The following is a 184,318-nucleotide window of genomic DNA, read 5'->3' as shown; positions in this document are numbered from 1 at the left end:
CACCCTCCACAGGTCAGGCGCAGCAGGTCAAGATGACTTAAGCTGCGTAAAGTTGGCATCATGCCAGCCCTCCGGTAAAGCCGGACATTTCATCCAGCCGAACCATAGCCATGCGCATCTGACCTTTGCAGCCTCGCGCTTTGCATCGGGCGCGGTTCTCTATTTCATCCAGATAGAGCTGTTCACGACCTTTGGCTGTGCAGATCGTGGCCTTGTTGATGTAAACAAGCCTGCTGCATTTCCTGCAGATCATTTCCAGCTTTTGAGTGTCAGATAAATCACTGACCCTGTAATTGGTTTTCCAGTTGCCCATTTAGGCGCACTCCTCCGTGGCGCAAACGAGTGCGCAAAAGCAGGGTAAAAATTTTAATAATTACTAATTTGTTCTACAAATGTTCTCAAAATGCGAAAGAGTCAACAGGGATTATTCATGGCCTGACGGGGCTGTGAATTGCTGTGAATTGTTAATGTGGGGTGGTGACCGTGAGGACAGAAAATGAATAAAAATGTAAACCGGTAGAAAAAAGCTGTAAACCGGCCTTTGCTATACTATCAATAAGTTATTGAAATGAATGGCGATCCCGACTGGATTCGAACCAGTGACCGTCGGCTTAGAAGGCCGGTGCTCTATCCAGCTGAGCTACGGGACCGCATATTCTGAAAGCGGTATATAATTAGTGAGTCCAAGGCTGCTGGCGGTCAAAACGGAAATTATCCGTGTAAGACACTTTGCGGCGTTTGGCTTCTTTAGGCTCTTCAATCCGGTAGGCAATGCCGTATTTCTGCGCATAAGCGATCGCTTCTTCGAGGCTCTCGAAGCTCATACGGATCTGGCTTTTCATATCACGGGAAGAAGTATAACCCATCAGCGGTTCAATTTTACGGGCTACTTCAGGCTCATATTCAAGAAACCAGGCTTCGGTCTTGGCTTTACCGGATTGCATGGCAGTCTTGGCTGGACGATAAATACGGGCAACCATATTCATATACCTCAGGGCACAAAAGCGACCGTCAAATCTTATATTTGCTGGTCTGTTAAACGAGAGACAAATTTCACTATAATATTCAGTATTTGTCATGGTCGGAGCGAGAGGATTCGAACCTCCGACCCCCTGATCCCAAATCAGGTGCGCTACCAGGCTGCGCTACGCTCCGCTATCCTCAAAGGATAAGATGTGTCTAGAATTTTCAAGGCAGGAGCGCAAGAGGCAAAACGGCACTTCCAACCAAAAATGCATGAATGTCACACTATAAAAGCGGAGACAAAAGCACTGTTTTGTCTCCGCTTTTAGAAGCTTCCGTATTTTACGGATTATCAGGCTGCAAATGCCGCCTGAAGTCCCTGTTGCAGATCGTCAATCAGATCCTGTGTATCTTCAAGCCCGATTTGCAGGCGGATCACCGGTCCTTCATAGTTCTTTGCAGCAACTGTCCGGTCGCCGAGTTGAACATGCACGGCCAGACTTTCATAGCCGCCCCATGAATAGCCGAGGCCGAATAGTTTTAGCGTATCGAGCAATTTGTGGGCTTCTTGTTTGCCGCCTGAAGCGAGAACCACAGAGAAAACACCGCTGGCACCTTTGAAATCACGTTTCCACAAGGTGTGATCCGGGTGGCTTTCCAACGCAGGATGCAGCACGCGGGCAATCTGGGGCTGCTGTTCCAGCCATCGGGCAATCGTCAGAGCGCTTTGCTGATGATGGTTGAGGCGTAGTCCCATGCTGCGCAGGCCACGCAGAATTTGATAGGCATCATCGGAGTTTACGCACATACCAAGGGCGGTATAGGCGTTTTCCAGCTGTTTCCAGCATTTTTCATTCGCGGAAATCATGCCGAACAGAATGTCGGAATGTCCCGAAGGATATTTCGTTCCGGCATGAATTGTAATGTCCACACCAAAATCAAGCGCTTTGAAATAAAGAGGCGTTGCCCATGTATTATCCATCATCACGACGATATCGTGCTGATGTGCGGCTTCGACAATTGCCGGAATATCCTGAATTTCAAATGTATTGGAGCCGGGTGATTCTGTGAAAATGACACGCGTATTCGGGCGGATCAGTCCGGCAATATCCGCACCGATATGCGGCGGATAATATTCGATCTCAACACCATATTGCTTCAGCAGTGTATTTGCGAAGCGGCGTGTCGGATTATAAATCGTATCAACGAACAGCACGTGGTCGCCTGCTTTCAGGAAAGCCAGCAGCGGCACGGTAACGGCAGCCAGACCGGAGGGAACGAGCAGAGTGCCTGCGGAACCTTCCAGCTCGTCAATCGCACTGCATAAAGCGTCCGTTGTCGGTGTGCCATGCGTGCCATAGGTATATTTCTGGTTTTCCGTTGCCATGGTCGCAGCATCCGGAAACAGGACAGTCGAAGCGCGCACAACCGGCGGATTGACAAAGCCGTGATATGCATAAGGATCATTCCCGCAATGGGTAAGCATTGTGTTGATCCCTAATTCCCCCGTACCCTTTTCTGATTTGACCATAAAAACGCCTCCTGCTGCCTGTTAGTCTGTATTGTCTCGTGTGAGTCTTCGTTATTCGTGCTGAAACGGAATCGCTTTTTCTGAAAATATTTGTGTTTTCAGCGTGTTAACAGTGCCGTTTTTCATTTTCTGCAATAAGCCGGAAAATGACAGTTGCGACTAGAGCATAATCTTTGTGCTTTGTCCTGAAACCTTATGCTTTCTTTATGAGAAGCGGTAAAACGGATTTACAGCATAGTAAGAGATGAACAATTTTATTGATTGCAGCAGTTGCGGTGTGAGAGTTTTATGAGTTTAAAATATGAATTTTCAGAATTGAGAACCTCTGTTCAGGCGGGGCTGGCACGGCGCAAGGCGCAATCTATGCAACAGGCTGAATATGACAGGGCAGATCAGAGCGTGACCAATCTGTGGTCGTATCAGCTGACGCTGTTTCTGCTGGTTATGATTGCGGGTGCGGGGTTGCTTTTACCTTTTGACGGGGATTTGTCCCGCCTGGCTGTTTCCGTGCAGTGGTTGCCCGTAGAGATTCTGAAATCACTGACGAATCTCGTATTGGCCGCTCCCTATGTTGCATTATTCACCGTCATTATCGCTGTCTGTCTGGTGAGGCGGCACAGGTTGCGCGGGCAGGAGGGCTATGGCCTTAAAATTCCTGAACTTCTGCAAAATTATAATCGTCTGGGCACGATTGCCGGTCAAAGCCTGTTCGGTATTTCTGCGATTCTGGGTGCCGGACTGATCGTGAATATTCTCAAATATTTTGTCGGCAGGCCGCGCCCGTTTCTTATTGATAGTGCAGGGCCTTTTGGTTTCAAGCCGTTTGATTTCAGCCATGCTTATGTCAGTTTTCCGTCCGGTCACGCCTGTACGGCAGCTGTGCTGGCCACGCTGCTGGCGTTGTGGTTTCCGCGTTACCGGTTCTGTGCCTATGCAGGTCTGGCGCTGATTGCTTCAAGCCGTGTTTTCGTTCAGGCGCATTATCCGAGTGATGTGGTGACCGGCTTTGCTATCGGCACGGTTACCACCTTGATTCTGGCGCGGTTTCTGGCGCAATCGGGTCTGCTGTTCCGTCTCGGGGAAGGGCAGCTATTTCCTGAACCGAAAAATATAATCAGCAGAAGAATCAAGCTGCAAGGCGCTTAAGTTAAGGTTTTTGAGGCAGGGCAAGCTGTGTTCGGGGAGCGGACTGAACAATTTTCCGTGTTTGGACCCTTGACCTGTCGAAAATAATAGCTTTCGATAGACACAGTTTTAGACGCATCCCGTTTCCGCCTTGCGGATCACAGGCTGAACTAAACCGGTTAAAGCCGGATATCAGGCTGTCAAAACGAAAAGCAGATCCGGTTCAGATTTTGCCGGATATGACAGAATGCCGAAATTGATTTTTGAATGCTGATAATAAGTTTAACGATAATGAGGGTGAGCATCATATGAAAAAGTCAACTTTACTCAAATTGGCCGGCGTGGCTGCTTTGACCGTTACAACCTCTGCAGCAATTGCCGGCACATTGGATGATGTGAAGAAAAAAGGCTTTGTACAATGCGGCACCAATACGGGTCTGCCGGGTTTTGCCGCCCCGAATGATAAGGGGGAATGGTCTGGTTTCGATGTGGACTATTGCCGTGCTGTGGCATCGGCTATTTTCGGGGACAAAACCAAGGCTAAATTTACACCGCTGAATGCCAAAGAGCGCTTTACTGCGCTGCAATCCGGTGAAATCGACATTCTTATCCGCAACACAACCTGGACAATCAGCCGTGATACATCTCTCGGCTTGGAATTTGCCGGTGTGAATTACTATGATGGCCAGGGCTTTATGGTCAACAGTAAGAAACTTCCGGATATTAAATCAGCATTGCAGCTGTCCGGCGCATCAATTTGCGTTCAGGCAGGTACAACAACTGAAATGAACATGGCCGATTACTTCAAGGCCAATAAGATGGAATATAATCCGGTCGTCTTTGAGAAAATCGAAGAGGCCAATGCTGCTTATGACAGCGGCCGTTGCGATGCTTACACAACGGATCAGTCCAGCCTTTACGGTGTGCGTCTGGCGCTTTCCAACCCTGACGATCACGTCGTTCTTCCGGAAATCATCTCCAAAGAGCCGTTCGGTATTGTTGTCCGTCAGGGCGATGCACAATGGGCCGATGTGGCGCGCTGGGTTCACAACGCACTTCTGAATGCGGAAGAAGCCGGTATTACACAGGCTAATGTTGAAGAGATGATGAAGTCTGATTCACCTGAAATCAAACGTCTTCTCGGAACAGAAGCTGAAACCAAGATCGGCGTCGATCTGGGTCTTGATAATGACTGGGTTGTGAAGATTGTTAAAAATGTCGGCAATTACGGCGAGATTTTTGAACGCAATATCGGCACAACAAGCCCGCTGAAAATTGCCCGCGGTATTAATGCGCTGTGGACCAAAGGTGGTCTGCAATATGGTATACCAATCCGCTAATATCGGCGTATAATCAGAATAAGCACCTGCACCACATCATGTGGTGCAGGATAGCTTTCTGTACCTGAAATATAATTGAAACATTGTAATTTTGTGCCGTCCGGAGCGTATCCGAAAAGCGGGGACCGGTTTTCGGGTCAGATACGCGTATAAGCAAATAGCTTGAGCATGAAACGCTTTTTGACGTGCAATAAAAACAAAAGATAGCTGAAAGATTGTACCGCTATTTAAGGTACCTGCCGATATGGCCGAAATCCCTGTCTGAAATTTATACTTTGATAATCCGGCTATAGGTGAAAAGGCGCAGGGGGCTTTTCAAATATCTGGTTAAATATCTGACAGCAGAGCATGAGGTGCGCATGGCAGATCAAAGCGCCGTAACCGGCAAGCGACAGGAAACACAAGTTTCCCTCCTGAATAATCCGAAAATGCGCGGATTATTTTATCAGGCGGTTGTTTTTATTTCAGTTTTTGCTTTGATTTATTGGATAATAGGAAATACAGCCGCAAATTTGCAGAGGCTGAACATTGCATCCGGTTTTGACTTCCTGAAAAGTCGCGCAGGTTTCGACGTCAGCCAGTCGCTGATTAGTTATGATGCGGATTCCAACTATGCACGGGCCTTTGTGGTTGGTCTTCTGAATACGCTTTACGTTGCTGTACTGGGTATCATTACAGCCTCGGTTATCGGATTTCTGGTTGGTATCGGGCGTCTCTCGGGAAACTGGCTGATCGCCAAAATCTGTACTATTTATGTCGAGACTTTCCGTAATATCCCGCCATTGCTCGTGATTTTCTTCTGGTATTTCGGCGTGTTGTCGGTTTTGCCGGAAGTGCGCGGCAGCTATGCTTTGCCGTTTGATACTTATCTGAACAAGCGCGGTTTTTTCTTTCCGTCCATAATCTGGGGCGAGAATGCATGGCTTATATTCGCGGCTTTCGTTGCCGCTGTTATTGCAGCCTTTGTTATTCATCGCTGGGCACGTTTGCGTCAGGCAAAAACGGGGCAGATTTTTCCGTTCTGGCGTGTTGCTTTGGCACTGATTATCGGTTTGCCGGCACTCGCATTTTTCATCACGGGAATGCCTGTCAGCTTTGATATTCCGAAACTTGGCTCATTCAATCTGACCGGCGGCACACAGGTAAAGCCTGAGTTTCTGGCGCTTTATCTGGCGCTGTCATTCTATACGGCATCCTTCATCGCGGAGACTGTGCGCGGCGGTATCAAGGGGGTTAGCAAAGGCCAGTCAGAGGCTGCGGCAGCTTTGGGCCTGCGCAGACCGCAGGCGATGCGCCTTGTTGTTGTGCCGCAGGCGATGCGGATTATCATTCCGCCTTTATCGAGCCAATATCTCAATCTGACGAAAAACTCGTCTCTGGCGATTGCTATCGGCTATCCGGATTTGATGGCTGTCGGCGGTACGGTGCTTAACCAGACAGGGCAGGCGGTAGAAGTTGTGGCGATCTGGATGGCGGTTTATCTCGGCATCAGCCTCATTACCTCTGCATTTATGAACTGGTTTAACGCGAAAATGGCATTGGTGGAGCGGTAAGATGACAAATTCAGACTTACAATATGTACGCTCGCAAATGGTTGATCCGATGCCGGCACCTGCCAGTCAGAAAGGCATTGCCTCATGGATGAAAGAAAACCTGTTTTCGAGCCTTAAAGATACCGTTCTGACAATCATGGGTATTTCGCTGATTGTCTGGTTTCTGCCGGGATTGATAAACTGGTTGTTTGTCAATGCTGTCTGGGTAGGGACTGACCGCACATTCTGTACCACAACGGTGCAGGGCGGTTTGCAGCCGGATGGCTGGTCGGGTGCCTGCTGGGCTTTTGTCGATGCAAAGCTCCAGCAATTTCTCTACGGGCGCTATCCGGTTGATGAACGCTGGCGTGTGAAACTCGTGGCGCTGGTTTTCGTGATTTTGCTGGTGCCGATGCTGATCGGCAAGCTGCCGCATAAAATGCTGAACGCAGTTCTGTTGTTCATTGTTTTTCCGGTTTTTACCTATTTCCTGCTGGTCGGCGGTTCCTTCGGTCTGCGTTATGTTGAAACCTCGCTCTGGGGCGGTCTGCTTGTTACACTGATCCTGTCCGTAGTGGGGATTACCGTATCGCTGCCGATGGGTATTTTGCTGGCTTTGGGACGGCGTTCCAATATGCCGGTTATCAAGACACTGTGCGTGATCTTCATTGAGGTTATTCGTGGTGTGCCGCTGGTGGCATTGCTGTTCATGGCCAGCGTCATGCTGCCGCTGTTTATGCCGCCGGGCACCAGCTTTGATAAGTTTTTGCGTGCGCTGGTCGGCGTGTCCTTATTCGCTTCCGCCTATATGGCTGAAGTCATTCGCGGCGGCTTGCAGGCGATTCCGTCAGGGCAATATGAAGGCGCGGATTCGCTGGGCTTGAGCTATTGGCAGAAAACTCTGTTCATTATCCTGCCGCAAACGCTGAAACTTGCTTTGCCGGGTATTGTGAACACGTTTATCGGCTTGTTCAAAGACACAAGTCTTGTTTACATTATCGGTATGTTCGACCTGCTTGGAATCGTCAGGCAGAATTTTTCGGATGCCACTTGGGCAACACCGCAGACACCGGCAACGGGTCTTGTTTTTGCCGGATTTGTATTCTGGATTTTCTGTTTCTGTATGTCGCGTTATTCGCTATATATGGAGCGAAGGCTGGATACGAGCCATCGGTAAGCGGCTGCGGAAAACCGGGAGTTGGTTTTTCGCTCACAGCTGCCAAAGAACAAAAATGGTTTCATTCAGACGGATGAAACCATTCAATCGGGAATACCATCAGCATTATTGCTGCGGATGGTTAGTGAGGGAATAAAGAATGAGCATGCAATCGGGCGCTTTGCTGAAGCCGACGATGGAAGAAACGGGAGCAATTATGGAAATATCCAAAACCGATGTCGCAGTCGATATTGTCGGAATGCATAAGTGGTATGGTGAATTCCATGTGCTTCGCGATGTTAATCTGCGGGTAATGCGCGGGGAGCGTATTGTCGTGGCAGGACCTTCCGGTTCCGGTAAATCAACGATGATCCGTTGCATTAACCGCCTTGAAGAGCATCAGAAAGGCCAGATCATTGTGGACGGCAAAGAGCTGACCAATGATCTGAAAAAGATCGATGAAGTGCGTCGCGAAGTCGGTATGGTTTTCCAGCATTTCAACCTGTTTCCGCATCTGACAATTCTTGAGAATTGCACACTTGCTCCGATCTGGGTGCGCAAAATGCCGAAGAAACAGGCAGAAGAAATTGCGATGCATTATCTGGAACGCGTTAAGATTCCGGAGCAGGCCAATAAATATCCGGGTCAGCTTTCCGGTGGTCAGCAGCAGCGCGTGGCGATTGCCCGCTCACTCTGCATGAAGCCGCGTATTATGCTCTTCGATGAGCCGACCTCTGCGCTTGATCCTGAAATGGTGAAGGAAGTGCTGGACACTATGGTCAGCCTCGCTGAAGAAGGCATGACCATGATCTGCGTAACCCACGAAATGGGCTTTGCGCGTCAGGTTGCCAACCGCGTGATCTTTATGGATCAGGGGCAGATTGTGGAGCAGAATTCGCCATCCGAATTCTTTGACAATCCGCAGCATGAGCGTACCAAGCTGTTCCTCAGCCAGATCCTGCACTAATTTTCAGAAACATATTAAAACACCCGCAGTGCAAATTGCGGGTGTTTTTTATTATCTATTCGCCATGCGGGCCTTCGCAAAACTGGATACGATTGCCGAACGGATCAATCACAGCCAGAACCCGACCCCATGGTTCATTTTCTATGCCGGGGCGCAGGAAACGGTATTTACGACTGCTGATTTCCTTATGCAGGCTATCGACACCCTGCATACGCACGAAAATATTGGCGCCGGGGCTGCCGTCGCCATGATGTTCGCTGAGGTGCAACACCAGATTGCCGCGCGAAACCTGCATATAGAGCGGCATATTTTCAGCAAAGCGATGTTCCCAGTCACATTGAAAACCCAGATAGTCGAGATAAAATTCTCTGGCTTTCTCAATGTCGAAAATTCTGAATATCGGGCAAACCTGTTCAAACTGGACATTGCTCATAAGATGTTCTCCGGTGTTATGCCGTGACTATAAAATATGCCTGTAAAATTCATATTAAAACTATACAGGCAGCGATGGGAGAAAAAATGCAATATCAATGGCTGAACCAGCTGGAGCAAAAACATCATCAGAGTTTCTTTGAACTCTACACTAAGGAATGGTGGACGCAGAGCCGCTCCTATGACGATGCGATTAATATGCTTGTTCATTGCGATCTGATTATCGCCTGTTGTGATATGCAGGATCGCGTCATTGGTTTTGCCCGTGTGCTGACGGATTATACTTTTAAAGCATTGATTTTTGATGTGATCATTGATGAAACTGCGCGCGGGCAGGGGCTCGAGCATTTCACAGTCAAGTTGGATCAACTTGACGCCCGTGATAATGCGACCAAATAAAGAATCTAGAGCGAGCGCTATGATCCAATCTGGACGTAAACCGCTCTAGGTCAGGAAATTGTCTCACGCATCATCCGGCACCCTGATCTGCAAAAAGTTCAGAGTTTTGAACTCTATTGCCCTGAGCGTTTAAAGCATTTCCAGCAAAAGTGGGAACCGGTTTTGCGTAGGATAATGCGCAAAATCAACAATGAGAGCGGCTCCAATGATGCTGTCATAATTGAAGCTGCTATCATTCCGTTTTATGAAAAACAGGGTTTTGTAAAAGGCTCCTCCTGCCTGATGTTTCATCAGGCATAGTCTTTATAATCTCTGCATCAGCTCGATACGATTGCCGAACGGATCGTTGATATAGGCACGAAGATAGCCGGACAGCGGTTCATCCTCTGTTGATTCAATCTGATGTTCTGCTAGCATTGCTAGAAATGCGGACAAGTCATCAACCAGAAAAGCCGGATGCGCTTTTTGCGCGGGGGCAAAGCCGCGTTCAACGCCGAGATGAACTTTAAGATCACGCAGCTCAAACCAGCAGCCACCGCGTTTTACCAGATTGTCGGGTTTGGGAACCTCCGTCATGCCTAACAGGCCTGTATAAAAGGCTCGGGCTTTGTCCTCACCACCGGCAGGCATTGCAAGCTGAATATGATCCAGTCCGAGTATCGGCATTGTTTTCTCCCGTTGTTCAGGCAGGCAAAACCGGTTGTATCAGCACGTAATTTTCATGGCGCTCACCGGGAAGTTCAAACCAGATTGAACCCTGCCTTTGGAAACCCTGTTGCCTGTAGAAGTGTAATGCAGGGTGGTTATCATGCAAGACCGAAAGCCAGATATGGCCGATATCTTGTGCTTTTACCGCTTCACGTGCCTGTTGCATGAGAGCAGAGCCGATCCCGCTTCCGGCATGACGGGCTCTGACATAAAGTTTACTGATCTCTGCGGCTGTTGTCAGCGCATGCAGGCTTTCAGGCAACGTAGCTTGATAATCAATGGCAATATAGCCGAGCAGGTGACCATCCTGTTCCGCGACAATGATCTGTTTTGCGCCATCCGCGATCATCTGTTCAAAATATTGCGGGGTAAAACGCCGCAGAACATATTCAGCAAAAACAGTGCTGATACCTGCCTTGGCATAGGTATGCAGCCAGACTTCGATAGATAAAGCTGCCAGTTTTGCAGCATCGAAGGATTTGGCCGTGCGATAAATTATCAAATTTGGCTCCTGTCTCAATCTGTCTGATTTGATGTAGTATGCTGCCACTGGAGCGTATCCCGAAAAGTGCGAAGCAGTTTTCGGGATACGCGTAAAACAAAGAATTAGAGCGGTTCTACTGATTCAATATTAACCGGAACCGCTCTAGAGCATTTCACAGTCAAGTTGGATCAACTTGACGCCCGTGATAATGCGGCAAATTAAAGAATCTAGAGCGAGCACTGTGATCCAATCTGGATTTAAACCGCTCTAGCGCAGAAGTTAAACAGTCCTGCCAAATATTCTGAGGAGGAAATTATAATGAGCAGACTGATATTTGTGAACTTTCCCGTGCGTGATCTCGATAAGTCGATCAGCTTTTATGAGGCAATCGGAGCACGGAAGAATGATATGTTCTGCGATGAAACCGCAGCCTGCATGGTTCTATCGGACGTTATTCACGTCATGCTGATAACCCATGATAAATTCCGCCAATTCACGCCCAAAAACATTGCTGATGCACATACTGTCAGCGAGGTGCTGGTTTGTGTTTCAGCATCGGACAAGCAGGAGGTAGACCAGCTAATCAGCAAAGCTGCTTCTGCCGGTGGCAAGGCAGATCCGTCAGCTGTGCAGGACTATGGCTTTATGTATGGCCGCAGTTTTGAAGATCTGGACGGCCATATCTGGGAAGTGATGTGGATGGACATGGAAGCTGCAAAGCAGGCCATGGCAAAAGACTAAATATTCCCTGTCCCGTTCTGATCGCATTGTTAGTTTTTGAACAACGGGACAGAGCCTGAAAAATATGATGCGGTTCAGGATGTAATGTCAGCCGCATCATATTGGTAAAGCCAGTCCAGATCGCGCAGGAAGTCTTCCGGTTTGCGTATTTTAAACAGCATGTTACGGCCAAGAGCCACAGGGCCGCTGGCGTGATAGGCAAAACGGTTGAGCTTGCCGCGGCGGGCAACTTTGGCAATGCGCGCCAGTCTTTGTTTTTCAAAAGCAGCGAGAGCTTCGCTGTGATCACTTTGCTCCGGTGAGAGATGTGCTGCGAGCGAGGCCGCATCTTCAATAGCCATTGCTGCACCCTGTGCCGCAAATGGTGTCATCGCATGAGAAGCATCGCCAAGCAGCACAAGGCGCTTATCAATCACCAGCTTTGGTTCCGGCATTTCAAACATCGGCCAGAATGTCCATTGCGGTGCGGCTTTGATGACATCGCTGACAGCCTGTGACCAGCCTGAAAAACTGCGGATCAGAGCGGCACTGTCGCCTTTCATATCCCAGCTTATGCCGATATCTTCACCATCGGTAATCGCAACAAAATTAAAGGCTTTACCGTTTTTAATCGGATAGGCAATCAGATGTGCACCCTGACCAAGCCATGCCGAAACACTGAGTGTATCTTTGAGACTATCAAGAAAACTCTGCGGCAGTTTTTCAGCGGGCAGGGTGGTGCGCCATGCAATATGATCTGTGAATCTTGCGCGGCTGTCATTTTGCGTGGCCGCATTATTTGCTACAAGTCCGGCACGCTGCGCTGACCATACACCGTCGCAACCAAGCAGCAACTGCCCGCTATAATCAGTAATCTGATCGTTGAGATCAACGCGGATCGTTACTTTGTCTTCTGAAATGTGATGGGACAGCACATTAGCGCCGAGATGCAGAGTAATCTGCGGATGCGCGCGCACGGCCTTGAGCAGAACTGCCTGCAAATCCGCCCGATGGCAGGTAATATAAGGCGCATTCCAGCGTTGTTCTGCCTGACTCCCAAGTTCCATACGGATAAGCGGTTGTGCTTTCACACCGTCCATCAGATAGAGCGCATCAGGGCTGACGGCATGGGGCAGCAGGTCCTCCATAATGCCCAGACGGGCAAGAAGCCGCGTGGCATTGGGTGCCAGCTGCAAACCGGCTCCGACTTCGGAAAGTGCCGGTGCCTTTTCCATCATCAGCACGGAAAAACCCCGCTCTGCCAAAGCCAGAGCCGTGGTCATACCGGCAAGTCCGGCACCGGAAATAAGAATACGCTGATTATTCTGGTTTTGCATGGTTGCCCTCACAGCCGTTGAGGCAGATGCCGGAAATATCTGAACGGGATTTTATCCCGCTCTTATCCCTGCGCAACGGCATCTACAGAAACTGAAGCGTGGTGTCAGAGCAGTCTGAAAGAAAATAGCAACTGCTCTGATGGTGAAAAACGGGGCGCATTTTCACGGAGGCAGGCAGGATTATTCTGCAGCCGCAACCTGAGGATCGTTGAAGGTGCAACCGGCAGGCACAGTCTGATCTGCGCTCAGAGATGCATCGTGACGATAAAGGGTCGAGCAATAAGGGCAGACAACTTCTTCCTCATCGCCCATATCGAGAAACACATGCGGATGGTCGAATGGCGGATTTGCGCCAACGCACATGAATTCTTTAACGCCGATGCTGATGGCATTGTGGCCGGCATCGTTCTGAAAATGAGGGATGATATGATCTGACATATGACGACTCCAGTGATGGTATCACCTTAAAGCATTTATGCTTTGAGCGGAATCACTCGCCACATCAATGCGGTAACAACAAAGCGTGAGAGAGACAGCAGGCGGAACCTTGATGCCGGCAGCGCTCGGACGCATAATTTGGCTCTGATGTATCGCGAATAATGCAGGAGCGGAAGTGTTTTTTATAGTTTCTGCTGTAATCTCCGCTTTGTTAAGAATTTGTCATACAGAATGCATAAACGAACCTTAACAGGAGCACTGTTCAGAGGATCGAATATCGTCCGGTCTTTCCGGTAATTTCTGAGTGCCGGCGATTTCAGAGGGATTGTTAACGTGTCGCATAAAAAAAATCATGGATCGGTTAAAGAGGCTGAACCTGTGGGTAATATGCCGGCATTAATGGCCAAGACAGATATTATTGCTGTTTCAGATATGTCTGCCGATGATGCTGTGCGGAACCTGTCTGAAAGTCCGGAGCGTTTTGTCAATCGTGAGTTTTCATGGTTGCAGTTCAATAAGCGCGTATTGGCAGAGGCTGTGAACAAACATCAGCCATTGCTGGAACGTCTGCGCTTCCTGTCGATTTCAGCGGCCAATCTTGATGAGTTTTTCATGGTGCGTATTGCCGGTCTTGCAGGGCAGGTGCGGGCAGGTGTGGCCACACGTTCAGCTGATGGCCGTACACCGCAGGAGCAGCTTGATTTTGTGCTGGCAGAAGTTGCCACTTTGCAGGTTGCGCAGCAGGAAACGCTGCAAATGCTGCGTCAGGAGCTGGCTCAGGAAAATATTGAGATTATCCGATCTGACCGCCTGAAAAAACACGATAAGAAATGGCTTGAGCACCATTTTCTGGATACGATCTTTCCGGTTCTCACACCTTTGTCGCTCGATCCGGCGCATCCGTTTCCGTTTATTCCGAATCTCGGCTTCTCGATGGCGCTGCAATTGTCGCGTATAACCGACAAGCATCCGATGGTTGCACTTCTGCGCCTGCCGGTGGCACTCAGCCGTTTTGTACAGATACCGTCTGAGGCGGGTATCTATCGCTTTATCACGCTTGAAGATGTGGTGAGTCTGTTCATTGAGCGCCTGTTTCCGGGCTATGAAGTGCGCGGTGCCGGAACATTCCGCATCATTCGCGACAGCGATATTGAAGTGGAAGAAGATGCTGAAGATCTGGTTCGCCATTTTGAAACCGCACTGAAGCGCCGTCGTCGCGGACGGGTTATCAGTATTGAGTTCGACAGCGATATACCGGAAGCGCTGCGGGTGTTCATGACCATGGAGCTTGGTGTTTCCGAGAGCCGTGTGAGTATTCTTCCGGGTCTGCTGGCGCTGAATATGATTTCAGAAATTGTTGCTATTCCGCGCGATGATCTGAAATTCACCCCCTATAATCCGCGTTTTCCCGAGCGCATCCGTGAGCATGGCGGCGATTGTTTAGCGGCAATTCGCGAGAAGGATATTGTCGTTCATCATCCTTATGAGTCTTTTGATGTTGTGGTGCAGTTTCTGCGTCAGGCGGCACTTGATCCGAATGTGCTGGCCATCAAGCAGACGCTCTACCGCACCTCGAACAATTCACCGATTGTGCGTGCGCTGATTGATGCGGCGGAAGCCGGTAAGTCGGTGACCGCGCTGGTGGAGCTGAAAGCCCGCTTTGACGAAGAAGCAAATATTCGCTGGGCACGCGATCTGGAACGTGCAGGCGTGCAGGTGGTGTTCGGCTTTATCGAGCTGAAAACCCACGCGAAAATGTCGCTCGTCGTGCGCCGTGAGGATGAAAAACTGCGTTCTTATGTACATCTTGGCACGGGTAACTATCACCCGATCACCGCGAAGATTTACACTGACTTGTCTTTCTTCACTTCTGATGCCGATACAGCGCGCGATGTGGCGCATATTTTCAATTTCATTACCGGTTATGCGCAACCGGCAGATGTTATGAAACTGGCTATCTCGCCTTTTACGTTGCGCCGCCGGATTCTGAAACATATTGAAAATGAGATTGAACATGCGAAAGCGGGTCGTCCGGCGGCGATCTGGATGAAAATGAATTCGCTGGTTGATCCGCAGATCATTGATGCGCTTTATAAAGCGAGCAGTGCAGGGGTGCAGATTGATCTGGTGGTACGCGGCATTTGCTGTCTGCGTCCACAGGTTCCGGGTCTGTCAGACAATATTCGCGCCAAGTCCATTGTCGGCCGTTTTCTTGAGCATTCACGTATTTTCTGCTTCGGTAACGGGCAGGATTTGCCGTCTAAAGAGGCAATTGTCTATATAAGCTCGGCAGATATGATGCCGCGAAACCTCGACCGCCGCGTGGAAACGCTGGTGCCTGTTACAAATGTGACCGTGCATCAACAGATTTTATCGCAGATTATGCTTGCAAATCTCTACGATAATCAACAAAGCTTTGAGGTACTTTCAGACGGAACCTCCAAGCGGATTAAACCCGTGGACGGGGAAGAAGCTTTTAACGCTCAGGAATATTTCATGACCAATCCCAGCCTGTCCGGTCGCGGCAAGTCTCTGAAATCGTCAGCACCGCGTTTGATTGCGCGTCACAACCGCGTTCGCGCAGAGCGAAACCGTAACGCATGACTTTGTCTCTGGCACAGGGCCGTTTGAAAGGTCTGGAACCGGTCGCAGTTATTGATATCGGTTCCAACTCCGTGCGTATGGTTATCTATGAAGGTATTGTGCGTTCTCCGACAATTTTCTTTAACGAGAAAATTCTGAGCGGTCTGGGTAAAGGACTGGCACAAACCGGACGTCTGAATGATAAATCGGTCGCCAGTGCGCTTGAGGCACTGCGGCGTTTCCGTGCGCTGGCCAAGCAGGCCGGTGCAACAAAAATCTATACAATTGCCACAGCGGCTGCGCGTGAAGCAGAAAACGGGCCGGATTTCATTGCACGGGCGGAAGAAATTCTGGGTGAAAACATCCAGATTCTCTCTGGCCGCGAAGAGGCCTATTATTCGGCGCTTGGTATTATTTCCGGTTTTCACCATCCGGACGGTATCGCCGGAGACCTTGGCGGCGGCAGTCTCGAATTGGTTGATGTGCATGGCGACAATCCTGACAAGGCGATCGGCAGCGGCATTACATTGCCTCTCGGCGGTTTGCGTCTGCAGGATTTGTCCGGTGGTAAGATAACGGAAGCTGCGAAAATCACCCGCAAATATGTCGGTGATGTCGAGTTTCTGAAAGAGGGCAAAGGCCGCACATTCTATGCGGTGGGCGGTACATGGCGAAATCTTGCCAAGCTGCATATGAGTGCCAAACATTATCCGCTGCATGTCATGCATGGCTATGCGATGGATCCGGAAGATGCCTATCACTTCCTTTATCGTGTGGCGCGCTTTGACATCGACCATATGCGCGGCATTGAGGCCGTATCCAAAAACCGCCGTCAGTTGTTGTCCTATGGTGCGACAGTGCTGATGGAAGTTGTTAAGCGCATGCAGCCGGCACAAATTGTATTCTCGGCAATGGGCGTGCGTGAAGGCTATCTGTTCTCCTTGCTTGCTAAAAAAGAGCAGAAACTCGACCCTCTGCTTTCCGCTGCTGAAGAGCAGGCGGTGCTGCGTTCGCGCTCCCCGCGCCATGCGCATGAGCTGGCGGACTGGACGGGCTATGCATTCGAGCAGCTCGGCTATGACGAGACCGAGGATGAATATCGTTATCGTCGCGCGGCCTGTCTGCTTGCCGATATCAGCTGGCGTGCCCATCCCGATTATCGCGGCCCGCAGGCGCTGAATATTATTGCCCATGGCTCGTTCATCGGGATTGACCATCCGGGGCGTGCTTATATGGCGCTGGCCAATTATTATCGCCATGAAGGCGTGATGGATGATGATGCCGCGCCGGAAATCATTCGCATTGCAACGCCGCGTCTGCGCGAGCGGGCTCGGGTTCTGGGTGCATTGCTGCGTGTGGTTTATTTGTTCTCCGCCTCAATGCCGGGAGTAATCCCGCAGCTTAAATGGCGGCAGGAAGGCGATGTTCTGGCGCTGGTGGTGCCGGAGGCCTATCGTGATCTGGTCTCAGAGAGACTGGATAATCGGCTGAATGTTCTGGCCAAGGTAACCGGCAAGACACTGCGTTTTGCGGTTGAATAATTCAAAAGGCATGGTCGACGTATGGAAGACAACCACTTTATCGTCCGACTGAGCAATGCAAGGCCTGAACTCATGACATCAGAATTGGTGTCAGAACATGTGCATTGGCTTAAAAAGTTGGATGAAGAAGGGATGCTCATTATTTGTGGCCCATGCAGTGATAGTACCGCAATAATCATTCTTGCGTGCAAATCCCTCGCTGAAGCGCAGAAAATAGCTGCTAGCGATCCTTTCGCATCAGTAGGTGCTTATGGTTGTCGTGATGTTGTTGCTTTTAGGCCAGCCACACAAAAGAACAATTTTCTGCTTTCTTAGATGCAGTATGTTTTCTTTTGGGTAGAACTTAAGTCGGAAAAAAAGCCGGTATGTACAGCATACCGGTTTTTTACAATGTCATATGAACAGAGCTTAACGCTTACTGTAACGCCCTTGCAGCAATCCGCTTGGAAAAGCCTGATGGCCGGTGAGTTTCCATTGGTTCATGGACATATCACCTTCAAACAGTCGCACACCTTTGCCGATTGTGGCCGGTACCCAGCTTAAAGTCAGTTCATCAACCAATTGTTGTTGCAGGCCCTGGCGCACAACATGGCCGCCATCGAGATAGACATGCCTGAGACCACGCGCGGACAGCCCCGGCAGCAGATCGCTGAGTGTGCCGTTGAAGCTGGTTTCGCCATAGATCGATGTCAGCGGGCGGCTGGTCAGCACAACAACCTGCTTGCCCTCATAAGGCCAGAAGCCGAATGTCAGTACTGTGTCATAGGTATTACGCCCCATAACCAGCACATCCACATCAGCCATCAAGGCATTATAGCCAGTATCTTCAGGCGGATCGGTTTCGACCACAGACAGCCACGACAGATCATTGTCCGGACCGGCAATATACCCGTCCAGACTGATGCCCAGAAAAACGCTGACTTTGATCTTGTCGCTCATGCTTAATCCAGCGGAACTGCCTTGATCTTGCGATTTTCAAACTTGATACCGATTTTGCCTTCAATCATTTGCAGGGCTTTTTCACCGAAAAGCTCACGACGCCAGCCCTTCAGAGCCGGTACATCCGCTGCATTACCCTTGGCAGCAATCTGATCAATATCATCGGACGAGGCGACAACTTTCGGTGCTACACCGTGATCTTCGGTGATGATCTTGAGCAGCAGCTTGAGCACATCTGAAGCCGCACCGGTACCTTCCGGCGCATTATATTGCTTCGGCAGGCGTGGCATATCCTCTTTCGGAATGCTCAGGGCTTCATTGATCGCTTCAAGCAAACCTTGCGCATGAGAGGAGCGCTCCCAGCCTTTCGGAATAGTACGCAGGCGGGACAGTGCTTCCGCATCGCGCGGCTGCTGCTGGGCGATTTCCTGAATCGTATCGTCTTTGATTACACGACCGCGCGGAACATTGCGTTCACGTGCTGCACGTTCACGCCATGCGGCAACCTTCTGCATGACTGCCAGTTCGGCAGGCTTACGCAGGCGGATTTTCAGACGCTTCCACGCATCGTCAGGATGCATGTCATAGGTCTCGCGAGCGGTGAGAATGCGGATTTCTTCGCTCACCCAATCATTGCGGCCTTCTTTGGTCAGGCGATCCTGCAAATAGAGATAGACATCACGCAGATGGGTCACATCGGCCAGTGCGTAATCCAGCTGTTTGTCGCTCAGCGGACGGCGGCGCCAGTCAGTAAAGCGGGACGACTTGTCCAGATTTACACCGGTGATACGCGCAACCAGCTGGTCATAAGAAATGGCATCGCCAAAACCGCAAACCATCGCTGCAACCTGTGTGTCGAATACCGGCTCAGGGATCAGATTTCCGAGGTGGAAAACGATTTCAATATCCTGCCGCGCTGCGTGAAACACTTTGACGACAGATTTATCCGCCATCAGGGCGAAGAAAGAGCTGAGATCAATGCCCGGTGCCAGTGCATCCACCAACGCCGTTGTGTCCGGCGATGCCATCTGGATCAGGCAAAGCTCCGGCCAGAAAGTGGTTTCACGAATGAATTCGGTATCCACAGTGACAAAATCAGATTTTGAAAGCTGTGAAACGGCCTGTTCAAGACCCTGTGTTGTCGTAATGAGTTCCATGATTTTTCTATAAACAATCGCAATAGCTTTGTCGCGGGGGCGTAAGCTTAAAAATCACATATGTTGTGACTTAGAGTATTTCCAGCAAAAGTGGGAACCGCCTTCGCGGGGAAATCAGTTCGCCGGACTGATTTCTTTTCCCACTTCGATGCGTTCGGAAATACGTGAAAATAAAAAAAGCCAGAGCGTTTCAGACGATTCTATTGTAGCTGGAACTATTCTGGCTGCAATTCGAAGGGGGCTGCTGTCTGTTGCTAACGGACAAGAGCGGTTATAGAACATTCAAAATGAATCAATTTGGCTGTAGAAGGGTCTGACACTTGACTTTTTGCGGCCAAAATGCGCTTGTCCGACAACATAAAAATCAGATTTTATCTGCGATTTTACGTTTCTTACCACTCTTCTGAAGGCAGAAAACATGCATCGTTACCGCAGCCATACCTGCGAAGCCCTCCGCAAGTCGGATGTCGGCCAGACAGTTCGTCTTTCCGGCTGGGTTCATCGTGTCCGCGATCACGGCGGTATTCTCTTTATCGATATTCGCGACCACTATGGTTTGACCCAGATCGTTGCTGATCCGGAAAGCCCGGCATTTAAAGTTGCTGAAACCGTTCGCGGTGAATGGGTGATCCGCGTTGACGGTGAAGTAACCGCCCGTGCTGATGAGGCTGTAAATCCGAATTTGCCTACCGGTGAAATCGAAATCGTTGCCAAAGAGATTGAAGTTCTGGCTGCTGCCAAAGAACTGCCTCTGCCGGTATTCGGTGAGCCGGACTATCCGGAAGATATCCGTCTGAAATACCGCTTCCTCGATCTGCGCCGCGATACGCTGCATAAGAACATTATGAAGCGCACCAAAATCGTTGCGGCGATGCGCCGTCATATGAACGAGATCGGTTTCAACGAATTTTCAACGCCGATCCTGACCGCTTCTTCGCCTGAGGGCGCACGCGACTTCCTCGTGCCGAGCCGTCTGCATGATGGTCAGTTCTATGCGCTGCCGCAGGCACCGCAGCAATATAAGCAGCTGTTGATGGTGGCCGGTTTCGACCGCTATTTCCAGATTGCACCTTGCTTCCGCGATGAAGATCCGCGTGCAGATCGTTTCTATGGTGAGTTCTACCAGCTCGATCTGGAAATGAGCTTTGTCACTCAGGAAGAAGTCTGGGAGACAATGGAACCGGTAATGCGCGGCATTTTCGAAGAATTTGCTGAAGGCAAGCCGATAACCCAGAACTTCCGTCGTATTGCTTATGATGATGCGATCCGTACTTATGGTTCGGATAAGCCTGATCTGCGCAACCCGATTGAAATTCAGGGTGTGACCGAGCATTTCGCCGGTTCCGGTTTCAAGGTTTTCGCAAATATGATTGCGAATGATCCTAAGGTTGAAGTATGGGCTATCCCTGCGAAAACCGGTGGTTCGCGCGCTTTCTGTGACCGCATGAATTCATGGGCGCAGGGTGAAGGTCAGCCGGGTCTCGGTTATATCTTCTGGCGTAAAGAAGGCGACAAGCTTGAAGGCGCCGGCCCGATTGCCAAGAATATCGGTGAAGAACGCGTTGAAGCGATCCGTACCCAGATGGGTCTGGAAGATGGTGATGCCTGCTTCTTTGTGGCTGGTCTGCCGTCGAAATTCTACAAATTTGCCGGTGATGCCCGTAACCGCGTTGGCGATGAACTTAACCTCACCGACCGTGACCGTTTTGAACTGGCCTGGATCATCGACTTCCCGTTCTATGAATGGGACGAAGACAACAAGAAGCTCGACTTCGCGCATAACCCGTTCTCCATGCCGCAGGGTGGTCTGGAAGCACTGGAAACGCAGGATCCGTTGAGCATTAAAGCTTATCAGTATGATCTGGTCTGTAACGGTTATGAACTGGCATCCGGTTCGATCCGTAACCAGCTGCCGGAAGTAATGGTCAAAGCCTTTGAAAAGGTTGGCCTGAGCCAGCAGGATGTGGAAGATCGCTTCGGCGGCCTCTATCGTGCATTCCAGTATGGCGCGCCTCCGCATGGTGGTATGGCTGCCGGTATCGACCGCGTTGTTATGTTGCTGTGCGGTGTACAGAACCTGCGTGAAATTGCGTTGTTCCCGATGAACCAGCAGGCTGTTGATCTGTTGATGGGCGCACCGGCAGAAGCAACACCGGCTCAGCTGCGTGATCTGCATATCCGCGTGAACCCGATCAAAAAAGACTGATCTGTTTTAGGGGTAAATATTAGAAACGCCGCGTCTTAACGGACGCGGCGTTTTTTATTGCGTAATGTTCAGGCAATAAGAAACCCGGCTAAAAGCCGGGTTTCTTGTTCAGTTCAGAAGAACTTACTGGTTGGCAGTCAGTTTAACAGCCAGCAGATCCAGAAGTTTCTTAGGGTCAGCAGTTGCAGTTGCTGCGATCAGAGCGAAGGAAACAGGCGCTTCCGGCTTTGCAGCAATTGTCAGAGACTTAGGATCGTCAAAATAGGTGTTGACGGCAGTCGTTGCCTGCATGGCGAAATCCGCATGGCCGAGATAACCAACCATGATCGGCGCAATGCCTTTGATCTGGTTGACCATGTCTTCCTTGGAGATACCCTGCTGCTTGGCATAATAGTCGAGCAGTTTAGGGGTGAGGGATGAATCATCATAGCGGATAGCCATGTTGCTGATCGAAAGCTGCTGGATCAGACCGAGCATCGCCATACCGGCTGCATCGGAATTTTCCTTATTTGCACTCATTTCAGCGCTGGCCTGCTGTACGGATTTGATGAATTTTGCATCATAGCCGCCGAGCTTCATGGTGGTGTCGAATTTACCGACATCCTTGACGTCAAATTCCATCTTGTCGATGGCCAGATCGCCTTTTTCCGGTTCCCATGAGCCGGTCGAGGTTACAGCCATGCTCAGCTGTTTGTAGCCGAGATCGATCATCGGATTTGGTGTTTCCGAAGCTTCGTCATTGCCGGCGCTTGCATCCGCACCTTTGCGCAATGCATCCATTTTCTCGATGTCGAGATCAATAGATTTGATGCCGAAGCTCATCGCAACCGGAGTGCCCTTTGTGTAAGGGGTAGAGGTTGCGTAAATATCTTTCATGTTGACCATTTCTTCGCCATCTTCGTGGATGGTGAAGCTTTCAGCCTTCATGGTTTGATAATACAGCATTTTGACAACAGGATCCTGTTCGTCATCTGCTGCAAGATAGAGTTTGCCGATTTCGATGCCCTTCAGAGCGAAAGTGCTCTTGTCGTCAGTTTTTTCGAAATCCTGCAGGGTTGCAGTTTCAGCGGTGTAGGCACCTTTGTCGTTTTCAGCAACGTCTGTCAGAACAATGTCACCAACGGTGAAAGTGCCCATTTCAGCGGATTTGAAGTCGATTTTTGTGTCACGCAGGGTAACGGTTGAACCATCGGTGTCGACTTTGCCGAACTCGATTTTTGTGCCCTGTTCTTCAAAGCGAGCCTGCAGACGCTTGGCGACATCATTTCCGTCGAGTGCATAAGCTGAACCAGCAAAGATCACAGTGAGTGCTGTAGCAACGGAAAGAGTGCGGGCTGCGGTATATAGCGGTTTCATAACCGGCATCAGAGGCTCCTTAAGTGTTGACCTAATTTTTACATACGAAATACTGTCATCGCCTAATAACATGGCAATTTTGTCATTTTCGTAACAGCCCGTTTATTTTACTGCAAGTCACACTTGAGGATGATCGAAAATCTGTTGTCATTATCGTTGTATTTTTGATGAAATAACGAGAATAATGCGGAAAACCGGCCTATTCACTGTGTGTAAACGCATCTTGACTTGCCGCAGAATCAGCCGCTTGCTAACCATATTCCATGGGAAATAATTTGATTCCGCCATCAGGCGGCGACGATCACGTTGAAACAGTTGATCTGAAATCGGCGCTCGAAGAGCGCTACCTTGCCTATGCGCTGTCCACGATCATGCATCGTGCGCTGCCGGATGTGCGCGACGGTCTGAAGCCGGTTCACCGCCGCATCATGCATGCCATGCGTCTGCTGCGTCTTAATCCGGGCAGTGCCTATGCCAAATGCGCGCGTATTGTCGGTGACGTGATGGGTAAGTTCCACCCGCACGGCGATGCTTCTATTTATGATGCGCTGGCGCGACTGGCGCAGGATTTTGCCGTACGCTATCCACTGGTGGACGGGCAGGGCAACTTCGGCAATATTGACGGTGATAATCCGGCGGCTATGCGTTACACCGAAGCACGCATGACCGAAGTGGCATCGCTGCTGCTCGAAGGTATTACAGAAAACGCCATCGATTTTCGTCCGACTTATAATGAGGAAGACGAAGAACCGGTCGTTCTGCCCGGTGCTTTTCCTAACCTTCTCGCAAACGGCTCCTCCGGTATTGCTGTGGGTATGGCCACCAATATTCCGCCGCATAATGTGGCGGAGCTGTGTGATGCCGCGCTGCTGCTGATCCGCAATCCGCAGGCAACGGTTGAAGAACTGGTGCAAATTGTTCAGGGACCTGATCTTCCGACCGGCGGTGTGTTGGTTGAGCCAAAAGAGAATATTCTTGAGGCCTATCGTACAGGCCGCGGTGCATTCCGCGTGCGTGCGAAATGGGAGAAGGAAGATCTCGGCCGCGGTACATGGGTGGTGGTGATTACGGAAATTCCGTATCAGGTGCAGAAATCACGTCTGATTGAGAAGATCGCTGAACTGCTGCTGGCGAAGAAATTGCCGCTGCTTGACGATATCCGTGATGAATCGGCTGAAGATATCCGTATCGTTCTGGAGCCAAAGAACCGCTCTGTCGATCCGGAATTGCTGATGGAATCGCTGTTCAAGCTCACCGAGCTTGAAAGCCGCATTTCGCTGAATATGAACGTGCTTTCCCATGGTAAAGTGCCGAATGTTCTCTCGCTGGGTGGTGTGCTGAAAGAATGGCTGGAGCATCGTAAGGAAGTTCTGCAGCGCCGTTCACAATTCCGGCTTAATGAGATTGAAAAGCGGTTGGAAATTCTGGGCGGTTACCTGATTGCCTATCTCAATCTGGATGAGGTTATCCGCATCATCCGTGAAGAGGATGAGCCGAAACAGGAACTGATGCGTACGTTTAGCCTGACAGACATGCAGGCTGAGTCGATCCTCAATATGCGCCTGCGTTCCTTGCGCAAGCTGGAAGAATTTGAAATCCGTAAAGAGTTTGACGGGCTGACACTTGAAAAAGCGCAGCTTGAAGAATTGCTTGGTTCGGAAATCAAGCAGTGGAAGGCGATCAGCGGCGAAATCAAAAAGGTTCGCGAGACCTACGGGCCTGAAACACCGTTGGGTAAGCGCCGCACGCAATTTGCTGAAGCACCGAGCCATGATCTGGAAGATATTCATCAGGCAATGATCGAGCGTGAGCCGGTCACGATTGTGGTATCAGAAAAAGGCTGGATGCGCGCCATGAAGGGGCATCTGGCAGATTTCTCCAGCCTGTCCTTTAAAGAAGGCGACAAGCTGCATCTGGCTTTCCATGCGGAGACGACGGACAAGATTGTTGTGGCAACGACCGGCGGTAAATTCTTCACCATCGGAGCCAACACTTTGCCGGGTGGCCGCGGCCATGGCGAGCCGATCCGTATCATGGTCGATATGGACAATGATCAGGATATTCTGACCGCTTTTGTTCATGATGCATCTGCTAAATTGCTGCTGGCATCCCATGAGGGCTATGGCTTCATGATCAGCGAAAGCGAAGTCATTGCCAATACCCGTAAGGGCAAGCAGATCATGAATGTGAAACTGCCGGATGAGATGAAAATCTGTCAGCGTGTGACCGGTGATACTATGGCTGTTGTCGGCGAAAACCGCAAAATGCTGGTATTCCCGCTGTCCGAGCTGCCGGAACTGGCACGCGGTAAAGGTGTGCGTCTGCAGAAATACAAAGATGGCGGTGTGTCCGACATCCGCAGCTTTGCTATCGAGCAGGGGCTGACATGGCAGGATTCCGCTGACCGCACATTCACACGCAGTAAAGAAGAATTGCTGGAATGGACGGGTGCACGCGCTTCCGCCGGACGGATGGTGCCGAAGGGTTTCCCGCGCACCGGTAAATTCACTTCGTAAAATATAGGCAGAGTGGCTTCTTGTAGGGAAGAAGCCGCTCTGATTGCTGATAAACCAATGGGAAGAAACCTTTAGCCATGCCTGCTGAATCAAAATATCAGGTGCTGCATCAGATTCCGGATGCGCAAACTTACTGCCATCTGCGCACTGCCAGCGGCCTCAGTGCAAAAACAACAGACGCAGCCGAGCGCGGCCTGAAGAATTCATTATTCGCCGTGCAGATTGCCGATGGTGATCAGATCATCGGCATGGGACGCGTCATTGGTGACGGCGGCACAACCTATCAGGTTTGCGATATTGCGGTGCTGCCTGATTATCAGGGGCAGGGACTTGGCAAGCGGATTATGCTTGAGATCAAAGCCTATCTGGATGAACATGCGCCGGAGAGCGCCTATGTCAGTCTGATCGCTGATGGTCCTGCACAGCATCTTTATGCGCAATACGGTTTTTCGCCGGTTACGCCTGCTTCAATCGGCATGGCCTACAAAGTAGGGCGTAAAAGCTGAAGCATGTTGCGCAAAAATATATGAATCTCATTGTGAGATTTATCATCTAGAAAATTGAATTTATTGCTTAATATAAAAACACCCGCATGGTTCTCATGCGGGTGTTTTGATTTAATCTGCAATATCTGTGCGCAGCCAGCCATTGGTTGTGAGATGTTCCTGCGGCTTGAAGCGGGTTTTATAATGCATCTTTTCGGAGCCGTTGACCCAGTAGCCCAAATAAACATGCGGCAGGCCAAGCGCATTGCAGCGCATAATATGGTCGAGAATAATATAGGTGCCGAGTGAGCGGTCAGCCAGCTCCGGATTGAAGAACGAATAGACCATCGACACGCCGTCCCCCATCACATCGGTAAGGGCAGCAGCAATCAGCGGGCCTTCGCCTTTGCCGGTAATCATCGTGTCGGCACCACGCATACGATATTCGATGATCTGCGTGTTCACATGGCTGTCCTCAACCATCATTGCATAATCAAGTACGGACATTTCCGACATACCGCCATTATGGTGGCGGTGATTGAGATAATCATGGAACAGGGAATATTGTTCGGAACTTGGCTCAGCTTTATTGGCAAAACCAATGAGATCCTGATTGCGTTTCCAGATGCGGCGCATGGAGCGCGTCATCTGAAATTCGCCGGCGAGAATGCGCACGGACACGCAGGCATTGCAGCTTTCACAGGCGGGGCGATAGGCGATATTTTGCGAACGTCGGAAGCCGGCCTGTGTCAGCAGATCATTGAGTTCCGGCGCGCGGCTGCCAACCAGATGTGTAAAAACCTTCCGCTCTGCGCGATTGTCCAAATAAGGACATTCAGACGGGGCGGTGAGATAAAATTGCTGCGGTTGCGGTTGATGTTGTGTCATGTTTCGCCTGTCAAAACGCAATAAAGACGAATTGTAAAATTCACGTCTGTAATTGTGCAGTTAAAGGCCTGCAGAGTGGTTAATAATAATTGAAAACGAAGATATGTAAAATCCCGCTTTTGTGATTTAGAGCGCCGAGCGCCTCGTTGTGCGCACAAAACTCGTTCTAGAGCGGTTTACATCCAGATTGGATCACAGCACTCGCTCTAGATTCTTTAGTTTGTCGCATTATCACTGTCGTCAAGTTGATCCAACTTGACTGTGAAATGCCTTAGCCCTTCATAGCGCATAAAGGGCGATAAAAAAGCTGGTAATGCAAACAGCGCGGAAATACCCGCGCTGTTCATATTCAGTTTGTCGTCTTGTTACGGATTGGTACGGATAATCACCGCGCCGAGCAGCATGTCGTGTACGCCGCGTTTATAATCCAGAAACAGGGTTGCCAGCAGGATCAGCGGGGTAAGCACTGTGCAGGAAGCCCAGAACAAAACCGAGTGAACCACCGCAAACAGGCCGTCAACCGGATTGCCGTCCATACGCTCGATGCGAATACCCATCATCCGCATACCTGTGGTGGCTTTATTACGTCCGCCGACTGTAAAATATACATAAGGCAGCGCCACCAGCGGCAGCAGGATACCATAGAGCATCCAGCCCAGACCCAGCGTCAGAATACCCAGAAAAGCGATGATGATCGCGACAGGGATACACAGCAAAAGCACAATGAAATAGTCGATAAGAAAGGCGAATACACGTCTGGTGCGCACACCTTCATAGAGGCGGCGGTCTTCAAAACGCGGCAGAACAATATCATTATTGATTGTTCGGTCATTCATCGGCTTATGGTTTCTCCTTTTAAACTTACAAACAAGGAGATAGGAAGCCGCGGTGCTGATTTCAAGATTACCCGCCGGTAAGCCCTCTAAATGCAATCCCATATAAAAAAAGCGCACTCTGCCGATGGCGGAATGCGCTTTTATAAAAACATAAACGGTATCAGGCGTTTTTGAGTTTCTCAGCCACTTCCAGAGCGAAATAAGTGAGAATACCGTCGCAACCGGCACGTTTGAATGCCAGCAGACTTTCCAGCATGACTTTCTCTTCGTCGATCCAGCCATTCTGACCGGCAGCTTTGATCATCGCATATTCGCCGGAGACCTGATAGGCGAAGGTCGGCAGGGCAAACTGGCTTTTGATACGCTGAATAATGTCGAGATAAGGCAGACCCGGCTTGACCATCAGCATATCCGCGCCTTCCAGCACATCCTGCTCGGCTTCGCGCAGCGCTTCATCCGTATTGGCTGGATCAAGATAATAGGTCTTCTTGTCGCCTTTCAGCACGCCTGCCGTACCGATCGCTTCACGGTAAGGACCGTAGAAAGCGGAAGCGAATTTGGTGGCATAGGACATGATCGGCAAATGCTGGAAACCATTGGCATCCAGTGCATCGCGGATTGCGCCGATACGGCCGTCCATCATATCGGAAGGAGCAATAATATCCGCACCGGCCTCAGCCTGAGCCAGCGCACCGCGCACAACCATCTCTACGGATTCGTCATTGAGAATAATGCCGTCGCGCAAAATGCCGTCATGACCGTCTGTGGTGAAAGGATCGAGCGCGGCATCGGTAATAATGCCGATTTCCGGAATTTCCTTTTTAATCGCACGGGTCACCGAATTGATGAGATTGTCAGGATTGCCAATATAGGAGCCGTCCTGCGTTTTAATCCGCGCCGGTTCATTCGGGAAAGGTGCGATGGCCGGAATGCCGAGTTTTGCAGCTTTTTCTGCCTGACGCACAGCCATATCCACGGAATAACGATGAACACCCGGCATTGCGGCAATCGGCGAGGCGACATTGCTGCCTTCACAGACAAAAAACGGCCAGATCAGATCATTGACGCTTAAACTGTTTTCCTGAACCAGACGGCGTGACCATTCGGTACGGCGCGTACGGCGCAGGCGGCGGCTTTGGGTGATCTCATCAATGTTACGCATCATGTCTTTCCGTATTTCGGCCTATGAAACTGCAATTTCCTGCAGCGCAGACTTCGATGAGGGAGCCTTAACACCCAAATCGTGGTTACAGCTTGATAAAAACAATTTTTGAGGTGTGAAACATTGCCGCGCTTGCTTTACTCACTTATGAATCATGCTTCAATGCGGGAGAGGAAAATCAATGAATAAGGTGCATCAGAGCGGAGGAAGCGGCGTGATGATATCTGATTTCAAGGAGAATTTCGGCGGCGATGATGAAGTTGCTTTTATTATGCAAGGTTCTGCAGGGTTGATCCGGCTGACCCGTCCGAAAGCGCTGAATGCTCTGACACACAAAATGGTGCAGGCAATGGAGCGCGCATTGCTGCATTGGGCAGATGAGCCTCAGGTCAAAGCCGTGATTGTTGAAGGCGAAGGGCGTGCATTTTGTGCCGGTGGTGATGTTGTGGCTGCCTATCATGCAGGTCGAAACGGTACGCCTGCCTATGATTTCTTCCAGGATGAATATCGCCTCAACCGCCTCATTGGTTCCTATAAAAAACCTTATATTGCTTTGCTTGACGGGATTACCATGGGTGGTGGTGCCGGAATATCCGTTCATGGTTCACACCGGATTGTGACGGAAAATACACTTTTTGCTATGCCGGAAAGCGGGATCGGTTTTTTCACCGATGTCGGCGGCAGTGCGTTTTTACCTGCCTTGCCGGACAAGTTCGGCTTTTATCTCGGCTTAACCGGCTCGGCGATCCGCTGGGGTGATTGCCTGCAGAGCGGGATTGCCACGCACGCTCTGAAAGCTGAACAGCTGACGGAATTGCGTGAGCGGCTGATCGGCGGTGAACAGCCGGATGATATACTTCTGTCTATGCAGTCGGATGCACCTGACTGGGAAATGCCGGAACAGGACAGGGCGCTGATTGCCCGATGCTGTACGGCGGAAAGCGTGGAACAGGTTCTGGAGCAATTCTCAGACGCCGGAGAGGCAGGCAATAAGAAAGCCGCAGCCATTGCAGAACTGCTGGGCAAGCGTTCGCCAACCAGTCTGAAAGCGATTTTTACACTATTTCAGGATGCGGAAGCATTTATTCGTGCAAACAAAGAGCTGAGCTATAGCGCACGCTTGGATAGACAGATGCAAATAGAGTACGCTCTGGCAGAGATTCTGCTGCAAGGGCATGATTTCTATGCCGGTGTCGGCGCTGTTCTGATCGACAAGACCGGTAATCCGCTATGGAACCCTGCAACATTGGCGCAGGTGCAATTACCGGATTTTCTAAACAGTTAAAGACATTAAACAAGGGTAATGAGCCGCATGATGGACGATCAGCTGAGACTGCGCACGGGAGATTCAGCCCTGCATAGCTGGTTCATTCTGTTTATCCGCTTTGTCGCGCTGGTTTGTCTTGTCGGCGGTGTTTATTACTGGTTGCGGCTGATCGGCCTTTATCCGGGACTGCTATGGCGTTTCGATTTGATGCCGTGGCAATGGCAGACAATCTGTGTGAGTCTTGCGATTGCTTTGCCGATTGTTGCGACCGGCCTGTGGATCCGTGCCTCATGGGGCGCTGTGCTATGGGTGATTACGGCTGTGGCTCAGGCTTTGATTTACACAGTTTTTGCACGGTTCTTTGAATATTTTCCGGCGCTGGCAGCCGTCAATATTGCGTTTCTGCTGATCTATATCGCTTTTCGTATCGGCCTGTTTTTGCAGGGTAAACGTGCACTGGCAACGCCTGTCCGCTAAAGCTGGAATAATGACCGGATTGAGAGAGCCGGTTGTTAACCACTTGTTAGCCCTGTGGCTTAAGCCGAAGTTCACCGCTGTTTCTTAAAGTCTCCTCAGGCAAATTTCAGTTTTCTGCGCGCTCCGCATTCGGAGGCGGCTGGCTGATCTTGTGCTTTGGAAAAGCGGAGACAAGCTGCATGCAAACGCAAGAGCCGTTTCAGACATCATTATCCGGTATGGGACATGCAGGTTCCCGTTCCGGTGAAGGAACAGGCTTGCAGGTTCTGTGTCTGGAAGTCGAGCGGCAGCTGAACCGGCATTATAAGCGGGTTCTGGCATTTTTTGACGATGCCTTTTCCGGCCGTCAGGATTATCCGCTGAATGCCGAACAGGCATTGATGCTGTTTTGTATCAGTCTTGGTCTGCGTGATACTGTCCAGCTTTATCGTATGGTTGAGCCCGTCACATCACAATCGGTGGTGATGCTGGCAAGTCTGTTTGCGCAAGGCTATGTGACTTCCGGTGCGGATGAGACGGCGGCGGGCGGAGCGGATCTGGCGGTTCTTGCGCTTACTGAAAAAGGGCAGGCAGTGGCAGACGGCCTCTATGAGCTCTATACTTTTGTATTTCTGGAGACATCGGGCAGGGAAGTGCCTGATGCCGCGCGTCTGGCCTCTATGCATAACTCTTTGCGACGCCTGCAAAAATTCAGTCACATGCATGGCAGACCTGCTGAGCTGTAATGCCGACAGGGGGGCAGTTCTGATCGTTGCGAAATGGCCACATTCACTTATTAAGCTTATCTGCAATAATAATTTTCAGTTTGTGATGAATGTAATGACTTGCCGGAATACCCGCAGACATGTTTAAGCCACAAAACTGATTATAGCGGTAAAGTCCGGCAGGATGTTTTGTGTTTAGGCAACTGATGCGTGTTCAGTCAGTTATACTGCTATTAGGGTTTGTTTTAGTTTCAGAGTTAAAGTTGAACGCATCCCGAAAAGTGGGAACCGGTTTTCGGATAAGATGCGCGTATAGAGCTTAATAAAGCGACAGAGCATCTCCAATACTTAGTTTTAGATTGGGAATGTTCTGGAGCGCAGAGCGCTTAGAGCTTTTCTGCTGATATGCCTGTGTCATGCGGCAAGCTTCCGGTGTGCCACGTCCTGTTACGGCGGATTGAGGATCAAAGAATGAAGCATAATGTAAAAGACAGCAAAACAACCAAGGCACTTGACCGCCGTTTGTTTTTGCGGGGCGCTGCCGGTCTGGGACTGGCTGCTTTGTCGGTACCGGCAGTTTCTTCTGCGGCACTTGCTCAGGCTGTCGGCCTGAATGATGTGCTGTCATCCGGCCGTCGCGGTAACTGGAACGATACATTCGATGCACGCGGCACCGGCGGTGCCAAAGCTATCGCCACCAATCAGCCGATTATGAGCCCGCAGACGCTGAATTATATCAGCGAAGCGATCAATCAGTATAATAATATTGTCGCCAATGGCGGCTGGCCGGTTGTGCCGGGCAATGAGCGTCTGCGTCTGGGCATGAAAAGTCAGGTTGTGCCGATCCTGCGTCAGCGCCTGATGATCTCCGGCGATCTGCCTCAGGGCATCGGTGCTTCCAATTCTTTTGATACTTATGTAGATGCGGCCGTAAAGCGCTTTCAGGCACGCCACGGTCTGCCTGCTGACGGCGTGATGGGCGATGTGACCTATAAAGCGCTCAATGTCAGTGCCGATGTCCGTCTTGGTCAGCTGAACACTAATCTGCAGCGCCTTGGCTCGCTGGCCAATGTTGATCAGACACGTTTTGTCATGGTCAATATTCCGGCAGCACAGATCGAGGCGATTGAAAATGGCCGCGTAGTGCAGCGCCATACCGCCGTTGTTGGCAAGATCGATCGTCAGACACCGATCCTGACTTCAAAAATTCATGAAGTGATCCTCAATCCATACTGGACAGCGCCAAAGTCGATTATCCGTAAGGATATCATTCCTTTGATGCGTAAAGATCCGCAATATCTGACCAAGAACAAGATCCGTCTTTACGATGGTCAGGGACAGGAAGTTCCGCCGGAAACAGTTGACTGGAATACGGAAGATGCAGTGAAGCTGATGTTCCGCCAGGATCCGGGCAAGATCAATGCCATGGCTTCAACCAAAATCAACTTCCATAACAGCCATGCTGTTTATATGCATGACACACCACAGAAGGGCACTTTCAACAATCTGATGCGTTTTGACTCGTCAGGCTGTATCCGCGTGCAGAATATCCGCGATCTGGATGTGTGGCTGCTGAAAAATACCGGCGGCTGGGATCGTCAGACTATCGAAGACACGATTAAGAGCGGTCAGAATAATCCGATTCAGGTGGCCGACCCTGTGGCGCTGTATTTTGTCTATATTTCCGCATGGTCTACCGGTGACGGTATTCCGCAGTTCCGCGATGATATTTACAAGATGGACGGTGCTTCGGAACTGGCAATCGGTACCGCGATCTGATCTTGCACAGCCTGAGGTCGCAATAATGCTGGTGCAGTTCCAAAAAATGCACCAGCCGGATGGCTAAGCAGAAGCATGGTCTATTAATTAACGTCTGAATTTAAAGCCGCCTTCGGGCGGCTTTTTTGTATTTAAACGATATAAATGGGACTTTAGCCGTTTTACGTCATGGCATATCGCCTGTTGGCCATGGAGCAGGTGTTACAAGTGTGATATTGCCACCCGACATAGGAATGGGCTAGAGCATTTCCAGCAAAAGTGCGAAGCGGTTTTGCGTAGGATAATGCGTAAAAAAGAGTGAGAGCGGCTCCGATAAATCGTTTACTGCCGGAGCAGCTCTAACCCTTAAACAGCATTGAATTTACGTGCTTTTTGTTTCGCATTTTGATATGCGGGCAGACATTGAGCGTATCCCGAAAAGCGGGAACCGGTTTTCGGATATGATACGCGTCAAAAAATAGCGAAGAATTCCATGACCGTCGCATACAGGCGGCGGGAATGGTGTCTGATTGACTTTTGACTGGGAAATTGACCGGGAACCGGAAGGGAATAGGATATGTCGCAGGCGAACAGTGCTTCTCTCGAAGCATTCTTTAATAAGGGTCTTGAAGAAGCGGATGCTGAAATTTTCGGCGCAATCCGCAAGGAGCTTGGCCGTCAGCGTCACGAAATCGAGCTGATTGCATCGGAAAATATCGTTTCCCGCGCAGTGCTTGAAGCTCAGGGTTCAATCCTCACCAATAAATATGCCGAAGGTTATCCGGGTAAGCGCTATTATGGCGGCTGCCAGTATGTTGATATCGTTGAAGAACTGGCGATTGAACGTGCGAAGAAACTGTTCGGCGCAGAATTCGTCAACGTGCAGCCAAATTCCGGCAGCCAGATGAATCAGGCTGTATTCCTCGCGCTGTTGCAGCCGGGCGATACATTCATGGGTCTGGATCTGAATTCCGGTGGTCACCTGACCCACGGTTCTCCGGTCAATATGTCCGGTAAATGGTTCAATGTCGTATCCTATGGTGTGCGTGAAGACGATCACCTGCTGGATATGGACGAAGTGGCACGTCTTGCCCGCGAACATAAGCCTAAGCTGATTTTGGCTGGTGGTACTGCCTATTCCCGTATCTGGGACTGGAAGCGTTTCCGTGAGATCGCCGATGAAGTCGGTGCATATCTGATGGTTGATATGGCGCATATTGCCGGTCTGGTTGCTGCCGGTGTGCATCCGTCGCCAGTGCCGCATGCCCATGTCTGCACCACCACCACCCACAAATCCCTGCGCGGCCCGCGCGGTGGTATGATCATGACCAATGACGGTGATCTGGCCAAGAAATTCAACTCGGCTGTATTCCCGGGTCTTCAGGGCGGCCCGCTGATGCATGTGATCGCCGGTAAAGCGGTTGCACTGGCAGAGGCGCTGCAGCCTGAATTCAAGCTCTATGCGCAGAATGTTGTGGCAAACGCCAAGGCTCTGGCAGAGAACCTGAAGAAAAATGGTCTCGATATCGTTTCCGGCGGCACCGACAACCATCTGATGCTGGTTGACTTGCGTCCGAAAAATGCAACCGGCAAACGCGCTGAAGCAGCACTGGGCCGTGCCAATATCACCACCAACAAAAACGGTATTCCGTTCGATCCTGAGAAGCCTTTTGTAACCTCCGGTATCCGCCTCGGCACGCCGGCCGGTACAACCCGCGGCTTCGGTATCAAGGAATTCGAACAGATCGGTGATATGATTACCGAAGTGCTCGACGGTCTTAAAGCTGCCAATTCCGATGAAGGCAATGCAGCTGTTGAACAGGCTGTTCAGAAAAAAGTTGTGGAGCTGACCGAAGGCTTCCCGATGTATGGCTATCTGGGCTAAGCCGGTTGTGACTATGTTGTAATTTCAGACGCCGCGTATCACATAAGTGTTACGCGGCGTTTTTGTCTGTGCAGCTTGCCGGACATAGCTGATGACAAAGCAGCCTATCTGCTTTAGATAATTTCAATCTGAGTGAATTATAGTCGTTTACAACCTGTCAGGCTGGAATGGCTGCCGTGCTGCAAGGCGCGGTAACAAGTTGAGAGTTGAGCCATGCGCTGTCCGTTTTGTCAGTCTGAAGATACGCAGGTCAAAGATTCCCGTCCGGCGGAAGACGGTTCGGTCATCCGCAGACGTCGCGTCTGTTCTGTATGTGGCGGCAGGTTCACGACATTTGAGCGCGTACAATTGCGCGAACTGATGGTGGTCAAGAAAAGCGGCCGCCGTGTGCCTTTCGACCGCGATAAGCTGATGCACTCAGTGCAGGTTGCGCTGCGCAAGCGTGAGGTTGACAGTGACCGCGTGGAACGCGCTGTTTCGGGCATTGTGCGCCAGCTGGAAAGTTCCGGCGAGGTTGAAATTCCGTCGGAAGAGATCGGTCGTCTGGCGATGGAAGCGCTGAAGGGCGTGGACGATATTGCCTATATCCGTTTCGCTTCTGTTTATCGCAATTTCAGTGTTGCCAAAGACTTCCACAATGTCATTGATGAGCTTGGCCATCCGGAAAATGCTGCATCATCGAGCAATGAGGATTAAAGTTCAGAGCGCTTAATGTGCTCTGGCTTTGGGCAGGTTTCTGCTTTTGAATAAGAATTTGAGGCATGGATGTTCGTTGAACCTGATGCCTCTTGTGAACTGAATGCATATTGGCAACTGAAAATTGTTTCGGGTCAGATGCGTGTTAAAGTAAATAGGTTTTGAATCTGTTTGGCTTAAAGGCAGGCGGTACAAAACACTCCGTACTGGAATTTGGCATATGAATGAACCTCAGAACGCGACAGCCCGTCAGACCCATTCTGGTGAGGGAAGTGCATCGGAGCTTGATAAGCGCTTTATGGCGGCTGCAATCCGCTATTCACGCCGCCATCTTGGTATTACGGGAACCAATCCTTCTGTGGCGACGCTGATAGTGGCGGATAACGGCCACGGGCCGGTGATTGTTGGTCGCGGTGTGACGGCTGAAGGCGGCCGTCCGCATGCCGAAACACAAGCGCTGGCTGAGGCCGGAGAAATGGCAAAGAGCGCAACCGCCTATGTCACGCTGGAGCCTTGCGCTCATCACGGCCACACACCACCTTGCGCATCCGCACTGGTCACTGCAGGCATCAAGCGTGTGGTTGCTTCCAGCAGCGATCCTGATCCGCGTGTTGCAGGCCGTGGATACCAGATTTTGCGCGATGCAGGGCTGGAAGTTGTCACCGATGTCTGCCGCGAGCAGGGCGATGATGAGCTCGCAGGTTATCTGTCACGCTCTTTCCGCAAACGTCCGGAAGTGATGCTGAAGCTGGCACTGTCGGTTGACGGCTATGTCGGCTGCGTCGGGCGTGGGCAGATTGCCATTACCGGTGCGGTCAGTATTGCGCAGGTGCATATGCGCCGTGCCCAGACCGATGCGATTATGATTGGTGTCGGAACAGTCATTGCGGATGATCCGGTGCTGAATACCCGTTTGCCGGGGCTGCAGGATCGTTCGCCGATCCGCGTTATTCTCGACAGCGAGTTGCGTATTCCGCTCACATCCAAACTGGTGCGTTCCGCGCGTCAGGTGCCTTTGTGGATTGCCGCCAGCAATAATGCTGATCCGGCAAAACGCCAGCAGCTGATTGAAGCCGGCTGCCGTATTCTGGCGACGGAATGCGAGGATGAAAAAATCGCTCTGCCGGAACTGCTGGATGACCTTGCAGCGCAGGGCATTGCTACAGTCATGGTTGAAGGCGGAGCAGTTGTTGCACAGGCTTTTCTGGCACAGGGACTGGTTGATAAGCTGATGATTTTTGACGGGCCGAACCCGATCCTTTCCAACGGAGATGGTCAGGCGCTGGCGGTTGAAGGTTTGCAGGCTTTCATTGATGCGGATTTTGTCAAAACCGGCGAAAGCCATTTTGCGTCAGATGTTTTGAGTGAATACAAGCGCAAAGCAGGTTTTTGATAAGCAGGGAATGAGAAGGATTTCTTATGTTTACAGGCATTGTTACAGATATCGGTGAAGTTGCTGAAATCAGCCCGATGGATGAAGGTGTAAGACTGCGTATTGATACGCATTATGACCCGAAAACCATTGAGATCGGTGCATCTATTGCCTGTTCGGGTGTGTGCCTGACAGTTACCCGCCTGCCGGATATTGAAAGCAATGCCTGCTGGTTTGAAGTGGAAGCATGGGAAGAAGCCCTGCGTCTGACGACGATCAGCGAATGGAAAGCCGGACGCAAAATCAATCTGGAGCGTTCGCTGAAGCTTGGCGATGAAATGGGCGGTCATCTTGTATCCGGCCATGTCGATGCCATGGCGGAAATTATCAATATTCAGCAGGAAGGTGAGGCAGTGCGCTTTACCATCCGTGCACCGGAAAATCTGGCGCCGTTTATCGCTCAGAAGGGCTCCGTGGCACTGGACGGCACATCGCTGACAGTCAATGGCGTTAACGGCAATGAATTTGATGTGCTGCTGATCCGCCATTCGCTGGAAGTGACCACATGGGGCACACGTCAGGTCGGCGACAAGATCAATATCGAGATCGACCAGCTGGCGCGTTATGCAGCCCGCCTTGCGCAGTTTAAGGCATAAATACCTTTTTTATGACAACCGGACGGGATGCCGCTTATGCAGATAAGCGGCATCTTTGTTTTATGCGTGCGACAAAATCACTGAAAAGCTGCAAACAGGGATTACTTTTCAGCCGCAATGCTGTAGAGCAGCAGTCATTACCGTTCAGGCGTTGCTTTAACTCAGTTGTGCAGATTGATCTGTCGCAGCAGGGTCTCGCTGTTGTTGCGGGCAAAAAGCATATTGAAAAATGTATGGCTGCTTACATTGTAAGTGCCGCAGGTTTCTATAGAATATGATTTATATACGTTCCCGTAAGCAGCCTGTGCCTGCGGGAGAGGATACAGTGTTCTTGACCTGTGGCAGTTTCAGATAAACCGCTCTGGTAGTCGTGGATTCAATTGCTTTAAAGGCAGCTGATTATGGAGAATGAGATGACCGGAAATCTGGCCTATCCGCCGCATATTCTGATTGTTGAAGCCCGTTTTTACGATGCGCTTTCTGACGCGCTTCTGGATGGTGCCAAAGCGGCGCTGGATGAAGCCGGTGCGACTTATGATATTGTGACGGTCATGGGCGCTCTTGAAGTTCCTGCGGCTATCTCTTTCGCTCTTGATGCTGAGGCCGGTGGCGGCACAGAATATGATGGTTATGTTGCGCTTGGTACGGTCATTCGCGGCGAGACCTATCATTTTGAAATCGTTGCCAATGAATCCTCCCGCGCATTGACAGACCTGTCTGTGGCGGAAAGCATTGCGATCGGTAATGGCATTCTCACTGTTGAAAATGAAGAGCAGGCCTGGGCCCGCGCCAAACGCAGTGAAAAAGATAAGGGCGGTTTTGCAGCGCGCGCTGCCCTGACGATGATTGATTTACAGAAAAAATTTGGAGTCTGATATGACCGCCCCTCATGCGACGCCGCAGAATGCGCCGCGCACCGCCAATAAGCGAGGCGTCGCACGCCTTGCTGCCGTTCAGGCACTGTATCAGATGGAAGTCACCGGCACCGGCGTGCTGGACATTGCTGCTGAATATGAAAATTTCCGCCTCGGCAAAGATATTGACGGCGATCAGTATCTGGAAGCTGACCCGCAATGGTTCCGCGCCATTATTGCCGGTGTGGTTGCCGACCAGCGCGTGCTGGATCCGATGATCCGTCAGTCGCTGACTGAAGACTGGCCGCTGTCGCGCCTTGATTCGACCCTGCGTGCGATTTTGCGTGCGGGTATCTGGGAATTGCGCACTAAAAAAGAAGTGCCGACAGCCGTTATCGTCTCGGAATATGTAGATATTGCCAAGGCTTTTTACGAAGAAGACGAGCCGAAACTCGTCAATGCTGTGCTGGATCGTCTGGCATTCGAAATTCGTGGCGAGAGCCGCGGAACCAGAAAAACGCCGCGCTGACGGTGTTTGGCAGAGGTGATTGCCTTTGCGATGCATTTTAAAGCCATCAGAGCCGGTACAATATTGTGCCGGCTTTTTTTATATTGCCGGTACTTGCGCTGTTACCGTTTTTAAAACAGGCACTTGACCTTTGTTACAGGCTTTCGCATCCTGCGCACAGAATACCGGAAGACAAGCCTGAAGCATGCTGATCAGACAGATGCTGAACGAAACATAATCCTGAAGACTGAGAGATTTCAGAGCGGGATTATGGGGTAAATCAAACTGCCGGACTCTGAACTGAAATAACTGCCCTCTGTTGCTGTCTGAACAGACTGTGAGCGTTTTCAGAAGCGCACTCCGCGCTTTAAATGACTGCTGTATCTTGCTCCATGCCGTCCTCCGTTATCGGGAGATAATCCGGTTCTCATTCCGGAATTATAAAGGCCGAAGAATAAGGGGAATACGCATGGCAGTTCTCATACTCATTCTTATTTGTGGCATTCTCGCACTTGTCTATGCAGGCTGGGCAATCCGCTCGGTACTGGCATCGGATGCGGGTAATGCGCGGATGCAGGAAATTGCAGGAGCAATCCGCGAGGGTGCACAAGCCTATCTTGCACGCCAATATATGACGATCTTTTTCGTCGGTGCGGTGGTTTTTCTCATTACATGGTGGTTGCTGGGTGCCTATGCGGCTTTCGGCTTTCTGATCGGGGCGGTTCTGTCCGGCGTGGCCGGCTTTATCGGGATGCATGTCTCCGTGCGCGCCAATGTGCGTACAGCACAGGCGGCATCGATGAGTTTGGCAGGTGGGCTGGAGATAGCGTTTCGCGCCGGTGCAGTCACAGGCATGCTGGTGGCAGGTTTGGCGCTGCTTGGCGTTGCCGGTTATTACACATGGCTCACGGTAATAATGGGCTATGCTTCCGGTGACCGTGTGGTGATTGATGCACTGGTGGCGCTTGGCTTCGGTGCTTCGCTGATTTCCATCTTTGCGCGTCTTGGTGGCGGTATTTTTACCAAGGGGGCCGATGTCGGCGGCGATCTGGTCGGCAAGGTTGAAGCCGGTATTCCCGAAGATGATCCGCGCAATCCGGCAACCATTGCCGATAATGTCGGCGATAATGTTGGTGACTGTGCCGGTATGGCTGCGGATTTGTTTGAGACCTATGCGGTAACCGTGGTGGCAACCATGGTGCTGGCGGCGATTTTCTTTGCAGGTACGCCATTGCTGCCAGTAATCATTCTCTATCCGCTGGCTATTTGCGGGCTTTGCATTCTCACATCCGTTGCGGGAACATTCTTTGTGCGGCTTGGCACGGATAACTCCATTATGGGGGCTTTGTATAAGGGGCTGATTGCAACCGGTCTGCTGTCTGTGGTGGGGCTTGCAGTAGCAACCACACTGACTATCGGCTGGGGAGAGGTCGGTACTGTTGCCGGTATTTCCATCACCGGTACAAACCTGTTCATTTGCGGGCTGATTGGTCTGATTGTCACCGGTCTGATCGTGGTGATTACGGAATATTATACCGGAACCAACAAGCGTCCGGTTAATTCGATTGCGCAGGCCTCCGTCAGCGGACATGGCACCAATGTCATTCAGGGACTGGCTGTATCGCTGGAATCAACGGCATTGCCTGCGATTGTCATCGTATTCGGTATCATCACCACCTATCAGCTGGCCGGATTGTTCGGCACAGCGATTGCGGTGACAGCGATGCTCGGCATTGCCGGTATGATCGTAGCACTCGACGCCTTTGGCCCTGTAACCGATAATGCCGGTGGTATTGCGGAAATGGCGGGGCTTGATCCGGAGGTGCGCAAGGCAACGGATGCGCTGGATGCGGTAGGCAATACCACTAAGGCGGTAACTAAGGGCTATGCCATCGGCTCGGCCGGTCTTGGTGCCTTGGTATTGTTTGCAGCCTATTCCAATGATTTGGCATTCTTTGCAGCAAATAGTCAGAACTATCCGTATTTCAGCGATATGGGGCCAGTCTCTTTTGATCTCTCCAACCCCTATGTGGTTGCAGGACTGATCTTCGGCGGTCTGATTCCCTATCTGTTTGGCGGTATCGCTATGACGGCAGTCGGACGTGCAGCGGGATCGGTGGTGCAGGAAGTGCGCCGTCAGTTCCGTGAAAAGCCGGGTATCATGAGCGGTACGGAACGGCCGGATTATGCCCGTGCGGTGGATATTCTCACCAAAGCTGCGATCCGCGAGATGATTATCCCGTCATTGCTGCCGGTGCTGGCACCATTGGTGGTTTATTTCGGCGTATTGCTGATCTCCGGTTCCAAGGCTTCCGCTTTTGCTGCGCTCGGTGCTTCTCTGCTCGGCGTGATCGTCAACGGATTGTTCGTGGCGATTTCTATGACTTCCGGCGGCGGCGCATGGGATAATGCCAAGAAGAGCTTTGAAGATGGCTTCACTGATGCCGATGGTGTGAAGCATATGAAGGGCTCGGAAGCGCATAAGGCTTCGGTCACCGGTGATACTGTCGGCGATCCTTATAAGGATACGGCAGGGCCAGCGGTCAATCCGGCAATCAAGATCACCAATATTGTGGCATTGCTGCTGCTGGCCGTACTGGCGCATCAGTAAAGCGTGCAGGTAAAGAAAAACGCCGGTGAGAATATCTCACCGGCGTTTTTGTTATCATCACTGCAATCATGCAGAAATAGTTTAGATCGTGCCCGGCAGAGAGGTCGGCATTTTGCCAACGCCCTGAATAAGCTGACCGATAAAGCTCTGATCTTTACCGCCGGTTGGTGTTGTGCGGGAGATGAAGTCGAAGACTTTACCATCCTGCAGACCATAATGGGCGATCTGAGAAACTTTGCCATCCTTGTTGAAGTAAACAGCAAGAATGCGGCGGTCGATAATTTTAGGCGCCATGAACTGCGCAACACGATAACGCTTCTGCGAAATATAGTAGAAGACTTCATTATCAAATGTAGCTGTTGTTGACGGGGTGCCGAGCGTCAGCAGAACCTGCTCACGGCTGGAACCGACAGGAACAGAATCAAGTGCCTGTTCATCAAGGACGTAACCTTCAGTCAAAGTTTCTGAAGGATTGAGCGTGCTTGCGGTATTGCAACCGGCAAGCCCGAGCGAAAAAAGCACGGCTGCGCCTGTAATGAGCAAGCTTCTGCTGCGGTTTTGTGCGAAAATACGCTGCAACGACGACATCTCCATAACCATTATCCCAACGGTACTTCCGTATCCAGATGAACTTGGGTAAACCACCTTGCATCCGGATGCAACAAAAGCATGGGCGTTAAATGATGATTCTTAATTTATTAAGACGCAAATCCCGAGTAAATGAAGCAATTACACTGTTGATTTATGAGAAAATCGTGGCGGCAGCACGACAAAAACGCTTTTACGCGGAGTTTCTTGTGCCCGATACGCCGATCGGCCGCTATGAAATGCTGTCTTTACATGTGTTTTTGCTGATGCACCGGCTGAAATCTGAAGATCCGGCACTGAAAGAACTGACGCAGGACATTGCCGAAGAGTTCTTCAAAGATGTCGACCATTCCCTGCGTGAGCTTGGTATCGGCGATCAGGGCGTGCCGAAGCGCATGAAAAAACTGGCGCGCATGTATTATGGCCGTGTGCTGAGCTATGCTGAGGCAATCGACAAGAATGACAGCGCGGCATTGGCTGTCGCTCTCGGCCGTAATGTGCGTCCTGATCTGACCGAGGCCGGTAAAGAATGGGAGCATAGTGAGGCAATGGCCGCTTATGTGATGCAGGTTTATACGCATTTACGTGAGCAGCCGGACAGCAGTTTCCTTGAAGCAAGCTTCAGCTTTGCATAAATAATACAAATACAAATACAAATACAAATGCCGGTATTGCACCGGCGTTGAAACGAAATGGACTTATCATGACTAAACATAACGGGTCGGGTAATGCGGGCTTAAGCCATCCGGTGCCGGTGGCGCATGTGCCGCCTAAGGGCATGACCGTTAAGATCGAAGCCAATGAGAAAGAGCGTGCTCTTCTGGCTGCCAATCATGAATTGCTGTCGGTTGATTCATTCACGGCAGATTTTCTGATTACACGTTGGAAGAAAGACGGCATTAAACTGCGCGGTCATATTGAAGCGCAGATCGTGCAGGCTTGCGTTGCGACGCTTGAGCCGATCAATGCAACGATCAGTGAAGAAGTGGATACGGTTTTCGTACCGGAAAACTCCCGCCTTGCACGCATCCGTCTGGATGAAAGCGGTGAAATGCTGATTGATGCCGAAGGGCCGGATATGCCGGAAACCTTTGAAGGTGACCGTATTGATATCGGCGCTGTGGCTGAGGAATTCTTTGAACTGGCACTTGATCCTTATCCGCGTAAAGCCGAGGCGGATTATATCGAAATCATCGAAGATGATGAAGATGAAGACACAAGTGACATCAAGCCGGATTCGCCTTTTGCCGGTCTGGCCAAGCTGCGTGACAAAAACTGAGATTCTGTTTTCAAACGGCGGATGCCCTGCGTGATTTGAATGGTCAAAGCCTGTAAAGTGCTTTATATTCAAAAACATGCTGTGGGAGCTGCCGTTTCGCGGAATGTTGTCTGCGTGCCAAAATTAAAAATAAGTTGTGCGCGCAGGCAAAAAAGTTATTTTGCAAAATTCAGGGCGGGTTGCAGTGCTGTATAGGGCTGCAACTTCGCAGATGAAGAAGACGAAGATATTCACGTTTGCTTTGCGGACGCGGAATATACATTTAAATCATGCCGGACAGGCAGCCTTTATGGCAAACCCGTGTGGTTTTGTGAGGACCGGTATAGGACGATCAAGTGGTCACAATTTCTATTGACGCTATGGGGGGCGATTTTGGCCCTGAAGTGGTTATCCCCGCTGCGGCGAATGCACTGGAGCGTCATCCTGACATCCGGTTTGTTTTTTATGGCTTAGCAGGCCAGGTCGAACCTTTTCTGGATAAATTTCCTAAACTGAAAGCTGTATCGGTGCTGCATATCAGCGAAACCGCGGTGCAGATGGACGATAAGCCTAGTCAGGCTTTGCGCAATGGTCGCGGCAAATCCACGATGTGGCAGGCGATTGAAGCAGTGAAAAACGGCGAAGCCGATGTTTGCGTATCCGCAGGCAATACCGGTGCGCTGATGGCAATGGCAAAATTCTGCCTGCGTATGATGGCAAATATTGAACGTCCGGCGATTGCGGCGATCTGGCCGACCACGCGTGGCGAAAGCATTGTGCTGGATGTAGGTGCGAGTATTGGTGCGGATGCCCGTCAGCTGATTGATTATTCGGTGATGGGTGCCGGTATGGCGCGCGCGCTGTTTGAAATTAAGCGTCCGACAGTCGGCCTGCTCAATGTAGGTGTTGAGGAAGTCAAAGGTCTGGACGCAATCAAGGAAGCGGGTGCAGCCCTGAAAGCAACACCGCTGCCGGGCTTTGAATATAACGGCTTTGTTGAAGGCGATGATATCGGCAAAGGCACCGTGGATGTTGTTGTGACGGAAGGTTTCTCCGGCAATATCGCGCTGAAAACCGCCGAAGGTACTGCCAAACAGATTGCGGCCTATCTGCGTGGTGCGATGAGCCGCACATGGATGGCGAGGATCGGTTATATTTTTGCCAAAGGCGCATTTAACCGTCTGAAGGAAAAGATGGATCCGAACAAGGTCAATGGCGGGGTGTTTCTTGGTCTCAATGGTGTCGTCATCAAAAGTCATGGCGGCGCTAATGTTGACGGCTTCTGCTCGGCGATTGAAGTCGGCTATGACATGGTGCGCAACGGTCTTATGCAAAAGATCGAGGCGGATCTGACCACATTCTACAGCCATTACAAAGCTGATGATGCTGAAGCGGCTGGCGATACGACAGACGCAACTGCAAAACCGGCCTGATCCTTTATATTCAAGCATTTCACAGTCAATTTGGATCAACTTGACGGCAGTGATAATGCGACAAACTAAAGAATCTAGAGCGAGCGCCGTGACCCAACCTGGACGTAAATCGCTCTAGAGCATGTCGCGGAAAAGCGGATAGCGGTTTTCCGATAGTGACATGCGCAAAAACAAGGAGATAGAGCGAGTACTGTGATGTAATCTGCAGGTAAGTCGCTCTATCGTAAATTCGCCTTATATGATTTCCATATAAGCTTTATTCTGTCAGTCATTGCTTTCCGTTCAGGCATTTGTAATGACTGACACTATATTGCAATTATCCGGCGATAAATTCACGCATGTGTCTCGCCGGACGAGCACGCACAATATCAATATATGTATCCGGTGTCGTCGGATGGCTTGCTTTGCGCCAGATCCCCGACAAGATGCCCGATATGTCAGACAGGAAAATTACTGATGATCAGATCCGTCGTTAAAGGCATTGGTGCAGCCACACCGGAACGCGTTGTAAAAAACGCCGAGCTGGAAGGGGTTGTCGAAACATCTGACGAATGGATCGTTCAGCGCACAGGTATCCGTCAGCGTTATATTGCTGCGGAGAATGAAACGACCGTATCTCTCGGCACCAAAGCCGCACAGGCTGCTCTGGAAAATGCCGGCCTGACAGCGGATGATATTGATCTCATTATTCTGGCGACCTCCACACCCAATCATACATTTCCGGCCAGCGCTGTCGAAATTCAGAATGCGCTGGGCATGAAGCACGGCTTTGCCTTTGATATGCAGGCTGTGTGCAGCGGTTTCGTCTATGCGGTGACAACGGCTGACATGTATATCAAGAGCGGCATGGCCAAGCGCGTGTTGGTGATCGGCGCGGAAACATTCTCGCGTCTTCTCGACTGGAAAGACCGCACGACCTGCGTATTGTTTGGTGACGGAGCTGGTGCGCTGGTTCTCGAAGCCGGTGAGGGCAATGGTCTGACCTCTGATCGCGGTGTGCTGACAGCCAACCTGCGCTCTGACGGTTCCCACAAAGAAAAGCTCTATGTTGATGGCGGCCCTTCAACAACCGGGACAGTCGGTCATCTGCGTATGGAAGGCCGTGAAGTTTTCAAACATGCGGTGGGCATGATTACTGATGTGATCGAAGCCTCTTTTGCAACCACCGGCCTGAGTGCTGAGGACATTGACTGGTTCGTTCCGCATCAGGCCAATAAGCGCATTATTGATGCCTCTGCCAAGAAGCTGAACATTGCAGAGCATAAGGTTGTGATCACCGTCGATCAGCACGGCAACACATCCGCAGCTTCCGTGCCGCTGGCTTTGGCGACTGCGGTGAAAGACGGCCGCATCAAAAAAGGCGACCTTATTTTGCTCGAAGCAATGGGCGGCGGCTTTACCTGGGGTGCGGTTTTGCTGCGCTGGTAGGGCACTCAAACAGCATTTCAATGGCTTATTGACTGAAAAGAAGTTTCATACGGTACAAAAGTCTGCTTGACCATCGGCGTTGCATCTGTGTAACCTGTTGCACATACAAGATATTATCACCTTTAACGCTAGCCGAGTAGGTTCATCATGGGGGGTAAGACTGTCACGCGTGCCGATCTGGCTGAAGCTGTCTATCGCAAGGTAGGGCTTTCACGTACGGAATCTGCGTCGCTTGTTGAAATGATTCTTGACGAAGTCTGTGATGCCATTGTGAATGGTGAAACTGTTAAGCTTTCATCTTTTGCAACATTTCAGGTCCGCGACAAGAATGAGCGCATTGGCCGTAATCCGAAAACCGGTGAGGAAGTTCCAATTCTGCCGCGTCGGGTTATGACCTTCAAAGCATCAAATGTGCTGAAACAGCGTATTCTGGATCAGCATCTTGCCCGTCAGGGTAATAAGGCCAAGGCCTGATTATCTGCCTTACTTAAAGGCTTCCGATTTTGAAGCACCGGCTGCATATGTGGCCGGTGTTTTACTTTCTGCGCATGTTATGGCGGATCAGGGCCTGTCTCAGTGCCGTGAGTGATACGGATTTTTAACCTTGATAGGTTTTCCGCTTAAGGCATTATGCAGCCTGCGATTTTTGCATTATGGTAGGTGATAATAAGAATCATTATAAATGCCGAACAAAGTGTCGCGGTCAGAACCGGATTCTCGACTTTTTTGTCAGAGATAGGCCTGTTTTTTATATGTTTATATGCGGAATGCCTTGTTTTTGCAGGAAATGTGATTCATTCAAGTTGTGTATCGTTTGAGTGATACTCCTTTACGACCGGAAAGGGGCAGTACATGAATAAAAGTCCTGATGCGTTTAAGACGATCAGTGAGGTGGCGGAAGATCTGGATTTGCCGCAACATGTGCTGCGTTTCTGGGAGACGCGCTTTACCCAGATCAAACCGATGAAACGCGGCGGCGGACGCCGCTATTACCGTCCGCTGGATGTGGAACTGCTCAAGGGCATCCGTCATCTGCTCTACGATCAGGGTTATACAATCAAAGGTGTGCAGCGTTTGCTGCGTGAAAATAATGCACAATTCATCATTGCGCTCGGCAATGGTGATGTTGCTGCCGTTGAGGCGATAACACGTCAGAAACAGGCAACAGCTGCGCAGGATGCGGCGATTGATGATTATGATCCGGAAGAACAGCGCCAGTCTTCAGGCGGCCGTAAATTATTCGGCCTGCTGCGCGGTGATGAAGAGGGGCCGATGGGCGCTGATTCCAAGCGCCTGAATAAAGACAACCGCACTTTGTTGCAGGAAGCGCTTTTCGATTTGCTGGAATGTAAACGCCTGCTCGATCAGGTGCGCTAAAGATAGTTTCTGACTTTAGGAAAACGGGGTGGTGTAAACCGCCCCGTTTTTGTTTTTAGGGTCTCAGGCACGCTTCAGACGAAGCACTTCACGATTTTTTGAATCAATCAGGATTAGTTTGTTTTTGCTGAGTTTCCAGCTTGTGACCAGATTGAGTGCAGCGTGAAATTTGGAATCCTGCTGCATCATAGGCGGCGGGCAGGCCATCAGTGTTGCGCCAACCGGCTGCACTTTTACTTTATCGCCTTTAATTTCCATGCCGCCCATATAGCGATTGCAGCCGCCACTGCCGGAAATTTTGCCATCCTGCGCAATATCAAGGGTGGATTGCACTTTTGCATGCACTTTATGTCCCTGAATTCGCTCTGTAATCCAGTTGCCGTAAATTCCGGATTCCGCAGCATTGGCGGTGCCCATACCGCTGAATATAAGACCGGTAGTAATAATGGCTGTTTTAATGAAGCTGACTTGCATCTCTGTCCTCTATTTTGAAACCGGCTACGCAATTTTCGTTTAGCTTAATCATGCGGATTGCATTTGAACAGGAGTTAAATTATATAGCATAATAATTGTTAGCTTCCTATCTATGTGTGTACTCATGAAACCTGCAATCATACAGAAACGTGCTGATTTGCTCACGGATATGTCCGTGGCGGGGCGCAAGCTGCGCACTTTATTTGATGCATTCGCCAAAGAGCACGACATGACATTGTCCCGTGCCCGCACGTTGTTTTTGCTTTCAACCCATAAATGCATGACGCAGACCGAACTGGCTGCGGCATTGGAAATTGAGACGCCGACACTGGTGCGCCTCATTGACGGGCTGGAAAAGCAGGGACTGGTCACACGGCGTGCCGTGGAGGGCGACAGACGCGCCAAGCACATCATTCTGACCGAAGCGGCACATGATCAGGTGGAAGAGCTGCACGTTGTCGCTGAGCAATTGCGCATCCGCATTCTTCAGGATCTGAGCGAAGCCGATCTGGATGAGGGCTTACGCATTATGCGGGTAATTTTGAAGAATATGGAAGCAATCAGCTGATTTTATCATGGCAGATATAAGAGTGACCGGAAAGGATGAGCCGAAAGAGGCCGGAGATGATGCTGATGCAGTGCTGCATCCGGCAAATGCCGGTGTGCAGGAAGCTGAGAAGCCAACAGCTGAAGCTGTGCCTTCCGCCTCACAACAGTCGGTGAAACCGGCACTTGTTGAGGAAGCGGTGGAAGCTCCTGCATCTGATGCCCCGCAGGTTCCTGCGGCTCCGCCTGTACCACCGGCAAAACCGTTTCTGCTTTCTGCTGCTTTTGTGTGTGCATCTCTGTTGATGTGGATCACACAGGGCATTGGCCTGAATATGGTTGCAGTCAATATTCCGCAAATACAGGGCGGACTTGGCGCTACGACTGCGGAAACAACATGGCTGCTTGCTGCCTATATGGCGCCAAATGTCAGCCTGACATTGTTCCTGATGAAAATCCGCACGCAATACGGCTTGCGCCGTTTCACAGAACTGGGGCTGCTGACATTTGTGGTGGTTACATCACTGCACTGGTTTATCCATGACCTGAACTCGGCATTGATTGTGCGGTTCTTTTCCGGGGCTGCAGCATCGCCGATGTCGACGCTCGGCTTTTTCTATATGCTTGAGGCATTTCCCCCGAGCAAGAAAATGAGCTGGGGGCTGTGTCTTGCTTTGACCTGCACGACACTTGGTGCACCGCTTTCGCGGATTATTTCTCCTATATTGCTGGATGCCGGTCTGTGGCAGCAGCTTTATATGCTGGAAATCGGTCTGGCGATGCTGTGTTTTGCAACAGTCTATACACTCAAGTTGACACCGATCCCGCATCAGAAAGTGCTCGAAAAGCTGGATTTCATCAGCTATCCGCTGATAGCAACCGGTTTCGGGCTTTTGGCGATGATGCTGGTTGTCGGCCGTTTATACTGGTGGCTTGAGGCACCGTGGATCGGCATCTGTCTCGCGGTTGCTTTTGCTGCTCTGGCATTGGCCGCAGCGATTGAATTCAACCGTGAAAATCCGCTGATTAACATCCGCTGGCTGACAAGCAGGCAGACGCTCACTTTTACCGGCATGTTGCTGGTGTTTCGTCTGGTGCTATCGGAGCAGACAGCGGGTGCCACGGGTATGTTTCAGGCGCTCGGCATTTATAATGAGCAAAGCACCGGCCTTTACTGGGTTCTGATTATCAGCTCGTTTATGGGCGGTATCAGTTGCGCGATGGTTATCCGTCCGGGACGTGAGGCCTATATTTATGCAGTTGCGCTGATATTGATTATGACCGGTGCCTTCATGGATGGTCATGCCAATAATCTGACCCGTCCTGAAATGATGTATCTCAGTCAGGGGATGATTTCATTCGGCGGAGCCTTGTTCTTGCCGCCTGCTATGGCGGCGGGCTTGATGAGTGCACTGAAAAACGGACCGGCTTATATCACCAGCTTTATTGTGATTTTCATTTTCACGCAGAGTGTGGGCGGGCTGTTTGGCTCCGCAGTCTTCGGCAGCTTTGTAACATGGCGGCAGCAGCATCATATGCGTGCGCTTTATGACCAGATTGTACTGACTGATCCTCTGGTGACCTTGCGTATCTCGCAGCTATCGGCAGCCATATCGAAGGTTATCACTGATCCTGCCTATATTCAGGCTGAAGGTGCGGTGCTGCTTGGCCAGCAGATCATGAAGGAAGCAACTGTGCTCTCCTATAATGATCTGTTTCTGCTTGTATCCGCTATCGCCGCGCTGACTTTGGTCATTCTGATTATCCGTCGCGCTGTTTTCCCCGTAATCGGGAAACTTTGGCGCTTGATTCACGGGCGCGCAATTGCGCAGCCCGCATAAGTTGATTTTGATTTGTGAGTATCTGAAATGCAGAAGATTTTTCGTAATTCGGCAACATTGTTTATTCTGGCTATTGGTCTCTGCGGCGTATTGTTCATCCTTTATGCCTGGCAGCTGCCGCCATTTCGCTCCTCTGTGCAGATGACAGAAAACGCCTATGTCCGCGGGCAGGTCACAATTATCAGTCCGCAGCTGGCAGGTTATATAAAGCAGGTGCCGGATCGTGATTATCTGCGTGTGAAAAAAGGTGATGTGTTATTTGCGCTGGATGACCGCATCTATGTGCAGAAGTTGAAACAGGCTGAGGCCATGCTGGAAACACAAAAAGCTTCTTTGGCAAATTCTGAGCAGGATCGTTTAGCCGCAGAGGCACGGACACGCTCCGGCGAAGCAGTGCTGAACAGTGCGAAAGTGGCGTTGAATGTGGCCGAGGCGAATTATAACCGCGTGACACCTTTGCGTAAAAGCGGGGTGATGACCCAGAGCAATGAAGATCAGTCCTTATCTGCTTTGGAACAGGCGCGCGGTGCTGTCAGTCAGGCTGAGGCTGCGCTGGAAGTGAATAAACAGGATGTACAATCCATCATTGTTCGCAGGCATTCTCTCGAAGCGGCTGTGACAAATGCAGAAGCTGCAGTTGATCTGGCCAGAATTGATCTGAGCAATACAAAAATTATTGCGCCTCAGGATGGTGTACTTGGGGAAATCGGTGCGAAGCCGGGGCAATATGTCAATATTGGTGCACAGCTGACTAATCTGGTGCCTGATAAAAAGTGGATCATTGCCAATTTTAAAGAGACGCAGTTTTACGGTATGAAAGCCGGACTGCCGGTGACATTCACCGTGGATGCATTAAACCATGAGAAAATGACCGGTCATATCGAAGCTTTTTCTCCGGCAACAGGCTCGGAATTCAGTGTTTTGAAAGCGGATAATGCGACAGGGAATTTCATCAAGGTAACGCAGCGGCTGCCGGTTCGCATTGCTATTGATGGCGGGCAGGAGCAGGTCGAACGTCTGATGCCAGGTATGTCGGTTATCGTAAAGGTTGATACCAGAGTTGCAGCGGAATAATGCTCGCAGGACAACAGAGCGAGGTCTGAATGCAAGCTATAGAGATACGTCCGCTTATACGCGATGAGGTGGTATCAGTCTGGCAAATTGAGCGGCGCGAGATTGTTCAGGAAGTCTACCGTTTCACTGACGGCCGCTTGCAGTTACATTCAGAGTTCTATGATACGCGCGACTGGCCGGACGGGGAGCCTGAGCTCTATACGCCAATCTTGCTGGAATGTTACGATCATGGTGGCACATTTACCGGTGCTTTTGCGGGAGGAAAACTGGTTGCGGTGGCTGTTGTTGATGCGCGGCCGGTTACGGATTATCCGCAATATCGGCAGTTGTCTTTTTTGCATGTCAGTCATGATTGGCGCGGGCGCGGATTAGCCTCGCGTCTCTACCGGAAATCTATGCAAATTGTCAAAGAGCAGGGTGCGGAAGGGTTCTATATTTCTTCAACCTCAACGCGGCATACGGTCGAGTTTTATCTGCATCAGGGTGGCCATCCGATAGGACAGCCGGATCAGAAACTATATGCTCTGGAGCCGGATGATATTCATCTGATCCATCAGTTCTGATCTTCCATGCACGGCTTTATTTTTTGCAGCGTTGTTTTCCAAGCTGAACTTTAAATTGTCTTGGCCCTACCAGTCCGGCCTTTGCCGGGAGCGTGATAATGGTTGCTTTGATTGAGCAATTGCCTGCGACCACCAAATACTGGTCTTCACTCTGATAAACGACTTTGGTGACAGCTTGTTGCGGAGACAGTGTTTCAGTAACCGCAGAGATGACAGCATTCATTTCATTTGCGCGTTGATACTGCGGTGCAAGGGCCGCCAATGATGCTGAACTCAGTCCTGTCATCAAAAGTGCTGTTGCAATCATTTTAAGAAATAGAATGCGCATACTGAATCCTTTGCCGGTTATATTACTGCATGAGCTTGCATAGAGGGCGAATGTTCGGTGGATAGTACACAGGAAATCATACTTTAATCATCACTGAAATCAGGCACTTCGCCAAAGCTTGCTAACAGGCGCGGCGCGTTCATATCGCCGCTTTCTTCATCAACCATCACAGCATAGGCCGCAACACCAATAAACCGGCCGGACATAGATGTGGCAATCTTAATGGCACCTGCCTCACTGGAAGCAGGGCGCATTTCCGCCGCAACAAGTTTCTGATTATTCTTACGAAACGGCATAATGATATATTTTTCAGGGTTTTGTGCGGCGAGAGACATTATAGAATCCTCTGTTTGTTCTTATAATGTTCTTATTTTTGGTTGCGGTCAAGCGCGATTATTGAGGTCTGAATTAAGGAAAGAGATGGCAGCTGAAAGTGGAATGGCTTCATTGTCTTGCCCCCGCTGAGAATAAAATTTAGAAGGAGCAGAATTGTAACGTGAGCCATTCTATGAAAAATCTTGTCATTAATCTGGATAGATCTCCCGACAGGCTGAAACATTGTCATGAGCAATTTGGGCGCTTGAATCTTGATTTTGAACGTGTGGCTGCCGTTGATGCGCGTGGTTTGTCTCAGAGTGAACTCGACAATATTGTTTTGCATAAAGATTGGCCAAAGCCGACAAATTCTGAATTTGCATGCTTTATGAGCCATCGGAAATGCTGGGAAATTCTAGTTGCCGGTACGGATGAATATGCCGCAATTTTCGAAGATGATATTATCCTCAGTGATAGTGCAGCTGATTTTCTTGAGAGTTCTGACTGGGTTCCGGGTGACATAAATTTACTGCGCTTTGAAACCTTTAAAACGAAGGTCTATTTTAAACGATGGGGGAATGTATCAGTAAAGAATTGGCAGCTGCTGAGAATGCTGAGTTTTCATGCAGGAACGGGTGGTTATTTAATATCCCGTAAGCTGGCAGCCGAGCTGTTAAAACTATCAAGTAATTATATGCCGGTCCCTATAGATCATTTTTTGTTTGATCCGTTGTGCGATGGATTCTCCCGCACAAATATATATCAAATGTCTCCTGCGATTTGTGTGCAGGAACAGGTGTTGCAACCTGAAGCATTGACATTAGGACAGAATATTGAGGGGCGTTCTGTCGTGGATATGATTGAAACCCGTCGCAGTACTTTGTCAAAAACGCATAAAATTATGCGTGAACTTAAAAAAGGCGCGACAAAAATTAAAAATTTTGTTTGGCAAAAAAGAATGATCGTTGATTATCTTTAGATCAATGAAGAAGAGTCTGCCTGTGTGCGTCAGGCAGACCATATAAAGCGATTAGTTGTTATAGCGATCAGGGAATTCTTCTTTGAGTATATTCTGCATCGTGGTTTGAAATGCAGAAACATTATGGACTGAGCGAATATAGGATATAGCTTCATTGGCGATGGCATCATAATGATCGGGATTATCCAGAATCTTATGAATAGCATCAACAAACAGATCTACTTTATCGAAACCGTCACCTAATACATCTCCGACATGAGTGCCGAATTTCGACGTCAGATCCTCCGGGTTTCTTTTGCTGACGAGCAATGTGCCAAAGGACAGGGCTTCCAGAAATGAAATCGGCAATGCTTCATGAATAGAAGTATTTACAAGAATTTTTGCGCGTTTCAGATATTCATTTTTCACATCGCCATCTACATGACCTGCAAAATGCAGATTAGGTATGTCGTAATAGGACTGCATAATATCTGTGTTTTTGTGCTTCTCGCGAAAAGTCTGCCCAAGAACGCAGAATTGATAATCAGGCATTCTCTTGGCTATTTCACAAAATAACCAGCCGCGCTTTACAGATTCCAGCCGTCCTAAAAAGATAATTAAATTCTCTTTTGGGTTGTCAGAGAGTTTAAAACTTTCATCATATTCAATCGGATTTGGTACATAGTCGATTGAGACATTGTCATCTAAAGCGTATAGATCTTTTGCTTTTTGATTTAAAAAATGCCCCTGAGAAATAAATTTCACTCTGTTTTGTCTGTATAATTTATGAACCGTGTCATAAATATTTTGGTCATAGTAATTGGTTTCAGGAAATAATTTTACTGTATTGATCTCATCCCATTCATACATAGGTCTTGGATCTTGTATCCATAAAATCAATTTCTTATTCGTATCGGGTTCGCATTCCAGAACATAATTGTAAGTCAGTTCAATGCTGAGATACGCATCATAATTCTGCTTTTTTAACCATCTTTGGGCCGCCCATTTGCGTTTAGGTAAGCGGTATAAATTGATAGTCTTGTCATCTTTGACAATGGTTTCCTCGGCACTATACCGTTTTCGTCCTCTGCCAAGCAGAACATCTATTTGAAGATTTGTGTCTGGAAGATATTTGGCAATTAATCTTCGCGCCAAAAAACCGTAACCACCAAAGGCTGTATCAGCTGCACCGAAATATTCATCAATAATCAGACCGATTTTGAGAGGGCGGTTTGTGCTGCTTGCTTTTTTAAAGAAAAATATTTCTATCCTGATGGTTTACTCATACCGGTATAAGACGCATATCCTTTAGCTGTTATTATTTGACAAAATCAAGCTTGCAAAGCTATGCAGCGGTGGTGGTAAATCCCGCATTTTGAGGAAGATATGTCGCTCATCGTAAATAGTTTGTGGATCGGTAAGCGGCTTGGTGAAGTGCATGCTGCATGTCTTAAATCATTTGTAGATAAAGGCTGTAAGATCGTCTTACATGCCTATGGCAAGCCCGAGGACACCCCGAAAGGGGTTGAAATTTTCGACGCAAACAAACTGATGAAAGAGAGCGAGATCGTTCGGACTTCATCGGGCAATCTTGCGCTTGCCTCAGATATTTATCGCTACCGAATTTTGCGGGAAGGTCTGGGCCTTTATGTCGACTGTGATGTTTATTGTATAAAGCCGGTTGAAGATAATGACTATATAATGGGCTGGGAAACGCAGAGTACAATTAACGGTGCGATCCTGAAAGTGCCTCAGGATAGTGCAATGCTGAAGCAATTATTATCTGCGGCTGAAGATCCTTATTTTATCCCGCCATGGTTTAAAGCCAATAAAATCAAAAGATATAGACTGAGAAAGTCTCTGGGTTTTCCAAAGCCTGTTTCAAAACATCCATGGGGGGCTATTGGTCCCAACCTGATAACGCATATTGTTAAAGAGCTGGATCTTAAGAACAAGGTCAGCCCGATCGATATTTATTATCCTATGCACTATACTTGTACGACACTTCTTCATGAAAGAGGTCTGCGCGTTCAAGATCTGATTACTCCGAGGACAACGGCTTTCCATCTTTATAATACGGCGAATAATAATAAGCAGATTCTGCCGGATACACCGCTTTATGAGATCATAAATTCATAGTTGAGGTGGATAATAAAGACGGTGAAGCTTTTGCATTTTTCGTGTCAGTTTAAAGGGCTTGCCATAAAAGCCTTTATATTCTAGGGCTTTTAGGTGTTCGGAGCGTAGCGCAGCCAGGTAGCGCACTTGACTGGGGGTCAAGGGGTCGTGGGTTCGAATCCCGCCGCTCCGACCATGTTTTAATGATTTAAATGTGTTTTTCTGCGTAACCGGCTTATTGTTTCAAGACCGGTTTACAGCTTTGCTTTGCTTCATACTGCAACGAAACAGCTCTTAGTTCTGCTATGCAATATTGCTGAACGGCCTATTCATCACACATTCATTGCGACCGGTTTACCTTTGAAATACTCCGATGGGGAGGAAGTATTAACAACAGAGGGAGGACTACCAATGTTTATCAGAGATTTGCTTAAAGTAGTAATGACATCTGCAATTGTTCTTATTCCTGCAGCCGAAGCTTACGCCTATAAAAACATTTCTCAAAAAGACAGCTCCGGCAGAACAGTTCATTGGGTGCGGTGTGATAATGGTTATCAGTTTATTGTCGGAGATGGCAGCAGTGCGCCATCAGCTGCATTTGCTGAGCGTATCTGTGCAAAGCAGGGAAGTGGCCTGACGACAGGCGCAAAAGACAAAGTGAAAGAATTCAAAGGGCTGGAAGCCGTTTCCAAGTAAAAACAGGCATTTTCCCGTCAAATGAATGAAGCCCTGTTCGGGGCTTCATTCATTTTATAAGCTATAAGCGAAATCAGTTTGCTTTTTTAACTTCGTGATCGGCACCGTAAATTGAAATCGCCGGATCTTTAACACCTGATGCGACAGACCAGTTGATTTTATGGCCAACCCCGCCCACTTCGATTTTGGTGTCACTTTCCAAGGTAACATTCACCACATTTTGTGCACCGCTCACTTCAAGCTCGGCTCTGTCATTATCATTGGAACGTAATGTGGCTGTGACTTCATGATTGGCCACGTCCACTGAGAGGTCTTTTACACGGCCACCGGTCACTTTATTGTCGGAGCCGGACACCGAGACATCATCGGCTTCTTCAAATGTAACCTGATGATTGGTGCCGTGAATGACAATATCATCGCATTTTCCGGTCAGTTTGATGATATTCTTTGCACCATAAATGCCGATATCATTCGATGAACAGGCAATATCACGTGTAATACCGGAGCCTTCAACTGTCAGTTCTTCTGCGGATGCAGCACCTGAAATAAGAACACTCATTAAAGTGATTGCGGAAATTTTGAGTTTCATCATGTCACTCTCTGTTGAGGGAGGGGAGGTATTCTGTATATCTCTAAAATGGCCCTTTAAATACAAAAAAAGCGCCAAGGCAGATAAATGCGAAACCAATCATATGATTGATGGTTATGCTTTCTCCCAGATACAGCACAGAAAATCCGGCAAATACGCTGAGAGTGATAACCTCCTGAATGGTTTTGAGCTCTGCAGCACTATAGATGCCATGCCCCATTCTGTTGGCCGGAACCGCAAGGCAATATTCAGCAAAAGCGATCAGCCAGCTGACGATGATTACCAGCAAAAGCGGCTTGTTTGCAAATTTGAGATGCCCGTACCAGGCAAATGTCATGAAGATATTGGATGCGCAAAGCAGTAAGATCGGCTTGAGATAATCAGCCATATGTGCCTCGGTGTGATCGGCGGCAGCCGCACTCAGCGTGCAATCATTGTGACGGGCTGAGCGTTCTGGCAGGCCGGAACGGGATAAAAAGTTGGTGCGAACAGCAAGATCTTTTATCGGTTTGTTTTACCTTTGAACAGATCGCCCGCGAGGCCGAAAACCCATTTTCACGGACAGAAAAAGACAGACAATTCCCCTGCTTTGTTCTGCCCGTGACGGATTTCTTTAATCAGACAGATGTTTCCGCTTAAGGAACTTCATCATAGGCAACAATGCCGCCTTCGCTTTCCAGAGTAGAGAGGCGCCGTGCTTCGGATCGTGTAAATTTCAATCTGACGCCGATACCGCCGCCATTTTCCGGAATGAACACGGCTCCGGCATCTTCGAGCGCTTTTTGCAGCGCTGCAAGGACAGTCTCGTCCGGTGTTTCAAGTTTACGTTCAAATAACTCAATCACACGGATATCAATGCCTGAGAATGATGACAGTCTTTCACGGCTGAGTTCAATTAATGCGCGGGCAGCTTTAGATTGCGGGCCGGTAATCATTACAAGTCTGTCCTTCTGACTGCGGTGCCGTCGGGAAGATATTGGCGGGCACCGTAAGCGTTTGAGAAATAGAACTTTATTCAATCCATCATAGCTCAGTTGCTGGAAGTTGAAACAAGACTTTTTGAAGCGGCAGGGAAATTCAGTGAGGTGCATTCCGGGGCAGAAAGCTGCTTTGTAATATAGGAATTGCAACGGAATATATTCTTATTCTGATTGCAATGTCACAATTTTGCCCGGAAGCTGGCGCTTCAATCTTCGGGAGAAAATCTCAAGATTGAATTTGATAAGTAATTGTAATTTCTGTCTTTTCGTAAAAAATTATTTCAAAAACGCGCATACTTACTCAGCTGGTTTTGATCTGCTTTGTAGCTTGCTCAAAAACGCGTTGTTTCTTGATGAAGATATTGAATCTGTGCGTTTTTAAACGTCGAACAGGTGAATTATGAAATTCAAAAGAATTTCTGTTGCAAGTAATCTATTATGCTTCATTACAGCCATTTATATTACTGTATTTTTTAACCGCGCAGCTTTTGTTTTCATCGCAGACTATCTCAAAGAAGATTTTCTGAGCACCGGCATTATCGCTGCAACATTGTTTTTATTGACCTATTGTTTGCTGGTTTTATTTTCAGCGCCATATCTCATCAAGCCTGCATTGATTTTCTTTGTCACGGTGTCGGCATCCGCGGCATATTTCATTGACCACTTCGGTGTTTTGATTACGCCGAATATGATTGAAAATGCTGCGACAACCACAAGGGCTGAATCCGGTCACCTGATGAATGCGCATTTTGTAACGAATATGCTGCTTTATGCCGGTTTGCCGTCTTTGCTGATCATTTGGGTTGAGATCAGGCACCGGCCTTTTGTGCAAAAATTATGGGTCAATACGCTGCTGATCAGCGGCTGCCTGATTGCCGGTGTTGCTCTGCTTTTGACAAATTTTGGTACTTTTTCTTCGATGTTTCGTGAAAAGAAGGCGGAAATCACCGGCAGGCTCAACCCGCTGGCACCGCTCAGCAGTACCATCCGTTATTTCGTGAAGGTCAATGACGAGCGCACTTATATTGCTCAGCCGCTCGGCACGGATGCTGTGCAGACCAAGCCACATCAAGAGGGTAGTAACAAAAAGCGCCTGACGGTGATTGTGGTTGGCGAAACAGCCCGCGCACAGAATTTCAGTTTCAACAATTATTACCGCGATACAAATCCGATGCTGCGTGAGCGCGATGTACTGAACTTCACCGATGTCAGCAGTTGCGGAACAGAGACATCTGTTTCTGTGCCATGTATGTTTTCTCCGTTCCCGCGTACGGAATATAGCAGCAAGAAATTCCGCCAGTCTGAAAATCTGCTGGATGTGCTGAAACATGCCGGTATTCAGCCTTTGTGGGTTGAAAATAACACCGGCAGTAAGCGTGTGGCCGATCGTATTGAAACAATTGATATGAGCCAGTTGCAGGAAGGTAATCCGAATTGTGCAGGTGGTGAGTGTTACGATCAGGTGCTGGTAGACACGCTGGCATCTCGTCTTGATAGTTTTAAGACTAACACGGTTGTTGTGCTGCATATGCTCGGCAGTCATGGGCCTGCCTATTACCGGCGCTATCCGCCGGAGCAGGAAGTCTTCAAACCTGCCTGTCGCACATCAAATTTTGCTGACTGCACTCAGCAGGAAATTGTAAATGCCTATGATAATACAATCGCTTACACCGATAAAATATTAGCGGAAATCATTGACCTGCTGAAATCGAGAGAAGGCGAGTTTGCTTCTTCGATGATCTATATGTCCGATCATGGTGAATCCCTTGGCGAGAAAGGGCTGTATCTTCATGCCATGCCTTATTTCATTGCGCCGCGGGAGCAGACGACGATTCCGTTTATCAGCTGGTTTTCACCGGATTTTCTGAAAGAGAATGATTTGAAGCAGGCTTGTCTGAAGACGCTGAGTGATCATCCGGCATCCCATGATAATCTGTTCCATACGGTGCTGGGCTTGATGAATGTGAAGACGACCGTCTATGACAAGGATATGGATATATTCAATAGCTGCCGCGGTGACGGTGCGGCTTCCTGAATATCAAAACAGCGCCGGAATTTCCGGCGCTGTTTTATTGAACTCGCAGGGAGCGTTGCGGCTGTTACCAGCGCGTGTCATTCCGGCAGCTGGCAACCAGAAAGCCGAGCACGAAACCGGCAATACCGGCTGTGCTCAGAATGGTTGTTGCGGTGCCCGGATTTTCACGGATGACAGATACGGTTGCCTGTCCCTGTTCTTTGATGGTTGAGGCTGCACGGTTCAGGCGGGTGCGGGCTTCTTCTGCGGCTTCCTCGCCGCGCTGTTTCAAAGATTTGCTCATCGCATCAATCTGCGCGCGCAGTTCTGCAATCTGTTCTTCCATTGCCTGACGGGCATTGTCAGCATTCTCTGCCATTTTCATTCTCCGTTATCTTGACTGTGGAATAGGCGCTTACAAAGGCGTGGGAGTTATCGCCGGATCATGCGCCCCGCTGCAATCAGAATACATGCCCCGATAAAACCGGCGATCAGGTAGCCGAGCCAGCCTCCGAGAACCACGCCGAACATGCCGAGCAGGGCATTGGCGACAGCAGCGCCGATAATACCCAGAATAATATTCATGAAAACGCCGTGGTCACTTTTCATGAACATTTCGGCCAGCCAGCCGGCCAGACCACCGATGATAATAGCTGCAATCCAGCCTATCTGAGCATCTTCCATGGTATTTCCCTCATTGTTGACGTTCAGCACATAGTAAAAAGATGGTCTTTGTCTGCCGGAATTTAAGGCGCAGACAAATGCAGCGTTAAATATCTGCTGTGAAAGAAAACGTTCAGGGGGCGTTTTGGTTCCCGTAAAGACAGTGATCCATGCATTGAAAGACATGCAGATACTGTTTTGCATAAAATAAATTTTATGTTGCTTGATGAAAGCCGTTAAAATAATTATCAGAAACATAAAGACCGGCATGCGGGAGTGCATTCTGAAATACAGGCGCATGTGGTTGTGAGGATGTGGGATGGGTAAATCCGGTCAGTTTTCCGGCTCAGAGAAAAAGAAAACTGCTTTGCTATGATTTATCTGCCGCCGGTTTTCTTCTTTTTATTTTCGCTGATGTTTTTCGGTGTGTGGTTCCTTGAGCGGACACGGCCGCATCTCGGGCTGTTCGGCTGTGCCTTTCTGCTGGTTTCAATCGGTGTTTTAGCTCAGGTTACATTTACACCGGCAGATATCGGGCAGAATGCAGTATTGTCCGCAACTCTATATGTTGCAGGTGTTCTGTTCTTTTCCCATGGCATTTTAGTCCGGTCAGGCAGACAGCTGCCTTATTGGTTCTATCCTTTGTTTCTGATCTCTATTGTCGGCGGAACGATTTATTATTTTTACATCGAGCGAAACCTGTTTTACCGGATCTACATTATCAATCTGGGGGTAGGGACGATTTTTCTGGCCACAGCCCTGCAGGCGCGCTTTTTACTGCGAGGGAATTCCGGCGATAAATTATTATTCTGGCTGATATTGGGGCTTGGTCTACATTTCTTTCCGCGCACAATTCTGACTGCGGAAAGAATGATGACATCACCTGTCATCGAATTTTCTGCCGGTTCGTTCTGGCTGGTGCTGCAATTCACCATTTCTGTGATCGGTGTCGTGACCGGTATCGGACTGCTGGCCGTGACATTTATGGATATGATTGCGGAGTTGCGCAAAGAACGCGACACGGATTCACTGACCGGTCTGGCAAATCGCCGTCTGTTTTCCCAACATGTTGAGACCATGATGAGCAGGGGGCGTTCACAGGGGAAACCTATGTGTTTTGCAATGATCGATGTGGATCATTTCAAACTGTATAATGATATTTACGGTCATGCTGCGGGGGATGAGGCTCTGAAACATGTTGCCGGTACAATCAGTGCTACGCTGCGTCGTAGCGAGGATATGGCGGCGAGAATTGGCGGTGAGGAATTCGCACTGTTCTTTTATGATTGTACAACGGAACAAGCCAGACAGTTTCTGGAAAAACTGCGCACGCAGATAGCTGCACTGAAAATCGAGCATGAAGGCTCACAGGTCTCAGCTGTTCTCACAATCAGTGTCGGCGTTGCGGAGCTTGAAAGGAATGAAGACTTTGAAAGCCTTTACCGACGGGCTGATATGTCACTTTACAGCAGTAAAGCGACCGGCCGCGATCAGGTGACTTTTGCCTGATCTCTGCTGCGGATCAGAAGAAGAAATACCAGATCAGGACTACGACAAAAAACGGAACACCCATCATCCACAAAATACCGGCTCTTAACATCTTTGTTCTCCCTGATTGTCTTGATTTGCTTACAGGGATGTAACGCCGGTGCCGGTGTTTTGGTTCCGCAGAAATTAAACCGGTCTTGCAATGCGTGCGTTGCTATAGGGGCGTGGTTCTGAAGTAAGATGATGCCGTGCCTGTTGCTGATAGCGTTGTTCAAGCCCTGCACAACCCCAGATAATACCGACGATCAGATAGAAATGCCGCCAGTGATCGATATCGATCACATTACCGATCAGTATATGGCCGATAAATGCAACATAGGCGCAGAGCAGATAAGGTTGCCATGGCCGCTCACGCAGCATCAGCCTGAAGCCGAAACCCAGCGTAAGCATTGTCAGGATGATGAAAGACAGAAAGCCGAGCCAGCCATAATCCAGCAAGGCTTTCAGCCAGATATTATGGGTATCCTCTCCGAACATGGGGCCGAATTCCAGCGGGCCGATACCGAAGGGTTTTTCCATGGACAGAAGAAAACCCAGCCAATGCCGTGCAAAACGTCCTGTACGGGCGCTGTCATAATCCTGTTCAAGGCGCGCACGCTGGGTGAACAATTCGTTGATTTGCGGGATTTGCAGGGCGATCAACAATGTGAGGGCAAGGAGAACAATCGCCGCAATGCTGATCAGGATGATCTTGCCGCGAAAGCGCTGGTTCTTGCTGCCGATAAACAACAGAGCCGGAATGAGCACTAAGGATACGGCATACATGCCCCATGCAGCGCGGGAGAAGGACAGCAATACCGCAAGTGTCAGCACCAGAAATAATGCCCAATAGAGCAGGCTTTTCTGAAAAGGGCGGGTCAGAACCTGATAGATGCACCAGTTGATAGGCAGGATCAGAAAAGGGCCGAAGACATTCGGATCCTGAAATGCACCTTTGGCACGGCCATAAAGCGTAAACAGATCCGCCGCAGGTATCAGGTTGAGATAACCGCCGATACCCAGCATTCCTGTAATGACGGCAGCCGCCAGATAGCCGGTGAAAAGCGGCTGTAATCTGCGCCAGTCGCTTTCGGTGACAGCGGCGAAAAACACACTGGTCAAGGCCAGAAAATATGACACGGCAATGTAAAGCGGTGCCTTTTTCAGATCAGCCATCTGAAAAATCGAAAGCACACCGCCAATATTGAACAAGGTGAGCAGGAGCAGCAATGCCAGTGAGTTAACACTCAGCCTAAGGCCGAATAACAGCCACAGGCTGATGAGCACCAGCATCAGTATTTCATAAGGCCCCGGTTCGAAGAGAACGAAGCCGCTGAAAAAGACACCTGTTGCCAGTGACAGCCGCGCAATCCATTGCATTGCAGCTTGTCGCTGGCCGCGCTCCGCCAATGCATGGAATGCTGCGTCTGATGTGGGTGACGCTTGCACAGATCGGGGCACAGGTTGGGACGGATAGCTCAATAGGCGTTTTCCGTGTTCAGCAGGCGCACAGGGGTCAGGAACAGGATTTTCAGGTCGAACAGCAATGACCAGTTCTCAATATAATTGAGATCATATTCCGTACGCATGACGATTTTCTCAGGCTTGTCGATTTCGCCGCGCCAGCCATTAATCTGCGCCCAGCCGGTTACGCCCGGTTTAACTTTGTGGCGGGCAAAATAACCGTCAACCACATCATTATAGAGCATATTGTTGGAATTGGCGCTGATCGCATGCGGGCGAGGGCCGACAAGTGAAAGACTGCCGCCTAAGGAATTGAAAAACTGCGGCAATTCATCAATCGATGTTTTGCGGATAAAGCGGCCGACACGGGTAACGCGGCTGTCATTCTTTGTGACGGCCAGTTTTGCGGTCGGATCGCACTGGTCGCTATACATCGAGCGGAATTTCCAGACATTGATCACTTCATTATTAAAGCCGTGCCGTTTCTGTTTGAAGATTACAGGGCCTTTGCTGTCGAGCTTGATCGCAATAGCCGTCGCCAGCATGACCGGTGAGAACAGCACAATTCCGAACAGGCTGAAGACAATATCAAACAAGCGCTTGGCAATCGCATCCCAATCGTTGATCGGCTTGTCGAGAATATCCAGCATCGGCACCGAGCCGATATAGGAATAAGCACGCGGGCGCAGACGCATATTGGCAGCATGGGCAGAAAGACGGATATCGACCGGTAATACCCAAAGCTTTTGCATCAGCGTCAAAACCCGCTCCTCTGCGGAGATAGGCAGAGAAACGATCAGCATATCAATGCGGGCAACGCGGGCGAATTCGATGAGCTCGGAAATATTGCCGAGTTTCGGATAACCGGCAACAATCGGCGGAGAACGGCGATCGCCGCGATCATCAAAAATACCGCAGATACGGATGTCATTATCCGGTTGTTTGTTGAGTTCAAGAATAAGATCTTCCGCATTCTGACCGCCGCCGACAATAACCGCGCGTCGTTCCATACGGCCGCTGCGGGCGAGAATACGCATCAGCTTGGCTGCGAGAAAGCGCGATATTGTAAGGGCGATAAAACCGGAAATCACAAATCCGGCAAACCAGATACGGGAATAAACCGCAGAAATTTTCAGCAGGAAGGCCACAATAGCCAGAACCGCAAAAACGCCGGCCCAGCAGATAATCAGCCGGCCGAGATAGCGAAACGGCTTGCGCAGCACAGAAGGGCGATAGCCGGAACTGAACTGGGCGAAAATAACATAGAGCGCGGCGGCAAGAATATTCGCAAACAAATATTCCAGCATATGGATGCTTTCAGCGCCGACATAGCTGAGATAGACAGCGATACCGCACAGGGCGACAACAGCAAATTCCCATATGCGCATAAGCCCTGTGAACAGAGCCGGTGAAATACTTTCATTCTTGTATTGAGCGGCTACTTTCATGGCCAGCGGGCTCAATTCAACTTTTTCAGCAGGTGTGGAGGCTGCGCCGGAGTCATGCTGCTTTTGCAGCGCCTTCCTGTCGAAACTTCCTTTATGTTTTTTCTCACTCATGGGTACACCGGCATATTAAAATTTTGCTCACAAGAAAATATAAGCAATCTATCCGTGATGAGGGTTGCTATTTTCTTATTTTTTTTAAGAGAATGCGCAGTTTAGGCCGCTATACGGGCTTTTTACGTATTGTGGTTGCCGGATAGTAAATATCCGCAATATTGCTTTATTACAGTAAAATTAAACGAATGATATTTGTATTTTAATGAAACAAGGAAGCTTTACATAGTGCTTATATGTAATTTAGTTGATGCGATAGAATTGTTCAACTGCATGAGCCATATTTTCCCGGCTGAAGCGTGAGCGCAGCAGCAGCGGATCAGGCATGGTTTGCTGATAATTGGCCGGGAAGGTCAGGGCTTCGCACATTTTTGCGGCGATGGCACCGGCGTCAGGTTTGCAAAGGGCATTGCTGTCTGTGCCGAATATTTCAGCAAGACCGCCGACATCCGTGGCGATCATGCTGCGCTGTGCTGCCAGAACTTCCAGTGCAATATATGGCAGAGATTCCGCACGTGAAGGCAACACAAAGATTTGCCCGTGTTTGAGTGCTTCACGCACCGGCATTGCCGGATAAAAACATATGTGGTTTTCCAGTCCGAGTTGCGCAGCAAGAGCCTGATAATTCTGTTTTTGCGGCCCGTCTCCGACCATGGCACCTGTGGCAAGAGGCCGGTTGTTGGCTCTTGCTGCCTTGTTCAGCTCGCTCAGCGCGCGGATAAACAAATCCGGCCCTTTCAGGTCGCGCATCATGCCGGTAAACAGAAAGTCGGCGGCATCGGGTTCCGGTGTAACCGGTGCAAATTCATCTTTGCTGATGCCGTTGCGGATCACAATATGCGCGCAGCGCGGATTTCCGACTTTTTCCTGATAGGTGTTTTCCTCATAGGCCGAGACAAAGATCAGGCCGTTGGTGATCCGCTCTTGCAGACGTTCCGCCGTGAACATGATTTTACCGGTAAGGGTTGCCGGATCAAAATGCAGGCTGCCGCCATGAGGAGAGTAAAATTTGTGCGGGCGCTGAGCCTGACTTTTATGGATGCCTATTGTGCCAAGGCGGGCATAAGTCCCGCCTTTTGCACCATGTCCGTGTACAATATCCGGTTGAAGCTGCTTCAATAATTTGCGCGTGCTTAAAATAGCACCGATGTCACTGAGGCCTATTTTACGGCTGATGGGGATGCGGTGCAGACCCAGTGCCAGATCAGGCAGCATGGCAGCAAATTGCTGTTGTTCAAGTGCGCCGTCTTCGCATAATTCGCAAATCACACCGACCTGATGACCGGCTGCACTCTGCATGGCAGCCAGATCACGTATATGGCGGAACACACCGCCTATGGGGGAACGGAAGCAATGAATAATCCGCAAAGATTTTTGCTTCACAATAGCCTCGTCTCAGGAAGGATGGATGCTGGTCTGCCCGTGAAGATCAGAATAACCGTTCGCGGACATAGATTGTATCGCCTGGAAGGATAGGATCTGTAATGCGTACCCGTCCGGTAAAGATTTTGCCGTTGATCTGGCGGGTAATGTCCACGCTTTCCTGATTGGCGCGCGGTGTAAAGCCGCCGGAAGCTGCAATAGCCGTTTGTGCAGTCATGCCCGGTACGTAAGAATATTGTCCGGCGCCGCCGACTTCACCCATGATGAAGACAGGACGGTAGCGGTCGATTTCCACGCTGACGTCAGGATTGCGGATATAACCGCCGCGCAGTTTTGAAGCGATGGTGGCTTCAAGCTGTTTTACTGTTTTGCCGCGTGCAGGCACGCTGCCGATCAATGGGAAGGCAATATAGCCGGACTGGTCAACGGAATATGTATTGCTTAAACCTGTCTGTTCAAAAACGGTGATGCGCAGACGGTCGCCGGAACCGAGAATATAAGGCTGGTTCAGCGCTTCGTGGAATGCCGGAGGAGCAGGGCGATAGCTGGTGCAGCCTGACAATACCAGACAGGTTACGCCCAAAGCTGCCATAAAAACACGTGTTTTCATTCTGCTCTTTTCCTTATCCCGTTCTGATTGCTTTGGTGTCAGAACCCACCAGCTTATATTATATATATTCAGGTTCCGTTGCGCATTTCATAGCTGTGCAACGGACATCTGTCTGATGGTGATTATTGAATTATTAGGGTTAATATGGCGTAAAGACTAAAAGCTAAAATCTGTTGTACTGATAAAATTATCTTTAAATACAAACTGCTAAAGTAAAGTCCTGATACGCCCTTAGTATGAAGGGTGAGAGGAAATTGCAGGATTTAACCCTATAGTTACCTTGATGATTTACCATAAGAGTCCTGTGCAGGATTATGGGGATCGGGTCAGTGATGCGTGATGCAGCAGAAAATGCGGAAATTGATATCGGAGCGCTGTTTGCCGCTCTGAAGCGCAACTGGCTGTTCATTCTACTGGGCGCACTCCTGTTTGCTTTGCTGACATGGGGCGTTGCGCAATTTCTCCCTCCTTATTACCGCTCCGAAGCGCGTATTCTGATTGAAGCACGGGAAACTGTCTTCACACGCCCGAATGTCGGATCGGAAACGGATCGTCCACTGCTGGATCCGGAGGCCGTGAAATCGCAGGTAGAGCTGATCAGCTCTGCTAAAATCCTTGCAAAAGTAGCCGCCGATCTGAAGCTTGAAGATTATGCGGAATTCTATCCGAAAACCATGTCGCCGGTGAAACAGGTTCTGGTCTTGCTGGGATTGCGCCCTGATCCGCGCACGATTCCGGTATCAGAGCAGGTTCTCACCCGTATGCGCGAGAATTTACAGGTCTATGCTGTAACCGGCTCACGGGTGATTGTGGTTGAGTTTGTCTCCAAAAATCCGCAGATCGCTGCCGATGTTGCCGATAAAATTGCAGAGGAATATATTGCAGCACAAGCCGCTGCCAAGCGTCAGCTGACAGGTGATGCAACAGGCTGGCTGGAGCCGGAAATTGAACGGCTGACGAAGAAGGTGCGTGAGGCAGAAACCAAAGTCGCTGATTTCCGCGCGGCAAGTGACCTTCTCAATACCAGCAGCAATACATCTCTTGCCACGCAGCAAATGTCCGATATTTCATCGGAACTGTCGCGTCTGAAAGCTGAGCGTGCTGCCAGTGAGGCTAAAGCCGAAAGCATTCGCACTGCGCTTAAAAACGGCGTGCCGATCAACAGCCTGCCGGAAGTCATGTCTTCCGGCATTATGCAGCAGCTGAATGAGCGCCGCGGAGCGCTGATGGCCGAGATTGCCAATCTCTCGACAACATTGCTCGACGGGCATCCGCGTATTCAGGGCTTGCGTGCGCAGCTCGCCGATCTTGACCGGCAAATCCGGCAGGAAGGCAATACAATTCTGAAAAGCCTCGATAATGAGGTGACGACTGCCCGCAGCCGCGAGCAGGAGCAGACCCGTGAACTCAACCGTCTGAAAGCGCAAGCTGCCGAGGCTGGCAGTCAGGAAGTTGAACTGCGTGCTTTGGAGCGTGATGCTGCTGCCCAGCGCGATTTGCTGCAAGCCTATCTGGCGCGCTATCGCGAGGCTTCCAGCATTGCTGATCGTACAGATCAGCCTGCAGATGCACGGATTTTCTCAACGGCAACTGTTGCAGGGGCGCCGTATTTCCCTAAAGTGCTGCCTATGGTCAGCATGAGTTTCGTTGCGGGCCTGTTGCTGTTGTCGGTTTTTGTTTTATTGCGTGAACTTTTCAGTGGTCGCGCTATGACAACAAATCCTGTCAGAGCTGTCAGGGGACAAAATCTCTGGGGCGATGAATATGGTGCTGTTGCACAGAATTTTAGTCCTGCGCATAATAAAACCGCACAGATTGATAATAAGCTGATTGTGCAACCGGCTCCCGAGCCTGTTTCCGATAAAAATGAGATGGTAGAGCAGCCTATGGCCCGTCCTGAAATTGATGTTGAAACAATTCAGCGTATCTATGACAGCTATACTGTGTCCGAGCCGGATGCTGCGGAAGAACCTGATCCGGCATCGGATGATATTTATGCGCCCAACGGTGTGGCGGCAATTGCCAGCCGTCTGATGTTGCAGGAGCGCCGCCGCATCATTCTGATTTCGCCGGAAGGCGATGCCGGTTCTGCCGGCAGTGTGCATCTGCTGCGTGAACTGGCTGACCGCAGCCTGCGGGTGTTGCTCGTGGATATGACCGGCAATGGTGCTGTCAGTCAGGCAATGCTGGATGGCAACAGGCCTGCAGGCATTACCGACCTTCTGCTTAATGTGAAGCAGTTCACCGATATTATTCACGGCGATTTATATTCGGATGCGGATGTGATTCCGACAGGTCTTTCTGATCCGAAAACCGCTATGGCACAGGCCGAGCGTCTGCCGGTAATTTTTGAAGCGCTGGAAACGGCCTATGATTTTGTGTTGGTGGAAACCGGTGCATCCTCTGCCGAACAGGCGATGAACCTCGACAGCGATACATCCGTCTTTGTGATGAATGTGTTTGACAGCGAAGATCAGGCTGTGGCGCAGACGGCACTGGCATTCCATGAGGCGGGTCAGGATGATGTGACCATTCTGATGGTACCGCACGCATAAAAGCCAGTTTAAGTGCTTCTACGCAGCTTGCTGCGCAGTTTTTTCACCAGCGGCCAGAGATGTTTGTTGGTTTTTATACGATAGACAAGACCTGAGCGCAGCTGATTGAATGTTGCGCTCAACCGGCCTTTGAATGTCAGCGCGATATGGCTGTCATAAAGCGGCTGCTCAATATCACACCAGTCGCGTTTGTATTTCTCCTCGCCGATACCGAAGCTGAAATAATCCAACTTGTCATTAATGGCAGCGGCAATCGCTTCGTAAAACAGAAAATCTCCGGGACTGGCGGTGACCAGATCATCATCGGCAAAGGCACCAAATTCCACAGTCAGACCGCGTTGCAGTGGTGTCTGGCCGTGTGGGCTTTGCCAATAGGCGCAGCCAATAATCGCACGCGGTTTTCCGGCAACTTCAAGCACATGCAGGCGATATTGTCTGTGCGTGTCATTTTCCGGTGCAGCGAAGAGTTTCTGGAAAAAACGGTTCAGATCATCGCCGGTAAAGCTGTTGGCAATGCCCTGTTTGGCAAAGCGCTGGCTTTTCATCGCATAAAAATCATTGAATGCAGCGCTGTTTTCCGCATCACCTTCTGCGGTATAAATCCGCCATGCACCTGTTTCATCATAACGGCGGGCATGCTGGCGGTGCTTTTTGCGTTTGCGTGAGGCATTGCTGCGCTCAAGCACAGTGTCAAAACTGTCTGGCAGAGTGGCAAGCAGCGCCGGATTCGGATTGCGCTGATGGGGGAGGCTGAGCAGCGGATTATTATATCCGAGCCAGCTCTGCATCTGACGGGTGAGGGATAGCAGCGTAATATCCGGCCGCGCTTCTTTCAGGCAGGCAATCAGTGCAGTGATATGGTCTTTGCTGATGTGTTGCGCAAAGGCCGGAAACAGAACCGGAAAATTGCAATTGGCATGGGAGCCGCCGGCAAAGCGCGCAACATGCTTGTGGTTTTGTTTGATAACCTCAAGCGGCAATAACAAAGCAGGGCTGTCCTCGATAAACAGCGCCAGCACAAGACAGTCAGGATTCACATTCTGCTGCCAGAGCCGAGTCCAGAGTGCGGACTGGGCTATACCATGCACCGTCTTGTCATTGCTCCAGAGTGGCAGAGCCTCATGAATGTCGGAATAACAGACTGTGCGGAACATAATCAGCGGGCTTTAGGCGGCTGAACCATCCACCACAACAGATACATGGCCGGAAGTATCCACAAAAAGCCGGTGAAGAAGAAATAAGCAAGCTGTACCCAGACCGAGGACTGGCCAAGATGGGCAACCGCAATCATGGTTGCAAGCAGCGCATAAACTGCAATCAGCAGTACAAGCAGCACGGTTCCGATCAGTTTTTTCAGTCTTACAGGCATATTTCTCTCTCCGTCACCACTCTCATACACCAGACAGCACTGAATCTGAAATGATTTTCGTCTCCGCTTCGTCACTGGATTTATGAAAGGGGTAATAAAAACAGCGTCTGCGTGTCGCGTGTTGTTGTCTTGTATTCGCGGTGCGCATGCGGCATGTATCTGCGGGGGTAAAACTCAGTCGGAGCAGGATTGATGATAACAGATTATGCCGCATTACCGGCAACACAACAGCCGGTCAGTGCCAACCACGATAAGAACCGCAAGATGGTGCGGTGGTGGCTTTATGCGGTATTCGTTGTATTGATCGCAATTGTCATGGTGGGCGGTGCAACCCGTATGACCGGCTCCGGTCTGTCTATCACCGAATGGAAGCCTATCCATGGCGTTATCCCGCCGCTGAACCATGCGGAATGGCTGGAAGAATTCGATAAATACCGCCAGATCCCGCAATATCAGCAGATTAACAAGGGTATGGCGCTGGAAGAGTTCCAGTTCATTTTCTGGTGGGAATGGGCGCATCGTATGCTGGCGCGTTTCGTCGGCTTTCTGGTGGCTATTCCGCTGATTTTCTTCTGGGTAACAGGCCGCTTGCAGGACGGCTTAAAAGCGCGGATGCTCGGCATTCTGGCGCTGGGTGGCCTGCAGGGTGCTATCGGCTGGTGGATGGTGGCATCGGGCTTGAGCGTGCTGACATCGGTGAGCCAGTATCGCTTAGCTGTGCATCTCACTATGGCCTGTGTAATTATTACTGCCGTGTTTTATGTCGCGCGCGGGCTTGCTGAATATACGGAAAAACCAGCGCCGCGTGGTTTGCAACGCTTTGCAGGCTGGCTCGTTCTGGCAATTCTGGTGCAGATTTATCTTGGCGGGCTGGTTGCGGGGCTGCATGCCGGTCTGACCTATAATACATGGCCGCTGATGGATGGCGCGATTATCCCTTCAGATCTGTTCATCAACCAGCCTTACTGGCGCAACCTGTTTGAAAATCCGAAGACCGTGCAATTCATTCACCGGATGTTTGCCTATACGGTGCTGGTGCTGGCTGTGCTACACGCTGTGCAGGCGCATCGCCATGCTGCCGGTACAACTCACGCGCGACGCTCTGTTGTGCTGCTGGGCCTGATCCTGATGCAGGCGGCGATCGGAATTATCGCCTTGCTGACAATGGTGCCGATTGAATGGGGGCTGGCGCATCAGGGCTTTGCATTGGTGGTGCTGAGCTTTGCTGTCGCCCATTGGCGTGCCTGTAAAGGTGCTTATGAAATGCGTGCAGCATAACAAAAAAAAGCCCCGTAAATGCGGGGCTTTTTTTATGGGTAAAGCTGCAGCCTTAATCTGCGCAGCGCGGTGGCAATTTTCAACTCGCGCTCCTCATCTGCAGCATTGCCGTCTTCATGATGCCATGCGGCTGAGAGGCAGCCATAGCAAAAGGCATAATCAAGAATATAGGCCACAGGCTTGTTGATGATCCCTGCGAAATATTGCGCCATTTCTGCAGCACGCTGCATATTGAGGCACAAATCATCACGGTCGAGCGGATTGTAAAACAGATTGGCACAATCAAAGGCAGCATCACCGCATAATCCGTGCGGATCAATTGCCAGCCAGCCCCGTACACTGCGAATGATATTCTCATGATGAAGGTCGCCATGCAGGGCGATGATTTCATGAGGCTGTCTGAGCAGGGATGCCGCGAGATCGGCTGCTTCCGTGTAAATATCCGCTTTCTTTCCCGCCAGATCAAACAGGCTTTTGAAATGCTTGAGCAGCGGCTGTAATTCAGACGGCAGCACCCGACCGGAGGGACTGTGTAAAGCACGGATCACTTCACCGGCAATGCGGATAGCCTCTGTATCATGTCCGGCTTCAAGATGGGCTTTGAGGTCATAGTCCCCGGCATATTCCAGCAACATCATCACCGGATCATGCGTGAGGCCGAGCAGCCTGATCGCACCATGTCCGTCACGCTCGCGCAGATAATAGGCACCGCGCAGTTCCTCATGACCGGCAGGCTTGAGAATTTTCACAATCACCGGAGATTGTTCCTCTCCGGTGATTATTGCTTTCCAGATATGGCTGGAATTGGTGTCAGCGAGCAGTGTTGCAGAGGCAATCTGCCAATGTGCCGGAAATACCGGCTTTATCACTGCTTGCTGTTCCATAGTAATGAATGCTCCGGTTAACGCAGCCCCAGCATCAGGTTCATATTCTGCACGGCTGCACCCGATGCACCTTTGCCGAGATTATCCAGCACGGCGACCAGATTGATCTGCTTGCCGCCTTCGGAGCCGAAGACATAAAGATTCATACCATCTGTATCTGCCAGCATTTCGGCATCCACACGCGCCATGGCGCTGCTTTCTTCAAGCGGGACAACACGCACGATTTTCTGACCGGAATAATGCGCCTTCAGCTCATTATGCACGTCTTCCAATGTCGGTTTGCCTTTGAGCAGATCGAGATGGACCGGAACCTGCACAATCATACCCTGCGCAAAACGGCCGACACTTGGTGCAAAAATCGGAGCATGGTCGAGTTTGCCATACATCTGCATTTCCGGCAGATGCTTGTGCTTGAGTGTCAGACCATAGAGGAAATTGTTTTCCTTCATATGTTCCGGATGGTTCACATCTTCCATCTGGGCAATCATCTGCTTGCCGCCGCCGGTATAGCCGGATACCGCATTGACGGTGACAGGGTAATCGCTGTTCATCAACCCTGCATCACGCAGCGGACGAATGAGCGAGATTGCACCGGTCGGATAGCAACCCGGATTGGCAACCAGACGGGCTTCGCGGATACGCTGCGCCTGCAATGCTTCGAGTTCGGCAAAACCATAGACCCAGTTGGAATGGGTACGGTGCGCGGTTGACGTGTCGATAATACGCGTGGAATGGCCTTCAAGCAGGATCACCGCTTCACGCGAGGCATCATCCGGCAGGCAGAGAATGGCAATATCAGCCGAGCGCAGCAGGTCAGCGCGTAAATCTTTATTGCGTCGTTCTTCTTCCGGAATAGACAGGACTTCCAGATCAGTGCGACCGGCAAGGCGTGTGCGGATCTGCAGACCCGTTGTGCCATGTTCGCCGTCAATAAAGATTTTCGGTTTCATTTGAATTTTGCCTTAATGGTAGAGAATTCAGAGTGTTAGGAGTTATTGCTGAATCATTCTGTCAAACAGTTGATTCATTTTGTGAGACTAAAGCATTTCCGGCATAAGCGGGAACCGGTTTTGCCTGAGGACAATGCGTAAAATCAAACTGTCGGAGCGGTATCAGTGATTCAATATTCACCGGAACCGCTTTAGCGCGCGGCTTTCTTTTCCGCAAGCAGACCCAGATAATGCATGGCAATTGTCGCGCCTGCAATGGCTGTTATATCGGCATGGTCATAGGCCGGTGCAACCTCTACAATATCAGCGCCGACAATATCAATTTTGCCGAGCTGACGCAGCACCGAGAGCATTCTTGCCGAGGACGGGCCGCCCGCAACCGGTGTGCCTGTACCGGGTGCATAGGCCGGATCAAGACAATCAATGTCGAAAGTGACATAGGTTTTGCGCCCCTGTGTACGGGTTTCAATCGCCTGCACAATGTCTTTGGTGCTCATATCTTCAACATCGTGGCCATAGAGAATCTGAATGCCGCAATCTTCCGGTGCATGGGTGCGGATACCGATCTGGATGGATGCAGCCGGATCAATAATACCGTCGCGTACAGCACGGGCAACAAAGGAGCCGTGATCGATACGCTTGCCGTCATCAAACCATGTGTCCTGATGGGCATCAAACTGCACTAAGGCCAGCGGGCCATATTTCGCGGCATGGGCTTTGAGGATCGGCCATGTCACAAAATGATCGCCGCCAAGCGACACCAGAAAAGCATCATTGGCGATCAGTTTAGCGGCTTCCTGCTCAATGGTTGCCGGTGTCAGCTGGTGATTGCCGTAATCGAGCAGGCAGTCGCCGTAATCAATCACCGCCAGATTTTCAAACAGATCGCGCTGAAACGGATATTGCGGGTCATTATCAAAAATCGCTGCAGCACGGCGGATAGCCTGCGGGCCAAAACGGGCGCCCGGCCTGTTGGAAACAGCCGCATCAAACGGAATGCCCCAGACCACCGCATCAGCATTGCTCACATCTTTACTATAGAGACGCCGCATAAAAGAGAGGGCACCGGCATGAGTAGGGTCGGTTGCGGCTCCCTTGATCGTCTGAGCCGTAAAAGCATTGTCGATGGATTTATGCGCCATGAAGTAACACCGTAAGCTGAAACAAAACTGACGATACAAGCTGTAGCGTCTTTTGGCAGGCTGATAAAGCGGGCGTCCGATATTTAAATTGCTGAGAATTATCGGGCGCAGAGTTGCGATTGTGATGTGTCCCGTTCTGCCTGCAGATAGTGCTTTTCTATTCATCCGAGGGGACATTATGCAAAGCAGGGTAATCAATGTTTTTGTGGTTTCAGCACTGGCGGTTTTAGCAGCAGGCTGTGTCACGGATCAGAAAGCGGCACAGGCTCAACTTGAGCAGCAGTCTGTGCTGGGTTTGAACTGGGTGCAGCAATCAGGTGAATATGAGGCACTGGCGTATCAGGCTTTCAATACTGCCCGCAGAGCGTTTGACACGGCAAAGGTGGAAGACGGACGTAAGAAGGCTGTGATTGTTGATCTGGACGAGACAATGATTGACAATTCCGCCTATGCCGCATGGCGGGTGGAGAATGGTGTGCCTTATACCAAGCCGACATGGGCGCGCTGGATGGCGGCGCGACAGGCAACGACCATTGCCGGAGCGGTGTCTTTCGCCCGTTATGTCAATTCCCATGGCGGGCGGATGTTTTATATCTCCAATCGTGATGACACATCTTATGCTGCTACGGTCGAAAACCTGCAAAAACTCGGTTTTCCCGGTGTATCGCGTGAAACGGTTCTTCTGCGCACAACACAGTCAAACAAGCAGCCGCGTTTCGATCGGGTAAAATCCAAAGGCTATGATGTTGTGGTTTACGCCGGTGATAATCTCAATGATTTTGGCACTGAATATTACGGCAAGAATAATAGTGAGCGCCGGTTGCTGGTTGCTGCACAACAGAACAAGTTCGGCTCAAAATTCATCATGCTGCCAAACCCGAATTACGGTGACTGGATCAGTGGCATGGCAACAGAATATTACAAGCAAACACCGGCGAGACAGCTGGAAATCAACCGTGAGAATTTAAAAGTCTGGAAGGGCTGATTTGGATAAGTTCAGGAACCGGCTCTGCGCCATTCATAGAGCATATCCGGTTCTTTTTCTTCATTGCCGCTGCCGTCGGTTTTACCAATCGCGATAAAACCGTGTTTCTCATAGAATTGCTGTGCCTGAATATTTCTCTGAAATGTCCATAATTGCAGATGCGGAAATGTTGTTTGTGCCTGTCTGAGTAAAGCACTGCCAATACCGTGCCCCTGAAAATCCGGCAGAATATAGAGTTGCTCAATCCAGCCTGTTTTAAAGGCAATAATACCAGCCATATCAGGGGAAAATACTGCCCAGACTTCACATTGCGGAAAGACGCAGTTCTCGTAAAACCATTGGTCTTCTTGTGGTGTATGCAGGCCTTTCAGCCATGGCAAAGTGTTATCGAAGGATGCCCGATGGATGCGGGAAGCCTGTGCCATATCCTGCAAGTCCAGACGCCGGAGCGTAAAACGATTGGCTGTCATCAGGCTTGTGCCCCGTCCGCATTGAAGCCATAGGCGCGTTCAACGCGGGCAATCCGTAAAGCATAGGCTTCATACCATGCTGCGCGTCCCTGTTTCTGTGCTGCCAGATGGTCGACATTGCGCTTCCAGTTGCGAATGCTTTCTTCATCGCGCCAGTAGGAGTTGGTAATGCCGAAGCCTCTTGCATCCCGCACGCTTTCAATGCCGAGAAACCCGTCCTGCTTTTCTGCCAGCTCAACCATCTGATCGGCCATCTCACCATAGCCTTCATCATCCGCCGTGCGCTGCGATGAAAAAGCAACGATGTAATAAGGCGGTTGAGGAAGGGTAGCGAACGGAGAGCGATTATGCATGAAACAGAATCCTGAGGCTTGGTGATGTGAAAGCATAAAGACCAAGCGTTGCAGGTGACAGCCGCTACTCTGTCGCATGAAATAAAAAAAGCGGATCCGAAGATCCGCTTTTCTGTCGTTCGTAAGCGATAAAAGATTAGCGCTTGGAGAACTAAGCCCCAGAGCGCGATTAGCGCTTGGAGAACTGGAAGCTACGACGGGCTTTCGCCTTACCGTATTTCTTACGTTCTACAACACGGCTGTCGCGTGTCAGGAAGCCGCCTTTTTTCAGCACTGCGCGCAGAGCTGGTTCGTAGTAGGTCAGGGCTTTTGAAATGCCGTGACGAACCGCACCAGCCTGACCGGACAGACCACCGCCGGCAACAGTCGCAATAATGTCAAACTGACCAGTGCGGTTTGTTGCAACGATTGGCTGCTGCAGAACCATCTGCAGAACCGGACGAGCAAAATATGCGTTGAACTCTTTGCCGTTCACGATGATCTTGCCTGTGCCTGGCTTTACCCAAACGCGTGCAATCGCATCTTTACGCTTACCGGTCGCATAAGAACGTCCGAGAGCGTCGACTTTTTTAACGTGAACAGGAGCTTCAGGAGCAGCAGCTGCTGCAACTGTGCCAAGTTCTTCGAGCGAGTTGAGCTGCTCAGCCATTATGCGTTCCTCTTATTTTTGCTGTTCAAAGCGCCGATGTCGAGGACTTCTGGCTGCTGTGCTTCGTGCTGGTGGTCAGCGCCTGCATAAACGCGCAGGTTTTTCATCTGACGACGGCCGAGCGGACCGCGCGGAACCATACGTTCAATCGCCTTCTCAACAACGCGTTCCGGGAAACGGCCTTCGAGGATCTGACGAGCTGTACGTTCTTTAATACCGCCTGGGTGGCCAGTGTGCCAGTAGTAAACCTTGTCGGTGTACTTCTTGCCGGTCAGAACAACCTTGTCAGCATTGATGATGATGACATTGTCACCGTCGTCAACGTGTGGGGTAAAGGTTGGTTTGTTCTTACCGCGCAGAATGTTGGCGACCTGAGAAGCGAGACGACCGAGAACAACGCCTTCAGCGTCGATCAGGATCCACTTCTTCACCACTTCTGCTGGCTTCTGGGAAAAAGTTGCCATTGAAGTTATCCTTGGAAATAATCCTTGCAACAGAGACTGGAGCAAGGCTTTTTTTGTTGCTTGTGTTGCGGCAGAAATCTGCGCGTAACAAATGAAAACCGCTCATCTTTGACAGATGCACGCTTTCTGGCTGTCCAATACAGTGCCTGTGAGTGGGCGTCAAGTGTGTTTAATTTGCATATACTTGTAATTGTCTTTTAAAATCAATGCGTTAAAATTACGGTATTATGTTACCCTATAAAAATCCGGTGATTTTTACTCTATATTTCCGTTCGGCCTGCCGCATCACTTCAATTGCCCGCATTTTATGCCTAGATTATATCTTCTGCACAATGTGATGCATAGCAGCATGAAAACGGAGAGTGCCATGAATGAAACGGAAGTCAGATCTATCCTGCAAACCAAGCATGTGATCGCGCTGGTCGGCGCTTCTCCGAATGAGGATCGTCCAAGCTTTGGTGTGATGAAATATCTGCTGGAGCATGGTTATAAAGTTATTCCGGTCAATCCGGGGCAGGCGGGTAAGCAGATATTGGGGCAGACAGTTTATGCCTCGCTCTCCGATATTCCGGAGAAGATTGATATTGTCGATGTCTTTCGCGCTTCCAGTGCCGTGCCTGCAATTGTCGATGAAATTCTGGCACTGAAAACACAGCCGGATGTTTTGTGGTTGCAGCTTGAAATCACTCATGAAGAGGCTGAAGCCAAAGCCCGCGCTGCCGGAATAAAGGTGGTGACAAATATGTGCACCAAACAGCAGCATCAGCGTCTGATCGGCGCCTGATTTTAGCTTTCTGTGACATTGCGGTTCAAAATTTCTGTTTTGCCGCAATGTAAATCTGCGGGTAATTTATAGATGTGCCTGCGGAAAAAGATAATAGTTTGCGTGTATTATAGTGATAAGCGGAATCTTTTTCTTTGCTTGTGCGGGAGTAAAATTCTAACCTGACCCAAATTGTTTATTTTGGGGAGTAGAGAATGTCTAAGCGCAGCCCGGGTTTTGATACACTTGCTATTCATGCAGGCGCAAAACCGGATCCGACCACCGGTGCTCGCACCACGCCGATTTATCAGACTGCATCTTATGTTTTTGATGATGTGGATCATGCTGCCGCTTTGTTCGGCCTGCAGGCATTCGGCAATATCTATACCCGTCTGACCAACCCGACCACAGCCGTACTGGAAGAGCGCGTTGCAGCGCTTGAAGGCGGTACAGCTGCCGTTGCGACTGCATCCGGCCATGCTGCTCAGCTGCTGGTTTTCCATAATCTGCTGCGCACCGGCGATAATTTTGTTGCTGCGAACAAGCTTTATGGCGGTTCGATCAATCAGTTCGGTAATGCTTTCAAGTCTTTCGGCTGGGAAGTGCGCTGGGGTGATGTGGACGATGTTTCCAGCTTCGAGAAACAGATCGATGACAAAACCCGTGCGATCTTTGTTGAAAGTCTGGCCAATCCGGGCGGTATCGTTGTTGATATCGCAGCGATTGCGGAAATCGCGCATAAGCACGGTCTGCCGCTGATCGTTGATAATACAATGGCATCGCCATATCTGATCCGTCCGATCGAACATGGTGCAGATATTGTTGTGCACTCGCTGACTAAATTCATCGGCGGTCACGGCAATTCCATGGGCGGTATTCTCGTCGATGGCGGTACATTCGACTGGTCGAAATCCGGCAATTATCCGATGCTGAGCGAGCCGCGCCCTGAATATGCCGGTGCGGAACTGCACAAAACCTTCGGCAATATTGCTTTTGCGATTGCAGCACGCACACTCGGTTTGCGTGATTTTGGTCCGGCGATTTCTCCGTTCAACTCGTTCCAGATTCTGGCCGGTATTGAAACTCTGCCGCTGCGTATGCAGCGTCATTGCGACAATGCGCTGAAAGTAGCGAAATGGCTGGAAAAGCACGAGAAAGTTTCATGGGTGCGTTATGCCGGTCTGCCGACTGACAAATATCATGCTTTGCATCAGAAATATTCGCCAAAAGGCGGCGGCGCTGTTTTCACCTTCGGTCTGAAGGGCGGTTATGAAGCCGGTAAGACATTTGCGAACTCGCTGGAACTGTTCTCACTGCTGGCCAATATCGGTGATACCCGTTCGCTGGTTATTCATCCGGCATCAACCACCCATCGTCAGCTGACGGATGAGCAGAAAGTTGCTGCCGGTGCAGGTCCTGAAGTGGTGCGTCTGTCGATCGGTATTGAAGATGCTGACGATATTATCGCTGATCTTGAACAGGCTTTGGCAAAGATCGTCTGATGAAGTCGCTGTTGCTGCCTGTAAACACAGAGTCTGAACCGGAATTTGGTGCGCCCGCAGAAGGGCGTATCATTTCTGGCAATCCGCAATTCAGAACATGGAATGCGGAAGAGACCTCAGACGGGCTTTATGCCGGTATATGGGAGTCGACTGAAGGCAAGTGGCATGTCGCTTATGATGAATGGGAGTTCTTCCAGCTTATAAGTGGTGTATCTGTGGTGACAGAAGAGGGCAAAGAGCCGGTCACTTTGCGGGCAGGCGATAGTTTCATCATCAGGCCGGGCTTTAAAGGCACGTGGGAAGTGATTGAAACGACTCGTAAAACCTATGTGATAAAGCTTTAAACTTATATTGTCTGAAATAGAAAACGCCGCGTTCCATAGGACGCGGCGTTTTTGTTTTTACCATTCCAGTTTCAGGCTTTGCATGCCGTGGAAATGATAGGTGTCGCCATAGAGCGGCGTTTCTGCAAAGCGGATATTCGGCAGGCGTTTGAATAATGTTGCCAGTGAAACCTGCATTTCCAGACGTGCCAGTGGTGCGCCGATGCAGAAATGGATACCGGCTCCGAAGGAAACATTCTTCTGATCCGGACGCTCCGGCCAGAAACGATCCGGCTGCTCAAAAGCCTGATAATCGCGGTTGCCTGAACCAAGCAACAAGCCAAGCTGCTCACCAGCTTTAAGTGTTACGCCTTCGGCAATTTCAGTCTCATTATAGGCATAGCGGGTGAACATATGCAGCGGTGCATCAAAGCGCAGGCTTTCTTCAACGGTGGCGGCAGTTGATTCCGGTGTTGCAAACAGAGTGCGATGATCCAGACCGCTTTGCAGAATGCTCTTAACCGCATTGCCGGTCTGGTTGACCGTTGCTTCATGTCCGGCATTGAGCAGCAGGATACAAGTGGTAATCAGCTCATCTTCCGAGAGCTTGGCACCATTTTCTTCTGCGGCGAGCAACAGGCTCAGCAGATCGTCGCCCGGATTTTTACGGCGCTGTGCAGCATAATCACGCAAATAATCGGAGAATTCTTTGGCTGCCTGATTGGCGCTGTCTTCCACTTCACGGGTGGCATTGTGCATATACATGTTGACCATGCGATGCGACCAGTCGAGCAGCTGCGGTGCATTATCGGTCGGTACGCCAAGCATTTCGGCAATCACCACTACCGGAATAGGGGTGGCGAAGGCGGGCATCAGATCAACATGACCCTGATGCTCAAAACCGTCAATCAGTTCATTGGCAAGTTTTTCAATGCGTGGGCGCAGGTGCTCGACCTGACGGGACACAAAAGCGCGATTGACGAGGGTGCGCAGGCGGGTATGTACCGGCGGTTCAATCTCCAGCATGGAGTGGCGTTCAACGCCGTCAAAATCTTTGAGATGTTCGCGATTGATTGCATTGGCACGATAACCGCCCGGTTCTTCACGACCAAAACGGCGGTCGCGGAACAGCTTGTTGATATCGTCATAACCGGCAAAGCACCAGAAACCGTAATCTTCCCAGAAAAACACCCGCGCATTGTGATGCAGCCATGCGTAAGCCGCATAGGGATTCTGTACAAATTCCGGTTGATGCGGATCAATACGCACATGGCGGGTAGCAGGATCGAAATGGAGATAATCGGGTTTTACAGGGGCGCTTGGGGAATGACTCATCAGGCTTTCATCGCATTACTATTCAGATTGATGATGCGACTATAGAAGCAGATGAGGAGGAAGTGCAGCGTGACAAAGCGCGGCATGAGGAAACTGAAATAAGACTATTGTTATTTATCCGTATCTGTCAGCGTTTTGCTGACTTCGTTGAACGGCTCTTTAACTGAGTTGCCAATGAGAAATAGAGACGCCACAATTATTAAGCCGATAAAAGCTGCTATGAGTGAGTACTCTATAGCTGTTGCTCCATTTTCAGACTTTAAAAAACTATTTTTTATCATGATGGAACTCGCCATATAGCTTTTTAGAAAAAACCGCCCGATTTATATAGGGCGGTTTTTATAATATTAGATTTTATATTATATTATATTATGGATTTGGTTTTTTACCTGTCAAACCGTCAGAGATACTTGTAAATGTATCTTTGACGTTACCACCAACAGTACCCACCACGCCAATGATTACAACAGCGATAAGGGCTGCGATCAGGCCGTATTCGATTGCAGTTGCACCGGATTCACTTTTTGCGAAACGTTTGAAAATTGCTTTCATTGCCTTAACTCCAGATAGTTCTTTTCGTTATGGTCTTGATGACCTGTTACGACTTATAGCCTGAAGAGTGTTTTTCAAGACTTAAATTACATAGTAAATGAAGTTTAAGCATTGAACTTGCTTAATGAATTACTTTTATTACGCCTGTTGTGAATTGTTTTTTATATTCATAAATTAAAATGTGACAGTGTTTTCAATGTCTTAAATGATGATTTCAAAAAGAAATGCCCCTGAGACGTTGCTTGGTCTCAGGGGCATAAATATTCGGATCATCGGAAAGCAGACGGAATATCAATGAAAAACCGTTTATTTCCCGACAGAAGAATTAAAAATCCCAGTCATCATCTTCTGTAGCAACAGCTTTACCGATCACATAGCTGGAGCCGGAGCCGGAGAAGAAGTCGTGATTCTCATCAGCATTCGGTGAAAGCGATGACAGGATCGCCGGATTAACATTGGTCACAGTGCTCGGGAACAGTGGCTCATAGCCGAGATTCATCAGCGCTTTATTCGCATTATAGTGCAGGAACTTTTTGACATCTTCAGTCAGACCGGTGCCGTCATAAAGCGCTTCTGTATATTTGGTTTCAACTTCATAGAGATCAAGCAGCATCGAGAAGGCGAAATCTTTCAGCTCTTCTTTGCGGGCTTCACTCTCTTTTTCCAAAGCCACCTGATATTTATAGCCGATATAGTAACCGTGCACGGCCTCGTCACGGATAATCAGGCGGATAAGATCGGCAGTATTGGTCAGCTTGGCGCGGCTTGACCAGTACATTGGCAGATAGAAGCCGGAATAGAACAGGAAGCTTTCCAGATATACGCTGGCAATTTTGCGCTTCATCGGATCATCAGATTTATATTCATTGATGATCAGAGCTGCTTTGCGTTGCAGATGCGGGTTTTCCTCGCTCCAGCGATAGGCATCATCCACATCCGGTGTCGAGCACAGAGTGGAGAAGATCGAGGAATAGGAGCGGGCATGAACCGCTTCCATGAAGCTGATATTCGACAATACAGCTTCTTCATGCGGAGTCACAGCATCCGGCATCAGGCTGATTGAGCCGATAGTGTTCTGGATAGTGTCCAGCAGCGTCAGACCGGTGAAAACACGGATGGTCAGTGTTTTTTCTGCCGGTGTCAGCGTGCCCCAGGACGGAATGTCATTGGACAGCGGAACTTTTTCCGGCAGCCAGAAATTACCGGTCAGACGGTTCCATACTTCGAGATCTTTATCATCCTCGATACGGTTCCAGTTAACAGCCTTGGTGGCGCAGACGAGTTTAGGTTGGGCGTTCATAACGTGCTCTGATCTGTTCGGATGAACCGTCTGCACTGCGGCAGACGGTTTTATATAAAAGAATAGGGTTTACAGGGTGCAGGAAACGCAGCCTTCTACCTGTGTGCCTTCCAGAGCCATCTGGCGCAGGCGGATATAGTAGATTGTCTTGATTCCCTTGCGCCATGCATAGATCTGCGCCTTGTTGATATCGCGTGTTGTTGCGGTATCACGGAAGAACAGTGTGAGCGACAGACCCTGATCCACATGCTGCGTCGCTGCTGCATAGGTATCGATGATCTTCTCGGCGCCGATCTCATAGGCATCCTGATAATAATCGAGATTATCATTGCTCATGAACGGGGCAGGGTAATAAACGCGGCCGATCTTACCTTCCTTGCGGATTTCAATTTTGGACGCAATCGGATGGATCGAAGAGGTCGAATTGTTGATGTAGGAAATCGAACCTGTCGGCGGAACAGCCTGAAGGTTGCGGTTATACATACCATGCGCCATCACCGATTTGCGCAGCTCTTCCCAGTCCGCCTGTGTCGGGATCGTAACACCTGCTGTTTCAAACAGTTCACGAACGCGGGCAGTTTCCGGTTCCCAGACCTTGTCAGTATATTTGTCGAAGAATGTGCCGTCGGCATATTTTGAATCTTCAAAGCCGACAAAGCTCGACTTGCGATCCATCGCAATGCGGTTGGACGCTTTAATCGCGTGATAGGTCACGGTGTAGAAATAGATATTGGTGAAATCCACACCTTCTTCAGAACCGTAGAAAATGCGTTCACGCGCCAGATAGCCGTGCAGATTCATCTGACCAAGGCCAATCGCGTGTGATTCATCATTGCCGCGGGCAATCGATGGCACGGAATTGATCTTGCTCATATCCGACACAGCGGTCAGCGCACGGATTGATGTTTCAACGGTCTTGCCGAAATCCGGTGAGTCCATGGTCATCGCAATATTGAGCGAGCCGAGGTTACAGGAAATATCCTTGCCGATATGTTCGTAATTCAGATCATCTTTATAGGTGCTGGCTTCGCTGACCTGAAGAATTTCAGAGCAGAGATTGCTCATGGTGATGCGGCCGGCAATCGGATTGGCTGCATTCACGGTGTCTTCGAACATGATATACGGATAGCCGGATTCAAACTGAATTTCAGCCAGTGTCTGGAAGAAGGCGCGTGCCTTGATCTTTTGCTTGCGGATACGGCCGTCATCAACCATTTCGCGATATTTGTCGCTCACGGAAATTTCCGTGAAAGGTACACCGTAAACGCGTTCCACATCATATGGCGAGAACAGATACATATCCTCGTCGTTCTTCGCCAGTTCAAAGGTGATATCCGGAATCACCACACCGAGCGACAGGGTTTTAATGCGGATTTTTTCATCGGCATTTTCGCGCTTGGTGTCGAGGAAGCGCATAATGTCCGGATGGTGGGCATTCAGATAAACCGCACCGGCACCCTGACGTGCACCGAGCTGGTTTGCATAGGAGAATGCATCTTCGAGCAGCTTCATGATCGGAATAATACCGGAAGACTGATTCTCGATCATTTTGATCGGCGCGCCATGTTCACGGATATTGGTGAGCGAAAAGGCCACACCACCGCCGCGCTTGGAAAGCTGCAGCGCGGAATTGATCGAACGGCCGATCGATTCCATATTGTCTTCCATGCGCAGCAGGAAGCAGGAAACCAGCTCGCCGCGCTGCTTTTTACCGGCATTGAGGAAGGTCGGTGTCGCAGGCTGGAAACGGCCGGACAGCACTTCTTCCATGATCGAGATCGCCAGAGCCTCGTCACCATCAGCAAGCGCCAGCGCAACCATGCAAACGCGGTCTTCATAACGTTCCAGATAGCGCAGACCGTCAAAAGTCTTCAGCGTATAGCTGGTGTAATATTTGAACGCGCCGAGGAAGGTCGGGAAGCGGAACTTCTTTTTATAAGCGAGATTGAAGAGATTCTGGACGAATTCAAAAGAATACAGATCCAGAACTTCTTTTTCGTAATAATTCTGGGTCACCAGATAATCGAGCTTCTCTTCCAGATTGTGGAAGAAAACCGTGTTCTGGTTCACATGCTGGAGAAAATACTGGCGAACGGCCTTGCGATCCATATCAAACTGGATCTCACCATTCGGACCGAACAGGTTCAGCATGGCATTCAGCGCATGATAGTCCATTGCCGGAGTGTCTTTTTTAGAACTCCCGTTGTTTGAACTGTTGGTGTTGTTCTTTTCTGTCCGTTCAAGCTCAAGAGTCGCCACAGTTTTTCCAATTCATTTTTCGGCCAATATGTGTTGGCCAATTTATTTGTCGGTATGTGCAAAACAAAGACCGGCTTCGCTTTCACATCTGTTCACAATACTGATCCGGCTTTTCGTTTGAGAAAGCGGACAGCAATTTAATTTCGTTGTTGAACCCTGTATGGGTTCAGAAGTCAGGCAGCGAGGTCTGCCTGCCAGAATTTGCGCAGACCATTCCGCACATTGATAACGTCATCATCCGTTCCGGCCAGCTCATAGCGATACAGAAACGGCACCTGACATTTCTCGGATATGACATTGCCGGCAAGACAATAGGTTGCACCGAAATTACGGTTGCCACCGGCAATCACACCGCGAATAAAGGAACGGTTGGCACTGTCATTCAGAAAACGGATCACAGGCTTGGGAACAGCACCGCGTCCGTCCCCGCCGGCATAGGTTGCGACAACCAGCACAAAAGGTTGTGTCACCTGTAAAAGATCGGCCTTCATGCTGCACGGAATACGCAGAGCAGGCAGTCCGGTTTTTGTGACAAAGCGATGCGTATTTTGCGTGCCGCTTGAAAAATAGACGAGCATGCTCATAGCCACTTCCTCATGTTAAATCTCCAGTGAGACACTGAAGTCAAACAAAGACCCTCTATATATAGTGGCACCAGTCCGGCTTTGCAGCCAATGCTGTGCATTATACAGGAAGAGGGCATAGCTTTTGTGATTTGCCTGAAATGCCGTTTCTGGTTCCGGCTTCTGCCCGTCTTGCAAAGTGAACGACGGGCAGAGAATTACCGGCCAGATTGAACAGTCAGGCGGATTGTCCGGATATGACAGTCAAACCGGAACGCTCAGGCCATTATAATTAAGCCAGCGCGCTGATCATGTCAGGGCGGAAGCCTGCCCAATGTGTGTCACCGGCAACAACAACCGGAACCTGCATATAACCAAGACGTTTAACTGTGTCGTAGCCTTCTGCATCTGCAGAAATATCAATGATGTTGAAATCGATTCCCTGACGTTCCAGAGCGCGATAGGTGGCGGTGCACTGAACGCAGGCTGGCTTGCTGTAAACAGTAATGGACATCGGATTCCTCGTTTCTTGATCGCCCTGATATTTTTCAGAGACTGATATGCGTTATATGCCTGTTGATTATTCTGGAGAGAATAGTCAGCGGACATTGTAGCGGGGGCTACAGTTTCCCTTGGCAGGGCCTCATTGGTCTGCACCTTGCGGTGCCTTCTTGTATCTGCACCTGACGGTGCTCTTCTCTTTTGCACCTTGCGGTGCGGGATTCTTCGTTCCCCGGAGCGTTGTGCCCTCAAAGAACTTCTTGTTTACGCTTCCCTGTATTCCTCACCGGTATGGTTCATCCAGAGACGCACCGGCGGTGATAAATCCGAGCATTGTGGTTCCGCCGCTTTTGAAACGAGAGGGCGGAGGGCTTTCAGGTGCAAAAGCACCTTTAAATCTGCTGCACAAACTGCGGTTATTCCGCAAAACGCATGCTGAACTTGCTTAAACTGATAAGAACGGAACGGACGGCGGGAGAGGCTGGAAGGAACAGCTCACAGAGGAGCCGGATGCGTCATCAGAGATGGTCGTATAAAGCCATCGGGCGAAGATTCGCTCTGACCGCTGACAAATCTGCTGAAACAGGTTTCTGAACGACAGATGCAGACATCTGTTTGTTTTCCGATCCCTGAAAAGCAGCTCTGACCTTGCGCATAACCTGATTCCTGTTGCCTTGCTGAACTGTGATCTGTGTGCCTGCGATACTGAAAACAACACCGGCGCAACGGATCACATTTCTTCCGTCTTCAACATTCCCGGAGCCTGTTGATAACAACAAGTTCCGATTCTCCGCCGGAAAGGAGTTACCTCCTGAGAACCGGCAAAAATTTCGACGCAACTATCCCGGATCGCATTGCGTATCGCTGGTTTCATTGTGCCTGATAAAGCCGTTTTGAGCGTGGTTGCGAAGCTGCGGTTTGCAGAATCGAAGAACCGCTCAAGACACTATATATGGTATATGTTATGAATTTTTCGTCAATACCTATGGTGTCTCTCTGATAATTTTACCCGCTATACACAGGGCTGAATTAATATGTGGAGATGTGCCAAAAGTACATCAGCAGGGTCGGCAGGCGTGCTGCCACCGCTCAGCTTGATTCTTAACCGCAGCATATAAGATATGAGCGCTTTTGGGGCGGAATCTTTGCTGTTTCCGGGCAGATTCTTTTCTTTACAAAAGCGGCCGGAGCGGGCAGGCGATTCTTAAATGAGGTGGAGAAGAAGTGCAGAAAGGAAGATGTGAGGATAGAGCCTTTCACAGTCAAGTTGGATCAACTTGACGCCCGTGATAATGCGATCAAATAAAGTATCTAGAGCGAGCACTGTGATTCAATCTGGGCGTAAACCGCTCTAGTCAGTCATGAGACTGCGATTCTGCATGAAACAATTTCCGCTGAAAATCAACGTAAGGTACAAAATGTTGATTTACAGAAAAGGGGAGAAATGGTGGGCGATGAGAGACTCGAACTCCCGACATCTTCGGTGTAAACGAAGCGCTCTACCAACTGAGCTAATCGCCCGCTCGCTAAAAGCGGTATGTGCTGACTTAAGTCTTCAATTATAAATATGAGCACAACATATCTATAATTGTCATTCACTGATCTGATTTCTCAGAAATGAATGGTGGGCGATGAGAGACTCGAACTCCCGACATCTTCGGTGTAAACGAAGCGCTCTACCAACTGAGCTAATCGCCCGCTCGCTTTGAAGCGGCTGTGAGGCTCGTTTAAGGAATTCTTTGACTAAGCGCAAGAGCAAAAATCAAAAATAAAACAGAAATTTGAATTAATTTTTGTTTCTTCACATTCCTGATGCCATCCCGTCATGCGTTTCGGATGATTCTTTGAATTCAGATGCTTATAGGGAGTGAGAGGGCGCCTCTTTTTATCGCGTGCTGTGCATAAAATCGGTCATTTGTGGACTGCCTATATATATAAAGTGCTCTGTTCGGGCTTTGCGCATTTTTATCCTCTTTTCGGTGAAAAACTTTCAAAAGCTCGCTTGACAGTTCATAGTGAACACATTAGACAGCGCCCATACCGAACGGAAACGTTACGGTGCCTCAAGCGAATAGCTTAAGGCTTTCAGATAATCTCTGAAAATACTGCGCGGGTGTAGCTCAGTTGGTTAGAGTGCCGGCCTGTCACGCCGGAGGTCGCGGGTTCGAGCCCCGTCACTCGCGCCACTTTCTCTTCTTACAATATACAGTTTATGAGAAAGTGGCGCACCCCGCCTGCTTTATATTTCCCTTTGATGTCCCGATTTAAGCATTTGTTTTTAAATGCAAATTTTCTTCATTTATTTGTAAAATTTGTAAGAAAACCCTTTGATTTTAAAAATGAATCAGGGTACATACCAAATCACTTCAGCACATGAAGTACTGCGCGGGTGTAGCTCAGTTGGTTAGAGTGCCGGCCTGTCACGCCGGAGGTCGCGGGTTCGAGCCCCGTCACTCGCGCCACTTTCTCTTCTTTAAAATACAGTTCAGAGAAAGTGGCGCACCCCGCCAATTATCCTTTTCTATGATCTATCTATTATAATGCATATCCGCAGGGGCGGGGATTGCTGCCTGTTTTCAATTTTGACGGCAGGGCTGCTGAAGTGGTTTCGTCAGTTTCCGTGGGATGGTGGCGAATGCGATCAGGTTGATGAGCAGGGAGCTGACGGCGACGATTTCGATAATTGTCGGTGTTCCGCTGCCGTCCATCAGAATATAGGCAAATATCCCGGTGTTTGCGGACAGGATGCGGCGGTCAGGTTGAATAATTCTGCACTCGCGCCAAGTGGTGTGTGCATTGGCATTTCCCATAAAAATAAATCAAAAAAATATCAGGTCTTAAAATACATTGATTCATCTGCCGGCTGATTGTGCATTTTGCATGATGTGCCGCATGAGGTGAGGGGCGACTCGCCTTGCGGCGTGAAACAGATTCTTTTTAGCCTGCAAATCAGAGCTGAATGATTTTTACGGAAATTTGTGTAATATAGTGATGTGATGACTGCTGGTGTCTGCGCAAAACGCGGGCGGCACGGAGTTGTTAACAGGATGGCTTTTATTAATCATATCCGTGTGAGCGCAGGGCAGTCATGTGCTTTAAAGGCTTGCGCAAACGGGTTGACTGCGGTAACCGTCCCCACACAAAGCACTGTATTCGCACGGCACGCCATTTGAAGCTGTTTGGGCGAGATTGATTGTAAGGTGCAATGTGTCACATGGCTGTAGCCGTCAAATGGCTTATGTAGTGCACAACTTTACATCTTGAAGCCGGAAATAGGGTAATGAACGAGCTTTTAAGTTCCTATCTGCCGATCGTCATTTTTATTGGCGTGGCAATGGTGATCGGAATTGCGTTGCTGGTAGCGCCGTTCCTGGTCGCGTACAGACAGCCGGATCCAGAAAAACTGTCCGCCTATGAGTGCGGATTTAACGCATTTGACGATGCGCGCATGAAATTCGACGTGCGTTTCTATCTGGTATCCATTCTTTTCATCATCTTCGACCTTGAAGTTGCATTCCTGTTCCCGTGGGCTGTGTCCTTCGGTGAAATTGGCATGTTTGGTTTTTGGTCCATGATGGTCTTCCTTGGTGTGCTCACCATCGGCTTCATTTATGAATGGAAGAAGGGAGCCCTCGAATGGGATTGACCTCTGGCCAAAACACTATGTCTTCTAATGCCAATATGGGTGGCGGGACGCTGATAGCTCCCCGCCCTAAGGGTATTATTGATCCGAATACCGGTAAGCTGATCGGTCAGGACGATGCGTTTTTCGGTGAGCTGAATAATGAACTGTCCGATAAGGGCTTCATTGTTACCTCTGCTGATGCATTGATTACATGGGCGCGCACCGGCTCGCTGATGTGGATGACTTTCGGTCTGGCCTGCTGTGCTGTGGAAATGATGCATATTTCCATGCCGCGCTATGATGCCGAGCGTTTCGGTATTGCGCCGCGTGCGTCTCCGCGTCAGTCCGACGTGATGATTGTTGCAGGTACGCTGACCAATAAAATGGCTCCTGCGCTGCGCAAGGTTTACGACCAGATGCCGGAGCCGCGTTATGTGATCTCCATGGGCTCCTGCGCGAATGGTGGTGGTTACTACCATTACTCCTATTCTGTTGTGCGTGGTTGTGACCGTGTTGTTCCGGTTGATATCTATGTGCCGGGCTGCCCTCCGACTGCTGAAGCGCTGCTCTACGGCATTCTGATGCTGCAGAAGAAGATTCGCCGCACCGGTACGATTGAGCGTTGATTGGGGGATATGATGATTCAAGAAGCTCTCAATGAACTCTCGGCCTATCTGTCCGAACGCCTTGAAGGCAAAATCGATGAAACATCACTGCGTTACGGTGAGCTGAGCATCACTGTGCCGGGCAGCCAGATTATTTCTGTGCTGACATTCCTGCGCGATGATGTGCAGTGCCAGTTCGTGAATTTCACCGATCTGAGCGGTGTGGACTATCCGGGCCGCGTCAATCGTTTTGATGTGGTCTATCAGCTGATGTCGCCGCGTCATAACCTGCGTATCCGTATTCGCGTAATCACCGATGAAGATACACCGGTGCCATCAATCACCGGCGTTTATCCGGGTGCATTGTGGTACGAGCGTGAAGCTTACGACATGTACGGCATTCTGTTCTCCGGTCATCCGGATCTGCGCCGTCTGCTGACAGATTACGGTTTTGAAGGTCATCCGCTGCGTAAGGATTTCCCGCTGACCGGTTTTGTCGAAGTTCGTTATGATGATCAGGTCAAACGCGTTGTTTACGAGCCGGTTGAGCTGCGTCAGGAATTCCGTAATTTTGATTTCTTGTCCCCGTGGGAAGCAACAGATTATGTGCTTCCGGGCGATGAGAAAGCGAAGTCAAATTAATCTGTCACGTTAGCTGAAGGATTTAAAAATGTCTGATGGTGCTAAGTTGGAAGGTCGCTGCCTCTGTGGTTCAGTGCAGTTTTCGGCGAAGCCTGTAAATGACGAAATGGGCGCCTGCCACTGTTCAATGTGCCGCCGTTGGTCCGGCGGTGTGTTTCTCTGTGTGGATTGCGGAGACAGTCTTGAAATCACCAAAGGTGATGATCTCGGCTTTTACGGTTCATCCGCATGGGGTGAACGCGGTTTCTGCAAAGTCTGCGGCTCCACTCTGATGTGGCGCATGCAGGATGGTTCCCATAATGTTGTTTCCGTTCAGGCGTTTGAAAATCCTTCGCAATTCAGGTTTACAGCAGAGATTTATATCGACTGTAAGCCTGATAGTTACGCTTTTGCCAATGATACGAGCAAAATGACGGAAGCAGAGTTTCTGGCAGCTTTTGCCTCTACACAGGATGCCGAGAATGGCTGAGACACAAGTAAGAAATTTTAATATCAACTTCGGCCCGCAGCATCCGGCGGCGCACGGCGTTCTGCGTCTGGTGCTCGAGCTCGATGGTGAAGTTGTGGCGCGTGTTGATCCGCATATCGGTCTGCTGCATCGCGGCACCGAAAAGCTGATGGAAGCCAAAACCTATCTGCAGGCTGTGCCTTATCTCGACCGCCTCGATTACGTGGCGCCGATGAATCAGGAACACGCTTATGCGCTGGCGGTTGAGCGCCTGCTCGGTATTGATGTGCCGAAGCGCGGTCAGCTGATCCGTGTACTCTATTCGGAAATCGGCCGTATTCTCAATCACCTGCTGAACGTAACCACACAGGCCATGGACGTTGGTGCACTGACACCGCCGCTCTGGGGCTTCGAAGAGCGTGAAAAGCTGATGGTGTTCTATGAGCGCGCTTGCGGCGCCCGTATGCACGCGGCCTATTTCCGTCCGGGCGGTGTTCATCAGGATCTGCCTGAGCAGCTGGTTCAGGATATTGCTAACTGGATTGATCCGTTCTTCAAGACGCTGAATAATCTGGACAATCTGATTACCGGCAACCGTATTTTCAAACAGCGTAACGTTGATATCGGCGTTGTGTCGCTGGATGATGCATGGGCATGGGGTTTCTCCGGTGTCATGGTGCGCGGTTCGGGTGCAGCATGGGATCTGCGTAAATCGCAGCCTTATGAATGCTATAATGAAATGGAATTCGACATTCCGATCGGTAAGAACGGCGACTGCTATGACCGCTATCTGATCCGTATGGAAGAAATGCGCCAGTCCGCTTCCATCATGCGCCAGTGCTGTGAACTGCTGCTCGGTAAAGAGCGCGTCGGCCCTGTGTCGAACATGGACAATAAGATTGTTCCGCCGAAACGCGGCGAAATGAAACGCTCGATGGAAGCTCTCATCCATCATTTCAAGCTTTACACTGAAGGTTACCATGTGCCGGAAGGCGAGGTATATGCCGCAGTGGAAGCACCGAAGGGTGAATTCGGTGTTTATCTGGTGTCTGACGGCACTAATAAACCGTATCGTTGCAAATTGCGTGCACCGGGTTTTGCTCATCTTCAGGCCATGGATTTCCTGTGTCGCGGTCATATGCTGGCCGACGTCTCCGCGATCCTTGGCTCGCTCGATATTGTGTTTGGTGAGGTAGACCGCTGATGTCCGTCCGTCGTCTCGCAGATGATTCCGTTCAGCCGGCCAGTTTTTCGTTTAATGCGGAAAATCAGGCCTGGGCTGAAAAGACAATTAAGAAATTCCCTGAAGGTCGCCAGCAGTCTGCGGTTATTCCGCTGCTGATGCGTGCGCAGGAACAGGATGGCTGGGTCACCAAAGCGTCGATTGAGCATGTTGCAGCTATGCTGGAAATGCCGCTGATCCGCGTTCTGGAAGTGGCAACATTCTATACCCAGTTCCAGCTCAAGCCGGTTGGCACACGCGCCCATATTCAGGTTTGCGGCACAACACCATGCGCGTTGCGCGGTGCTGAAGAGCTGATGAAAGTGTGCAAGCACAAAATTCATCATGATCCGCTGACACCAAATGCTTCGGGCACGCTGTCTTGGGAAGAAGTTGAATGTCAGGGTGCTTGCGTCAATGCGCCGATGGTCATGATCTTCAAAGACGCTTATGAAGACCTGACACCTGAACGCCTTGAAGAAATCATTGATGCTTTTGAGGCAGGTAAAGGCGACACCATCAAGCCGGGTCCGCAGATCGATCGTGATTTCTCTGCGCCGATTGGTGGTTTGACATCTTTGACTGATGGCAATCCGAAAGCGGAGGGCTGATTGATGCTGGCTGATAAAGATCGCATCTTTACAAATATTTATGGTCTGAAAGACAAGTCGCTGAAAGGCGCTATGTCCCGTGGCCATTGGGACAATACCAAAGGTTTTGTCGAAAAAGGCCGTGACTGGATCATCAATGAGATGAAGGCTTCGGGCCTTCGCGGTCGTGGCGGCGCGGGCTTCCCGACCGGCATGAAATGGTCCTTCATGCCGAAGGAAAGCGACGGTCGTCCGCATTACCTCGTCGTCAATGCCGACGAATCGGAGCCGGGCACCTGTAAAGACCGTGATATCATGCGCCATGATCCGCATACGCTGATCGAAGGCTGCGTGATTGCCGGTTGCGCAATGGGCGCACATACAGCTTACATCTATATCCGCGGTGAATTCATGCGTGAGCGTGAAGCCCTGCAGGCAGCAATTGATGAATGCTACGCAGCCGGTCTGCTTGGCAAAAACAACAAGTGCGGCTGGGATATGGACGTGTTCGTTTCCCATGGTGCGGGCGCTTATATCTGCGGTGAAGAAACTGCGCTGCTGGAAAGCCTTGAGGGCAAAAAAGGCCAGCCACGCCTTAAACCTCCGTTCCCTGCGAATATGGGTCTTTATGGCTGCCCGACCACTGTGAACAACGTGGAATCCATTGCAGTTGCTCCGACAATCTTACGTCGCGGCGGTGCATGGTTCTCTTCCATCGGCCGTCCGAACAATGTGGGCACCAAGCTGTTCCAGATTTCCGGCCATGTGAACACACCATGCACTGTTGAAGAAGCACTTGGTATTCCGTTCCGCGAACTGATTGAAAAACATGCCGGCGGTATCCGCGGCGGTTGGGACAATCTGCTTGCAGTTATTCCGGGTGGTGCATCCTGTCCTGTGGTTACCGCAGAAAACATGATGGATGCCATCATGGACTTCGACGGTATGCGCGATGTTAAGTCGTCTTTCGGTACCGGCGGTCTTATCGTTATGGATAAGTCAACCGACATTATCAAAGCGATTGCCCGTCTGTCGGCCTTCTTCAAGCACGAAAGCTGCGGCCAGTGCACGCCTTGCCGTGAAGGTACAGGCTGGATGTGGCGCGTTATGGAACGCATGGTTACCGGTAACGCGCAGAAGCGCGAAATCGACATGCTGTTCGACGTGACCAAGCAGATTGAAGGTCATACGATTTGTGCGCTTGGTGATGCGGCTGCATGGCCAATTCAGGGGCTGATCCGCAATTTCCGTCCGGAAATTGAAAAGCGTATTGATGATTATACCCGCAATGCTGTTCAGAGCCGTAATATCCGGCTCGAAGCTGCGGAATAAGCTTCAGGGCAGGCCGGTTGCGGTCTGCCCGTTCAGTCATGAAGCGGCATTGCCGCAGAATTAATATGATGCGGCGGATGCCGCGGGTTTAAAAGAATGCGGCAAGTGCCGCAGGTTTGGACAAGCGATGGCAAAGATCAAAGTTGACGGTAACGAGATCGAAGTACCCGATCACTACACGCTTCTTCAGGCAGCCGAAGAGGCTGGCGCTACCGTGCCGCGTTTCTGTTTCCACGAACGCCTCTCCATTGCCGGCAATTGCCGCATGTGCCTGGTTGAAGTTAAAGGCGGACCGCCGAAGCCGGCTGCATCCTGCGCTATGGGCGTACGCGATCTGCGTCCGGGCCCGAACGGCGAAACACCTGAAATCTTCACCAACACACCTATGGTCAAAAAGGCCCGTGAAGGTGTGATGGAATTCCTGCTCATCAATCACCCGCTGGATTGCCCGATTTGCGATCAGGCCGGTGAGTGCGATCTGCAGGATCAGGCGATGGCTTTCGGTACCGATGGTTCGCGTTACCGCGAAAACAAACGTGCTGTTGAAAACAAATATATCGGCCCTCTGGTCAAAACGATTATGACACGCTGCATTCACTGCACGCGCTGCGTTCGTTTCACCACGGAAGTTGCCGGTATTTCCGAACTCGGCCTCACAGGTCGCGGTGAGGATGCTGAAATCACCACCTATCTCGAACGCGCAATGACCTCTGAACTGCAGGGCAATGTGATTGATCTGTGCCCGGTCGGTGCGCTGACATCCAAGCCTTACGAGTTTCAGGCACGTCCTTGGGAGCTGAACAAGACCGAATCTATCGACGTGATGGATGCTCTTGGTTCAAATATCCGCGTTGATACCCGTGGTCGTGAAGTGATGCGTATTATGCCGCGTCTGAACGAACAGGTGAACGAAGAGTGGATTTCCGACAAGACCCGTTTCATCTGGGATGGTCTGCGCACCCAGCGTCTTGACCGCCCTTATGTTCGCGTTAATGGTCGTCTGCAGGCAGCAAGCTGGAGCGAGGCATTTGCTGCGGTTAAAGCTGCTGTTGCCAAGACCTCCGCAGCCAAAATCGGCGCAATTGCCGGTGATCTGGCCAATGTGGAAGAACTCTACGCATTGAAGAGCCTGATGACCAAACTCGGTTCCGTCAATATTGACGCCCGTCAGGATGGTGTTGCGCTCGATCCTAAATTCGGCCGCGCTTCTTACATCTTCAATCCGACGATTGAAGGTATCGAACAGGCTGATGCGATTCTGATCGTGGGTTCCAACCCGCGTTTTGAAGCTTCGGTGCTCAATGCACGTATTCTGAAGCGTCAGCGTCAGGGTGGACTGCAGATTGGTCTGATCGGTGAACAGGCAGACCTGCGTTATGCTTACAACTATCTCGGCGCCGGTTCTGATACGCTGGCTCAGGTAGCAAGCGGCAAAGACAAGTTCTTTGATGTTCTGAAAAATGCACAGCGTCCGCTGATCCTGATCGGTCAGGGTGCACTGACCGGTGAAACCGGTGAGGCTGTACTGGCTCAGGCTGCTGCTTTGGCGAATGCCGTTGGCGCAGTGAGCGAAGAGTGGAACGGTTTTGCAGTTCTGCACACTGCTGCTGCCCGCGTCGGCGCACTTGATCTCGGCTTCGTGCCGGGTGAGGGCGGTGCTAAAGCTGCTGACATGGTCGGCCAGATGGATGTGCTGTTCCTTGCCGGTGCAGATGAACTGGATCTGTCCAACAAAGGTTCGAGCTTCGTTGTCTATATCGGTACCCATGGTGATGCCGGTGCCCATGCAGCTGATGTGATCCTGCCAGGTTCCACCTATACAGAAAAATCCGGTACTTATGTGAATACGGAAGGCCGCGTACAGCTGGCAAACCGTGCCGGTTTTGCTCCGGGTGAAGCCAAGGAAGACTGGGCGATCCTGCGTGCATTGTCTGATGTACTGGGTGCGAAACTGCCGTTTGACAGTCTGGCTCAGCTGCGCGCAGCGCTTTATGCGGATTATCCGCACATGGCGCAGATTGACGCAGTGGCTGCCGGTCAGGTTGCGGATATCGCAGCTCTCGGTGCAAAAGCAGCTCCGGTAAAAGGCGTTGCGTTTGTTTCGCCTGTCACAGATTTCTATCTGACAAACCCGATTGCCCGTGCTTCAGCTGTGATGGCTGAATGTTCCGCGCTGGCAAAGGGCGGCTTCCAGCAGGCAGCCGAATAAGCATTGATGCATACAGCTCCTTAAGCTTTCGGGTTTAAGGAGCTGATATTGCAAAGCAATTTCAGGAAAAGTGGGAACCGGTTTTCCGTCCGAAATTGCGTAAACAAAAAACAGAGCATTTTCACTTTTTCATTAAACTGGAAATGCTCTGAATAAATAAGGTTTACAGCTTGCCCTTGCGTGGATTTAAACACCACGCAGTGCTGTAAGAGAGAGACGGGAAAATGGACGGTATTTTTGCAGCTTACGTCTTACCGGCGCTGATCATAGCGCTGAAGTCAGTCGTTCTGCTCGTCGTATTGCTGATTGTTGTAGCCTATCTGCTTTATGCGGATCGTAAGATCTGGGCTGCGGTACAGTTGCGTCGGGGACCAAACGTTGTCGGCCCTTGGGGACTGTTTCAGGCTTTTGCGGATCTTTTGAAATTCGTATTCAAAGAGCCGATCATCCCATCGGGTGCCAACAAAGCCGTGTTCCTGCTGGCGCCGTTTATTTCGGCACTGCTGGCACTGGCAACATGGGCAGTTATTCCGGTCAGTGAAGGCTGGGCAATTGCCAATATCAATGTCGGTATCCTTTATATTCTCGCTATATCTTCACTTGAAGTTTATGGCGTGATTATGGGTGGCTGGGCTTCAAACTCGAAATATCCGTTTCTCGGCGCACTGCGCTCCGCAGCGCAGATGGTTTCTTATGAAGTTTCGATCGGCTTTGTGATTGTAACAGTGTTGCTGGTTGCCGGTTCCCTGAACCTGACCGACATCGTGCTGTCTCAGTCCACAGGTCTTGGTACTTCGCTGGGTCTGCCGAACTCGTTCCTCGACTGGAACTGGCTCGTGTTGTTCCCGATGTTCGTGATCTTCTTCATCTCGGCACTGGCGGAAACCAACCGTCCTCCGTTCGATCTGGTTGAAGCGGAATCCGAACTTGTTGCCGGTCATATGATCGAATACTCGTCGACACCGTTCCTGCTGTTCTTCCTCGGTGAATATGTTGCCATCACTCTGATGTGCGCATTGATGACCATTCTGTTCCTTGGCGGCTGGCTGCCAATCGTGGATGTATGGTTCCTCGCATGGGTGCCGGGCATTGTCTGGTTCATGCTGAAGCTCTGCATGTGCTTCTTCATGTTTGCGATGGTGAAGGCATTCGTACCGCGTTACCGTTATGACCAGCTGATGCGTCTGGGCTGGAAAGTATTCCTGCCGATCTCGCTGTTCATGGTTGTGGCAACCGCTGCATTCCTCAAATTTACCGGCCTCGTAGGTTAAGGAGACATCACATGGCTTCTATCGCTCAAGCCGCTAAATCACTGCTTCTGAAAGAATTCGTCGGAGCATTCTTTCTCTCCATGCGTCAGTTCTTTGCGCCTAAGGCAACATTGAACTACCCGCATGAAAAAGGTCCTGTTTCACCACGCTTCCGCGGTGAACATGCCCTGCGCCGTTATCCGAATGGTGAAGAACGCTGCATCGCCTGTAAGCTTTGCGAAGCGATCTGCCCGGCACAGGCAATTACAATTGAAGCCGGTCCGCGCCGCAATGACGGAACCCGCCGCACTGTGCGTTATGACATTGATATGGTCAAATGCATCTATTGCGGTTTCTGTCAGGAAGCCTGTCCGGTTGATGCGATTGTTGAAGGGCCGAATTTCGAATTCGCCACGGAAACCCGCGAAGAGCTTTACTATGATAAAGAAAAGCTGCTCGCCAATGGTGACCGTTGGGAACGTGAAATTGCGCGCAATATCGCGATGGACTCACCTTATCGCTAAGATGGGCTAAGCCCATCGGATCGCTAAGATGAGTTCCTCTGTCCGGAAAGGGCGGAGCTGAAGCGCATCCCGAAAAGTGCGAAGCGGTTTTCGGATAAGATGCGCGTCGGAAAACAAAAAGATAGAGCATTTCCTGCGGTTCAATTTAAACCGGAAATGCTCTGAATATTTAAGTTGGTGCAATAGCCGGAGCTTTTGGTGCTCATGGCTGTTGTGCTTGAAGTTTTGCCTCATGTCGCGGCCTTGGCTGTAGGATGTGAGGTGGTAGGACAGGCAAGTTGCCTTGCCAAGTTAAAGGATATTGGGGAACCCCATGCTGACAGGTATAGCGGCGGCGTTTTTCTATTTATTCGCCTTCATCATGATTGCGAGTGCGCTGATGGTTATCACCGCACGCAATCCCGTTCACTCGGTCTTGTTTCTGATTTTGGCTTTCTTCAACGCAGCGGCTTTGTTCCTGCTGACGGGCGCTGAATTCCTGGCAATGATCCTTGTGGTTGTTTATGTCGGTGCTGTGGCGGTTCTCTTCCTCTTCGTCGTCATGATGCTGGATGTGGATTTTGCTGAGCTCAAACAGGGTGCGCTTAAACATGCGCCGGTTGGTGCTCTGGTCGGTGTGGTTCTGCTGGCAGAATTGATTTTGGCTTTCTCCGCCTCGATCTTCTCGCCGAAAATTGCAGCAAATGCCGCTTATCCGATCCCTGATGTGGCTACACGCCAGAATACACAGGCGCTTGGCGACATTCTCTATACGGATTTCGTTTTCTACTTCCAGATTGCCGGCCTGATCCTGCTGGTGGCGATGATCGGCGCGATTGTGCTGACCCTGCGTCATAAAGAAGGCGTCAAACGTCAGTCGATCCCTGCGCAGGTTGCCCGTACACCGGAAACTGCGATCGAGATCAAAAAAGTCGAAACAGGCAAGGGTATTTAACAGGAGCCTCATGATGGTAGTCGGTATCGAACATTATCTGACCGTGTCGGCGATCCTGTTTACGCTTGGCGTTTTCGGGGTTTTCCTCAACCGTAAGAATGTGATCGTCATTTTGATGTCGGTCGAGCTTATTCTTCTCTCGGTCAATCTGAACTTCATTGCGTTTTCCGCAACGCTCGGCGATCTGGTCGGGCAGGTTTTCGCACTCTTCGTCCTGACTGTTGCAGCTGCTGAAGCGGCAATCGGTCTTGCTATTCTTGTCGTGTTCTTCCGTAACCGTGGTTCTATCGCGGTGGAAGATGTCAATGTCATGAAAGGTTGACGGGCAGATGCTCTACTACGCGATCGTCTTCCTTCCGCTGCTGGGCTTTCTTATTGCCGGACTTTTCGGCAATAAGATCGGAGCCAAAGCCAGCGAATATATCACTTCCGGCTTCCTCGTGATTGCGGCTGCGCTGTCATGGGTTGCGTTCTTTACTGTTGCAATGGGCTCCTCCGAGCCTGTCCGTGTGCCGGTTCTGCACTGGCTGACTTCCGGTACCCTGTCTTTTGACTGGGCGATCCGTGTGGATACACTGACCGCGATCATGCTTGTTGTTATCAACAGCGTGTCGGCGCTCGTACACATCTACTCGATCGGCTATATGCATCACGATCCGCATCGTCCGCGTTTCTTTGCTTACCTGTCGCTGTTTACCTTTGCGATGCTGATGCTGGTAACTTCTGACAATCTGGTTCAGATGTTCTTCGGCTGGGAAGGCGTGGGTCTTGCATCCTATCTGCTGATCGGCTTCTGGTATAAGAAACCTTCGGCCAATGCGGCTGCGATGAAAGCTTTCGTAGTCAACCGCGTTGGTGACTTCGGCTTCCTGCTTGGTATTTTCGGTATCTTCGTTCTGTTCGGCGCCGTTGATTATGCCACGATCTTCTCGACAGCTCAGAATTATGCTGCCGGTGAAAATGCATCGCAGGTTGTGCTGAGCTTCCTCGGTTTTGAACTCGACAAACAAGGCGCTCTGACCGTTGTTGCATTGCTGCTCTTCATGGGCGCAATGGGTAAATCGGCGCAGTTCCTGCTGCACACATGGCTGCCGGACGCGATGGAAGGCCCGACACCTGTGTCGGCTCTGATTCACGCGGCGACAATGGTGACCGCAGGTGTGTTCATGGTTGCGCGCATGTCGCCGATTTTTGAACAGTCTGAAACAGCTCTGCTGGTTGTGACCATTATCGGTGCGATCACTGCTTTCTTTGCCGCGACCGTTGGTCTGGTACAGAACGATATCAAGCGCGTGATTGCTTATTCGACCTGTTCGCAGCTCGGTTATATGTTCGTGGCGCTCGGCGTCGGCGCTTACGGCGCTGCCGTATTCCACCTGTTCACACATGCTTTCTTTAAAGCTCTGCTGTTCTTGGGCGCCGGTTCGGTTATCCATGCGGTATCTGATGAGCAGGATATGCGTCGTATGGGTGGTCTGCGTAAGCTGATCCCGACCACTTATTGGATGATGATTATCGGTACTGTGGCGCTGACAGGTCTTGGTATTCCGGGCACTGTTATCGGTACTGCCGGCTTCTTTTCCAAAGATGCGATTATTGAATCTGCATTTGCTTCGCACTCAGCTGCATCGGGCTTTGCCTTCACGCTGCTGGTGATCGCTGCTGCATTCACATCTTTCTACTCATGGCGTCTGATTTTCATGACTTTCCACGGCAAGCCACGCGCTACCGCTGAAGTTATGCATCACGTTCATGATTCACCTCCGGTGATGCTGGTTCCGCTGTTCGTTCTTGCCGTTGGTGCACTTTTCGCAGGCTTCTTCTTCGTCGGTTACTTCTTCGGCGATCATTATGATGCTTTCTGGAAGGGCGCTCTGTTCACCGGTGCGGATAACCATATTCTGCATGACTTCCACGGTGTGCCGACCTGGGTTAAATTCTCGCCGTTCATTGCAATGGTGCTGGGTTTCATCTTTGCATGGGCTTTCTATATCCGCTCGCCGGAAACACCGAAGGCAATTGCAGCCCGTCATCCTGGCCTGTACCAGTTCTTGCTGAACAAATGGTACTTCGACGAACTCTATGATTTCCTGTTCGTTCGCCCGAGCATGGCTCTTGGTCGCTTCCTTTGGAAAACCGGTGATACCAAGATCATTGACGGCATGGGGCCGAATGGTGTGGCGGCTCGTGTAGTCGGCATTACCAACCGCGTTGTTAAGCTGCAGAGCGGTTACCTTTATCACTACGCATTCGCGATGCTTATCGGTGTCGCCGCGCTCGTCACCTGGATGATGATCGGGAGCTCTTTCTGATGACCGACTGGCCAATTCTCTCAACGGTCACGTTTCTGCCGCTCGTAGGTGCGTTCTTGATCCTCTTGATCAAGGACGACAGCGAGGCAGCGCGCCGCAATATCCGTAATGTTGCATTTCTGACCACAATCTTTGTGTTTGCATTGTCTCTGGTGATCTGGGCAGGCTTTGATAATTCAAATGCCGGTTTCCAGATGGTTGAGAAACATGCATGGTTCGGTGAAGGCATCAGCTATCACATGGGCGTGGACGGTATTTCCATGCTGTTTGTGGTGCTGACCGCATTCCTGATGCCGTTCTGTATTCTGGCGAGCTGGAAGTCCGTGGACTTCCGCGTCAAGGAATATATGGTTGCGTTTCTGATCCTTGAAACGCTCGTTATCGGTGTGTTCTGCGCACTGGATATGTTCCTGTTCTACGTGTTCTTTGAAGCCAGCCTTATCCCGATGTTCATCATCATCGGTGTATGGGGTGGTCAGCGCCGCGTTTACGCCAGCCTGAAATTCTTCCTCTATACGCTGCTGGGCTCGGTGCTGATGCTCATTGCTATGATGGCAATGTATTTCACCGCCGGTACAATGGATATTCCGACCCTTCTGGCTTACGACTTCCCGGCATCAATGCAGACATGGTTGTGGCTGGCCTTCTTCGCTTCTTTCGCGGTGAAGATGCCGATGTGGCCGGTTCATACATGGTTGCCTGATGCGCACGTTGAAGCACCGACAGCCGGTTCGGTTATTCTGGCTGGTATTCTCCTGAAGCTCGGTGGCTACGGCTTCCTGCGTTTCTCGCTGCCAATGTTCCCGCTGGCTTCCGCAGACTTTGCACCATTCGTATTCTGGCTCTCGGTTATCGCCATTGTTTACACCTCTCTGGTGGCTCTGGTTCAGACCGATATCAAAAAGCTGATCGCCTATTCGTCCGTTGCCCATATGGGTTATGTGACTATGGGTATCTTTGCTGCCAATGCGCAGGGTGTGCAGGGTGCATTGTTCCAGATGCTGTCGCACGGTATCATTTCCGGCGGTCTGTTCCTTTGCGTTGGCGTGGTTTACGACCGTATGCATACACGTGATATCTCGGCCTATGGTGGTCTGGTCAACAACATGCCGAAATATGCGGTTGTGTTCCTGATCCTTACCATGGCCAATGTTGGTCTGCCAGGGACTTCCGGCTTTATTGGTGAATTCCTGACACTATTCGGTGTGTTCCAGGCCAATACATGGATTGCTGTGATTGCAACAACCGGTGTTATCCTGTCGGCTGCCTATGCGCTCTACCTCTATCGCCGCGTCATTTTCGGTGCGCTTGATAAGGAAAGCCTGAAAGCGCTGCTGGATCTGTCTCCGCGTGAGAAAGCAATCCTGTATCCGCTCGTCATTCTGACGATCTTCTTCGGTGTCTATCCGGTTCCGGTCTTTGATGCGACTGCGAGTGCCGTTGACGCTCTGGTCACCAACTACAATGCGGCTGTGGCAAGTGTTGCCATGCCTGTTGCAAATTAAGACGAAGGCATCGAGCGATGTACACCGATCTGATTGCCCACCTTACTCTCGCTGCACCGGAGGTGCTGCTCGCAGTTGGCGCCTTGGTGCTGCTGATGGTGGGTGTATTTTCCGGCGACCGTGCCAACACCATTGTTACGGGTCTTTCTGTAGCATTGCTGCTTGGTGCGCTCGCACTCGTGCTGGTTTTCCCTGCTGACGGCGCTGCTTTCGGCTCGGCATTCATCAGCGACAGCTTTACCCGTTTCATGAAAGTGCTGACACTGATCGGTTCGGTCGTCACGCTGATCATGTCGGTCGGCTTTGCCAAAGACCAGAAATTCAACAAGTTTGAGTTTCCGGTTCTGGTAGTGCTGTCGACTGTCGGTATGCTGTTGATGGTATCCGCCAACAATATGCTGGCTCTCTATCTCGGCCTCGAAATGTCGTCGCTGGCGCTTTATGTGCTGGCCGCTTTCAACCGCGACAGCGTACGTTCCACAGAAGCCGGTCTGAAATATTTCGTTCTCGGCGCTCTGTCTTCGGGTATGCTGCTTTACGGTATTTCTCTGGTCTATGGTTACACCGGCACAATCAATTTTGCTGATATTGCTACTGCTGTTACCGGCGGCGAGCGTCAGTTGGGTCTGGTCTTCGGTCTGGTCTTCATCATGGCCGGTCTGGCATTCAAAATCTCCGCTGTTCCGTTCCATATGTGGACACCGGATGTTTATGAAGGTGCGCCAACCCCTGTAACCGCTTTCTTTGCTGCGGCTCCGAAAATGGCTGCTATTGCATTGCTGGTACGCGTGACCATGGGTGCCTTTGCCCCGCTGACCGCTGACTGGCAGCAGATTATCGTTTTCGTGGCTCTGGCTTCGATGATCCTCGGTGCTTTCGCGGCGATCGGTCAGAAAAACATCAAACGCCTGATGGCCTATTCGTCCATCAGCCATGTTGGTTATGCTCTGGTTGGTCTTGCTGCCGGTACTGTAGACGGTGTGCGCGGCGTTGCTATTTACATGCTGATCTATCTGGTGATGACACTGGGTACATTCGCATTCATTCTGGCAATGCGTAACAAGAGCGGCACTGTTGAAGAGATCAATGATCTGGCCGGACTGTCCCGCACCAATCCGGTGATGGCGACAATCATGACCATCTTCATGTTCTCGCTTGCAGGTATTCCTCCGCTGGCCGGTTTCTTCGGTAAGTGGTACACATTCCTTGCAGCAGTTCAGGCTGGTCTGGTGCCGCTGGCGGTTATCGGTATCGTGGCTTCCGTTGTTGGTGCCTTCTACTATCTGCGCGTTATCAAAATCATGTGGTTTGATGAGCCTGCAGGCGGTCTTGAAGCACCCGCCGGTGAGCTGAAACTGGTGATGGGCGTATCCGCAGCTTTCGTTCTGCTCTATGCGCTGATCGCTTCGCCGATCATGATCTGGGCGACAAATGCTGCCAAAGCATTTTTCTGATACGATCTGAATAAGCATGTTATAAACGCCCGGTTTATGCCGGGCGTTTCTTTTTGTAAGGTGCATGATGAGTTTTGTTCTGAGTGAAAAAACAATTGCTGCCGGTTACGGGCTAAAGGAATTCGAATATATCGGTTCAACCAATGCCGAAGCTTTGACAGAAGCACAGACAGGGGCGGAAAGTGCTGTCTGGTATGTGACCAAGGATCAGCGCTCCGGCCGTGGTCGTCGTGGTCGTGAATGGTCAACACAGACCGGTAATCTCGCTGCAACCTTGCTGCTTATTCATGATTATCCGCTGGAACTGGCTGCCACACTGAGCTTCGTCGCCGGTCTTTCACTGGTTGAGGCCGTTGAGCAATTGCTGCCGGAGACAGAGACACGGTTTCAGCTGAAATGGCCGAATGATGTGCTGGCAGATGGCGCGAAACTGTCGGGCATTCTTCTTGAATCCAGTTTGCTGAAAGACGGGCGCAAGGCTCTGGTTATCGGTATTGGTGTGAATGTGCTGCATATTCCGGAAGGCGTGCCCTATGCGGTGAGCAGTCTGAAAGCCAATGGCTATAAACAGGGTGCAGAACAGCTATTGCAGGCGCTGGCAGAGCGCTTTGCTGTGAACTTTGCTTTGTGGAATAACGGTCAGGGTCTGGAAACTATCCGTACCCATTGGCTGCGTCATGCGGCAAGGCTGGGTGAAGTCATTCGGGTGCAAAGCGGCGGCGAGACATTGGAAGGTGTGTTCTCTTCTATTGATGCGCAGGGGCATCTGGTTCTGACCTTGCCACAGGGACGAAAACAGACGATCTCCGCCGGTGAGGTTTTCTTTGGTGCTGAAACACGCTAAAGCATCCTGTAATGAAGTGCAGGCTGTGAACTGGTAAAAGGCCGGTATTGCTATAATTGTTAAGTTGAAGTGCAAAACTTCAGTTTTCTTTTTGTAAGTTGAGAATTTTTGAGAACTATTCTTGCTTCAAATCACTTTAGCGGTCATGAAATTAGAGCGCTTCCAGTTATGACTGAATCGTTGGAACCGCTCTAATTCTTTGTTTTACGCATTATCCGGCGCAAAACCGGTACCCACTTTTGCTGGAAATGCTTTAATATGTTGAATTTGCATTGTCATGCCTGTGTGCATCCGGCTCTGTCTTTAAAAGAGCATGGAAAATGCCACATGATAATGTGTCGGAAGTAATATTTATTGAGGAGGGGGAATGCCCCAGTCCCGTTTGGATGATGTGCAAAACGATAGCGCTGTGAATGGCAAAGCGGAACTGGTGTTCCTGCCATTGGGCGGCGTAGGCGAAATCGGTATGAACCTCGCAATGTATGGCTACGGGCCGGAGCATGCGCGTGAATGGATCATTATCGATATGGGCGTGAGTTTTGCAGGTCCTGAATTGCCGGGGGCTGACCTGATCCTGCCGGATATCCGCTATCTGGAAGCCGAGCGTAATAATATCCGCGGCATTATCATTACCCACGCGCACGAAGATCATTATGGCTCGCTGCTGGATCTCTGGCCGCGTCTGCGCCTGCCGGTTTATGCGACCCCGTTTACCGCCGGATTGCTCGAAGCCAAACGTCAGGCTGAATATAATGCGCCGGAAATTCCGGTGACCGTGTTCCGCGCCGGTGAAAGTTTTGAAGTAGGCAGCTTCAAGATTGAAGCACTGGCCGTTACCCACTCCATTCCTGAGCCGGTATCGCTGGCGATTACTACGCCGCTTGGCCGTGTGATCCATACGGGTGACTGGAAGATCGATCCGGAGCCGTCGCTCGGGCCTGTGCTCGACGAAACCCGTTTTGAACAGCTGGGTAATGAAGGCGTACTGGCACTGGTCTGCGACAGCACCAATGCGATGCGCGAGGGTGAATCACCGTCCGAGCGTCAGGTATCGGAAAGCCTGCGTGAGCTGATCGAAAATGCCAAAGGTCGTGTGGCAATCACCACATTCTCTTCCAATGTCGGCCGTATCCGCTCGATTGCCGAAGCTGCACGTGATGCCGGTCGTCAGGTGCTGGTTGTTGGCCGTTCGATGAAGCGTTGTATCTCGGTAGCAACCGAGCTTGGTTATATGGAAGGTCTGCCGGAATTCCTCTCGGAAGAAGATTACGGCTATGTCCCGCGTGAAAATGTGGTGATGGTGCTGACCGGTAGTCAGGGTGAACCACGCGCTGCGCTGGCCAAGCTGGCGCGCGATGAAATGCGCTCACTGGCTTTGACCGCCGGTGATACGGTGATTTTCTCGTCCCGTACTATTCCGGGTAATGAAAAATCGATCATTGAAATCAAAAACATGCTGATCGAGCAGGGCATCAAGATCATTTCGGATGATGATGCGCTTGTGCATGTTTCAGGTCATCCGCGCCGCAATGAGCTGAAGCGCATGTATGCGTGGGTACGCCCGCAAATTCTGGTGCCGGTGCATGGTGAAGCTGCGCATCTGGTTGCGCAAGGCACATTGGGCATACAGGCCGGTATTCCGGATGTGGCACAGGTGCGTAACGGTGATGTGCTGCGTTTGGCTCCGGGGCCAGCGAAGATTATTGATGAGGCGCCTTACGGCCGCATCTATAAAGACGGTCGTCTGATTGGTGATGAAGATGAAATGGGCATCACCGAGCGCCGCAAGCTGGCCTATGTCGGCCATGTGGCGGTGTCCATTCTTCTTGATAATCAGCATAAAATTTATGATGAGCCGGAGGTTGTGGCCTTTGGTTTGCCGGAAGAAGACAGTCAGCGCAATCTGATTGAAGACCTGCTCTATGATGCAGTCGTTAGCGCTGTTGACAGTATTCCGCGCGCGCGTCGCAAGGATATCGAGCTGGTGCGTGAAGCCGCGCGGCGTGCAGTGCGTGCTGCGGCCAATGATGTCTGGGGCAAAAAGCCGGTGACCACAGTTTTTGTCACCCGTATTCCGGAAGCCTGATCGTTTCTGTTCAGGATAAATATTTCGCCGCCGGTGAGCCATTCACCGGCGGTTTTTATTTGGGAAACAGAAATGTCGCTGTAAAACGAGCGCCCCAGTCAGGGCCGTTATCCGGTTTGCTTGCGTAATATTGGCCGGTAACACCAAGGCTGACATGTTGCTTGCCGAAGGTGAAAACTTTGGAAATGCCGAGATCAACCGGTATTGTCCATTGCTCATTCGTCCAGTCATAGGTCATTTCGCTGTTGAGCGATAAGCCGACCGTATTGGGAAAAGTATAGCTGATAAAAGGCTGGATCAGTGTGGCGCTGACATTCTGCCGGTCGTTTTCTCCGGCAAAGGACCAGATATGATTGGCCAGCATGCCCATCGTCCAGCCGTGTATTTGTTTGAGCGCAACGGCTGTCGGGCCTGCACCCCATTTTTGATTGCCAAGCATGGCATTGGTGGCGGTTGGCCACAGAAAGGCCGGTCCCACCCCCCAGATGATGCCATCTGTTTTCTGAACCGGAGACAGGAAAAAGCTCTGTACCGTATCACCCAGTCCGAGTTTCGCTCCGATATCCGGCGCAGGGGAGCTTTGCTGAATGATTGGCACAATGGTGCGCACGATCAAATTCCAGTCGGTATTGATGGAAAAGGGAATAACCGGCTGAATATTGGTGGTAAAACGACCGGCATTATTGGCGCCGGTACAACAGGTATAAGTGTTTTGAATAGGCACGCTTATGAGACTGGAAACCGGATTGGCCAGTTTCTTTGCCAGTTGTTGTGCGTCGGATTCTTGCGCTTTGGCAGCAGGAATGAAACTGACAATGCTGCATAATATGAATGTTATAATGTAGAGAAATATATTGCGCATCATCGGCTAATGACCTGATATTATTCGAAATAATAAGCAGGTTAAGCGCATTACCTGAAATTTGAAGCTGGCATTTTTATGCGTATCATTGTGAGAAACTGCGTGATGCTGTCTCTTGCCCGTGTTCTTTCGCTGCTCTATGCTGCGGTCAATAATGATGCATAATCCTTTAAGAGAATTATGCGGGGAGGAAAAATATGTCTGTTATGTCCGGAATGGCGATCTATTTTATCATCTGGTGGACAAGCCTGTTTGCCATGCTGCCTTTCGGTCTGCGTACACAGGCAGAAGAGAATAATATTGTGCGCGGCACAGTCGCGAGCGCACCGGCGCGCCCGCGGATCTGGCTGGCTTTTCTGCGTACGACCATCCTTGCGACAGTGATTTTCGGCCTGTTCTGGTTTGTGACGCAGAAACTCGGTTTCGGTCTGGATGATATTCCGCACTTCTTCCCTGAACTGTGAATCTCATTCTGAAATATTTGCCATAAGGCACTGTAATTATAGCGCTATTCGATAATTTCTATCTGATTTCAGTGCGGGCATAATCGCCTGAAATCAGAATTTCCGGCTTTGCTCCTTGCGTATTCGGTAGCTTGGCATCGAGCAGGGAGGCTTTGGAATGGATACGATAACTGACCGAAGTGCCTTTCGGAAATATCAGACTCGTATCCAGTGCACGCCCTGCAATATTAATCTGTTGTGGCTCTGTTGTGCCGTCAAATTGCAGTCTGGTGCGGAAAGCATCGCCGCGAATTCTGACTGATGTGGCAGAGCCTTGCAGGCTGATATCTGCGGCGCGGGTCTCTATATTCAGATCGGCAAATTGCCCCTGTAACTCCCCTTTGAAAGCGGGTTGATTAATCGTCACATCCGCATTGCGCGGCAGATTGATTTGCAGATAGGTGTTGCATTCGGACAGATCATACCAGCCGCTGTTTTTCGCTTTAATCAGCAATGTCTGGCCGCTGACAGTCATCTCGCCTTTGGATTTACAGTCATTATAGAACCAGCCTGAGAGCCAGCCTGATGGCTTGGCACTCATGACAGCCAGTTGTTTCGGATCGTCATTCGCTGTCAGGTGTATAAGGCTGGCATCGCCGCTGATCGTTACGCTCTTTATGCCGTCTGTTGCCACGGTTTTTTCCGATGCGTTTGTTTCATTGCTGCAACCGCTGAGCGTGAGAATGGCGGAAAGTAAAATTGAGAGAAGCATATAGTCCATTATTTTGATCCTGCTGCGTTGATAATGCAGGGATCATTTGCCGGACTGTGTATTTCTGCGACCTGAAACAGGATCAAGGTCGACGCATAACGCGTTTTGCTTCATGTTCCTGATCACATGATGAGACATGACCGAGATATTTGCCGATGATTTTTATTCCGCTGCCATTTGTGCTGACAATATTGTTGGCGATTATACTGGTGCAGCTCTTGCGCAATCGCGAGGCGGGAAACCGTGCGGATATGTTTTTCATCGGGCTGATCGGTACCTATATGTTGCAATCGGTTTTGCTTGGGCTGCGCTGGGGCTATGACATCCTTGCTGTTCTGCCCGTGCAGATTTTACTGGCATCTATAATTGCCGGATTGTCTTATTTAAGTTTTCGCAGTCTCACGGTGCAGAATAGTGATGATGCCTTGCGGGCGGATAAAATCTGGCCGCATTCGCTGCCTGTATTGGTGGTGTTTGTGTTGCTGCTTATACGCCGTGATCTGGCGGCGCTGGCAATTATCGTGATATTTTTGGCCTATGGTCTGGCTCTGCTGCGCCTGAGTTTTGCGGGGCCGGATGTGCTGATTGCTGCGCGACTGGACGGAATTATGCGCTCTTATCGGGCGATGCAGATAACCGCCACTATGCTGATCGGCTCTGTAATCGTTGATATATTGATTAATTTTGATTTTCTCTGGAACAGTGGTCGCTATTCCCCCTCGATCATTCTGGTCACCAATATTCTGTCTTTGCTGGTATTGGGCGCGGCGGCCGGTGTGGCACTGAATAATCGCACTAATGCTGATGAAGATGAGCGGGATGAGGGGAAGGCACATGCGCTTGTATCTGAGACTGCGCTGACAACAGATGAGCATCTGGCCATTGTGACTGAGCTGGATGCGCTGATGCGGGATAAACAGCTTTATAAGGATATGGAGCTCAACCTGAAGCGCATTGCTCACCGGCTACGCAGGCCACCACGCCATGTCTCTGAGGCAGTTAACCGGTGTCGCGGGATCAGCGTATCGGTTTATGTGAATAATTTTCGTGTCGAAGAAGCGTGTCGTCTGTTGCAGGAGACGGATGAGCCGGTGACGCAGATCACATTTGCCAGCGGCTTTCTCACCAAATCGAATTTCAATCGCGAATTTTTACGGGTGACGGGGATTGCACCTAAAACATATCGTAATCAAATAATTATGTCCGGCACCAGCATCACTGAATAGCACGGCCTTGCATGACATGAGTTTTGAGGAGAATTGCTTTATTATCGTGATGAAGCAAAACCGGAGTTTATAATCACACTATATTTGTATTATTAAGATGTAAAAAAAAGCAAGGCGTTAGCCTTGCTGATAAAATACGCGTCCAACTCGTTTCCTTGTTACAGGCGGCTGCGAAATACCGCGCCTGAGTTGCATCCTCCCAAGACTTTGACCGCGTGAGAGAGTAGTTAAGCCTGCTCTCTGTTGTCGTTGCTTGGAAAATAGAATGAGAAATATCAGTTGTCACGCGTTTTTTTAAACGCAGACACAAAAATGCCATAAGAATTGAAGCCGAAAAGCAAATTTCAATGTTTTTAATTCGATTTAAAATGAAATTTTCATAAGAATTGCAGTTTTTAGAGTGCTTTTTGGATGAAAATCAAAAATGTAAAAAAATTGTCACAAATAAATAAAACTGAAGCTGAACCTGTCTTTTGCCGTTCAGGCAGCGGGAAATGCTGTAAAGCTCACATTATTTTTATCCCGATCTCCTGAAATATAAGGAATCATCGGGAGCTGCCATAATTTGGCAGGCTTTATCCGTCAGGTCTGCATGCCTTCGTGACTGAAGATTTGCTGGCTCCGCACTGCGTGAGACGGGTTTTCATTGCCATGATAAGTGGTTAATAAACACGAGAGATTTTATGTGTTTTTTCCTGATTCTAACGGGATCGGGAGCAATTTCCGGTGGTTCCTCCATGCGTATGTCGCGATTCTTTTTGCCGATCCTGAAAGAAAATCCAAAAGAGGCAGAAATTGTCTCCCATCGTCTGATGCTGCGCGCGGGGATGATCCGCCAGCAGTCAGCCGGTATTTACACATGGCTGCCGCTGGGTCTGAAGGTTCTGAACAAGGTCAATACGATCATTCGTGAAGAGCAGAACCGCGCAGGCGGCAATGAAATTCTGATGCCGACAATCCAGTCTGCTGATCTGTGGCGCGAAAGCGGCCGCTATGATGCTTACGGCAAGGAAATGCTGCGTATTAAAGATCGCTCCGAGCGTGAAATGCTGTTCGGCCCGACCAATGAAGAAATGGTCACCGATATTTTCCGCTCCTATGTGCGTTCATATAAAGACCTGCCGCTGAACCTTTATCACATTCAGTGGAAATTCCGCGACGAAGTGCGTCCGCGTTTCGGTGTGATGCGTTCGCGCGAATTCCTGATGAAAGATGCTTATTCTTTTGACCTGAATTACGAAGGTGCGAAAGCTGCTTACTACCGCATGTTCGTTTCTTATCTGCGCACATTCTCCCGTATTGGCGTGCAGGTTGTACCAATGCGTGCTGATACCGGCCCGATCGGCGGCGATCTGTCCCATGAATTTATTATTCTGGCGGATACCGGTGAAAGTCAGGTTTTCTGTGACCGCGCTTATCTCGATCTGAAAGTGCCGGGTGCAGATATCGACTTCTTCGATGATGCGGCAATGGCATCTATCGTTGACCAGTGGACAACGCCTTACGCTGCGACTGAAGAAATGCACGATGAAGCCGCATGGGCAAAAGTCGATGTAGGCAATCAGGTTGCTGCACGCGGTATTGAAGTTGGTCACATCTTCCATTTCGGCACCAAATATTCCGAGCCAATGGGCGCGAAAGTGCAGGGACCGGACGGCAAAGAACATCTGGTTTCCATGGGGTCTTACGGCATCGGCCCTTCACGCGTGGTTGCTGCAACGATTGAAGCATCCCATGATGAAAACGGTATCATCTGGCCGAAAGCCATTGCACCGTTTGGTGCAGGTATCGTCAATATGAAGCCGGGCGATGCGGCTTGTGATGCTGTATCGGAAAAGCTCTATGAAGCCCTGACCAATGCCGGTCTTGATCCTCTGCTCGATGACAGCGACGACCGTCCGGGTTCGAAATTCGCAACCATGGATCTGATTGGTGTGCCGGTACAGATCATTGCCGGTCCGCGCAGCGTTGCCAATGGTGAAGTTGAAGTCAAAGATCGTAAAACCGGTGAACGTCAGACTATGACTGTTGAAGCCGCAATCAATCTTCTGACTGCGGGGCAGTAATGTTCAAAAAGCCTGCGACAGGTGGAAATCAAGGCAACGGGGGAGCGCAATTGCTCGATAAATTGCCAAAGAAACAACAGGAAAAGAAACCGGCAGCTCAGGCACAGCGTCAGGGCACCGGACCATTCTCCTCACTGGAACGTATGATTGCATGGCGCTATCTGCGTTCCCGCCGTCGCGAGGCTTTTATTTCTGTGATTGCCGGTTTTTCATTCACCGGCATCATGCTCGGCGTGGCCACACTCATCATCGTTATGGCGGTGATGAACGGCTTCCGCACGGAGCTCCTCAACCGTATTCTCGGTATCAACGGCCACCTGATTGTTGCGCCGATCGACAGCCCGCTGGAAGATTACGATCATCTGGTGAAGCGTATGGATGCGCTGCAAGGCGTGAAATTCGCTATTCCGGTTGTTGAGGGGCAGGCTCTGGTGCAGGGCAGTATCGGTGCCGGCACCGGTGCGCTGGTGCGTGGTCTGCGCGAGCAGGATGTGAATAAGCTTGAGCTGATCGCCAAGAATGTAAAATCCGGTACTTTCGCGAGCTTTGACACGTCTGACGGTGTGGCCATTGGTACCCGTATGGCGCAGAATCTCGGTCTGGGCGTGGGCGATGATCTGAAAATCATTTCGCCGGATGGTGACGTAACGCCGTTTGGTGTGAATGCCCGTACCAAAGCCTATCCGATCAAGGCCATCTTCGAGATCGGCATGTCGGAATATGACGCGTCTATTGTGCTGATGCCTTTGGGCGAGGCGCAATTGTTCTTCAATCAGGAAGACCGTGTGCAGTCGATTGAGGTCTTTGCCGATAATCCGGACAAGGTTGATGATCTGCGTGCCGGTGTGGAAGAGGCGGCAGAACGCCCTGTGATGCTGACTGACTGGCGCCAGCGTAATGCCACATTCTTCTCAGCCTTACAGGTTGAGCGTAACGTGATGTTCATGATCCTCACGCTGATAGTTCTTGTCGCGGCACTCAATATTATTTCCGGTCTGATAATGCTGGTGAAAGATAAGGGGCGTGACATCGCGATCCTGCGCACAATGGGCGCAACCCGCGGTGCAATCATGCGTATTTTCCTGATGACCGGTGCGGCGATCGGTGTCACGGGAACGCTGGCAGGCGTGGTGCTCGGCGTTGTCGTGTGCCTCAATGTGGAGCGTATCCGTGCGTTCTTCTCGTGGTTGTCGGGTACAACTTTGTTTAACCCTGAGCTTTATTTCCTGAGCCAGCTCCCGGCTGAAATGAATCTCAGCGAAACGCTTTCTGTTATTGGTATGGCGCTGTTCTTGTCATTTATTGCAACGATTTTTCCGGCTTGGCGTGCGGCCAAACTCGATCCTGTTGAAGCGCTGAGGTACGAATAATGGCTGCTATGTCCGGAGAGCCGATCCTCCAGCTGAAAAATGTCTGCCGCAGCTATCATGAAGCAGACCGTGAGCTGACAATTCTTAAAGATGCGAATTTTACGCTGATGCGCGGTGAAATGGTGGCGCTGGTTGCACCATCCGGTGCCGGTAAATCCACCCTGCTGCATACGGCAGGACTGCTGGAAAAACCGGATTCCGGTGATGTAATATTAGGCAAAACCTCCTGCGCGCAGCTGGATGATGATGAACGTACAGCCATGCGCCGCAATGATCTGGGCTTTGTCTATCAGTTCCATCATCTGCTGCCGGAATTTACCGCGCTTGAAAATGTGATGGTGCCGCAAATGTTGCGTGGCCTGTCATCCAAAGTTGCATCACAGCGTGCGCAAAATTTGCTGGATTATATGCGTATCGGGCCTCGCTCTTCGCATCGCCCGTCAGAGCTTTCCGGTGGTGAACAGCAGCGTGTGGCCATTGCCCGTGCAGTTGCTAATGCACCGCTGGTGCTGTTTGCGGATGAACCGACAGGCAATCTCGATCCGTCAACATCATCCTATGTGTTTCAGGCACTGGAGGCGCTGGTGCGTCAGTCCGGCCTGTCTGCGCTGATCGCAACGCATAATCATGATCTGGCACGACGCATGGATCGTTGCGTTACACTGAAAGACGGCAAGATTGTTGATCTCGATTTGAGAAAACCTGCCGCCTGATTGCAAGACAAGCTGAATTATTGAATGCCGTATGCTGAAATATGCATGCGGCATTTTTATTTGTTCTGTAGATACGGAAACAAGAGCTGCGGCTTAAATAGCTGAAACTACAATCAAAAACAAAACAGGCGCTGCTTACATAACCAGGCGGCAAATCAGCGGTTCATATTTCACTAACTATAGATGTTTTTACGTGAACAAAGAGGGGTTGACTGCGGAACAATAATGGAACAAATTGCATACATACAAGAACAAATGGAGTTCATATCATGTCTGATCTGGTTCGTGATGTTATGTCATTCATTTCCATCGGTTTGTTTGTAGCAACATTTGCTATGTGGCTGGCAGCGTTCTGACGCTGCTCAAAGCCTGATTTAACCAGAGCATGTCGCGGAAAAGTAGGCACCGGTTTTCCTATACGACATGCGTAAAACAAGAAGATAGAGCGAGCACAGCGGATACAATTAAACGCGGCACGCTCTGTTTAATGATGTAGCTGGCTGAAGATATAGCCAGCTAGAGATATAGCCAGCTAGAGATATAGAATGTGTAATGATTGACGGAATGCACTTATGCATCTGGACATCATGACGGCATTGCGGGAAAAAGGATCTGATGAATGGGCGGAGTCTGACAGGCTTCAGTTCATTATCCGGTTTGATTTTCCCGTCTTACAGAACTGTCATTCTTGGAATGGAGTTTCTATGTAAGGCTTTTTACTGCGATACATCACTGCACAAACGGGCAGGCGATGGTTGCAATGACGGAGTATATGCCTTTGCCTTCTGATGTTTCTGCCGTAGCTGCTTCTGAATTACCTGCCGGAGCGCCGGTATTTATTCATTTGCGTACGCATTCGGCTTACTCATTGCTGGAAGGGGCATTGCAAATCGGCAAAATTATCGGCCATGCCAAGGATGATAATGCGCCTGCAATTGCCGTAACAGACACGAATAATCTGTTCGGCGCATTGGAATTTGCGCAGAAGGCGTCGAAAGACGGTGTGCAGCCGATTATCGGCTGTGTTGTTGATATTGCCTTTGGCGACCATCAGCCGGAAGGCCGTGCGATTAACCGCCGTGATGCGCTGGATTTGTCACCGGTGGTGCTGCTGGCTTCCAGTGAGGAAGGCTATGCCAATATGGTGCGGCTGGTCAGCCGCTCCTATTTGGAAACAGAAGCCGGTGATCCGGTGCATATCCGCGCCGACTGGCTGCCGGATTTGTCAGAGGATGTGATTTTTCTGACCGGCGGGGCAGAGGGGCCGATTGGCAAACCGCTCAGTAATGAACGGGAAGAGCGTGCGCGCAGCCGCCTTGAGTTTTTAAAAAACATCTTTGGCGATCGTCTTTATGTCGAATTGCACCGCCAGCGCGGTTATGACCGCGTGCTTGAATCCAAACTGGTTGATCTGGCTTATGAATATGAGCTGCCATTGGTTGCAACCAATGAGGCATTCTTCAAGCAGAGCGGAGATTATGAAGCGCATGATGCTTTGCTGGCGATTGCAGATGGTCAGGTCATTGCATCGGATGATCGCCGCCGCCTGACACCGGATCATTATCTGAAGTCTCAGAGCGAAATGGCGGCATTGTTTGCCGATTTGCCGGAGGCTCTGGAAAATACTGTCGAGATTGCACGTCGCTGCCATTGGTACACGCAAACCCGTGCGCCGATCTTGCCGCGCTTTACCGGTGAATCCGATGATCCGGAAGCCGCTTTGCAGGCAGAAGCGGATGAAATGGCGCGTCAGGCACGTGAAGGCCTTGAAGAACGTTTGAAGCTGTTCGGCCTTGCGGAAGGCCATACCCACGAGGACTATATCAAGCGGCTGGATTACGAAATCAGCATCATCGTCCGCATGAAATTTCCGGGCTACTTCCTGATCGTTTCGGACTTTATTAAATGGGCAAAGCAACAGGATATTCCGGTGGGACCGGGCCGTGGTTCCGGTGCGGGTTCGCTGGTTGCTTATGCGCTGACCATTACAGATGTTGATCCGTTGCGTTTCTCTCTGCTGTTTGAGCGTTTTCTTAATCCGGATCGTGTGTCGATGCCGGACTTTGATATCGACTTTTGTCAGGATCGCCGTGAAGAGGTGATCCGCTATGTGCAGCAAAAATACGGCCGTGATCAGGTAGCGCAGATTATCACTTTCGGTACGCTGCAGGCGCGTGCGGTGCTGCGCGATGTTGGCCGCGTGCTGCAAATGCCCTACGGGCAGGTGGACAGGCTGTGTAAATTGGTGCCGTCGAACCCTGCCAATCCGGTATCGCTCGGACAGGCTATTAATGAAGAACCGCGCATTAATGAGGAGCGTGAGAAGGAACCGGTTGTCGGTCGTCTTCTCGATATGTCGCTGAAGCTGGAAGGGCTTTATCGCCACGCTTCCACGCACGCTGCAGGTATTGTTATCGGTGACCGGCCATTGTCGGAACTGGTGCCGATGTATCGCGATCCGCGCTCAGATATGCCTGTCACCCAGTTCAATATGAAATGGGTCGAACAGGCCGGTCTGGTAAAGTTCGACTTTCTTGGTCTGAAAACGCTGACGGTTCTGAATACGGCTGTGAAGTTGATTGCCCGTAAAGGCGTCGATATCGATCTGCAAACGCTGCCGTTTGACGACAAGCTGACTTATGAAATGCTGTCACGCGGTGAAACGGTCGGCGTGTTTCAGGTGGAATCGGTGGGTATGCGTAAAGCGCTCATCGGGATGAAGCCTGACCGTATCGAGGACATTATTGCGCTTGTGGCGCTCTATCGTCCGGGCCCGATGGAGAATATTCCGACCTATAATGCGCGCAAGCATGGTGAGGAAGAGATTGCCTCTATTCACCCGAAAATCGACCATCTGGTGAAGGAAACGCAGGGCGTTATCGTTTATCAGGAGCAGGTGATGCAGATCGCGCAGGAGCTTTCCGGCTATTCGCTTGGTGAAGCGGATTTGCTGCGCCGTGCGATGGGTAAGAAGATCCGCGAGGAAATGGACAAGCAGCGCGTCCGTTTCGTCGATGGTGCGATTGAAGGCGGTGTCGGCAAGGCGCAGGCCAATACGATTTTCGATCTGCTTGCCAAATTTGCTGACTATGGTTTCAATAAATCCCACGCGGCTGCCTATGCGATTGTTTCTTATCATACCGCCTATCTGAAGGCGCATTATCCGGCTGAGTTTCTCGCCGCGTCGATGACCTATGATATGAACAATACGGAAAAGCTCAATGATTTCCGTCGTGATGCCTTGCGTCTTGGTATTGAGGTGGTGCTGCCGTCGGTCATGACATCCTACCGCCCGTTTGAGGTAGGCGAAGGTAAGATTTTCTATTCGCTGGCCGCGATCAAAGGCGTTGGTGATGCTGCCGTTGAGCATATTGTTGACAAGCGGAAAGAAAAACCGTTTGAAAGCCTTGAGGATTTCTGTGAGCGCGTTGATCCGCGCATGGTCAACCGCCGTGTGTTTGAAAGCCTGATTAATGCCGGTGCGCTGGATTGTTTCGGTGTTGACCGTTCAGCTTTGAGTTCCGGTATGGACAGTCTGATGGCCTATACTCAGCGCACGCAGGAAAACGCCAATAGCGGGCAGTCGGATATTTTTGGCACCGGTCTGGTGCCGAAAGAAAAGCTGCAATTGCCAGTGGTAACGCCTTGGACATCATCAGAGAAACTGCATCGCGAATTGCAGGCCGCAGGCTTCTATCTCTCCGCGCATCCGCTGGATGATTATAATGAAGCGCTGCAGAAAATGCGTGTTCAGAGCTGGGCTGATTTCTCCAATGCGGTGAAGAAAGGCGCAACCAACGGTCGTCTTGCCGGAACGGTTATCAGCAAGCAGGAGCGCAAGACCAAGACCGGCAATAAAATGGGCATCATCGCCTTTTCTGATGCGACAGGTCAGTTTGAATCGGTATTGTTCTCGGAAGCGCTTCAGCAGTTCCGCGACCTGCTGGAACCCGGTCGCTCGGTAGTAATTACTGTTTCCGCTGAGAATCGGCCGGAAGGTGTGAGCCTGCGCATTGCCACGGTCGTGTCGCTTGAGGATGAGGCCAGCCGACTGCAAAAGGCGCTGCGTCTGTTCCTGCGTAACAGCGATGCACTGGATCAGATCGTGCCTTATTTCAAAACCCGTGGTGACGGCGAGGTCAGCTTTATCGTGATCAAGGATAATGGTCAGCGTGAGGTGGAGGTTGCTTTGCCGGATCGCTACCGCATCAGCCCGCAGATTGCCAGCGCGATGAAGGCCATCAGCGGTGTGGTCGATGTGGAACTCATCAGCTGATCGCTGACTATTATTCACCTTGAGACTCAATATATGTTTCGTATATAGTATGTATATGAAACATATGTGAGGCCTTATGGGTATTGTGAATATTGAAGACGAGTTGCATGAGCAGCTGCGTCTTGCGAGCAGGGTGACTTGCCGCTCTATTAATGCGCAGGCTGCCTTCTGGATTAAGATAGGTATGTTATGCGAAACCAATCCGACGCTCAGTTTTTCAGAGATTATGCGTCGTGAGCTGAATGCTGCCGGTGTTGCTGTTTCATCGCTGGGCATGAGTGAAGCATGATTAAGCACCCTCAGGAACTGGCGCTGATGGCAGAAGTAGGGCGTTTGCTGGCTTCAGTCTTTGATATGCTGGATAAAACGCCGCTTGAAGGGGTTTCAACGCTTGAAATCAACGACAAAGTCGAGCGCTTTATCATTGAGGATTTGCAATCCCGACCGGCCAGTAAAGGCCAGTATGGCTATGGTTTTGTGCTGAACTCTTCAGTCAATCATGTAGTTTGTCACGGTGTGCCGTCACAAACGGATGTGCTGAAAAGCGGTGATATTGTCAATTTTGACATTACACTGGAAAAGAACGGCTATATCGCGGATTCCAGCAAGACCTATTGTGTTGGCGAGGTGAATGCTGCCGCTAAAAGGTTGGTGCGCACAGCTTATGAAGCAATGTGGATGGGTATTGCTGCTGTGCGTCCGGGTGCGCGGATCGGCGATATCGGCTGGGCAATCGAGCATCACGCCAAGCGCAACGGCTATTCGGTCGTACATGATTATTGCGGTCACGGTATCGGCCGTGAAATGCATGAAGAACCGCAAATTCTCAATTTCGGTAAACCCGGAACCGGCCTGTTTCTGCAACAAGGCATGGTTTTCACCATTGAACCGATGCTCAATCAGGGGCAACGCAATGTAAAAACTGAAGCGGATGAATGGACTGTCACCACAAAAGACGGGTTACTCTCGGCTCAGTTCGAACATACGGTTGCGGTGACGGCAACAGGCGTTTCGGTGCTGACCTTGCGTGCGGATGAAAAGAACTCACCGCAGGCGAAACGATTAGGTTTGATAGCAAGTTGATGTGAAAAAGGCCTGCAGTGACTACAGGCCTTTTTATTCTATATTTTAATATGCTGCTGTGAAGCGCTGACGGATATGTTTGCCCTGTTCTGCTTCATCAAGAATGGCGACTGCCAGATCGCCGACGGTGATTTTGCTTTCGCCCTTATCGTCAAAAACCGGAGAATCTGTGCCTAAACGGAATGTGCCGGTGGATTCACCCGGCACCAGCAGAATTGCCGGTGAGACAAAAGACCAGTCCAGTTCATTCTCGGTTTTTAGATCATTGAGTGCCTGACGGGCACCCAGCGCACCTTCTTTATATTCCGCTGGAAATTCAGGGGAATCCACCAGCTGAGCGCCGTTGATTTCAAGGCTGCCTGCGCCGCCAACGGCGATCAGGCGTTTGATGCCGGCTTTTTTCACAGCTTCAGTGATAGATTTGCTGCCTTTGATGTGAATATTGCGGATGTCGGCTTCCTGCCAGCCCGGATTATAGGCGGAGATCACCAGATCATGGCCTTTTAAAAGGGTGGCCAGTCCGTCTGTGTCGAGAACATCGGCTTTCACGGCGGTGACATTGGCATTGGCAGCGATTTTTTCCGGATGGCGCACAAGTGCGCTCACCTGATGGCCGCGTTTCACGGCTTCATTGAGCAGGGCTGTACCGACATAGCCGCTGGCGCCGATGATTGCGATTTTTGACATAGGACTTACCTCATATTATAAGATTGATAAGAATTATTTTTAATCAGGTTACGATAAGTAACTATGTAATATGATTTGAAATGACTGTGAAGAATGCACTTTAAAGTCAGCAAGTCACTTCAAAGTAACCACCTGCAAATGCGCGCTTTGCCGTTCAATTTTACGGTCGCGTGCAATGAAGGAGAAGGTAATGACCTCTCAGATGAATGCCGCGCTGAAGAAAAATTCAGCAGAGCCACAGCATGATGATGGAAATAATACCTCGCCGATTCTGGCTGATACCGCAGGATTCGCCGAGGACGAAAACGGCACATGTCCGATCCGTGAAGTGCTGGATCGGGTGGGGGATACATGGAGCCTGCTGGTTATTCTCAATCTTCAGCAGGGTACAATCCGCTTCAATGCGCTGCGCCGTCTGATCGAGGGCATTTCGCAGCGCATGCTCACAGTGACTTTACGCTCATTGGAGCGTGACGGTTTGGTGTTGCGCACTGTACGTCCGACTTCACCGCCGGAGGTGGAATATTCGCTGACTGCATTGGGAATGTCGCTGGCAAAGCCGATTGACAATCTGGGACAATGGGCGGTCGATAACCGCCATACCATGCGTGAAGAGCGCGCGCGTTTCGATGCGCAACAATAAATCAAAGGCGCATTGTCAGAGCGTATCCTGAGAAATGGGAACCGGTTTTTGGATAAGATACGCATAAAAACAAAGAGATAGAACGAGCGCCGTGATCCGGTTTGAATGCAGGCCGCTCTGACAATGCGCCTTCCTTTCTTATCGTGTTATTTTTTCACGGTAACGGATACAGAGCGGACTTTGTTTTTGCTGACACTGCAGTCGACTGTAATTGCATCCCATGCAGCACTGCCGTTGCGCTGACGGGCTTCGCCGTTGAGCCTGACGGTTACATTGCCGTTGTTGCGGTTCAGTTGCGCAGCATCATAATCGGCTTGCGTAAAGCCGAAGCGGTCATATTTATATTTCTTGTTTTTGGTCAGATCATGCGCTGTTGCAGAGCATAAAGCAGTTTCCGGCTTTGCCTTGCTGTCATTGATGGCCAGATTGTAATTGGCTTTAAAGTCAGAGCTCTGTTTTGGCACAGCTTCCGCCTGAACAAGGGAGGATGAACCGATAAGAGAAATTATTACAACAGAGGCTTTAAAAGGAAGAGTTAACATAGCAAATCCTGCCGTTTATTGATTGAATGTAATATACTTGTTGATCGTGATGATCTGATTAATATTGGTTCTTAAAATATCGCTGAAAACTATGATCTATTTTAGTGCAAATGAGGGTTAAAAGCTGCCTTCTATATCGTTTTACAGTAATATGTATCGAGCAGTCCCTGTTTTTCACTTCAGACACATTTCCAATGATGTGGGGGTGTTAAGAATAAACAAGCAAAAGAAATGAAGCCACCATCAGCGGAGGAATGAATAAGGCCGCAGCAATGAGAATATTTGAAACAGGCCGGTGAATTGAAATCTTCTTTTTATAAAACTCAAAATTTCTCACGGATTTTATAGTTTGATAGAGTAGCAGATAGGTGCATATGGCGAAAAAACCGATGTTCCAGCCTGATAATTGAGCCGGTGTCGGCCGCCCGGGAACGCCGAGTATCCATGGGATAATGAGAAGGCCGCACAGAACAGCGATTACATCAGGATATATGCGTATTATAAATTTTATCATGCCGATCTCTGTTCTAGGAATGCCGGATATTTAAGTTGAGGCAAGTTTCAAGGAATGGCAATGTTGCAACGTAAGAAACCGGCATGTGTTTTGAAGCATAAGTGGCCGGTTTCGGATCAAGATACGGAAACAAGCCGCTGTCTGCACCGCAGGCCTTGACAAGACAGGCTTTCACTCCTTAAAAGCCGCTCAGGATTTCAGGGCGTCTTTACAGATTCCCCGTATCTGTTGACGTGTCCCGTGAATAATTGCCACATTCGCTGTCGCAATATTCTGTCAGTCTTCACAACAAGAAGGCAGAGGAGGGCGCGTTTCCTTCGAGCGAGGCAGACAAGCTGCCGCGCCGGTAAAACTTTTAAAGGGAAATGCGATGAGTAAGCGCGAATCTTCCAAATATAAAATTGATCGTCGTCTTGGTGAAAACATCTGGGGTCGTCCTAAATCCCCTGTAAACCGTCGTGAATACGGCCCGGGCCAGCACGGTCAGCGCCGTAAGGGCAAGCTGTCCGACTTCGGTATTCAGCTGCGCGCAAAGCAGAAGCTGAAAGGCTTCTACGGCGATATCTCCGAAAAGCAGTTCCGTAAAACTTACGAAGAAGCTGCTCGTCGTAAAGGCGATACCGGTGAAAACCTGATCGGTCTGCTGGAAAGCCGTCTGGACGCAGTTGTATACCGCGCCAAATTCGTACCGACCATCTTTGCTGCCCGTCAGTTCATCAACCACGGTCACGTAAACGTAAACGGTCGTCGCGTTAACATTCAGTCCTACCGCCTGAAGGCTGGTGACGTTGTTGAAGTTCGCGAAAAGTCCAAGCAGCTGGTTATCGTTCTGGAAGCTGTTCAGCTCGCAGAACGCGATGTTCCTGACTACATCGTTGCAGACCACGGCAAGCTGACTGCAACATACAGCCGCGTTCCAGGCCTGTCCGACGTTCCATACGCCGTTCAGATGGAACCAAATCTGGTTGTTGAATATTACTCCCGTTAATCGTGAGTATGGCGGAATTATCCGCTGTGAAATCAGAGCCGCTGCGGATTTCCGCGGCGGCTTTTTTGTTTTGGATAAGCTATCTTTCCCTTTCTTCGGGGGGCTGCCTTATGTATTGTCACGCAAACTGTAAGAAAAAAATCTGGAGTGCAGGTCTATGGCAGGCTCAGTCAATAAAGTTATTCTCGTCGGTAATCTCGGAGCGGATCCTGAAATCCGCCGCCTGAACTCCGGTGAGCCGGTTGCAAACCTGCGTATCGCAACATCGGAAAGCTGGCGCGACCGCCAGTCCGGTGAGCGTAAGGACAAGACCGAATGGCACAGCGTTGTAATCTTCAACGAAAATCTGGCCAAAGTTGCAGAACAGTATCTGAAAAAAGGCGCCAAGGTTTACATTGAAGGTCAGTTGCAGACCCGCAAATGGACAGACCAGAACGGCAATGAACGCTACACAACTGAAATCGTGTTGCAGAAATTCCGCGGTGAGTTGCAGATGCTCGACAGCCGTGGCGAAGGCGGCGGTGGCGGCGGCCGTTTTGAAGGCAGCGGCAGCGGCGGTGATCGCTTTGCCGGTGGCGGCGGTTCATCGCGCGGCGGTGACTATGGCAGCAGCGGTGGCGGTAATGATTTCGGCCGTTCCAGCCCGCAGCAGCAGTCCGGCGGTTTCAGCCATGATTTGGATGATGATATTCCGTTCTGAGACTTATTCTCTCAAAAAGAAAAGCCCGCGCTTGACGCGGGCTTTTTTATTTAGAGTGCCAGACACCCTATTGGGCACACAATGGTAGCTCTAACTTCCTACAATCAATGACCGGATACCATCTGCAACAAATTGCACAGCCAGAGCCGCAAGGATAACGCCGAGCAGGCGGGTGAGGATGGAGCGGCCTGTTTCCCCCAAGAAGCGATCCACGCGCTCTGCAAGCAGAAATACGATGTAAGAAAGCACGATACAGGCAAGCAGAATGCCGAGCAAAGCAAGTCTGCTGCCAATGGTCGGAAACGTACCACCGAGAAGGACTGTGGCGGAGATGGCGCCCGGGCCGGCAATCAGCGGAATGGCCAGCGGGAAGGCGGCAACATTGCGGATATGGTCTTTGGTGATGGCGACCGTCGCGCTTTTCTCATGGCGTTCCTGACGGCGTTCAAAGATCATTTCAAATGCGATCCAGAACAGCAAAAGACCACCGGCAACGCGGAATGCGCCAAGTGTAATGCCGAACAGCATCAGAATTTGCGCGCCGGCAACGGCAAAGAGCGCGAGGATGATAAAGGCGATGATGCTGGCGCGTTTGGCAACCTGTGCCCGTTCACGGCGATCCATGCCGGTGGTGACGGCGAGAAACAGCGGTGCAAGCCCCGGCGGATCAATGGTTACGAGCAGTGTGACAAAGGCGCTGAAGAGACTGTCATAAAAGCTCATCCGTGTTCCTGTTCTTGTTCTTTATGAATGATTGTAAGAATTATGCCTGTCTTTGCCGTATAAGCGCAAGATGGTTCTTGTGCCGGTTCTGAAAGGCCGATTGATGAAGTATTCTGATGTATTTGCGCCCGTCCCGAACGGGAAACAAGAATATTCTCTGATTTATGCGTGACAGGGTGATAAATATGCCAAAAAAGCACAAAATCGGCTATATTTGGTGTGTATGAAGGCCGCCGCAAGGCAGTCGAAATTTCGTGATTTTGATGTTATGGGATAGAGTACAATCTATCAAAACTAATCGATTCTTTATGAAAGATATTTGAATAGTGACAGACCTTACTCCGCCGCCCGGTTCAGACGAATTTAACGGCATTGAACCGATTTCTATTGTGGAGGAGATGCAGCGGTCCTACCTCGATTACGCTATGAGCGTTATCGTCAGCCGCGCGCTTCCTGATGTTCGTGACGGGTTGAAGCCGGTCCACCGGCGTATTCTCCATGCCATGAATGAGATGGGGCTTGCCTGGAACCGCTCCTACCGTAAATCTGCCGGTGTCGTCGGTGAAGTGATGGGTAAATACCATCCGCATGGTGACGCCTCTATCTATGATGCGCTGGTGCGTATGGCGCAGGACTTCTCCATGCGCGAACCACTGGTTGACGGGCAGGGTAACTTCGGTTCCATCGACGGCGACAGTGCCGCTGCGATGCGTTATACCGAGTGCCGTCTGGAAAAAGTTTCCTCGGTTCTGCTCGAAGATATCGACAAGGACACTGTTGATTTTCAGGACAATTATGATGGCCGCGAACAGGAGCCTAAAGTGCTTCCGGCGCGCTATCCGAACCTGCTGGTCAATGGTTCCGGCGGTATCGCTGTTGGTATGGCCACCAATATTCCTCCGCATAATTTAGGTGAAGTGATCAATGGCTGTATTGCCCTGATCGATAATCCTGAAATGTCGCTGGAAGAAATGATCGAGATCATTCCGGGGCCCGATTTCCCGACCGGTGGTTTGATCCTCGGCCGCTCCGGCATTTATTCGGCTTACAGCACCGGTCGCGGTTCTGTGCTGATGCGTGGCCGTGTGACCATCGAGCCGATGCGCAATGACCGTGAATCCATCGTGATTACGGAAATTCCGTATCAGGTCAACAAAGCGAGCATGATTGAGAAAATGGCTGAATTGGTACGCGACAAGCGTATTGAAGGCATTTCCGATCTGCGCGACGAATCCGACCGTGACGGTTATCGTGTGGTTGTTGAGCTGAAGCGCGATGCCAATGCTGATGTGGTGCTGAACCAACTTTACCGCTACACCCCGCTGCAGACCTCTTTCGGCTGCAATATGGTGGCGCTGAATGGTGGTAAGCCGCAACTTCTGACCTTGATGGAAGTGCTGAATGCGTTTGTGCATTTCCGTGAGGAAGTTGTCAGCCGCCGCACCAAATTCTTGCTGAATAAAGCCCGCGAACGTGCGCATGTCTTGGTTGGTCTGGCGATTGCCGTTGCCAATATCGACGAAATTATTGCGCTGATCCGCCGTGCGCCGGATCCTGCAACGGCGCGTGAGCAGTTGATGACACGTCGCTGGCCTGCAGCCGATATCGCACCGCTGATCCGTCTGATCGACGATCCGCGTCATGTGCTGAATGATGACAGCACCTATAATCTGTCGGAAGAGCAGGCACGCGCTATTCTTGAACTGCGCTTGCAGCGCCTGACAGCTCTCGGCCGTGATGAAATCGCTGATGAACTGAACAAGATCGGCGAAGAAATCAAAGACTACCTGTCTATTCTGGCATCGCGTGAGCGCATTCTCGGCATTGTTAAGGATGAAATGGCTGCGGTTCGTGATGAATTCGCCACGCCACGCCGTACTGAACTGACCCTTGGCGGCGCTGAAATGGATGATGAAGATCTCATCGCCCGTGAAGATATGGTCGTCACCGTCAGCCATGCCGGTTACATCAAGCGCGTGCCGCTGAATACCTATCGTGCACAGCGCCGCGGCGGCAAAGGCCGCTCGGGTATGGCGACGAAGGACGAGGATTTTGTTACTCGTCTGTTTGTGGCCAATACCCATACGCCGGTACTGTTCTTCTCCTCGCGCGGTATCGTCTATAAAGAAAAAGTCTGGCGTCTGCCGATCGGTACTCCGCAATCCCGCGGTAAGGCATTGATTAATATGCTGCCTTTGCAGCAGGGTGAGCGTATCACCACGATTATGCCGTTGCCTGAGGATGAGGCAAGCTGGGCAGAACTCGACGTGATGTTCGCTACAACGCGCGGTACTGTGCGCCGTAACAAGCTGTCCGATTTCGTTCAGGTCAACCGCAATGGTAAGATTGCGATGAAACTGGAAGAAGAGGGCGATGAAATCCTCTCGGTCGATACATGTACGGTTAATGACGACGTGCTGCTCACCGCTGCCGGTGGCCAGTGTATCCGTTTCCGTGTGGATGATGTGCGCGTCTTTGCCGGTCGTAATTCGATTGGTGTACGCGGTATCAATCTGGCGGACGGTGATAAAGTTATCTCCATGGCCATTCTTGAGCATGTGGAAGCGACACCGGCCGAGCGTACAGCCTATCTGAAGCGCGCTGTTGCTGAGCGCCGCAGCCTCGGCTCGGATGATGTGGAAGATATCGCAGTCGTCGGTGAAGACGTGACCGAAGATGCGGAACTCAATGATGAGCGTTATGAAGAGCTGAAAGCCCATGAGCAGACTGTTCTGACAGTCAGCGAGTTCGGTTACGGCAAGCGTTCTTCGTCCTATGAATTCCGTATTTCCGGCCGTGGCGGTAAAGGTATCCGCGCCACTGATACATCGAAGACTGATGAAATCGGTGCGCTGGTTGCGCTGTTCCCTGTGGAAGCAAGCGACCAGATCCTGCTGGTGTCGGATGGCGGTCAGCTGATCCGTGTGCCGGTTGGCGGTATCCGCATTGCCGGTCGCTCCACCAAGGGCGTAACCATCTTTAACACCGCAGATGGTGAAAAGGTTGTGTCGGTTGAGCGGATTTCTGAAACCGATGATGAAGAGGATGAAACCTCGGAAACCGCCGGTGAACAGACACCGGTTCAGGAAGCGCCCCAAACGGGCGGTGATGAACCTGCCGCAGAATAAGCTCTGAAACAAAAAACGCCCCGTCATTTTGACGGGGCGTTTTTTATTGTGCTCACATAAAGAAAAAGGCGGTGTCTTCTCACACCGCCTTGAAATAAAAGCCTGGACTGGAGGTTCCGGCTGCAACTGCCCTCTGATTAAAGAGGTATTTTGTATCTATTTAGGCCTGATTTAGGCGAAACCAAGATATTATCACTTCACTTATGCGTGTGTAATGCGCTTTGATCTGGTGCCGCGGGCGACACGCCGTACAGAGCGCAGGTCGAAGACTGATTTCTGATTGCTCAGACGCCTGGAGGCACTTTCTTCGATCATCAGGATAATGGCTGCAAACATCATCGCGACGATCATTGAGATTGCGAGAATAAATAGCATCATCATTTTATCCTTTCGCTTATATTACGCGCAAGCGACACAAAGGTTGCATAAAATCTTTCATTTTGTGGCATGTGAGATCTGTGCGGTTACTGTGTTGCCCGTAATATAGGCGTTTTCACTTGAATTATTTCTGACCGGTCTATTCATGCTAGGTTCACTTTGGGAGCGCGTAAACCTATGCTTTTGATGTAAGACTGAGGCTTAGAGCGGTTCTTGCGCCGCTCTTTGCTGAACCCGTTATGTACTTCGCTTTAGAGATTGAAATTGGTCAGTATAATGATTAATTCATTGGGTATGAAAACAGCTCTCTATGCAGGATCATTTGATCCGGTCACCAATGGTCATCTTGATGTTCTGCGCGGGGCTCTCGGGCTGGCTGACAAGGTGATTGTTGCTATCGGCGTCCATCCGGGTAAAACCCCGATGTTCAGCTTTGAAGAGCGGGTTGAGCTGCTGCGCGAGGCCGGAGAGCAGGCTTTCGGCAAAGATAATAGCCGTATTGATTATACCAGTTTCAGCGGTCTGGTGGTGGACACTGCCAGAAGTTTCAACGCAACGCTGATGGTGCGCGGTTTACGCGATGCTACTGATTTTGATTATGAAATGCAGATGGCCGGTATGAATACAGGTATGGCACCGGATGTGCAGACTGTGTTTTTGCCCGCTTCCCCCGATGTGCGTTTTATTACTGCCACACTGGTGCGCCAGATTGCGGCAATGGGGGGCGATGTCAGCCGCTTCGTGCCGCCTGTTATCGAAAAAGCCCTAAAGCATAAGCTTAAAAAATAAGAATTTAGCTTCACACAGGAAAAATCATGTCCTTTTTGCGTAAATTTCTGGCTGTCACAGCCTTTCTCGCATTTTCAGCAACTGCCGCTTTGCAGCCGGTCAATGCGCAGGCCGCAGACCCTGAAAATACAGTGGTTCTGACTCTGAAAGACGGTGATGTCGTTATTGAATTGCGCCCTGATCTGGCTCCGAAACATGCGGAGCAGATCAAGAAACTGGTGCGCGACGGTGCTTATAACGGCGTTGTGTTCCACCGCGTGATTGACGGCTTTATGGCGCAGACCGGTGACGTACAGTTCGGTAATGCGGATAAGGACTATAATCCGGGTCGCGCAGGCACCGGCGGTTCCTCCTATGGTAATATTCCGGCAGAATTCTCCAAGCAGCCATTTGTGCGCGGCACCGTCGGCATGGCACGCAGCTCATCGCCGGATTCTGCCAATTCGCAGTTTTTCATCATGTTTGATGAAGGCTCGTTCCTGAACGGCCAGTATACTGTTGTCGGCGAAGTCGTCAGCGGCATGGAAACCGTCGATAAAATCAAAAAAGGCAGCAAATCTGCCAATGGCGCGGTTGATAATCCTGACCGTATCGTTAAAGCCATTGTTCTGGCCGATCGTAAGTAATTCTACTTTAAACGCGGCTGTCTGAGTTGCAGCCTGAAAAATCTACAGGAGAAGCCCCATGGCTTATAAAGATCCGGAAAATACACTGGTACTGGAAACCACTAAAGGTACAGTTGCAATCGAACTCTATCCAGATCTGGCACCAGGTCATGTTGCCCGTATTAAAGAACTGGCACGTGAAGGCGCTTATGACGGCGTTGTATTTCACCGCGTGATCGATGGTTTCATGGCGCAGACCGGCGACGTGAAATTCGGTAAACAGGGCGGTTCCAGCTTCAACCCATCCCGCGCCGGTATGGGCGGTTCGGACAAGCCTGACCTGAAGGCAGAATTCACCAACACCAAGCACGTACGCGGTACCTGCTCGATGGCACGCAGCCAGAACCCGAACTCGGCTAACTCCCAGTTCTATATCTGTTTTGCTGATGCACCTTGGCTGGATCGCCAGTACTCCGTATGGGGTCAGGTTATTGAAGGCATGGACAATGTTGACAAGATCAAGCGCGGTGAGCCGGTAACTGATCCGGATTCAATTACTTCAGCTAAAATCGCTGCTGATCTGTAATTTCTGATCTGTCAGCTTGCTGATTTGAGGGGCGCGTTATGGTTCAAGCCGTAACGCGCCCTTTATTTTTTGCCCGCTGTTCTGTATGGCAGGGCAATGCGAATTTTAGAAAAATTTGAACTCCCCGAAATTGAGGCCAGTGATGCGCGTCGATCTGTTTGATTTTGACCTGCCGGAAGAGCGCATTGCGCTGCGTCCGGTTACCCCGCGCGATCATGCAAAACTGTTGCGCGTCATTCCGGATCAGCCTTTGCAGGATCTGCATGTCGGTGATTTGCCGGACTTGCTGCGCGAAGGCGATGCGCTGATCTTCAATGATACCAAGGTTATTCCGGCGCAACTTGAGGGTACGCGTGAGCGTGACGGCACAGTCGCAACCGTGAGTGCGACCTTGCATATGCGCACCGGTGCTGATCGCTGGAAAGCATTTTTGCGCCCTGCAAAGCGAGTGAAGGAAGGTGAGCGTATCCGTTTCGGCCATTCGGGTTCCAGCTGTTTTCTAGGCACGCTGGATGCTCTGGTTGCAGAAAAACACGACAGCGGTGAAGTGCTGCTGGTGTTTGATGTCTCCGGTGCCGTGCTGGATGAAGCGATTGCTTCGGTCGGGCATATTCCGCTGCCGCCTTATATCGCGTCCAAACGGGCGGAAGATGCGCAGGACAGACAGGATTATCAGACTGTCTATGCGCGTGAAGAGGGCGCTGTTGCAGCACCGACTGCCGGTCTGCATTTCACTCCGGAACTGCTGGAGCGCATTCGCGCCAAGGGCGTGGAAGAGCATTTTGTAACGCTGCATGTAGGTGCAGGCACATTCCTGCCGGTTAAGGCTGATGATACTGCCGACCACAAAATGCATGCGGAAATCGGCTATGTCTCTGAGGAAACCGCAGCAGCACTCAATCGTGTGCATGAGCGGGGCGGGCGGATTATCTCTGTCGGCACGACGTCGCTGCGCCTGATTGAGAGCGCAACTGGTGAGGACGGCATTATCCGTCCTTGGTCCGGCGCGACCGATATCTTCATCACCCCCGGTTATAAGTTCCGTGCGATTGATATGCTGATGACCAATTTCCATCTGCCGCGCTCGACATTGTTCATGCTGGTCTCGGCTTTCAGCGGTTTCGAGACAATGCAGGCGGCCTATGCCCATGCCATTAGCAATGAATACCGGTTTTATTCCTATGGCGATGCCAGCCTTCTGACGCGTCGCGACGCCTGAGCAGTTTCAGGAAAAGTGGAAGCCGGTTTTCCGTCCGAAACTGCGAAAAATAATACTAAGAGATTTTGATATGACTAGTGAAAATTTTGAATTTAAAGTGCTGGCAACAGACGGCAAAGCACGGCGCGGTGAAATTACTATGCCGCGCGGCACTATCCGCACACCGGCCTTTATGCCGGTTGGCACCGCAGGCACCGTCAAAGCCATGTATATGGATCAGGTCAAAGACCTTGGCGCGGATATCATTCTCGGCAATACCTATCATCTGATGCTGCGTCCGGGTGCTGAGCGTGTGGCACGTCTTGGCGGTTTGCATGAATTTGGCGGCTGGCAGGGGCCTATCCTTACCGATTCCGGTGGTTTTCAGGTCATGTCGCTGGCGCAGTTGCGCAAACTGACAGAGCAGGGCGTAACCTTCCGCTCGCATATTGACGGCCGCGCTTATGAAATGTCACCGGAGCGTTCTATTGAAATTCAGGGGCTGCTCGATAGCGATATTCAGATGCAGCTCGACGAATGTACCGCACTGCCTGCATCCTTCAATGTGATGCAGAAGGCAATGGAACTGTCATTGCGCTGGGCAGAGCGTTGTAAAGTGGCCTTCGGTGATCAGCCGGGCAAGGCGATGTTCGGTATCGTGCAGGGTGGCGATAATGTGCAGCTGCGCGAGCAATCCGCACAGGCGCTGAAGGATATGGATCTCAAAGGCTATGCCGTTGGTGGTTTGGCTGTTGGTGAGCCGCAGCAGGTGATGCTGGATATGCTGGATGTGACCTGTCCGATCCTGCCGCACGAAAAACCACGCTATCTGATGGGCGTTGGTACGCCGGACGATATGCTGAAATCGGTTGCACGCGGTATTGATATGTTCGATTGCGTGATGCCGACCCGTGCAGGCCGTCATGGTCTGGCCTTTACCCGTCGCGGTAAGGTGAACCTGCGTAATGCGCGTCATGCGGAGGATCATCGCCCGCTGGATGAAATGTCAGCCTGTCCGGCATCAAGCCAGTATAGCCGTGCTTATCTGCATCATCTGGTGAAATCCAATGAAGCGCTGGGCGGTATGCTGCTGACATGGAATAATCTGCATTATTACCAATATCTGATGCAGGGCATCCGCGATGCGATTGAGGCAGGCCGCTTCAATGACTTCTTCGAAGAGACTACAGCGGAATGGGCCAAAGGCGATATTTCGCCTCTGTAACAGGCAATAAAAAAGCGGGAGAAATCCCGCTTTTTTATTTTGTGTTGCGCGCTGTGACAGCCCAGACCCGATGGGGAATTGCCAGAGGGTCTTCAGGAAAACCTTTCAGTAAAACTTGAGAGAGTTCACTGTCAAAACGAACCGTTTCTTCAGCTGACAGGCTGGCTTTTACACCCGCGCTTGCACGAATACGTCCGCGCCATGCTTCGTGGCTGTAATAAACCGGCAGATCAAATGAGAAAGTTTCAAGCGTTGTGAAACCGGCTTCTGCCAGATCCTGCAACCATTGCGGATAAATTCCGCTGCCACCGCCCATTGTCCATTTCGGATTGTATTTCAGAATAAGCTGTTCTGTTGCTTCAACAACATTCCCTGCAAAGGGCAACCAGTCGAAATGAGCGATAATGATACGGCCATGAGGTTTCAGAACCCGTTTTGCTTCTTGAGCCGCTTTCGGACGATCAAACCAGTGCCAGCATTGTCCGGCTGTCAAAAGATCAAAACTGTCATTCGCTTCGGTAAGGCTCTCGGCTGAGCCTGTCCGGTAATGGATGTTAACTCCTGTGTCTCTGTCCAGTTCTGCAGCTTCATCAAGCAAGGCCTGCGCCGGATCAATACCGGTAACAATCAGCCCTTTTTGTGCAAGACCGCGGGCGACGGTGCCGGTTCCCGTGCCAATATCAAGCGCTGTTTGTTCAGGGCTGATATAGTTTTTCGCGCTTAAAGCATCGAAAAACTCCGGCGGAAAACCGGCACGAAAATTCCGGTAATCAGAGGCAGTTTTGCCAAAATCAATGGTTTTGCCAAAGGATTGAGTAGCTTGAATATTCTGCTTACCGGTCATAGCGCTCCACAGGTCGTATAAAATTATTCAGCAGCTTCTTTTGCAGCCTCCAGCAAGTCGCTGATCATATCCAGTGTCATCTCGTCAAAATGTGAGATGATGCGGCTTGGCTCAAAATGCGAGACATGCAGATCGGTATAGCCGAAATCAACGGCAATCACCGGAATACCGGCAGCTTTGGCCGCGTCAATGTCGGCGCGGCTGTCGCCAACCATAACCGCCTGATAACGGTCGCCTTTGGCCTGCGCAATTGTATCCGTCAGATGGCGCGGATCAGGCTTGCGGTAAGGGAAGGTGTCCTGTCCGCAGATCGCGGCAAAGCGATGCGCTTCACCCATGCGCTCCAGCAATGCCTTGGCACTGATTTCAAACTTGTTGGTGCAGACAGCAAGGACATAACCTGCGGCACTCAGCCGGTCGAGACTGTTCAGTACGCCGGGGTAAAAGGCTGACTTGCCCGGCATATTGCCGTTATAATGCTCCATAAACAGGGCAAACAGCGTTTTCATATCCTCATCCGTCAGCTGACGGTTTTGTGCCTGATAAGCACGCTCAATCATCACTTTCGCGCCGGATCCGACAAATTTACGCAGAGAGACCGGATCGGCAGGTGTCAGACCACCGGCAATCAGACAGTGATTGAGGCTGTCGAGCAAATCCGGAGCTGTATCTACCAGTGTGCCGTCGAGATCAAAGACGATAACGGGTTGCGCTGTGGTGGTTGCGGAGGAATGAGACATATCTGCCCTTTGGCTTATCGCTATTTTACAGAACACGGCACGGAAAGTGTGCGGCATTGGCAAAACCTACCTGAAATGCGGCTTATTGATAGTCTTTTTCGCTAAATAGATGAAATGGGAACAATAATATATTTGCCGCGCGTGATGCTCGTGCTACAGCAGTGCGGAAATAAGCAGCATTAACGGTGTTTTGCGCGACTACCGCGCGTGGCCTGTTAAGGCATAAAGCGTTTCGCAGCCAAAGCTGCAAATGGAAATACGGGAAGCAGATTTATGAGTTCAGTTGATCCGCGTCAGTTGAAAATTGCCGCCGCCGCTGAGGCTTTAACCCATGTGAAAAGCGGTATGAAGCTCGGTATCGGTACCGGCTCCACAGCTGAAGAGTTCGTGCGTTTGCTGGCCGTTAAGGTGGCTGAAGGCTTCGAAATCATCGGCGTGCCGACTTCTGAGCGCACCGCTGCTTTGTGCGCTGAACTGGGCGTTCCGCTGACTACGCTGGAAGAAACCCCGCATCTTGATCTCACTATCGACGGTGCAGATGAGGTGGATGGCGATCTGTCGCTGATTAAGGGCGGCGGCGGTGCTTTATTGCGCGAGAAAATTGTCGCTGCCGCATCTGATGCTATGATCGTAATTGCTGACGAATCAAAAGTGGTGGACACACTCGGCCGCTTCCCGCTGCCGGTTGAAGTGAATCGTTTTGGTCTGGCTGCAACAAAGCTGGCAATTGAAAAGGCTATTGCCGGCCTCGGATTGGAAGCGCCGTTGAATCTTCGCATGAAAGACGGCGAAATTTTCGTAACGGACGGCGGACATTATATTCTTGATGCATCTTTTGGCCGTATTCCGGATACAAAAGCATTATCAGACGCACTCTTCGCCATTCCGGGTGTTGTAGAGCATGGTTTGTTTATCGGGCTTGCGCGTGCTGCGATTATTGCAGGCACATCAGGCATCCGTACATTGTCGTAATTTTAAATACATATCTGTCGGCTATTGCCGGAACAAACAGATTTCACGCCGTACAGAACGGTGTAAAGTGAATAAAAAACGGAGTATTGACCATATGACCAAGGCAACTGGCTATCGCCGTCTTATTGCGCCGCTGGCGGCGCTTACAGTACTGGCTGGTGTCAATCTCGCGCAGGCTCAGGAGGCTTCGCAGTCTCATCTGGCAGCCGCGCGTGCTGCAATTGCTGCAATCGGCGCTACCGAACAGTTTGACGGCATTCTGCCACGTGCAGCACAGGCTCTGAAATCTGAGCTGATCCAGAAAGACCCGAATCTCGAAGCAATCATCACCAAAACAGTTGATGATAAAGCTCTGGCACTGGCTGCCCGCCGCTCCGATCTGGAAACCGAAGCTGCCCGTGCCTATGCAAATTCTTTCAGTGAAGATGAACTGAAGGCAATCAGCGGCTTCTATACATCCGAAGCCGGTAAGAAGCTGATTTCTGAAGGCCCGATTGTAACCCGAGAAGTGCTGAAGGCTGCTGAAGTCTGGCAGAACGGCGTTGCCCGTGATCTGGCTATGCAGGTTGGTGAAGTGCTGGCGAAAGCTGCCGGCAGTGCAGCTCCGGCTGCTGCTGAGTAATTCAGTCTCAATGACAGAAAAAGCCCGGTCTGAGTGCCGGGCTTTTTTGTTGCATATTATTTGGCACGTTGAGCTTGTGACTTTACGGCATTTCCAGCAAAACTGTGTGGGATGATACGTAAAAACAATGAGTTACAGCAGTTTCAACGATTCAAACTCAAATTTGACTGTTGTAACGTTCTGTAACGGTTCCTCTTGTTAAGCCATTGTGCCGGTAACATATTCGGATAACGCGTAAAAAATTCGGAGACTAAAATGACCAGTTATGACTATGACCTGTTTGTGATCGGCGGCGGTTCCGGCGGTGTTCGGGCAGGGCGTCTTGCCGGAGCTATGGGAAAACGCGTCGGGCTGGCAGAAGAGTTTCGTATGGGCGGCACTTGTGTGATCCGCGGCTGCGTACCGAAAAAGCTTTATGTCTATGCATCGCAGTTTCCGGAACATTTCAGTGATGCTGCAGGTTATGGCTGGACTGTCGGCGAAACCAGTTTTGACTGGTCAAAGCTGGTTGCTAATAAAGAAGCTGAAATTACCCGTCTTGAAGGCCTTTATACCAAGGGGCTGAATAATGCGAAGACGGAGATTCTGCCTTATCGTGCCGTGCTGAAAGACGCCCATACAATTGAACTGGTCGGCAGCGGCAAAACTGTTACTGCGGAAACCATTCTGATCGCGACCGGTGGTCATCCGTTTATGGATGATGCCATGCCGGGGCATGAGCTTTGCATCAATTCCGATCAGGTTTTTGATCTGGCTAAGCTGCCAAAGTCGATTACTATTCAGGGCGGCGGTTATATTGCCGTTGAATTTGCCGGTATTTTCAACGGTCTGGGTGTTGAAACTACGCTGGTCTATCGTGGTAAGCAGATTTTGCACCGTTTTGACGGCGATCTGTTCCGGCTGGTTACTGAGGCGATGATTGAAAAAGGCATCCGTATTGTCACGGAAGCCAATATTACCTCAGTTGCAGAAGCTGAAGGTGAGCATCGTCTGAGTGTTACACTGAGCAATGGTGAAGTGCTGGCCGCCGATCAGGTGCTGCAGGCAATCGGCCGCGTACCGAATACAAAAGGACTTGGCCTTGAAAATGCCGGTGTGAAACAAGCGGAAGACGGCTCAATCATTGTTGACGAATATTCCCATACCAATGTGGAGAATATCTGGGCTGTCGGCGATGTGACCAATCGTGTTCAGCTGACGCCTGTCGCCATTCATGAGGCTATGTGCTTCCTTGAAACGGCATTTAAGGGCAATCCGATGCGCCCTGACCATGAGCTGATCCCGACCGCTGTCTTTTCGCAGCCGGAAATCGGCACTGTTGGCATGTCGGAGGAAGAGGCGGCGAAGCAATATGCCAATGTTGAAATTTATCGCGCGCATTTCCGCCCGATGCGCAATACGCTGGCCGGACGCTATGAGAAAATGCTGACCAAGCTGGTTGTTGATGGGGATACGCGTAAAGTGCTGGGTGCCCATGTGCTCGGGCCGGATGCCGGTGAAATGGCGCAGCTGCTTGGTATTGCTTTGAAAGCGGCAGCGACAAAAGATGATTTTGACCGCACAATGGCGCTGCATCCTTCCGCTGCGGAAGAGTTCGTGACCATGTACACGCCAAGCTACAGGCTGGTCAAAGGGCAGCGTCAGGGCTGATTATTTGTATCGCTCATGAGACAGAGTGACAGACCGGCGGTGGTAATCGCCGGTTTTTTTGTGAGTTTTGATGGATTTCGTCATAAAATTACAAGATGTGACTTAAATCTTGGCAAAAATGACAAGGCTGGAGCCTGTCGGCTTAATTGCGGCTGGTACATTGTCTTCCGGTGGACTATATACGCAAGGCTGTTACTGCAATGGTGCGGTGCAGCAGGGGATAACTCTAAATAAAATCAGAATATATTACAGGTGCTATAATGACGAAGAACTGGACACCGCAATCCTGGAGAGGCATGCCGATTAAGCAAGTGCCTTCTTATCCGGACGCGCAGGCTTTGGCCGATGTCGAGGCTCGTCTGCGTACATATCCGCCTTTGGTTTTTGCAGGGGAAGCGCGCAAGCTTACCAGGCAACTGGCCGAAGTGGCTGAAGGTCGCGCCTTCCTTTTACAGGGTGGCGATTGTGCAGAAAGCTTTGCGGAACATGGCGCGGACAATATCCGCGACTTTTTCCGCGTGTTTTTGCAGATGGCTGTTGTGCTGACTTTCGGCGGATCACAGCCTGTTGTTAAAATTGGCCGTATTGCCGGTCAGTTTGCCAAGCCGCGCTCAAGCGACATGGAAACCGTGAATGGTGTGGAACTGCCTTCTTACCGTGGTGATGTCATCAATGGTATCGAGTTCAATGAAGCATCGCGTATTCCGGATCCGAACCGTCAGGAAATGGTTTACCGCCAGTCTGCGGCAACGCTCAATCTGTTGCGTGCTTTCGCACAGGGTGGCTATGCCAATCTGGAAAACGTGCATAAATGGACGCTCGGCTTTGTTTCGGACAGCCCGCAGAACGAGCGCTATGTTGCCGTTGCCAACCGCATTTCCGAGACCATCAATTTCATGCGCTCTATCGGTATTACCGCAGACAGCAATCATGCGCTGCGTGAAACCGATTTCTACACCAGCCACGAAGCTCTGCTGCTTGGCTATGAAGAAGCGCTGACCCGTGTGGATTCGACCTCGGGTGACTGGTATGGCACATCCGGCCACATGATGTGGATCGGCGACCGTACCCGCCAGCTTGACCATGCGCATATTGAATATTGCCGTGGTATCAAGAACCCGATCGGTATGAAATGCGGTCCTTCACTGGAAGCTGATGATCTGCTGCGCCTCATCGACCGTTTGAATCCGGAAAATGAAGCCGGTCGTCTGACCCTGATTGCGCGTTTCGGCTATGACAAAGTGGAAGATCATCTGCCGCGTCTGATCCGTGCGGTCGAGAAGGAAGGCCGTAAGGTTGTCTGGTCCTGCGATCCGATGCATGGCAATACGATTACTGCTGCGGGTTATAAGACCCGTCCGTTTGATCGTATTCTGAAAGAAGTTCAGAGCTTCTTTGCAGTGCATCAGGCCGAAGGCACTCATGCCGGTGGTATTCATATTGAGATGACCGGTAAGAATGTGACCGAATGCACCGGTGGTGCACGCGCCATTTCTGCAGAAGACCTGTCCGACCGTTACCACACCCATTGCGACCCGCGCCTCAATGCGGATCAGGCTCTGGAGCTGGCATTCCTCGTGGCGGAACTTCTGAAGAAGGATCGTGATTCACAACCTCAGAAAATCGCGGCAAATGCCTGATTTTAAATAGCTAAAACTATACGGGCGGGGCGTGGTTTCCCGCCCGTATTTTTATGATTTCCGGTTTATTGCGGGGCAATATGGAACGCATTTTTAAAGCATTTATCAATTCTATGCGGTCGCTGAACCATCTGGCGCGCCATGAAAAGCCGGTGCAGCAGGAACTGCTTCTGCTGCTTGTTTCGCTGCCTGTGGCATGGTTTGTTGCCGCGGATATGGCAGCCTATCTGTTGCTGGTTGGCGCGGTATTATTTCTGTTGCTGGTGGAAGTCATCAATACGTCCGTTGAAGCTACCTGCAACGCTATCAGCCGTGATTTCAAGAAAGATATTCAGATTGCCAAAGATGCAGGCTCACTTGCCGTGCTGATCGCTTCGATCATGTGTGCAACCATCTGGATTTATCATCTCTGGCCGCTTGTTCGTCCGCTGATTTTCTCTGCTTAAATCGCGATATGTTTGACATATTAGCGTTTTAATAGCCGTCTGAATAAGTGAAACTATGATATGGCTATGGAGCGGGCAGGAGGAGACGGCTATGAGTGAAGATGTATTTAACGGACCTCAGATGCAGGACGTTCGCTATGAGCGGGCGGATATGTCCGGTGCTGATTTTCACGGTGTGAACCTTGCAAATGCCCATTTTCATGCTGTTCTGACGAATGCAAAATTTACAGATACGAATTTAAGCGATGCGGTTTTTGATGATGTTAATCTTGCCGGTGCGCGTTTTAACAATGTCAATTTGTCCGGAACTTCCATTACGGATGCCAATCTCTCTCATTTGATTATTGATGGTGTTACATTGGCAAATGCAGATATTAAGAATGCTGATTTGACGGGAATGCGGATAAACGGGGTTCTCGTAACAGATCTGTTTAAAGCCTATGAACAGGCAAAAGCCTGAGCGCTTTCATTGCCTTATTTATGATATTGTAAATTGAATAACCGTGCCTGTATTCACTGATCTGCACCCGTTTCTCATTGCAAGAAAAAGGCAGTCGCGGTAATGCTTGTGCTATGAGCACACAGACCACATCTCCCGATAAATTACGTATCGCAATCGCCCAGCTGAATCCGGTTATGGGCGATCTTCAGGGCAATCTTGCCAAGGCGCGTGCAGCCCGCAAAACTGCGGCTGATGCCAAGGCTGATCTGATCCTGTTTACTGAATTGTTCATCTGCGGCTATCCGCCGGAAGATCTGGTTTCCAAGCCTGCTTTTGTCAAGGCCTGTGAAAAGACAGTGCAGGCCTTTGCGCTGGAAACTGCTGACGGCGGACCGGGTGTGATTATCGGCACGCCTTTGCAGCGTGATACCGGTCTGCATAATGCGGTGATGGTGCTGGATGGCGGTAAGGTCATTGCCGAGCGTTTCAAAGTTGACCTGCCGAATTACGGTGAGTTCGACGAGCAGCGCAATTTTCAGGCTGGCGCTATGCCGGGCCCGGTCAATTTCCGTGGTGTGCGTTTAGGTATTCCGGTTTGCGAAGATATCTGGGGCGAACTCGGCGTGTGTGAAACGCTGGCAGAGAGCGGCGCGGAAATTCTGCTGGTGCCGAATGGCTCGCCATATCACCGCTCCAAAATGGAAGTGCGCCATCAGATTGCTGTGCGTCAGGTTGTCGAAACCGGCCTGCCATTGGTCTATGCCAACCAGACCGGCGGGCAGGATGAGTTGCTGTTCGATGGCGGTTCATTTGTTATCAATGCCAATCATCATCTGGCTGTGCAACTGCCGCAGTTTGAAGAGCTGGTGTCCATGAGTGACTGGACACGCGGTGAGGATGGCTGGTCTTGTGCTGACGGTGACCGCAACTGGGTGCCGGAAGGTGAGGAAGCGGATTATCTCGCCTGTATGCATGGCCTGCGTGATTATGTGAACAAGAACGGTTTCAAAAGCGTCGTGCTTGGTCTGTCCGGCGGGCTGGACTCAGCAATTTGCGCGGCGCTGGCTGTTGATGCTCTGGGTAAAGACCGCGTGCATACAGTGATGCTGCCTTATCGCTATACGTCCGAAATGTCGCTCAAAGACGCGAAAGACTGCGCTGAAGCACTTGGCTGCCGTTATGATATTGTGCCGATTGCAGAACCTGTTGAGGGCTTTCTCAATGTGCTGCAACCACTGTTTGCCGGTACTGAGAGCGGCGTCACGGAAGAAAATCTGCAGAGCCGCGCCCGTGGCGTTATTCTGATGGCGATCTCCAACAAATTCGGCTCGATGGTTGTGACCACCGGCAATAAGTCGGAAATGGCTGTCGGCTATGCCACGCTTTACGGCGATATGAATGGTGGCTTCAATCCGATCAAAGACCTCTACAAGATGCAGGTCTATGCGCTGGCCGACTGGCGCAACCATCATCTGCCGGAAGGTGCAATGGGGCCGGAAGGTATAGTCGTACCACAAAATATCATCGACAAGGCACCGAGTGCGGAACTGCGCGATAATCAGACAGATCAGGACTCCCTGCCGCCATATCCGGTTCTGGATGCGGTCTTGGAGGCGCTGGTCGAGCATGAACGCAGCGTGGATGAGATTGTTGCCGAGGGTTATGATCGCGCTGTGGTCGAACGTGTAGAGCATCTGCTTTACATCGCTGAATATAAGCGCCGGCAATCGGCTCCGGGTGTGAAGATTACCACCAAGAATTTTGGCCGCGACCGTCGTTATCCGATAACCAACCGCTTCCGCGACCGGCACTAATACAAGATCAAAAGAAGAAAATTATGACTGTAATCGTTCGTTTTGCACCGTCGCCGACCGGCTATATCCATATCGGCAATGCCCGTCCGGCGCTTTATAACTGGCTGTTTGCGCTCAAAAATAAGGGGCAATTCATCCTGCGTTATGATGATACGGATGTGGAACGCTCTCGATCAGAATATGCGGAAGCGATTGCCCGTGATATTGACTGGTTGGGCATCAAACCATCCCGCGTCGAGTATCAGTCCAAGCGTTTTGCCGTTTATGATGCTGCTGTTGAAAAGCTGAAAGCAGCCGGTTTGCTCTATGCCTGTTATGAAACAGCAGAAGAGCTGGAACTGCGCCGTAAATTGCGCCTGACCCGCCGTTTGCCACCGGTCTATGGCCGCGATGCGCTGAAACTGACGGATGAACAGAAGGCGGCTTTTGAAGCTGAAGGCCGTAAGCCGCATTGGCGTTTTCTGCTGCCAAATTTCAAAGCAACGCCGTTTGAAACCGAGCGTACAGAAGTGCATTGGGATGATCTGGTGCGCGGCCCGCAGACTGTTGATCTGGCTTCCATGTCTGATCCGGTGCTGGTGCGCGAAGACGGTACCTATCTCTATACGCTGCCATCGGTGGTGGATGATATTGATATGGGCATTACCCATATTATCCGTGGCGACGACCACGTGACCAATACCGGCGCACAGATTGCAATTTTTCGCGCGCTGAGCGATGTGGTGCCGGTCTTCGGTCATCATAATCTGCTGACTACAACAAGCGGTGAAGGCCTGTCCAAGCGCTCCGGTGCTTTGTCGGTTGGTAGTCTGCGCGAAGCCGGTGTGGAGCCTATGGCGGTTGCTTCTCTGGCGGTGCTGACCGGTACATCGGATAATGTTGAGCCGATTGCAACTATGGAAGAGCTGGCGGCACGCTATGAGCCGTCCCATGCATCAAAATCCAATGCCAAATTCGATCCGGCTGATCTGACCGGTCTCAACCGCGCTTTGATCCATCATCTGGAATTTGCCGATGTTGCACCGCGTCTGGCAGCCTTGGGTATTTCCGGCGACAAAGCTGAAGCCTTCTGGGCAACTGTGCGTGGTAATATTGACCATGTGCAGGATGCTGCGCAGTGGTGGGAAGTGGTCAACCGCACAGCGCCTTTCAGTGATGCAGTGGCCGATGAAGACAAGGATTTCATCGCGCAGGCTTTCGATCTGTTGCCTGAAGCGCCTTGGGGCAGTGATGTCTGGAAAGTCTGGACAGAGGCTGTGAAGGCTGCAACCGGCCGCAAAGGCAAAACATTGTTCATGCCTTTGCGTCTGGCGCTGACCGGTGTTGCTTCTGGCCCTGAACTGGCTGATCTCTTGCCGCTTATTGGGCGGGAAAATACGCTGGCCCGACGCGCCTGATCGCCGGATCAGGCACATAATCAACGGCTTCCTGAATAAGCGGCGGGGATTTCTCCGCCGCTTTTGTATGTTTCATCGCGGGTGCTGCCGGAATGGAGAAGGGTGATTTGCCGACACTGGCGGTTGCCTTAACCGGTATCAGATCCGTGGTGCTGGTTATGTTTTCTGCAGGTACGAAGACGGCTGGCTGCTGCAATGCCGCCTGCCTGACAGTTTTCGGCTTTTTATAAGTCTGTTTAATGCGCTTGCGTGTTGTGGTGACAGCGCGGTTTTCTTTCATCAGCCGTTCAAGCTCTTGCGGGTTGCGGCAATTATAGCGGCGCATATCTGTGTAAATTGCCTGTCGCAGATGTCTCTGCTGTGGTGTTGCCGCTGCACGGGAAATCTGCTGCAAGGCGCTTTCGATGCGATGTTGGGAGGTACGTATATAGCGGCATTCTTCTGAAGCAGAACCATTGCTGAATGCTCCCGGATTACAGGAATAGCGCCTGGCATCGCTATTGGCCTGCCGCTGCATCTGGCTCAGCTGTTGATAGCGTTTGGCCTGCCGCGCATTCAGGCTGGTATGATAATCAAGATTGCGCAAATCCTGCTCATAGACACGGCATATACGGCCATCGGATAGGTTCTGTGAAATTGCCGGGGCGCTTGCAAATATAAGTGTGGCTGCAACCAACACGGCTTTAAATGATGAAAATTGGAAAGCTGCTATTTTGAAATGGATTGATGAAGACATGAAATACTCCGCTCAAATAATCTGAACTGTTAATGAGAAGAGTATGAATATTGATGGTAAATGACGTGTAAATTATTGATTTATAATAATAATTGTAATTTTCAGCACTTTATTGATGCGTCAGATTGAGATTTTTACATCAACAAAAAACGCCGCATCATTTTTTGAAACGATGCGGCGTTTAATTATTTTAGATTAGAGCATTTCTAGTCGGGATACGCTCTGAAATCAGGCTGTTGTACGCTGTGAAGCCTCAACAACGGCCAGTGCTGTCATATTGACAATACCGCGCGATGTAACCGACGGTGTGAGAATATGCGCAGGACGGGCTGCACCAAGCAGGATCGGGCCGACATGCAGGGCATCGGTCACAGTCTTCAGCACATTCATGGTGATATTCGCGGCATCCAGATTAGGGAAGACCAGCAGATTGGCTTCGCCTTTTAGGCGGGAATTCGGGAATACGCGGTCACGCTGGAACTGCGACAGAGCCGCGTCACCATGCATTTCACCATCCACTTCCAGCTCCGGTGCGCGTTCTTGCAGAATTGCGCAGGCCTGACGCATTTTGGCTGCACTTTTTGAATCGCGCGAACCAAAGTTGGAATGCGACAGCAAGGCTGCCTTGGGCTCGATACCGAAACGACGGATTTCTTTTGCCGCCAGAATGGTCATTTCCGCGATTTCTTCAGCGCTCGGATCAATGGTCACATAGGTATCTGTAAAGAACAGGGTACCGCGTGAGGAGATCAGCAGGCTGAGCGTGGAAAGATCATGCAGGCCGGTCTGAACACCGAGAATCTGTTTGACCAGCGTCAGGTGACGTTCAAAACGGCCTTCAAGACCGCAGATCATCGCATCGGCTTCATTGCGCATCATGGCCAGAGCAGCAATTACCGTCGGATTGGTGCGCACGATGGAACGGGCGGCTTCCGGTGTCATACCCTGACGGCCGGTCAGCTTATGCATCAGATCAACATAGTCACGGTAACGCGGATCATCTTCCGGATTGATGATTTCAAAATCAACGCCCGGTTTGATTTTCAGCGCATAGCGCTGTAGGCGGGTTTCGATCACATTCGGACGGCCGATCAGGATCGGCTGCGCAATGCCTTCTTCCAGCACCACCTGAGCAGCACGCAATACGCGTTCTTCTTCACCATTGGCATAGATAACGCGTTTCTTGTCTGCGGAGCGGCGTGCAGCGGCAAAGACGGGCTTCATAATCAGGCCGGAGCGGAACACGAAGCGGTTGAGACGGTCGATATAGGCTTCCATATCGGTGATCGGGCGGGTTGCCACACCGGTTTCCATGGCAGCTTCTGCCACAGCCGGAGCAATACGCAGGATCAGACGCGGATCAAACGGCGACGGGATCAGATAATTGGCACCAAATACCGGTGTGTCGCCGGAATAGGCACGGGCTGCCACATCGGATACTTCTTCGCGGGCGAGAGCAGCAATTGCTTTCACCGCAGCCATTTTCATTTCTTCATTGATGGCTGTTGCGCCGACATCCAGCGCACCGCGGAAAATATAAGGGAAGCAGAGAACATTGTTCACCTGGTTCGGATAGTCCGAACGGCCGGTGCAGATGATTGCATCTTCACGCACGGCACGGGCTTCTTCCGGCATGATTTCCGGCTTCGGATTGGCCAGAGCCATAATCAGCGGGGTAGGCGCCATTTTGGCAACCATTTCCGGCTTCAATACACCTGCGGCAGACACACCGAGGAACACATCCGCATCCGCGATAATGTCATTCAATGTGCGGGCATCGGTATCCTGAGCATAGACCTCTTTCCAGCGGTCCATCAGCTCGTTACGGCCTTTATAGACAACGCCTTCCAGATCGCTGACCCAGATATTCTTGTGCTGTGCACCAAGGCTGACCAGCAGGTTAAGGCAGGCAAGCGCTGCCGCACCGGCGCCGGAAACCGCAATTTTGGCTTTGGTGATATCTTTGCCGGCCAGTTCCAGACCATTCATAACGGCTGCGGCTACGATAATCGCTGTGCCGTGCTGATCGTCGTGGAAAACCGGAATGTTCATTTTAGCGCGGAGCTGTTCTTCAACCTCGAAACATTCCGGCGCTTTGATATCTTCCAGATTGATGCCGCCGAAGGTTGGTTCCAGCGCGGAAATCACATCAACCATACGCTCGACTTTGAGCGAGTCGATTTCAATGTCGAAAACATCAATATCGGCAAATTTCTTGAACAATACGGCCTTACCTTCCATCACCGGCTTGGAAGCCAGCGGGCCGATATTGCCGAGACCGAGAACGGCTGTACCGTTGGAAATAACCGCAACCAGATTGGCGCGGGCAGTATAATCGGCAGCCAGTGCCGGATCATCCTGAATAGCAAGACAAGGAGCTGCAACACCCGGGGAATAGGCCAGAGCCAGATCGCGCTGGTTGCCGAGTGTTTTTGTTGGCTGGATTTCCAGCTTACCCGGCTTTGGCGAGCGGTGGTAAAACAGTGCCGCTTCTTCAAAATCCGAGAATTTTCTGTCTGTGCCGGATACCTGTGCGGTGCCGGTGTTATTCGTGTCGTTGGATGATTTTTTTGTCATATAATTCTTGTCCAGTCAGACGATTGGGGTAGTCATCCCCGTGACAGCTAAGCAGTTAAGCAAAAGCGGGTTCCGCTTGTGCGGAGAAATCAGTCCGCCGGACTTATTTCTTTTCCGCAATGATCTGCCCAAACTACATTAACCAAAAACACTCTGGCGCATTTGTCTCAAAGGGAGGCGCTTCGGACAAGCGTGCCATTTTGTAGGAATAAGGTCGTATATGGGATATTCGGGCAAGTTACAAATCACAGACTGCTCATTCGGCACTGTAAAAATCAAAAAATACGCTTTTGCGGCCTGTAGCCGAAAGGGGAGCGCGATTATGTCTCAGTCAGAGTGAAATCGCGCTTAACCGAAATCCGGTTAACCCCACAATTCGGGCAGAGGCGGGGAGACTGTTGTCCCGTCATAATGCAATGCCGGTTCACGATCACGCGCCAGCAGGAGCGGTCCGTCGAGGTCGACGAAATCCGAATCCTGCGCCACCATCAGGGCAGGTGCCATGGCGAGAGACGAACCAACCATGCAGCCGACCATCACTTGCAGGCCAAGAGAACGGGCTTTGTCACGCATGACCAGCGCTTCAGTCAGGCCGCCGGTCTTATCCAGCTTGATATTCACCGCATCATAGCGGTCTTTCAGCTTTTCCAGACCTTCAGATGTATGGGCGCTTTCATCAGCGCAGACCGGCACAGGGCGGCTGGCCTGTAACAGATAGCTGTCATCGGATGAAGGCAGCGGCTGTTCGATCAGTGCAATCCCGCATTCTGCGGCCACACCGATATTTTCAGCAAAATTATCCGCATTCCAGCCTTCATTGGCATCCAGAATGATTTGTGCTTTTGGTGCGGCTTCCCGCACGGCACGAATACGCGCAGCATCATTCTCACCGCCGATTTTCACTTTAATCAGCGGATGATGCGCGAGCTTGGCGGTGGCTGCGGCCATAGCTTCCGGCGTATCAATGGAGACGGTGATCGCAGTAATCAGCGGACGCGGTGCAATATTGAGCAAAGTAGCAACTGTCGTGCCGGATTGTTTTGCCTGCAAATCCCACAAGGCGCAGTCGACGGCATTGCGTGCGGCACCGGCAGGCATAAAGGATTGCAATTTCAGACGCAGGCTTTCTGCCGATCCGCCTTGTTTTAGTAAAGGTTCAATCGCATGAATTTGTTCGCTGACTGATTCGATGCTTTCGCCGTAACGGGCATAAGGCACACATTCGCCGTGACCGCTGTGAATACCGTCACTCAATTCACACACTACGACCACTGCTTCGGTTTTGGAGCCGCGCGAGATTGTAAATTTCCCTGCAATCGGGTAGCGCTCAATAAGCAGGTTTAGATTATATTGCATTGGTACTGTCCGTAATTATAGAAATTTACGCCTGGTATAGTGCAGATAAATCATATTGGTGCAGGCGTTCGGGATTATCAGAAAGCTGATAGACTTGGATATTTGCAGAAGGGATGGAAGTAATCCGGCGCATATCTGATCCGGTTATTTCCAAACAGACTCAGGTTTTGGAAGACGCATGTTGACCGATAAAACGGGTAAAACAAGTAGCAGCCCTGCATCCGCACCCGAAATTAATGTGGTGGCGGATGATGGCGCGACTATTATCTCTTTATCCGGCCGCTGGACGTCGCTGACTGTCGCCCGCGTTGATAATCAGATGCGCAAGCTGGAAAGCGGTCTTGCAGATAAAATGCAGGCACCGGTTGTGAAAGTGGATATGGGTGACATATCCGGTCTCGATACGGCCGGAGCATGGCTGATTGAGCGTCTGCGCGTTGCGCTGAGCAAACAGCAGATCAGTGTGCATATTGATAATATCCGCCCGAGCTGGACACCGTTGCTGGAAGAGGTCGGCGCTGCCGTTGAGCGCTATCAGCTGCCTGAAAAACACCGCCGTCCGTTTTTTGCAATTGCTCTGCTCGATAAGCTCGGCCGCTTCATGTATGCGGCACGCGATGATTTTTTGATGTCGATGCATATTCTTGGCGCGACGATCCGCGGTTCGCAGATGAAGTCCGGTCGCGGCAACGGCATCAGCTATGCAGCTATCGTCAATCAGATTGACCGAATGGGCGTCGGCGCGATTCCTGTTGTCTTGCTGATGTCGACGATTATCGGTGCGATTATCGCCCAGCAGGGCGCCTTTCAGTTGCGCTATTTCGGTGCGGAAATTTTCGTGGTCGATCTGGTCGGTATTCTCGTGCTGCGTGAAATCGGGGTGTTGCTCACTGCGATTATGATTGCAGGGCGATCCGGCAGCGCGATCACGGCGGAAATCGGCTCGATGAAAATGCGCGAGGAAACCGATGCGCTGACGGTTATTGGTCTCAATCCCGTTGGTGTGCTGGTGTTTCCGCGACTGGTGGCGCTGGTGATTGTTCTGCCAATGCTGACAATCATTGCCGATCTGGCCGCTTTGGCCGGTGCCGGTTTTGTTGCATGGGCCTATTCGGGCATTCCGCCGGAAGCTTTTATGAGCCGGTTGCGTGACGCGATTGTGACTTCAACCTATCTTGCAGGTCTGATTAAAGCGCCGTTCATGGCGATGATTATCGGTATCATGGCTTCGGTTGAGGGTATGAAGGTAAAAGGCAGTGCAGAATCACTGGGTCGTCGAGTTACCTCATCGGTGGTGAAATCGATTTTTGTGGTGATTGTCGTGGACGGCTTGTTTGCGATTTTCTACGCAGCCATCGAGTTCTAAAAATAAAGCATTACGATAAACATACGGATGAATATGACAAGCAAAGACAACCGGCAGCCATCACAGGGCACAGATGCAGGAGCGGCGCAGGAAGCCGTGATCTCCGTGCGTGATGTTACGGTTGCTTTTGGCCGTAATGTGATTTTGGACAAGCTGGATCTGGATATTCGCCGCGGCGAGGTTCTTGGTTTTATCGGCCCGTCAGGCTCGGGTAAGTCGGTGCTGATGCGCACTATTTTGGGGCTGAACCAGAAGAAATCCGGCCTGATCGATATTTTCGGACAGGATGTTGATAAGGTCAATGAGCGCCAGAAAATGGCGATTGATATGCGTATGGGCGTGCTTTTTCAGCAAGGTGCGCTATTTTCCTCGCTGACGGTACTGGAAAATATTCAGGTGCCGATGCGCGAATATCTCGACCTGTCGCCAAAGCTGATGAATGAGCTGGCACGGCTCAAAATTGATCTGGTGGGGCTGAAACCGGATACGGCGGAGAAATATCCGTCTGAACTTTCCGGCGGGATGATTAAGCGCGCTGCACTGGCACGCGCATTGGCGCTGGATCCCGAAGTGGTGTTTCTCGACGAGCCGACCTCGGGGCTTGATCCGATCGGTGCAGCGGATTTCGATGATCTGATTGCCAATTTGCGCGATACGATGGGGCTGACCGTCTATATGGTAACCCATGATCTTGATAGTCTTTTTGCAATTTGCGACCGAATTGCTGTATTAGGGCAAAAGAAAGTGCTGGTAGACGGCACAGTTGAAGAATTGCTGAAATTTGACGATCCTTGGGTACAGACCTATTTCAACGGTAAGAGAGCACGGCAGATTGATATGAATGCAGCAAACCGCCGGCGCAAAAGCTCAGCAATACCGGTTGAGAAAAAAGGAACGGATTTGAGCGGGACTGAAAACCAGAATACAAATCTTGATGCGGGACCAGATACGGAATTGAATCAGTAATGGAAACAAAAGCCAATTATGTTCTGGTCGGTATTTTCACACTTGCTGTGACACTTGCCGCATTTGGTTTCGTTTATTGGGCTGCGCGTTTCGGTGACGGCAATGATACGCTGCCGCTGGAAATTCGTATTCCCGGTTCTGTGACCGGTCTGTCCAAGGGCAGTCAGGTGCTGTTTAACGGGATTAAGGTTGGCGATGTGCGCCAGATGTTCCTCGATCCGCTCAATCCGAATATGGTGATTGTGCAGTCTGAAGTGAACCGCACCACGCCGATTACCCGTTCCACCAAGGCCGAGCTTTCTTCTCAGGGTTTGACAGGTATCGCTTTTGTTGAGCTTAAGGGCGGCAGCCTGATGGAGCCTAATCTGATGGAAGAGGCGGAGAAGGGCGGCTATGTGGCGCGTATCAATGCTGATCCGTCAATCTTTACCGATCTTATGGCGACCGCGAAGGATATTTTCGGTCGTACCGAGCGTGTGCTTGGCGGGCTGGAGGGCTTTGTCAATGATGCCCGTGGTCCGCTGACAGATACTGTCAATAATGCCAAGACCTTTACTGATGCGCTGGCCAAAAATGCCGATGTTATCAGTGCGATCGGCGATAATGCTGCGGATGTTCAGAAGACGATTCAGGAAGCGCGTGAAATGATGCAGCGCCTGAATGAGGCATCCAAGCGCGTGGACGGCATCATGGCCAAAGTGGACAAGCTGTTGTCGCCGGAAGACCGTGAAGGTGTTGTGGCACAGGCGAAGGCGACACTCGCCTCCATTCAGAAAACTTCGGACAATCTGGATAAGCGTCTGGCTCCGGTTGCGGATAATCTGGCGCGCTTTTCGGGCAAGGGCTTAAGCGATGTGCAGTCGGTTGTCGTGGACAGCCGCCGTTCGCTGCAGCGTATTGAACAGGCGATTACCGATCTTGAGCGGGATCCGCAGCGTATTATTTTTGGTGGTTCAGGCACTGTGCCGCAATATGACGGAAGGAAACGTCACTGATGCTGAAGCATATTCTGAACTATAAACTGACAGTTCTCGGTGCCGCAGTTTTGCTGGCCGGTTGTACGACAACACCGCTCGATACATTCAGCCTCAGCTCATCGCCGCAGGTGCAGGTATCGCAGAAGCGTAAGAATGTGCAGATATTGGTGCCGACACCGGCAGCACTCAAAGCTTTGGACAGTGAGAATATTGTTATTCACGATGCACCGGGCTCTATCACCTATCTTAAAGGAGCACAGTGGGGCGACCGTCTGACCAATCTGGTGCAGGCGCGTCTGGTGCAGGCATTTGAAAACAGCAATGCTGTCGGTGGTGTCGGACGTCCGGGTGACGGCCTCGCGATCAATTATCAGGTGCAGGCGGAGTTGCGTGATTTCGGTATCAATGCATCCTCCTCACCGCAGACAGCCAAGATAGAACTGGCCGTTCGTGTGCTGAATGACAAGACAGGTGAAGTGCGTGCCACACGAGTCTTCACATCATCCGCACCGGTCAGCGGCGCTGGTAACAAAGCCTATATCCGCGCATTGGATGCAGGTTTCAGTGATGTGACCAGACAGATCGTTGCATGGGTGGTTTCTGTTATCTGATAAAAATCAGATAAATCTTCATGCGGCAGATAAGTATTTCTGTCTTGTGTTCTGAAAACATTGAGATATTTAATTTTTTAAAAGGCGGCATTTATGCCGTCTTTTTTCTCTCCCCAAATCAATAAAAGAAAAATATTCTGTCTGCTGTATAAAAGCTGAAATATGCAGATGCGATTCCCTTTACTCATGACAGAGGGAGGGAAAAGACAGGGAGAGCAGGCCGTATGACCTTGCATCAGATATTGGCACTCATGGTTATCGCTTTGATGATGGCTGTCTTTATCTGGGATCGGTTTCGCTATGATGTGGTAGCTCTGTGCTTTCTGCTGATTTCTGTCAGTCTCGGTCTGGTTCCCTATGACAAAGCTTTCACCGGTTTTGCGGATGATATTGTTATCATTGTCGGCAGTGCGCTGATTGTCAGTGCCGGTGTGGCTCGCTCCGGCCTGATGGAGGCGGCGGTGCAGCGTTTTGTACCGCATCTCAATGCGGTGCGGTTGCAAATGCTGTTGCTGGTCGGCGTGGTGACGGTTCTCTCGGCTTTCGTGAAAAATGTCGGCGCTCTGGCCATTATGATTCCGGTTGCACTGCAATTTGCGCGCCGCTCCAATGTCTCCCCGTCGGTTTTCCTGATGCCGATGGCCTTTGGCGCGCTGCTTGGCGGATTGATGACTCAGGTCGGCACATCGCCCAATATTGTGGTCTCGCGTGTACGCGCTGAAATGGTGGGCGAGAGTTTCACCATGTTTGATTTCACGCCGGTCGGTGCAACGCTGGCAGACGTGGGGATTATCTATCTGGCACTGTTCTATTGGCTGGTTCCGCAGCGTAAGCGCGAAAATGTCAGTGTGGATGAGGCTATTGAAATCCGCAATTATGTCTCGGAAGCACGGGTGCCGAAAGGCGCGACGGTTATCGGTAAAAAAATCACTGATCTGGTGAAACCGGCCGAAGGCAATGCGATGGTGACATCCATTTTGCGCGATACAAAACGCGTTGCACCGTTGCCGGATACGGTGATTGCTGAAGGCGATGTTATTCTGCTGGAAGGTGATCCGAAAGCGCTGGATGCGATTGTCAGCAATGGCAAGCTCAAACTGACGGAAGACCGCATACCTTCCGAGAATTCCGGTTCTGCCGAGATTGAGGCTATTGAGGCGGTGATCGGCAAGGATTCCGCACTGATCGGCACATCGGCACGCGGACTTAATCTCTATGAGAATTATGATGTTAATCTGCTGGCGGTGAGCCGTCAGGGTGAGCGTATCAGCGAGCGTCTGCGTGAGGTTATTCTGCATCAGGGCGATGTGGTGGTATTGCAGGGGCGACAAGGAATTTTGCCGCCATTGCTGCGCGAACTGGGTTGCCTGCCGCTGGCGCGGCGTACCATTCTGCTCGGCAGTGTCCGGCGCGGGCTGATCCCGCTGTCGATCCTGCTGGTTGCTATCGGAATAACTGCCTTGGGCGTTGTGCCTGTCTCAATCGCCTTCTTTGCGGCGGCAGTGGCCATGGTGGTCTTTCGGGTTATTCCGGTCAGTGAGGTTTATTCATCCGTTGACGGGCCGATTCTCGTGATGCTGGCTGCACTTATTCCCGTCAGCGATGCTTTGCGCACAACCGGTGCAACGGATGTGATTGCGCAATGGCTGACAATATTCGCACATCAAATGCCGCCTGCCGGTGCGCTGGCGCTGATTTTGATTACAGCAATGGCGGTCACACCGTTTCTCAATAATGCGGCGACAGTGCTGGTAATGGCGCCGATTGCCACCAGTTTTGCTTCCGGCCTCGGTTTTAAACCCGAAGCATTTCTGATGGCTGTGGCGATTGGTGCCGGTTGTGACTTTCTTTCGCCGATCGGCCACCAGTGCAATACACTGGTGATGGGGCCGGGCGGATATCGTTTCAGTGATTATCCGCGCCTTGGCCTGCCTTTGTCTTTCATCATTATTTGCGTGGCCGTACCGGTGCTGATGTTCTGGTGGCCGTTGCAGTAATATATCAGCCGGCCATGAAACCGGTTGAATCTTTCTGCCAGTAACCGGCGACCAGTGTCTGGTCACGGGATTTACCAAGCTGTTTGCGCCAGTAATCGCGCATGATTTTGGCACAGTCAGCTTCACCGGCAAACCAGCCGAAACTGTCACTTCCGTCCGGCCATGGCAAGGCGCGGAGTCTGTCTGTCAGCACTGTTGCTGCGGCATCCTGATCAGCATTCACAATCCATTCGATTGTCACACCTTCAGGATGTGTGAGCGGCTGAATATCAGATTGCGCATCAACGGCAATCAGCACATGGCCGGTAACATCGGGTGCGAATTCTTCCAGCATCCGCCCGACAGCGGGCAGGCCGGTCATATCAGTGCCGATCAGATATTGTTTTGCCTGCCGCAGCGGACGGCCGACAGGCCCCATCAGGCCGGCAATATCACCTGCGCGGGTATTTTTAGCCCATTGGCTGGCCAGCCCTTCGGTTTCATGAATATAGAAATCAATCTCCATCCAGCCTTCTTCAATATTGAGGTTGCGGATGGTGTAAGCGCGTGCTGCCGGTCGCTTTGCTTCATCCGGCCAGAAGGGCAGGCCGTTCGGTCCCATGATCGGCCAGACAGGCTGCGGCACATCTTGGGTCGGCAATAACAGCCGCACATGCATGGCGCCGAACAGCGAAAATCGCTTGAGGTCTTCACCGCTGAATCGGATACGCAGCATATGCGGTGTGAAATAACGGGCAGAGACAACATTCATCAACCGGAATTGCGGCAGTGCTTGCTCACCGGCATGATCGCCCTCCCAGAGAATGTCCGGTGCTTCTTCTTTGGTATAGAGTTTGATGGCAACGGCAGCCAGATCTTTCAGGCGGCTCAGCCCCACAGTTTCACCGGCGCGTAATGAAACCTGATAACCTTCAGGTTGCGATTTCAGTTCGATCTGCCCGAAAGGGTAATAAAATGCGTGCAGTTCTTCTTGCGCATCATAATGCGCTTCATAGGAGTTGAGGCGGTCGATAATCGGCGGCAGGTAGCTTGCCCCGTTGACGAGGCGGATATTGGCATAGCTGTGCAGTGATGATGAATGCTCTGACACGGTGTTCTCGATTTTGGAAACAGGATGAACGCAAAAAAGACAGGCAGCATAAAATGCCGCCTGCCAGACTGGAGAGGATTGGCGTTTTAACCGCCGAAACGTCCGGTAATGGCCACTTTGAAAGTGCGGCCTTTGCCTTGTTCTATATCTGTGGTTGTTGCCCAGCCGGTTTGCGCGTCGGTATAGGCTTTGTTGAAGATATTATCGACGCCGAAGTCGAGCTTCAAATTGTCGGTAACCTGCCAGTTGGCAAACACATTCACCAGATCGGTGCGCGGATAGACGGTCACGCCATTGCTGATCGCACGGGTCACTTTGCCAAGGCTCTGATATTCAATGCCGTAAACCAGACGGTCATCCAGAGCTTTAAGACCCAGCGCGGCGCTGAAATTATGCAGCGGCGTGTTGCTCAGGGATTCGCCCTTATAGATACCGTCTTTCATTTCTGCATCGGTATAGGAGGCTGCAAGGTTCACATAGCCCCACCATGTGTCATAGGTGCCTTCCAGTTCTACGCCACGCAGACGGGCGGTGCCGACATTCTCTGAGGTCGTGTACTTGTCGATTTTAACGGTGTTGATGTAATCTTTCACGTCGGTGTGGAAGATGTTGAGTTTGGTGCGCAGCTGATCTCCGGCTTCAATAAGATTATCCTGCCGCAGATTGATGCCCGCCTCATAGGTAGTGGCGACTTCCGGTTTCAGGAACAGATTCGGCTCATAGCCGGAACCGTGAGAACCGTTCTGGCGGAACACATCCTGCATATGCGGAACGCGATAACCCTGCGCATAAAGCCCGTAGAACTGAATGCCCTCAACCGGTGTAATACCAACACTCAGGCGCGGCGAGATGCGGTTGCCGTCGAGGCTGACATCCTGAGACGGATTGCCCGGAGAGGCTTTGCTGGTGCCATCGAGCTTATAACCGTCATAACGGACAGCACCGATCACTTCGAGCCATTTCTGATATTCGCCCTGCCATTGCACAAAGCCGCCATAGGCCTGCTGCTCGCCATTACCGAAATTGTCGGTATCGGAGCGTCCGCGCAATTTATAGTAATCCATGCCGTAGGTTACGGTGTGTTTCAGGCTCCCGGTTTCAAAACGCGAGCTGTTATGGGCGCGGAAACCGGATGTCGAAACATCATAATAACGGGTTTTTCCATAGTCTTTCAGCTGCCAGACCTGAGACTGGTCATTATCCGTCGCGCTGTGATAGGCGTTGACGGAGAGATCCCAGAACGGATTGTCATCCGGTCTGTAGGTGTAGCTGCCGGTATAGGTGCTGACGATCGTATCAGCATTATAGCGCGACAGGGTTGGAGAGGCAGAGCCGCTGCTGCCGGTGATGATATCTTCATATTTCTGGCGGGAGATGCCGAATTTCAGCTCATGGCCTTCTGCAGGGCGCAGGGTAACTTTACCCATGCCGCTGATGGCCTTCTCACCCGTCCAGCGCACATAATCGCCGTCACCATTCTTATATTCATCACTGTCACGGTAATTGAGATTACCGATGACATCGACATTCTCATTAAAGCGGTAAGCGCCGGTTGTGCTGGTGAGGAAGCCTTTTCCATTGCTTTCATAGCGCAGCTTCTCGCTCAAAGCCCATGTTTCACCGTCATAGAGAAAATCGCGCGCATCCTTGGTTTCAAAAGCAACCACGCCGCCAATGGCACCGGAACCATAGATGTTGGAAACAGGCCCGCGGATAACGGTCACCTGCTTGAGCAGTTCCGGTTCAATATAGAACGAGCCGGAACCGTGGCCGACACGCCAGTAATCCTGCCTCGCGCCATCCAGCGTTACTGCAACACGGCCATATTGCTGAAGACCGCGAATATTAATCGAGGTTGCCGGATCATCACCGTTCAGTGAGGCATGAACACCCGGTGTGAAGCGGAAAATATCGGCAGACGTCACCGGCTGTATGCGGTCGATCTGCTGACGTGAGATCAGGCTGGTGGAAGCAATCGCATCAATCACCGCCTGATCATTGCTGAGCGGCGAGATGGTGATGGTATCAAGTTCCAGCACCTGTGACTTCGCTTTGTCAGTGTTTTTTTGCTCGTCTGTTTGTTGCTGGGTTTTAACCGGCTTAGTCTGGGCAAGAAGAGGTGTTGCGCTGAATGCGAACAGCCCGATTGTACTGAGCACGGTTGTACCCAGCAGACGAAACGCGGATTTCTGAGAGATTTTCATATTGCCCCCGATGATGCTGCCGGTTCACAGCGGGAGGGATTTCCGGCTATTGGCATGCATTAAGTTGACTCATTAACTCATATTAATTAGAGGCTATATAAATCATGATAAATAGAGTCAACTTTAATTATGCAAGTCAGACAATTGTTCACTAAAGCGAAAAATCATCCCGATTATTACGCAATGAAGGCGATATTTTTGCTCACAATCGCTCTGATCGTTGTGGTGTTCTGGCTGAATGTGAGTTCTGCCCGTGCCGCGCAGCAACAAGGCACGGCGCAACGCATTATCACGCTCGGGCCTGATGTGACCGAAATCGTCTATGCACTCGGCGCGGATGAAAAAATCATCGCCCTTGATCGCAGCAGCAAATATCCGGCGGATACAGCCAGTAAGACCAATGTCGGTTACCGCCGCAGCCTGTCCGCCGAAGGTGTGCTGGCTCTGCATCCAGATCTGATTATCGCGTCGGAAGATATCGGCCCGCCGGAAGTGGTGGATGTGCTCAATCAGTCCGGTGTGCCTGTGCTGTATATTCCGGCAATTAACAGCCGTGAGGGGCTGGTTACAAAAATCAGCCTGATTGCCGAGCGTCTGCAGCTGGAGCCGCAGGGGGAAGTGCTGACAAAATCGGTTACGGCAGATTTTGATGCGGCTATGGCGCATGTGCGCAAAGTCTCGGAAGGACGGGGAAAGAAAGTGGTGTTCTTCCACGGGCTGGCGAAGCTGAGCGGTGCGGGCAGTGATACGGCGGCAGATGCCTTTATCCGCCATGCAGGGGGCTTTAATCCGCTTGCGGTCTATAAAGGCTATAAAGCCGTGTCAGCAGAATGGTTGCTGGAAGCGGAGCCGGAAGTGGTGCTGATGCTGTCCGACGGGGCAGGCGGGCCTAAAGCAGAGGATGTGTTCTCGGACAAAGCACTGCAAAATACACCCGCAGCCCGAAACAAGGCACTGATCGTACTTGACGGGCCCTATATGCTTGGTTTCGGCCCGCGTACGGCAGAAGCTGTGCGTATCCTTGCTGATGCACTCTATGGACAGTAATACGGATTAATCATCAACATCTTTGGGCAGCAGCTTTTCAATGTCGTGGAAAATCTGCTGCCATTCTTCTTCATTCAGATCAAAAAGCTGGAAACTGCGCAGCAGAAAAGCACCTTCATTGGCGATGAATGCAAGGCGGGTATTGCGTCCTTGCTGAGTGGAGACATCCAGCCCGTCCAGTTGTTTGCGATACCATTGCCGTGTTTTATCCAGCTGTTCTGAACTGGGTTCAAGACTGGCAAGCATGGCTGCAAGACGTGAATCACCAAGCGGGTCACTGTCCCTTGTCACACGAATATGCGCCGCTATATGGGAGAGGGCATCGGTTCTGCCATTCTGCATGGCGGTCACTTGTTTGTCGAAATCAATGCCCCAGCGTGTCAGCATAGCATCGACCAGTCCGTCTTTATTGCCGAAACAATATTGCACGCCGCCCTTGGTGATACCGGCAGCCTTGGCCAGCGCATCAATGGTCAAAGCCGGTGCGCCATGCTCCACAACGATCTTTTCGGCCAGATCCAGCAAATGATTGCGGTCAATGGTGCGCGGACGGCCAATTTTTTTGAGTTTTTTACTTTCCATACGTATGGATTTAAATTAACGACCATCAGGTTTCAAGCTTTTTCCGTAAAACAACACATTTTGTCGTTCTGCGGGGCAGGTTATAAAAGTGCTGAAACTTCAGCACAGAAGAAGTGGATATTATCAATGACATTGCATAATCGCTGGCTGGTACTGGCCATCGTCTCAAGTGCATTATTCCTGATCGTGATTGATATGACTGTGCTTTACACAGCATTGCCGCGGCTTACCCATGATCTTGCGGCCAGCGCATCAGAGAAACTCTGGATTATTAATGCTTACCCGCTGGTCGTTGCAGGCCTGTTGCCGGGTGTCGGCAGTCTTGGCGACCGTCTCGGGCATAAACGCATGTTCACAGCGGGGCTTGTGGTTTTTGGTATTGCGTCACTCGCAGCAGCCTATGCACCAAATGCGGAAATGCTGATTGCTGCCCGCGTGCTGCTTGCCGTTGGTGCTGCAATGATGATGCCGGCAACACTCTCGATCATTCGCCTGACTTTCGAGGATGAGAACGAACGCTCTTTCGCAATCGGTATCTGGGCGGCGGTGGCCTCCGGCGGTGCAGCCTTCGGTCCTGTTGTCGGTGGTGTTTTGCTGGAATATTTCTGGTGGGGTTCTGTCTTCCTTATCAATGTGCCGGTGGTGCTGATTGCGCTGGTTCTGGCTTTGACCGTGCTGGAGACCCGTCCCGGTAATAAAAACCGTCAATGGGATCTGATCGGTTCCGTTCAGGTGATGATCGGTCTTGTCGGTGTGACTTTTGCCCTGAAAGAGCTGGCCAAGCGCGACAGTTCCATGTTGCTCTTTACCGTCTCTATGATTGTCGGTTTGATTTCGCTGGTGGTGTTCTATCGCAGGCAGCGGGCAACCAATGGTATGCTGGTTGATTTCTCGCTGTTTGGTAACCGCAAATTCTCGTCCGGCGTGATGGCAGCTTCTGTCTCTTCGGCAGCTCTGATCGGTGTGGAGCTGGTTTTTAGCCAGCGTTTGCAGCTTGTTGCCGGTTATTCGCCGCTGCAGGCCGGTCTGCTCATTCTGCCAATTCCGCTGGCCGCCTTTGTTGCGGGGCCGCTGGTTGGCTGGGGACTGCCAAAAATTGGTGAGGCACGGGTGCTTTGGGGCGGTATGCTGATTACCGGTCTTGGCACAGCGCTTTATCTGCTGAGCTTCCAGATGCAACCGCATATCTGGCTGATCGGCCTGATGATTATGGGTTTTGGTGTCGGTGCCGCAATGACCGGTGCTTCAACTGCGATCATGGGCAATGCGCCTGAAGAAAAGGCCGGTATGGCAGCTTCCGTAGAGGAAGTGTCCTATGAGCTTGGCGGCGCCACAGGCGTTACGATCTTCGGCAGTCTGATGACCGCGATCTATACGGCATTCATGATCGTGCCGGAAGGATCGGGTTTTCCGGAAACGATCCGTGACAGTTTGGATGAAGCTTTGCTGCTGGCAGAAACCCTGCCTGCGGAACAGGCGCAGCATCTGCGTGAGGTTGGCTTTATGGCCTTCGATCAGGCCTTTATGTGGGTGATTGCAACGGCCTCATTGCTGATTTTTGCAACGGCATTGCTGATCTACCGGATGAACCGGAAAGCATAAAAAAAGACCGACTCATTCTGACGAATGAGCCGGTTTTACTATTTTGAACAGAGATGATGATTATTTATCATCTTTCATGCGGGCGAAATAATTCGCCAGCAGCGCACCGGAAATATTGTGCCATACGCTGAAGATCGCGCTTGGCACTGCGGCCAGCGGCGAGAAATGCGCAGCGGCAAGTGCCGCGCCCAGACCGCTGTTCTGCATGCCGACTTCAACTGCAATGGCTTTGCGCTTGGCAAGAGACATGCCGGTAAGTTTGGCAGCGGTAAAGCCGAGCATATAGCCGATGCCATTGTGCAATACGACAACAAGGAAAATCAGCAGGCCGGTGGTGGCAATTGCATTTTTGTTCATCGCAACCACGGCGGCAACAATCAGCACGATACCGGTCACGCTCACCAGTGGAAGGCAAGGCACAGCCGTTTTAACGATTTCCGGAACGAGTTTCTGTGCCAGTACGCCAAGTGCCAGCGGCACGAGGATCACTTTAACAATGCTCATGAACATTGCCATTGCATCAACCGGCAGGAACTGGCTGGCAAAGAACCAGACGAGGAATGGCGTAACCAGCGGGGCAGCCAGCGTGGTCACACTGGTGCAGGCAACGGACAGCGCCACATCGCCTTTGCCGAGATAGGTCATGACATTGCTGGATGTACCGCCCGGGCAGCAACCGACGAGAATAACACCGGCAGCGACTTCCGGTGACATCGGAATGATCTTGGTCAGCAGCACGGCAAGCAGCGGCATAATCAGAAACTGCGAGGCAACGCCGATACCCACATCGGCCGGGCGGCGAACGACTTCACGGAAGTCATCAAGGGAGAGGGTAAGCCCCATGCTGAACATGATGATACCGAGCAGGGTAACAATATGAGGAGCGAATTGTTTAAAGGTCTCAGGGAATACAAAACCCAGTACGGCAAACAGCAGAACCCAGACCGCAAAAGTCTTGCCTACGAAAGCCGAAAAGCTTGCCAGCATTTTCATTACAGATAGTCCTTATTTAATAACTACCCCCGCTCTAAATTTTATGAGGCAGCATGGCAAGTTATTAATGAAATAAAATAAGTGTATTACGGGTAATAAAATGAGTCTGTGCGGCAGGCATATAGGCCTAAAGTTTCAGAGCAGCTGTAAATAAAAACACCCGCCATAGCTGTGCATGACGGGTGCGTTAGATTTGTTTGTCAGTCTGTATCGTCAGGCTGTCTTTTTATTGTCGCCCATTTGGAAAATCGCGAACAATGCGATGACAGCTGCGATACTGACATACCATGCAGGGGCGCTGTAGCCGAGTGAAGTGGTGCCGAGCCATGTCAGCGCTGCCGGAGCAAAGCCACCGAAAATCGTGGTGGAGATGTTATAGGCCAGCGACATACCGGTTGAACGGATATGGGTCGGAAAGACTTCAGACAGGGCGGAAGGTGCAACGCCAACCACACCGGCAACCATAACACAGAAGCAGCTCTGAACAGTGATCAGGGTGCCGAGTGTCGGTGAGTGATGCAGCCACCACAGCAGCGGATGGATAGCCACCAACAATACGGTTGTGGTGATCGCCAGTGTCAGACGACGGCCGATCTTGTCGGAAACAGCACCGGCAGCGATACAGGCAATAGCCATCAGAATATTACTGATAAGCGCCGAGATAAATGCCTGCGTACCGGTGAAACCGAAAGCACGCTGCACATAGACCGGCATATAGATTACCATGACATAGACGCTGGCTGCCCAGAGCACGGAGAAGGCCGTACCTTTGAGCAATGCACCGCGATAGGTGGTGAAAATCTCTTTCAGCGGAGCATGTTCTTTGTGCGCGGCTTCCGGTTTTTCGTCAAATTTCGCTTTGAAGTGTGGTGTTTCATCAAGCGAACGGCGCATCCACAGACCGACAGGGGCAATCAGCAGGCCGAGGATGAACGGAATACGCCAGCCCCAGTCACCGATCTGATCTTCAGTCAGCAGCGATGTAACGCCCAGTGCCACAAAGGCACCGATAATATTGGAAAATGCCATACTGGCCTGCAGCCATGCAGCATATTTGCCCTTCTGACCTTCCGGTGCATGTTCCACCAGAAAGGCCGCCGCACTGCCGACTTCACCACCGGCTGAGAAGCCTTGCAGTACACGGCCTGCAAGAATAATCATCGGAGCGCCGATACCGATAGCGGCATAGGTTGGTGCAATGGCAATCAGCAGCGTACCGGCTGCCATGATCATGATGGTCAGAAACAGCGCCGCTTTACGACCGGCTTTGTCGGCATAAACGCCAAGTACCACCGCGCCGAGCGGACGGATCAGAAAGCCGAGGCCAAAGGCCAGAAACGACTTGATCAGTTCGACAGTGTCATTGCCGCCAGGAAAGAAATTCTTGGCGATATAAACCGCAAACAAGGCGTAGATTGTAAAATCATACCATTCCAGAGCATTACCGATTGAGGCAGCAGCGACAGCCTTTTTGGCGTTGGAATTATGCTTTGTATGCGATGGTATAGTTGGATTATGTGTAACGTCCGTCATAGGACTGGCTCTCCCCCAAACATTCCGGCTGTGGTCTTTTATCTCTCATCTCCCACCAGCAATACGAGACAGTAACAATTTAACTTTGTGTCGGCATTTGACAAAAAATGAATGTCTCCATAGCGAAAAACGAAATAGTGTTTCGACGGAACAATATTTTTGTATTTATGGCATATTGGATTGATATTCTTGGTAAAAATCACTGATGAAGGTCTGTGCCTATGATCGAGCTGCGGCAGCTTTCTTACTTCGTGGCGGCCTGCCATCAAACCAGTTTCAGCAAGGCGGCTGAAATGCTGGATATTGCGCTGTCAACGCTCAGCGTGGCACTGCAGAATCTGGAAGAGGAAGTCGGTGCACAATTGTTCCGTCGCGTGCCTGCGGGGCTTACCCCGACTGTGGCCGGGCGCTGGCTTTATCGTGCTGCTATCCCGCTGTTACAGGCTGAAGCTTTTACCCGTCAGGCAGCGATGCGGGAATGTACCGAAGAGAATGAATTCAGTCATCTGGTGGTGGAAGTCCAGCTGATGTTCTCGCTCGGCAATGTCTCCAAAGCCATCAGCACAGCACTTGCCGGTTTGCAGAAAGATTATCCGGATGTGTTTATTGAGCCGCATTGGGGCAGTGCGGATGGTGATCCGGCTTTGCCGCTGACAGAGAGTGCGAAAAGCAGCCGGATTATTTTCAGCTATGAGAAAAAGGGTGTCGCCATCCACGATGATCCGTGGGTGCTGGCGCGTAGTCTGCCTGTGCAGTCAGGCGAAGCGCCTGCTTTGCAGGATATGCTGGCTGGCCCTGTGATTGTGCCTGCATTGCCGGAACCGCTGCTGCATGACCTCTCTGCTTATCTGGCAAAGCATCCGATTAAAAATATCCGCTTCACGCAGGATCATCCGGGTACTCTGGCACGCTTAAGCGGGGAGCACCCTGATACAGCCTTTCTGGTGCCGCAAAGCACGCTTGCCAACCGCATGGGGCTGCATCGTCTTAAACTGGTGCCGCTTGATCCGCCGCTCATCAGTCAGGTGCGGGTGCATATTGCCGATCCGCATCCGGTGGCGGAAGAGACTGTGCGCCGTATTCGTGCGGCACTGATTTCCGGTGAAACATCGCCGCTTTATCAGCCGCAGCTGACCAGACGGCAATTCAGTTATTTCCGATTGATTGACAACAACCGCAATCTCACCGCTGCTGCCCGTATGGCTAAAGTCGCGCAACCGGCTATTACCGGACAGTTGCGCAAGATGGAGCAGGTGATCGGCAAGCCGCTGTTCGAGCGCCGCCGCGATGGTCTGGTGCCGACAGATGCCGGACGGGTTTTTCGTATTGGCAGCGATCTGATCGATGCGCGTTTGCAATCCATGGCCGTGCATAGTGCGGGATCGCTGGGGCGCAACCGGTCGCGGTTGCGGATTGGCGTTTTGCCATCCGTCAGTCAGGAAAGCACTTTGCTGGCAGGGATGACCGATGCGGTGCTGCGCTGGCGAAAGAACCATCCGCAGATTGATCTGCAAATTCTCGAAGCGCCGACGAGTGTCTTGCAGGATTGGGTACAGGCGGGGGTGATCAGCCTTGCTGTTCTGGAAACCGATATGCCGCATATGGCGCGTTTCAGCCTCAATGTTGAGGAACCGCTGTCGCTGATCTGTCATCCTGATCTGGCGGCAGAACTCTCTCAGGATGCAGCGATTGATCTGGAGGCACTTCGCCATGTGCCGCTGGTTCTGCCGACCATGACCTTCGGCATCCGGCAATTGCTGGATGCGCAATTGAGCGAGCACAACTTGTCCGTTGAACCGGTAATTGAAATCAACTCATTACCGATGATGATCGCGATGATCCGGCGCGAAAAGCTTGCCACTTTGCTGCCGGTCTCAGCCGTGCGCCGCGATCTGGAGCAGGGCACATTGGTAAGCCTTGAACTCAAACCGCATATTCTGCGCAGGTTGTTTGTGATCTATTCCAATGCCCGCACATTGACGGTGGCCGAAAGAGAACTGGTGCGCGAATTGCGCGAGGCGCTCACACCATAGTGCGATTAGAAATGAAAACAGGCGAAACCGGAGTTCCGCCTGTTCTCTCTACGGGGGTATTTAGTTTTTAGGCCAGATTGAAGTGGCGGATGTTTTTCTTTTCCGCTTCGTCCAGCGCTTCTTCATAACCGGCATCGGCATAACGCATCACGCCGAGCGAGGTGTCATTGGTCAGTGACAGTTCAATGCGGATATCCGCATCATCGGTACCGTCGGCCACAACAGTTACACCGGCGCTGGTCATGTAGCCGGAATAGCCGCCGCCACCGGAATGAATCGCCACGAGATCGGCCTGCGACGAGCACATAGCCAGACCATTGATCAGCGGCCAGTCGGCAATCGCATCAGAACCGTCACGCATATTTTCCGTCATGATATTCGGATGCGCCATGGCACCGGCATCAAGATGGTCACGGGTAAAGGCAACAGGGCCGGAGAGCGTACCGTCACGCACCATGCTGTTCACTGCGAGAGCCAGCTGGGTACGTTCGCCATGACCAAGCCATGCAATACGCGCCGGCAGACCTTCAAACGGCACATTTTTACCGGCGAGATGAATCCAGTTGGTGACGATGTGATTACCGGCAAAGGCTTTGAGGATGTAATTGTCGATAATGCGGATATCTTCCTGATTATTCGACAATGCAATCCAACGGAACGGACCAATTGCGCGGCAGAACAGCGGACGCAGGAAGGCTTCGGTGAAGACCGGAATATTGAACGCATCGGCCACGCCGCCGTCTTTGGCATGGGTGCGGATCAGGTTACCATTGTCAAAGACGACCGAACCGGCTTTCTGGAAGCCAAGCATAGCGGTGACGTGACGAACGATGGACGCGCGGCTTTCATTCATCAGGGTCTGCGGATCGCTCTTGCGCATAGCACGGGCTTCATCCAGCGAACGGGTCGCCGGTACATAGCCGTAAACCAGATCATGGGCGGAAGTCTGGTCAGTCACGATATCCGGAATGATATTGCGTGCCAGAATTTGCTCATAAAGATCAGCGGCATTGCCGTGAACGCCGATGGAGACAGCGCGTTTCTCGGCCATTGCTGTTTTGACCTGCGCCAGCGCATCGTCCAGATCTTTGGCAATCACGTCAAGGAAGCCGATATCCTTGCGCTTCTGAATGCGTTCCTGATCAATTTCAACGCAGAGCGTAACCGCACCGGCCATACGGCCTGCCAGCGGCTGCGCGCCGCCCATGCCACCTAGACCGGCGGTGAGGATCAGACGACCAGCCAGATCATTATTGAAGCTCTGCTCGGCAATACGCATGAAGATTTCATAGGTGCCCTGAATAACACCCTGTGAGCCGATATACTGCCAGTCACCGGCGGTAAGACCGCCCCAGCAGATCAGGTTCTGCTTTTCCCATTCGTAGAAATTTTCAGCCTTCGCCCACTGACCAACCATATTACAGTTGGCCATAATCACGACCGGTGCCTGTTTATGGGTTTTCAGAATACCGATCGGTTTGCCGGATTGTACGACGAGCGTTTCGTTTTCTTCAATCTTATGCAGGCTTTCAACGATCTTGTCGTGGGACGGCCAATCGCGTGCAGCTTTACCGAGTGCGGCATAGACCACCAGATTGTCAGGGTCTTCACCCACTGCCAGCACGTTTTCCATCAAACGCAGCAGACCTTCAGCGCGCCAGTTCTTACAGCGCAGCTCGGTGCCGGATGTGACGTTAAATTGTTTCTTAGACATAATAATACTTTCTAAACCGCTAAATCAGGCCAGTGCGTAATCGGCAAGGGAAATGCCGAGTGCTTTTTCGACGATCGGATAAACGCTCGGATCTTTGACCGAGGCGCTGAGCGGGATTTCTGTCTTGTTGATGTGGAACACCAGAATTTCCATGCCCTCATGGACATTGCCGACACTGACAGGGCTGCCATTGGTATCGAGCGTGGTGATCACGTCAGGGAAGGTGGCAAGACGCTGACCGTCACCGTCATCCACGGCCATATATTCGTTCATCACATGCAGGATCACATCGCGGTTGCCGTCACGCACGGTGATGGTGCCGATGTCGAAAGCTTCCTGCGTGTAATGCACATTCTTGGCGGTGACTTTGCCCTGTGCGAGAATGCTGCCATTGGTGGTTTTGCAGATCGCATCAATCACCGCAGTCGCGCCTTTGCTCTGGGCTGCGCGAATGGCTTCGCCAAGGGTCAGAGCACGGGAGATACCGCCGAGCGCTGCATTCTTACGTACATAAGACGCACGCAGCGGATTGCGGCAGCTGGCGATGAAACCGCCGGACATATCGGAGGCTTTGCGCAGGATCGGTGAGATTTTGGCTGTCGCGCCGCGTGTGACCAACTCGATATAGGAGTTGGAATCGCGGTGACCGCCAACGGCTGTCTGGATCATCTGTTCAGGGCTGTTAGCCATACCGATGGAGCCCATATCGCCGGTCGGATGCGCACGGATATCGCCCACAGCATCAATCACTTTGGTGCCGAGAACAGCAGAAGGCAGCCATGCATTCATGGTGCTGGACATACCGTTCTGGCCGATCATCAGACCATAGACTTCATCGCCCAGTTCATATTGCAGCAGCTCAACGGCTTTCACATAGTCGATGCCGAGCATTTCCCACTGGGTGGTGCTGGCCGGTGCGCCGATCGCAGCGGCTGTGGCGATCCATGCGTCATCGGATACTTCTTCCATATCCACCAGTTCAGGTCGGCCAATGGTGACCGCAGTGGTGCCCAGCATACGGCCATGCTCGACCCAGCCGCCGCCGCCGGCTGCAAAGACCGAACCGCCGGCAATTGCGGATTCCACGTCATCCAATGTTAAAATACGCCCCATAATGGCCTCCTCTTAAATGCTGTTATGCGTTTGATTGGTAACCGGTGTGCGCTCGTCAAAGCGGCGCACTGCCGCAAACATTGCTGCAGCACCTGCTGCAATGTCGTGTTTCTCTGCCCATTCTTCCGGTGTGTGGCTGCGTCCGCCAAGACATGGCACAAAGACCATGGCGGCCGGTGCCAGCTGGCCGATAAAGGCCGCATCATGTCCCGCACCGCTGGCGAGTTGCAGATGGCTATGGCCGAGTGCATCGGCGCTTTTTGCCAGATCATCCAGCAGGCCTAAGTCACAATCCATCGGCATGGTGTCGGAAAGGGTCTTGAAGCTGCTGCGTTCTACACTGACCTTTTCGGCAGCATCCTGTGTTGCCGCATCAATGCTTTCCAGAAAACGCAGGGTCTTCTCACGTTTGCCGGTGCGGATATCGACAATCACCTTGGCCTGTTCCGGCACCACATTGGCACCGCCCGGTTCAAGGGTGAGAATGCCGACCGTGGCAACGAAATAGCCGTCCGGCTCGGATGCCAAAGCTTCGGCCTGTTCACGGATTGCAGTGACAGCTTGTGCCGCCGCATAAAGCGCATCGCGGCGCATATGCATCGGCGTGGTGCCCGCATGGTCAGCTGCACCCTTAAACGCGATTTCCAGACGGGTGATGCCGACAATACCTGTCACCAGACCCAAATCCGTTTTGCTCTGTTCCAGTACAGGGCCTTGCTCAATATGCAGTTCCAGATAGGCGGCAATATCCTTGCGTACAGCCTCTGCGAGCTTGGACGGATTGCCACCGACACGGATCAGCGCATCGCCTAAGCGCTCATCCTGCGGGCCGGTAAAGTCGAGCATAGCATTGGCGAGCTGACCGCTCATGCCACGGCTGCCGACACAGGAGAGGCCGTATTCACTCGGTTCTTCAGCGAGAAAATCCACCACTTCCAGATTGTGCTGTAATTCAATACCGGCATCGCGCAAGGCACGGGCAACTTCGAGCGCAGCCACTACACCGGCAATGCCGTCAAAGCGTCCGCCGGAAGGCACAGTATCGCTATGCGACCCCATCATAATGGTTTTGGCGTGCGGTTTGGCACCGGCACGGCGGCCGATCAGATTGCCTGCGGTATCAATACGCACCTCAAGACCGGCGGCTTTGAACTGCTCAATCAGATAGGCGCGGCCAGCCAGAAAACGTGGGGTAAAGGAACGCCGTGTGTAAGGCTTGCCCGGCTCGGTAATATCGGCCAGCGCCATAATATCCTGCCAGAGCCGGTCACCATCGACGAGCGTGTTGGAGACCGCCATTACGCGGCTCCTTTACGCAAAGCAGGGCGTACAAAACGACCGGAACCCGGTTCAGCTGTGACCACGCCTTCAGCCATCGCACATTCACCGCGCACAAATGTATGGGTGATGCGGAACGGCAGCTTGATACCGTCATAAGGGCTCCAGTCAACAATATTATTGCCGCTTTCTGCCGCTTTGTAAGTGTAAGGATCGCGGCGCGCCAGCACGATATCGGCATCAAGACCGGCATCGAGCGCACCTTTGGTCTGACCGAGACGGAACAGATTGGCCGGATTATGCGCCAGCAGGCGGGCGGCATAAGAGAGAGAAAGCCCGCGTTCATCCAGACCTTTGAGCAGCAGCGCATAGAGCGCTTCCAGCCCCGGAACACCGGATGCGTTTTTCAGCATGTTTTCATCGTTTTTGCGATCAAGCGACCAGCTCACATGATCGGTGGAAACAATGGTCACATTACCGGCGGCCAGTTGCTGCCAGATGGCTTCACGCTCGGCGCGGTTGCGTACCGGCGGGTTGATCTTGGCGCGGCCGATCAGGCGGCTGACATCGTCTTCTTCACAGAGAGTCAGATAGTGGATGCAGGCTTGAACGGTCGCCGCATAGCCCTGTGCGCGATAGCCCGCAGCCAGTTCATAACCACGGCCAACGGAACAATGCACCACATGGGTGGCACAACCGCTCATGGCGCCGATCTCATAGACTTCAGCCATTGCCAGCGTTTCAGTCACCGGCGGACGGCTCATACTATGGGTCAGATAATCGGTGCGGCCGCTTTTCTCGACCTGATCGATGTAATAGCGCACCATTTCATCATTTTCATTATGAATACCGGCAATCAGACCATGGCGGGCAATCGCCGAGAAGCACTCATAAAGCATCTGCGGGGTGATGCGCGGAAAGCGCTCCGGATGGGTGCCGAAGGTCGAGAATTTGAAACCCGCCGCACCGGCTTCCACCAGACCGTCAATATGCTTGGTGCCGTCTGCCGGATGCGCTGTGGCATAAAGCGCGAAATCCACGCGCGCTTCCTTGCCAGCGGATTCCACCTTGCGGGTGAAGCGCTCCGGCGTGGCGATCAGGTCGCCGTCGTCATAAGGCATATCGACAATCGTTGTCACACCGCCTGCAGCAGCCGAACGGGTCGACCAGATAAACTCTTCCTGATTTTTCTGGCTGCGGCTGTGTACCTGACCGTCAATAGCACCCGGCAGCACCAGATAATCCGCTCCGCCGTGGCTTTCACCTGCAGGGGCAGTGCCCTGACCGGTCTGGACAACACGGCCGTCGCTGACCAGCACCCAGCCATTGTCAATGACCTGATCGGGCAGAACCACTTTACCTTTGAAGACTTTATCCTGCATTGCGGTATTTCCTCATCTTGGTCCTCATTCTGGCTGCCTGCATTGTTTTGGAATGCAGGCAGTTATGCGATTTTAAAATTACTTGGCGGCTGGCTGCGTAAAAGCGTGCAGCACCTGCACACCGGCTGCAAAATCCGGCGTGTAAATGCGATCCTGATCGACGAATTTGACCTGTGCGCGATAGGTTTCCAGCAGCTTTGCGGAGGTTTTTCCGAGCGCAACTTTACCACGCAGATCAACCGCCTGCGCCGAATGCAGCAGCTGAATGGATGACAGGCTGTACATATTGCCGAGAATGCGCTGAAGATTGTTCACAGCCAGCGGGGCATTATTGCCGGTATCTTCAATATTGCCTGCCATGGCGAAAGTGTCGAGCGAGACTGGCATGGCCAGCTGACGGTTTTCCGCATAGAGCGCAACAAGCGGCTTCTGCATGGCACCGAAAGCATGGCCTTCATTCTCAGGGCCGGCAAGGAAGCGCGGCAGCTTGGTGAAATCCGGATTTTCCGTGCGGATGGTCTGCATCACAATATTCTGCGCCAAACGGGTGAGGGCGACATTCAGATTTTCCACACGGGTGGCAACCGGCAGCATATCGAAATTGGCGGTCGGATAAATTGCGCCATGCACATCGCCTGCGACCTGATATTTGTGCAGCTGGTTATGACTGTCAGCCGCTTTTTCCGCAGGCTTGTCGGAAGCCACAGCGGCCGGATTGTCATCGCTGGCATTGATATGGATATGTAGAGCCTCTTCGAGTGCAGCCTGTGCTTCCCATGCATTGCCGAGCGCATAGGCCATCGTGCGGTAAGAGAGCGGATCCTGTAAAGCGCGGCCATCAGACTGCTGCCAGAGATAGGAGCCATCCAGCGCTGCACGAATATCTGTTGCCGCCTTCACCATTCCCGGAAACGGGCGCAGTTCGGTTGTTGCAGACAGGAAAGGCGCGACATTGCCGTTATAGCCTTCAAGCGACAGGGCGAAAACGGCTGTGGCTGCTTCCAGATAATGGCGTGTTTCTTCTGTCAGCAAGGCGGCCTGACCGGCAGTCAGTGCATTGGTGCTGAGAATGGAGAGGAAGTCTTTGCCGACCGGTTTAATTGGCTTCAGGCCAGCCAGTTTCAGGGCTTCTGCCGCAGGCATACGCTTGCCCTGATAATCCACGAACCATTCGCCGATCATTGCCAGACCGATATGGGAGGCGAGCGTAATATCAGCCTCACCGACCGAGCCTTTTTCCGGTACAACGGGGATGATGTCGTGATTGAGGAAATCGCGATAGGCCTCCACCACACTCAGCTGCGTTCCGGTTTGACCGCCGAGCATTTCATTAAGGCGGATCAGCATACCGGCGCGCACTGCCTGCGCAGGCAGAGCCTCGCCAATGCCGCCACCATGGGCATGAAGTGAACTGGTGTTGAAGCGGCGGGAAAGTGCCAGCAATTCTTCATCCAGCGTGCGGCGGCCTTTAATCTCTTTGAAAACCGGTTTGTCCTTGTTCCAGCCCACGCCGACATTCAGCCCGTAAACGGCGGTGCCCTGCAACGCGGCTTCCATCACCAGATCAAAACTATGGTTGACTTTTTGTGCCGCTTCCGGAGCGATTTCGACTTTTTCATTTGTGTTCGCTGCGAACTTTGCCACCTGCGCAGTGGTGAGCTTTGTGCCGTTAAGCTGCAAACTTTCAGCATAGGCGGCAGAAGACGACAGGAGAGCAAGTGTCAGAAGACTGAGTTTGGACAGGTGATTGAGCTTTTTCATACTGGGTTCCCGTTTGCCTTTTCCCTCTGGATGAGGGTGCTTATGGATGCGGCAAATTATGGGTCAGTATAGAAATTGCTTGAAAGGCTGAAACGGCGAAAGTTGCGAAACCGGCAATAACAAAAAGCTAAATCCTGCCGGTATCAGAGAATAGTTTTCTGAACAGTCCGGATTGTGGCCTTACTTACGCATACCGGCTTTCATTTCGCAGCGTAATGAAAAGGATTGCGTGTAACTGAAAGGCTGGTTTTAGGAAATGAAACTCGATATTCAGTGATTGTTAAAATGACAATAAATACAGTAAAATCAAAAGCTTGTTATTGTTATTTTAAGGGTTGTGTATGGCGTTTTTATGATGAATTGTCTGCGGGTAACTGTCACATAATCTCAGGCAAATTCAGTAACGGAGTTCTACATGTCTTGTACTCTCTCGTCTAAAATTGCACTCAGCCTTATGATGTCGGCCTCTTTGCTCAGTCAGGCCGCAGCACAAAAATCAGAACAGGATGTCAAAGCCTATAAGCAACAAGTAACAGCGGGTGTGGAGAGCCGCGCCAAGCTTGCGCAGGAGATGACGGATTCAATTTTCAGCTTTGGTGAGCTGGCCTTTCAGGAAGTTGAAACCTCAAAATACATAACGGATATTCTTGAGAAAAACGGCTTTACTATTGAGCGCGGTGTTGCCGGTCTGCCGACCGGCTGGGTGGCGCGATGGGGTTCCGGTAAGCCTGTGATTGCACTGGGCAGTGATATTGATGGTCTGCCAAAAACGTCCCAGATGCCTGGTGTTGCCTATCGCAAGCCAATGATTGAGGGCGCACCCGGTCACGGGGAAGGTCATAATTCGGGGCAGGCTGTGAATGTGGTTGCAGCCTTGGCGATGAAAGACCTGATGGAGAAGGAAAAACTCTCCGGCACGCTGGTGCTCTGGCCGGGTGTGGCAGAGGAGTTGTTGGGCGGCAAAGCCTATATGGTGCGTGACGGTGTGTTCAAAGATGCGGATGTGGTGATGTTCACCCATGTCGGTAATAATCTGCAAACCTCGTGGGGCGCAGCCAATGGCACCGGTATGGTCTCGGTCAAATATACATTTGCCGGTGAGTCTGCCCACTCTGCCGGTGCGCCGTGGCGCGGACGCAGCGCGCTTGATGGCGTGGAGCTGATGAATATCGGCTGGAATATGAAGCGGGAGCATTTGCGGCCTGAACAGCGCTCGCATTATGTGATCCCTGACGGCGGCGATCAGCCGAATGTTGTGCCGTCTGTTGCCAGCGTGTGGTATTTTATCCGCGAAACGGATTTTGAGAATATCGCCAAGAATTTCGCTGTAGCCAATACAATGTCTGAAGCAGCGGCAAAAATGTCCGACACGGCAGTGGAACGGCAGATTATCGGCACCGCAGCACCGCGCCATTTCAACAAGCCGATGGCGGAGGCAGCCTATGCCAATATTCTTGAGGTTGGTCTGCCGAAATGGACTGACGACGAAAACAGCTTTGCAAAAGCTGTGCAGAAGGCTGTGAAAGGCAAGGAAGACGGGCTGGCGACAGAGCTGAAGAAACTGGCACCACCGCCGGAAAAACCTGAAAGCGGCGGCTCGGATGATATCGGTGATGTGTCATGGATTGTGCCGACAATTACGCTGAATTATCCGTCGAATATTCCGAACCTTCCGGGGCACCACTGGTCGAATGCCATGTCGATGGCAACACCAATTGCTCATAAAGGTGTTGTCGCCGGATCGAAGGTCATTGCTATGACCGGCGTTGATCTTCTGACCAAGCCGGAACTGGTGTCGGCAGCACAAGATTATTTCACCAATGTGCAGCAGAAGGATCAGAAATATCTGCCGATGCTTGGTGCGGATGACAAGCCGCAGATTCAGCTGAATACGGAGATTATGCAGCAGTTTCGCCCTGAAATGCAGAAGCTCTATTACGATGCAGAGAAATACCCGACTTATCTCGATCAGCTCGGCGTCAAATTTCCTGAGCTGACTGCGCCGCAATAGCAGAACATTATAAGCATGATAAAGGCGGTTCGGCATTTTGCCGGATCGCCTTTGTTTATCCGGCTTGAGTTATACGATAGGCACAGCGGCGTGCGCCGAGTAAAATATGCTCGCAGCGCTCGATCTTGCAGTTGTCACCGAGAATGGCCTGAAAAATATTGAGTTCGGAACGGCAAAAGCCGCGGCAGGCTGTGGCCGCAGCGCAGATAGGGCAGTGGTTTTCAATCAGCAGCCATGAACCATCCGGCTGCTTTGCCCATTCCGACATATAGCCTTCCTGACTGCGCAATTCTGCAAGGCAATCAATGCGTTGTTCCAGCGCTGTCATATCCTGCATGGCTGTGCGGTAGTTTTTGAGTATTTCCTGTTCGCGCAAGCTGATCACGCGCTCAGTCAGGTCTTCACCCAGACTGCTCATATGGCGCAATAAACTAACGGTCAGCTCCGCATGACTGTCAGGAAACCGGCTATTGCCTTTCTCCGTCAGATGCCAGAACTGCACCGGCCGACCGGCTTTTGGTTTTTTTTCTGTGGCATAGGGTTCAATCAGGCCTTCTGTCACAGATTTTTGTAATTGCTGGCGTATATTTTCCGCACCCGTGCCTGCGAGTCGTGCAAGTGCCGATATTGTTTGCGGGCCACGGGTTTTAAGAATAAACAGCAGACGATCAGCGGTGCTTTGTTGTGCAGCGCTGTTCATTTCATCCGAAGTGATAATGTCAGAACTTGACATTTGATCTCCTGCTGAATATTCCAAGTTTATGCTTGCATAATTAACGGCTCCCTCAGGGATTTGCAACCCGACCGGTATGTTCCGGTTAAAATTGATGAGAAACACAGGCGCATTCCCGCCGGAACTCATGGTTTTTGATAGCTGTCCGGAGATTGAAATGTCTGACCCGGCATCGCTCACCAGCTACCACAAAGTTGGCTGGGGAGATTTGTTGACTGGCAAAAATGCCATTCGTTCCATGGCGCTCGCAGGTGGCGTCGCGCTTCATGCTGTTAATGTTTACATTGCTACAACCATTCTGCCTTCCGTTGTTTCGGATATTGGCGGGCTGGATTATTATGCGTGGAACACCACTCTTTTCGTCGTTGCATCCATTATCGGCTCAACGCTGGCTGTGAAATTGCTGCGTAAAACCGGCCCGCGCAAAGCCTATGCCATTTCGGCCAGTGTTTTTGCTCTCGGCACCCTGATTTGCGCTGTTTCGCCGACAATGCAGGTTTTGCTGATCGGTCGTTTCATTCAGGGCTTCGGCGGTGGTTTCATGCTGGCTTTGTCCTATGCCATGATCCGTATCGTATTTCCCGAAGCGCTGTGGCCGCGCGCTATGGCACTGATTTCCGGCATGTGGGGCGTTGCCACACTGGTTGGCCCTGCTGTGGGCGGTATTTTCGCTGAACTCGGCGAGTGGCGTGCTGCTTTCTGGTCGGTTGTTCCTGCAGCGCTGCTTTTCGCTGTAATGGCGCTGTTTGTATTGCCGGATGTACGCCATGAAGAGGAAGACACAAATCGTCTGCCTTTTGCACAGCTCAGCCTGCTGACACTTGCAGTCTTTGCGGTATCGCTTGGCAGTGTCAGTTCTGAAGTGATCTGGAATGTGATTGGTATCAGCACGGCGATCCTGTTGATCGGTCTGATGATCCGTCTGGAAGCCACCAGTAAAAATCGTCTGTTGCCGGGTGGTTCTTTCAGTTTCAGCCAGCCGCTGGGGCCTGTGATCGTAACCATGTCGTTGCTGGCGCTGACTGTCACATCGGTGGAAGTGTTCATTCCGCTGTTCCTGCAGGTGCTGCATAACCAGTCGCCATTGGTTGCCGGTTATCTGGCTGCGCTGATGGGCGCAGGCTGGACACTTGGCTCAATCATGAGCTCGGGGATTTCATCGCGCCGTGTGCGTGATGTGATTATTATCGGCCCGCTGGCCTCTTTTGCCGGTATGGTTTTGTTGCTGCTTCTGCTGCCATTTTCCAGCAATGGTACCTATCTGGAATTGCTGCCGCTCTGCGCCGGTTTCATCGCTGTGGGCTGTGGCGTGGGTATGACATGGCCGCATCTGCTGACACGGGTGCTGAAAGTTGCACCGGCCGATGAGAAGGATCTGGCATCAACTGCGATTACCACTGTGCAGCTGTTCTCTGCCGGTCTCGGTGCGGCAATGGCCGGTATGGTCACCAGCCTTGGCGGTTTGACTGTGCCGGGTGGTATTGCCGGTACATCCAGTGCTGCATTCTGGCTTTTCCTGAGCTTTGGCGTGGGGCCGTTACTGGCTTTCCTATGCGCATCACGCATGGTGAAACGCTGGTAAAATCAGCCGCTTACGTTAAAAAGATAAAGCTGACCGGTTATTATCCGGTCAGCTTTTTTTATAGGCGAGATAGGGTTGGCGTACAAAGCGCCACAAAACCAGTGTAATGATAATCAAGCCGTAAATCAGCGGCTCTGGCGGCCAGCTTTTAACCGACATCAGAAAGTGCAAACTACCAGCGAGAGCGATGATATAAATCAGCCGGTGCAGGTTCTGCCAGTTATTCTTCAACCTACGGATTGACCACTGGTTTGAAGTTATTGCCAGCGGGATCAGCATGACAAAGCCGATAAACCCGAAAATAATAAACCAGCGTTGTGTTACATCTTTCACGATATCCGGCCAGTTCAGGCCACGGTCGAGAATGATATAAGTCGCGAAATGCATGGCCACATAATAAAACGCCAGCAGCCCGAGAGCGCGGCGATAGGGCAGGAAATTCAGCCGGAACAAATCGCGCAGTGGTGTGACCAGCAAGGTCAGGACTAAAAAGCGCAGTGCCCATAGTCCGAGAACATGTTCAAATTCTTTGACCGGATTCGCGCCAAGCTGATTGGTGGCTGCCAGCCAGAATGCCCATGCTGCCGGTGCAAGGCCGACAACATAAATACCCCAGCGCAGCCAGGGATTATTGGGAATTTTGACCGGCGGTTTGCGTGCAGCTGGTTGTTTGCCGGTTGTGCGGGGCATAGCGATGGTTTGCGCAGCGATATCTGGTTTCATGCCGGTTCCCGCTCTAATAATTCTTGGTCAGATCCATACCGCTATAGAGCTGGGCGACATGCTCGCCATAGCCGTTAAATGGCAGTGTATCGCGCCTGTCCGGTGAGAAGAAACTGCCACTGCCAATCCGTGTTTCAGTCTTCTGGCTCCAGCGCGGGTGATCCACGGCCGGATTAACATTGGCATAGAAACCATATTCCGAAGCGTTCTGCATCTTCCATGCAGTGACCGGTTCTTTGTCCGTCAGTGTGATTTTGACAATGGATTTGATGCCTTTAAAGCCGTATTTCCAAGGCACAACGAGACGTACAGGCGCACCGTTCTGATTGGCAAGGTTTTCACCATAGAGACCGGTTGCCAGCAATGTGAGCGGGTTCATCGCTTCGTCAAGGCGCAGTCCTTCACGATAAGGCCAGTCAAGTACCGCAAATGCACCGCCGACACCCGGCATTTCTTTTGGCCGCAGAGCTGTTTCAAAGGCAACATATTTAGCAGAGCCCAGTGGCTCAACACGTTTCAGCAATTCTGACAGCTGAAAGCCCTGCCAGGGAATAACCATCGACCACGCTTCAACGCAGCGCATCCGGTAGATACGCTCCTCAATGCTCATCGTCTTAATCAGGTCATCAATGTCGAAAGTCGCAGGCTTTGCTACCATGCCCCCGACTTCGATGGTCCACGGGCGCGGTTTGAAACCGCCGGAATAACTGGCAGGGTCGGATTTGCCTGTGCCGAATTCATAGAAATTATTATAGGTCAGCACTGAGTCTTTTGGTGTCAGCGTCTCATCGGTTTTAAAGCCGTCAGCACTGTCTTTGGCTGAGGCAAGATCCGGCAGCAGGCCACCGAGAGACAAACCAATACCGGCAGCAATGCCTGTCTTGATAAATTCCCGTCGCCGCAAATAAAAGGTCTGACTGGTGATTTCAGAGGATGCGATACCGGATTTAAAAAATGACTTAGACATAGCACTGGCTCCCTGCTGACTTATGTCAGTGCAATTATAGGGGAATAGGGCGGAATTAATATCGGGTAATATATTAGAGAAAATCTGTGGTGGAATTTAGTTTATAAAACGCGCTTTGTGAGATTTGAATATTGTGAAACAATAAAAAAGGCTCCCGAAGGAGCCTTTTTAGAGCATTTCACAGTCAAGTTGGATCAACTTGACGCCCGTGATAATGCGACCAAATAAAAAATCTAGAGCGAGCGCTATGATCCAATCTGGACGTAAACCGCTCTAGTCGTAAGAACCGGATACTGATCTGAGATAGCGCTCTCAGATATCCGGCACAGATTATTTGCGTTTTGCCAGCGGTACGAAATCGCGCTGTGCGTAGCCTGTATAGAGCTGACGCGGACGGCCGATTTTCTGCTGCGGGTCTTCGACCATTTCTTTCCACTGGGCAACCCAGCCGATGGTACGGGCAACGGCGAACAGAACAGTGAACATTTCTGTCGGGAAGCCGAGAGCCTTCAGGGTGATACCGGAATAGAAGTCGATATTCGGATAGAGCTTCTTCTCGATGAAATATTCATCGGTCAGTGCAATATTTTCCAGTTCCATCGCAACATCGAGCAACGGATCATCTTTGATGCCGAGTTCACCAAGAACTTCATGCGTGGTTTTCTGCATGATGCGGGCGCGCGGATCGTAGTTTTTGTAAACGCGGTGACCGAAGCCCATCAGACGGAACGGATCGTTCTTGTCTTTTGCCTTGGCGATATATTCAGGAATACGGTCAACCGAGCCTATTTCAGCCAGCATGTTCAATGCAGCTTCGTTGGCACCGCCGTGAGCAGGGCCCCAGAGGCAGGCAATACCGGCAGCGATACAGGCAAACGGGTTCGCGCCTGAAGAACCGGCGAGACGAACGGTCGAAGTTGAAGCGTTCTGCTCGTGATCCGCATGAAGAATGAAGATACGATCCATAGCGCGTGCCAGAACCGGATTGACCTTATATTCTTCGCAAGGCACGGCAAAGCACATGCGCAGGAAGTTGGAAGCCAGATCAAGATCATTCTTCGGATAAACGAAAGGCTGACCGACATGATATTTATAGGCCATTGCAGCCAGTGTCGGCATTTTCGCCAGAAGGCGGATCGAAGCAACCATACGCTGATGCGGGTCAGTAATGTCGGTTGAGTCGTGGTAGAAGGCGGACATGGCGCCAACGCAGCCAACCATAATAGCCATCGGATGCGCATCGCGGCGGAAGCCGGTAAAGAAGCGCGACATCTGCTCATGCACCATGGTGTGGCGGGTCACGCGGTAGTCAAAGTCTGCTTTCTGGGTCTTGGTTGGTAGTTCGCCGTAGAGAAGCAGGTAGCAGGTTTCAAGGAAGTCGCCCTGTTCGGCGAGCTGTTCGATCGGATAGCCGCGATGCAGGAGAACGCCTTCGTCACCGTCAATATAAGTGATTTTGGATTCGCAGGAAGCGGTTGAAGTGAAACCAGGATCGTATGTGAAGGAATTTGTATTCTTGTAAAGCGGGCCGATTTCGACGACATCTGGTCCGATTGTACCTTTGCGGACCGGCAATTCGGTCGAATTGCCATTTAGCGTGATTGTCGCTGTCGTATTAGACATACTGGTTCCTTTCATCATCGCGCTCACTGCTCGTGGATAGCAGTAAATTTGGAGCATAATGCCGAAAACGGGTGTTTCGGTTTAGTCTTATGCATAGAAACATACAGTTAGGGTATTTTTACCGGCGCTGCCAGTTTGAAAAATATCCTTAAGCCGCTGTCACTCAAAATTCATGATATTTGTGAATGACGGCCTGCAAAATTTATGGCTCAAACTATCGTAAATGTTGGAGGTTGCAATGTGGAAATTTGCTTTTTTCTGAACAAATTTCTGTCAATTAGCCATTCTTACGACAGAGGCCGGTTTTTGAAAATCACACTCCTGTGTTCAGGGCGTGTTTGAAGCCGCATTCTGTTGAAAGAACACGGCTTCTGACAGGCTTTATGCGGCCTGATCCTGAATACGTCCGAGGGCTTCTTCACGACCCAGAACCACCAGAACGTCAAAAACGCCCGGTGAAGTGGCGCGGCCGGTGAGGGCAGCACGCAGAGGCTGGGCAATTTTGCCAAGTTTCAGGCCGGTTGATTCCGCATGGGCGCGGACAACGGCATCCAGCGCATCTGCATTCCACTCGGCAGCTTCCAGCTTCGGCAATACATCTTTGAGGATTGCGCGGCCTTCATCATTGAGCAGGCTTGCGGCTTTTTCATCCAGCGGCAGCGGGCGGGAGACGAACAGGAATTTCGCACCGTCTGCCAGTTCCACCAGTGTTTTTGCACGGTCTTTGAGACCCGGCATTGCTGCAACAAGCTGCGCACGGCGTTCATCAGTCAGCAGAGCCTGCAATTCTGCGCCGCCTTCAATATAAGGCAGAACATCGATCAGTGCTTTGGTAAGCGTTTCTGAATCGCTGGCGCGGATATGATGACCGTTAATGGCTTCCAGTTTCTGGAAGTCAAAACGTGATGCACCTTTGTTGATGTCTTTGGTATCAAACCATTCGATCATCTGCTCAATGGTCATGATTTCATCATCGCCATGGCTCCAGCCGAGGCGAACCAGATAGTTGCACAGTGCTTCAGGCAGATAGCCCATGGCACGATAGGCCTCAACGCCGAGCGCACCGTGACGCTTGGAGAGCTTGGCACCATCCGCACCATGGATCAGCGGGATATGGGACATTTTAGGCACATCCCAGCCCATTGCCTGATAAATAACAGTCTGGCGGGCAGCATTGGTCAGATGGTCGTCACCACGGATAATATGGGTAACGCCCATATCATGATCGTCGACCACAACCGCATGCATATAAGTTGGCGCGCCGTCGGAACGCAGAATGATGAAATCATCCAGATCCTTGTTCGGGAAACGGACTTCACCCTGCACATCGTCCAGCACAACGGTTTCACCTTCGCGCGGCGCTTTAATGCGGATAACCGGCTTCACACCTTCCGGTGCTTCCGACGGATCGCGGTCACGCCAGCGGCCGTCATAGCGCGGCGGGCGGCCTTCTGCACGCGCCAGTTCACGCATTGCGTCCAGTTCTTCCGGTGAGGCATAGCAATAATAGGCTTTACCGGCTTTTACCAGTTCTTCAGCAACTTCGCGATGGCGCGGTGCGCGTTCCCACTGGGAGATGGCATCACCGTCCCATGTCAGGCCGAGCCATGTCAGACCTTCAAGAATAGCTGCCGTTGCGGCCTCGGTGGAACGCTCGCGGTCGGTATCCTCAATGCGCAGCAGCATCTTGCCGCCGGTATGTTTGGAATAAAGCCAGTTAAACAACGCTGTACGTGCGCCGCCGATATGCAGATAGCCGGTCGGTGAAGGCGCAAAGCGGGTAATAACGGGTGATGACATCGGTCGCTCCGTATCTGCGGCAAGGTTACAGGATCTTACGCTTATATCCGAATATATCGGCTAAAGAATGTAACTGGCCGCCTCTCGATTTCTTGTGCTGTTCATGTAGCATAGGCAGCACAACGTGCAAGACTTGATGCAAAAATCAAAGCGCAGAACCGGTGTTTAACGCCGCTCGATGCAAGATTCCTGCGTGAAATGGACTGTTTTGGACGTATAATTGTGCAGCTGTCAGGTGCGGGGGCAATTCAGACAGCATGGCGAATGGTTATGGCGGTGAATGTGGCCATCAGGCAAGCAAGACTGAGTCCCGTCATGATGATGGCGGGGCAGAGAGCACGGCTGTCCGGACGAAACATAACAGCGGATTAACTGCCGAGCAATTCATGCTCGGTTTTGCTCCGGTGCCGGATGCAGAGATTATACCCGATGATGGTGCTGTTTATAGCGGACGGAAGCGGTCACTGATTATCCGGTTCAATCTGCGGAAATATTGGCAGCGTTTTCTGGATGCTATCTGTGATGCTCTGCTATTTGAATATGAACGCGGAACGGTTTTCCTGCTGCTGGCCGTTGCGAGTGGCGCAGGGGCGGTTCATTATTTTTCCCTGAAGGCCGAACCATACTGGATCGAGCTGTTTGTACCGGCATGTCTGTTCGGCTGGCTGCTGTTTTTACTGCGTGACACGCTGATAAGGCGTGTCAGCCTTGTGCTGATATTAG

Annotated in this window: 170 protein-coding genes and 7 tRNA genes (1 of these 177 only partly in view); 102 read left to right on the top strand and 75 right to left on the bottom strand. The window is 51.0% G+C overall.

Translation table 11 applies throughout. The annotated features are described in order from the left end of the window. On the top strand, positions 1-277 hold a 277-nt coding region (locus tag BKD14_RS19440; protein WP_210215506.1), incomplete at its 5' end, for a hypothetical protein. 296 nt (positions 278-573) lie between these two features. On the opposite strand, the gene BKD14_RS10420 is transcribed toward BKD14_RS19440, so the two are convergent. The 4 genes from BKD14_RS10420 to BKD14_RS10405 all read right to left on the bottom strand — a co-directional run bounded on the left by BKD14_RS10420 (position 574) and on the right by BKD14_RS10405 (position 2,494). Next, a tRNA-Arg gene (locus BKD14_RS10420) sits at positions 574-650 on the bottom strand. A gap of 24 nt (positions 651-674) precedes the next feature. Next, positions 675-986 carry an ETC complex I subunit gene (locus BKD14_RS10415; protein WP_163026116.1) on the bottom strand — a complete coding sequence of 104 codons (312 nt, stop codon included), beginning with the start codon at positions 984-986 and terminating at the stop codon, positions 675-677. 92 nt (positions 987-1,078) lie between these two features. Next, positions 1,079-1,155, bottom strand: a tRNA-Pro gene (locus BKD14_RS10410). A 160-nt stretch (positions 1,156-1,315) separates the two neighbouring features. Then, positions 1,316-2,494 carry a cystathionine beta-lyase gene (locus BKD14_RS10405; RefSeq protein ID WP_075655686.1) on the bottom strand — a complete coding sequence of 393 codons (1,179 nt, stop codon included), beginning with the start codon at positions 2,492-2,494 and terminating at the stop codon, positions 1,316-1,318. A 288-nt stretch (positions 2,495-2,782) separates the two neighbouring features. On the opposite strand from BKD14_RS10405, the gene BKD14_RS10400 reads away from it, so the two are divergent. The 5 genes from BKD14_RS10400 to BKD14_RS10380 all read left to right on the top strand — a co-directional run bounded on the left by BKD14_RS10400 (position 2,783) and on the right by BKD14_RS10380 (position 8,614). Then, complete coding sequence (locus tag BKD14_RS10400) at positions 2,783-3,640, top strand: phosphatase PAP2 family protein (RefSeq protein WP_083646976.1); 858 nt, start codon at positions 2,783-2,785, stop codon at positions 3,638-3,640. A gap of 287 nt (positions 3,641-3,927) precedes the next feature. After that, positions 3,928-4,959, top strand: a complete 1,032-nt coding sequence (locus BKD14_RS10395; RefSeq protein ID WP_028233512.1) for an amino acid ABC transporter substrate-binding protein — start codon at positions 3,928-3,930, stop codon at positions 4,957-4,959. Positions 4,960-5,318: 359 nt separating this feature from the next. After that, positions 5,319-6,512 (top strand): amino acid ABC transporter permease, encoded by a 1,194-nt coding sequence (locus BKD14_RS10390; RefSeq protein WP_075655871.1) that lies wholly within the window; start codon positions 5,319-5,321, stop codon positions 6,510-6,512. Position 6,513: 1 nt separating this feature from the next. Beyond that, complete coding sequence (locus BKD14_RS10385; protein ID WP_075655682.1) at positions 6,514-7,668, top strand: amino acid ABC transporter permease; 1,155 nt, start codon at positions 6,514-6,516, stop codon at positions 7,666-7,668. 139 nt (positions 7,669-7,807) lie between these two features. Continuing rightward, complete coding sequence (locus tag BKD14_RS10380) at positions 7,808-8,614, top strand: amino acid ABC transporter ATP-binding protein (protein WP_022710457.1); 807 nt, start codon at positions 7,808-7,810, stop codon at positions 8,612-8,614. A gap of 55 nt (positions 8,615-8,669) precedes the next feature. Here BKD14_RS10380 and BKD14_RS10375 read toward each other — a convergent pair whose 3' ends face one another. Continuing rightward, positions 8,670-9,047, bottom strand: a complete 378-nt coding sequence (locus tag BKD14_RS10375) for a glyoxalase superfamily protein (protein ID WP_022710458.1) — start codon at positions 9,045-9,047, stop codon at positions 8,670-8,672. Positions 9,048-9,133: 86 nt separating this feature from the next. Here BKD14_RS10375 and BKD14_RS10370 point away from each other — a divergent pair, with 86 nt between their 5' ends. Beyond that, positions 9,134-9,445 (top strand): GNAT family N-acetyltransferase, encoded by a 312-nt coding sequence (locus BKD14_RS10370; RefSeq protein WP_139316380.1) that lies wholly within the window; start codon positions 9,134-9,136, stop codon positions 9,443-9,445. 303 nt (positions 9,446-9,748) lie between these two features. Here the strand turns inward: BKD14_RS10370 and BKD14_RS10365 are convergent, their stop codons facing one another. Both BKD14_RS10365 and BKD14_RS10360 read right to left on the bottom strand, forming a co-directional pair. Further along, positions 9,749-10,111, bottom strand: coding sequence for a VOC family protein (locus BKD14_RS10365; RefSeq protein WP_075655678.1), 363 nt, complete (start codon positions 10,109-10,111; stop codon positions 9,749-9,751). A 16-nt stretch (positions 10,112-10,127) separates the two neighbouring features. Next, positions 10,128-10,655, bottom strand: coding sequence for a GNAT family N-acetyltransferase (locus BKD14_RS10360; protein WP_175576085.1), 528 nt, complete (start codon positions 10,653-10,655; stop codon positions 10,128-10,130). 300 nt (positions 10,656-10,955) lie between these two features. Between BKD14_RS10360 and BKD14_RS10355 the strand changes: the two genes are divergently transcribed. Continuing rightward, positions 10,956-11,378: a VOC family protein gene (locus tag BKD14_RS10355; protein ID WP_022710462.1), complete on the top strand. Its 423-nt coding sequence runs from the start codon at positions 10,956-10,958 to the stop codon at positions 11,376-11,378. Between the two features lie 74 nt (positions 11,379-11,452). Here the strand turns inward: BKD14_RS10355 and BKD14_RS10350 are convergent, their stop codons facing one another. Both BKD14_RS10350 and BKD14_RS10345 read right to left on the bottom strand, forming a co-directional pair. Next, on the bottom strand, positions 11,453-12,694 hold the full coding sequence (locus tag BKD14_RS10350; protein WP_075655676.1) for an FAD-dependent monooxygenase: 1,242 nt from the start codon (positions 12,692-12,694) through the stop codon (positions 11,453-11,455). Positions 12,695-12,874: 180 nt separating this feature from the next. After that, positions 12,875-13,132: a zinc-finger domain-containing protein gene (locus BKD14_RS10345; protein ID WP_022710464.1), complete on the bottom strand. Its 258-nt coding sequence runs from the start codon at positions 13,130-13,132 to the stop codon at positions 12,875-12,877. A gap of 432 nt (positions 13,133-13,564) precedes the next feature. On the opposite strand from BKD14_RS10345, the gene BKD14_RS10340 reads away from it, so the two are divergent. Genes BKD14_RS10340 through BKD14_RS10330 form a run of 3 tightly spaced genes read left to right on the top strand, consistent with a single transcriptional unit; the run spans position 13,565 to position 17,571 of the window. Continuing rightward, positions 13,565-15,736 (top strand): RNA degradosome polyphosphate kinase, encoded by a 2,172-nt coding sequence (locus BKD14_RS10340; protein WP_225688398.1) that lies wholly within the window; start codon positions 13,565-13,567, stop codon positions 15,734-15,736. Continuing rightward, positions 15,733-17,256, top strand: coding sequence for an exopolyphosphatase (gene ppx, locus BKD14_RS10335; protein WP_075655674.1), 1,524 nt, complete (start codon positions 15,733-15,735; stop codon positions 17,254-17,256). The genes BKD14_RS10340 and ppx overlap by 4 nt, the downstream gene beginning before the upstream one ends. A gap of 21 nt (positions 17,257-17,277) precedes the next feature. Beyond that, positions 17,278-17,571 carry a YciI family protein gene (locus BKD14_RS10330; RefSeq protein WP_075655672.1) on the top strand — a complete coding sequence of 98 codons (294 nt, stop codon included), beginning with the start codon at positions 17,278-17,280 and terminating at the stop codon, positions 17,569-17,571. Positions 17,572-17,664: 93 nt separating this feature from the next. On the opposite strand, the gene BKD14_RS10325 is transcribed toward BKD14_RS10330, so the two are convergent. Together BKD14_RS10325 and rnd are read right to left on the bottom strand one after the other, a co-directional pair. Beyond that, the gene (locus tag BKD14_RS10325) at positions 17,665-18,195 is read right to left on the bottom strand and encodes a dihydrofolate reductase family protein (RefSeq protein WP_075655670.1); all 531 of its coding nucleotides are present in this window, start codon (positions 18,193-18,195) and stop codon (positions 17,665-17,667) included. A 2-nt stretch (positions 18,196-18,197) separates the two neighbouring features. After that, on the bottom strand, positions 18,198-19,352 hold the full coding sequence (gene rnd / locus BKD14_RS10320) for a ribonuclease D (protein WP_075655668.1): 1,155 nt from the start codon (positions 19,350-19,352) through the stop codon (positions 18,198-18,200). Positions 19,353-19,770: 418 nt separating this feature from the next. Here rnd and aspS point away from each other — a divergent pair, with 418 nt between their 5' ends. Further along, positions 19,771-21,558: an aspartate--tRNA ligase gene (gene aspS, locus BKD14_RS10315; protein WP_075655666.1), complete on the top strand. Its 1,788-nt coding sequence runs from the start codon at positions 19,771-19,773 to the stop codon at positions 21,556-21,558. Positions 21,559-21,681: 123 nt separating this feature from the next. Here aspS and BKD14_RS10310 read toward each other — a convergent pair whose 3' ends face one another. Beyond that, positions 21,682-22,923 (bottom strand): hypothetical protein, encoded by a 1,242-nt coding sequence (locus BKD14_RS10310; protein ID WP_075655664.1) that lies wholly within the window; start codon positions 22,921-22,923, stop codon positions 21,682-21,684. Positions 22,924-23,177: 254 nt separating this feature from the next. Here BKD14_RS10310 and parC point away from each other — a divergent pair, with 254 nt between their 5' ends. Together parC and BKD14_RS10300 are read left to right on the top strand one after the other, a co-directional pair. Beyond that, entirely contained in the window at positions 23,178-25,430 is a 2,253-nt protein-coding gene (gene parC, locus BKD14_RS10305; RefSeq protein WP_022710472.1) for a DNA topoisomerase IV subunit A, read from the top strand. Between the two features lie 77 nt (positions 25,431-25,507). Continuing rightward, complete coding sequence (locus BKD14_RS10300) at positions 25,508-25,936, top strand: GNAT family N-acetyltransferase (RefSeq protein WP_075655662.1); 429 nt, start codon at positions 25,508-25,510, stop codon at positions 25,934-25,936. A 111-nt stretch (positions 25,937-26,047) separates the two neighbouring features. Here the strand turns inward: BKD14_RS10300 and BKD14_RS10295 are convergent, their stop codons facing one another. From BKD14_RS10295 to hemB, 3 genes are all read right to left on the bottom strand, one after another. Next, positions 26,048-26,803: an arginyltransferase gene (locus BKD14_RS10295; protein ID WP_022710474.1), complete on the bottom strand. Its 756-nt coding sequence runs from the start codon at positions 26,801-26,803 to the stop codon at positions 26,048-26,050. A 365-nt stretch (positions 26,804-27,168) separates the two neighbouring features. Continuing rightward, positions 27,169-27,639 (bottom strand): RDD family protein, encoded by a 471-nt coding sequence (locus BKD14_RS10290; protein WP_022710475.1) that lies wholly within the window; start codon positions 27,637-27,639, stop codon positions 27,169-27,171. 160 nt (positions 27,640-27,799) lie between these two features. Beyond that, the gene (hemB, locus tag BKD14_RS10285; protein ID WP_075655660.1) at positions 27,800-28,804 is read right to left on the bottom strand and encodes a porphobilinogen synthase; all 1,005 of its coding nucleotides are present in this window, start codon (positions 28,802-28,804) and stop codon (positions 27,800-27,802) included. Between the two features lie 214 nt (positions 28,805-29,018). Between hemB and BKD14_RS10280 the strand changes: the two genes are divergently transcribed. From BKD14_RS10280 to BKD14_RS10225, 11 genes are all read left to right on the top strand, one after another. After that, positions 29,019-30,086 carry an enoyl-CoA hydratase/isomerase family protein gene (locus BKD14_RS10280; RefSeq protein ID WP_075655867.1) on the top strand — a complete coding sequence of 356 codons (1,068 nt, stop codon included), beginning with the start codon at positions 29,019-29,021 and terminating at the stop codon, positions 30,084-30,086. 30 nt (positions 30,087-30,116) lie between these two features. Continuing rightward, positions 30,117-30,545 carry a DUF6163 family protein gene (locus BKD14_RS10275; protein ID WP_139316395.1) on the top strand — a complete coding sequence of 143 codons (429 nt, stop codon included), beginning with the start codon at positions 30,117-30,119 and terminating at the stop codon, positions 30,543-30,545. A gap of 179 nt (positions 30,546-30,724) precedes the next feature. Then, entirely contained in the window at positions 30,725-31,270 is a 546-nt protein-coding gene (locus BKD14_RS10270) for a hypothetical protein (RefSeq protein ID WP_075655658.1), read from the top strand. A gap of 450 nt (positions 31,271-31,720) precedes the next feature. Beyond that, positions 31,721-33,028: a L,D-transpeptidase family protein gene (locus BKD14_RS10265; RefSeq protein ID WP_075655656.1), complete on the top strand. Its 1,308-nt coding sequence runs from the start codon at positions 31,721-31,723 to the stop codon at positions 33,026-33,028. A 556-nt stretch (positions 33,029-33,584) separates the two neighbouring features. Further along, the gene (gene glyA / locus BKD14_RS10260) at positions 33,585-34,892 is read left to right on the top strand and encodes a serine hydroxymethyltransferase (RefSeq protein ID WP_022710481.1); all 1,308 of its coding nucleotides are present in this window, start codon (positions 33,585-33,587) and stop codon (positions 34,890-34,892) included. Between the two features lie 213 nt (positions 34,893-35,105). Then, positions 35,106-35,588 (top strand): transcriptional regulator NrdR, encoded by a 483-nt coding sequence (gene nrdR, locus BKD14_RS10255; protein WP_022710482.1) that lies wholly within the window; start codon positions 35,106-35,108, stop codon positions 35,586-35,588. A 220-nt stretch (positions 35,589-35,808) separates the two neighbouring features. Further along, entirely contained in the window at positions 35,809-36,981 is a 1,173-nt protein-coding gene (gene ribD, locus BKD14_RS10250) for a bifunctional diaminohydroxyphosphoribosylaminopyrimidine deaminase/5-amino-6-(5-phosphoribosylamino)uracil reductase RibD (RefSeq protein ID WP_075655654.1), read from the top strand. A 26-nt stretch (positions 36,982-37,007) separates the two neighbouring features. Continuing rightward, a complete protein-coding gene (locus BKD14_RS10245; RefSeq protein ID WP_075655652.1) occupies positions 37,008-37,616 on the top strand; it encodes a riboflavin synthase in 609 nt (202 codons plus the stop codon). Positions 37,617-38,029: 413 nt separating this feature from the next. Beyond that, positions 38,030-38,491, top strand: a complete 462-nt coding sequence (locus BKD14_RS10235) for a 6,7-dimethyl-8-ribityllumazine synthase (protein ID WP_028233523.1) — start codon at positions 38,030-38,032, stop codon at positions 38,489-38,491. 1 nt (position 38,492) lies between these two features. Beyond that, positions 38,493-38,999 (top strand): transcription antitermination factor NusB, encoded by a 507-nt coding sequence (gene nusB, locus BKD14_RS10230; RefSeq protein WP_075655648.1) that lies wholly within the window; start codon positions 38,493-38,495, stop codon positions 38,997-38,999. A 448-nt stretch (positions 39,000-39,447) separates the two neighbouring features. Then, complete coding sequence (locus BKD14_RS10225; RefSeq protein ID WP_075655646.1) at positions 39,448-41,589, top strand: sodium-translocating pyrophosphatase; 2,142 nt, start codon at positions 39,448-39,450, stop codon at positions 41,587-41,589. 81 nt (positions 41,590-41,670) lie between these two features. On the opposite strand, the gene BKD14_RS10220 is transcribed toward BKD14_RS10225, so the two are convergent. Next, the gene (locus tag BKD14_RS10220; protein ID WP_075655863.1) at positions 41,671-42,183 is read right to left on the bottom strand and encodes an outer membrane protein assembly factor BamE; all 513 of its coding nucleotides are present in this window, start codon (positions 42,181-42,183) and stop codon (positions 41,671-41,673) included. A gap of 89 nt (positions 42,184-42,272) precedes the next feature. On the opposite strand from BKD14_RS10220, the gene BKD14_RS10215 reads away from it, so the two are divergent. The 6 genes from BKD14_RS10215 to BKD14_RS10190 all read left to right on the top strand — a co-directional run bounded on the left by BKD14_RS10215 (position 42,273) and on the right by BKD14_RS10190 (position 47,673). After that, positions 42,273-42,812 (top strand): ubiquinol-cytochrome C chaperone family protein, encoded by a 540-nt coding sequence (locus tag BKD14_RS10215; RefSeq protein ID WP_075655861.1) that lies wholly within the window; start codon positions 42,273-42,275, stop codon positions 42,810-42,812. Between the two features lie 68 nt (positions 42,813-42,880). Then, the gene (locus BKD14_RS10210) at positions 42,881-43,456 is read left to right on the top strand and encodes a DUF177 domain-containing protein (protein ID WP_075655644.1); all 576 of its coding nucleotides are present in this window, start codon (positions 42,881-42,883) and stop codon (positions 43,454-43,456) included. Between the two features lie 335 nt (positions 43,457-43,791). Further along, positions 43,792-44,868, top strand: a complete 1,077-nt coding sequence (gene plsX / locus BKD14_RS10205) for a phosphate acyltransferase PlsX (RefSeq protein ID WP_075655641.1) — start codon at positions 43,792-43,794, stop codon at positions 44,866-44,868. Between the two features lie 456 nt (positions 44,869-45,324). After that, on the top strand, positions 45,325-46,296 hold the full coding sequence (locus BKD14_RS10200) for a beta-ketoacyl-ACP synthase III (protein ID WP_075655639.1): 972 nt from the start codon (positions 45,325-45,327) through the stop codon (positions 46,294-46,296). A gap of 147 nt (positions 46,297-46,443) precedes the next feature. Further along, positions 46,444-46,770, top strand: a complete 327-nt coding sequence (locus BKD14_RS10195) for an integration host factor subunit alpha (protein ID WP_022710773.1) — start codon at positions 46,444-46,446, stop codon at positions 46,768-46,770. A 378-nt stretch (positions 46,771-47,148) separates the two neighbouring features. Then, on the top strand, positions 47,149-47,673 hold the full coding sequence (locus BKD14_RS10190; protein ID WP_022710774.1) for a MerR family transcriptional regulator: 525 nt from the start codon (positions 47,149-47,151) through the stop codon (positions 47,671-47,673). Between the two features lie 63 nt (positions 47,674-47,736). Here BKD14_RS10190 and BKD14_RS10185 read toward each other — a convergent pair whose 3' ends face one another. Continuing rightward, positions 47,737-48,147: an META domain-containing protein gene (locus tag BKD14_RS10185; protein ID WP_022710775.1), complete on the bottom strand. Its 411-nt coding sequence runs from the start codon at positions 48,145-48,147 to the stop codon at positions 47,737-47,739. Positions 48,148-48,271: 124 nt separating this feature from the next. Here BKD14_RS10185 and BKD14_RS10180 point away from each other — a divergent pair, with 124 nt between their 5' ends. Genes BKD14_RS10180 through BKD14_RS10165 form a run of 4 tightly spaced genes read left to right on the top strand, consistent with a single transcriptional unit; the run spans position 48,272 to position 52,171 of the window. Further along, the gene (locus tag BKD14_RS10180; RefSeq protein WP_075655637.1) at positions 48,272-48,715 is read left to right on the top strand and encodes a MarR family transcriptional regulator; all 444 of its coding nucleotides are present in this window, start codon (positions 48,272-48,274) and stop codon (positions 48,713-48,715) included. Positions 48,716-48,722: 7 nt separating this feature from the next. Next, complete coding sequence (locus BKD14_RS10175; RefSeq protein WP_139316378.1) at positions 48,723-50,534, top strand: MFS transporter; 1,812 nt, start codon at positions 48,723-48,725, stop codon at positions 50,532-50,534. 27 nt (positions 50,535-50,561) lie between these two features. Next, positions 50,562-51,608, top strand: a complete 1,047-nt coding sequence (locus BKD14_RS10170) for an HlyD family secretion protein (RefSeq protein ID WP_075655635.1) — start codon at positions 50,562-50,564, stop codon at positions 51,606-51,608. Positions 51,609-51,637: 29 nt separating this feature from the next. Then, positions 51,638-52,171 carry an N-acetyltransferase gene (locus tag BKD14_RS10165; protein ID WP_075655633.1) on the top strand — a complete coding sequence of 178 codons (534 nt, stop codon included), beginning with the start codon at positions 51,638-51,640 and terminating at the stop codon, positions 52,169-52,171. A 16-nt stretch (positions 52,172-52,187) separates the two neighbouring features. On the opposite strand, the gene BKD14_RS10160 is transcribed toward BKD14_RS10165, so the two are convergent. Together BKD14_RS10160 and BKD14_RS10155 are read right to left on the bottom strand one after the other, a co-directional pair. Further along, positions 52,188-52,499, bottom strand: a complete 312-nt coding sequence (locus BKD14_RS10160; RefSeq protein ID WP_075655631.1) for a hypothetical protein — start codon at positions 52,497-52,499, stop codon at positions 52,188-52,190. A gap of 83 nt (positions 52,500-52,582) precedes the next feature. Beyond that, entirely contained in the window at positions 52,583-52,834 is a 252-nt protein-coding gene (locus BKD14_RS10155; protein ID WP_022710779.1) for a hypothetical protein, read from the bottom strand. 173 nt (positions 52,835-53,007) lie between these two features. Between BKD14_RS10155 and BKD14_RS10150 the strand changes: the two genes are divergently transcribed. Next, the gene (locus BKD14_RS10150) at positions 53,008-53,793 is read left to right on the top strand and encodes a glycosyltransferase family 25 protein (RefSeq protein ID WP_075655629.1); all 786 of its coding nucleotides are present in this window, start codon (positions 53,008-53,010) and stop codon (positions 53,791-53,793) included. A gap of 51 nt (positions 53,794-53,844) precedes the next feature. Here BKD14_RS10150 and BKD14_RS10145 read toward each other — a convergent pair whose 3' ends face one another. Continuing rightward, a complete protein-coding gene (locus tag BKD14_RS10145; RefSeq protein ID WP_210215505.1) occupies positions 53,845-54,927 on the bottom strand; it encodes a glycosyltransferase family 4 protein in 1,083 nt (360 codons plus the stop codon). Positions 54,928-55,158: 231 nt separating this feature from the next. Here BKD14_RS10145 and BKD14_RS10140 point away from each other — a divergent pair, with 231 nt between their 5' ends. The 3 genes from BKD14_RS10140 to BKD14_RS10130 all read left to right on the top strand — a co-directional run bounded on the left by BKD14_RS10140 (position 55,159) and on the right by BKD14_RS10130 (position 56,586). Further along, a complete protein-coding gene (locus tag BKD14_RS10140; RefSeq protein ID WP_075655625.1) occupies positions 55,159-55,911 on the top strand; it encodes a hypothetical protein in 753 nt (250 codons plus the stop codon). A 98-nt stretch (positions 55,912-56,009) separates the two neighbouring features. Then, positions 56,010-56,086 (top strand) — tRNA-Pro (locus BKD14_RS10135). A gap of 215 nt (positions 56,087-56,301) precedes the next feature. Further along, positions 56,302-56,586 carry a hypothetical protein gene (locus BKD14_RS10130; RefSeq protein ID WP_022710782.1) on the top strand — a complete coding sequence of 95 codons (285 nt, stop codon included), beginning with the start codon at positions 56,302-56,304 and terminating at the stop codon, positions 56,584-56,586. Positions 56,587-56,659: 73 nt separating this feature from the next. Here BKD14_RS10130 and BKD14_RS10125 read toward each other — a convergent pair whose 3' ends face one another. From BKD14_RS10125 to BKD14_RS10115, 3 genes are all read right to left on the bottom strand, one after another. Continuing rightward, a complete protein-coding gene (locus tag BKD14_RS10125) occupies positions 56,660-57,178 on the bottom strand; it encodes a DUF3060 domain-containing protein (RefSeq protein WP_083646971.1) in 519 nt (172 codons plus the stop codon). A 40-nt stretch (positions 57,179-57,218) separates the two neighbouring features. Then, complete coding sequence (locus tag BKD14_RS10120; protein ID WP_075655623.1) at positions 57,219-57,563, bottom strand: DMT family protein; 345 nt, start codon at positions 57,561-57,563, stop codon at positions 57,219-57,221. Positions 57,564-57,810: 247 nt separating this feature from the next. Beyond that, entirely contained in the window at positions 57,811-58,110 is a 300-nt protein-coding gene (locus tag BKD14_RS10115) for a hypothetical protein (protein ID WP_075655621.1), read from the bottom strand. A 445-nt stretch (positions 58,111-58,555) separates the two neighbouring features. Between BKD14_RS10115 and BKD14_RS10110 the strand changes: the two genes are divergently transcribed. Further along, positions 58,556-60,190 carry a phosphoethanolamine--lipid A transferase gene (locus BKD14_RS10110; RefSeq protein WP_075655619.1) on the top strand — a complete coding sequence of 545 codons (1,635 nt, stop codon included), beginning with the start codon at positions 58,556-58,558 and terminating at the stop codon, positions 60,188-60,190. Positions 60,191-60,254: 64 nt separating this feature from the next. Here BKD14_RS10110 and BKD14_RS10105 read toward each other — a convergent pair whose 3' ends face one another. Continuing rightward, on the bottom strand, positions 60,255-60,548 hold the full coding sequence (locus BKD14_RS10105) for a hypothetical protein (RefSeq protein ID WP_022710787.1): 294 nt from the start codon (positions 60,546-60,548) through the stop codon (positions 60,255-60,257). 53 nt (positions 60,549-60,601) lie between these two features. Further along, entirely contained in the window at positions 60,602-60,853 is a 252-nt protein-coding gene (locus BKD14_RS10100) for a GlsB/YeaQ/YmgE family stress response membrane protein (RefSeq protein WP_022710788.1), read from the bottom strand. A gap of 351 nt (positions 60,854-61,204) precedes the next feature. On the opposite strand from BKD14_RS10100, the gene BKD14_RS10095 reads away from it, so the two are divergent. After that, positions 61,205-62,341 (top strand): GGDEF domain-containing protein, encoded by a 1,137-nt coding sequence (locus tag BKD14_RS10095; RefSeq protein ID WP_075655617.1) that lies wholly within the window; start codon positions 61,205-61,207, stop codon positions 62,339-62,341. Between the two features lie 165 nt (positions 62,342-62,506). On the opposite strand, the gene BKD14_RS10090 is transcribed toward BKD14_RS10095, so the two are convergent. From BKD14_RS10090 to BKD14_RS10075, 4 genes are all read right to left on the bottom strand, one after another. Beyond that, positions 62,507-63,841 (bottom strand): O-antigen ligase family protein, encoded by a 1,335-nt coding sequence (locus BKD14_RS10090; protein WP_245293613.1) that lies wholly within the window; start codon positions 63,839-63,841, stop codon positions 62,507-62,509. Then, on the bottom strand, positions 63,838-65,382 hold the full coding sequence (locus BKD14_RS10085) for an undecaprenyl-phosphate glucose phosphotransferase (RefSeq protein WP_022710792.1): 1,545 nt from the start codon (positions 65,380-65,382) through the stop codon (positions 63,838-63,840). Before BKD14_RS10085 ends, BKD14_RS10090 begins: the two co-directional genes overlap by 4 nt. A 243-nt stretch (positions 65,383-65,625) precedes the next feature. Further along, the gene (locus tag BKD14_RS10080; protein ID WP_245293612.1) at positions 65,626-66,765 is read right to left on the bottom strand and encodes a glycosyltransferase; all 1,140 of its coding nucleotides are present in this window, start codon (positions 66,763-66,765) and stop codon (positions 65,626-65,628) included. Between the two features lie 46 nt (positions 66,766-66,811). Then, entirely contained in the window at positions 66,812-67,375 is a 564-nt protein-coding gene (locus BKD14_RS10075) for a polysaccharide biosynthesis/export family protein (RefSeq protein ID WP_022710793.1), read from the bottom strand. 314 nt (positions 67,376-67,689) lie between these two features. Here BKD14_RS10075 and BKD14_RS10070 point away from each other — a divergent pair, with 314 nt between their 5' ends. Then, positions 67,690-69,930 carry a Wzz/FepE/Etk N-terminal domain-containing protein gene (locus tag BKD14_RS10070; protein ID WP_245293611.1) on the top strand — a complete coding sequence of 747 codons (2,241 nt, stop codon included), beginning with the start codon at positions 67,690-67,692 and terminating at the stop codon, positions 69,928-69,930. An 8-nt stretch (positions 69,931-69,938) separates the two neighbouring features. Here BKD14_RS10070 and BKD14_RS10065 read toward each other — a convergent pair whose 3' ends face one another. Both BKD14_RS10065 and BKD14_RS10060 read right to left on the bottom strand, forming a co-directional pair. After that, entirely contained in the window at positions 69,939-71,084 is a 1,146-nt protein-coding gene (locus BKD14_RS10065; RefSeq protein WP_075655609.1) for a GNAT family N-acetyltransferase, read from the bottom strand. 2 nt (positions 71,085-71,086) lie between these two features. After that, on the bottom strand, positions 71,087-71,299 hold the full coding sequence (locus BKD14_RS10060) for a DUF2842 domain-containing protein (protein ID WP_075655607.1): 213 nt from the start codon (positions 71,297-71,299) through the stop codon (positions 71,087-71,089). 192 nt (positions 71,300-71,491) lie between these two features. Here BKD14_RS10060 and BKD14_RS10055 point away from each other — a divergent pair, with 192 nt between their 5' ends. Next, positions 71,492-72,577 carry a COX15/CtaA family protein gene (locus BKD14_RS10055; protein ID WP_075655605.1) on the top strand — a complete coding sequence of 362 codons (1,086 nt, stop codon included), beginning with the start codon at positions 71,492-71,494 and terminating at the stop codon, positions 72,575-72,577. Positions 72,578-72,609: 32 nt separating this feature from the next. Here BKD14_RS10055 and BKD14_RS10050 read toward each other — a convergent pair whose 3' ends face one another. The 3 genes from BKD14_RS10050 to speB all read right to left on the bottom strand — a co-directional run bounded on the left by BKD14_RS10050 (position 72,610) and on the right by speB (position 75,553). After that, the gene (locus tag BKD14_RS10050; protein WP_075655602.1) at positions 72,610-73,461 is read right to left on the bottom strand and encodes an aminoglycoside phosphotransferase family protein; all 852 of its coding nucleotides are present in this window, start codon (positions 73,459-73,461) and stop codon (positions 72,610-72,612) included. 17 nt (positions 73,462-73,478) lie between these two features. Beyond that, the gene (gene argC, locus BKD14_RS10045) at positions 73,479-74,411 is read right to left on the bottom strand and encodes an N-acetyl-gamma-glutamyl-phosphate reductase (RefSeq protein ID WP_075655600.1); all 933 of its coding nucleotides are present in this window, start codon (positions 74,409-74,411) and stop codon (positions 73,479-73,481) included. Positions 74,412-74,602: 191 nt separating this feature from the next. Then, positions 74,603-75,553, bottom strand: a complete 951-nt coding sequence (gene speB, locus BKD14_RS10040) for an agmatinase (protein ID WP_075655598.1) — start codon at positions 75,551-75,553, stop codon at positions 74,603-74,605. A 178-nt stretch (positions 75,554-75,731) separates the two neighbouring features. Here speB and BKD14_RS10035 point away from each other — a divergent pair, with 178 nt between their 5' ends. Further along, positions 75,732-76,538: a 5'-nucleotidase, lipoprotein e(P4) family gene (locus BKD14_RS10035; RefSeq protein ID WP_075655596.1), complete on the top strand. Its 807-nt coding sequence runs from the start codon at positions 75,732-75,734 to the stop codon at positions 76,536-76,538. Between the two features lie 11 nt (positions 76,539-76,549). Here BKD14_RS10035 and BKD14_RS10030 read toward each other — a convergent pair whose 3' ends face one another. From BKD14_RS10030 to rplM, 4 genes are all read right to left on the bottom strand, one after another. Next, on the bottom strand, positions 76,550-77,008 hold the full coding sequence (locus tag BKD14_RS10030) for a GNAT family N-acetyltransferase (RefSeq protein ID WP_075655594.1): 459 nt from the start codon (positions 77,006-77,008) through the stop codon (positions 76,550-76,552). Beyond that, positions 77,008-77,361: an antibiotic biosynthesis monooxygenase gene (locus BKD14_RS10025; RefSeq protein ID WP_075655592.1), complete on the bottom strand. Its 354-nt coding sequence runs from the start codon at positions 77,359-77,361 to the stop codon at positions 77,008-77,010. The genes BKD14_RS10030 and BKD14_RS10025 overlap by 1 nt, the downstream gene beginning before the upstream one ends. 169 nt (positions 77,362-77,530) lie before the next feature. Next, complete coding sequence (gene rpsI / locus BKD14_RS10020) at positions 77,531-78,010, bottom strand: 30S ribosomal protein S9 (RefSeq protein WP_022710804.1); 480 nt, start codon at positions 78,008-78,010, stop codon at positions 77,531-77,533. Then, complete coding sequence (gene rplM, locus BKD14_RS10015; RefSeq protein ID WP_022710805.1) at positions 78,010-78,474, bottom strand: 50S ribosomal protein L13; 465 nt, start codon at positions 78,472-78,474, stop codon at positions 78,010-78,012. The genes rpsI and rplM overlap by 1 nt, the downstream gene beginning before the upstream one ends. 367 nt (positions 78,475-78,841) lie before the next feature. Between rplM and BKD14_RS10010 the strand changes: the two genes are divergently transcribed. The 3 genes from BKD14_RS10010 (at position 78,842) to BKD14_RS10000 (ending at position 81,083) form a co-directional block, all read left to right on the top strand. Continuing rightward, positions 78,842-79,258 carry a CoA-binding protein gene (locus BKD14_RS10010; RefSeq protein WP_075655590.1) on the top strand — a complete coding sequence of 139 codons (417 nt, stop codon included), beginning with the start codon at positions 78,842-78,844 and terminating at the stop codon, positions 79,256-79,258. A gap of 194 nt (positions 79,259-79,452) precedes the next feature. Continuing rightward, positions 79,453-80,739: an O-acetylhomoserine aminocarboxypropyltransferase gene (locus tag BKD14_RS10005; RefSeq protein WP_075655588.1), complete on the top strand. Its 1,287-nt coding sequence runs from the start codon at positions 79,453-79,455 to the stop codon at positions 80,737-80,739. Then, complete coding sequence (locus BKD14_RS10000) at positions 80,739-81,083, top strand: cupin domain-containing protein (RefSeq protein WP_075655586.1); 345 nt, start codon at positions 80,739-80,741, stop codon at positions 81,081-81,083. The genes BKD14_RS10005 and BKD14_RS10000 overlap by 1 nt, the downstream gene beginning before the upstream one ends. 57 nt (positions 81,084-81,140) lie before the next feature. Here the strand turns inward: BKD14_RS10000 and BKD14_RS09995 are convergent, their stop codons facing one another. The 10 genes from BKD14_RS09995 to BKD14_RS09950 all read right to left on the bottom strand — a co-directional run bounded on the left by BKD14_RS09995 (position 81,141) and on the right by BKD14_RS09950 (position 89,270). Beyond that, on the bottom strand, positions 81,141-82,397 hold the full coding sequence (locus BKD14_RS09995; protein WP_075655584.1) for a cytochrome P450: 1,257 nt from the start codon (positions 82,395-82,397) through the stop codon (positions 81,141-81,143). 110 nt (positions 82,398-82,507) lie between these two features. Further along, on the bottom strand, positions 82,508-82,678 hold the full coding sequence (locus BKD14_RS09990) for a Flp family type IVb pilin (RefSeq protein ID WP_075655853.1): 171 nt from the start codon (positions 82,676-82,678) through the stop codon (positions 82,508-82,510). A gap of 88 nt (positions 82,679-82,766) precedes the next feature. Continuing rightward, a complete protein-coding gene (locus tag BKD14_RS09985) occupies positions 82,767-82,949 on the bottom strand; it encodes a Flp family type IVb pilin (protein ID WP_075655582.1) in 183 nt (60 codons plus the stop codon). 325 nt (positions 82,950-83,274) lie between these two features. Then, positions 83,275-84,249, bottom strand: coding sequence for a class 1b ribonucleoside-diphosphate reductase subunit beta (nrdF, locus tag BKD14_RS09980; RefSeq protein ID WP_022710811.1), 975 nt, complete (start codon positions 84,247-84,249; stop codon positions 83,275-83,277). A 69-nt stretch (positions 84,250-84,318) separates the two neighbouring features. Beyond that, entirely contained in the window at positions 84,319-86,424 is a 2,106-nt protein-coding gene (nrdE, locus tag BKD14_RS09975; RefSeq protein WP_116088138.1) for a class 1b ribonucleoside-diphosphate reductase subunit alpha, read from the bottom strand. A 257-nt stretch (positions 86,425-86,681) separates the two neighbouring features. Next, positions 86,682-87,092, bottom strand: a complete 411-nt coding sequence (gene nrdI, locus BKD14_RS09970; RefSeq protein ID WP_022710813.1) for a class Ib ribonucleoside-diphosphate reductase assembly flavoprotein NrdI — start codon at positions 87,090-87,092, stop codon at positions 86,682-86,684. Positions 87,093-87,363: 271 nt separating this feature from the next. After that, the gene (gene nrdH / locus BKD14_RS09965; RefSeq protein ID WP_022710815.1) at positions 87,364-87,585 is read right to left on the bottom strand and encodes a glutaredoxin-like protein NrdH; all 222 of its coding nucleotides are present in this window, start codon (positions 87,583-87,585) and stop codon (positions 87,364-87,366) included. Positions 87,586-88,090: 505 nt separating this feature from the next. Further along, entirely contained in the window at positions 88,091-88,351 is a 261-nt protein-coding gene (locus tag BKD14_RS09960) for a hypothetical protein (protein ID WP_139316377.1), read from the bottom strand. 666 nt (positions 88,352-89,017) lie between these two features. After that, a tRNA-Val gene (locus BKD14_RS09955) sits at positions 89,018-89,093 on the bottom strand. A 101-nt stretch (positions 89,094-89,194) separates the two neighbouring features. Next, positions 89,195-89,270, bottom strand: a tRNA-Val gene (locus BKD14_RS09950). A gap of 411 nt (positions 89,271-89,681) precedes the next feature. Here BKD14_RS09950 and BKD14_RS09945 point away from each other — a divergent pair. Further along, a tRNA-Asp gene (locus BKD14_RS09945) sits at positions 89,682-89,758 on the top strand. A gap of 199 nt (positions 89,759-89,957) precedes the next feature. Next, positions 89,958-90,034 (top strand) — tRNA-Asp (locus BKD14_RS09940). A gap of 114 nt (positions 90,035-90,148) precedes the next feature. On the opposite strand, the gene BKD14_RS09935 is transcribed toward BKD14_RS09940, so the two are convergent. Next, the gene (locus tag BKD14_RS09935; protein ID WP_075655576.1) at positions 90,149-90,382 is read right to left on the bottom strand and encodes a hypothetical protein; all 234 of its coding nucleotides are present in this window, start codon (positions 90,380-90,382) and stop codon (positions 90,149-90,151) included. A gap of 470 nt (positions 90,383-90,852) precedes the next feature. On the opposite strand from BKD14_RS09935, the gene BKD14_RS09930 reads away from it, so the two are divergent. From BKD14_RS09930 to BKD14_RS09850, 17 genes are all read left to right on the top strand, one after another. Next, positions 90,853-91,218, top strand: a complete 366-nt coding sequence (locus tag BKD14_RS09930; RefSeq protein WP_022711745.1) for an NADH-quinone oxidoreductase subunit A — start codon at positions 90,853-90,855, stop codon at positions 91,216-91,218. Between the two features lie 35 nt (positions 91,219-91,253). After that, a complete protein-coding gene (locus tag BKD14_RS09925) occupies positions 91,254-91,823 on the top strand; it encodes an NADH-quinone oxidoreductase subunit B (protein ID WP_033316155.1) in 570 nt (189 codons plus the stop codon). A 12-nt stretch (positions 91,824-91,835) separates the two neighbouring features. After that, positions 91,836-92,444, top strand: a complete 609-nt coding sequence (locus BKD14_RS09920; protein WP_028233835.1) for an NADH-quinone oxidoreductase subunit C — start codon at positions 91,836-91,838, stop codon at positions 92,442-92,444. A 28-nt stretch (positions 92,445-92,472) separates the two neighbouring features. After that, positions 92,473-92,913 carry a GFA family protein gene (locus BKD14_RS09915; protein ID WP_075655574.1) on the top strand — a complete coding sequence of 147 codons (441 nt, stop codon included), beginning with the start codon at positions 92,473-92,475 and terminating at the stop codon, positions 92,911-92,913. Beyond that, positions 92,906-94,096, top strand: a complete 1,191-nt coding sequence (locus BKD14_RS09910; protein ID WP_022711741.1) for an NADH-quinone oxidoreductase subunit D — start codon at positions 92,906-92,908, stop codon at positions 94,094-94,096. Before BKD14_RS09915 ends, BKD14_RS09910 begins: the two co-directional genes overlap by 8 nt. Next, a complete protein-coding gene (gene nuoE, locus BKD14_RS09905) occupies positions 94,096-94,725 on the top strand; it encodes an NADH-quinone oxidoreductase subunit NuoE (protein ID WP_022711740.1) in 630 nt (209 codons plus the stop codon). The genes BKD14_RS09910 and nuoE overlap by 1 nt, the downstream gene beginning before the upstream one ends. Positions 94,726-94,728: 3 nt before the next feature. Continuing rightward, positions 94,729-96,036, top strand: a complete 1,308-nt coding sequence (nuoF, locus tag BKD14_RS09900) for an NADH-quinone oxidoreductase subunit NuoF (RefSeq protein WP_075655572.1) — start codon at positions 94,729-94,731, stop codon at positions 96,034-96,036. A gap of 127 nt (positions 96,037-96,163) precedes the next feature. Then, positions 96,164-98,245, top strand: a complete 2,082-nt coding sequence (nuoG, locus tag BKD14_RS09895) for an NADH-quinone oxidoreductase subunit NuoG (RefSeq protein WP_075655570.1) — start codon at positions 96,164-96,166, stop codon at positions 98,243-98,245. A 224-nt stretch (positions 98,246-98,469) separates the two neighbouring features. After that, on the top strand, positions 98,470-99,516 hold the full coding sequence (gene nuoH, locus BKD14_RS09890) for an NADH-quinone oxidoreductase subunit NuoH (RefSeq protein WP_075655568.1): 1,047 nt from the start codon (positions 98,470-98,472) through the stop codon (positions 99,514-99,516). Between the two features lie 11 nt (positions 99,517-99,527). Continuing rightward, the gene (nuoI, locus tag BKD14_RS09885; protein ID WP_022711736.1) at positions 99,528-100,019 is read left to right on the top strand and encodes an NADH-quinone oxidoreductase subunit NuoI; all 492 of its coding nucleotides are present in this window, start codon (positions 99,528-99,530) and stop codon (positions 100,017-100,019) included. A 313-nt stretch (positions 100,020-100,332) separates the two neighbouring features. Further along, entirely contained in the window at positions 100,333-100,953 is a 621-nt protein-coding gene (locus BKD14_RS09880; RefSeq protein WP_022711735.1) for an NADH-quinone oxidoreductase subunit J, read from the top strand. Between the two features lie 13 nt (positions 100,954-100,966). Further along, positions 100,967-101,275, top strand: a complete 309-nt coding sequence (nuoK, locus tag BKD14_RS09875) for an NADH-quinone oxidoreductase subunit NuoK (RefSeq protein ID WP_022711734.1) — start codon at positions 100,967-100,969, stop codon at positions 101,273-101,275. Between the two features lie 7 nt (positions 101,276-101,282). Next, positions 101,283-103,265 (top strand): NADH-quinone oxidoreductase subunit L, encoded by a 1,983-nt coding sequence (gene nuoL / locus BKD14_RS09870; RefSeq protein ID WP_075655566.1) that lies wholly within the window; start codon positions 101,283-101,285, stop codon positions 103,263-103,265. Further along, the gene (locus tag BKD14_RS09865) at positions 103,265-104,770 is read left to right on the top strand and encodes an NADH-quinone oxidoreductase subunit M (protein WP_022711732.1); all 1,506 of its coding nucleotides are present in this window, start codon (positions 103,265-103,267) and stop codon (positions 104,768-104,770) included. Before nuoL ends, BKD14_RS09865 begins: the two co-directional genes overlap by 1 nt. A gap of 17 nt (positions 104,771-104,787) precedes the next feature. Beyond that, the gene (gene nuoN, locus BKD14_RS09860; protein ID WP_075655562.1) at positions 104,788-106,224 is read left to right on the top strand and encodes an NADH-quinone oxidoreductase subunit NuoN; all 1,437 of its coding nucleotides are present in this window, start codon (positions 104,788-104,790) and stop codon (positions 106,222-106,224) included. A gap of 67 nt (positions 106,225-106,291) precedes the next feature. Next, positions 106,292-107,068: a biotin--[acetyl-CoA-carboxylase] ligase gene (locus BKD14_RS09855; RefSeq protein ID WP_075655560.1), complete on the top strand. Its 777-nt coding sequence runs from the start codon at positions 106,292-106,294 to the stop codon at positions 107,066-107,068. Positions 107,069-107,534: 466 nt separating this feature from the next. Then, on the top strand, positions 107,535-109,154 hold the full coding sequence (locus tag BKD14_RS09850) for a ribonuclease J (protein ID WP_225688402.1): 1,620 nt from the start codon (positions 107,535-107,537) through the stop codon (positions 109,152-109,154). 55 nt (positions 109,155-109,209) lie between these two features. On the opposite strand, the gene BKD14_RS09845 is transcribed toward BKD14_RS09850, so the two are convergent. Next, positions 109,210-110,019: a hypothetical protein gene (locus BKD14_RS09845; RefSeq protein ID WP_245293610.1), complete on the bottom strand. Its 810-nt coding sequence runs from the start codon at positions 110,017-110,019 to the stop codon at positions 109,210-109,212. A gap of 194 nt (positions 110,020-110,213) precedes the next feature. On the opposite strand from BKD14_RS09845, the gene BKD14_RS09840 reads away from it, so the two are divergent. Next, complete coding sequence (locus BKD14_RS09840; protein ID WP_022711727.1) at positions 110,214-110,480, top strand: DUF1467 family protein; 267 nt, start codon at positions 110,214-110,216, stop codon at positions 110,478-110,480. Between the two features lie 58 nt (positions 110,481-110,538). Here BKD14_RS09840 and BKD14_RS09835 read toward each other — a convergent pair whose 3' ends face one another. Further along, positions 110,539-111,240, bottom strand: coding sequence for a hypothetical protein (locus BKD14_RS09835; protein WP_075655556.1), 702 nt, complete (start codon positions 111,238-111,240; stop codon positions 110,539-110,541). 146 nt (positions 111,241-111,386) lie between these two features. Here BKD14_RS09835 and BKD14_RS09830 point away from each other — a divergent pair, with 146 nt between their 5' ends. The 7 genes from BKD14_RS09830 to map all read left to right on the top strand — a co-directional run bounded on the left by BKD14_RS09830 (position 111,387) and on the right by map (position 121,965). Next, on the top strand, positions 111,387-112,457 hold the full coding sequence (locus BKD14_RS09830) for a helix-turn-helix domain-containing protein (protein ID WP_075655554.1): 1,071 nt from the start codon (positions 111,387-111,389) through the stop codon (positions 112,455-112,457). Positions 112,458-113,194: 737 nt separating this feature from the next. Further along, positions 113,195-114,523 carry a proline--tRNA ligase gene (gene proS, locus BKD14_RS09825; RefSeq protein ID WP_075655552.1) on the top strand — a complete coding sequence of 443 codons (1,329 nt, stop codon included), beginning with the start codon at positions 113,195-113,197 and terminating at the stop codon, positions 114,521-114,523. A gap of 143 nt (positions 114,524-114,666) precedes the next feature. Then, positions 114,667-115,893 carry a lipoprotein-releasing ABC transporter permease subunit gene (locus BKD14_RS09820; protein WP_225688404.1) on the top strand — a complete coding sequence of 409 codons (1,227 nt, stop codon included), beginning with the start codon at positions 114,667-114,669 and terminating at the stop codon, positions 115,891-115,893. 8 nt (positions 115,894-115,901) lie between these two features. After that, positions 115,902-116,606, top strand: coding sequence for an ABC transporter ATP-binding protein (locus BKD14_RS09815; protein WP_075655849.1), 705 nt, complete (start codon positions 115,902-115,904; stop codon positions 116,604-116,606). A gap of 772 nt (positions 116,607-117,378) precedes the next feature. Further along, positions 117,379-120,882 carry a DNA polymerase III subunit alpha gene (gene dnaE, locus BKD14_RS09810; protein ID WP_139316376.1) on the top strand — a complete coding sequence of 1,168 codons (3,504 nt, stop codon included), beginning with the start codon at positions 117,379-117,381 and terminating at the stop codon, positions 120,880-120,882. Positions 120,883-120,958: 76 nt separating this feature from the next. Continuing rightward, the gene (locus BKD14_RS09805) at positions 120,959-121,171 is read left to right on the top strand and encodes a ParD-like family protein (protein WP_075655550.1); all 213 of its coding nucleotides are present in this window, start codon (positions 120,959-120,961) and stop codon (positions 121,169-121,171) included. Then, the gene (map, locus tag BKD14_RS09800) at positions 121,168-121,965 is read left to right on the top strand and encodes a type I methionyl aminopeptidase (RefSeq protein ID WP_075655548.1); all 798 of its coding nucleotides are present in this window, start codon (positions 121,168-121,170) and stop codon (positions 121,963-121,965) included. Before BKD14_RS09805 ends, map begins: the two co-directional genes overlap by 4 nt. 45 nt (positions 121,966-122,010) lie before the next feature. Here map and BKD14_RS09795 read toward each other — a convergent pair whose 3' ends face one another. Further along, positions 122,011-122,652 (bottom strand): NAD(P)-dependent oxidoreductase, encoded by a 642-nt coding sequence (locus tag BKD14_RS09795; protein ID WP_075655546.1) that lies wholly within the window; start codon positions 122,650-122,652, stop codon positions 122,011-122,013. 202 nt (positions 122,653-122,854) lie between these two features. Between BKD14_RS09795 and BKD14_RS09790 the strand changes: the two genes are divergently transcribed. After that, complete coding sequence (locus tag BKD14_RS09790) at positions 122,855-123,295, top strand: helix-turn-helix domain-containing protein (protein WP_075655843.1); 441 nt, start codon at positions 122,855-122,857, stop codon at positions 123,293-123,295. A gap of 146 nt (positions 123,296-123,441) precedes the next feature. Here the strand turns inward: BKD14_RS09790 and BKD14_RS09785 are convergent, their stop codons facing one another. Further along, positions 123,442-123,837, bottom strand: coding sequence for a hypothetical protein (locus tag BKD14_RS09785; RefSeq protein WP_075655544.1), 396 nt, complete (start codon positions 123,835-123,837; stop codon positions 123,442-123,444). 884 nt (positions 123,838-124,721) lie between these two features. Here BKD14_RS09785 and rpsD point away from each other — a divergent pair. Together rpsD and BKD14_RS09770 are read left to right on the top strand one after the other, a co-directional pair. After that, complete coding sequence (rpsD, locus tag BKD14_RS09775; RefSeq protein ID WP_022711609.1) at positions 124,722-125,339, top strand: 30S ribosomal protein S4; 618 nt, start codon at positions 124,722-124,724, stop codon at positions 125,337-125,339. Between the two features lie 157 nt (positions 125,340-125,496). Continuing rightward, complete coding sequence (locus BKD14_RS09770) at positions 125,497-126,039, top strand: single-stranded DNA-binding protein (protein WP_075655540.1); 543 nt, start codon at positions 125,497-125,499, stop codon at positions 126,037-126,039. A gap of 90 nt (positions 126,040-126,129) precedes the next feature. Here the strand turns inward: BKD14_RS09770 and BKD14_RS09765 are convergent, their stop codons facing one another. After that, complete coding sequence (locus BKD14_RS09765; RefSeq protein ID WP_075655538.1) at positions 126,130-126,762, bottom strand: MarC family protein; 633 nt, start codon at positions 126,760-126,762, stop codon at positions 126,130-126,132. A 326-nt stretch (positions 126,763-127,088) separates the two neighbouring features. On the opposite strand from BKD14_RS09765, the gene gyrA reads away from it, so the two are divergent. After that, positions 127,089-129,890: a DNA gyrase subunit A gene (gene gyrA, locus BKD14_RS09760; RefSeq protein WP_075655536.1), complete on the top strand. Its 2,802-nt coding sequence runs from the start codon at positions 127,089-127,091 to the stop codon at positions 129,888-129,890. A 201-nt stretch (positions 129,891-130,091) separates the two neighbouring features. Here gyrA and BKD14_RS19310 read toward each other — a convergent pair whose 3' ends face one another. Next, positions 130,092-130,268: a hypothetical protein gene (locus BKD14_RS19310; RefSeq protein WP_175576078.1), complete on the bottom strand. Its 177-nt coding sequence runs from the start codon at positions 130,266-130,268 to the stop codon at positions 130,092-130,094. A gap of 294 nt (positions 130,269-130,562) precedes the next feature. On the opposite strand from BKD14_RS19310, the gene coaD reads away from it, so the two are divergent. The 5 genes from coaD to tgt all read left to right on the top strand — a co-directional run bounded on the left by coaD (position 130,563) and on the right by tgt (position 134,671). After that, the gene (coaD, locus tag BKD14_RS09755; protein WP_028233504.1) at positions 130,563-131,057 is read left to right on the top strand and encodes a pantetheine-phosphate adenylyltransferase; all 495 of its coding nucleotides are present in this window, start codon (positions 130,563-130,565) and stop codon (positions 131,055-131,057) included. A gap of 26 nt (positions 131,058-131,083) precedes the next feature. Next, on the top strand, positions 131,084-131,683 hold the full coding sequence (locus tag BKD14_RS09750; RefSeq protein WP_075655533.1) for a peptidylprolyl isomerase: 600 nt from the start codon (positions 131,084-131,086) through the stop codon (positions 131,681-131,683). A gap of 58 nt (positions 131,684-131,741) precedes the next feature. After that, on the top strand, positions 131,742-132,248 hold the full coding sequence (locus tag BKD14_RS09745) for a peptidylprolyl isomerase (RefSeq protein WP_075655531.1): 507 nt from the start codon (positions 131,742-131,744) through the stop codon (positions 132,246-132,248). 142 nt (positions 132,249-132,390) lie between these two features. Further along, positions 132,391-133,467, top strand: coding sequence for a tRNA preQ1(34) S-adenosylmethionine ribosyltransferase-isomerase QueA (gene queA, locus BKD14_RS09740; protein WP_075655529.1), 1,077 nt, complete (start codon positions 132,391-132,393; stop codon positions 133,465-133,467). Between the two features lie 70 nt (positions 133,468-133,537). Next, on the top strand, positions 133,538-134,671 hold the full coding sequence (gene tgt / locus BKD14_RS09735; RefSeq protein ID WP_075655527.1) for a tRNA guanosine(34) transglycosylase Tgt: 1,134 nt from the start codon (positions 133,538-133,540) through the stop codon (positions 134,669-134,671). 34 nt (positions 134,672-134,705) lie between these two features. Here tgt and BKD14_RS09730 read toward each other — a convergent pair whose 3' ends face one another. Together BKD14_RS09730 and BKD14_RS09725 are read right to left on the bottom strand one after the other, a co-directional pair. After that, positions 134,706-135,515, bottom strand: a complete 810-nt coding sequence (locus tag BKD14_RS09730; protein ID WP_075655525.1) for a class I SAM-dependent methyltransferase — start codon at positions 135,513-135,515, stop codon at positions 134,706-134,708. A 23-nt stretch (positions 135,516-135,538) separates the two neighbouring features. Beyond that, positions 135,539-136,255 carry an HAD family hydrolase gene (locus BKD14_RS09725; RefSeq protein WP_075655523.1) on the bottom strand — a complete coding sequence of 239 codons (717 nt, stop codon included), beginning with the start codon at positions 136,253-136,255 and terminating at the stop codon, positions 135,539-135,541. Between the two features lie 273 nt (positions 136,256-136,528). Here BKD14_RS09725 and rpiA point away from each other — a divergent pair, with 273 nt between their 5' ends. The 8 genes from rpiA (at position 136,529) to gltX (BKD14_RS09685) (ending at position 145,238) form a co-directional block, all read left to right on the top strand. After that, the gene (gene rpiA / locus BKD14_RS09720; protein ID WP_022710380.1) at positions 136,529-137,227 is read left to right on the top strand and encodes a ribose-5-phosphate isomerase RpiA; all 699 of its coding nucleotides are present in this window, start codon (positions 136,529-136,531) and stop codon (positions 137,225-137,227) included. Between the two features lie 94 nt (positions 137,228-137,321). Next, a complete protein-coding gene (locus tag BKD14_RS09715) occupies positions 137,322-137,849 on the top strand; it encodes a DUF2059 domain-containing protein (protein ID WP_022710379.1) in 528 nt (175 codons plus the stop codon). A gap of 255 nt (positions 137,850-138,104) precedes the next feature. Next, positions 138,105-139,499, top strand: a complete 1,395-nt coding sequence (gene gor / locus BKD14_RS09710) for a glutathione-disulfide reductase (RefSeq protein WP_075655521.1) — start codon at positions 138,105-138,107, stop codon at positions 139,497-139,499. Positions 139,500-139,759: 260 nt separating this feature from the next. Then, positions 139,760-141,139 (top strand): 3-deoxy-7-phosphoheptulonate synthase class II, encoded by a 1,380-nt coding sequence (locus BKD14_RS09705; protein WP_075655519.1) that lies wholly within the window; start codon positions 139,760-139,762, stop codon positions 141,137-141,139. Positions 141,140-141,219: 80 nt separating this feature from the next. After that, positions 141,220-141,585 carry a diacylglycerol kinase gene (locus BKD14_RS09700; RefSeq protein WP_028233502.1) on the top strand — a complete coding sequence of 122 codons (366 nt, stop codon included), beginning with the start codon at positions 141,220-141,222 and terminating at the stop codon, positions 141,583-141,585. Positions 141,586-141,676: 91 nt separating this feature from the next. Further along, on the top strand, positions 141,677-142,045 hold the full coding sequence (locus BKD14_RS09695) for a pentapeptide repeat-containing protein (RefSeq protein WP_075655517.1): 369 nt from the start codon (positions 141,677-141,679) through the stop codon (positions 142,043-142,045). Between the two features lie 113 nt (positions 142,046-142,158). After that, a complete protein-coding gene (locus BKD14_RS09690) occupies positions 142,159-143,841 on the top strand; it encodes an NAD+ synthase (protein ID WP_075655515.1) in 1,683 nt (560 codons plus the stop codon). A gap of 23 nt (positions 143,842-143,864) precedes the next feature. Further along, a complete protein-coding gene (gltX, locus tag BKD14_RS09685; protein ID WP_075655513.1) occupies positions 143,865-145,238 on the top strand; it encodes a glutamate--tRNA ligase in 1,374 nt (457 codons plus the stop codon). Here gltX (BKD14_RS09685) and BKD14_RS09680 read toward each other — a convergent pair. The 3 genes from BKD14_RS09680 to dgcA all read right to left on the bottom strand — a co-directional run bounded on the left by BKD14_RS09680 (position 145,201) and on the right by dgcA (position 149,907). Continuing rightward, positions 145,201-145,974, bottom strand: a complete 774-nt coding sequence (locus tag BKD14_RS09680) for a hypothetical protein (protein WP_075655512.1) — start codon at positions 145,972-145,974, stop codon at positions 145,201-145,203. The genes gltX (BKD14_RS09685) and BKD14_RS09680 overlap by 38 nt on opposite strands. Positions 145,975-146,202: 228 nt before the next feature. Beyond that, positions 146,203-148,551 carry an NADP-dependent malic enzyme gene (locus BKD14_RS09675; RefSeq protein ID WP_083646965.1) on the bottom strand — a complete coding sequence of 783 codons (2,349 nt, stop codon included), beginning with the start codon at positions 148,549-148,551 and terminating at the stop codon, positions 146,203-146,205. A 363-nt stretch (positions 148,552-148,914) separates the two neighbouring features. Next, positions 148,915-149,907: an N-acetyl-D-Glu racemase DgcA gene (dgcA, locus tag BKD14_RS09670; RefSeq protein WP_075655510.1), complete on the bottom strand. Its 993-nt coding sequence runs from the start codon at positions 149,905-149,907 to the stop codon at positions 148,915-148,917. Between the two features lie 178 nt (positions 149,908-150,085). Here dgcA and BKD14_RS09665 point away from each other — a divergent pair, with 178 nt between their 5' ends. From BKD14_RS09665 to BKD14_RS09645, 5 genes are all read left to right on the top strand, one after another. Continuing rightward, positions 150,086-151,273, top strand: a complete 1,188-nt coding sequence (locus tag BKD14_RS09665; RefSeq protein WP_075655507.1) for an ABC transporter permease — start codon at positions 150,086-150,088, stop codon at positions 151,271-151,273. A 33-nt stretch (positions 151,274-151,306) separates the two neighbouring features. Further along, on the top strand, positions 151,307-152,239 hold the full coding sequence (locus BKD14_RS09660) for an ABC transporter ATP-binding protein (protein ID WP_116088104.1): 933 nt from the start codon (positions 151,307-151,309) through the stop codon (positions 152,237-152,239). Then, positions 152,239-153,234, top strand: coding sequence for an MlaD family protein (locus BKD14_RS09655; protein ID WP_075655505.1), 996 nt, complete (start codon positions 152,239-152,241; stop codon positions 153,232-153,234). Before BKD14_RS09660 ends, BKD14_RS09655 begins: the two co-directional genes overlap by 1 nt. After that, complete coding sequence (locus tag BKD14_RS09650) at positions 153,234-153,827, top strand: ABC-type transport auxiliary lipoprotein family protein (protein ID WP_022710367.1); 594 nt, start codon at positions 153,234-153,236, stop codon at positions 153,825-153,827. Before BKD14_RS09655 ends, BKD14_RS09650 begins: the two co-directional genes overlap by 1 nt. A 224-nt stretch (positions 153,828-154,051) precedes the next feature. Continuing rightward, positions 154,052-155,824, top strand: a complete 1,773-nt coding sequence (locus BKD14_RS09645) for an SLC13 family permease (RefSeq protein ID WP_075655503.1) — start codon at positions 154,052-154,054, stop codon at positions 155,822-155,824. 4 nt (positions 155,825-155,828) lie between these two features. Here BKD14_RS09645 and BKD14_RS09640 read toward each other — a convergent pair whose 3' ends face one another. Both BKD14_RS09640 and BKD14_RS09635 read right to left on the bottom strand, forming a co-directional pair. Next, a complete protein-coding gene (locus BKD14_RS09640) occupies positions 155,829-156,914 on the bottom strand; it encodes a siderophore-interacting protein (RefSeq protein WP_075655501.1) in 1,086 nt (361 codons plus the stop codon). An 86-nt stretch (positions 156,915-157,000) separates the two neighbouring features. Further along, positions 157,001-159,118 (bottom strand): TonB-dependent hemoglobin/transferrin/lactoferrin family receptor, encoded by a 2,118-nt coding sequence (locus BKD14_RS09635; protein ID WP_075655499.1) that lies wholly within the window; start codon positions 159,116-159,118, stop codon positions 157,001-157,003. A 198-nt stretch (positions 159,119-159,316) separates the two neighbouring features. On the opposite strand from BKD14_RS09635, the gene BKD14_RS09630 reads away from it, so the two are divergent. Beyond that, positions 159,317-160,165, top strand: coding sequence for an ABC transporter substrate-binding protein (locus BKD14_RS09630; RefSeq protein WP_245293609.1), 849 nt, complete (start codon positions 159,317-159,319; stop codon positions 160,163-160,165). 6 nt (positions 160,166-160,171) lie between these two features. Here the strand turns inward: BKD14_RS09630 and BKD14_RS09625 are convergent, their stop codons facing one another. Further along, positions 160,172-160,747 carry a TetR/AcrR family transcriptional regulator gene (locus tag BKD14_RS09625; RefSeq protein WP_083646959.1) on the bottom strand — a complete coding sequence of 192 codons (576 nt, stop codon included), beginning with the start codon at positions 160,745-160,747 and terminating at the stop codon, positions 160,172-160,174. 126 nt (positions 160,748-160,873) lie between these two features. On the opposite strand from BKD14_RS09625, the gene BKD14_RS09620 reads away from it, so the two are divergent. Next, positions 160,874-162,349 carry an MFS transporter gene (locus BKD14_RS09620; RefSeq protein WP_075655484.1) on the top strand — a complete coding sequence of 492 codons (1,476 nt, stop codon included), beginning with the start codon at positions 160,874-160,876 and terminating at the stop codon, positions 162,347-162,349. Between the two features lie 60 nt (positions 162,350-162,409). Here the strand turns inward: BKD14_RS09620 and BKD14_RS09615 are convergent, their stop codons facing one another. Continuing rightward, on the bottom strand, positions 162,410-163,342 hold the full coding sequence (locus BKD14_RS09615) for a bile acid:sodium symporter family protein (RefSeq protein WP_075655482.1): 933 nt from the start codon (positions 163,340-163,342) through the stop codon (positions 162,410-162,412). 213 nt (positions 163,343-163,555) lie between these two features. Then, positions 163,556-164,875, bottom strand: a complete 1,320-nt coding sequence (locus tag BKD14_RS09610) for an MFS transporter (RefSeq protein WP_022710359.1) — start codon at positions 164,873-164,875, stop codon at positions 163,556-163,558. 221 nt (positions 164,876-165,096) lie between these two features. On the opposite strand from BKD14_RS09610, the gene BKD14_RS09605 reads away from it, so the two are divergent. Beyond that, complete coding sequence (locus BKD14_RS09605; RefSeq protein WP_075655480.1) at positions 165,097-166,908, top strand: LysR family transcriptional regulator; 1,812 nt, start codon at positions 165,097-165,099, stop codon at positions 166,906-166,908. A 67-nt stretch (positions 166,909-166,975) separates the two neighbouring features. Here the strand turns inward: BKD14_RS09605 and BKD14_RS09600 are convergent, their stop codons facing one another. From BKD14_RS09600 to BKD14_RS09580, 5 genes are all read right to left on the bottom strand, one after another. Beyond that, positions 166,976-168,622, bottom strand: coding sequence for a urocanate hydratase (locus tag BKD14_RS09600; protein WP_075655478.1), 1,647 nt, complete (start codon positions 168,620-168,622; stop codon positions 166,976-166,978). Between the two features lie 24 nt (positions 168,623-168,646). Beyond that, positions 168,647-169,735 (bottom strand): DUF917 family protein, encoded by a 1,089-nt coding sequence (locus BKD14_RS09595; protein WP_022710356.1) that lies wholly within the window; start codon positions 169,733-169,735, stop codon positions 168,647-168,649. 12 nt (positions 169,736-169,747) lie between these two features. Beyond that, positions 169,748-171,034: a Zn-dependent hydrolase gene (locus BKD14_RS09590; RefSeq protein WP_075655476.1), complete on the bottom strand. Its 1,287-nt coding sequence runs from the start codon at positions 171,032-171,034 to the stop codon at positions 169,748-169,750. Beyond that, on the bottom strand, positions 171,034-172,395 hold the full coding sequence (locus tag BKD14_RS09585) for an amidohydrolase family protein (protein WP_075655474.1): 1,362 nt from the start codon (positions 172,393-172,395) through the stop codon (positions 171,034-171,036). The genes BKD14_RS09590 and BKD14_RS09585 overlap by 1 nt, the downstream gene beginning before the upstream one ends. A gap of 78 nt (positions 172,396-172,473) precedes the next feature. Next, positions 172,474-174,156, bottom strand: coding sequence for an aromatic amino acid ammonia-lyase (locus tag BKD14_RS09580; protein WP_075655472.1), 1,683 nt, complete (start codon positions 174,154-174,156; stop codon positions 172,474-172,476). A 415-nt stretch (positions 174,157-174,571) separates the two neighbouring features. Between BKD14_RS09580 and BKD14_RS09575 the strand changes: the two genes are divergently transcribed. Continuing rightward, positions 174,572-176,167: an amidohydrolase gene (locus BKD14_RS09575; RefSeq protein WP_075655470.1), complete on the top strand. Its 1,596-nt coding sequence runs from the start codon at positions 174,572-174,574 to the stop codon at positions 176,165-176,167. Between the two features lie 55 nt (positions 176,168-176,222). Here the strand turns inward: BKD14_RS09575 and BKD14_RS09570 are convergent, their stop codons facing one another. Continuing rightward, a complete protein-coding gene (locus BKD14_RS09570; RefSeq protein WP_075655468.1) occupies positions 176,223-176,900 on the bottom strand; it encodes a metalloregulator ArsR/SmtB family transcription factor in 678 nt (225 codons plus the stop codon). Positions 176,901-177,057: 157 nt separating this feature from the next. On the opposite strand from BKD14_RS09570, the gene BKD14_RS09565 reads away from it, so the two are divergent. Next, positions 177,058-178,482 carry an MFS transporter gene (locus BKD14_RS09565; RefSeq protein WP_075655837.1) on the top strand — a complete coding sequence of 475 codons (1,425 nt, stop codon included), beginning with the start codon at positions 177,058-177,060 and terminating at the stop codon, positions 178,480-178,482. Positions 178,483-178,530: 48 nt separating this feature from the next. Here the strand turns inward: BKD14_RS09565 and msrQ are convergent, their stop codons facing one another. The 4 genes from msrQ to gltX (BKD14_RS09545) all read right to left on the bottom strand — a co-directional run bounded on the left by msrQ (position 178,531) and on the right by gltX (BKD14_RS09545) (position 183,595). Then, the gene (gene msrQ, locus BKD14_RS09560) at positions 178,531-179,172 is read right to left on the bottom strand and encodes a protein-methionine-sulfoxide reductase heme-binding subunit MsrQ (RefSeq protein WP_083647023.1); all 642 of its coding nucleotides are present in this window, start codon (positions 179,170-179,172) and stop codon (positions 178,531-178,533) included. Between the two features lie 46 nt (positions 179,173-179,218). After that, complete coding sequence (msrP, locus tag BKD14_RS09555) at positions 179,219-180,172, bottom strand: protein-methionine-sulfoxide reductase catalytic subunit MsrP (protein WP_075655466.1); 954 nt, start codon at positions 180,170-180,172, stop codon at positions 179,219-179,221. 330 nt (positions 180,173-180,502) lie between these two features. Further along, on the bottom strand, positions 180,503-181,795 hold the full coding sequence (gene gltA, locus BKD14_RS09550; RefSeq protein ID WP_022712432.1) for a citrate synthase: 1,293 nt from the start codon (positions 181,793-181,795) through the stop codon (positions 180,503-180,505). Between the two features lie 381 nt (positions 181,796-182,176). Next, entirely contained in the window at positions 182,177-183,595 is a 1,419-nt protein-coding gene (gene gltX / locus BKD14_RS09545) for a glutamate--tRNA ligase (protein ID WP_075655464.1), read from the bottom strand. 257 nt (positions 183,596-183,852) lie between these two features. On the opposite strand from gltX (BKD14_RS09545), the gene BKD14_RS09540 reads away from it, so the two are divergent. Then, positions 183,853-184,318, top strand: partial view of a ComEC/Rec2 family competence protein gene (locus tag BKD14_RS09540; RefSeq protein WP_075655462.1) — the 5' portion only. It continues 2,078 nt past the right edge of the window; 466 of the gene's 2,544 nt are visible here — the first part of the coding sequence; it begins with the start codon at positions 183,853-183,855; its stop codon lies beyond the right edge, outside the window.

The sequence above is a fragment of the Pseudochrobactrum sp. B5 genome (assembly GCF_001939785.1).
GTDB classification, from domain to species: Bacteria; Pseudomonadota; Alphaproteobacteria; order Rhizobiales; family Rhizobiaceae; genus Pseudochrobactrum; species Pseudochrobactrum saccharolyticum.
The sequence above is the reverse complement of the archived record's forward strand: the minus strand, read 5'-3'. Positions and strand labels throughout refer to the sequence as shown.

Bases quoted from the DNA above. Each gene is read 5' to 3' on its own strand.
- BKD14_RS09690 (WP_075655515.1), top strand. From the start codon at position 142,159: ATGAGCACACAGACCACATCTCCCGATAAATTACGTATCGCAATCGCC.
- BKD14_RS09595 (WP_022710356.1), bottom strand. From the start codon at position 169,735: ATGGGGCGTATTTTAACATTGGATGACGTGGAATCCGCAATTGCCGGC.
- BKD14_RS10025 (WP_075655592.1), bottom strand. From the start codon at position 77,361: ATGCATAATCGCTCTCCGTTCGCTACCCTTCCTCAACCGCCTTATTAC.
- BKD14_RS09745 (WP_075655531.1), top strand. From the start codon at position 131,742: ATGGCTTATAAAGATCCGGAAAATACACTGGTACTGGAAACCACTAAA.
- BKD14_RS10350 (WP_075655676.1), bottom strand. From the start codon at position 12,694: ATGCAAAACCAGAATAATCAGCGTATTCTTATTTCCGGTGCCGGACTT.
- BKD14_RS09990 (WP_075655853.1), bottom strand. From the start codon at position 82,678: ATGATAAAAAATAGTTTTTTAAAGTCTGAAAATGGAGCAACAGCTATA.
- BKD14_RS10100 (WP_022710788.1), bottom strand. From the start codon at position 60,853: ATGGAAGATGCTCAGATAGGCTGGATTGCAGCTATTATCATCGGTGGT.
- BKD14_RS10125 (WP_083646971.1), bottom strand. From the start codon at position 57,178: ATGATGAAACTCAAAATTTCCGCAATCACTTTAATGAGTGTTCTTATT.
- BKD14_RS10270 (WP_075655658.1), top strand. From the start codon at position 30,725: ATGCAAACGCAAGAGCCGTTTCAGACATCATTATCCGGTATGGGACAT.
- BKD14_RS10375 (WP_022710458.1), bottom strand. From the start codon at position 9,047: ATGAGCAATGTCCAGTTTGAACAGGTTTGCCCGATATTCAGAATTTTC.
- BKD14_RS10300 (WP_075655662.1), top strand. From the start codon at position 25,508: ATGCCTGCTGAATCAAAATATCAGGTGCTGCATCAGATTCCGGATGCG.
- BKD14_RS10200 (WP_075655639.1), top strand. From the start codon at position 45,325: ATGATCAGATCCGTCGTTAAAGGCATTGGTGCAGCCACACCGGAACGC.
- BKD14_RS10175 (WP_139316378.1), top strand. From the start codon at position 48,723: ATGGCAGATATAAGAGTGACCGGAAAGGATGAGCCGAAAGAGGCCGGA.
- aspS (WP_075655666.1), top strand. From the start codon at position 19,771: ATGCATCGTTACCGCAGCCATACCTGCGAAGCCCTCCGCAAGTCGGAT.
- BKD14_RS10215 (WP_075655861.1), top strand. From the start codon at position 42,273: ATGATTCTTAATTTATTAAGACGCAAATCCCGAGTAAATGAAGCAATT.
- BKD14_RS09845 (WP_245293610.1), bottom strand. From the start codon at position 110,019: ATGATGCGCAATATATTTCTCTACATTATAACATTCATATTATGCAGC.
- BKD14_RS10340 (WP_225688398.1), top strand. From the start codon at position 13,565: ATGTCTGCCGATGATGCTGTGCGGAACCTGTCTGAAAGTCCGGAGCGT.
- BKD14_RS10070 (WP_245293611.1), top strand. From the start codon at position 67,690: ATGGGGATCGGGTCAGTGATGCGTGATGCAGCAGAAAATGCGGAAATT.
- BKD14_RS09620 (WP_075655484.1), top strand. From the start codon at position 160,874: ATGACATTGCATAATCGCTGGCTGGTACTGGCCATCGTCTCAAGTGCA.
- BKD14_RS10055 (WP_075655605.1), top strand. From the start codon at position 71,492: ATGATAACAGATTATGCCGCATTACCGGCAACACAACAGCCGGTCAGT.
- BKD14_RS10165 (WP_075655633.1), top strand. From the start codon at position 51,638: ATGCAAGCTATAGAGATACGTCCGCTTATACGCGATGAGGTGGTATCA.
- gor (WP_075655521.1), top strand. From the start codon at position 138,105: ATGACCAGTTATGACTATGACCTGTTTGTGATCGGCGGCGGTTCCGGC.
- BKD14_RS10370 (WP_139316380.1), top strand. From the start codon at position 9,134: ATGCAATATCAATGGCTGAACCAGCTGGAGCAAAAACATCATCAGAGT.
- BKD14_RS09850 (WP_225688402.1), top strand. From the start codon at position 107,535: ATGAACCTCGCAATGTATGGCTACGGGCCGGAGCATGCGCGTGAATGG.
- BKD14_RS10355 (WP_022710462.1), top strand. From the start codon at position 10,956: ATGAGCAGACTGATATTTGTGAACTTTCCCGTGCGTGATCTCGATAAG.
- BKD14_RS10110 (WP_075655619.1), top strand. From the start codon at position 58,556: ATGAAATTCAAAAGAATTTCTGTTGCAAGTAATCTATTATGCTTCATT.
- BKD14_RS09805 (WP_075655550.1), top strand. From the start codon at position 120,959: ATGGGTATTGTGAATATTGAAGACGAGTTGCATGAGCAGCTGCGTCTT.
- BKD14_RS19310 (WP_175576078.1), bottom strand. From the start codon at position 130,268: ATGATGCTATTTATTCTCGCAATCTCAATGATCGTCGCGATGATGTTT.
- speB (WP_075655598.1), bottom strand. From the start codon at position 75,553: ATGGCGCATAAATCCATCGACAATGCTTTTACGGCTCAGACGATCAAG.
- BKD14_RS10150 (WP_075655629.1), top strand. From the start codon at position 53,008: ATGAAAAATCTTGTCATTAATCTGGATAGATCTCCCGACAGGCTGAAA.
- BKD14_RS10235 (WP_028233523.1), top strand. From the start codon at position 38,030: ATGACCGGAAATCTGGCCTATCCGCCGCATATTCTGATTGTTGAAGCC.
- glyA (WP_022710481.1), top strand. From the start codon at position 33,585: ATGTCGCAGGCGAACAGTGCTTCTCTCGAAGCATTCTTTAATAAGGGT.
- BKD14_RS10405 (WP_075655686.1), bottom strand. From the start codon at position 2,494: ATGGTCAAATCAGAAAAGGGTACGGGGGAATTAGGGATCAACACAATG.
- BKD14_RS09855 (WP_075655560.1), top strand. From the start codon at position 106,292: ATGAGTTTTGTTCTGAGTGAAAAAACAATTGCTGCCGGTTACGGGCTA.
- BKD14_RS10225 (WP_075655646.1), top strand. From the start codon at position 39,448: ATGGCAGTTCTCATACTCATTCTTATTTGTGGCATTCTCGCACTTGTC.
- BKD14_RS09725 (WP_075655523.1), bottom strand. From the start codon at position 136,255: ATGTCTCATTCCTCCGCAACCACCACAGCGCAACCCGTTATCGTCTTT.
- BKD14_RS10130 (WP_022710782.1), top strand. From the start codon at position 56,302: ATGTTTATCAGAGATTTGCTTAAAGTAGTAATGACATCTGCAATTGTT.
- BKD14_RS10345 (WP_022710464.1), bottom strand. From the start codon at position 13,132: ATGTCAGATCATATCATCCCTCATTTTCAGAACGATGCCGGCCACAAT.
- BKD14_RS10035 (WP_075655596.1), top strand. From the start codon at position 75,732: ATGCAAAGCAGGGTAATCAATGTTTTTGTGGTTTCAGCACTGGCGGTT.
- BKD14_RS09580 (WP_075655472.1), bottom strand. From the start codon at position 174,156: ATGAAAAAGCTCAATCACCTGTCCAAACTCAGTCTTCTGACACTTGCT.
- BKD14_RS09625 (WP_083646959.1), bottom strand. From the start codon at position 160,747: ATGGAAAGTAAAAAACTCAAAAAAATTGGCCGTCCGCGCACCATTGAC.
- BKD14_RS10325 (WP_075655670.1), bottom strand. From the start codon at position 18,195: ATGAGCGACAAGATCAAAGTCAGCGTTTTTCTGGGCATCAGTCTGGAC.
- rpsI (WP_022710804.1), bottom strand. From the start codon at position 78,010: ATGGCTGAGCAGCTCAACTCGCTCGAAGAACTTGGCACAGTTGCAGCA.
- ppx (WP_075655674.1), top strand. From the start codon at position 15,733: ATGACTTTGTCTCTGGCACAGGGCCGTTTGAAAGGTCTGGAACCGGTC.
- rpsD (WP_022711609.1), top strand. From the start codon at position 124,722: ATGAGTAAGCGCGAATCTTCCAAATATAAAATTGATCGTCGTCTTGGT.
- BKD14_RS10280 (WP_075655867.1), top strand. From the start codon at position 29,019: ATGATATCTGATTTCAAGGAGAATTTCGGCGGCGATGATGAAGTTGCT.
- BKD14_RS09880 (WP_022711735.1), top strand. From the start codon at position 100,333: ATGCTGACAGGTATAGCGGCGGCGTTTTTCTATTTATTCGCCTTCATC.
- rplM (WP_022710805.1), bottom strand. From the start codon at position 78,474: ATGGCAACTTTTTCCCAGAAGCCAGCAGAAGTGGTGAAGAAGTGGATC.
- BKD14_RS09675 (WP_083646965.1), bottom strand. From the start codon at position 148,551: ATGACAAAAAAATCATCCAACGACACGAATAACACCGGCACCGCACAG.
- BKD14_RS10380 (WP_022710457.1), top strand. From the start codon at position 7,808: ATGAGCATGCAATCGGGCGCTTTGCTGAAGCCGACGATGGAAGAAACG.
- BKD14_RS10310 (WP_075655664.1), bottom strand. From the start codon at position 22,923: ATGCCGGTTATGAAACCGCTATATACCGCAGCCCGCACTCTTTCCGTT.
- BKD14_RS09575 (WP_075655470.1), top strand. From the start codon at position 174,572: ATGTCTTGTACTCTCTCGTCTAAAATTGCACTCAGCCTTATGATGTCG.
- dgcA (WP_075655510.1), bottom strand. From the start codon at position 149,907: ATGCAATATAATCTAAACCTGCTTATTGAGCGCTACCCGATTGCAGGG.
- BKD14_RS10060 (WP_075655607.1), bottom strand. From the start codon at position 71,299: ATGCCTGTAAGACTGAAAAAACTGATCGGAACCGTGCTGCTTGTACTG.
- BKD14_RS10210 (WP_075655644.1), top strand. From the start codon at position 42,881: ATGACTAAACATAACGGGTCGGGTAATGCGGGCTTAAGCCATCCGGTG.
- BKD14_RS09650 (WP_022710367.1), top strand. From the start codon at position 153,234: ATGCTGAAGCATATTCTGAACTATAAACTGACAGTTCTCGGTGCCGCA.
- BKD14_RS09995 (WP_075655584.1), bottom strand. From the start codon at position 82,397: ATGAGTCATTCCCCAAGCGCCCCTGTAAAACCCGATTATCTCCATTTC.
- BKD14_RS10120 (WP_075655623.1), bottom strand. From the start codon at position 57,563: ATGGCTGATTATCTCAAGCCGATCTTACTGCTTTGCGCATCCAATATC.
- BKD14_RS09925 (WP_033316155.1), top strand. From the start codon at position 91,254: ATGGGTGGCGGGACGCTGATAGCTCCCCGCCCTAAGGGTATTATTGAT.
- parC (WP_022710472.1), top strand. From the start codon at position 23,178: ATGGGAAATAATTTGATTCCGCCATCAGGCGGCGACGATCACGTTGAA.
- BKD14_RS09765 (WP_075655538.1), bottom strand. From the start codon at position 126,762: ATGAGCTTTTATGACAGTCTCTTCAGCGCCTTTGTCACACTGCTCGTA.
- dnaE (WP_139316376.1), top strand. From the start codon at position 117,379: ATGCCTTTGCCTTCTGATGTTTCTGCCGTAGCTGCTTCTGAATTACCT.
- BKD14_RS10400 (WP_083646976.1), top strand. From the start codon at position 2,783: ATGAGTTTAAAATATGAATTTTCAGAATTGAGAACCTCTGTTCAGGCG.
- BKD14_RS09645 (WP_075655503.1), top strand. From the start codon at position 154,052: ATGACCTTGCATCAGATATTGGCACTCATGGTTATCGCTTTGATGATG.
- BKD14_RS09820 (WP_225688404.1), top strand. From the start codon at position 114,667: ATGATTGCATGGCGCTATCTGCGTTCCCGCCGTCGCGAGGCTTTTATT.
- BKD14_RS10195 (WP_022710773.1), top strand. From the start codon at position 46,444: ATGGGGGGTAAGACTGTCACGCGTGCCGATCTGGCTGAAGCTGTCTAT.
- BKD14_RS09770 (WP_075655540.1), top strand. From the start codon at position 125,497: ATGGCAGGCTCAGTCAATAAAGTTATTCTCGTCGGTAATCTCGGAGCG.
- BKD14_RS10220 (WP_075655863.1), bottom strand. From the start codon at position 42,183: ATGGAGATGTCGTCGTTGCAGCGTATTTTCGCACAAAACCGCAGCAGA.
- BKD14_RS10180 (WP_075655637.1), top strand. From the start codon at position 48,272: ATGAAACCTGCAATCATACAGAAACGTGCTGATTTGCTCACGGATATG.
- BKD14_RS09750 (WP_075655533.1), top strand. From the start codon at position 131,084: ATGTCCTTTTTGCGTAAATTTCTGGCTGTCACAGCCTTTCTCGCATTT.
- BKD14_RS09910 (WP_022711741.1), top strand. From the start codon at position 92,906: ATGGCTGAGACACAAGTAAGAAATTTTAATATCAACTTCGGCCCGCAG.
- BKD14_RS10105 (WP_022710787.1), bottom strand. From the start codon at position 60,548: ATGGCAGAGAATGCTGACAATGCCCGTCAGGCAATGGAAGAACAGATT.
- tgt (WP_075655527.1), top strand. From the start codon at position 133,538: ATGACTAGTGAAAATTTTGAATTTAAAGTGCTGGCAACAGACGGCAAA.
- nuoH (WP_075655568.1), top strand. From the start codon at position 98,470: ATGGACGGTATTTTTGCAGCTTACGTCTTACCGGCGCTGATCATAGCG.
- BKD14_RS10330 (WP_075655672.1), top strand. From the start codon at position 17,278: ATGGAAGACAACCACTTTATCGTCCGACTGAGCAATGCAAGGCCTGAA.
- BKD14_RS09930 (WP_022711745.1), top strand. From the start codon at position 90,853: ATGAACGAGCTTTTAAGTTCCTATCTGCCGATCGTCATTTTTATTGGC.
- BKD14_RS10065 (WP_075655609.1), bottom strand. From the start codon at position 71,084: ATGTTCCGCACAGTCTGTTATTCCGACATTCATGAGGCTCTGCCACTC.
- BKD14_RS10385 (WP_075655682.1), top strand. From the start codon at position 6,514: ATGACAAATTCAGACTTACAATATGTACGCTCGCAAATGGTTGATCCG.
- nuoI (WP_022711736.1), top strand. From the start codon at position 99,528: ATGGCTTCTATCGCTCAAGCCGCTAAATCACTGCTTCTGAAAGAATTC.
- nuoG (WP_075655570.1), top strand. From the start codon at position 96,164: ATGGCAAAGATCAAAGTTGACGGTAACGAGATCGAAGTACCCGATCAC.
- BKD14_RS10050 (WP_075655602.1), bottom strand. From the start codon at position 73,461: ATGGAACAGCAAGCAGTGATAAAGCCGGTATTTCCGGCACATTGGCAG.
- BKD14_RS09590 (WP_075655476.1), bottom strand. From the start codon at position 171,034: ATGGCGGTCTCCAACACGCTCGTCGATGGTGACCGGCTCTGGCAGGAT.
- proS (WP_075655552.1), top strand. From the start codon at position 113,195: ATGCGTATGTCGCGATTCTTTTTGCCGATCCTGAAAGAAAATCCAAAA.
- BKD14_RS10395 (WP_028233512.1), top strand. From the start codon at position 3,928: ATGAAAAAGTCAACTTTACTCAAATTGGCCGGCGTGGCTGCTTTGACC.
- BKD14_RS10275 (WP_139316395.1), top strand. From the start codon at position 30,117: ATGGACGATCAGCTGAGACTGCGCACGGGAGATTCAGCCCTGCATAGC.
- BKD14_RS09785 (WP_075655544.1), bottom strand. From the start codon at position 123,837: ATGTTAACTCTTCCTTTTAAAGCCTCTGTTGTAATAATTTCTCTTATC.
- BKD14_RS09730 (WP_075655525.1), bottom strand. From the start codon at position 135,515: ATGACCGGTAAGCAGAATATTCAAGCTACTCAATCCTTTGGCAAAACC.
- BKD14_RS09920 (WP_028233835.1), top strand. From the start codon at position 91,836: ATGATTCAAGAAGCTCTCAATGAACTCTCGGCCTATCTGTCCGAACGC.
- BKD14_RS09680 (WP_075655512.1), bottom strand. From the start codon at position 145,974: ATGTCTTCATCAATCCATTTCAAAATAGCAGCTTTCCAATTTTCATCA.
- BKD14_RS09840 (WP_022711727.1), top strand. From the start codon at position 110,214: ATGTCTGTTATGTCCGGAATGGCGATCTATTTTATCATCTGGTGGACA.
- BKD14_RS09705 (WP_075655519.1), top strand. From the start codon at position 139,760: ATGACGAAGAACTGGACACCGCAATCCTGGAGAGGCATGCCGATTAAG.
- nuoK (WP_022711734.1), top strand. From the start codon at position 100,967: ATGGTAGTCGGTATCGAACATTATCTGACCGTGTCGGCGATCCTGTTT.
- BKD14_RS10295 (WP_022710474.1), bottom strand. From the start codon at position 26,803: ATGACACAACATCAACCGCAACCGCAGCAATTTTATCTCACCGCCCCG.
- gltX (WP_075655513.1), top strand. From the start codon at position 143,865: ATGACTGTAATCGTTCGTTTTGCACCGTCGCCGACCGGCTATATCCAT.
- BKD14_RS10160 (WP_075655631.1), bottom strand. From the start codon at position 52,499: ATGCGCATTCTATTTCTTAAAATGATTGCAACAGCACTTTTGATGACA.
- BKD14_RS09565 (WP_075655837.1), top strand. From the start codon at position 177,058: ATGTCTGACCCGGCATCGCTCACCAGCTACCACAAAGTTGGCTGGGGA.
- BKD14_RS10115 (WP_075655621.1), bottom strand. From the start codon at position 58,110: ATGATTACCGGCCCGCAATCTAAAGCTGCCCGCGCATTAATTGAACTC.
- nrdR (WP_022710482.1), top strand. From the start codon at position 35,106: ATGCGCTGTCCGTTTTGTCAGTCTGAAGATACGCAGGTCAAAGATTCC.
- BKD14_RS09700 (WP_028233502.1), top strand. From the start codon at position 141,220: ATGGAACGCATTTTTAAAGCATTTATCAATTCTATGCGGTCGCTGAAC.
- BKD14_RS10075 (WP_022710793.1), bottom strand. From the start codon at position 67,375: ATGAAAACACGTGTTTTTATGGCAGCTTTGGGCGTAACCTGTCTGGTA.
- BKD14_RS10185 (WP_022710775.1), bottom strand. From the start codon at position 48,147: ATGCAAGTCAGCTTCATTAAAACAGCCATTATTACTACCGGTCTTATA.
- BKD14_RS09830 (WP_075655554.1), top strand. From the start codon at position 111,387: ATGATTTTTATTCCGCTGCCATTTGTGCTGACAATATTGTTGGCGATT.
- nrdI (WP_022710813.1), bottom strand. From the start codon at position 87,092: ATGAGCATGCTCGTCTATTTTTCAAGCGGCACGCAAAATACGCATCGC.
- nuoL (WP_075655566.1), top strand. From the start codon at position 101,283: ATGCTCTACTACGCGATCGTCTTCCTTCCGCTGCTGGGCTTTCTTATT.
- BKD14_RS10155 (WP_022710779.1), bottom strand. From the start codon at position 52,834: ATGTCTCTCGCCGCACAAAACCCTGAAAAATATATCATTATGCCGTTT.
- BKD14_RS09835 (WP_075655556.1), bottom strand. From the start codon at position 111,240: ATGGACTATATGCTTCTCTCAATTTTACTTTCCGCCATTCTCACGCTC.
- gltX (WP_075655464.1), bottom strand. From the start codon at position 183,595: ATGTCATCACCCGTTATTACCCGCTTTGCGCCTTCACCGACCGGCTAT.
- BKD14_RS09570 (WP_075655468.1), bottom strand. From the start codon at position 176,900: ATGTCAAGTTCTGACATTATCACTTCGGATGAAATGAACAGCGCTGCA.
- BKD14_RS10265 (WP_075655656.1), top strand. From the start codon at position 31,721: ATGAAGCATAATGTAAAAGACAGCAAAACAACCAAGGCACTTGACCGC.
- BKD14_RS09665 (WP_075655507.1), top strand. From the start codon at position 150,086: ATGTTGACCGATAAAACGGGTAAAACAAGTAGCAGCCCTGCATCCGCA.
- nuoF (WP_075655572.1), top strand. From the start codon at position 94,729: ATGCTGGCTGATAAAGATCGCATCTTTACAAATATTTATGGTCTGAAA.
- BKD14_RS10140 (WP_075655625.1), top strand. From the start codon at position 55,159: ATGTCGCTCATCGTAAATAGTTTGTGGATCGGTAAGCGGCTTGGTGAA.
- BKD14_RS09655 (WP_075655505.1), top strand. From the start codon at position 152,239: ATGGAAACAAAAGCCAATTATGTTCTGGTCGGTATTTTCACACTTGCT.
- queA (WP_075655529.1), top strand. From the start codon at position 132,391: ATGCGCGTCGATCTGTTTGATTTTGACCTGCCGGAAGAGCGCATTGCG.
- BKD14_RS10005 (WP_075655588.1), top strand. From the start codon at position 79,453: ATGTCTAAGCGCAGCCCGGGTTTTGATACACTTGCTATTCATGCAGGC.
- BKD14_RS10000 (WP_075655586.1), top strand. From the start codon at position 80,739: ATGAAGTCGCTGTTGCTGCCTGTAAACACAGAGTCTGAACCGGAATTT.
- nrdE (WP_116088138.1), bottom strand. From the start codon at position 86,424: ATGGACTATCATGCGCTGAATGCCATGCTGAACCTGTTCGGTCCGAAT.
- BKD14_RS10170 (WP_075655635.1), top strand. From the start codon at position 50,562: ATGCAGAAGATTTTTCGTAATTCGGCAACATTGTTTATTCTGGCTATT.
- BKD14_RS10010 (WP_075655590.1), top strand. From the start codon at position 78,842: ATGAATGAAACGGAAGTCAGATCTATCCTGCAAACCAAGCATGTGATC.
- nrdF (WP_022710811.1), bottom strand. From the start codon at position 84,249: ATGAACGCCCAACCTAAACTCGTCTGCGCCACCAAGGCTGTTAACTGG.
- BKD14_RS09815 (WP_075655849.1), top strand. From the start codon at position 115,902: ATGTCCGGAGAGCCGATCCTCCAGCTGAAAAATGTCTGCCGCAGCTAT.
- msrQ (WP_083647023.1), bottom strand. From the start codon at position 179,172: ATGCCCCGCACAACCGGCAAACAACCAGCTGCACGCAAACCGCCGGTC.
- BKD14_RS09865 (WP_022711732.1), top strand. From the start codon at position 103,265: ATGACCGACTGGCCAATTCTCTCAACGGTCACGTTTCTGCCGCTCGTA.
- BKD14_RS09635 (WP_075655499.1), bottom strand. From the start codon at position 159,118: ATGAAAATCTCTCAGAAATCCGCGTTTCGTCTGCTGGGTACAACCGTG.
- nuoN (WP_075655562.1), top strand. From the start codon at position 104,788: ATGTACACCGATCTGATTGCCCACCTTACTCTCGCTGCACCGGAGGTG.
- ribD (WP_075655654.1), top strand. From the start codon at position 35,809: ATGAATGAACCTCAGAACGCGACAGCCCGTCAGACCCATTCTGGTGAG.
- hemB (WP_075655660.1), bottom strand. From the start codon at position 28,804: ATGATGCGTAACATTGATGAGATCACCCAAAGCCGCCGCCTGCGCCGT.
- BKD14_RS09600 (WP_075655478.1), bottom strand. From the start codon at position 168,622: ATGTCTAAGAAACAATTTAACGTCACATCCGGCACCGAGCTGCGCTGT.
- BKD14_RS09660 (WP_116088104.1), top strand. From the start codon at position 151,307: ATGACAAGCAAAGACAACCGGCAGCCATCACAGGGCACAGATGCAGGA.
- rpiA (WP_022710380.1), top strand. From the start codon at position 136,529: ATGAGTTCAGTTGATCCGCGTCAGTTGAAAATTGCCGCCGCCGCTGAG.
- BKD14_RS10415 (WP_163026116.1), bottom strand. From the start codon at position 986: ATGAATATGGTTGCCCGTATTTATCGTCCAGCCAAGACTGCCATGCAA.
- coaD (WP_028233504.1), top strand. From the start codon at position 130,563: ATGAAAACAGCTCTCTATGCAGGATCATTTGATCCGGTCACCAATGGT.
- BKD14_RS09610 (WP_022710359.1), bottom strand. From the start codon at position 164,875: ATGACGGACGTTACACATAATCCAACTATACCATCGCATACAAAGCAT.
- gltA (WP_022712432.1), bottom strand. From the start codon at position 181,795: ATGTCTAATACGACAGCGACAATCACGCTAAATGGCAATTCGACCGAA.
- BKD14_RS09585 (WP_075655474.1), bottom strand. From the start codon at position 172,395: ATGCAGGATAAAGTCTTCAAAGGTAAAGTGGTTCTGCCCGATCAGGTC.
- nusB (WP_075655648.1), top strand. From the start codon at position 38,493: ATGACCGCCCCTCATGCGACGCCGCAGAATGCGCCGCGCACCGCCAAT.
- BKD14_RS09935 (WP_075655576.1), bottom strand. From the start codon at position 90,382: ATGGGAAATGCCAATGCACACACCACTTGGCGCGAGTGCAGAATTATT.
- BKD14_RS10030 (WP_075655594.1), bottom strand. From the start codon at position 77,008: ATGACAGCCAATCGTTTTACGCTCCGGCGTCTGGACTTGCAGGATATG.
- BKD14_RS10245 (WP_075655652.1), top strand. From the start codon at position 37,008: ATGTTTACAGGCATTGTTACAGATATCGGTGAAGTTGCTGAAATCAGC.
- BKD14_RS09790 (WP_075655843.1), top strand. From the start codon at position 122,855: ATGAATGCCGCGCTGAAGAAAAATTCAGCAGAGCCACAGCATGATGAT.
- map (WP_075655548.1), top strand. From the start codon at position 121,168: ATGATTAAGCACCCTCAGGAACTGGCGCTGATGGCAGAAGTAGGGCGT.
- BKD14_RS10365 (WP_075655678.1), bottom strand. From the start codon at position 10,111: ATGCCGATACTCGGACTGGATCATATTCAGCTTGCAATGCCTGCCGGT.
- BKD14_RS09795 (WP_075655546.1), bottom strand. From the start codon at position 122,652: ATGTCAAAAATCGCAATCATCGGCGCCAGCGGCTATGTCGGTACAGCC.
- msrP (WP_075655466.1), bottom strand. From the start codon at position 180,172: ATGTCTAAGTCATTTTTTAAATCCGGTATCGCATCCTCTGAAATCACC.
- BKD14_RS10095 (WP_075655617.1), top strand. From the start codon at position 61,205: ATGATTTATCTGCCGCCGGTTTTCTTCTTTTTATTTTCGCTGATGTTT.
- nrdH (WP_022710815.1), bottom strand. From the start codon at position 87,585: ATGTCCATTACTGTTTACAGCAAGCCAGCCTGCGTTCAGTGCACCGCC.
- BKD14_RS09695 (WP_075655517.1), top strand. From the start codon at position 141,677: ATGAGTGAAGATGTATTTAACGGACCTCAGATGCAGGACGTTCGCTAT.
- BKD14_RS10390 (WP_075655871.1), top strand. From the start codon at position 5,319: ATGGCAGATCAAAGCGCCGTAACCGGCAAGCGACAGGAAACACAAGTT.
- BKD14_RS09985 (WP_075655582.1), bottom strand. From the start codon at position 82,949: ATGAAAGCAATTTTCAAACGTTTCGCAAAAAGTGAATCCGGTGCAACT.
- argC (WP_075655600.1), bottom strand. From the start codon at position 74,411: ATGAAACCGAAAATCTTTATTGACGGCGAACATGGCACAACGGGTCTG.
- BKD14_RS10085 (WP_022710792.1), bottom strand. From the start codon at position 65,382: ATGAGTGAGAAAAAACATAAAGGAAGTTTCGACAGGAAGGCGCTGCAA.
- BKD14_RS09915 (WP_075655574.1), top strand. From the start codon at position 92,473: ATGTCTGATGGTGCTAAGTTGGAAGGTCGCTGCCTCTGTGGTTCAGTG.
- nuoE (WP_022711740.1), top strand. From the start codon at position 94,096: ATGTCCGTCCGTCGTCTCGCAGATGATTCCGTTCAGCCGGCCAGTTTT.
- BKD14_RS09715 (WP_022710379.1), top strand. From the start codon at position 137,322: ATGACCAAGGCAACTGGCTATCGCCGTCTTATTGCGCCGCTGGCGGCG.
- rnd (WP_075655668.1), bottom strand. From the start codon at position 19,352: ATGGAACTCATTACGACAACACAGGGTCTTGAACAGGCCGTTTCACAG.
- BKD14_RS09605 (WP_075655480.1), top strand. From the start codon at position 165,097: ATGATCGAGCTGCGGCAGCTTTCTTACTTCGTGGCGGCCTGCCATCAA.
- BKD14_RS10290 (WP_022710475.1), bottom strand. From the start codon at position 27,639: ATGAATGACCGAACAATCAATAATGATATTGTTCTGCCGCGTTTTGAA.
- BKD14_RS10190 (WP_022710774.1), top strand. From the start codon at position 47,149: ATGAATAAAAGTCCTGATGCGTTTAAGACGATCAGTGAGGTGGCGGAA.
- BKD14_RS09615 (WP_075655482.1), bottom strand. From the start codon at position 163,342: ATGAAAATGCTGGCAAGCTTTTCGGCTTTCGTAGGCAAGACTTTTGCG.